The sequence below is a fragment of the Bosea sp. F3-2 genome (assembly GCF_008253865.1).
Taxonomy (GTDB): domain Bacteria; phylum Pseudomonadota; class Alphaproteobacteria; order Rhizobiales; family Beijerinckiaceae; genus Allobosea.
The window spans coordinates 1,522,583-1,747,370 of sequence record NZ_CP042331.1; the positions used below are offsets into that span (position 1 = coordinate 1,522,583).

Genomic DNA, 224,788 nt, shown 5'->3' on the forward strand with positions numbered 1-224,788 from the left:
CATCACCGCCAGCGGCACCATGGCATGGACCATGCCGACCATGACGCCGAACTGGTTGTTGATCAGCGACAGCGGCTGGTCGACCACATGCGAGCCGGTCAGCAGCGAATTGATCACGCCGCTGCGGCCTAGGATCAGCATCCAGGCGAAGGTCTTGACGAGATAGCTCGTCCAGAACGGCACCATGACGAAGATCAGCATCCGCCCGCGGAACATGTCGGGCAGGCGCGCCAGCCAATAGGCGAGCGGATAGCCGATCAGCAGCGACCACAAGGCCGTCCACCCAGCGATGCGGAAGGTGATGCCGAGCACGCGCAGATAGACGTCGGTCGCGGCGATGCGCTGATAGGCGCCGGCAGAGAAAGCTCCGCTCTCCGGATCGACGATACTGAGGCCGAGAAGCTGCGCGACCGGCCAGACGAAAAAGACCGCGAGGAACAGAAGGCCGGGCACCGCCAGCCAGAGCGCGCTGAGGCGCAGCCTGCCCGCACGCGCTGGCGCGCTACTGATGCTCACGGCGCTCATGCGACCAGCACCGCCTTGTCGCGCGGCCAGCCGGCGACGATGGCCTCGTCGATCGCCGGCACCGCATCGTCGGGGCCTAGGCGCAGTACGAGCTGACCGCCATCCGCGAGCGCGGCGATGATCCGCGTCTCTGAGCCGGCATAGACGATCTCGCTGACGCGCCCGCTCACCGCGTTGCCGTCCTGCGCGCCGAGGCGCAGGTTCTCGGGCCGGATCACCAGCGCCGCATCTTGGCTCTCGCAATGCGCGCCCCGCGGCAGGGCGAAGCGGCCATGCGCGGTTTCGAGCGAGCCGTTGCCGTCCCAGCGGCCGCGGAAGATGTTGGAGATGCCGATGAAATCGGCGGCGAAGGCAGTGCGCGGGCGCTCGTAGATTTCGCGCGGGGTGCCGAGCTGCTCGATCTTCGCGTGATTCATCAGGCAGATGCGGTCGGACATCGCGAGCGCCTCTTCCTGATCATGCGTGACATAGACGATCGTGGCGCCGCTCTCGCGGTGCAGCCGCTTGATCTCGATCTGCATATGCTCGCGCAGCTTCTTGTCGAGAGCGCCGAGCGGCTCGTCCATCAGGATGATCGAGGGCTGGTAGACGAAGCAGCGCGCCAGCGCAACGCGCTGTTGCTGGCCACCCGACAGTTCGCGCGGGAAACGCCCGGCGAGATGCCCGAGATGCACCATGTCCAGGGCTTCGGAGACGCGCTTTGCGACCTCCGCGCCCGGACGTCCGCGCATCTTGAGCGGAAAGGCGATGTTCTCCGCCACCGTCAGGTGCGGAAACAGCGCATAGTGCTGGAAGACGAGGCCGATGTCGCGCTGATACACCGGCATGGCCGACTGGTCCCGGCCATCGATGACGACCCTGCCCTCGCTCGCCTCGACCAGCCCGCAGATGAGCTGCAGCAGCGTCGTCTTGCCGGAGCCCGAGGGCCCCAGCAAGGTGAGGAACTCGCCCTCGGCGACGCTGAGCGAACTGGGCTCGAGGGCCGTGGTCGCGCCGTATCGCTTGCACAGACCCTCGACGACCAGCTTGGCGTTCTTCGATTCAATCGCGGTCATCACGGAGCTCGTCGCCATCGGCATCAGGTCAGGAGCCAGGCGTTGAAGCGCTCGGTCACCTTGGCGCGGTTGGCGCTCCACCAATCCTCGTCGGCGATAGCCATCTGCTTCAGGTTCTCCGGCGAGGTCGGCAGGAGCTTGGCGCGCTCGGCGGGAATCGTCTGATAGGCGTCGAGATTGGTCGGGCCATAGGCCAGCGTATCGGTGAACACGGCCTGCGCCTTGGGGTCCGAACAGAAGCGGATGAACTGGCGGGCGACATCGGCCTTCGGCCCGCCTTTCGGCAGTCCCCAACCCTCGATCGAATAAAGGCCCTGGTTCCAGACGATCTTCGCCGGCGCGCCACCGTCGATCGCCGCCTGAAGCCGCGCATTCCAGCCCGGCAGCATGTCGACCTCACCGCTCTGCAGCAGCTGGGTCGACTGCGCGCCGCCGGTCCACCAGACCGCGACATGCGGCTTGATCTTGTCCAGCACCTTGAAGGCGCGTTCGACATCGAGCGGATAGAGCTTGTCGAGCGGCACACCGTCGGCGAGCAGCGCCTGCTCGATGGTGTCGATCGGGTTCTTGCGCAGCGCGCGGCGGCCCGGAAACTTCTCGACGTTGAAGAAATCGGTCCAGCTCGCCGGGGCGTTCTTCACCCGGTCCGTCCGGTAGGCAAAGATCGTCGAATAGACGTCCGTGCCCATGAATTCGGGCGAGATCGCCTGCGGCATCAGCTTCGGCACGTCGGCATGCGCGAAGCCGATCGGATCGAGCAGGCCTTGCGCCTTCAGGATGTCGCGGGCGGAGAGCGTCAGCGTGCAGACGTCCCAGGTGTAGGACTTCGTCTCGACCATCGCCTTGAACTGCGCCGTCGGCTCCGCTTCGCGGGCGACGTTGACCACCTTGTTGCCGGTCGCCCTCTCGAAAGGATCGTAGAAAGCCTTGCGGAAGGCGGGGCCGAACGGGCCACCGGGGTCGGCGACGGTGATCTGCACGGCAGCGCGCGCCGTGCCGATGAGATAGGGTGCCGCGAGCGCGCCGGCGGCAGCGCTACCGGCGAGCTGCAGCAGGGTACGCCTCGTCGGATTCGTGGTTCTGCTCGTCATCGTCTTCTCCCCTTCAAGCGGTTTTCCGCATTTCCCCGTGGGTGATCAGATCGTCAGGCGCTTTGACCTTCAGGCGCTCTTGCGCGCGGCGCGCGCGGCGAGAAACGCCTCCATCATCCGCGCCGGCTCGCCGGTCGCGTAGGCTTCGCGCTGGGTGCGGATGCCGGCGGCGAGACATTCCCGGAAGCTCTCCTCGGTCACCTCGCGGAAGCGGGCCTTGTTAAGCCGCATGGCGACCGGCGCCTTCGCCGCAAGCTCCTCGGCCAGCGCGAGCGAGGCTTCCATCACCTTTTCCTTCGGCACGATCCGGTTGATCAGACCGATGCGGAAGCACTCATCGGCGTCCATCATGCGGCCCGTCAGGGTGAGGTCGATGGTCCGGGCAAGGCCGATCATCTCCTTCATGATCCAGGGACCGGTCACCGAGGCGATGCCGGAATTGATCTCGGGCTGGCCCATGGTGACGCCGTCATGGCCGATGCGCAGGTCGCAGAGCAGCGCGACCTGGAAGGCCGAGCCGGCCGCAACGCCGTTCAGCGCCGCGATGATCGGCTTCGAGAGCGAGCGGATGCGGTCGTAAAGGCGCTCCCATTCATGCATCCAGGCTTCGGCCCGGTCCGGATCGAAGGTCTTGGTCTCGTTGAGGTCCTGGCCGGCGCCGAAGGCACGATCCCCTGCCCCGGTGAGGATGATGGCGCGCACAGCCTGGTTCGCCTCCAGCTCCTCCAGCCCCTCGACCAGGCGGGCCCGCATTGGCGCGTTCCAGGCGTTGAGGATCTGCGGGCGGTTGAGGGTCAGGATGCCGACCGCGCCGCGCACCTCGACCAGAACTGACTCCTTCATGACGCTCTCCGATGAATGTTTATTTCTATACGATAACTTCTATTGAATAGTCGACGAAGTTGCGCCACCTTGTCAAGGCCGTCGGTCACAGCCATTGATCGATTCAGGAGAGCAGGCCCCGATGACGATGCCCGAAGCGAGACAAAACGGCCGCAAGCGAGCGGCCTCGGCAGGTGAAGAGGCCGGGCGCAAAGACGATGTGCTGATGGTCAACTCGGTCGAGAAGGCGTTCCGCGTTCTCTCCGCCTTCGGTCGCCAGCATCAGACGCTGAACCTGTCGCAGGTGGCCTCGGAGACCGGCATGGATCTCAGCGCCGCCCAGCGCTTCACCCATACGCTCACCAAGCTCGGCTATCTGCGGAAGGACGCGCAGACCAAGCGCTTCGAACTGACCGCCAAGACGCTCGATCTCGGCTACCATTTCGTGCGCAGCAGCCGCCTGCTCGACCGGGCGATGCCCTATCTCATGCATCTGAGCAAGGAGACGGAGGAGACGGTCAACCTGACCGTGCGGGACGGCACCGAGATCATCTTCGTCTCGCGCTTCCTCAGCCGGCATGTGCTGAATACCGACGTCATCATCGGCACGCGGATGCCGGCCTATTGCACGGCGCCGGGCATCGCCATGCTGTCGCGCCTCCCCGAGGACGAGGCGATGGCGATCATCGATGCATCCGACCTCAAGCCGCACACGCCCTCGACCACCTGGCAGCGCGAGGCGTTGCGCGAGAAGCTGCGCCAATCGGCGGCTCAGGGCTACGCCACGGCTTTCGAGGAGGTCTATCTCGGCGACGCTTCCATCGCGGCCGTGATCGTCGATCACCACGGCCAGCCGGAAGCGGCCGTCAATATCGCGACCTCGACCTCGCGCTATAGCCATGCCGAGGTCGTCGCGCGCTTCTCCTCGCTCGTCATCGCAACCGCGCACGCCATTTCCCGCGTCTGAGCCATGCGGAGGAAGCGCTTGACAGGCCGTCGGTCGACTTATCAATATCCAAGAGAAATTATTGCATTGAAATAACTCTGCAGGATCCGCATGGACGCTCCGAAGCCCCTGTTCCGCCGCGTGGCGGTGCGCGCCGGACGGCCGGCGACGCTCAGCTTCGAAGGCATGACCATCACGGCGACGGCGGGCGACAGCGTCCTCGCTGCACTGCTCGAAAGCGGCGCCCTGGTCCGCCGGCTGGAATTCGGCGGCGAGCCGCGCGCCGGCTTCTGCCTCATGGGCGCCTGCCAGGACTGCTGGGTCTGGAGTGCGGAGGGCGGGCGGATCAGGGCCTGCACCACGCTGGTCTCCGACGGGATGGTGCTGTTCGCCGAGCCCCAGCCGATGGGTGCTGCCCATGGCTGAAGTCGTCATCGTCGGCGCCGGCCCGGCCGGCATCAGCGCTGCCGAGGTGCTCTGCGCGAAGGGCCTGAAGCCCGTCCTGATCGACGAGGGAGCCAGAGCCGGCGGGCAAGGCTATCGCCGCCCGTCCGATGATCTCGCCCTCGACATGAAGCGGCTGATGGGTTCGGAGGCACAGCGCTACGCCGACCTGCATCGCCGGTTCGAAGCTCTGCTTCCCGCCATCGACTATCGCCCGCATACGCTCGTCTGGGCTGTCGACGGCAACCAGTTGCATCTGCTGCGCGAGGGCAAGGCCGAGACCCTGGCCTTCGACAAGCTGCTGATCGCCAGCGGCGCGATGGACCGGGTGGCGCCCCTGCCCGGCTGGACCCTGCCGGGCGTCTTCACGCTCGGCGGCGCTCAGGTGGCGCTCAAGGATCAGGGCTGCCTGATCGGGAGCCGCGTCGCCTTCCTCGGCTCCTCGCCGCTGCTGGCGCTGGCCGCCAAGCAATATCGCGACATGGGCGCCGATATCGCCTTCATCGCCGATACGAGCCCGTTCACGGCCAAGGTTGCCGCCATGCCGGCGCTGCTTCGCGCACCGCGGACCCTGTTCCGCGGGCTCTGGTATATGGCAGCGTCGCTACGCGCCGGAACCACCATGCTGCATGGGGTGACGCCGATCGCAATCGAGGGCCGGAACCGTGTCGAGGCGCTCGTCCTGCGCGATGCAAGCGGTCGCGAACGCCGCTTCGCCTGCGACGCCGTCGCGCTCGGCTATGGGCTGAAGCCGGAAACGCAGCTTGCCGACCTGGCCGGTGCACAATTCGCCTACGATGCCGATTTCAGGCTGTTCCTGCCGGTAATCGACGGGATGGGCCGGGCGCGACCGGGCCTCTATCTCGCCGGCGACGGCGTGCGGATTGGCGGCGCCGATGCAGCCGAGGCCAGCGGCGCCTTGGCCGCCCATGCGATCCTGTCGGATCTCGGACAGTCTCAGGACATCGGCTCCGTCAGGCAGTTGGCCCGACGGGTCGAGCGCCTGCGCAGCTTCCAGCGCGGGCTCGCGCGCGCCTTCGCCTGGCCGAAGGCGCAGATCGCCGCCCTGCCCGATTCCGTGACGCTCTGCCGCTGCGAGAACGTGACGGTCGGCGAGGTGCGTGCCGCGATGGCCAGGGATCTCGGCCCGGTCGAGGTCAACCGGGTGAAGGCGATGACGCGCTGCGGGATGGGACGCTGCCAAGGCCGCGTCTGCGGCCCCGCCTTGCAGGAAATCGTCGCCGCCAAAGCCGGGGCGACGGTGCCGCGGCCGGGCGGCTGCGCGGCCAGGCGCCGGTCAAGCCGATCGCGCTCGCCGCAGCCGAGGACGCGGCATGAGCGGTCCCACCACGGATGTCGCCATCATCGGCGGCGGGCTTGTCGGCGCCTGGACCGCCTTCTTCCTCGCCCGGCGCGGCCAGCGCGTGACCCTGATCGAGAAGGGCGTCGTCGGCGCCCAGTCGAGCGGCGTCAACTTCGGCAATCTGCGCCTCCAGGGGCGATTTCCGGGCCAGTATCCGCTCTCCCTGCGCTCCCAGGCGCTCTGGGAGGATTTCGACGCGCTGATCGGCGAGGACTGCGAGTTCGAGCAGACCGGGCATCTCTACCTCGCCTATGACGAGGAGGAGCACGCCAAGCTCGAAGGCTACGCCAAGGTTTCTGAGTCCTGTGGGCTTGCGATCGAGCGCGTCGGCCCGGCCGATCTCAAGCGGCGCTGGCCCTGGCTCGGCGAGCGCGCCGTTGCCGCCACCTACTCGGCCCGCGACGCCACCGCCAATCCGCGCCTCGCAACGCCTGCCGTCGTGCGCGCCGCGGCGAGACATGGCGCGGTCGTCCGCGAGAGCACCCGCGTCACCACTGTCGACCGCTCCGGCGACGGCTTCGTGCTGACGCTCGCGAAGGGTGAGACCCTGAGCTGTGGCGTGCTCGTCAACAGCGCTGGCGCCTGGGCGCTCGAGATCGCGGAGCGCTTCGGCGAGACGGCGCCGCTCTTTCCCGCCGGCCCTCCCCAGTTCGTGACGGAGCCTTTCCCCTATCTGATCGAGCCTTCCGTCCAGGCAATCGATGGCTCAGTGATCTTCCGGCAGATTCCGCGCGGCAACATCATCCTCGCCGGCTATCCACGCACGGCGGCCGATCCACAGGCGAACCGGGCCCCCGTGCCTCCGGCCAAGACGCTCGCGGCGATGAAGGCGCTGGCGCGCGTCGCGCCTATGCTTGCGCAGTGCCATGTCATCCGAGTCTGGTCGGGCATCGAGGCCTATCTGCCCGACATGATCCCCGTGATCGGACCGAGCGAAACGACGCCGGGACTGTTCCACGCCTTCGGTTTCTGCGGCCATGGCTTCCAGATCGGCCCCGGCGTGGGGCTATGCCTCAGCGAGATGATCCTCGACGGCGCGACACAGACGCCCCTGGAGCCGTTCTCGATCGGACGTTTCCGTTCGGCGACAACCGTCAGCGAAAAGTTCCGCAAGGAGTTCGACTGAAGCGCGTCGGGATCGGTGGCAGCCCTATCAACCTGCCGGCGTTCGAACGCCCGGTCATGTCCGCGCAAGGCTGAGGCGAACCCGGGTCATCCAGCCATCGCGCCAAACGGCGAGCTCTCCGCCATGGGCCTTCGCGACCTCCATCGCGATGGACAGGCCGAGCCCCGAACCGCTGGAGGCTGGGCCTTTCGCGAAAGGGCGGAGGAGATCTGCGGGCGGCGCCGGAAATCCCTCGCCGTCATCCGCCACATCGATCCACGCATGCTCCGCATCTTCACCCACCGTTACGACAAGCCGGCTCTCGGCACCGTGCTTCAGCGCGTTGTCGATCAGGTTTCCCAGAGCTTCGCGCAGGCTCACGGCATCGCCGTTCACGATCGGCGGCGGCTCGGCCGGAATGAAGGCGATGTCGACCTCGCGGGGCAGCGAGAGCGGCACCGTCTTGGCCAGAACGGATTTCGCCAGCTCGTTCAGGTCGACCGCCGCCGTTGCCGCTGCATCCTTGCGATGGATCACCATCGCATGGTCGAGAAGCTGCCCGGTAAGGCGGCCAAGCTCGGCCGTGCGTTCATGGATCCGCTTGACGGTGTCGGCCTTGCGCCGCGACGCGGGCGTCGCGAGCAGGATTTCGACCTGGGCATCGAGCGCCGCCAGCGGCGTGCGGATCTGATGGGCAGCGTCGGCGATGAAGCGCTGCATGATCGCCATGCGCTCGGACAGACGGCGCATGAAGTCGTCGATCGCCTGGACGAGATTGCGGATCTCCACCGGCGGCTCGGCCGCGATCGGCCGCAGATCGTCGGGCCGGCGGCTCGCGATCTCGCGCTCGATGCGCATCAGCGGCTGCAGCGCCAGCGTCACGGCATAGGCAGTCGCGATCAGGGCGAGCAGGCTCATGGCGGCGATGACGCCGAGCGCCTTCAGCGTCAGGTCGCGGGCGAGCGCGCGCCGCGCCTCGGTCGTCTGCGCGACGATGATGGTCGCCCAATTGTTCGTTCCGGGAAGCTCGATCTGCCGCGCCAGAGTGGCGATGCGCACCGGCTGGCCCTGATAGAGACCGTCTTCGAGGACGACCCCGGCGCGGATATCGACGGGGTCGGCATCCGAAGCAAGATCATCGTAGCCGGCGACGACGACGCCGCGCGGATCGACGACCTTGTAGAAGACGAGGTCATAGGCGGCGAGCGTCGCGATCGTGGACACGGGAGGCTCGACCGTCACCACCCCGCCTTGCACATAGACGTTCTCGGCGATCTGCACTGCGCCGCCGGCGAGCAGCCGGTCATAGGCCTGCTGCGCGGCAAGGGAAGACGAGTGCCAGGCCGCGAAACCGAGCAAAATCGCCCCCGCCGCCAGCACCGCCGAGAGCACGGCGACGATGCGGAAACGGAGCGACAGGCGCAGGTCAGAGAGCAGCAAGCTGATACCCCAATCCGCGCAGGGTCCGGATTTCAACCGGCGCGTCGGCGAGCTTGCGGCGCAGCCGCGCCACGAACTGCTCGACCGCGTTGGGGCTCGCCTCCTGGTCGAAATTGAAGAGCTGCTCGACGAGCTCCTCCTTGGGCACGATCCGCTCGGGGCGGGCGGCGAGGATTTCAAGCACGGTCAACTCACGGCGCGTCAGGTTGAGCGGCCGGTCGCCGATGGTCGCGACCCGCCCTGCCCGGTCGATGGCGAGCGGCCCGACCCGCAGCATGTTGTCGGGCTGCCCGGCGCTGCGCCGCAGCAGTGCCCGCGCGCGCGCTTCGAGCTCGCCATAGTCGAAGGGTTTGACCAGATAGTCGTCGGCACCGAGATCGAGCGCGCCGATGCGCTCGTCCACGGCCGAGCGCGCCGTCAGCACCAGTACCGGCGTCGTCAGCCGCCGAGCCCGCATCTGACGGAGAACCGCCAAGCCGTCCTGCCCCGGCAGGCTGAGATCGAGAATGACGAGATCATAGGCCTGCACGACCAGCAGCTCGGCAGCCGTGATGCCATCCTGCTCCCAGTCGACGGCGTGGCCGATCTTCTCGAGCCGCATCACCACGGCCTCGGCGATATCGGCGGTGTCTTCGACGACGAGCACGCGCAAGCGGAACAGCCTCTGGTTTTCGAGTCAGGCTGGAGTCAGTCCCGCAGGTTACCACTGTCGGCAAGCGCCCATAAGTGCGCTCGGGAAACGAAGACAAGGGAGGGTGCATGCTAGCCCCGTTCGACGCCACAACCGCGACTCCGCTCCTCTCGGTGGAGGGCGTCACGCTGCAATACAAGACGCCCGACGCGGTCGTAACCGCGACGCGGCGCGTCTCCTTCGACGTCTATCCGTCCGACCGCTTCGTCCTGCTCGGGCCCTCCGGCTGCGGCAAGTCGACCCTGCTCAAGGCGATCGGCGGCTACCTGACGCCCGTCGAGGGCGAGATCAGCCTGAAGGGCCGCAAGGTTTCCGGCCCCGGACCGGACCGGATGATGGTCTTTCAGGAATTCGACCAGCTCCTGCCCTGGAAGACGGTGCGCGAGAACGTCGTCTTCGCGCTGACGGCCTCGGGCCGTGCCACTCAGGCGGAAGCTGCTGAGCGCGCCCGCTCCTATATCGACAAGGTCGGCCTGACCAAGTTCATCGACAGCTACCCGCACATGCTCTCCGGCGGCATGAAGCAGCGTGTCGCCATCGCCCGCGGCATGGCGATGGAGCCCGACGTTCTGCTGATGGATGAGCCCTTCGCCGCGCTCGACGCCCTGACCCGGCGCAAGATGCAGGACGAATTGCTGCGGCTCTGGGACGACACCAAGTTCACCGTGCTCTTCGTCACCCATTCGATCGAGGAAGCCATCCGCATCGGCACCCGCATCCTGCTGCTCTCGCCGCACCCCGGCGAGGTCAAGGCCGAGCTCAACAGCGTGCCGCCCGAGGAGATGGGCACCGGCAAGCAGGCCGCGCTCGAAACCCGCATCAACGACATGCTCTTTGCACATCACTGAGCCGGAGGTGACCGACATGACCGATCTCGTCAGCTTCCGCCCGGAAATCATCCGCGACGTCAACTCCAGCGACGCCCCCGTCGTCGCCAAGACCATCGGCCTCGTCGAGCGCGTCTACCGCCTCGGCTTCGTGCGCAAGGGATTGATCCTCGCCGCCCTTGCCATCGCCTGGGAGATCTATGGCCGCTGGCTCGGCAATCCGCTGCTGTTCCCCACCTTCGGCCAGACGGTCGAGGCCTTCATCAGCAACATCGTCAACGGCGTCATCCCGCAGCGCATGCTGGTCTCGCTGCAGACGCTGGTGATCGGCTATGGCATCGGCATCGGCCTTGCCGCCCTGCTCACGACGCTGGCGATCGGCTCGCGTATCGGCGCCGACCTGCTCGAGACCCTGACCTCGATGTTCAACCCCCTGCCCGCCATCGCGCTCTTGCCTCTGGCGCTGATCTGGTTTGGGCTCGGCACCGGCAGCGTGATCTTCGTGCTCGTCCATTCCGTGCTCTGGGCGATCGCGCTCAACACCCATGCCGGCTTCCGCTCGGTCTCGAACACGCTGCGCATGGTCGGGCAGAACTACGGCCTGCGCGGGCTGAAGCTGGTGCGGCTCATCCTGATCCCGGCCGCCTTCCCGGCGATCCTGACCGGCCTCAAGGTTGGCTGGGCCTTCGCCTGGCGCACGCTGATCGCGGCCGAACTCGTCTTCGGCGTCTCGTCGGGCTCCGGCGGCCTCGGCTGGTTCATCTTCGAGAACCGCAACCAGCTGGAGACGGCGAACGTCTTTGCCGGCCTGTTCACCGTGATCCTGATCGGCCTCTTCGTCGAGAACGTCATCTTCGCCACCATCGAGCGCAAGACGATCCGCCGCTGGGGCATGCAGCACTGACTACCCACATCCAAAAGGCCGAACGGCCGTCACTCGGAGGGAAACATCCAATGGCATTCAAGACTTTCCTGCGCGCCGCTTTCACGGCCGTAGCGCTCGGCGCGGCGCTCGCCGCCCCGGCCCGCGCCGAGGTCAGCGAGGTCCGCATCTCCAAGGGCTTCGGCATCCTCTATCTGCCGCTCATCGTGATGCAGGACCAGCAGTTCCTGGAGAAGCGCGCCAAGGCCGCTGGCCTCGGCGACATCAAGGTGACCTGGCTGATGCTCGACGGCGGCAACGTCATCAACGACGCGATGATGGCCGGCACGCTCGACTTCGCCGGTACCGGCGCGCCGGGCTTCGTCACGCTCTGGGCCAAGGCCAAGGGCATCCCGGGCGTCGAGGTCGTCGGCGTCTCCGGCATGAGCTCGACCTCGCTGTGGCTGATGTCGAACAAGCCGGAGCTCAAGTCGCTCAAGGACTTCACCGCGACGGACAAGATCGCCCTACCGGGCATCAAGACCTCGCTCGCCGCCGTCGTGCTGCAGATGATCGCAGCCAAGGAGTTCGGCGACGCTGCTTACGCCAAGATGGACCCGATGACGGTGAGCCTGCCGCATCCGGAGGCGCTCGCGGCGCTGATCGGCGGCAAGACCGAGATCAAGGCGCATTTCACCTCGCCGCCCTTCCAGTACATCGAGGCCAAGAGCCCGGGCATCCACCGCGTGCTCAACTCGGTCGACTATCTCGGCAACCTGACGCTCGACGTCACCTTCGCGCCGAAGAAGTTCGTCGATGCCAACCCGAAAATGACCCAGGCCTTTATCGACGCGATGGACGACGCCAACGCGCTGATCGACAAGGACAAGAAGCTCGCCGCCGAAATCTTCGCCAAGAGCTCGAAGGTGAAGGTCGATGCCGCCGAGGTGCAGCAGATGATCGAGGACAAGGACTCGCGCTTCACCGCGACGCCGGAAGGCGTGATGAAATTCGCCGAGTTCATGCACAAGGCCGGCTCGATCAAGGTGAAGCCGGCCAAGTGGAGCGACATGTTCGTGCCGCAGATCGCAGGCCGTTCGGGCAGCTGAGCGCCCAATCGCCAAACGGCCGGCACGGTGGAGCGATTTTCGATCGGCCTGAACCGTCATTGCGAGCGAAGCGAAGCAATCCAGGGGGGCGTAGAGCTCTGCCGCCCCGGGATTGCTTCGTCGCTTCGCTCCTCGCAATGACGGCTTCTGCGATCCAGCCTGATCGGAAAACGCTCTAGGCCTTTGTTTTATCGCATTTTCTTCACGCGAACCGGTGTCCACTTCGCTCGAAAATGCTCTAAGCGCGGATCAAACTGTCTGTATCAAGCAGCACGGAGCCGGCTCAGGAAAGCCAGTGCGGCAACCGGGCTGGCGCGACGCCGGAAAGAGCCGCTTCGATGCAGTCCTCGAATGTCCCGAGCCTGACGCTGCAGCTGGAGAGCCCCGGACCGTAATGTGCATATTTTCCGGAGTTGGTGAGGACCACCTTCGCCCTCTCCGGAAAGACCGGGCGCGTCATCGAGCACCAGCAGAGATCGGGAACGACCTCGACGCCGCTCCCTCGAAGCCTTGCCAGCATTCCCTCGGCTTCCGCTGCGGCCAGGACTTCCCGCCCCGTCGTGATGATGACGGAGAGATTGCCTGCAAGGCGATGTCCGTCGAGCCGCTCCGCGACGGCCCTGCACTCGTCCAGCGAGGCGTGAGGGCTGCCGATCGCGACGAGATCGATGCCCGCCGGTCCGTCATTCAGGTGGCGCCAGCCGGCTGCAAGAGCCTCGCGCGTGACGACGACTTCGTCTTCGGGGCTGCCGCCGAGGCTGTCCGCTTCCGGCGTGATGCCCTCGATATGCAGCATGGCCGCCGCCGAGGTCGTGCCGAATGCGGCGCAGAGCGCCTTGAGATCGTCCCGTGTCAGCCGCGCCTGCGCGAGCCCCTTGATCAACGGGATACGATCCGGCGAGGAAAGGCCCGCGAGATAGCCGATCAACGGCCAGGCCGAGCTGTCCGCTCCTTCCGGCAACTCCACACGAACCGCACGACGCGCGCGCCGGCCTTCGTCGAGGAACGCCCCGGCAAGTGGGGCGCGGCCGGTGACTGCGATGCAGAAATCCAGGAAGTCGGGGTGTTTCGCCGTCCGGGCTCCCAATACCGAATTGGCGAAGATCACGGCATTCGATTCAGACCAGCCGATCGCTTCCCCGAATCCAGGCGGCTCCGGCAGGGAATAGGGAGCGCAGGTGAAGCTCGGCCGGCAGCCCATGCGGACATAGGCGTCGGCCAGGCGTGCGGCAGGCTCGCCAAACGCCGGCGCCACGCCCTGGCGGCGCCAGTTGGCGTGATCCACCGAGATCGCGTTCATCGTCGTCGGGACGCGAACGGCGGCGCCCAACGCCTCCATCTTCTCGGCGAAGATCAGATTGGCCGGACCGGCATAGATGCAGCCATCGACATGCGCCCGCGTGACGTCGACAAGCCCGGCGGCGCCCTGCTGGCGGGCCATGGCGCAGACGATCCGCATGGCCTGCTGCGCTGCGATCCCCTCATCCCCAGCGAGCAAGCGGCGATCGCTGGCGGAAAGCTGCAGGTCGCCATGTGCAGCCGCAGAAAGCGGGATATGCACCCGCCCACCATCAGCCGAGACAGCGTCTGGCGCGATCTTCGCCTCGGCTGCGGAAGAGAGAGCAGTGAACGCCGCTTCCGGCAGGCGAATGACCGGAATGCGGCGTCCGAACATTTCCGCGGCGACGATGGCGCCGAGCGTCAGCGTATCCTCGGGGCCAGCGAAGATCAGCGCGGCGGGACTACGCCCCGAGAGCGCGAGCTCCAGCAGCACTCCTGAGCCCGAGCAGGAGCCGCGGCTGCTCGGCATCAGCACGACCGCGCCGGCGAGCGAGGTGCCGTGCGAGGGATGGTGCACGTCGATCACCGTTCCCGTAGCCGGATCGACGCCGCCCCAGAAACTCAGCGGCTCCTTCATCACGACGATCGGCCCTGAGGCCAGGCCGGGAAGGAGGGAGATTCCAACGTCGTGCTGCAAGGATGCGTCCATATCGCTGATCATTGAATGCCGCAGAAGTGTCGGGAGGCGCGGAGAAGCTCCTCCCCAGGGTGAACCCATCTCATCTGATCGGAGGCGCATATTGAAGCCCACCCTTCGTCCAGAGGTTGTTGGGCCCGCGCGAGAGCTTCAGCAGACTGCCGCTGCCGAGGTGGCGCTCGAACGACTCGCCATAGTTGCCCACCGCCCTGACGATACGCACGACCCAGTCCTTCGAAAGTCCGAGGCCTTCCCCGAAGTTGCCTTCGCTTCCGAGCAGCCTGCGGATATCCGGCACCTTGGAATCGATCATCCGGTCGACGTTTTCCTTCGTGACACCGAACTCTTCAGCGTTGAGCAGGGCGAACTGAGTCCAGCGGACGATGCGGAACCATTGATCGTCTCCGGCGCGGACGAAGGTGCCCAGCGGCTCCTTCGAAATGAGCTGAGACAGGATCACATGTTCTTCCGGAGCGCGAAACTTCAACAAGGGCGCAGCCGGTCCCTTCCGCCTTCGGCATCCGCTTCCGCCTCTGCGACGAACGATCTCTTGGAGCACACTTGGATGGCAGAACATTCGATCGGATTTCTTGGGGTCGGCACGCTTGCGAAAGCCATGATCCTGGGTCTCCGCAAGCGTTGGCCGGAGCTGGAGATCCAGCTCTCGCCGCGCTCGGAAAAGCTCTCCTCGGAACTGGCGGCTGCGGACCCCAAGATTCACCGGCACGGTCGAATGCGGCTGTCGTTGCGGCGAGCGACGTGATCTTCCTGACGGTGCGCCCTCCGCAATTCGAAGAAGCGGTGCGCGATTTGCGTTTCCGCCCCGATCAACTCGTCCTGTCGTGCCTCGCTGGCATGTCGATCGCCGAGGTCAGGGAGCGCTGCGCGCCCGCCGAGGTGGCGCGGGTCCTGCCAATCCCGGCAATCGAACGCAGCGAAGGACCGATCGTGCTGTGTCCGAGCGTGGCGCGAGCACGCGCGCTGTTCGATGGCCTGGGCGATATCGTAGACGTGGCGGACGAAGCTTCCCTCGCCGCCATCTGGCCGTGCAGCGCGTTCATGTCGCCCTATTTCGCCCTGCAATCGGCGCTGATCGACTGGGTCGTCGAACGCGGCGTGGATCGTTCGGCGGCCGTCACCTATGTGCGCTCGCTTCTTCGGGCCTCGCGACGACAAGCGCGCTGACCGATCTCGAGCGCCTGGACCAGCTGATTCAGGAACATGAGACACCGGGCGGCCTCAACTATCGCGTCCGCCTGCAACTGGAGAGCGCCGGCTGGTTTGCGGCCGTCGGAGACGCCCTCGATATGACCTCGCATCTTCGGGGCGCCCAGCTCACGAATTCAACGGCCTCCTGACGGCCTGCGCCCAACTCCCGTTTTCCAAGCCGAGGTTCCTTCGGGATCGTCGCCCCCGAAGGAAATCTCGGTTTTTGCCTGTGATGGCTGGATCGGCTCCGTCAAGACGATCCGGGCGGGTTTCCCGAGCGCAGGAGCGCCGGCAGCCCGCCCGATCCTCGGCCTCCTCGTTCAGGCAGCGTTCGGCCGCGCGGTCACAAGCGCACCAACAGCGTCGGCCGTCGCTGCCGACAAGGTCCAGCCGAGATGTCCGTGCCCGGTGTTGTAGAACACCCGCGGATCGCGACCCCGCATGACCCGCGGCAGCATGTCGGGCATCATCGGCCGCAGACCGGCCCAGGGAACGGCCTGCCGCGTGCTCATGCCGGGAAAGTGCTTGCGACACCACTGGACGAGGGGCTCGATTCGGGCCGCCCGGATATCCTTGTTGTAGCCGTTGAACTCGGCCGTTCCGGCCACACGGAAACGCGTTGACCCCAGCCGGCTGGTGACGATCTTCGCGCTGTCGTCGAGCAGGCTCGTCCAGGGCGCCGCCTCCTGATCGGACGCCTCGGGAAGATGAACCGTGATTGAGTATCCCTTCACGGGATAGACGTTGACGCGGTCGCCGAGCCGCGAGGCGAGCTGGCGGGACATGACGCCGCCGCAGACCACGATGCGGTCAAACCGGTCGACCTGCAGGCCGGCCTGCCCTTCGCCTTCCGTCGGCTGCCAGCTTACCCGGATACCGTCTCCTGCGTCGTGCTGAATCGACCGAACCTCACTCGACAGGCGCATCGTCACGCCCCGCCGCTCGCAGGCGCGCGCGAGCCCGACGGTGAACTTATGAATGTCGCCGGTGAAGTCCGAGGGGGTGTAGAAGCCGCCATAGAACTCGCCCTTCAACGCAGGCTCGATCGCCCGGATCTCCTCCATCGTCACGGCCCGGCGCTCGAGGCCTCCTCTGGCAAGTAGCGTCGAAACCTTCGCTGCGGCCTCGAACTCCGCCTTGCTGTGGTAGAAGTGGAGAATGCCGCGTTCCTCGCAATCGAACGCGATGCCTTCGTCGCGCGCCATCTGCATGAGATGCGCGCGGGCCTCGATCGCGAGCCGCGCGGTCGTCAGCGTGTTCTGCTCGTATTTCGGGATCGAAGCGACGAACTCACCCATCCAGGACAGCTTGTGCCAGGACGGCCTGGGATTGACGAGGAGCGGGGCGCCCGGCGTGAACATCCACTTGATGCCTTTCAGCACCGTGGCCCAGCTGTTCCAGACTTCGGCATTCGAGGCCGAGAGCTGGCCGCCATTGGCAAAGGAGGTTTCCATCGCGGCATAGGGCTGGCGGTCGAAGACCGTGACCTCGCAGCCGCGCCGGGCAAGGTTGTAGGCAGTCGTGATGCCGGTAATGCCCGCTCCGATGACGGCGACGCGTGAAATGTCGGATATGTTCATAGGTGCTCCTGCCCGCGCAATGCGGGTCTCTGGCACCCCCTCTGTCATTGGCCTGAGAGCTTCATCACGCCCAGTCATTGGGCAGCGATTTTCACCATCGGCGCAGGGCTGCTGCCCTGCTTTTCAGAGTTCAATCATCGCAGCGGTACTTTTGCCTGAGAGTTTCCGGGGCGGTTGCTCCGTCGGCGCCGTTCCGACCCTGAGGTCGGAACGATCTCTCCCGCTGGCGGGAATGCTAGAAATCCGGAGCTTAAAGTCAATATCCCTTCAGGGGGCATTCGGGACCAGCGCCGTCTCCTGTCTCGCACCAGACACTCTGGGGAATGCTTCAGTGGAAAAGCCGACAATGGAGGCCCGATCTCCGGAAGATTCAGGAGGCAGTTTTGCTTTGATGTAGCGGCCGTTTTCTCCATAGTCGGATGCGGCTGCATGCGGATTCGAGGCTGTGAAGCGCTGGGGTTATCTGATCACGGCAATATGCCCGATGGCCTCGTGCTGTGCTGCGTGGGCCGCAGAGTCCGCCCAGGACATCGTCGAGCGGAGCATTAGCCGGCTCGGCATACAGGCGGAGATGCCTGGCGCGGTCGCGAAAATGCCGGGCTGGCTTGACTGGTTGAAGTTCAACCTTTCGGCGGACACCCTTCGCATCCTGCTCTGGGGCGCCGTCATTCTCGGTGTCGCCGTCACGATCTGGTCGTTGCGCGACAGCCTGCCTGTGTTCAGCCGGTCCCGCCGGATCACGGCGCGCGAGGCAGAGACTCACGCGCCCGATCCATCGAGCCGGATGGACGAGGCCCGCCTGGAGGCAGACGAACTCGCCGGCCAGGGGCAATATGGCGAGGCCATGCATGTGCTGCTGCTCAAGGGCCTCGCCGAAATCCGGCTGCGCCTCGGCACCAGCTTCGCGGCCTCGCTGACGAGCCGCGAGATCCTGCACCGCGTGTCACTGCCTCAGGCAGGTGGCAGCGCACTCCGCGCCATCGTTCAATCGGTCGAGCAAACCTATTTCGGCGGGCGGCCTGCCGATCGGGAGGCTTATCTCGGATGCCGAGAGGAGTTCGAGGCGCTGAAGCGCTCGCTGGCGGCGAGCCCGGCATGATGGGGAGCGTCACCTTCCAACCGCGGGTCCTGGCTGCGCTCGGCGCGGCGCTCTGCGCCTTGTTCGCCGCCTCGCTGCTGCTGACCGGCGCCGGAGGCCGCAGCCAGACGGGAGCCATCTTCGGAGCCAACAGCTATTCCCGCTCCGCGGTCGGCCATCTCGCCTTCCATGAGCTGCTGCGGGAACTCGGCCACAAGACGGTCGGCGCCGAGCATCAGCCACTCGCCATGCTCGGACAGAACGGTGTGCTCATCCTCGCCGAGCCGGCGGGCAGCCTCGCCGGCGAGGAGGATCGCAACAAGCTTCAGACCGCCGGCAAGATCCTCCTCGTCCTACCGAAATGGAACGTGCGCCGGGACGAGCGCCGAAACGGCTGGATCGAATCGGCCGAAGCCGCCCCGCCTCTGCAGGCGCAGGCCATTCTGAGCGCGGCGGTGAACGGCGGCACCATCACACGGGCCGCCCCGCCGACCACGTATCAGAAGACGATCGCGGCCGCCGACCCGACGATCCGGGGTGAAGTCCAGCTCATCAAGGACTCCAAACTGACCCCGCTGATCGCCACTCCCGAAGGCATCCTGCTCGGCGAGCTGCGACAGGGCAACCGCCGCATCTGGGTCTTGGCCGATCCCGATCCGATCGAGAACCACGGGATCGGAAAGGGCGAGAACGCCGCCTTCGCGCGGGACGTGATCGCGACGCTTCTGGCTGGCCGCAACGGCACGCAGGTCTTCGACGAGACGATCCACGGCTTTCGACGCGCGCCGCCCAATCTCCTGAAGTTCCTCCACGAGTTCCCGCTCAATCTCGCCCTCGTCCAAATTCTGGCTGCGGTCGCTCTGCTGCTCTGGGCCGCGATGGGGCGCTTCGGCGCGCCGCAAGCCATGCCGCGCCGGCTCGAGGCCGGCCGCTATGCGCTGATCGACAATGCCGCCTCCCTGCTCGACCATGCCGGGCACCAGGCCGCGATCCTGCGCCGCTACATCACGATGATGCTCCACGATGCCGGGAAAGCCCTGCGCGCGCCGCAGCGCCTGGACGATCCCGCACTGGTGGCCTGGCTCACTCAGGCGGCGAGCGCCCGCGGCATCGACACGAAGCCGCTCGAAGCGCTGGAACGCATGACAGCGGCCGAATCCCGCAACCTGACCGCGCTGCTGACCGCAGCGCAGGCCCTCTACCGCTGGCGCAAGGATCTGCCGCATGGAATTTCGCGACGTCTCGACGATCACTGAAGGCATCAGGGGCGAGATCCGCAAAGCCGTCGTCGGCCAGGATGAGGTCGTCGAGCTGATGCTCGTCAGCCTGCTCTGCGGCGGGCATGTCCTGCTCGAAGGCGTTCCGGGCACGGCGAAGACGTTGTTGGCGCAATCCTTCGCCGCCGGCCTGTCGCTGCGTTTCGGGCGGATGCAGTTCACGCCCGACATGATGCCCGGCGACCTGATCGGCACCAATCTCTTCGACTTCCGATCGAGCAGCTTCAACCTGACCCGCGGGCCGATCTTCACCGACATCCTGCTCGCCGACGAGATCAACCGCACCCCACCCAAGACGCAGGCCGCCCTGCTCCAGGCCATGAACGAGCGCAACGTCACCATCGACGGCGTCACCCATCCGCTGGGCGAGGCCTTCATGGTGGTCGCGACGCAGAACCCGATCGAGCAGCAGGGCACCTACCCCCTGCCCGAGGCCCAGCTCGACCGCTTCCTGTTCAAGATCGACCTGACCTATCCGAGCCGCGAGGAGGAATACGCCATCGTCGCGCGCCATGGGCACCGCGCCGCGATGCCGAAGCTCGTCGAATTCGGATTGTCGCCGGTCGTTTCCGAAGCCGACCTGCTCGCCGCGCGCGGCCTCGTCGGCGGGATCAATCTCGGCGAGCCGCTGGTCGGCTATATCGTCGATCTCGTCCGCGCGACCCGCAGCCATCCGGCGATCGAGACCGGCGCCTCGCCCCGCGCCGCCACGATGCTGGCCTCGGCCAGCCGGGCCCGCGCCGTGACGCAGGGGCGCGACTTCGTCATTCCCGACGACGTCAAGGGTATCGCCCTGCCCTTGCTGCGACACCGGATCGTCCTCTCGCCCAATGCCGAGATCGACGGGCAGGACAGCGACAAGATCATCGCCGAGCTCATCGACCAGGTCGCCGCCCCGCGATGATCAGGCCGACGCTGCGTGCCGTGCTGACCTTCGCTGCGACCGGGCCGGCCGCCGTCGCACTGCTCGTGCACGACCCGGCGCTTTGGCCGATCGCTTTCGACCTCGGCCTGTTCGTGCTGGCGCTGATCGGGGTCGACGCCCTGCTCTGCATTCGGCCATCGCGGCTGAAGCTCTCCGTCGATGCGCCGTCCCGGCTCTTCATCGGCAGCGAAGGGCGATTGACCATCGGTGCCGCCATCGACGGTGCCTCTCGGCCGGTGACGATAGAGGCCCTGCCCGAGCAGAGCGGCGATGCCACCCCGCCGGATCCGGTCCGGCTGGTCGTTGCTCCCGGCGCCAGCGCCTCGGCGATGCTGCCGCTGAAGCCGCTGCGCCGCGGCCGAATCGTGATCGAGGCGCTCTGGCTGCGCTGGCGCGGGCCGCTCGGCCTCGCCGGCCGGAGCCAGCGCCGGCCACTAGCTTTCACGATCGACGTCGTGCCCGACATCCGCGGCATCGCCTCATCCGCCATCCAGTTCTTCAGCCGCGACGCCATCGACGGGATCAAGGTGCAGCGCCAGAAGGGCGAAGGCACCGAATTCGAGGCGCTGCGCGACCATGTGCAGGGGCTCGACAACCGCTTCATCGACTGGAAGCACTCCGCCAAGCATCTGAAGCTGCTGTCGAAGGAATTCCAGGTCGAGCGCAATCACCAGATCATCCTCGCCTTCGACACCGGCTACCTGATGGCCGAGCCGATCGCCGGGCTGCCCCGGCTCGACCACGCGATCCACGCCGGGCTGCTGCTGGGCTGGGTCGCACTGCGCAGCGGCGACCATGTCGGCAGCTTCGCCTTCGACGCGCGGATCCGGCAATACCTGCAGCCCTCGCGCGGCCGCAGCGCCTTCGCCCGGCTTCAGAACGCCTCGGGCGAGCTCGCCTATCGGGCCGACGAAACCAATTTCACGCTCGGGCTCGCCGAGCTCAACGCCCGGCTCAAACGGCGGGCCCTCGTGATCCTGTTCACCGAGTTCATCGACACCACCACCGCCGAGCTGTTGCTGGAAGGCCTGCAGCGCATGGCCAATCGCCACGCCGTGATCTTCGTCACGCTCAGCGACCCGCTACTGGCAAACGTCGTCGATGCCGATCCCGGCAGTTTCCGCCCCGTCGCCGAGGCCGTCGTCGCCCGCGACCTGCAGCGCGAGCGCGCCATCGTGCTGGAGCGGCTGGCGCGCATGGGCGTGCACTGCCTGGAGATCCCGCCACGCGGGCTGGCCGTCGATCTCGTCAACCGCTACCTGACCATCAAGCAGAGGGGGCTGCTATAGAACCGTTCGGCCCTTTGCCCGCCACATCGCCAGCTCCGGCCGCGACCGTCACCCTGCGCAGCGCCGAGTTCCGCAGAAGCCGCGAGGTCGCGTGGCGGACGCTGGACAACCTCGTCTCGCGGGTCGAGAGGAAGGGCCTGTCCCGCCTCTCCGCCGAGGAGCTGCGGGAGCTGCCCCTGCTCTACCGGACGGCGGCCTCGTCACTGTCCGTCGCCCGCTCGATCGCACTCGACCGCAACTTGATCCTCTATCTCGAAGGGTTGGTGCTGCGCGCCTTCTTCGTCGTCTACGGGCCGCGAACCGGGATCATGGAAGCCTTGGCCGGTTTCTTGAAGCGCGGTTTCCCGGCTGCCGTCCGCAAGGCGGGCTGGCACATCCTGCTGGCGACACTCGCCATCGCGGCCGGCGTCATTATCGGATTCATGCTCGTCCTGCCCAACGAGAACTGGTTCAGCGTCCTGGTCCCGGAGACCATGGCTGGCGGGCGCGGGCCGGCGAGCACGGCAGAGCAATTACGCCGCACCGAGATCTTCGCGCCCTGGCCGGGCTTCGTCGAATCCTTCGTCGTCTTCGCCAGCTTCCTGTTCCGCAACAACGCGACGGTCGGGATCATGACCTTCGGGCTCGGCTTCTTCGGCGGCGTGCCGACGCTGCTGCTGCTCGGCTATCAGGGCGTCATGCTCGGCGCCTTCTTCGCCCTGCATCACAACCGTGGGCTACTCTACGACTTCATCGGCTGGGTCTCGATCCATGGCGTGACCGAGATCGGTGCGCTGATCCTCTGCGGTGCCGGCGGCCTGGTCATCGCCGAGAAGGTGCTCTTTCCGGGACGGTATGGCCGGCTTGACAGTCTGGCGCTTGCCGGCAAGGCCGCGGCGGGGCTGGCGGGCGGCGCCGTGCTGATGCTCTTCGTCGCCGGGATCATCGAGGGCGGCCTGCGCCAGCTCATCGCCTCGACGCCATGGCGCCTCGCGATCGGGGCAGCGACGGGACTGCTCTGGATGGCCTACTTCCACTCATGCGGCAGGCGCGAAGGCCATGGCCCAGCGGCTTGACCGGATCAACCGTCTGCTCGACGGCATCACGCGCAACCGGCGCGAGATCACGACGCCGGAAGGCGTGGTGCTGGAGGTCGATATCGCCAATCACGGCGAGAGGCTCGTCGCCTTCCTCATCGACTTCCTGTTCTGGATGCTGGCGACCGCCCTGCTCTTCCTGATTCTGGGTCTGACCGTGATCCACGGCGTCAGCGGATCGGTGACGATCACCATCGTCCTCTTCCTCTCCTTCCTGCTGCGGAACCTCTACTTCATCCATTTCGAGCTGCAGAGCCAGGGGGCGACGCCTGGCAAGCGCATCGTCAACCTGAAGGTGATCGATCGGAGCGGCGGCCCGCTGCTGCCCGGCGCGATCATCGCCCGTAACCTGACGCGCGAGGTCGAGATCTTCCTGCCGCTCGGGCTGTTCTTCGCCGTGCCCAAATTCGGTGCCGGGGCGGAGTTCTGGACGGCCGCGAGCTATTTCGGCTGGGCCGTCGCTCTGTCGGCCCTGCCCTTCTTCAACCGGGATCACCTGCGCGCCGGCGACCTGATCGCCGGGACGATGGTCATCTCGGTGCCGCGCCGAGCCCTGCTGGCCGATCTCGCCGACAGCGAGAGCCGCTACGTCTTCACTCACAAGCAACTCGACGCCTACGGCGCGTTCGAGTTGCAAGTGCTCGAGGAACTGCTGCGCCGGCCGCCATCGCCCGATACCTGGACGATGCAACAGCAGGTCTGCGACAAGATCTGCCGCAAGATCGGCTGGGCTGACCCGGTCCCACCCGCGGAGGCGCTATCCTTCCTGCGGGCCTTCTACACGGCCGAGCGCGCACATCTCGAACGCGAGCAGGAGTTCGGCCGATATCGCGCCGACAAAAATGCTGCTGCCGGGTCGTAAAGACCCGGCAGCAGCATAGAGCCTGTTTCGTTTTCACGGAAACACGCCGTCATTCCGGGCAAGCCGCGATAGCGGCGCCGATCCGGAATCCATCGTAGAGTTCGGCGCTCTAAGATGGATTCCGGGTCAAGCCCGGAATGACGGCGCGGTTCCGCGTAAAATCTGCATGCTCTAGATCGCCGTTATCGCATCGGATTTTTCCGAAAAGTGGATTCCACTTTTCGGTCCGATGCTATTGTCCTCCCGGCCGCGTCAGTCGAAGACACTGGCCAGCGTGTCGAGGTCGACACCTTCCTTCGCCATCCGCAGGTCATGATAGATGACGGCGGAGAGCACGGCGCTGAAAGCGGTCAGGACAACCTGCCAGAGGAAGCCGATCACCTGCCCGACCACGCCGGGTCCGCCGATCTTCGCGAGGACCAGTGCGCCCACCAGGGCGATCACCACGACCAGCAGGAACAATCCGAAGATCTGCCAGCGATAGCCCTTGGTCAGCGCCACACTGCGCTCCAAGCTCGCCGAGACGCCCTTCTTCTCGATCACGCAGGCGGGAACGGCAACATAGAGCATGCAGCCGATGATGACGCCCGGCACGACGAAAAACACAAAGCCGAGGCCGGTTGCGAGGCCGACCAGGATGCCGACGCCGATGACAGGAACCGCGCGCGCGAATCCGATCCGCAGCGACTCGCCGATCGTGAAGGGCTGGCGCCGCATTTCCTGGAAAGCGCCGTAGAGGCTCGTCGCCTGCGCGACGGTCTGGAGCACGAAGGTCAGGATTCCCGTCAGGACCCCCGCAAACCCAATGCCTGCCGGCGAGTCGCCCGCGCCCGACATCAGCCCAAGGGTCAGAAGGAGAATCGGCACCATCGGCAGAAGCGCGAGCAGGACGAATTTGCCGAATTGCTGGCCGAGGATGGCGAATGTCTTGCTCATCACGGAGCCGACACGGAACTGTCCCGCTACGGCGGCAAAGCCGCCAGTTGATGTACTGCTCATGCGCCTCTCCCCAAATGTGGCGGAATAGTGGCACGGCGCACAGCGTCGGGCAATTGGCCCTGAGAGACGCGATTAAGATCCGATTTCGACGATGTTCGCGTTCCGCAATCTCGAAGGCGCTCCCCCGTGAATGGGCAGCGTTCCAGCTGCGATGGCGAGCAGCTTTTGAACCCCGATGACCACGAAGGACCGATGCTTGAGCAGAAAAACCGCTCGAGACAGAAAGGTCGAAATATCGGGAAAGTCTGACCGAGATATTCCGGAAATTGGAACCAAGGGCGAGGAATATCCTCTAAACCCTTGATTTCAATGGCGCGGGCGACGGGGCTCGAACCCGCGACCTCCGGCGTGACAGGCCGGCACTCTAACCGACTGAGCTACGCCCGCGCTGGGCGGCTGAGGCATTCGCCGTCAGCGACGTGGTGAGTATTGCTCCCGGCCGGAAGTGTCAAGCACGTGATGCCGGCAAATTCACATCTGGGGAAAAATACCTTTCGCCGGCACTCACGGATCGGGCGTGCCGCCTCCCGTTTCTGGGGATGCGAGGCAAGGATCGAGCAGCACATGCCGCCGGTCCTGGCGGTTATATCCGCCCCGCAGAATGGCCTTGTCACCCAGCTTGAGTTCGTTGGTGCTGTAGGTCACGCAGAGCACGCGCACGCCGGGCTCGGGACAAACGGCGACGTACCAGAGCGCGCCATCGGTCTGAATCAGGGACACTGTTCCGGCGATCGCCATGTCGACGCGCGAATCGGGCGGCACCGAGTCGGGCAATTGCCCGGCGATGTCCTCGCAGCTCGCAGGCTTGCCGGGCTGCTCGGGTTGCGAGAAGGCGGGACGGCCGGTGAAGAAGGAATCCGGCAGCAGCGTTTGCGCCAGTGCTGGCTCCAGGCCCAGAGCGACGGACAAGCTCGCGGCGGCAAGGGCGTGCCGGCGGCGGCGGGAGCGGATCAGGGATAGCGCGTTCACCCGCATCAACCTGCCCATCAAGATGGCGGAATTCCGCCCGCAGCCGCGTTTCCCCCAAGCCTTGAGAGACAGGGTGCTTGCGATGCGGCTCTCGAAGCCTTAAACGGCGTGCGCCGGGGGCGGTTAGCTCAGTTGGTAGAGCGCCTCGTTTACACCGAGGATGTCGGCGGTTCGAGCCCGTCACTGCCCACCACCATTTCCCTCCATGTCCCTAGCATCGGACCGAAAAGTGGAATCCACTTTTCGGAAAAATCCGATGCAATAACAAATGCATAGATCACCGTTCCCGCGTCCGATAGGACGCGCGGCGATCGAGGCTTGCAGGCGCCCACTCGGCCGGGGCCCTTTCGTCCTGCGCCCAAAAGAAAACCGCCGGCGCTTGCGCGCCGGCGGTTCTCATTCCTCAGACCGCAGGTCAGTGGGCGACCACGCCCGCCGCCTCGTCATCCGCGCCCGGAGCGGGCACGGCCTTTAGATCCTCTTCCCAGACGATCGGAACCGGCTGGCGGGTCAGCGCATGCTGGAGCACCTGCTCCATGCGCGAGACCGGGACGATCTCCATGCCGTCCTTAACCGACTTGGGAAGGTCGATCAGGTCCTTGGCGTTCTCCTCCGGGATCAGCACCTTCTTGATGCCGCCCCGCAGCGCCGCCAGGAGCTTCTCCTTCAGTCCGCCGATCGGCAGCACCCTGCCCCGCAGCGTGACCTCGCCAGTCATGGCGACGTCACGGATGGTCGGGATGCCGGTCAGGATCGAGACGATGGTGGTCGCCATCGCGATACCCGCCGAAGGTCCGTCCTTCGGGGTCGCCCCTTCGGGAACGTGGACGTGGATGTCGCGCCGATCGAAGAGCGGCGGCTCGATGCCGAAATCGACGGCCCGCGAGCGGACATAGGACGCCGCCGCCGATATCGATTCCTTCATCACGTCACGCAGGTTGCCGGTGACGGTCATGCGGCCCTTGCCGGGCACCATGACGCCCTCGATCGTCAGCAGCTCGCCGCCGACCTCTGTCCAGGCCAGACCGGTGACGACACCGACCTGATCCTCCGTCTCGGCCATGCCGTAGCGATAGCGCGGCGGGCCGAGATACTCCTCTAGCAGCGGCTCATTGACGACGACCTTGTCCTTCTTGCCGAGCACTATGTCCTTCACGCCCTTGCGGACGGTGTTGGAGAGCTCGCGCTCGAGGTTACGGACGCCGGCCTCGCGGGTGTAACGCCGCACCAGGGTCTGCAGAGCGTCGTTGGTGATCGACCACTCCTTGCCGCTGAGCCCATGCTTCTTGATCGCGCTCGGGATCAGGTGCTTGCGCGCGATCTCGGTCTTCTCTTCCTCGGTGTAGCCGGCGATGCGGATCACCTCCATGCGGTCCAGAAGGGCCGGCGGGATGTTCAGCGTGTTCGCCGTCGTCACGAACATCACATTCGACAGGTCGTAATCGACCTCGAGGTAATGGTCGTTGAAGGTCGAGTTCTGCTCGGGATCGAGCACCTCCAGCAGGGCCGCCGAGGGATCGCCGCGGAAGTCCTGGCCCATCTTGTCGATCTCGTCGAGCAGGATGAGCGGATTGGAGGTCTTGGCCTTCTTCATCGACTGGATGATCTTGCCGGGCATCGAGCCGATATAGGTGCGCCGGTGACCGCGGATCTCGGCCTCGTCACGCACGCCGCCGAGCGACATGCGGACGAACTCGCGCCCCGTCGCCTTGGCGATCGACTTGCCGAGCGAGGTCTTGCCGACGCCGGGAGGGCCGACGAGGCACAGGATCGGGCCGGCGAGCTTGTTGGCGCGCTGCTGCACGGCGAGGTACTCGACGATGCGATCCTTGACCTTGTCCAGGCCGAAGTGATCGTCGTCCAACACCAGCTGGGCGGCGTTGAGGTCCTTCTTGATCTTCGAGCGCTTGCCCCACGGGATGCCGAGCATCCAGTCGAGATAGTTGCGCACGACGGTCGCCTCCGCCGACATCGGCGACATCTGGCGCAGCTTCTTCAGCTCGGCCGTCGCCTTGTCGCGGGCTTCCTTGGTCAGCTTGGTCCGGGCAATGCGCTCTTCCAGCTCGGCCAGCTCGTCACGGCCTTCCTCGCCGTCGCCCAGCTCCTTCTGGATCGCCTTCATCTGCTCGTTGAGATAGTACTCGCGCTGGGTCTTCTCCATCTGGCGCTTGACGCGCGAGCGGATTCGCTTCTCGACCTGGAGCACGGACATCTCGCTCTCCATGAGCGAAAGCACCTTCTCCAGACGATGGCCGACATTGGTGATTTCCAGCACACCCTGACGATCGGCGATCTTCACCGCCAGATGCGAGGCGACTGTATCGGCGAGCTTGGCCGGCTCGTCGATCTGCGAGACCGCAGCGACGATCTCACCCGAGATCTTCTTGTTGAGCTTCACATAGCTCTCGAACTCGCTGACGACCGAGCGGGCGAGCGCCTCGACCTCGACCTTCTTGCCTTCCTCCTCGGCCAGGCCGATGGCCTCCGCCTCGTAGTAGGTCTCGGCCGCGGAATAGGACAGCGCCCTGGCGCGGCCGACGCCCTCGACCAGCACCTTCACGGTCGAGTCGGGCAGCTTGAGCAGCTGCAGCACGCGGGCGAGCGTGCCGATTTCATAGATATCCTTGGTCTGCGGGTCATCGTCGCCGGCGTTCTTCTGAGTCGCTAGCAGGATGAGCCCGTCCGTCTTCACCACCTCCTCGAGCGCGCGGATCGACTTCTCGCGGCCCACGAAGAGCGGGACGATCATATGCGGGAAGACGACGATGTCGCGCAAAGGCAGAACCGGGTAGGTGCCGGTCTCGCCTGGGACGAAGGGAGCGCGTGGCGTCGAGCCAGTCATGGCAGTTCCTTTGCAGTTGCGCCCGGCGGACCCCCAAGATGGGCGGAGCGATCGGACGTGTGCGGCCAAGGCGACCATTCGCCTCTCCGCCCCTGCGCATCGCACCCTTGCTAGGCATGCGACTCTCGCAAGTGGACCTAAAGTGGAGACTTCCTCGCCGGCTTTCAAGCAAGGTATCCGGGCCATGCACCGCTGTCCTGCAGCGGGCGAAGACCGGAAACCGCGACTTGCGACGGTTCAATCTCGGACGGAGCTGTCGCAGTGCAGCACCGCGATCAGCCTACGCCCATCACAACGCAAAACGCGCGCCAAGGGCGCGCGTCGCGTTGTCGCAAGGCTTGGGACAAATCTCAGGCCGAGGCGGTTTTGGATTCATCCTCGCGCTCGGCATAGATGAACAGCGGCCGCGCCTTGTTCTCCACCGCCTCCGGCCCGATCACGACCTGCTCGACGCCTTCCAGCCCCGGTAGCTCGTACATGGTCTCGAGCAGGATGCCCTCCATGATCGAGCGCAGGCCGCGCGCGCCGGTCTTCCGGTCGATCGCCTTTCGGGCGATCAGGCTGACGGCCTCGTCGGTGAAGGTGAGCTGGGTGTCCTCCATCTCGAAGAGGCGCTGATACTGCTTGACCAGCGCGTTCTTCGGCTCGGTCAGGATCGTCTTCAGCGCAGCTTCGTCGAGATCCTCCAGCGTCGCCAGCACCGGCAGACGGCCGACGAATTCCGGGATCAGGCCGAACTTCAGCAGATCCTCGGGCTCGACCTCGCGGAAGATCGCGCCGGTGCGGCGCTCGTCGGGCGCCTTGACGGTCGCGCCGAAGCCGATCGAAGTGCCCTTGCCGCGGCTCGAGATGATCTTGTCGAGGCCGGCGAAGGCGCCGCCGCAGATGAAGAGGATGTTCGTCGTATCGACCTGCAGGAACTCCTGCTGCGGATGCTTGCGCCCGCCCTGCGGCGGCACGCTCGCAACCGTGCCTTCCATGATCTTCAGCAGCGCCTGCTGGACGCCCTCGCCCGAGACGTCGCGGGTGATCGAGGGGTTGTCCGACTTGCGGCTGATCTTGTCGATCTCGTCGATATAGACGATGCCGCGCTGCGCCCGCTCGACATTGTAGTCGGAGGCCTGGAGCAGCTTGAGGATGATGTTCTCGACATCCTCGCCGACATAGCCGGCCTCGGTCAGCGTCGTCGCATCCGCCATGGTGAATGGCACATCGAGGATGCGGGCGAGCGTCTGCGCGAGCAGCGTCTTGCCCGAGCCGGTCGGCCCGATCAGCAGGATGTTCGACTTCGCCAGCTCGACGTCGTTGTGCTTTGTCGCGTGGCTGAGGCGCTTATAGTGGTTGTGGACCGCCACGGAGAGCACCTTCTTGGCGTGCTCCTGGCCGATGACATAGTCGTCCAGAACCTTGCGGATCTCCTTGGGGGTCGGCACGCCGTCCTTCGACTTCACCAGCGCGGATTTCGATTCCTCGCGGATGATGTCCATGCAGAGCTCAACGCATTCATCGCAGATGAACACGGTCGGGCCCGCGATGAGCTTGCGGACCTCGTGTTGGCTCTTGCCGCAGAAAGAGCAGTACAGCGTGCTCTTCGAGTCGCCGCCGGGCTTATTAGCCATTGTCCATCTCCAGTTCCGGAGACCGGGACCACACCAGCCGAGGCGGATGCAACCGTCGTCTCTCCGTCATAAATAAGCGCTCAGATCACGATGATTAGGTTAACGACCCGTTCCGATACATCCGGATACGCAGGGCCAATCCAAACCGGATCATAGTGGAGCGCTCGTCCGCTCACCCCCGACCCCATGCAAACACGGGGCCGGCTTGCTTTCAATATGGTCCCTGTGAGCCGGCGCGCCAACCCACAGGTTCGAGACCCCACGCCGCAGGGCTCAGGCCGCCTCTTCCGGCCGCTTCTCGATGACCTGATCGATCAGGCCGAACTCCTTGGCCTGGTCGGCGGTCATGAAGTTGTCGCGCTCCAGCGCGTTGTGGATGTCCTCATAGGGACGACCGGTGTGCTTCACGTAGATTTCGTTCAGCCGCTTCTTCAGGCTCTCGACTTCCTTGGCGTGGATCAGGATGTCGGTGACCTGGCCCTGATAGCCGCCGGAAGGCTGGTGGACCATGATGCGGGCGTTCGGCAGGGCGAAGCGCATGTCCTTGGCGCCGGCCGTCAGCAGCAGCGAGCCCATCGAGGCGGCCTGGCCGATGCAAAGCGTCGTCACCGGGCAGCGGATGAACTGCATGGTGTCGTAGATCGACAGGCCGGAGGTGACCACGCCACCGGGCGAGTTGATGTAGAAGGAGATCTCCTTCTTCGGGTTCTCGGCCTCGAGGAAGAGCAGCTGGGCAACGACCAGCGAGGCGGAGATGTCCTCGACCGGGCCGGTCAGGAAGATGATGCGCTCGCGCAGCAGGCGCGAATAGATGTCGAAGGCGCGCTCTCCGCGGCTCGACTGCTCGACCACCATCGGGACGAGATTGTTGTAGGTCTCGATCGGATCGCGAAGCATGGCTCAGTCCTCGGGTGATAGCGCCGGATTGCGGCGGTTTATCGAATCAACGGCTGCTAGGAAGACAACCACATAAGCACGGCAAACGCGGCTGAAAAGGGAAGCGCCGCCGGTCGTGAAGGCCGGCGGCGCGAATAGCGGCATTAAGGTTGCCGGCAGCCTCAGGCGGAGGCGTCGTCAGCCTTCTCGTCGGCCTTGGCCTCGGCCTTCTTGCCCTTCTTGGCAGCGGCCTTCTTCGGCTTGGCCTCGGCGGTCTCTTCCGCCTCGTCGTCAGCGTAGAGCGCCTCGCGCGAGACGGTCTGGTCCTCGACCTTCACCTGGCCGAGGAGATGGTCGACGACCTTCTCCTCGAAGATCGGCGCGCGGATCTCGGCCAGAGCTTGCGGGTTCTTGCGGTAGAACTCCCAGACCTGCTTTTCCTGGCCGGGGAACTGGCGAGCGCGCTCGATCAGGGCCTGGGTGACCTCGTCATCCGAGATCTGCACCTTGGCCTGCTCGCCGATCTCGGCCAGCACAAGGCCGAGGCGCACCCGGCGCTCGGCGATCTTGCGGTAGTCGGCGCGGGCGGCGTCCTCGGTGGTGTCCTCGTCGGCGAAGGTCTTGCTGGCGGCCTTCATGTCGGCCTCGACCTGGCTCCAGACGCTGTTGAACTCCTGATCGACGAGGGTCGGCGGCAGCTCGAAGGTGTACTTGCCGTCGAGCGCGTCGAGCAGGCTCTTCTTGAGCTTGCGACGGGACTGGGCCTGGAAGTCGCGGCCGATCTGCTCGCGCACGGCGGTCTTCAGGGCGTCGAGCGACTCCATGCCGAAGGCCTTGGCGAGCTCGTCGTCGATCTTGGCCGCATCGGCCTTCTGGATTTCGGTGACGGTGACCTCGAACTCGGCCGGCTGGCCGGCGAGATGGGCCGCCCCGTAGTTCTCCGGGAAGGTGACCTTGATCGCGCGGGTCTCGCCCTGCTTCACGCCTTCGAGCTGATCCTCGAAGCCGGGGATGAACTGGCCGGCGCCGAGATCCAGCGGAATGCCCTCGCCGGTGCCGCCCTCGAAGGCCTTGCCGTCGATGGTGCCGACATAGGAGATGATCAGGCGGTCGCCGCTCTCGGCCTTGGCCTTCTCGCCCTTCGGCGAATAGGTGCGGTTGCCAGCGGCCATACGCTCCAGCGCGGCGTCGACATCGGCGTCCGGAACCTCGGCGACGGGCTTCGTCAGCGAGACGTCGGAGATGTCGGCCAGCTCGATCTTCGGCAGCACCTCGAGCGCGACGGTGAAGGCGAGATCGCCCTTGGCCTCCATCGCGGCCTCGATCTCTTCCTTGTTCTCGGGGAAGCGGATCTGCGGCTCGAAGGCGAGCTTCAGGTTGTTGTCGGCGACAATCTTCTGGTTCGCCTCGTTGACGGCGTTCTGGAGAACGTCGGACATCACCGAACGGCCATAGAGGCGGCGCAGATGCGCGACCGGCACCTTGCCCGGACGGAAGCCGTTGATGCGGGCCTTGCCCTGGAGGTCCTGCAGGCTGTCGTCGAGCCTGGTCTTCAGGTCGGCGGCGTTCAGCACCACCTGGAATTCGCGCTTGAGGCCCTGGGACAGGGTTTCGGTCACGTTCATCTTTTTACCGCCAACAGCTCGTTTACGTCTCAATGTCCAAAGCGCGACGCCGGTTCCGACCGCCGCCGCGCTCGCGAAAAAACTCTCGCATCGGACCAAAAAGTGGAATCCACTTTTCGGAAAAATCCGATGCGATAACAAACACATAGATCACCGTTTCCGCGCCCGGAAGGGCGCGCGGCGATCTAGGCCGATGGTGCGGGCGGAGGGACTCGAACCCCCACGACTTTCGCCGCTGGAACCTAAATCCAGTGCGTCTACCAGTTCCGCCACGCCCGCCGGCCCGATAGCGCTGCACGCGAGCAAACGCAGCGCGGCCATCGTTAAGCCGCGGTGCTATACGCATTTCGGCCGCCGCTTGCAGCAAAAAAATGACGGTTCTGCAAAGAACGCCATTCGCACCGGTTTTCACTGCGGGCGACATGGCCCCTCTCGCCTCGGGAGCCCACCCGGATTATGCGATGTGCCATGACGAAATCGCGTCCTGTCCGCCCCGCCCTTCTATCCCGTCGGCACCTGCTTGCCGGCCTCGGCAGCGCGGGACTGTTGGCGCCGTCCGCAGGCTTCGCGCAAACGGCAGCTGAGGCACCGAAAGCAGCTGATGCCGCGCAGCCCCGCACGCTCACGGCTGCCACGGCCAAGGCGCGGCTGCGCCCCACGCCACCGGTCGAGACCGAGATCTGGGCGTTCGACGGGGCAACACCCGGGCCGACGCTGCGAATCAAGCAGGGCGAAACCCTCAACCTCAAGCTCGAGAATCGGACGACGGCACCGCTCGGGCTGCACTGGTACGGCCTGCGCGGCGAAGCGGCGCGCGACGGCGTCGGCGGCTTCAGCCAGCCGCCAATCCTTCCGGGCGAGACCGGCGAAATCCGCCTGACCCCGCCGGACAGCGGCACCCTGCTCTACCGGCCGCTGGTTCTCGGCGGCTCCTCGGAACCCTGCGGCCGCGGTTTGAGCGGCCTGCTGGTCGTCGAGGAAACGGAGCCACCCGCGGTCGACCTCGACCTGCCCGTGCTGGTGACGGACTGGCTGCTGGGCGACGACCAATCGCTTCAGCCCTTCGTCCTGCAAGGGAACCCCGCCGCTTCCGCCGGACGGCTCGGCAGCTGGCTCACCGTGAACGGCCGCTCACCGCCTCTGCCGGTGACGGCAAGGCCGGGCGCCCGGATCCGCTTACGCCTCGCCAATGCCTGCAATGCCCGGATCATGCGGCTGCGCTTCGATGGCGGCAAGCCGACCGTGATCGCGGTCGACAGCCAGCCGACGGAGAGTTTCGAGCCGGTCCGCTCGCAGCTCCCGTTCGCACCGGGCACGCGCTACGACGTGATCCTCGACCTGCCGGTGGAAGTCGGCGCCTCAGTCAACGTCACCGCCCTGATCGGGCCGGGCCTGCCGCTGGTGCGAATCGTGACCGCGGGAGAGCCGAAGGTACCGCCCGCCGCAGTTCCCGCGCTCAAGCTCAACCCGACGTTGCCTGCCGCCGTCCGGATGCAGGATGCGACGCGCCCCGAGATCGTGATCGAAGGCGGTGCGAAGCTCGGCGACGACCAGAAGCTCGATTTCTCGGGTCTCGACCTCGCCAGGCCCTGGCTCGTCAATGGCGGGGTCGGCAGCCTCGACAGCAAATCCCTGTTCAGCGTGAAGCGCGGCACGCCGATGGTGATCGCCATCGACAACCGCACCGCCTTCATCCAGCCGATACACGTCCATGGCCACAGCTTCCGGCTGCTGCACCCGCTCGACGACGGCTGGGAGAACTACTTCCTCGACACGGTGCAGATCCCTGAGCGCAAGAAGCTGCACATCGCCTTCATCGCCGACAATCCCGGCCGCTGGCTGATCTCCTCGACCGTGCTGGAGCGCTTCGACCTCGGCGTCTGGACCTGGTTCGAGGTGACGTGAGACAGCATCGTCATTCCGGGGCGGGCCGCAGGCCCGAGCCCGGAACCCATGACCACGACGGATTACAGCAAAGCCTGAATCGCCAGCAATTCAGAGTCGAAGCGCGGTGTTCATGGGTTCCGGGCTCTTCGCTCCGCGAAGCCCCGGAATGACGGCGGAGCGCGGCCGTTCACAATCCCAGCCGTTTGACCACGTCCTGTACAATCGCGTCCTTGCTATCCTCGACCGAGACGACCAGTGGCCGCTCGCCCGGCCCGGGCTCCTCCAGCGTGGCGAACTGGCTGTCGAGCAGCGCCGGCGGCATGAAATGATGCTGGCGGGCGGCCATGCGCCGGCCGATCAGCTCGCGCGAGCCCTTGAGATAGACCAGCGCCACATCGGGCCGGTCGCCGACGATGACCTGCCGATAGGCGCGCTTCAGGGCCGAGCAGGTGACGATGCCGTGCTCGCCCTTCTCCCGCAGATCGTCGACCCAGGCGGCGATGGCAGCGAGCCAGGGCTTGCGGTCCTCGTCGGTCAGCGGCGTGCCGCCGGCCATCTTGGCGACGTTCTCGGGCGGATGGAAAGAATCGGCATCGCGGAAAGGCCAGCCGAGGCGCGCGGCCAGCCGCTCGCCCAGCGAGGTCTTGCCGGAGCTGGCGACGCCCATGACGACGACGACGGCCGGGCGGCCGCCCTTGATTTCACGCATCACGGGGTCAGGCCTGCCTGGCTTCTGTTTTCTTGGGTTCGACATGGCCGCCGAAGCCGGCGCGCATGGCGGAGAGGATCTTCTCGCCGAAGGTGTGGTCGACACGCGAGCGGAAGCGCGCGAACAGCGCCGAGGTCAGCACCTCGGCCGGCGTCGCCGTCTCGACGGCGGCATCGACCGTCCAGCGCCCCTCGCCCGAATCCGAGACATTGCCGGTGTAGGAGGACAGCTCCTCATCCGCCGCCAGCGCCTCTGCCGTCAGATCCAGCAGCCAGGAGGTGACGACCGAGCCGCGGCGCCAGACCTCGGCGATCTCGGCCACGTCGAAATCGAAGCCGTACTCGGCCGGCAGGCCCTCCTTGGCGGAGGCGTTGCGCAGCAGGTCGAAGCCTTCGGCGAAGGCCTGCATCATGCCGTATTCGATGCCGTTATGGATCATCTTGACGAAATGGCCGGCGCCGGTCGGGCCACAATGCAGATAGCCCTGCTCGGCCGTCGGGTTGCGGCCCTCGCGATGCCTGGTCGGTTCGATCTCGCCCTTGCCGGGCGCCAGCACCTTGAGGATCGGCTCCAGCCGATGGAAGGCCTCCTTGTCGCCGCCGACCATCAGGCAATAGCCCCGCTCCAGCCCATGGACACCGCCGGAGGTGCCGATATCCATATAGTGGATGCCTTTCGCCCCCAGCTCCTTGCCGCGGCGGACATCGTCCTTCCAGAAGGCGTTGCCGCCGTCGATCAGCGTATCGCCCTCCGTGACGAGGCCAGCGAGCTCGGCGAGCGTGGCCTCGGTGATCTTGCCGGCCGGCAGCATCACCCAGATCGCGCGGGGAGCCTTCAGCTTGGCGACCATGTCCTTGAGATCGACGGCGACGATGGCACCGTCGGCGGCAAGCGCCTGCCCCGGCTTCGGGTCGCGGTCATAGACCACGCATTCATGGCCGGCGCGCATCAGCCGGCGCACGATATTGCCCCCCATCCGGCCGAGGCCGATCACTCCAAGCTGCATATCCGACACTCCGCGAAGCCCGCTTTTGTCGCTGCTTCAAGCATGGAGGTGGCCGGCGGAGCAAGCCGGCGCAGTTCCGCCGCTAAGCTTCGGCGCGCTTCTGCAGGGCGCGCCAACGCCCCGGCGTGACGCCATAAGCGCGGCGGAACTGGCGCGTCAGATGACTCTGATCAGCGAAGCCGCAGGCAAAAGCGGCGTCGGCGAGCGAGAGGCCCTCGGCCAGCATGCGGCGGGCGCGGTCGAGACGGCGCATCACAAGATAATTATAGGGGCTCGTGCCGAAGGCGGCGCGGAACTGCCGCGCCAGTGCGAAGCGATCGAGCCCGGTCAACGCCTCGAGCTGTGACGAATCCACGATGTCCGCCGCATGGGCGTCGAGATAGCCGCGCGCCCGCGACAACGCGGCCGAATCGACGCGTCCCGGACGTATCCGGCCCACGGAGGGATCGAGCGCGAGCAGCGCGGCGGCAAGGCGTTCCACCATGCCGTCCGCCGCCATCCCATCGAGCGGCAGATCGAGATCGCGCAGCGCATGGGCGATGGCACCGAGCAGCCGCGGATCCTGCGAGACCGCGGCGGAGACGAAGGGCAAGGCCCGGCCGCGCTCGCCCATCGCTTCACGGATCAGCCGTGGCTCGACATAGAGCATGCGGTAACGGAAGCCCTCGGCGATGCCGGAGCGCCCGTTATGCAGCTCGTCCGGGTGGATGACGATGGCGTGGCCGCTGAGGCTGTCCTGCCGCGCGCCGCGATAGTCGAAGGATTGCACGCCCGACAGGGTCAGGCCGAAAGCATAGGTGTCGTGTCGGTGCGGGTCATAGGCGTAGCCGCGGAAGAAGGCCTCGATCCGCTCGATGCCGGCGGCGCCGGTGCCGAGCCGCACCCAATCCTCGGCGCCCGATCTGCACGATCGTTCAAGACGCGCCTTTCCTGCCTCGGCTACCGCTCGATCCATGCGTTACGATACCAAGATCGCCATCGTGGTGCGCGAGAATCTCGCCACCTGGCAGAAACTCAACGTCGCCAGCTTTCTTGCGGGCGGGCTCGTCGGTGCAACCCCGGAAATTGCCGGAGAACCCTACAGCGATGGCTCGGGCCGCTTCTACGGCCCGCTGGTCCGGCAGCCGGTGCTGATCTTCGCCGCCACGGGCGAGGAACTGAAGCAGGCACTGCAGCGCGCTCAGGGGCGCGGCGTGCGGGCTCATCTCTATACGAACGAGCTGTTCGCCACCGGCAACGATATCGACAACCGCGCGACGGTGGCTGCGGTCGCGACGGCCGATCTCGACCTCGTCGGGCTCGGGCTGCATGCCGAGCGCAAGGAGATCGACAAGATCGTCAAGGGGCTGAAGCTGCACGGCTGATCGACTCAAGGGAAAAGCGGCTCGACCGGCTCCGTCGCTCGAACCTCTTCCAGTGCCAGCCGCCTGATTGCAACGCCCGTCGGGAACGCCAAATCGGCGCGCCAGCGCGCAACCAGCGCATCCGCATCCACGCCCGACGCGAGATCGACCGCCATCACCTCTCGGACGACGCCGCTCCCGGCATCCCGCTCGGTCGCGACGAAGCGCAATCGGCCCCCGTAGGCGAGGGCCAAAACCTCCACCTCCCGCAGCAAGGCCTGCCGGACGCCGCCGGCACGCGCGTCATATTCGAGGATGATCAGCCGGCCCATGGCGGCTCAGCCATTCCGGAAAGTGTAGCTGTAGCCGTTGATCGCCGGCACACCGCCGAGATGGGCGTAGAGCACCTTCGAGCCGGCGGGGAAGAAACCCTTCCGCACCAGATCGATCATGCCCTGCATGGATTTTCCCTCATAGACGGGGTCGGTCATCATGCCTTCGAGCCGGGCGGAGAGGCGGATGGCTTCGACCGTCTCCTTCGAGGGCACGCCGTAGACCGGATAGGCGTAATCCTCGTTGAGGACGATGTCGTCGGCCACGATGTCCTTGCCGCCGATCAGCGCCGAGGTCTTCTGCGCGATGTCGAGCACCTGCGCCTTGGTCTGCGCCGGGGTGAAGGAAGCGTCGATGCCGATGACCTTGCGCTGGCGCCCGTCCTTGGCGAAGCCGACGACCATGCCGGCATGGGTCGAGCCCGTGACCGTGCAGACGACGATGTAGTCGAACTTGAAGCCGAGCGCGGCCTCCTGCGCCCTCACCTCCTCGGCGAAACCGACATAGCCGAGGCCGCCGAACTTGTGGACCGAAGCGCCCGCGGGAATGGCGTAGGGCTTGCCGCCCTTCGCCTTCACATCCGCCAGCGCGTTCTCCCAGCTTGCACGGATGCCAATGTCGAAGCCCTCGTCAACCAGTTCGACATGGGCGCCCATGACGCGGGACATCAGGATGTTGCCGACCCGGTCATAGACCGCATCGTCATGCGGAACCCAACTCTCCTGCACGAGCCGGCACTTCATGCCGATCTTGGCGGCGGTCGCCGCAACCATGCGGGTGTGGTTCGACTGGACGCCACCGATCGAGACCAGCGTGTCGGCGCCGGACGCGATCGCGTCGGGGATGATGTATTCGAGCTTGCGCAGCTTGTTGCCGCCGAAGGCGAGGCCGGAATTGCAGTCCTCGCGCTTGGCGTAGAGCTCGATGGCGCCGCCGAGATGGGCGGACAGCCGCGACAGCTTCTCGATCGGCGTCGGCCCGAATGTCAGGGGATAGCGTTCAAACTGGCTCAGCATGGCGGGTTTTCCTCCGAAATGACCCGCAAATACTAACAAAACGCTCCTGAAAGGTACTCCCGAACTTTGCCCTCGATTCTTCCTAAGCTTTCACTCACAGCTCAATCTGATATGATTGAGTTGCACTTCTATATCTGAAAATGGAAGAATCGTTCATGAAGCCTGAGCTGGACCGAACCGACGTCAAGATTCTGCGCCTGCTGCAGAGCGACGGGCGCATGGGCAATGCCGAAATCGCCAAGCGCGTGAACACCAGCGCCGCCACCTGTCACCGTCGCATCCAGCGCCTTTTCGCCGAGGGTTACATCACCGGCGTCCGTGCACAGATCTCGCCCCAGAAGATCGATATGGGCACGCTGGCCTTCGTCGGCGTCGTGCTCGACCGTTCGACGCCGGAGAGCTTCGGCGCCTTCGAGGCGGCTGTCCGCGCAATGCCGCTCGTCCTCGACTGCCATATCGTCGCAGGCGACTTCGACTACATCCTGAAGATCCGGGTGCGGGACATGGCCGACTTCAACAAGCTCCACGCCGACAAGCTGATCGCCCTGCCCGGCGTGCGCCAGACGCGGACTTTCTTCGTGATGAAGGAGGTCGTGGACAACGCGCCGCTGGCGTTCTGAGGGATGGTGGCCCTGCGTCATTCTCGGGCGAAGCGAAGCGCAGACCCGAGAATCTCATGACGAGCTGGTGCCTCATCCTGCCTGAGATGCTCGGGTCGAGCCCGAGCATGACGGCGCAACTGCCTCAGACCTGAATCAGCCGCTGCACCTGATTGCCGTCGAGCTCGTTCATCGCGCCCGACAGCACGACCTCGCCGCGATCCATCACGAACATCGTGTCGGCGAGTTCGCGGGCGAAGTCGAAATATTGCTCGACGAGAACGATCGCCATGCCGCCCTTCTGGCGGAGGTAATCGATGGCGCGGCCGATATCCTTGATGATCGAGGGCTGGATGCCCTCGGTCGGCTCGTCCAGCACCAGCAGCCTGGGTCGGGTCACCAGCGCCCGCGCGATCGCGAGCTGCTGCTGCTGGCCACCCGAGAGGTCTCCGCCGCGCCGGCCGAGCATCGACTGCAGCACGGGGAACAGGTCGAAGAGTTCATCCGGGACGTAGCGATCCTTGCGCTTCAGCGGCGCAAAGCCCGTCTCCAGATTCTCCTTCACCGTCAGGAGCGGGAAGATCTCCCGCCCCTGCGGCACATAGGCGATGCCGGCGCGCGCGCGTTCTTCGCTGCGCAGACCGGAAATATCCTCTCCATCGAAGCGGATATGGCCGGCCGAGATCGGCTGATGGCCGACGATGGCGCGCATCAGCGAGGTCTTGCCGACGCCGTTGCGGCCCATCACGCAGGTAACCTTGCCGGGCTCCGCGGCGATCGAGACATGGCGCAGGGCCTGGGCGGCACCGTAATGCAGGTTGATGGCGTCGACGGTCAGCATGAGGGCGATCCTGTCCCGATCACGACAGCGTGGAGAAACACGCCGTCATCCCGGACAAGCCGCGCAGCGGCGCCGATCCGGGATCCATCGTAGAGCGCCGGAGCCCTATGATGGATCCCGGATCTCCGCTCCGCTTCGTCCGGGATGACGGTGCGGATGGCAGGTCGGGTCGTGCGAGATGACTGAACTGACATCCTCACCGCCCCAGATAGACTTCGACGACGCGCTCATTGGCGCTGACCTGATCGAGCGGACCTTCGGCCAGCACCGATCCCTCATGCAGCACCGTCACCTTCACGCCGAGCTCGCGGATGAAGCCCATGTCGTGCTCGACGACGATGACCGAATGATCCCTGGCGATCTCCTTGAGCAGCACCGCCGTCTGTGCCGTCTCGCCGTCGGTCATGCCGGCAGCGGGCTCGTCGACGAGCAGGAGCTTCGGGTCCTGCGCCAGCAACATGCCGATCTCGAGCCATTGCTTCTGGCCATGCGAGAGCGAGCCGGCGAGCCGGTCGCGCTTGTCGGCCAATTTCACGATGCCGAGGATGTCGTCGATGCGCTTCTGCTGCGGTGCCTCGGTTTTCCAAAACAGCGTTCGGCCGACCGTGCGCTTCGATTTCAGCGCGAGCAGGATGTTGTCCTCGATCGTATGGAAGTCGAAGACCGTCGGCTTCTGGAACTTGCGGCCGATGCCGAGATTGGCGATCGCCGCCTCGTCCAATTTGGTCAGGTCGACGGTGCCGGCGAACATCACCGTACCGACATCGGGCTTCGTCTTGCCGGTGATGATGTCCATCATCGTGGTCTTGCCGGCGCCGTTGGGGCCGATGATGGCGCGCATCTCGCCGGGCTCGATCGTCAGCGACAGGCCGCGGATCGCCTTGAAGCCGTCGAAGGAGACGCTGACGCCGTCGAGATAGAGCAGCGAGGAGGTCAGGGCGCCGGGTACGGGAGCGTTCATTGGCTTCACTCCGCCGGGGCCGGCTCGGCGGCCGGCGTCGTATCGACCTTGCGGCGGCGTGCCCAGAGCGCCTCGGCCGTGCCCAGGATGCCCTTGGGCAGGAAGAGCGTGACGACGACGAAGAGCCCGCCCAGCGCGAAGAGCCAGTAAGGCGCCATGAAGCCCGAGGTGAACACCGTCTTGGCCCAGTTGACGACGACCGCGCCCAAGGCCGCGCCGACCAGCGTGCCGCGGCCGCCGACCGCGACCCAGATCACGGTCTCGATCGAGTTGGCCGGGGCGAATTCGCTGGGATTGATGATGCCGACCTGCGGCACATAGAGCGCCCCCGCGACACCCGCCATGCAGGCCGAGACGGTGAAGACGAAGAGCTTGAAGCGGTCGACCCGGTAGCCGAGGAAGCGGGTGCGGGACTCGGCGTCGCGGATCGCGATGACGACCTTGCCGAGCTTCGAGACGACGATGCCGCGCGCGATCAGGAAGCCGGCCGCCAGCATCACGCAGGTCAGGGAAAACAGTGCGGCGCGCGTCCCTTGCGCCTGGACGTTGAAGCCGAGGATATCCTTGAAGTCGGTCAGGCCGTTATTGCCGCCGAAGCCCATGTCGTTGCGGAAGAAGGCGAGCAGCAGCGCGTAGGTCAGCGCCTGGGTGATGATCGAGAGATAGACGCCGGTGACGCGCGAGCGGAAGGCGAACCAGCCGAAGACGAAGGCGAGCAGGCCGGGCACCAGCAGCACCATCAGCATGGCGAAGGGGAAGGAGGAGAAGCCCCACCAGTACCAGGGCAATTCCTGCCAGTTCAGGAAGACCATGAAGTCGGGCAGGATCGGGTTGCCATAGACGCCGCGGGTGCCGATCTGGCGCATGAGGTACATGCCCATGGCATAGCCGCCGAGCGCGAAGAACGCGCCGTGGCCGAGGCTCAGGATGCCGCAATAGCCCCAGACGAGGTCGAGCGAGACCGCCAGCAGCGCGTAGCAGAGGTACTTGCCCCAGAGCGACATGGTCGAGGTCGGAACATGGAAGGGCGAACTCGCCGGCAGCAAAAGGTTCGCCAGCGGCACGAGCACGGCCAAGGCCAGCAGGATCGCCAGGAAGATGCTGGCGCGCCGATCCATGTTCTGCAGGAGGAAGCGGGTGATCATGCTTCCACCGCCCGGCCCTTCAGCGCGAACAGGCCGCGCGGGCGCTTCTGGATGAAGAGAATGATGCAGACCAGCAGCGCAATCTTGCCGAGCACGGCGCCAGCATAGGGTTCGAGCAGCTTGTTGGCGACGCCGAGCGTCATGGCGCCGACCAGCGTGCCCCAGAGATTGCCGACGCCACCGAAGACCACGACCATGAACGAGTCGATGATGTAGCTCTGGCCGAGATTGGGGCTGACATTGTCGATCTGCGACAATGCGACGCCCGCGAGACCGGCGACGCCGGAGCCGAGCCCGAAGGTCAGCGCGTCGATGCGGCCGGTGCGGATGCCCATCGCCGAGGCCATGCGCCGGTTCTGGGTGACGGCGCGCATCTGCAGGCCCATCGGGGTGAGCTTCAGGATGGCGAGCAGCGCGGCGAAGACCAGGGCCGCAAAGACGATGATCCAGAGTCGGTTATAGGTGATCGCCAGACCGCCGAGCTCGAAGGCGCCGGACATGAAGGCCGGCGCGCCGACCTCGCGGTTGGTCGGGCCGAAGGCGGTACGCACCGCCTGCTGCAGGATCAAGCTGATGCCCCAGGTGGCGAGCAACGTCTCCAGCGGACGGCCGTAGAGGAAGCGGATGACGCCGCGCTCGATGGCGATGCCGACCGCGCCGGCGACGATGAAGGCGGCCGGCAACGCGATCGCCAGCGACCAGTCGAACAGCCAGGGCGCGTTGGTGCGGATCAGTTCTTGCACAACGAAGGTCGTGTAGGCGCCGAGCATCACCATCTCGCCATGGGCCATGTTGATCACGCCCATGACCCCGAAGGTGATGGCGAGGCCAATGGCGGCGAGCAGCAGCACCGAGCCGAGCGAGAGGCCATACCAAAGGTTCTGTGCGACGCGCCACAACGCGAGCCGGCCCTCGATTGCGGCGATCGCCCTGGCCTGCGCATCCCGGAGGCTCGGGGTGATCTCGCCAGAGAGGCTACGGAGAGTTGCCAGCGCGTCCTGATCGCCGCGTTCACGCAGGATCTCGACGGCCGCGACGCGGTCAAGTGGCTGGGCATCGGGCTTGGCGATCAGGATCGCGGCCTGTGCCTGGCGCAAGGCAGCGAGCGCGCGCGGATCGGTTTCCTTGCCGATCGCAGCTTCGACGATCGGCAGCAGGCTGGCATCGCGCGACTTGAAGACGGCTTCCGCCGCCGCGACCCGCCTGCCTGGATCGGGATTGAGCAGGCTCAGGCCACCGAGCGCGGCCTGTACGGCACGGCGCACGGCGTTGTTAAGGCGCACCATCTTTAAACCCTCGGGCGCGGCGGTCAGCGCCTGCCCCGTGCGGGCATCGACAAAGCCGCCTGAGGCCGTCTTGACCACGACCCCGCCTGGCCCAGCGAGCAGCCGCCCGTCGCCGAGCGCCTCGACGATCAACGCGGCGTTCGGATGGGCGGTCGAAACCAGGAGCTCGATCGCGCGGGAGGTGTCGGAATAGCTGTCCGCCGCCAGCCGCGTGAAGGCTTCCTCTGCCGTCTGCGCGAAGGAAGCGACCGAAGCCGCGACCAGCGTGACGACGATCACCACGACGTGCAGCAGGCGATAGAACAAGGACATCAGCTCGCTTTTCATCGTGAAGCACAGCGTGAGAAAAGGAGGCGCGGGCCCCCCCCTCCCGGACGGGAGAGGGGCAGGGGTGAGGGATCGCCCGCAAACGCGTGGACTCTGCCTCTTATCCCAAGCCTCGGCCAATGCTCGCCTAATACTACGCCGGCCTTCCCTCACCCCTGCCCCTCTCCCATCCCGGAGAGGGGTTCCCCGCGCCATGTTTGGTTGGCTTCCGCTTATGAGCAGCAGCGAAAACGAAGGGCGGCCGGGATTTTCCCGTGCCGCCCTTCCCCCTCATGATCTCAAACGGCGCCGCACTTGCCGGTCTTGACGTTGAAGTTGCCGCACTTCTTCTCGACCCAGTCGCCGATCAGGTCCTTGGAACCGTCGAGTTCCTTCGACCAGGCATCGCCCGGCACGAGACCGCTGGTCTTCCAGACCACGTCGAACTGGCCGTCGTCCTTGATCTCGCCGATGAAGACCGGCTTGGTGATGTGGTGGTTGGGGAGCATCTTCGAGATGCCTCCGGTCAGGTTCGGCGCCTCGATGCCGGGCAGCGCGTCGATGACCTTGTCCGGGTCGGTCGACTTCACCTTCTCGACCGCCTTCACCCACATGGCGAAGCCGACGACATGGGCTTCCATCGGGTCGTTGGTGACGCGCTTCGGATTCTTGGTGAAGGCCTGCCACTGCTTGATGAAGGCCTCGTTCTCCGGGGTCTTGATCGATTGGAAGTAGTTCCAGGCGGCGAGATGGCCGACGAGCGGCTTGGTGTCGATGCCGGCGAGTTCCTCCTCGCCGACCGAGAAGGCGACGACCGGGATGTCGGTCGCCTTGATGCCCTGGTTGCCGAGCTCCTTATAGAAGGGCACGTTGGCGTCGCCGTTGATGGTCGAGACCACGGCGGTCTTCTTGCCGGCCGAGCCGAACTTCTTGATGTCGGAGACGATGGTCTGCCAGTCGGAATGACCGAAGGGCGTGTAGTTGATCATGATGTCCTCAGGCTTCACGCCCTTGGACTTGAGATACGCCTCGAGGATCTTGTTGGTCGTGCGCGGATAGACGTAGTCCGTGCCGGCGAGCACCCAGCGCTCGACCTTCTCCTCCTTGGCGAGATAGTCGACGGCGGGGATCGCCTGCTGGTTCGGCGCGGCACCGGTATAGAAGACGTTGCGCTCGCTCTCCTCGCCCTCGTACTGGACGGGGTAGAACAGGATGTTGTTGAGCTCCTTGAACACCGGCAGCACCGATTTGCGCGACACGGAGGTCCAGCAGCCGAAGGTGGCTGCGACCTTGTCCTTGGTGATCAGCTCGCGCGCCTTCTCGGCGAAGAGCGGCCAGTTCGAAGCAGGATCGACGACGACGGCCTCGAGCTTCTTGCCGAGCAGGCCGCCCTTCTTGTTCTGCTCTTCGATGAGCATGAGCATGACGTCCTTCAGCGTCGTCTCGGAGATGGCCATCGTGCCCGAGAGCGAGTGAAGGATGCCGACCTTGATCGTCTCCTGCTGCGCCGCCGCCGGCAGATAGGAGGATCCGAGGAAAGCGGCGCCAGCCAGAGCCGAGCCGAGGAATTCGCGACGATTGGTGTTCACGGACATCTCCCGAAGGATGTTTGTTGGCGGCGCCCCTCGACGCCGGCAGGCCTCCCTGGCCCGGAGGCAGTTTTCGCAAAGGCTGTGCCAAGCGCCCGCGGCCTTTGTGACAAGGCGCAAATCTCTGCCGCCAGCGGAGCTTTGGCGGCATTTCCTGCGAAAGCTTATTCCCTCGGCGCAATCATCGGGTTGAAAGCGGAGAAATTGCCTATTTTGCAGTCAATTTATGTGGCGCATGTTTGTGCATCGCAGCATCTGCCTCGAATTTCATCGACAGGCACTGACTTTAAGTAACGGGGCACAGCGTTTTTTTTGGCATTTACGAGCACCAGAGAATCGCCTTAGCCTCATCTTCGTCGGCAACAACTGAAAGGAGGTGATCCAGTGTCTCATTGTCATCAACCGCTGGTGCAAGGCGGGTGGACCTGGACCTCTTCTTGCTGGGGTTCGCGTTCCGCGTGAGTTTTCGCACCTTTGATCCGGCTCGCCGGATCGCGGTTCGACAATGGAAGGGCTGTCCGCGAGGGCGGCCCTTCTTCTTTTGATCTACATATCTATTATCGCATCGGATTTTTCCGAAAAGTGGATTCCACTTTTCGGTCCGATGCTAAGGCGAATGCTGGCGCCAGGCTCCAAGGCATGGCAGACAAGCGCGGTGTCCTGCTTTCCTGACCTAGACCCGACGAGTACCCGCCTTGTCCGTCCCTGAACCGAGCCGTGAGGCGATCCTCGATTTCATCGAGGAGGAGCGCGCCGCCGGCCGCGAGGTCGGCCGCCGCGAGATCGCGCGTGCCTTTGGCCTCGACCAAGGTGGCAAGATCTGGCTGAAGCGCCTGCTGCGGGAGATGGAGCAGGAGGGCGAGATCGGCGGCGACGGCAAGGAGCGCCCGGTGCATCCGCGTGGCGCGCTGCCGCCCGTGCTGCTGTCCGAGATCAAGCGCCGCGACCGCGAGGGCGACCTTGTCGCCCAGCCGCTCGAATGGGACGAAGCGGAAAACGGCACTCCGCCGCAGATCCTGGTCGAGCGCACCCGCGAGGGACGACGCAAGCCGAACGCAGCGGCCCCCGCCCCCGGCGTCGGCGATCAAGTCATCCTCAAGCTGACGCGACTGCGCGGCGTCGAGGGCTTCGGCTATTCCGGCCGCGTGCTCAAGATCATGGGCAAGGCCAGGGCCGCCGTGCTCGGCATCTTCCGCGCCCTGCCCGACGGCTCGGGCCGACTGGTGCCGATCGACAAGAAGGCGCAGGGGCGCGAGGCGATCATCCCCAAGGGCCGCACCGGCGAAGCCCAGGACGGTGACCTCGTCTCGGTTTCGCTGCGCCGCGAGAGCCGCTTTGGTCCGCCAGAGGCGCAGGTGCGCGAGCGGCTGGGCTCGATCAAGTCCGAGCGTGCCGTCAGCCTGATCGCGATCCACGCCCACGGCATCCCGCATGAATTCCCGCCGGCAGCCCTGCAGGAAGCCGCCAACGCGCCGACCGCGACGCTGAAAGGACGCGAGGACTGGCGCGAGCTGCCGCTCGTCACCATCGATCCGGCCGACGCCAAGGACCATGACGACGCGGTCCATGCAGCGCCCGATGAGGACCCGGCCAATCCCGGCGGCTTCGTCGTCACCGTCGCCATCGCCGATGTCGCAGCCTATGTCCGGTCGGGTTCGGCGCTCGATCGCGAGGCGCTGGAGCGCGGCAACTCCGTTTATTTCCCCGATCGCGTCGTGCCGATGCTGCCGGAGCGGATTTCGAACGACCTGTGCTCCCTCCGCGAGGGTGAGGACCGGCCGGCCATGGCGGTCCGGATCGTGCTCAAGTCCGATGGATCGAAGAAGAGCCATTCCTTCCATCGCGTCCTGATGCGCTCGGCGGCCAAGCTCTCCTACCAGCAGGCTCAAAGCGCCATCGACGGCAAACCGGACGAGAAGACCGGGCCGATCCGCGAAAGCGTGCTGATGCCGCTCTGGGCGGCCTATGGCGTGGCGGCGCGCGCCCGCGACCAGCGCCAGCCGCTGGATCTCGATCTGCCCGAGCGCAAGCTGATCCTGAAGCCCGACGGCTCGGTCGAGCGCGTGATCGTGCCGGAGCGATTGGCGGCACATCGGCTGATCGAGGAGTTCATGATCCTCGCCAATGTCGCAGCGGCCGAGACGCTGGAGAAGGCCGGGAGCCTGCTGGTCTATCGCTGCCACGATGAGCCGTCGCTGGAGAAGATGCGCGCGCTCGGCGAGGTGCTGGCCTCGATCGGCATCAAGCTGCCGAAGGACGGGGCGCTCAGGCCCGTGCTGTTCAACCGCATCCTGGCGATGATCAAGGGCTCGGAGAACGAGACGCTGATCAACGAGGTGGTGCTGCGGACCCAGGCGCAGGCCGAATACGTCGCCGAGAATTACGGCCACTTCGGCCTCAATCTGCGCCGCTATGCGCATTTCACCTCGCCGATCCGCCGCTATGCCGACCTGATCGTCCACCGCGCGCTCATCACCGCGCTCAAGCTCGGCGATGACGGCCTGCCGAAGGTCACGACGCTGGCGGAGCTGCGCGAGGTCGCGACCCGCATCTCCGCCGCCGAGCGGCGCGCCATGGCGGCCGAGCGCGAGACCACCGACCGGCTGATCGCGCATTTCCTCGCCGACCAGATCGGCGCGAGCTTCGACGGGCGCGTCGGCGGGGTGAACCGCGCCGGCCTCTTCGTGAAGCTCGACCACACCGGCGCCGACGGGTTCATCCCCGCCTCCACGCTCGGCGGCGACTATTACCGCTATGACGAGGCTGCCCATGCCCTGATCGGCACGCGCACCGGCGAAAGCTGGCGCCTCGGCGACAAGGTGCACGTCAAACTGGTCGAGGCCGCGCCCGTCGCCGGCGCGCTGCGCTTCGAGCTGCTCTCGGCCGGCCGCACTGTGGCGACAGGCCGCGCTGGCAAGCGCGGCAGCGGCGCGCCATATGGGGAAAGCCGGCCGGCGAGCTTCGGAAAGAGAGCCAAGCCGGGCCGAGCCGGGCCCGGCAAGAGGCGGTGATGGGCGTCCAGATCCACAGCGCGGAAACGCCTATCGAGATGCGCGACTGGCGCGACGCCGTGGCGCGCGGGCTGAAGGGCCGCTGCCCGCATTGCGGGCGGGGCCGGCTGTTCCGCGCTTTCCTGAAGCCGGTCGACGCCTGCGAATCCTGCGGCGAGGAACTGCACCATCAGCGCGCCGACGACCTGCCGCCCTATATCGTCATCACCATCGTCGGCCATATCGTGGTCGGCGGCATCCTGCTCGCCGAGAAATACGGCGACTGGCCGATGTGGTGGCACATGGCACTCTGGCCGGCATTGACGCTGATCCTGTCCGTCGCCCTGATGCAGCCCGTGAAAGGCGGTGTCGTCGGCCTGCAATGGGCCATGCGCATGCATGGTTTCGGCGGTGAGCCCGACCGGCCCGAACGCCAGCCCCTGCCCTCACCTGGACCGCGCGCATGACCGATCACACCGTCACCCTGACCCAGGCCGAGCGTATCCGCACCACGGTCAATCTGCGTCCGAAAGACGCCGCGACCATGTTGATCCTCGACCGTAGCGGCGCACGCCCGAAGGTTCTGATGGGCAAGCGCCATCCGGGTCACAAATTCATGCCAGGCAAGTATGTCTTCCCCGGCGGACGGATCGACGAGGGCGACCGGCGCATGATCGCGACCGGCGCCCTGCCACAGATCTGCGAGGACCGTCTCGGCAAGCGCTGCCTGCGCCCGAGCGCCGGCAAGGCACGGGCGCTGGCGCTCGCCGCGATCCGCGAGACCTTCGAGGAGACGGGGCTGCTTTTCGGCTCGGCCGAGTTCGGTGCGCCCGAGAATGCGCCGCCCGGGAGCTGGCACGATTTCGCGGCGCAGGGCGTGTTTCCCGATCTCTCGGCCGTCACCTTCGTCGCGCGCGCGATCACGCCGCCGCGCCGGCCGAAGCGCTTCGACACCCGCTTCTTCACCGTCGACGCCGCCGCGGTTGCCGGCAAGGTCGAGGGCATTGTCGGGCCGGATTCGGAACTGACCGATCTCGTCTGGGTCGATTTCGAGGAGGCGAAGGCGCTCGACCTGCCGACGATCACCACTGTCATCCTGCAGGAGGTCGAATCGCGCATCGCCGCCGGCTTCGCGCCCTATCTGCCGGTGCCCTTTTATTGGGAGAAGCGTGGCAGCTTCGTGCGCGAGGAACTCTAAGGGCCCGAATTTCCCGCCCCAGTGGCCGACAGCGTCATCAGATCGTTATTCTTTCTTGACTTCCCCAGCCCTTTGCGGCATCTCCCACGCCGACGGTTTGCCGGGCTCGCCCGGCCATTTTCTTTTCCGAGGGCCCTGCGGCCCGCATGGTTCGAGGATAGACCCATGGCCAAGGCCGTGACGATCAAGATCAAGCTGCTTTCGACCGCAGACACCGGCTTCTTCTACGTGACGAAGAAGAACTCGCGCACGATGACCGAGAAGATGTCGAAGAAGAAGTACGACCCGGTCGCGCGCAAGCACGTCGAGTTCAAGGAGACCAAGATCAAGTAAGGCTCTGCTTTACCGATCTGATCGACGTAAAACCGCCCTTCCGGGCGGTTTTTTGTTGCCTGCGCTCAGGCTGCATCTCTGTTGGCTGAGCCGATCACCGTCACCCCGCCCGCTCGGCTGGCGACGCCCGGCTGGTTAGAGCTCAAGCGGCAGATGCGTGTGATCGGCGATCAACCACGACAAAAAGCCCGTGCCGATCATCAGCACGGCCACCAGTACGGCCTGGACCATAACGCGACACGCCCCCGTTTCCCCGCGCGGCAATAGCTAGAATTTTAATGTTTTGTAAATGAATTTGTTCGGCAGAATCGCGCTCTTGAAGGCTGCATGACGCCAATGGAGGCAGCCCGACATGGATGAACTCTCGGAGGCCGGGCTGGATCTCGAGCTCAGCGAATTCGGCAAGCGCCTGGATTCGCTGCTGATCTCCCGCGGATGGAATCCCCGAGCGCGACTGGGCCAGCGTTCGACATTCGAGTTTTCGGCGAAACGATATTCGTCGGACACTGTCCACATCATCCTCGATGCCGTCATGCCGGAGGCCGCGGCCAGGGAAATCATGGCCCTTGCGCTCCGGCATGGCCTGGCCGAACCGACGCAGCAAGACACCCCATCCGAACGACGCTGAACGGCGCGCCCCGCAGCGCAACCGCCCTCCGCAGACCTCAATAGGCTCAATCGCGCGCCATCGCTTCGCAGCAGCCGGGTTATTGACTATTCCGGGAAAGCCCCCACCTGATGCGCTTCCGCCGTCGCCCGGATGCCGAAGCCGGGATTGCAGGATAGCGAGGCCCGAACGGCATGGTGCGACAGTTGCTGAAGCTGCTGGTCGAGATTGATTCCTCACGCTTCCTGACCACGCGCATCGGTGCCGCCCTCGGCGTGCTGGCCTTGCTCGCGGTCTTCGGCGCTGCCGGTTACTGGCTGCCGGCGGCGATCTCCGGCTATCTCTACCGCTGAAGCGGCAGCTCCAGAAACATGGTGGCCGGCCGGCGACGGTTCTGAGGAGGCCAGAATTCCGTCACCGACCGGCCGAGCCCTTCGGTTTCCCAGGAGATGCGGCGGACCTGAGCACCCGAGGGGCATTCGGGAGCGATCACCGGGATCGCTGCGTTGCAACGACCCTTACAATGCAACGTATCCGAATCAATCAAATCCGACCGATTCCCTTGCGTTCATCGATCGTTAACCCTACCGGCTAATCTTAAATTTCCGCGGGACGCAGCTGACTCTACGGCAATTCCGAAAACAACTTCAGATACTTGCCAACTGCTGCTCGCGCGCAACCTTAACGTTCGGCCGTAAGTACGCTTATGCAGCGGATCGCCGTCTCCGAAGACAGCCCGCCGACCCGGCCCGAGTGCGCCCCACCGACCTGAATTGAGCGAAAACTGATCGCTTACGCAGCGCTTGCGACGATGACGCGGTTGCGGCCGCCAGCCTTGGCTCGATAGAGGGCATCATCAGCGCGCTTCATGATGTCGGCTGAGGAGGCGTCTCCGGCGCGGCGGTTCGCGACGCCCACCGAAACCGTGACCCTGATGTCGCGCGTGTTGTTCTGGATCGCGAAAGGCTCGCTCTCGACCCGCTCGCGAATACGCTCCGCAACCTGATAGGCAGCATCGCGCCCCGTATCGGGCAGGACGACGACAACCTCCTCGCCGCCCATGCGGGCAACGAGGTCGATACCACGGGTGCAGGCGCGGACGCGGTTGGCGAACTCGCGCAGCACCTCGTCGCCGGCATCATGCCCCCAGCTGTCGTTGACAGCCTTGAAGTGATCGACATCGAGCAGGAGGATCGAGAGCGAGCGCGCACGCAGCGCCGACTCGTCGAACATCATGGCGAGCCGGCTGGTCATGAAGCGACGATTGTGCAGCCCCGTGAGTTGGTCCATCACCGCCATCTCCATCGAGGACTGCACGCTGTCGCGCAGTCGCTCGGTGAAGCGCTTCCGGCGCACCTGGGTGCGAACCCGGGCGAGCAGCTCGTTGCGATCGATCGGGCGGAGCAGAAAGTCATGCGCGCCGATATCGAGACCGCGCAGGATACGGGCGCGATCCTCGACCTCCCCCATCAGCAGCACGGAGATGTTGCGCGTGCGCTCCAGCGAGCGCAGCTGGCTGCACAGGCGCAAGCCGTCCTGATCCTGCAGGTCGAGGCTGATGATGACGCTGTCGAATCCGCCGTCGGCAGCCCGCAGCGCGGCCTGCTGGGCATCGCTCTCGACCTCGACGGCATGGAAGGCCGAGAGCGCGCTCTGAAGCCGCTCGACCACGTTGGGTCGGTCTTCGACCAGCAGGATGCGGCCATTGAGTCCGGTTTCAGCGGCAGCGGCGGCCAGCGGATCGGCCATGCCGAGCCGAACCGAGGCGACGGCACGGCCGCGCAGCTCGTCCGTCATCTCCTTCAATCGCGCCAGGCTTCGCACCCGGGCGAAGAGCGCCGCATCGTCGAGCGGCTTGGTCAGGAAGTCATCGGCGCCGGCATCGAGCCCCTGCAGTCGGTCGCGCGGCTGATCCAGCGCGGTGACCATGACAACCGGAATATGCGCGGTCGCCGGCGTCCCCTTCAGGCGGCGGCAGACCTCGAAACCGTTCATGCCCGGCATCATGACATCGAGCAGGACGATATCCGCCTCGCCGCGCTCGCAGATCGCAATCGCCTCCGCGCCGTTCAGCGCCGTCACCACGCCGAAATACTCGGCCGAGAGCTTGGCCTCGAGCAGCTTCACATTGGCGGCAATGTCATCGACGACGAGGACGCGGGCGGTCATGGGTTGCTCTTGGGCACCTCAGGCTGCGCCGGCATAGGCACGGACCGTCTCCAGGAACTTCGCAACCGAGATGGGCTTGGAGAGATAGGCCTCACAGCCTCCCTCCCGGATCCGCTCCTCGTCGCCCTTCATGGCAAAGGCCGTCACGGCCACCACCGGGATCGCCTTGAGGTCGTCGTCCTCCTTGATCCATTTGGTGACTTCGAGGCCCGAGACCTCGGGAAGCTGAATATCCATCAGGATCAGCGCCGGGTGATGGGTCCGCGCCAGCTCAATGGCTTCGATGCCGTCCGACGTCTTCAGGGTCGCATAGCCATGCGCCTCGAGAAGATCGTTGAAGAGCTTCATGTTGAGTTCGTTGTCTTCGACGATCAGAACCGTCTTCATCAGGCCGCCCTTCATTCGCGCCGGAGATGCCACCGGGGAGCCGGCGGCCTTCCCAAAATGGTGGCGTCGTTGGATGATTGCAGTAGCACGCGAGCAGTTGACGAAACGCAAACCAGATACGCGACTCCCAGGCCATGGCACCAAGACTGACGACCGAGGATGCAGAGACACTGGCGTTGCGCGCCCTCGGCTTCCTGGCCGCCGAACCGGAACGGATCGAGCCTTTCCTCGCCGCAACCGGCCTCGGCCCGGCCAATCTGCGCTCCGCGGCGAGCGAACCGGGCTTCCTCGCGGCGGTGCTCGACCATATCTCAGGAAGCGATTCGCTCCTGCTAGAGTTTGCCGAAAATTTAAGGCTGAATCCGGAAATCGTCGGCGAGGCGCGCCGCCTGCTCGCCGGGCCGGAGCCGGACGACTTCTCTTGACCGCGCATCCCCTCGCGCTGCGCAGCCTGTGCCGCGACTGCCTGGCGGATCACGAGGCGGCGGGGCCGCTCCGGCGCTGCCCGACCTGCGGCTCGCCGCGCCTGATCCGCCACGCCGAGCGCGATGCCTTGAGCCTCGCCCATATCGACTGCGACGCCTTCTACGCCACAATCGAGAAGCGCGACGATCCGAGCCTGCAGGACAAGCCGGTGATCGTCGGCGGCGGCAAGCGCGGCGTGGTCTCGACCTGCTGCTACATCGCCCGCACCTACGGGGTGCGCTCGGCCATGCCGATGTTCAAGGCGCTGAAGGCCTGCCCCGAGGCGGTGGTGGTCAAGCCGAACATGGCGAAGTACGTCAGCGTCGGCCGCGAGGTCCGGCAGATGATGCGCGAGTTGACGCCGCTGGTCGAACCGCTCTCGATCGACGAGGCCTTTCTCGATCTTGCAGGCACGGAGCGTCTCCACCACGCCAGCCCGGCCGTGACGCTGGCGCGCTTCGCCAAACGTATCGAAGCCGAACTCGGCATCACCATCTCGGTCGGCCTGTCCTACGCCAAGTTCCTGGCGAAGGTCGCCTCCGACCTCGACAAGCCGCGGGGCTTCTCGATCATCGGCCGTGGCGAGGCGGTCGCCTTCCTCGCCGACAAGCCGGTCAGCCTGATCCCCGGCATGGGGCCTGCAAGCGTCTCGAAGCTGGCGGAAGGCGGGTTCAAGCTGATTGGCGACCTGCGCGAGGCTCCGGTCGAGAAGCTCTTCCGCATCGCGGGTAAGGACGGCCCGCGGCTCAAGAACCTCGCGAACGGCGTCGATCCACGCAAGGTCACGCCCGAGCGCGAGACCAAGAGCGTCTCGAGCGAAACCACGCTCGACGTCGATCTCTCAGCCTTTGAGGAGCTGGAGCCGATCCTGTGGCGGCTCTGCGAGAAGACCTCGAAGCGGCTGAAGGCGCAGGAGCTCGCCAGCCGGACCATCACGCTGAAGCTGAAGACGGCCGACTTCCACATCATCACCCGCGCCACGCGGCTGCCCGAGCCGACGCAACTCGCCGCCCGGCTCTTCACCGCCGGGCGCGACCTGCTGAAACGCGAATGCAACGGACCGCGCTACCGGTTGATCGGCATCGGCACGAGCGATTTCAGCCCACCCGAGCAAGCGGACCATGGCGACCTTGCCGATACCGCGACGCCGCGTCTCAAGGCGATGGAAGGCGCGCTCGACAAGCTGCGCGCCCGCTTCGGCGACGAGGCGATCGGCAAGGGGCTGAGCCTCAGGCTCCCGCAGCGCCGATCGTCCGAGCCGGCTATTTCGCGCAAGCTTCCTGAGGAAGAAGATCCAGACGCGTGAGCGTGCCGCGCAGCGCAAAGCTGCCATAGTCGAGCTTGATCGCGCCGGTGACGCCGTTGTCGTAGAGCTCGAAGGAGATCGAATAGGACGGCGTCGATTCGCCCGAGCCGACCTTGAAATACGAGATCGTGACCGGCCAACGCGCGATCTTCTCGAATTCGGAGCGCTGCAGCGGTTTTTCGGACGGCTCGCCCTCGATGCGTTTTCCGATGACCGAAAGCGTGTCGTAGACCTCCTTGCCGGAGTTCGCGCCGTCATAGAGTCGCACGTTGAGCGTATGCTTGCCGGCACGCGCAGCCTGGATCACCGCCTTCATCTGAGCATTCGGGAAGAGCGCATCGGCGCCGTCACGATGGGTTTCGGCCTTGGGCTGGCGCAATTTCACCTCATAGCCGCCGCTGTTTTTCTCGGCGGTACCGTCGACGGTCTCGGGCGTGGCGCCGCCCGAGGAGCTTTCGGTCTTGAAGCGATAGCTTGCGCCATCCCCCGCCTCGAAGCTGGTCGTGCGCGCATCGATGACCCGTGGCCCTGCTTCAGTGCCGAGCTGTGTGACCTGGCGGAAGGACAGGGCATAGCCCTCGCAGGCGTCGCCGGTGAACTCGAAGGCGATGCGGCCCTTGGCCGTCTCGATGTTGCCTGAAGGCTTGGCATTGTCGAGGACGAGGTCGTAGACCGCGCGATGCGGCGCGAGCACCACCCGGTCCGGAGCGGGCTGCGCCGCATTTGCCTGCGCCCAGGCCGGCCCTGCGGCCAGCATCAGGGTTGCGATACCGACCTGGCTCGCATGGGCCGCGAGCCTCAAGCTTATGTCGTTCATGCGCCGCTTTTCCGTTCCATCCTCGGTGGAAATCTAGGTGCAATGCGGCAATGGCGCAAACATGGCGATGAGCCCGCTTCCTGACGCCGCATCACCCCTGCCCGCCGGACATGTCGCGATGCTTGCGGGCCGTCCGGGCTTCGGCCATGAAAGACCAGTCTCGCAAGATCGGTCCCGAAAAGACCCTGCCTCGCTCGCGGAGCCATGCTCATGAACGTCGTCGAAACACGCCTCGCCGAACTCGGAATCACCCTGCCGAGCCCGGCCGCTCCCGTCGCCAACTACGTGCCCTATGTCATCACCGGCAACCTGCTGGTCATCTCCGGCCAGATCTGCTTCGGGCTCGACGGCAAGCTCTCCGACAAGCACAAGGGCAAGCTGGGCGCCGAGATCTTCAACGAGGCCGGGCTCGAGGCTGCGCGGCTGTGCGCGATCAACGTGCTCGCCCAGGCCAAGGCGGCGCTCGATGGCGATCTCGGCCGGATCGTGCGCTGCGTGCGCCTCGGCGGTTTCATCAACGCCGCCCCGCATTTCGCGGCGCTCCCGGCGATCATGAACGGCGCCTCCGATCTCATGGTCGAAGTGCTCGGCGACAGCGGCCGCCATGCCCGCTCGACCGTGGGCGTAGCCGAGCTGCCGGCCGATGCCGCCGTCGAAGTCGAGGCGATGTTCGAGATCATCTGATGACTCAGGCTTCCAACACGACCACCCGGCCCGAACTGGGCTGGCTGATTGCCCGGCCGATCGCTCACCGCGGCCTGCATGATCTCGCCGCCGGCGTCATCGAGAACAGCGCCTCGGCCGCCGAGGCCGCCATCGCCGGCGGCTTCGGCATCGAATGCGACGTCCAGCTCACCGCCGACGGCGAAGCGGTCGTGTTCCACGATTTCATGCTCGATCGGCTGACGGCTGAGAGCGGCGCCGTCGTCGAGCGCAAGGCCGATGCGCTCTCCGCCATCACGCTCAAGGGCAGCGGCGACCGCATCCTGACCTTGTCGGCCTTCCTCGACCTGATCGGCGGGCGCGTCCCCCTCATCATCGAGATCAAGAGCCGCTTCGACGGCAATCTCGCCCTGACGCGCCGGACCGTGGAGATCGTCCGGGGCTACAAGGACCATCCGATCGTGATCAAATCCTTCGATCCCGATATCGTGACCGCCCTGCGCGAGATCGCGCCGGAGATTCCGCGCGGCATCGTGGCGATGAATGCCTATGATTACGGCGACTACGACAGCCTCTCGCCGGCCCGGAAGCATGCCCTCGCCAATCTGCTGCATTTCACCCAAAGCCGGCCGCACTTCCTCTCCTGGAAGGTCGCGGATCTGGAGAGCGCGGCGCCCTATCTCTGCCGCAACGCGCTCGGGCTGCCGCTGATGAGCTGGACCGTGCGCACGCCGGAGGAGCGGCAGCGGGCCGCGACCTTCGCCGACCAGATGGTCTTCGAGGGCTTTCGTCCTTGAGCAAACGCGAGGGCGACGATCTCATCGTTCGCGTCGCGACCTCGCTCAAGGCCGTCCCGGCAGGCGCGTGGAATGCCTGCGCCAACCCTCATGCCCTGCAGGGCGCCATGTCGGCGCCTTGCCCCGCCGATGCGGATAGCGGCATCGACCGGGACAACCCCTTCGTCAGCCACGAATTCCTGACGGCGCTGGAGGAAAGCGGCTGCACCGGTGGGCGCAGCGGCTGGTCGCCGGCCTATCTCCTCGTCGAGGATGGCGCGGGCGAATTGCTGGCCGCCGCGCCGAGCTTCCTCAAGAGCCACAGCCAGGGCGAATATGTCTTCGACCATGGCTGGGCCGATGCCTATGAACGCGCCGGCGGGCGCTACTATCCCAAGCTCCAGGTCGCCGCGCCCTTCACCCCGGCCACGGGGCCGCGCCTGCTCGTCGCCGACGGACCACGCGCCGACGAAGCGCGAATGGCGCTGATCGCCGGGCTGGAGGCGCTGCGGGCGCAGACACAATCCTCATCGGTGCATGTCACATTCGCGCAGGAGCCGGATATCGCTGCGCTGAAGCAGGCCGGCTATCTCGAGCGCAACGACCTGCAGTTCCATTGGCAGAACGAGCGCTTCGGCAGCTATGACGACTTCCTGGCCACACTGGCCTCGCGCAAGCGCAAGGCGCTGAAGCGCGAGCGGCGCGAGGCGCTCTCGGCCGGCATCACCATCGAGGCGCTCTCGGGCCGCGACCTGACCGAGGCGGTCTGGGACGATTTCTTCGCCTTCTATCAGGACACCGGCTCGCGCAAATGGGGCCGGCCCTATCTCAATCGCGCATTCTTCTCGCGCGTCGGCGCGGCGATGGGCGAACGCATCGTGCTGATGATGGCGAAGCGCGCCGGGCGCTACATCGCCGGCGCGATCAATTTCCGGGGAGCGAACACCCTCTACGGCCGCAACTGGGGCTGCATCGAGGACCATCCCTTCCTGCATTTCGAGGTCTGCTACCATCAGGCTATCGACTATGCGATCGCGCATGGGCTTGCCCGCGTCGAGGCCGGAGCGCAGGGCGAGCACAAGCTGGCGCGCGGCTATCGGCCCGTCGTCACCCACTCCCTGCATCATATCGCCGACCCCGGGCTGCGCCGGCCGGTCGCGGCCTATCTGACGCAGGAGCGCGAGCAGATCGCCGCCGCGCAGGCCGCGCTTGCAGCGGAAACTCCGTTTCGCAAGACGGGATCGAATGATGACTGACGCGGTGACGTTCGCAGCAGCGGCAGATCAGCCGGTCTTTTGCCAAGATGGCGAACTCGGCTATCGGCGCAGCCTCACCGATTTCTCCGCACCGCTCCAGCTCGATGAAAGCTACAGGCTGGCGCATCTGCCGCTGGTCGCTCCAGAGCATCCGGGTGTGATCCCCCGGCGCGAGGGCAAGTTCTATGAAATGGGCCGGCATCCGCGCGTGTTCTCGCTGGTGCTGCCGGTTGACGATGCCGCCCTGCAGGCTTCGCCTGGCTTTCGCGCCTTGGAAGACGAGCTCAGGACGGCGCCCCTCGCCGACAAGATCGCCTGGGAGATCCTGCCGAAGCGGCGCGACAAGCTGCACGCCACGGTCTGCGGCTCGCTCGGGATTGAGGAACCGCCTGCGGTCGCGCAGGCCACGCGCGACGCGCTCGGCGGGATCGAGCCCTTCTCCGTCGAATTGCGCGGATTGTTCTCCGGCAACGTCAACCGCGGCCGGCTCTACCTCGCCGCCTATCCCGAGAAGCGCGATGGCGCGAATATGCTGCAGACGGTGCAGGCTGCCTTCGGGCGCGCTCCCAGCGATCTCTGGCTCGTTGGCCTGTATAATCTCAAGGATGATCTCGATGCCGCCGAGACGGCGGTGCTGGATGGCATCGTCACGCGCTGGTGGAACCGGCCGCTGCTGCGTTTCACCGCAACGGCGCTGCAGGTGATGAGCGCCGGTGACGACCTCGTTCTCGATGGCGCCGTCGAGCAGACATTGCCGCTGGGCGCCTGACGCGGACGAGGTCAGCTTTCGCGGCCTTGACGGCCTCGCGAGGCGGCCACAGGGTCAGCGCTCCGCTTCCAAGCCATCGGAACCGCCATGACCGCCTATGATCCGTCCAACATCTTCGCCAAGATCCTGCGCGGCGAGCTGCCCGCCCACACCGTCTATGAGGATGCCGAGACGATCGCGATCATGGACATCATGCCGCGCGCCGAAGGGCATGTGCTGGTGCTCCCGAAGACCGCCTGCCGCAATGTCTTCGACGCGCCGGTCGAGGTGCTGAGTGCCGTCGCGCTGACGACCCAGAAGCTGGCGCGCGCCGTCAGGGCCGCCTTCGCCGCCCAGGGCGTCACGATCCAGCAGTTCAACGAGCCCGCCGGCGGCCAGGTCGTCTTCCACCTCCATGTCCACGTCATGCCGCGCTTCGACGGCGTGGCGCTGCGCCCGCCTATGGGCGCGATGGAGAAGAACGAGGTGCTCGCCAGCAATGCCGAGAAAATTCGCGAGGCCCTGAAAAAAATCTGAGGGGCATGTCACAAGGGGCTGGGCTGCCTCGTCTTGTCGTCATCAACCGATGGAGAAAGACCATGAGCCAACGCCTCAATGCCTTCCAGGTCGCCCCCGGTGCGATCGAAGCGCTGCTAAAGACGCAGAATTACGTCAATGAGAGCGGGCTGGAGCACAGCCTGCTCGAGCTGGTTAAGATGCGGGCGTCGCAGATCAATGCCTGCGCCTACTGCCTGCACATGCACGCGATGGATGCCCGCAAGGCGGGCGAGAGCGAGGCGCGGCTCTACCTGCTCGACGCCTGGCACGAATCCGAGCTCTACACGCCGCGCGAGAAGGCCGCCCTCGGCTGGACCGAGGCGCTGACCCGTCTTTCGGAAGGCAGCCCGAGCGACGAAGCCTTCGCGGAGCTGCGCGCTCATTTCAGCGAGAAGGAATGCGTCGACCTCTCGCTATCGATCTCGACGATCAACGCCTGGAACCGGCTCAATGCCGGCTTCCGCTCGCGCCATCCGGCCGATCGTCCGCGCAAGACCGAGGCTGCCGCCTGAGCCGATGCGTGCCCCGGCCGAGCGGCTTCGCCCGCCTGGCCGACATCCCGTCCCACAGCGAGAACCACCATGAACAAGCGTCTCAACCCCTATACAACCGCCCCCGAGATAATGAAGCCGCTGATGGCGCTCGAAGCCACGGTCGCGGATTCCGGCCTTGAGCACAGCCTGATCGAGCTGGTGAAGATGCGGGCGTCGCAGATCAATGGCTGCGCCTATTGCCTGCACATGCACTCGGCCGATGCCCGCAAGGCCGGCGAGAGCGAAGCGCGGCTCTATCTGCTGAGCGCCTGGCACGAATCCGAGCTCTACACCCCACGCGAGCGCGCCGCGCTGGCCTGGACCGAGGCGCTGACGCTGCTGTCGCAGACCCATGCGCCCGACGCCGATTACGAAGAGGCCTTGCGCCATTTCAGCGGGGAGGAGATGGTCAAGCTCACGCTGCTGATCGGCACGATCAATGTCTGGAACCGGATCGCGGTCGGCTTCCGCTCGCATCATCCGAACGACAGGGCGCCCAAGGTCGAGGCCGCATAGGATCCACGCTCACAGGATTTCATGACGGACGTCACTGCCGCCGGCTTCGAGACCCACCGGTCCTATCTGACCCGCCTCGCCTACCGCATGCTCGGCTCGCTCAGCGATGCCGAGGATGTGGTGCAGGACGCCTGGCTGCGCTGGCACGACTCCGCGCCGGAAGCGCTGGCGAATCCACGGGCCTGGCTTGGGCGCGTGGTGACGCGGCTCTGCCTCGACCTGATGAAATCGGCCAGGCGGCGGCGCGAGACCTATGTCGGCGCCTGGCTGCCGGAGCCGTTGATCGAGGAGATCGGCGGCACCGCGAGCAGCGATGAGGGCCTCGACGTTCCCTATGTGCTCCAGCTCGCGCTGGAGCGGCTGTCTCCGCTCGAACGCGCCGCCTTCCTGCTGCACGACGTGTTCGACCTGCCCTTCTCCGAGATCGCCGAGACGCTCGGGCGCAGCGAGACGGCCTGCCGGCAGCTCGTCTCGCGGGCGCGCCGGCATGCGCGGCAGGAGGGCCCGCGCCACCCGCTCTCTCCCGATGAGGCGCGGCGCTATGCCGTCGCCTTCTTCGAAGCGGCGCACAGCACCGATCCGACGGCCCTGAAGGGCTTGCTGGCGCAGGATGCGGTGCTGCATGGCGATGGCGGCGGCAAGGCGAGCTCGGTGCTCAACCCGATCTTCGGCAGCGAGAAGATCGGCCGCTTCTTCGCCGGCCTCGCCCGCAAGCCGCAGCAGCAGGGTTTCGTCCCGCGCTACGAGCCGATGCTGATCAACGGCATGCCCGGCTACATCAGCATGGAAACCGACACCGCCCAGGCAGTCGTTCTCGACATCCGCGACGGGCAGGTCCAGGCGATCTACGTCATTCGCAACCCGGACAAGCTCAGCCCTGTGCGGGAGCGGCTCAAGGCGGGCAGAGGCTAAGCTGCCCCGAACAGCCAGACGCCGCCGATCAGCACGACCTCGCCAACGAGAACGGCCAGCATCATCCGGCGCCGGCTCACGGCCATCACGGCCACGGCAGCAGCGAGCGCAGCGACGCGCACGAACAGCGGTGCATAGGCCAGCGCGCCCGGCGGCGAGACTATCAACTTGGCGACGATACCGGCGAGCAGCGCCGTCGCGACCGCCCTCACCCATTCGAGCAGCGGCGAGTCGGCTTTAAGCCCACGCGCGAAGCCGACGGCGAGCCAGCGCCAGATCTCAGTCGGCAGCACCGCGAAAAGCAAGAGTGCGAGATAGGGCCAGAGCGGCCCGTCGAGCAGGGCGATCGGCTGGGTCATTTGGCCGCCTTGCGCTTGCGGCCGATCATGAAGGCGATGCTGCCGGCAATGAGTCCGGCTACGATGAGATCGAAGCCACCACCGATGAAGCGCTCGCAGACCGGCGCGAGCGCCAGCCCCAGCACCAGTGCCGTGACGTCGCTGCGATGGCGCAAGCCAGCCGTCAGAGAGACCAGGAAGAAGATCGGCGTCAGGCAGAGCAGCCCGGCGGCGAAGGGGACGGGCAAGGCGCCGAGCAGATAGTAACCGGCGAAAGTCCCGACCGAGCTCACCGCCATGCAGGTGTTGGCGAAGCCGAGGAAATAGGCCACGCGCTGATGCACCGGGATGCCCGGCAGCCGGCGCAGCCCCTCGGTCCAGGCCGTCACTGCGACGTAGTGCGAAAGAAAGAGCTGCTGCCAGATGCTCTGGCCGGGCCGGCGCAGCAGCGGCAGGATCGCCATCGTCATCGGCAGGAAGCGCAGCGAGGCGAAGGCGATCGCAATCGCGATCGCGCTCCAGGCGGCACCGGCGGCAATGGAGGCGAAGAACAGCACCTGCGAAGGGCCGGCCCAGACCAGGATGGTCGAGAGCACCGCGACATCGACCGGGTATCCGACGTCGCGGGCCAGGGAGCCGATGCCGATCAGCCCGAAGCCGACGATCCAGGCCGGAAGCAGCAGCGCATCGCGCATGCCGGCCAGCGCGACGCGCTGCCAGCTCCAGTCGGCGGATACGCTCATGGGATCATCGCTGCGAGCAGCCTCGGGGACATCAAAACGGCCCGTGCAGAGCGCACGGGCCATTCAACCCCTATGGCTTACCTCGCGAGGGCCCGCCAAGCTTCCGGAAGGAGGAACGGCCCTGCACTCCCTGCAAGGCCGCGGCTGCTCAGCCCTTGCCGCCCTTCATCGCCATGGTGACGAGCTCATTGGCGAAGTCGATCAGCTCCTTCGGAATGCCGCCGACCGCCTGGATGCCGAGATAGATCAGATAGATGAAGGCCGGCACCAGGATCCAGCCCAGCACCTCCTCAAAGATCTTGCGGCGGCGGCGGCGGCGGTCGCGCTTCTCGAACCAGCCGAGCTTTTCCTTGGCAGGGCGCTGCGGCGCCGGAGCCGCCGTGGGCGTTGCGCCCTCGCCGGTTTCGGCGAGGGCTGCTTTCTTGCGTCTGAACAACACGTTCTCAGGCCTTCGTCAGCGGTACCTTCGGCACAGTACGGATCGTGCGCCCGGATGTCTTCGGCGGATTGCCGGGGCCGTCATCCGGGCCAGAGCCGCCCTTGGGGGCCTTGCGGGGCGGTGCCTTCGTGGTCTTGCCATCGCTCATGGCCTTGGCACGCGGCTTTGTCGCTCGCTTGGCCGTCGCGGCCGCGACGTCCTTCTCCGGCTTGGGCTTGGCCGGGCCGTCCGGGAATTCCAAACCGAGCACCTTGATGCCGGTCTCGGACTGGACCACCACCACCTTGACCGCGCCGCCACCCTTCAGCCGCCCGAAGAGAACCTCATCGGCGAGCGGCGTCTTGATCGTCTGCTGGATGAGCCGCGCCATCGGCCGGGCGCCCATCGCCTCGTCATAGCCGTTGTCGACGAGCCATTCGCGTGCCTCGTCCGAGAGCTCGATGGTGACGTTGCGGTCGGCGAGCTGCGCCTCGAGCTGGAGCACGAACTTGTCGACGACGCGGGCGACCACGCTCTTCGGCAGATGGCTGAAGGAGATGGTGGCGTCGAGACGGTTGCGGAACTCCGGCGCGAACAGCTTGTTGATCGCCTCCGTGTCGTCGCCCTCACGCTTGCTGCGGGTGAAGCCATAGGCCGAGCGGGCGAGATCGGCCGCGCCGGCATTGGTCGTCATGATCAGGATGACGTTCCTGAAATCGACCTGCTTGCCGTTGTTGTCGGTCAGCTTGCCGTGGTCCATCACCTGCAGGAGGATGTTGAACAGGTCGGGATGGGCCTTCTCGATCTCGTCGAGCAGCAGCACGCTGTGCGGATGCTGGTCGATCTGGTCGGTCAGCAGACCGCCCTGATCGAAGCCGACATAGCCGGGGGGCGCGCCGATCAGCCGCGAGACGGTGTGGCGCTCCATGTATTCCGACATGTCGAAGCGGATCAGCTCGACGCCGAGCGAGAGCGCGAGCTGACGCGCCACCTCGGTCTTGCCGACGCCCGTGGGGCCGGCGAAGAGATAGCAGCCGATCGGCTTCTCACCGTCGCGCAGACCGGCGCGGGCGAGCTTGATCGCCGAGGACAGCGCCTCGATCGCCTTCTCCTGGCCGTAAACCGAGCGCTTCAGCGTCTGCTCGAGATTACGCAGCACCTCGGCATCGTCCTTGGAGACGGTCTTGGCCGGGATGCGGGCCATGGTCGAGACAGCCACCTCGACCTCCTTCACGCCGATGGTCTTCTTGCGCTTGTTCTCTGGCAACAGCATCTGCGAGGCGCCGGTCTCGTCGATAACGTCGATCGCCTTGTCCGGCAGCTTGCGGTCATGGATGTAGCGCGCCGAGAGTTCCACCGCCGCCTTGATGGCGTCGTGGGTGTAGCGCAGCTTGTGGAACTCCTCGAAATAGGGCTTGAGGCCTTTGAGGATCTCGATCGTATCCGGGACCGACGGCTCGTTGACGTCGATCTTCTGGAAGCGGCGCACCAGCGCCCGATCCTTCTCGAAATACTGGCGGTATTCCTTGTAGGTGGTCGAGCCGATGCAGCGCAGCGTGCCGGAGGCGAGCGCGGGCTTGAGCAGGTTCGAGGCGTCCATCGCCCCGCCCGAGGTCGCACCGGCGCCGATCACCGTGTGGATCTCGTCGATGAACATGATCGCCTTGGGGTGCTGCTCGATCTCCTTCATCACCTGCTTGAGACGCTCCTCGAAGTCACCGCGATAGCGGGTGCCGGCGAGCAGCGTGCCCATGTCGAGCGAGAAGACGGTCGCGTCCTTCAGCACCTCGGGAACTTCCCCGCGGGTGATCTTCAGGGCGAGGCCCTCGGCGATCGCGGTCTTGCCGACACCGGGGTCGCCGACCAGGAGCGGATTGTTCTTCTGGCGGCGGCAGAGGATCTGGATGGTGCGCTGGACCTCGGCCTCGCGGCCGATCAGCGGATCGATGCGCCCGTCCCTCGCCTTCCGATTCAGGTTGACGCAATAAGCGTCCAGCGCGCTTTCCTTTTTCTTCTTTTCCTTGTCCTCGCTGCTGCCCTGTTCGGAGCGCTGCTCGCGCTGCGGCTCGCCTTCCTCCTCGGAGCCGCGCACCGGGCGGCTCTCGCTGGCGCCGGGGCGCTTGGCGATACCGTGGCTGATGTAATTGACCGCGTCGTAGCGGGTCATGTCCTGCTCCTGCAGGAAATACGCCGCATGGCTCTCGCGCTCGGCGAACATGGCGACGAGCACATTGGCGCCGGTCACCTCCTCGCGACCGGACGACTGGACATGGATGACGGCGCGCTGGATCACGCGCTGGAAGCCGGCGGTCGGCTTGGAATCGTCGCGCCCGTCGGTGACGAGATTCGTCAGCTCGGAGTCGATGTAATCGACGAGATTGCGCCTGAGCAGGTCGAGATCGACGCTGCAAGCACGCATGACAGCGGCCGCGTCCTGATCGTCGACCAGGGCGAGCAGGAGATGTTCGAGAGTGGCGTATTCGTGACGGCGCTCATTGGCGAGAGCCAGAGCCCGGTGAAGCGCCTGTTCGAGACTGCGCGAGAAACTCGGCAAGGGAGCGCTCCTATCTGTTCGAAGAGGGGGACGTCTGACCCAAGATCATTTTTTCTCCATCACGCATTGCAGCGGGTGCATATGCTTGCGCGCCAGATCCATGACGAGGGTGACTTTGGTCTCGGCGACCTCATAGGTGAAGACGCCGCATTCACCGACGCCGTTCTGATGCACATGCATCATGATCCGCGTGGCTTCGGCGCGATCCTTGTTGAAGAACCGCTCCAGAACGTGAACGACGAACTCCATCGGGGTGTAGTCGTCGTTCAGCAGCAGGACACGATAGAGATTGGGCTTGCGCGTCCGCGTGCGGGTCAGCACCGCCGTGCCGGTGCCTTCCTTGCCGCCATTGGCCGGGGGGCCGGCACGCCGCGGGCGATCAGCCATGGTCAGCGGGCCCGCGCCCACGGGCAGACGCGACGTCCGATCGGCATGCACTGCTCTGCCCTGGCCTGCCTGCATCATTCACGCCCCGCCATGCCTATCGGATTCCAACCCAAATCGATCCTGCGTTCCCACCCGAGATAGTGCTTCGCCCACGAATTTACAGACCTCTTTCCTGCTTCGCCAGTCCGTTCCCGCCAGCTGCACGCAACTCTTCGCGACATGGCCGCCAACCGCTCGCGCGGCTTGACCCAGCCCGGCCCGGCCAGACATAGAGGCCGCTGGACAAGGACACCACCATGACACCCAACGCCGTCGTCACCATCGGCGAAGATCTCGCCCGGCCCGTGCGCTTCGGCAATGCCTTGCCGCTCGCGCTGATCGCCGGCCCCTGCCAGATGGAAAGTCGCGATCATGCGCTCGAATGCGCGCTGGCCCTGAAGGAAATCGCGGCCGATCTCAATATCGGACTGGTGTTCAAGACCTCCTTCGACAAAGCGAACCGGACCAGCGTCAGAGGCGCCCGCGGCATGGGCCTGGAAGCCGCCCTGCCCGTCTTTGCCGAGATCCGCGAGCGCACCGGACTGCCGGTTCTGACCGACGTGCATGATGCGGGCCAATGCGCCCCGATCGCCGAGGTCGTCGACGTGCTGCAGATTCCCGCCTTCCTCTGCCGCCAGACCGACCTGCTCGTCGCAGCGGCGCAGACCGGCCGGGTCGTCAACGTCAAGAAGGGCCAGTTCCTGGCGCCCTGGGATATGGTCAACGTCGCCGCGAAGGTGATCGAGAGCGGCAATCCGAACCTCATGTTGACCGAACGCGGCGCCTCCTTCGGCTACAACACGCTGGTTTCGGACATGCGCGCCCTGCCGACCATGGCCGAGATCGGCGCGCCGGTGATCTTCGACGCCACCCATTCCGTGCAGCAGCCGGGCGGCAAGGGAGCCTCGACGGGCGGGCAGCGCGAATTCGTGCCGGTGCTGTCGCGGGCAGCCGTCGCCGTCGGCGTCGCCGGGCTCTTCATCGAGACCCATCCCGATCCCGATCGCGCACCATCCGACGGCCCGAACATGGTGCCTCTCTCCGAGTTCCAGGATCTGATCGCCGAACTGCAGGGTTTCGATCGCCTCGCCAAGAACCGCCCGGCCCCAGCCGTCGCCTATGTCTGAACCCGCATCGGCGCCCAAATCCGATCTGGGCGCCCTGATCCCGATCCTGGGGCTCTGCGGCTTCGCCTCGACCTTCACCATGCGGCTGATCGACCCGCTGGTCCCGACCCTCGCGGGCGAGTTCGGCCAGAGCGTCCAACAGATCGCCTTCGTGGCAACCGCCTTCTCCAGCTGCTACGCGCTGGGCCAACCTTTCCTTGGTCCGATCGCCGACTCGGTCGGCAAGTTGCGCAGCATCTCGACCTGCCTCGCCGCACTCTGCGTGCTCTCGACGCTCGCGGCCTTCGCCACCAGCTTCTGGGCCCTCCTTGTGCTGCGTGCGGCAGGCGGCGCGATGGCGGGCGGCGTGATTCCCGCGGCGATGGCCGCCATCGGCGACCGTGCGCCAATGGCAGAGCGGCAGATCATGCTCGGCCGTTTCCTGGTGATCATGATCATCGGGCAGATGGCGGGAGCCACCTTCTCCGGCCTCGTCGCCGACCATATCGGCTGGCGTGCCGTGCTCGTCATCGCGGGCGTGCTCGCCGGCGGCGGTGCGCTCCTGGTGCGGCTCGTGCTGAAGCCGCGGCCCAACGCCGCGCGTACGCCGCTCAGCCTCGCGGGCGCGATCAAAAGCTATCAGGCGGTCTTCGCCAATCCGCGCAGCAAGCTGCTCTATCTGCTCGTGCTGCTGGAAGGGTCGCTCGTCTTCGGGTTGTCGCCGTTCATCGCCGCCATCCTGCATGAGCGTTCCGGAGCCAGCCCTTCGCAGGCCGGCCTTGCGATCGGTGCGATGGGGCTCGGCGGGCTCGTCTACGGCGTGCTGACACGCATCCTGGTCGAACGGGTCGGGCCGCGCCAGATGATGCGCTATGGCGGCCTCGCGGTGGCGCTGGCCTATTTCGCCTTCACCCTGCCCGCGCCGTGGTGGACGGCCATCGGCGTATTCCTGCTGACCGGCTTCGGCTTCTTCCTGCTCCATGGCACGTTCCAGGCGCAAGCGACGGAGCTCGCGCCGACGGCACGCGGCTCGGCGATGGCGCTGTTCGCCTGCTTCTTCTTCATGGGGCACGCCACCGGGCCGCTGGTCATGGCCGCGCTGCTGAATCTCCTCGGAACCCAGCAGGCGCTCATCGTCTTCGGTATCGGGATCGGCGTTCTCGGCTTCGTGACGCCGCGCCTTCTCCCTCCGCTCGGCTCGCGGAGCTGACGCGCGCCGATTGGGCACGGAACCAAGCCGTCATTCCGGGGCAGGCCAAGGGCCTGAGCCCGGAACCCATGAACACAGGGCTTGAAGAATGGCTACGGCGATGCCGCTCTTCTTCATTTCAGCAGTGTTCATGGGTTCCAGGCTCGCGCCTTCGGCGCGCCCCGGAATGACGGCTCGGTTCCGTTGAAAAACGCCTGATGCTTCAGCGCCCACGATAGGGCGCGACGCCCTGATCCGGCAGCCAGAGGCCCTTCGGCGGCTCGCCAGTCTGCCAGAACACGTCGATCGGAATGCCGCCGCGCGGGTACCAGTAGCCGCCGATACGGAACCATTCCGGCTCGAGCAGATCGACCAGCGTCTTGCCGATCGAGACGGTGCAGTCCTCGTGGAAGGCACCGTGATTGCGGAACGCGCCGAGATAAAGCTTCAGCGACTTCGACTCCACCAGCCACTGGCCCGGCAGGTAGTCGATGACGAGGATGCCGAAATCGGGCTGCCCCGTGACCGGGCAGATCGAGGTGAATTCCGGGCAGGTGAAGCGCGCGAGATAGCGCGTGCCGGCATGGGGATTGGGCACGCGGTCGAGCCGCGCTTCCTCGGGCGAGGTAGGCAGCGGGCTGCTCTGACCGAGCTGCAAGGTCGAGGCGTCGATGGCCATGGGAGATGCTCCTCAAGTTTGGGGAGCCTGTAGCTCATCTTTCGTGAAGGGGGAAAGCCGCGAATGCCACGCGCCTGCCATCGTCGGACGCTACGAGCGCGCATCGACGCCCAAAGCTTATGCCTGCTTCAACTCGATCAATATTTATCGAATTTCCACACGCTTCCTTGCTTCGACGGAAGCCAAACTATACCCCAGTACAACTACTCGGCATCGATCACTACAATTCTATGATAATTGCAGGCATATTATTCCTGATCGGATTCTTGATCGGCCTCTCGCACGGATATCCGGCGATCGCGCTTGCCAGCGCGATCATGACCATTGCTATCTTCCCTCTCTGGCTGATCCGGGGAGAACTCGACTTGTTCAGTATCCTCGTCTGGATCGGCTATCTCTTCGCACTGCAGAGCGGCTTCATGCTCGGCAGCTATCTCGGCCTGCCCAACGACAAGAGTTAGGCGGTATGGACAGTTGTCGAGATGGATCGGCCGGAACCGCCGCCGTCATTCCGGGGCGGCCCTTGGGCCGAGCCCGGAACCCATGAACACGACGCTCCAGAGAGGGCCGGACCGGCTTGGAGCACGGCTCTTCCTGCTGAGACGGTGTTCATGGGTTCCGGGCTCAGGCCTCCGGCCTGCCCCGGAATGACGACCATCCTACCAGAACCAGATCGGCCGCCCGGCGAAGGCGCATAGCCCGGCCCACCACAGGATTGTCAGGCCGCACCAGAACAGGACAGCGAGCAAGGACGGTCGGCGGCGGCTCGTAAGATTCTGGAACATGTTCGTTTCTCGAAGGAAAGCTGGACTGCGCTCATCCGGCTCTTCCGCAACCTGCGAGCCAGCAGCGGAATCGGGACCTCGGACATGGCCTGCAGCGCTCCGCCCGGCTTCGCGATCCACCACTAAACATCGATGGCTTGAAGTGCCCGGGATGCGGATCGGGGCTTTCGCGACGGCAGGCTGTTGGCTAGAAGCGCCTCACCCTTCCTCGTCTTCTCCGGAGCCTGCCATGACCGCGATCATCGACATCATCGGACGCCAGATCCTCGATTCCCGCGGCAACCCGACAGTCGAGGTCGATGTCGTGCTCGAGGATGGCTCGATGGGCCGCGCCGCCGTCCCCTCCGGCGCCTCGACCGGCGCGCATGAGGCGGTCGAGCTGCGCGACGGCGACAAGAACCGCTATCTCGGCAAGGGCGTGCTCAAGGCGGTCGAATCCGTCAACGTCGCCATCGCCGAGGCGATCGTCGCGATGGACGCCGAAGACCAGACCGCCATCGACCAGACAATGATCGAGCTCGACGGCACGCCCAACAAGGCGAAGCTCGGCGCCAACGCCATCCTCGGCGTCTCGCTCGCGGTCGCCAAGGCTGCGGCGGAAGCCTCGGGCCTGCCGCTCTACCGTTATGTCGGCGGCACCTCGGCACGCGTCCTGCCCGTGCCGATGATGAACATCGTCAATGGCGGCGCCCATGCCGACAACCCGATCGACTTCCAGGAATTCATGATCATGCCCGTCGGCGCGGAGTCCTTCACTGAGGGCCTGCGCATGGGCTCGGAGATCTTCCACACGCTGAAGAAGAAGCTGCACGACGCCGGCCACAACACCAATGTCGGCGACGAGGGCGGCTTCGCTCCGAACATCAAGTCGGCGGAAGCCGCGCTCGACTTCGTCATGCAGGCGATCGAGAGCGCCGGCTACCGGCCCGGCGAGGACATCGCGCTGGCGCTCGACTGCGCCGCGACCGAGTTCTTCAAGGACGGCGCCTATGTCTATGAGGGCGAGCGCAAGACGCGCGATCCCAAGGCGCAGGCCAAATACCTCGCCAAGCTCGTCGGCAACTACCCGATCGTCTCGATCGAGGACGGCATGTCGGAGGATGACTGGGAGGGCTGGAAGGTGCTGACCGACCTCGTCGGCGCGAAGTGCCAGCTCGTCGGCGACGACCTCTTCGTCACCAATGTCAGCCGCCTGTCGCAGGGCATCAAGGGCAAGACCGCCAACTCCATCCTGGTCAAGGTCAACCAGATCGGCTCGCTGACCGAGACGCTCGCCGCCGTCGATATGGCGCAGCGCGCCGGCTATACCGCCGTGATGTCGCACCGTTCGGGCGAGACCGAGGATTCGACGATTGCCGACCTCGCGGTCGCGACCAATTGCGGGCAGATCAAGACCGGCTCGCTCGCCCGCTCCGACCGGACGGCGAAGTACAACCAGCTGCTGCGCATCGAGGAGGAGCTGGGCGCGCAGGCGATCTATGCCGGCCGCGGCGCGCTCAAGGCGCTGGCCTGATCAAACCTCCGCTGCCGCGTTCACCAACGCGGCAGCAGGCTCACCGCCTGGGAGAGCCCCCAGGAGCCCGCCGCCTGGACACTGCCGGCGGCGCCCGTCACGGCGTCGGAGACCTTGGTCGCCGGCGCCACCACGAAACGGCTCCAGAAATCATCGCGGGACGCCTCGCTCGCCTGTGCCGTCTCGATTGCCGTCGCCGCCGCTGGCGGCAGGATCACGAGCGGAGCTGCGACAGCGATGTTGCGCTCCGGCGGCGAAGCGGTTCGCCGCGCCGGGGACGAATGTCTCGCCTTCTCCGCCGTTTCCAGCCGCGGCTTGCCGAGCGCCGCAAATTGCGGTGGGGCCCATTCGTCGCGCTCCGGCCAGCTCACCGACATCGGCATTGCCAGGGCGGCCGGCGTGACCTGCCGGTTGGTCCGGAAGTCCTCGCTCGCGGCAAGGTCGGCACCATCGAGTCGATCGGTGATCTTCCCATCCCGAAGCAGTGCAAGTTTCGGCAGCATCGCCTGCTCGATCGGCGCATGCACGGCCCCATGGCGCGGCATAGCGCCGGACAGCAGGCCGGGCGGCGTCGCGAGCAGCGCTGTCGCAGTGGCAATGCCCAATGACAGCAGGAGATGGTGGCCGAGACGGCTCGCCATGGCGGCAGGGCTGGGAGAATAGCGGTTGCCGGGCATCGGCGGTCACTCCGGTGGCTGGCCCAGTTGATATCGCGCCGCAAAGGAAGCCGATGCGACTAGGCGCCAGAAGGGCCGAAACGCGGCGCAAATGCGGTCTGCCCCCGCAAGCGCGGGTGCCATGCACAACAGCCCGTAACGGCGGTGCAACAATCCGCGTTATGCCAGCGCATGGATCAGCGCCTCGCCAGCCTTGCTGCCGTGCACGACAAGGAGCACCGCCGACGCCGGCTGGCGGTAGCGGGCATGCTGCTCAGCGTCCTGATCTTCGGGTCGAATTTTGCGCTGAGCCGTCATGCCTTCCTGCACGGCATCACGCCTTATGACCTGCTGGCGCTGCGCTTCGGGACGGCGGGCCTTCTGCTCCTGCCGTTGTTCCTGAAATCCGGCCTCGCGCGCTGTGGCGGCGCCGGCTGGGGGCGGGGCTCTCTGCTGTTCCTGTCGAGCGGCCTTCCGATGACCTTCCTGATGATGATGGGCCTGACCATGGCCCCGGCGGCGCACGGCGCGACGATCGGGCCGGGCACCGTCACGATCATCGGCATCATCGGCTCGGTCGTCCTGTTCGGCGCGGCGCTAACACGCAACCTCGTCATCGGCATTGCCGGCGTGCTGGCCGGTCTCGCCTGCCTCGCGATCGCAGGCACGACGGGCGCGAGCGCAGGAACGCTGCGCGGCGACCTGATGTTCGTGGGCGTCGGCCTGCTCTGGGGCTTCTATCCGCTGATGATCCAGCTCTGGAAGCTCGACGGACTGCGCGCCTCGGCGGTTGTTTCGGTGCTGTCGATGGCCTGCTGGCTGCCGATCTACGCCCTGTTCTTCTTCCGCGGCTTCGACATCGCGCCATGGTGGGTGCTGTCGCTGCACGCGCTCTATCAGGGCGTGGCCAATGTCATTATCGGCCTGTGGATCTGGGGCTGGGCGGCGCATGTCCTGGGGCCGGCGGTCGTCGGTCGCTTCCCGCCGCTGATCCCGGTCACGGGCACGTTGCTGGCGATCCCGGTGCTCGGCGAGATCCCATCCTCGCTGCAGCTCGCCGGCATCATGCTGATCATCGGCGGGCTGTTCGTCGCCTCATGGCGCAAGCCGGCGCGCAAGCCCGGTCACGAACAGGTTCCAGCCGACCGAAACGACGAGACCTGAGGCGAGCGCCGTCCATGTGCCGAACGGCACGGCCATCAGATGCACGGCGGCAAGCCCCAGGCCCGTGCCCAGCAGCCCGAGCGCCCCGCTGCCGATCACCGCAGCGGTGGCCTTCCCGCCGATGCGGGGATGCAGGATCACGATCAGGCTCGACAGGACAATGGGCAGCCCGGCAAGGACGCCCGACCAGAGCGGCCCGACTCGATCGCTCGCGGCTGTGACGATTCCCGCCAGCACCGCGACGCAACCGGCCCTGATCGGGATGGCATAGCGCGAAAGCGCGACAGGGGCGGCCATGCGCACGGAGAGATAAGGCCGCACCAGCATGTGCACGACAGCGAAGGCGAGGATGGTCAGGACGGCGAGCGGCAGCACCGGCAGCGCCAGGCTGCGCACGCCGGCCAGCGCGAGAACCCAGACGGCCGAGGCAATCGCGAGCGAGGGCAACATCGTCAGGCGTTGGGCCAGAAGCACATAGCTCACGATGAAGGCGGCATGGGTGACATTGGCATTCATCGTGCCCAGCGCGCTGGCGGCAATGAAAGCCGCGTCGTGATCGAGCGCGAGGAAAACAAGCACGGGGCCGAGCGAGATCGGCAGCGTCGCGATCATCGCCGCGACCAGCGGTCCCGTGCGCTCGGCCAGAACGGAGCAACCGACCACCACCGAAGCGGCGATCGCCATCTTGACCGGCAGAAGAGCGAGCCCTGCGCTCAAGCCGCCTCGCCTCTGGCCCAGCCTTCCTTGGTCTCGGCGATGAAATCGGCGAGGCGCCCGGCCACGATGGCGGCGCGCAGGCCTGCCATCAGATCGTGGTAGTAGGCGAGGTTCACCCAGGTCAGCAGCATCTTGCCGAGCATTTCCTCGGCCTTGACGAGATGATGCAGATAGGCACGCGACCAGCTATTGGCCGCCGGGCAGGAGGATTGCTCGTCGATCGGGCGCGGGTCCTCGGCGTGCTTGGCGTTCTTGAGGTTCATCCGGCCGAAGCGGGTGAAGATCTGGCCGTGGCGGCCGGCGCGGGTCGGCATCACGCAGTCGAACATGTCGATGCCGCGCGCGACCGACTGGATGATGTCGTCCGGCGTGCCGACGCCCATCAGGTAGCGCGGCTTCTCCTGCGGCAGATGCGGCTCGACCGTCTCGATCATAGCCAGCATGATCTCCTGCGGCTCGCCGACCGCGAGACCGCCGACGGCGTAACCCTTGAGATCCATGGCGGCAAGCTCGCGCGCACTCTCGACGCGCAGATGCGGCACCGCCCCGCCCTGGACGATGCCGAACAGCGCCCGCCCCGGATGACTGCCGAAAGCCGTCTTGCAGCGCTCGGCCCAGCGCAGCGACAGTCGCATCGCCTTCTCCGCCACCTTGTCCTCGCAGGGCAGCGCGACACACTCGTCGAGCTGCATCACGATGTCGGAGCCGAGCAGGTTCTGGATCTCGACCGAGCGCTCGGGGGTGAGCACATGCTTCGAGCCGTCGATATGGGACTGGAAGGTGACGCCCTCCTCCGTCAGCTTCCTCAACTGCGACAGCGACATCACCTGGAAGCCGCCGGAATCGGTCAGGATCGGATGCGGCCAGTTCATGAACTTATGCAGGCCGCCGAGCCTGGCGACGCGTTCGGCGCCGGGCCGCAGCATCAGGTGGTAGGTGTTGCCGAGCACGACGTCGGCGCCAAGCGCCCTCACCTGCTCGGGGTACATGCCCTTCACGGTCGCGGCGGTGCCGACCGGCATGAAGGCGGGCGTACGGATGACGCCGCGCGGCATGCTGATCGCGCCGGTGCGGGCGGCACCGTCGCGGGCGGCGACATGAAAGGCGAACTCCGTGGCGGCGGGTTGCGGCGCCAGCGGCTCGGTCATCTTGGGCTGAACGGTCATGGCCTGCGAGGTAGAGCAGCGCGGGGATTTAGGGAAGAGCTACGCGCGCCGGGCGGCTGTCTCTCGCCGTCATGCTCGGGCTTGACCCGAGCATCTCATAGCCCGAGGGCTCCCTGAGCCTGTTCGGCAAGAGGTTCTCGGGTCGGCGCTCCGCGCCGCCCGAGAATGACGGCAACAGGGAAGGCTCACCCCTTCGCCAGCACGGCCTCGTAGATCTCCGGCTTGAAGCCGACGATCGTCTTGCCCTTGCCGAAATCGAGCACCGGGCGCTTGATCATCGCGGGCTGGGCGAGCATCAGCGCGACGGCCTTGGCCGCATCGAGCCCTTGCTTCTCGGCGTCTGGAAGCGCGCGGAAGGTCGTGCCGGCGCGGTTCAGCACCGTCTCCCAGCCATGCTCCTTCACCCAGCCTTCGAGCGAGGCCTTGTCGATCCCGCTCGCCTTGTAGTCGTGGAAGCCGTAGGTCGCGCCATGACCGTCGAGCCAGCTGCGCGCCTTCTTCATCGTGTCGCAGTTCTTGATGCCGTAGATCGTAATCGTCATGCCTTCATCCGGACTGTGTGAAACGGCGCTGCACCCGCAATCCGCCTGTCATCGGGGTTTGTCAGCAGCGCTGCAAACAGGCATGACATGGCGGGTGACATCGTCGGATGCAGGCAGGAGATAGCATGGATACCGTCTCGGCCTCTGCGCAGAAAACGCCGGCTCCACCTGCTTTTCCCATCGGCGCTGGAAGGACCATCCGATCGTCGGCGTCGATTTTCCCGATACCTCGACCTTCACTTGCGACGGCCGCTGGATGCAGACGGCCTGCGACGCTCTGGCAATCCATCTTGGCAAGGAAACCGATCTTCTTGCCGGAATCGACATCGGCGGCCTCGGCTTTGCGGGCGCGTTGGCGCTGCGAAACGGCCTCGGCTTCATCGATATCCGCAAGGTCGGTTCGATCCGCGCCGACGTCGTCCGCAGCCTCGCGGCCAATTACGAACTCGGCAATGGCGTCGTCCTGTCGAAGGGCCATCGGCTCGACGGGCGTCACGTGACCATCATCGACGACTGCCTCGTCACGGGTGGCACCGCGCTGGCGGCGGCGCAGCTGCTTCGCCGGCTGGGCGCACGCTGCACGCATGCGCTCTTCATCTTCGAACTCGACGGGCTCGGAGGCCGCGAGCGGCTTCTCCAGGGCGGCATCTCCGTGCACGCCCTGAAAAGACTGGCTCCGGTTCAACCCCAGGAGCTCCCCAGCGACAGGCCCTGAAAGGACGCCAGTGCTCAGGGGCGCTTCGGGATGTCGAGGCCGCGCTGCACCGCCGGGCGCGACAGGCAGCGCTCCAGCCAGATCGGCACATGCGTCAGCGCGGAATAGTCGACGAGTTCGCCGGCGCCGTAGAAGCCGACGAGATTGCGCACCCAGCCGAGGATGGCGATGTCGGCAATGGTGAATTCATCGCCCATGATCCAAGTACGGCTCACCAGCCGGTCCTCCAGCACGCTGAGCAGGCGCTTGCTCTCGCTGGCGTAGCGGTCGCGCGGGCGCTTGTCCTCATATTCGCGGCCGGCGAACTTGTGGAAGAAGCCGAGCTGGCCGAACATCGGGCCGATCGCCGCCATCTGGAAGAACACCCACTGGATGGTCTCGTAGCGTTTCGCAGGGTCCTTCGGCAGGAGCTTGCCGGTCTTCTCGGCGAGGTAGAGCAGGATCGCGCCCGACTCCCACAGGCCGAGCGGCTTTCCGTCCGGCCCGTTCGGATCGATGATCGCAGGGATCTTGCCGTTGGGGTTGAGCGAAAGGAATTCCGGGCCCCAGGTCTCGTTCTTGCCGATGTCGACGAGGTGCGGCTCGTAGGGCAGCTCGAGCTCCTCCAGCGCGATCGAGACCTTCACGCCGTTCGGCGTCGGCAGCGAATAGAGCTGGATGCGGTCAGGATGGCGGGCGGGCCAGCGCTTGTTGATCGGGAACGCGGAGAGATCGGCCATAGGGTGCTCCGGTTGAATCGGGCGAGCTTCGGAGCAGGACGATAGAGCCGGGCGCGCCCAAAGCAACGGGGGGCCCGGCCCATGGCTGCAAGACCGGCTTGCGCCGGTGCATGATCAGGCGCCGGCAAGAGGCCAGCGACCGAGAATCTCGTAGGGTTTACTAGGAACGCTGCGGATCAGGACAAAATCCGTCACAGGCCAGCTCAGCGGACGCACGTGGAACGCCTTCGTCCGGAAGCGGTCGTAAAGGAGCGTCAGATGCGGGCGACCGGAAGATCGCTTGCCGCGAAAACCGCATCTCCCGATCCAACATGTTGTGAAGCCGGTCGGCTCCGATCACGCCATCCTCACCGGTGACGACGAGCGCGGGTGTTTTGGCGTTTTGGGCGAAAGTCGCCACTTGGTCGAAGTTCAGCGTGAAGCATGCCTGCCTGATGCGCAGTGCCGCGCGATGCATCAAGGCAAGTGTTCCTGGGAATCCGGTTCTCTGTTTTCGAGCCAGCCCCAGAGCGTGACGTGGTATTTGCCGACCCCGCGTGGATCGCCGGACAGGCCGAGCCAGTTGCGCAGCGCGCACGCCATACGGTCGGCCGAAGCCGCTGCGACCGGGTTCGGCAGAAGCGCGAAGAAGTAATTCGCCTGCCTTGGAAGCCAGACACTCCGTTCCATGATCGCCTCCTTCGAAAAGACGGCAGAAACAACACCATAGAACAAAACAAGAACAGCTCAACCATGAAAGAGTTGCCCGCTCGCGAGGCCACACCGTCACCATAGATGGCTGATGTCGATCGACGACAAGAAAGTCGTTGGAGCGGTTCGCGCTCAAGGCGGGCAGTGCCGCCCTGGAGCGCCCTCGCTCACTCCCACTCGATTGCCTAAACAGATCATAAGCATTTGAAATCGAAAGAAAATTTTTCCCTTCTGAATGGAGATACCGACTTTCGGGCCGTCAAAACGCTATGCTTATGATTTCAAAAGGAAAACCGGCGCCAAAATTTTTCTGTGGCTTCGGCAACCATCGGGGTCGATCGACCCTCTGGACAGAATTTTTGGGCAAGCCGTTGCCTTGGATTTGACGATCAAAAGTACCGTCACGCCACGCAGCAGACTGGCCGTGCCAAGGCTATGCGCGGATGAGTGTCCTCGGATCTTCGTCCAACCTTATCGGTCACAAGTCGCCCGCCTGCTGCTCTATTCGCGAATCGCCGGCCATCGAGCCGGGACCGTCCACGGTCACTTCCCCTCTCGTCAAGCCATGGGCATTGGCTCACTTCTCGGCGCAAGAGTTCAGTATCGGCGTAATCGCCTTCACATGCTCGTCGATCCGCTCAAGCACTTTCGCCGGGACAACGTGGCGCTCAGGCAGACGCCACCAGTGTTCGTTGACGAGTTCGACGGTCTCGACCACTGCCTTCAGGACTGCTGGCTCCGGAAGCCTTGCGCGGTTCGCAAATGCTTTCCATCGCGGTGCTGCTAGCGCCTTGAACGAGCGCTCCCCTCCAAGCGAAAGCGCCATGGCGTCGGCGGGAATATATGGCACGGTCGACAGGACGTCGTAGATTGGTGCAAGCGCCGGCTTGTCGCCGTTTCCAGGATAGATCAACGACCAGTTCTTCAGGTGCATGTCGCCGTTGCCCGCAATGACGGTCAGTGCCAGGCGACGGAGCGGTGACAGCCCGACCTGATGTAACCGTTCGAACAGAAGGAAATCATCGATATCCGTCAGCGGAAAGTCGCCCGGCCCAGCTTCGGACTTTTGACCCAGCGCCCGCTCGACATAGGCGGAAAGACGTTCCGGCGTGACGCCCACACGAAGTTCGAAGTGATCGACCGCAAGAAGATAGCGCAGCAACGCCGGGTCGGGTGGACGAACCTCGACAACCCGTTCGGTCGGCGGGCGGCGCTTGCGCGGCGGCATATAGAGAAGCGAAGAGGCAAGCGGCAGCACTTCGAGTTGGAGGCGAGCCCGCGCGCCTATATCCTCCGCCGCGTCGATCTGCGACGTACCCAGCGCGCAGAAGACGATCCGTGCTGACGGTGGCCATGCGGTCGCTGAACCGCACCACATTGGTCATGCGTCGCTCGATGCGGAAGGTCGTCGTCTCGATGTCGTGAACATGATCATCGATGGCGGCGAATACACGGACCGTGTCGCGAAGGTCGGTGATGATCGTCTCGCGGGCAGCGACGGTGTCGCGTGCGATGCCGCCCAACTTCCAGCCCTCGGCGATCGCCTCGAGCGCCTGTTCATCCTCCAGCAGCTTCTCGCCGGTTTCGAGGATCAGACCACGGAAGCGATAGGGGCTCTCACGCGCGTGAAGGTTGCGGTAGTCTTGGACGACCTCGGCCTCGATGAAGTCAGTCACGAAACGGTGGACAAGCGCGGTGGCGGTGGGTTGCGCCATAATCAACGCCTCGACACGGCGCATCGTGCCCGCGACCGTACGTAGATGGTTCATGAAGCCGCGCGCTGCGAGCGCTGCCTCGCGCACGTTCAGCGCCTTAGCGAGCGGATCGTCTTCAACCGACTGAAGAAGCGTCAGGACATTGAGAACCGCGCCGCCATAGGAGCGGACACGGCCGTTCCGGATATCAAGCAATGTGTGCAGAACCAGTCGTGCCGAAGGATCGAAATCGACGACGCGACGATAGCGATCGCGATATTCTACGAGCCAACCGGTCTCGATCAGGCGGTTATACGCGGCGATATAGGTCTGCCCGGCTGCCGCCTGGGTGCCGCCATCAGACAACGCCTCCGCTACGGTAGCCCGACCGGCGCGGTCGATGAATTCTTCGATCGCCGCGAAAACGCGCTTACGCGTGGCGATCTCACCTGACTGCCCAAAGGGATCTTCGGCCATATGCGTCAGTAAATCGGCAAAGAAATAACGAGCGCTACCGGTGAAGACGCGGAATAACCCCGACGGTACTGAACCGAAGAGATAAGCCTCCCGCGCCTCGTCCATTTATCCCCCTCTCGGTGCCGATCCGACAACATCCCGAAACAACACGATCTCTCGCTTGGTCGGCAGTGAGAGCATACACCCCGAACCGCGCGCCCGACGCGCGTTCTCTAAATGTTCCATCGACGAGTGAGAGAGTCAATTCACAAGGCGACCGAACCGACCTCGGCCGATTGTTCAGTCCATCCACTCGATCCTTACTTCACCGGCCAGGAGTGCGGCAGCACGGGCAAGATGTTTCAGGACAGGTCGGCGACTCGACTTCTGAAAGAATCGGCCAGTGCGTGCCTGCCTGTCCAGTTGCGTCAGTGACAGATGCCTCGATGCCGCTCTTGAGCGAATCGTGTCGAGGGCGGGCACATCGAACGCTACGAGCCGCGCTCTTCGCCGAGCTGCACTCACGTGCCTTGCCTTGCTCACGATCTGCGACACGCGCAAGCCGGGAAAAAGCACCAGTAGTTCCGACCGGGATGCATTTCTCTCACAGGCTGCGATGAGACGTCTGACTTCGACAGTCGTCCAGACATGACGACAACGGACAATACCAAGAGATCTGGCACGATGCTTCAGCGCGGAAAGCGTGCGATGCGGCAGTTGCGCCTGAAGTCGCGGATAGGAGGGGTATTCCGCTCGAATTCGGTCATCCTCCTCAGCCGACCAGAGCAATGTTGCAGCAGGTCGCTTCCTGTCCTGCGCCTTAACCAAGTGAGACAAGCTCGTCATGCCAGCGCACCATAGGCCTGCCGCCAAGGATTTCTACCGCAAGCTGCAGCGCCCGCCAGTTCACATACCGCGGCGAGACGAAGTACCTTTTCGTGCCAAGACAGCGGTCCAAATCGGTCATCGACAAACGAAGATCGTAAGCGCGTTGGCGAATGGAATCGACCAGGAGCACACCGGTCGGCAGCGGAGCACGGCGGGGGCGGCGAAATCCGAGATGTGCAGCCTTGTGCCAGATTTGCTTGGAGGTCTTCCCGGGAAAAAGGCCAGTGAGCTGACCGATCGGCACCCCAGTCACATAGGGTTTCCGCAAGCGCATCGCGTGAGCGGAAGGTTGTAGCGGCGGTCAATACTCGCGCCGAAAATACGCTATTGCCGCCAATTCCCCTCTACTCCCACTCGATCGTCCCAGGCGGCTTCGAGGTCACGTCGTAGACGACGCGGTTGATGCCCTTGACCTCGTTGATGATCCGCGTGGCTGCACGGCCGAGGAAGTTCATGTCGAAGGGATAGAAATCCGCCGTCATGCCATCGACCGAGGTCACGGCGCGCAGCGCGCAGACATGATCGTAGGTGCGATAGTCGCCCATCACGCCGACGGTGCGGACCGGCAGCAGCACGGCGAAGGCCTGCCAGATCACGTCATAGAGGCCGGCCTTGCGGATCTCGTCGAGATAGATCGCATCGGCCTTGCGCAGGATGTCGAGCTTCTCCTTGGTGATCTCGCCGGGGCAGCGGATGGCGAGGCCCGGCCCCGGGAAGGGATGGCGGCCGACGAAGGCCTCGGGCAGGCCGAGCTCGCGGCCGAGCACGCGAACCTCGTCCTTGAACAGCTCACGCAGCGGCTCGACGAGCTTCATCTTCATGCGCTCGGGCAGGCCGCCGACATTGTGGTGGCTCTTGATCGTCACCGAGGGGCCACCGGAGAAGGACACGCTCTCGATCACGTCGGGATAGAGCGTGCCCTGCGCCAGGAAATCGGCGCCGCCGAGCTTGGCAGCTTCCGCATCGAAGACGTCGATGAAGAGCCGGCCGATGGTCTTGCGCTTGGCTTCCGGATCGGAGCCGCACTTGGCGAGCTCCGACAAGAAAAGCTCTTCGGCGTCAACGTGGACCAGTGGGATGTTGTAGTGGTCCCTGAAGAGGGTGACGACCTGCTCGGCCTCGCCCAGCCGCATCAGCCCGTGATCGACGAAGACGCAGGTGAGCTGGTCGCCGATCGCCTCATGGATCAGCACGGCCGCAACAGCCGAGTCGACGCCGCCGGAAAGACCGCAGATGACGCGGCCAGAGCCAACCTGCTCGCGGATCTTCTTCTGCATCTCGGCGCGGTAGGCCGACATGCTCCAATCCGGCTTGCAGCCGCAGATCTCGACGACGAAGTTGCGCAGCAGCTTGCCGCCATCGGGCGTATGGACCACCTCGGGATGGAACATCGTGGTGTAGAAGCGCCGCTCCTCGTCGCTCGCCACCGCGAAGGGCGCGTTCTCCGAGGTTGCCTTGACCGAGAAGCCCTGCGGCAGCTTGGTGACGCGGTCGCCATGGCTCATCCAGACCGGGTAGCGCGAGCCCTTCTCCCAGACGCCCTCGAACAGCGCCGACGGCGCGAGGATTTCGACATCGGCCCGGCCAAACTCGGCGGCGTGCCCGCCCTCGACGGTGCCGCCGAGCTGATGCGCCATGGTCTGCTGACCATAGCAGATGCCCATCAGCGGAATATTTGCCGTGAAGACCGCTTCAGGAGCGCGGGGGCTGCCCTCGTCCGGCACCGAAGCGGGGCCGCCGGAGAAGATCACGCCCTTCGGCTTCAGCCGCTCGAACGCCTCACCCGCCGACTGGAACGGGGCGATCTCGCAGTAGACGCCGATCTCGCGGATGCGCCGCGCGATCAGCTGCGTCACCTGCGAGCCGAAATCGATGATGAGGATGGAGTCGTGATGGGGCTGAGCGCTCGTCATCGCGTCCCGTTACTGGATCACGCGGGCGCGCGCAACGGCCGTAGCCGTCTCAATCCCCGCGCTGGAGGCAAGCCAGGTAGAAACCATCCGTTCCGGTGCGGCGCGGCGAGAGCTGCAGGCCGAACTCCGTGGCGAAGCGGGCGAGCAGGGAGAAGTCGCTTTCCGCGCCCTTGAGCACGTCGATCGGCGCGATCGGAGCGAAGCCGGGATGGCGGCCAAGGAAGGCGCGGATGGCCTCGTCATTTTCCTCGGGCAGCATGGAGCAGGTGATATAGGCAATGCGCCCGCCCGGCTTTACCAGCTTGGCGGCGCGGGCCAGCACCTCGGCCTGATCCTTGATCCGTTCGGCGAGCGCGCCGGGACGCACGCGCCATTTCGCATCGGGATTGCGCCGCCAGGTACCCGAGCCGGTGCAGGGCGCATCGACCAGCACGAGATCGGCCTGACCGGCGACATCCGCCAAAGGCTCATGGCCGCGCGAGCGCGGGATGCGCACCTCGACGATGCTCGCGCCCGAGCGCGCCACGCGGTCATGCAGTGGCGCGAGCCGGCGGCTGTCGAGATCGGTGGCGTAGAGGCTGCCGCGGTTCGCCATTAGCGCAGCGAGGGCCAGCGTCTTGCCCCCTGCCCCGGCGCAGAGATCGATGACTGTCTCGCCTGGCCGGGCGCCGGCGAGCAATGTCACCAGCTGCGAGCCTTCGTCCTGAACCTCGAAGGCACCGGCAAAGAAACCGGGCTCGGTCTGCAGCGAAGGGCCGCGGCCGTCATGGCCGGGCTGGAAGCGTAAGCCATCGGGCGACCATGCGCCGGTCTCCGGCTGATGGTGAGCGAGATCCTTGAGAACGGCGTCGCGGCCGGCCTTGAGGCGATTGACGCGCAAGTCGATCGGCGCGCGGGCGGCCAGCGCCTGCCCCTCCGCCATCGCCGCCTCGCCGAAGCCGCCGTGGAACGAAGGCCACAGCCATTCGGGCACGTCCGCCCGTACCCAATCAGGCGCCCCCTCGTCGGAAAAGGCGGTGAGAAGTGCAGTCTCATCGGCGCTGAGCGGCGCCGGAGCGTGATTCTCGCCCGAGAACAGCGCAGCGATCTCATCCAACGGCAGGCCACGCAGCCCAGCGAGCATGCCGAGAACGAGTGCGCGTGGCTCCTCGGAGGCCATGGCGTAGCCGGCAGACGCCTTGCGACGCAGCGCGTCATAGACGAGCGAGGCGATGGCCGCGCGGTCCTTCGAGCCGGCGAAGCGGCGCGACAGCCCCCAGTCCTTCAGCGCATCAGCCGCCGGGCGACGGCGCTCGATGATGTCCTGCAGCACCTCGATGGCGGCGCTGATCCGGGCGGCTGGCGTCATGATGCTTCAATCCTGGCGTGGGCGGCTCAAGCCCGGCGCCGCAAGGCGGTGAGTAAGGTGTGCTTCGACCCGTTCAAACATGACGCCGAGGCATGGTGGCCCATGCGGCATGCACTTGACGCGGTCGTTTCACAAGCGGAAAGACGATGCAACCGCATGTCGCGGCCGCCGGGATATCCACACATGAAAAGCGCCAGCCGCATCGTCATTCTGAGCCTTGTCGCCCTCGGCCTTGCCGCTTGCGCGACCCAGCCGCAGCCGGAATTCACACCGCCGCCCTCAAAGCGCCTCGACGCGAAGACCACGCTCGAAAATCGCCGCTGACGTCAGGCGGACACAGGATCGCCCGCGCGCCCTGACCGGCAGCGCGGGCTTTTTGTTGGCCGTCGCAAGGCGCGAGAGCTGATACCAGCGATCCCAAGCAATCTTTTCATGGAGCTGTCACATCACCCGACCTAAGTTCGCGCGTATTTCCGCGAGCCGGGGTCAAACCATGAAAAAGACGCTGCTTCTCTCGACATCGCTTCTCGCCGCGCTGGCCGTGCAGCCGCTCGCGGCCCTCGCCCAGCAGGCATCTACCTCCACCAGCAAGCCGCTGATCATCGCCCACCGCGGCGCCAGCGGCTACATGCCCGAGCACACGATCGAGGGCTACAAGCTCGCCATCGAGATGGGCGCGGATTTCATCGAGCCCGATCTGGTCTCGACCAAGGACGGTGTTCTGATCGTGCGGCACGAGCCGATGCTGAGCGGCACCACCGACATCGCCGACCGGCCGGAGTTCGCCAGTCGCAAGACGACGCGCAAGGTCGACGGCATCGACACCACCGACTGGTTCGCCAATGATTTCACCCTGGCCGAGATCAAGACCCTGCGCGCCAAGCAGGCTTTCGCCGATCGCGACCAGTCGCATAACGGCAAGTACCAGATCCCGGCCTTCCAGGAGGTGATCGACCTCGCCAAGGCGGAAAGCGCCCGCACCGGCCGCACCATCGGCATCTATCCGGAAACCAAACACCCGACCTATCACGCCGCGCTCGGCCTCGCCTTCGAGGACAAGCTCCTCGACATGCTCAAGGCCGCCGGCTGGACCGAGAAGACCTCGCCGGTGTTCATCCAGAGCTTCGAGACGGGAAACCTGAAATATCTGCGCAAGAAGACGCAGCTGCGCCTCGTCCAGCTCGTCGATGGCGACGGCGTCGACAAGGACGGCAAGGTCACGCTCGTGGCCCCCTTCGACCGCCCCTATGACTTCGCCGTGCTCGGCGACAAGCGCACCTTCCAGGACATGCTCTCGGCCGAAGGGCTCAAGGAGATCGCGACCTATGCCGACGGCGTCGGCCCCTGGAAGCCCTACATCATGGGCGCCAAGCAGACGATCGGCGCTGATGGCAAGCCGCAGGATCTCAACGGCGACGGCACCATCGACGAGCGCGACCGCACGCTGATCGCGCCGACGAACGTGGTCAAGGATGCCCATGCCGCCGGCCTCCTCGTCCACACCTGGACCTTCCGGAGCGAGCCGAAGCGGCTGGCCTCGGACTTCAAGGGCGACGCCGCGGCCGAGTACAAGGCCTTCTTCGCGCTCGGCATCGACGGCCTGTTCTCGGATTTCTCGGATCAGGCCGTGAAGGCGCGCGACGCGAAGTAAGGTTTCCCGCCATAGAGGGCACGGCGCATTTTCACGGAAACGCGGGTCATCCCGGGCTTGACCCGGGATCCATGCCGGAGCGCTTCCGACGAAGGTTCAGGCATGGATCCCGGATCTCCGCTTCGCTCCGTCCGGGATGACCCGCGTGTCCGTGAAAGATCTACAAACTCACGGAAAGCCCGCGGCGCCCAGCGCCGCGGGCCTTGGCCGTCAGCGGGCTTCGCGCCCGCTCCCTACAAATCAGATTGGTCAATCGCAGACGCGGGTCGTGCGCCGCACCACGCCGCGCGGTGTTTCCCGCTCGGTCGTAATCGTGCGGCAATCGTCGCCGCGGTAATAGTTGGCGCGTCGCCATTCGCGCTCGCGCATGCGCTCATAGCGCTCCTGACGCATCTCGCGATCGATCGCCCGCTCATGGGGCGTGCGGGGATCGACGCTCACGCCGCCCGGTCCGATGTTGATCGACTGAGCATAGGCGCCGCTGCTCGCCAGAAGAGCAACAGCTATGACAGGGACAAAACGATTCATGACGTACCCTCCGTTTGCGCCATCAACGCACCGGACAAGGACTCGTTCCGCAAAAGGTTCCATCTGCGGCTGAAGATGCTTAGCGATTCTTTGGGGATCGCCCCTCAAACGAAAAAGCGCGCCGGCAAGGCCGGCGCGCTTCCATCGCTCGATGAGCTGTTCTTTGTCAGTGCAGGATCTGGCTGAGGAAGAGCTTGGTGCGCTCGTGCTGCGGGTTCTTGAAGAACTCGTTCGGGGTGTTCATCTCGACGATCTGGCCGGCATCCATGAAGATGACGCGGTCGGCGACCTGGCGGGCGAAGCCCATCTCGTGGGTGACGCAGAGCATGGTCATGCCCTCCTCCGCCAGCGAGACCATGGTGTCGAGCACCTCCTTGACCATTTCGGGGTCGAGCGCCGAGGTCGGCTCGTCGAACAGCATGATCTTCGGGCTCATGCACAATGAGCGGGCGATCGCCACGCGCTGCTGCTGGCCGCCGGAGAGCTGGCCCGGGTACTTCGCCGCCTGCTCCGGGATCTTGACGCGCTTGAGGTAGTGCATCGCGATCTCCTCGGCGTCCTTCTTGGGCATCTTCCTCACCCAGATCGGCGCGAGCGTCAGATTCTCGAGAATCGTCAGATGCGGGAACAGGTTGAAGTGCTGGAAGACCATGCCGACGTCGCGGCGGATCTCGTCGATCTTCTTGAGGTCGTTGGTGAGCTCCGTCCCGTCGACGACGATCTGGCCCTTCTGGTGCTCCTCGAGCCGGTTGATGCAGCGGATCATCGTCGACTTGCCCGAGCCGGACGGGCCGCAGATGACGAGCTTCTCGCCGCGCGAGACCTTGAGGTTCACGTCGCGCAGGACATGGAACTCGCCGTACCACTTGTTCACCCCGATCATCTCGACGGCGGTGGCGGTGTTGAGCGAGGTCTGCTTAAGAGCCGCAGGCCGGGAGTCGGTCATCTTGGTTTCTGCCATTGCCATGGTCGTCATTCCTCTCAACGTTTTTGGCCGGCGGCGAGGCGCTTTTCGACAGCTACCGAGTAGCGCGACATTCCCCAGCAGCAAAGGAAATAGAAGATCGCGGCGAAGGCATAGCCGGTCGTCCGCGTGGTCGGCGTCGCCCAGGTCGGGTCGACGAGGGTCGCCTCGATCGTGCGCAGGAAGTCGAAGATGCCGACGATGGTGACCAGCGTCGTATCCTTGAACAACCCGATGAAGGTGTTGACGATGCCGGGGATCACGATCCGCAGCGCCTGCGGCAGGACGATCAGGCGCGTCATCTGCCAGTAGCCGAGGCCGAGCGACATCGCGCCTTCGTATTGGCCCTTGGGGATCGCCTGCAGGCCGCCGCGCACCACCTCCGCCATATAGGCGGCGGCGAAGAGCGCGACGCCGATCAGCGGCCTGAGCAACCGGTCCGGCGACCATTCCTGCGGCACGAAGAGCGGCAGCATGGTGTTGGCCATGAACAGCACGGTGATCAGCGGCACGCCGCGGACGAACTCGATGAAGATCACCGAGAGCAGCTGGATCGCCGGCAGCCTGGAACGGCGGCCGAGCGCCAGCAGCACGCCGAGCGGCAACGAGAACACGATGCCGACCGCAGAGACCAAGAAGGTCACCGTCATGCCGCCCCAAAGCCCGGTATCGACGCGGGGCAGCCCGACCCTGTCGGCCAGCAGGGCGAGCACACCGAAGACGACCAGCGCGATCAGGATCAGGCGCTTCGGCCGATAGAAGCGCTGCCAGACCGGCATCGCCTGCTCGACCGCCAGCTGTCCCTCGCCGATCCAGAACCCGATCAGTGACGGCACGAAGGACAGGACGAGATAGACCACCGCCAGCGCGAAGCTCACCAGGATCAGGAAGCGCAGCAAGCCTTCGGCCCGGTCACCGCCCAGCAGCAGGATGAAGGCGCTGGTCGGCAGAATGACGAAGAAGAAGAAGACGCCGATCTTCTTCATTGGCGCCTTGTTCCAGAGCAGCCAGACCACGCCCAGCGCGAACATCGCGAAGACGATGTTGACCCGCCAGCGCTCCGTCACCGGATAGGAGCCGTAGATGAAATACTGGAGGCGGTCGGCGATATAGGCCCAGCAGGCACCGACCGGCCGGCCGACCTTGTCGGCGAGGCAGGCGTCGCGGCTCGTGCCGGTCCAGACCGCGTCGAGGAAGTAGAACCGGATCAGCCCCGGCACCGCATCGACCACCAGGTAGAGGCAGAGCAGGGTCAGGATCGTATTGAGCGGGCTGGAGAACAGGTGAGCCCTGATCCAGGCCAAGGGGCCGGCCACGGAAAGCGGGGCAGGCTCCTGCTGCAGCGTCTCCTTGCGGACGAAGGCGTAGGGCGTGAGTTCGGTGGTTGCGTCGGTCATCGGTCTGCCCTCACCGTTCAACCAGCGCCATGCGCTTATTGTAGATGTTCATGAAGAACGATGTCACCAGCGAGATCGTCAGATAGACCGCCATGGTGATCGACACCATCTCGACCGCCTGCCCGGTCTGGTTCAGCACCGTACCCATGAAGACCTGGACGAGATCCGGATAGCCGATCGCCACCGCCAGCGAGGAGTTCTTGACGAGGTTGAGGTATTGCGAGGTCAGCGGCGGGATGATGACGCGCATCGCCTGCGGGATGACGACGAGCTTCAGCGTCGGGCCAGAGCGCAGGCCGAGCGCATGGGCCGCTTCGGACTGCCCCCTGGACACCGCCATGATGCCGGCACGCACGACCTCGGCGATGAAGCCGCCGGTATAGGTCGAGAGACCGATCAGCAGCGCCACGAACTCCGGAAAGATCTGCATGCCGCCGGTCAGGTTGAAGCGGCCCTGCTGCGGATAATCGAAGGAGAGCGGCCGGCCCGTGATGAAGAACACGAAAAGCGGCAGCCCGATGATCAGAGCGAGCGCGATCCAGCCGTTATGGTGCTGCTTGCCCGTCTGCATCTGCTGGCGCCGCGACCAGATGAAGAAGGCGATCGCCGCGGCGATGCCGACGATGAAGGCGATGACGACCGCCTCGAAGGCTGGCGCAAATTGCGGGCTCGGCAGGATGATGCCGCGATTGTTGAGATAGATGCTGCCAGGCAGCGCGATCGAGTTGCGGGCGTCCGGCAGAGGCTTCAGCACCGCGTTGTACCAGAAGAAGAGCTGGAGCAGCAGCGGGATGTTGCGGATGACCTCGACATAGATCATCGCCAGCTTGGAGACGATCCAGTTGTTCGATAGCCGCGCCACGCCGACGGTGAAGCCGATGATGGTGGCGAAGACGATGCCGAGGGCGGCAACGAGCAGCGTGTTGAGCAGGCCGACCAGGAAGGCCTGACCATAGGTCGAGCCACCCTGGGCCGAGAATGGGATCAGCTTCTGGTTGACGTCGAATCCGGCGGCGTTGTGCCAGAAGCCGAAGCCTGAGGCGATCTTCTGCGCACGCAGGTTCTCGATGGCGTTGGATGCCGCCGACCAGATCAGGAAGCCGACGATCGCCAGCAGAGCGATCTGATAGACATAGCCTCGGATCTTGGGGTCGTAAAACAACGACGCCTTGCCGGGTGATACCGTTTGGTCGGGAATGCTCGACACTTGTCACGCCCTTTTTGCTTCGCTTGTGGCGGCCGGTGATCCTGCGGCTGTGCGGTTGCGCCGAGGTCGTCTTGTTGTCCGTGCCGCGCTTTTTTTGTGAGCTTCTTGCCGGAAGGGCGCGCCATGCGAGCCCCGCCGTCGTTCACGAACCCGACGCGATACCGACGCCGATAGCTGCCGCGCTGGCGGCAGTGATGCTCTCTGTCTTCATGCCGTTCCCCTGTTCGGAGCAGGTTTGTCCCGCTCTCCCCGATTGAACAAATCTTGAGCAGCAAATGCCGACACGGCAAGCCCTGCTGAAGCAAAATCCCGAGCAGCAATTCCCGGACCAACCGCGCCTGCTGCCGTCCGGCGCTGGTCTGGAATCTCTGCGCGCCCGAAACCGCGTCGTCAACGAACAATCCCGTTAACGCATTGCGGCGCTTCGCAATCCGTTGGATTGCCCTGATCCGGAGCTGATACACGAACGCCGCGAAACGCTTCGAGAGCGGCTCGCGGCGGGGTGCGGCCGCTTCAGGCCGTAAGACAAACGAGGCGCCGGTCTACCCGGCGCCCCGTGAATGCATCAGCGAACCGGCGGAGCGTACTGCAGGCCACCCTTGGTCCAGAGCGCGTTCTGACCGCGGGCGATCTTGAGCAGCGAGCCCTGGCCGACGTTGCGCTCGAACGATTCGCCATAATTGCCGACGAGCTTGACGATGCGCACGACCCAGTCCGGCGTCAGGCCGACCTGCTCGCCGAACTTGCCCTCGGTGCCGAGCAGGCGCTTGATCTCCGGGTTGTCGGCCTTGAGCTGCTGGTCGACATTCGCCTGGGTGACGCCGAGCTCTTCGGCGTTCAGCATGGCGAAGTGGACCCACTTCACCAGATTGAACCACTGCGGGTCGTTATTGCGGACGGACGGGCCGAGCGGCTCCTTGGAGATGATCTCCGGCAGGACGAGGTGGTCGTCCGGGTTGGTGAGCTTCAGGCGCTCGGCATAGAGGCCCGAGGCGTCGGTGGTGAAGGCGTCGCAGCGGCCGGCGTCATAGGCCTTGACCGTCTCGTCGGAGGTCGCGAAGGCCACGACCTCGTATTTCAGGTTGTTGGCGCGGAAGTAGTCGGCGAGGTTGAGCTCGGTGGTGGTGCCCTGCTGGGTGCAGACCGAAGCGCCCGAGAGCTGCAGGGCCGAATTCACGCCGAGCTTCTTGCGGACCATGAAGCCCTGGCCGTCATAGTAGTTGACGCCGGTGAAGAGCAGGCCGAGCGAGGCGTCGCGCGTCATCGTCCAGGTTGAGTTGCGCACCAGCACGTCAATCTCGCCCGACTGGAGCGCCGTGAAGCGGTCCTTGGCCGAAAGCGGGATGAACTTCACTTTGTTCGGGTCGTTGAAGATCGTCGCCGCGATCGCGCGGCAGAGATCGACGTCGAGCCCCTTCCAATTGCCCTGCGCATCCGGCACGCCAAAGCCGGCAAGGCCAGTGTTCGAGCCGCAATTCAGGATACCGCGTTGCTTGACCTGCGCGAGCGTCGCCTGGGCCGAAGCCGCAGTTGCGGAAATCGCCAGGCCGATTCCTGCCGCAAGGGCGGCTGCTACAAACTTTTTCATCGGTACTCTCCCATTGAAGCCACGTTTCCGGCTTGCGCCGAACGCCATCCCGGTCTCGCCGCTGGCAGCATTTTCGCTGCTCGATTAGCCTTACGTTTGGTGCGGCGCCCCCGTTGCGGCGTCGATTGCCAGAGCGACCCATGAGCGTCAAGCAACCGCCATCCGCCCTCGGCGCCCCTTGTTCACCGCATACATCACATGCGAGTTTGTGGGGTGTGGTCAAGCCCGACTGCGTCTTCTTGCCTTCGAGACCTGCCATTTCCATGAAAAAGCTGTCTTCGCCTGAATTTGCGCGCCTCGGCGAGCGGACGCGCCTCGTGCTGGCCGGGCGCGACCCCGACGATAGCTACGGCTTTGTCAATCCGCCTATCGTACGAGGCTCGACGGTCGTCTACCCGAACACCGAGGACTTCCTGGTCCGCAAGGCGCGCTACACCTATGGCACGGACGGCAACCCGACGCTCGACGCGCTGATGGCGGCGGCCAATACAATCGAGGGCGGAGCCGGCGTGGTCGTCACGCCGTCGGGACTGATGGCCTGCACGCTCGCCTTCCTGACCATGCTCTCCGCCGGCGACCATGTGCTGGTGACGGACAGCGTCTACCGTCCGACGCGCATTTTCTGCGATACCTTCCTGAAGCGGATGGGGGTCGAGATCACCTATTACGACCCGCTGATCGGCGGCGACGTCGCCAAGCTGTTCAAGCCGAACACCAAGGCTGTCTGGACCGAGGCGCCTGGTTCCCAGACCTTCGAGATGCAGGACATCCCGGCCATCGTCGCGGCGGCGCATGAACGCGACATCCTGGTCGCGATCGACAACACCTGGGCGACGCCGCTGTTCTTCGATGCCCACAAGTTCGGCGTCGACTACTCGGTGCAGGCCGGCACCAAATACTACGCCGCTCATTCCGACGTGCTGATCGGCACCATCTCGGCGCGCACGCCGGAACTGTTCAAGAAGCTGCGCGCGGCCTGGAATCAGCTCGGGCTGATCGTCGCGCCGGAAGACGCCTTCCTGACGCTGCGCGGCATGCGGACCATGGCTATCAGACTCAAGGAACAGATGCCCGCGGGCATCGCCATGGCCGAATGGCTGCGCGAACGCCCCGAGGTCGCCCGTGTCCTCCACCCCGCCCTTCCGGGCGCGCCGGGGCACGAGATCTGGAAGCGCGACTTCACCGGCGCCTCCTCGCTCTTCACGATCGAGCTGAAGCCCGTCTCGATGAAGGCGGTCGGCGCGATGCTCGACGGGCTGACCCTCTTCGGCATCGGCGCCTCCTGGGGTGGCTATGAGAGCCTCGTCCTGCCCTTCGACTGCAAGGACTACCGCACGGCGACCAAGCCCGATTTCAAGGGGCCGACGGTCCGCCTCCATATTGGCCTCGAAGATATCGAGGACCTGAAAGCCGATCTCGACGCCGGCTTCGCGCGACTGCGTGCGGCAAGCTGAGTGCCGACCGCGGAACGGGAGCCTCCTCGCCGTCATTCTCGGGCGAAGCCCTCGGGTCCGACCTTCGGTCGGCCCAAGGATAAACTCCGCGCAGACCCGAGAATCTCTTGCAGGAGATGCTCGGGTCGAGCCCGAGCCTGACGCCCGGGGAGAGGAGCCTCAGAGCCGGCCGATCTCGAAGTCGCGCCCGAGCAGCTTGGCAAGCTGCTTGAGCCGGCCCTCGACGCGCTCGCTCGCCAGGGAAGCGAGGTCTTCCGGAAAGCGCAGGAGCAGGCGATTGTCGACGCAGGTCGCCGGGATGCGCGGCAGGATGCCGGCCATGCCGGCTGACAAGAGATAGGCAACGCGGAAGATCGCGGCGATCAACACCGCACGCGCCAGCAGCGCCGGCGGCAGCAATGTCTTCAGGCCTTCCGCCGCCGGGGAACTCGCCTTAAGCCCGGCATAGCGATGGAAGATCGTCATCGCCAGGAAGGCGCGCCCGAGATGGTCGATGCCGGTGAAATAGGCATGGGCAATGACGTTCATGCTCTGCTCGCCGCGATAGTCCGGATGGGCACGCCAGCCGATGTCGGAGAGCAGGCAGACGGTCTCGATCAGACGGCCTGAGGGCTCGTCCTGCGCAAGCCCTGCCGTTTCGAGAATTCCACCCGTCCAGGCGATGAGGTCAGCGGCGTGACGCGGGTCGCGGGCGCGCAGGAGATTGTAGTCGCGCGCCGCCTGCAGCAGCGGGTCGGCGGTCTGTTCCTCCGGCGAGAGCTGCTCATGCAGGAGCCCCTCGCGCACGCCCTGTGCCGAGATGATGATGTTGCGCGGCTTGCCGCGCTTGATCAGTTCGTCGAGCACCAGCGCCCCATAGGCGAGCAGCGGCCGGCGCGCCGAGGAGACCGAATCGATGGCGTCGAGCACCGATGCATCGGCCCGCTCGACCAGCTTGACGAAATCGACCGCATCCTTGGGCGGGATGGTGTAGCCATGCATGACGTTGAGCGGGTAGCTCGCGCGACGCTGATGGAGCGTCGCAAGCGCGCGCCAGGTGCCGCCGACGGCGAAGAAATCCCGGCCCTTCATCGCGGCGAGCTGCGGCAGCTTATCGAGCTCGTCCTTCACGATCTTCTCGGCCGCCCGGATCGAGCCCTTCGAGCGATCGAGCAGGGCAAGACCGCCGAGGGGGACGCTGGCACCCTTCCCTACTGCGCCGTTCTTCACAGAAATCAGCTCCAGGCTGCCGCCGCCGAGATCGCCCACGACACCGTTGGGAGAATCGAAACCGGAGATCACGCCAAGGCCCGAGAGAATCGCCTCACGGCCGCCGGAAATCAGCTCGATCGGCTGGCCGATCGCCTCCTCCGCGCGGGCGATGAAGTCCGGCCCGTTCTCGGCGTAACGCGCAGCCGCGGTGGCGATGACGCGGAGTTCGCCGACATGCATCGCCTCGCAGAGGATGCGGAAGCGCACGAGAGCCTGGATCGCCTTCTCGATGGCGTCCCCCGCCAGCCGGCCGGTCGTGGCGACCTGCCGGCCGAGACCAGCCATCTCCTTCTCGTTGAAGACCTGCGACGGCGCCCGGGCCAGCATCTCGTAGACGACGAGACGCACGGAGTTCGAGCCGATATCGACGATGGCGATGGTGTCGGCGAGCGCGAGCCGCCCCGGCGCGTGCCTCAGCTCAGGCTTTACGGCCTCCCCGGCGCGTAAGGGAGCGAGGACTTGAATTGGAGAGAGATTTTCCACGTCCGGACAGGCTCGGGTTTGTCATGAAGTACTTATGCGCGTTGAACGGCTCTTCGTTCGGCGCGAGGACAATGCGGCGCGAGCCGCCATCGGGCAATATCGTCCAGCTCTGCTCGTTGTCGAGCAGGTTGGCCAACATGATCTGATCGAGCAGCTGCTGATGCACGGTCGGATTGAGGATCGGCGTCAGCGCCTCGACGCGCCGGTCGAGATTGCGCGGCATCAGGTCGGCCGAGGAGATGTAGACCTTGGCCTTGGGCGAAGGCATGCCGTGGCCGGCCCCGAAGGCATAGACGCGGGTGTGCTCGAGGAAGCGCCCGATGATCGACTTGACGCGAATGTTCTCCGACAGGCCGGGCAGGCCCGGCCGCAGGCAGCAGATGCCGCGCACGACGAAGTCGATCTCGACGCCGGCCTGACTGGCGTCATAGAGCGCGTCGATGATCTCGGGATCGACCAGCGAATTGCACTTGCCCCAGATCGCGCCCTTGCGGCCGGCCTTCACATGGGCGACCTCCTCGGCGATGTCGTCGAGCAGGCGCTGCTTGAGGCTTGTCGGCGAGACGGCCATGCGTTCCAGCCCGGCCGGCTCGGCATAGCCGGTGATGAAATTGAAGACACGGGCGACATCCTGCGACAGCACCGGGTCGGCGGTGAAGAAGGAGACGTCGGTATAGATGCGGGCCGTGATCGGGTGGTAGTTGCCGGTCGCGATGTGGCAGTAGCTGACGAGCTGGCCGGCTTCGCGCCGCACGACCAGCGAGAGCTTGGCGTGGGTCTTGAGCTCGATGAAGCCGTAGACGACCTGGACGCCGGCGCGCTCCATCTCCTTCGCCCAGCGGATGTTCGCCTCTTCATCGAAGCGCGCCTTGAGCTCGACCAGGGCGGTGACGGATTTGCCGGCCTCCGCGGCTTCCGTCAGCGCCTTGACGATCGGCGAATTGGCCGAAGTGCGGTAGAGCGTCTGCTTGATCGCGACGACGTTGGGATCGCGCGCCGCCTGCTGCAGAAACTGCACGACGACGTCGAAGCTTTCATAAGGGTGGTGGACGAGCAGATCCTTCTGGCGGATCGCAGCGAGGCAGTCGCCGCCATGCTCACGGATGCGCTCGGGGAAGCGAGCGTTGTAGGGCTTGAACTTCAGGTCCGGCCGGTCGACGCCGACAAGCTGGGAGAGCTCGTTCAGGCCGATCATGCCGTTGACCTCGACGACCTCGTCGCTGTCGACCTTGAGCTCGCGCACGATCAGCCGGCGCAGGTGGTCGGGCATGCCGGTCGAGAGTTCGAGCCGGATCACGACGCCGAGGCGGCGCTGCTTCAGCATGGTCTCGAAGACCCGGACGAGATCCTCCGCCTCCTCCTCGATGTCGAGATCGGAATCGCGGATGACGCGGAAGGAGCCAGTACCCTTGACCTCGTAGCCGGGGAAGAGCTTGCCGATGAAGAGCGAGACCGCATCTTCGAGTGTAATGAAGCGGTGCAGCCCCTCGCGGGCCAGATCGGGCAGCTCGATGAAGCGGTCGATCTTGACCGGCACGCGGATCAGCGCGTCGAGCTGGCGCCCGTCGCTCTTGCGCTCCAGCGCCAGCGCGATGGTGAAGCCGAGATTGGGGATGAAGGGGAACGGGTGCGCCGGGTCGATCGCCAGCGGCGTCAGCACCGGGAAGACGTAGTTGAGAAAGTAGTCCTCCAGCCAGATCCGGTCCTGCGAGCCGATATCACCCGGCTGCAGCAGGTGGATGCGATTCCCGTGCAGATCGTGGCGAAGTTCCGCCCAGCGCGCCTGCTGGTCGTCGGTCAGAGCCATGACCGCCTGGCCGATCGCGACGAGCTGCTCGGCCGGGGTGAGGCCGTCCTGGCTCGGCGTGGTCACGCCGGCCTTGAGCTGCTCGCGCAGGCCGGAGACACGGACCATGAAGAATTCGTCGAGATTGTTCGCCGAGATCGAAAGGAAGCGCAGCTGCTCCAGCAGCGGGTGGCTGCGGTTCGAGGCCTCCTCCATGACACGACGGTTGAACTGCAGCCAGGACAGCTCGCGGTTCATGAAGCGCTCGGGCTGCTGGCGCAGCGGCGCCGCTTCGGCCTCGCTGGAGAGCCTCTCCGGCTCGTCGATCACGGCTTCGAGAGTCATGCGCTTCACCCGTGTCCTGATCGTCTTTTCGGTCATGGCGCCGTTGAAGCCATTCTAGCGTGACAGTTCGATGACGGGCGAGATGATTTCGCATGACGGCATGGCCGCTCTGCAAGCGCATTCTCTTTAGCCGGGCTCATCCGGAAACCATTCCGACAGCACTTCCTGCACCAGCGGGCGCGTGACGCGCCGGCCACGCTCCAGCGCGACGCGATCAAGACGGTCGACCACCTGCCGCGCGGCGGCGAAGGAGCGCTCCATCCGTAGCGCCAGCGCCTCGATGACCGCCGTGTCGACGACGAGCTGGCGGTCGATGAAGAGCTTGACGAGCAGCGCACGCAGCAGCCCGTCATCGGGCGGCTCGATCGTGGCGCCCGGCGCGAGCCGCAGCCGCGACAGCAGGTCCGGCACGCGCAAGCCCCAGCGATCGGGCTCGGTGCGCGCCGTCAGCAGCAGATGCCCACCGCGGGCCTTCATCGCGTTCATCAGGTGAAAGAGCGCGGCCTCGTCGAGCGGACCGGCGTCGCAATCCTCGACGACAAGGGCGCCGCCGGAGACAAGGTGTGGGACCTTCGCCTCGGTCAGCTCCGTGGCTCGAATCGTCCAGGCATGGGCAGCGCGGGCCCAGATCGCGGCGAGATGGGTCTTGCCGGCGCCTTCCGGCCCCGTGAGACGCAGCCAGGCGTCGGGCCATTGCGGCCAGCGCTCGACCAGACCGTAGGCGGCCTCGTTGGACGGGCCGACCAGGAAATCCTCGACGCCATGGCGGCTGTCGACCGGCAGGTCGAAAGCGAGCTGGCGCGGGCGCGGTGGAATTTCGGACATGACGTATTTCAGAGTTCGGCGTCGGCGCTCGGCTTGGCTCGGGCCGCACGCTTGGTACCCACACCGTGGTAGAGGTTGCTGGCGAGATATTGCCGCAGCGCGAAGCGGCAGAGCACGCCGATCACCGCCGCAAGCGGCACCGCCAGCAGCAGGCCGACGAAGCCGAACAGCGAGCCGAAGGCGAGCAGCGCGAACATCAGCCAGACCGGATGCACGCCGATCGAGTCACCGACGAATTTCGGCTGGAAGATGTTTCCTTCAAGGAACTGGCCGGCGAGGAAGACGCCGAGCGTCGCGAGCGGCCAGGTCCAGTCCGGCCAGAACTGCACGATCGCCACGCCAACCGAGAGCACGAGCCCGGTCAGCGAGCCGACATAGGGGATAAAGGAGAGGAAGCCCGAGATGATGCCGATCAGCGCGCCGAAATTGACGCCGATGATGCTCAGCCCAATCGCGTAGAAGGTGCCCAGCAGCAGGCAGACGAGCGCCTGGCCGCGCAGGAAGCCGGCGATGGCCATGTCCATCTCATGCAGCAGGCCGCGAATGGTGTCGCGATGATCGAGCGGCAGCCAGCTGTCGACGGTCGCGACCATCCGGTCCCAGTCGACCAGCAGGTAGAAGGCGATGACCGGCGTCAGAACCAAGAGCGAGAACACGCCGACGATGGCGGTGCCGCCGCTCCAGAGCGATTGCAGCAGGCCGCCGACCCATTTGGTCGCCTCGCCGACGAGGTTTCCGAGCGAGTTCTGCGCTTCCTGCTGCAGGTTTCCGGCTCCCAGGCGCTCGAGCCAGGGGAAGCCCTTCTCCATTACCAGCGCCTGCAACTTGGCCGCATCGGAAGGCAGGCGGTCGACGAGCCCGGCGAGCTGCCGGCCGAGCAGCGGCGCCAGCAGCACCAGCGCGATCACGAAGATGATGAGGAAGACGACAAGGATGACGATAGTCGCGGTCAGCCGGTTCATGCCCATCCGCTCCAGCCTGTCGGCCAGCGGGTCGAGCAGATAGGCGAGCGCCAGTGCCGCGATGAAAGGCAGCAGGATATCGCGCAAAAGCACGAGCAGGAGGATGAAGACCAGGAGGGAGCCCAGCCAAAAGCCGATCTGGCGCTGCAACGTCATCGATCAGCCTCTTTCGCCTATCCGACCAGCGGAATGGGACAAATGTGCACGGAAAGCCGCAGTTCCAAGCGCCGGCCGCGTGTGAAACTTCATCAGCCCGCCATGTGGCGCAGCCAGAAGGCGAGATAGGCCGCCATCGAGGCGAGCGTCAACAGAGCGACGACGAACTCCGCCGCCACCGCGACCGAACCGAGCTCGATGCCGAAGGCGCGCGAGCCCAGCGCCAGCGCCGCAAAGGCAATCTGTGCGGCGGTGTTGAGCTTGCTGACGACGAAAGGCGCGATCGCCACCGGCCGATCCATCAACCAGGACAGGATCACGGCGGCCACGATCATCAGGTCTCGCGCCACGACCAAAATGACGAGCCAGGTGGGCACCACCCCGACCGTTGCGAGCGTGATGTAGATCGAGACGATCAGCGCCTTGTCGGCGATCGGGTCGAGCCAGGCGCCGAGCTCGCTCGCCATCCCGCAGCGCTTGGCGAGGAAGCCGTCGATCGCATCGGAGATCCCGGCCACCACAAAGAGGATGAAGGCGACATCCCAGCGCGCATTGACGATCATGACGATCACCAGCGGGACCAGGAACAACCGGCCGACCGTGATCAGATTAGGGATCGTCATCAAAAACGCCCGAGCGGACCTCGACAAAAATTGACGCTAAGGTCGCCGACAGTGGATCGGCAAGAGCGAAAACGCCGATACGCCTTGCAAGGCGTGGCGCGCTTGCCTATCGCTCCCGCGAGCACGCAAGGAAGGCGGAACGCAATGAGCAAGCCCGGCGCAAACGGACTGACCTATGCGCAGGCGGGTGTCGACATCGACGCCGGCAACGCCATGGTCGACGAGATCAAGCCGCTGGTGCGCGCCACGCGCCGGCCCGGCGCCGACGCCGAGATCGGCGGGTTCGGCGGGCTGTTCGATCTCAAGGCCGCCGGCTTCAACGACCCGATCCTGGTTGCGGCCAATGACGGCGTCGGCACCAAGGTGAAGATCGCGATCGAAAGCGGCCTGCATTCGACGATCGGCATCGATCTCGTCGCGATGTGCGTCAACGACCTCATCGTCCAGGGCGCCGAGCCCCTGCTCTTCCTCGACTACTACGCCACCGGCAAGCTCGACCCGAAGGTCGGCGTCGAGATCGTGCGCGGCATCGCCGATGGCTGCCGCCAGGCCGGCTGCGCGCTGATCGGCGGCGAGACCGCCGAGATGCCCGGCATGTATGCCGAGAAGGATTACGATCTCGCCGGCTTCGCGGTCGGCGCAGCCGAGCGCGGCACGCTGCTGCCACGCGAGGATCTGAAGCCCGGCGACGTGGTCTTCGGCCTGCCGTCCTCCGGCGTGCACTCGAACGGCTATTCGCTGGTGCGCCGCATCGTCGCGCTCAGCGGCCTCGGCTGGGAGGCACCCGCCCCCTTCTCGCCGGCCAAGAGCCTGGCCGAGGCGCTGCTGGAGCCGACCCGGATCTATGTGAAGCCGCTGCTGCAAGCGCTGAAGGCAACCGATGGCATCAAGGCGCTGGCCCATATCACCGGCGGCGGCTTCCCCGACAACATCCCGCGTGTGCTGCCCGAAGGGCTCGGCGTCGCGCTCGACTTGGCCTCGATCCCGGCTCCGCCCGTCTTCGGTTGGCTCGCCAAGGTCGGTGGTGTCGCCGAGCGCGAGATGCTGCGCACCTTCAACTGCGGCATCGGCATGATCGTCGCGGCGCAGGCCGACAAGGCCGACGGGGTTCTCACGGCGCTGAAGGCGACTGGCGAGGCCCCCGTGAAGCTCGGCGAAATCGTGCCGGTCGCAGCCGGCGAGGAGCAGGTCAGCTACCGCGGCAAGCTCTCGCTGTGAGCACGGCTGACACCCGCAAGCGCGTCGGGGTACTGATCTCCGGGCGCGGCTCAAACATGGTCTCGCTGGCGGAAGCGGCGCAGGCGCCCGACTACCCGGCCGAGATCGCGCTCGTCATCTCCAATATTCCCGACGTCGCCGGGCTCGACCGCGCACGCGGCTTCGGCGTCGCTACGGCGACGATCGACCATCGCCCCTTCGGCAGGGATCGCGAGGCGTTCGAGCGTGCGGTGGATGAGCTGCTGCGCGTCAACCAGATCGATCTGGTCGTGCTTGCCGGCTTCATGCGCATCCTGACACCCTGGTTCGTGAAGCGCTGGGAAGGGCGGATGATCAATATCCACCCGTCGCTGCTGCCGCTGTTCAGGGGTACGCATACGCATCGGCAGGCCCTGGAGGCCGGCGTCAGCGAGCATGGTTGCTCGGTGCATTTCGTCGTGCCGGAACTCGATGCCGGGCCGGTCATCTTGCAGGCGAAGGTGCCGGTCCTGCCCGGCGACGACGAGGAAACGCTGGCCAAGCGCGTCCTCGTCGAGGAGCACAAGCTCTATCCGGCGGCGCTGGCGGAGGTCGCTTCCGGCCGTGCCAGGCTCGCGGGCGACGCCGTCATCCGGGCCTGATCGTCCGAGCCCTCGCGCTTGCAGCGCTCCCATTCCTCGCGTGTCCTCTCCTCCTCCTTCTGCCAGCGGCGGAAGAGGTCGGCGCGGCGGGCGGGGTAGCGCTCCTCCAGCGCAACGAGGCCAGTCATCCGGTCGGTGCGGAAATGGCGGAAGGCCTGCCTGAGCTCGCACCAGGCGATGACGATCCGCACGCGCTCGTAGAAGGTCATTCCGATCGGCCAGATCATGCGCTGGGTCGCATGGCCGCTCTCGTCGCTGTAGTGGATCGAGAGCTTGCGACCGTTACGGATGGCGGCGCGCACGGCGGCAACGTCGACCTGATCGACCGGCACGTCGCCGGGATAAGACGCCGCGAACAAAGCGCCATCGAGCAGGATCGGCCTGAGATGTGGCGGCAGCACCGCCGCAACCTTGCTGACCACGTCCTCGGCGGCGCGCGCGAGCACCGGATCGGCGCGCTCGCTCAGCCAGCGCATGCCGACCAGCACGGCTTCGATCTCGTCGGGCGAAAGCATCAGCGGCGGCAGGTCGAAACCGGCGTCGAGCACATAGCCGATGCCGGCCTCGCCGCGCACGGGAACGCCCTGGCGGACCAGCGCGCCGATGTCGCGATAGACCGTACGCACGGAGACATCGAGCTCGGAAGCCAGAGTCTCGGCGGTCACGGGGCGCCTGCGACGACGCAGGCTTTGAATCATGTCGAGCAATCGTTCGGCGCGCTGCACGGCGTCGTCTCCCCACTCGTCTCCCGATCCAGCGTCCTTGCCGCCCGACCGGAAACGATCGAACGGGTGTCGACTTGGATCTGCGGCAGAATGGCCCAGCTGCGCTGACAGCTTCTGTCAGGAGTCTGTCAGCAGCAAGGCGACCATGACGAGAGACGCGTGCGCCGGTGGCCCGGCGCGCCGATCAGCTCAGAACGGCCGCTTCAGCTTGCACTGGTCGATGAAACGCAGGCCCTTCTCGCGGGCCGAGTCGTTGAAATAGCCGGTCTCCCGGAATGCCTGGATCTCGTCCTTGGTCATGGCGTTGACCGTGCCCTTGGCGTAGCAGCTGCACGGGCTGTGCACCGCTTCGCGCGTCGTGGCGAGGAGCTGCGACTGCGTGATCAGGCAGGCGTCGAAGGCACGCAGCTGGATCATGTAAGGGGTGAGGTTCTTGGCGGTCGGGTCCGGCGGCGGCAGCGCCGTCGAGCTGCTTGCGGCATAGGCCGAGACGCTCGCCAGGATCGACAGTCCACCGGCCAGAACGACCGCACCCATCCGCCGCATCATCATGATTTCGCCTGCCCTTCGAGAACGGGGCACATCGCGATCACCATGCTGCGCCCACGTTCGGCATGGCCATAGAGCTAGGTCAACGTCAAGAGGACGCGCGATCGCTTACTGCGGTTTTCAAGGATAGTGCTTCCGCTGCGACGGTTTCCGGCTGGTTGTCGCCAGTAACCGGCTGGACACCGGGTTCGATTCCGAACCCCGGCTCGTCGATGACCGGAGCCCGGTCCGCCAACTCGAGAAACACAGCGGCGCAAAGCAGCCAGACGATCGCCACTTCCATCATCATCGCCGCCCCCTGCGAACCCGCCGACCGGAGTCTTCCGATCCACGAACACACTCTGGCGGCGATCGATTAACGACCGGTTCGCGGCCGCGTGCCGAGACAATCTCCGGCCCGGCAACAATGGCCGCAGGCGGATCAGACAGGCAAAAAGAAAAAACCAACCTTGAGCCAACACATTGATATTCCTACGATAACGAAAAACTCACCTTAACCGCGCATTAATCCCCTTCCCTCAGATTGCCCGCATTCAATCGATCGGAGGCGCCGTCGCGTCGGAGTTCTGGATTATGCGTTGCGTTGCGTATCTGGCTGGTCTGACGACTTGCCTCTCCCTCTCGCTGCCCGGCAATGCCCAGGCGCAGTCGAGCGACTATTCAACCCTCACCTCGCCCCAGTCGGCACAGAATTGGTACCTGACGCTCGGCGCCGGCGTGCGCTATCAGCCGGACTACACCGGCTCGGATGACTATGTCTTCCGCGCCTGGCCGATCATCTCGCTCGGCAAGGGCCTGAAGAGCACCTGGTGGAGTGCCGAAGACGATGCGATGCTCAGCATCGGCTTCTTCTCCGGCCAGGGCTGGCGCATCGGCTTCTCCGGCGATCTGCTCTGGAAGCGCAGCGCCAAAGTCAATCCAGCGCTCGTCGCCGTGCCGGAAACCAAGTTCGGCGCCGAGGCCGGCGGCTTCGTCGAATTCTACCCGACCTCCTGGCTGCGCGCCCGCGCCGATCTGCGCCGCGGCATCGTCGCGCATGACGGCGTCGTCGCCGACCTGAAGCTCGATGCCTTCTCCAATCTCGGCCCGTGGACGTTGGGTGCCGGCCCGCGCATGCGGATCGCCTCGGCCGACTATGTCAGGACCTATTTCGGAACCTATGGCGCGATGCCGGGCACGGGCGGCTTCCTGCAGCGCTTCAACGCCGGCGTCCACACCGTCGGCGCCCTGGCGCAGCTGACCTATCACTGGTCGGATCAGCTCAAGACCACCGCCTATGTCGAGTACAAGCACCTCGTCGGCGACGCCGCGCGCTCTCCGATCGTCAGGCCGTTCGGCTCTCGCGACTCGATCACGATCGGCCTCTCGGCGAGCTATTCGTTCGACACGGGAACGAACTACTCCTTCGGGCTCTGAGGCACACCAATTTTCGACGGACCCACACCGTCATTCCGGGGCTTCGCGTCAGCCAAGAGCCTGGAACCCATGAACACGAGATCAGACGAGAGGACTCGTCGGATCAGGCCCTTTCGATGTGCAGTCGTGTTCATGGGTTCCGGGCTCGGGCCTGCGGCCCGCCCCGGAATGACGGTGTGGTTCCGTCGAAACACAACGCGTTCCAAACGGAAAAAGGCGGACCGGAGACCGGCCCGCCTTTCTGCTTTCAGCTCAGTCTGCGGCTGAAATCAGCCGACGATCTCGTTGCCCGAGAAGAACTGGGCGATCTCGACGACCGCGGTCTCCGGCGCATCCGAACCGTGCACGGTGTTCTCGCCGACCGACAGGGCGAAGAGCTTGCGGATGGTGCCCTCGGCGGCGTTGGCCGGGTTGGTGGCGCCCATCACGTCGCGATAGGCCGCGATCGCGTTCTCGCCTTCCAGCACCTGCACGACGACCGGGCCGGAGGTCATGAACTCGACGAGCTCGCCGAAGAAGGGACGCGCCGCGTGGACGGCATAGAAGGTCTCGGCCTGGGCCTTGGTCATCTGGATGCGCTTCTGCGCGACGATGCGCAAGCCAGCCTTCTCGATGACCGCGTTGACCGCGCCGGTGAGGTCGCGCTTCGTCGCGTCGGGCTTGAGAATGGAGAAGGTACGCTGGACAGCCATCGAAAGATCCTTGGATGGGATACGGAAAAGGGGAATGCGGCGCGCTTATAGCCGCCGCCTCCCCGCCCCACAAGGCTCGTAGCCGTGCTGTTCTCAGTGCCGCGTCAGGAAGGCGCGGGCCTCGCGCAGCGCTTCCGCGATCTGATCGCGGCTCATCTCCAGCGCCAGCTCCTGGCGGTGCGCCGCCGCCCGGGCGCAGCCACGGGCAAAGGCGACGTTGAACCATTTCTGCGCCGCGACGAGATCGACGGCCCCTGCCCGCCCCGACGCATGCATCAGGCCAAGCTCGTAATAGGCCTCGGCCGAAACCTCTGCCGGGATCACCAGTGAAGCGGGGACTGCGCTCATCTCCATGCGTGCCATGACGAAATCTCCCTGCACCTTCTGTGGTTGTGCCGGCCACCCGTCCAAGGTCCCGGTCGATGGGTGCGAGAGTGAGCCCGAGCGTTAAAGCGCGCGCTAAATTTTGCGATGAATCGAGTCTCAACGAGACGTAATCGCCTGGTTAAAGCAACCAAGGATTCACTTCAAAATCCCGAAAACAGAAGCGATTTCAATAGCCTGCCAAACCAACTCCGCACCTGTCGTTGAGATTGGATTCACCTTGCGCAAGGGAAGAGATGGCCACCTCTTCCCTTGCGGCAGCTTGAGCAGCACAGAAACCCCGATATAGTTCATATCTGAACCATACAGGCATAGCGGGTCGGACAAGGGAGGATCGGATGAATTACGGGACCGGATCGAAGCTCGCAGCCTTGGCCGCGCTCGGCATGCTGGCGGGCATCGCGACGGCGGGAGCCCAGGAGGTCGTCGGCGTCTGGGAGCGCGATACGGGTGCTTCACGTGTGCGCTTCAGCAAGTGCGGCGAAGCGCTCTGCGGATCGCTCTCCTGGCTCAGGGACCAGAACGGGCCGGCCAAGGTCGGCCAGCGCATCTTCCACGACATGAAGCCGAACGGCGCGAACAAGTGGAGCGGCAGCGCCTTCAACCCGGAGGACGGCAAGACCTATTCCGGTACGATGACGCTCTCGGGCGATACGCTGACCACGGCCGGCTGCGTCATGGGCGGGCTGATCTGCCGCTCGGTGAAGTGGAATCGGGCGAACTGAGGCACGGAATGGCGCCGGAACCGCAATGCGGAACCCCTCCCCCTTGTGGGGAGGGGCAGGGATGGGGGTCGAAAAGCAAGGCGATTGATGGGGAGATGTTCTCGGCGCCGCTGCCACGGCTTGGAACTTTCAGCCGATCACCAAGCGGCACTACCCCCACCCCTGCCCCTCCCCACAAGGGGGGAGGGGTTCGCGCGCGACTGATCTCCGGCGTTCCGGCCTATGCCTATCCTGCCCGCATCCCGTCCGACCGCGTTGTCCGGGCGGCTGGCGAAAAGCGCCTCAGCGCGCCCTCTGGCCGAAGAGGATCGCCTTCTGCTCCGGCGTGTTGATGCCGGCCGGGTTACGCAGCTCCTCGCCGACCTTGAGGCCGCGCGCGACGGCGGGGCGGGCCAGCATCGTCTCGATCCAGCGCCCGACATGCGGGAACTGCTTGATGTCCTGGCCCTGGCGCTCCCAGCCGCGGGCCCAGCCGATGCAGGCCATGTCGGCGATGGAATAGTCGCCGCAGATGTAGTCCCGCCCTTCGAGGCGCTTGTTCAGCACGCCGTAGAGCCGGTTCGCCTCATTGGTGTAGCGCTCGATGGCATAGTGCACCTGCTCGGGCGCGTAGATGCGGAAGTGATGGGTCTGGCCGAGCATGGGGCCGAAGCCACCCATCTGCCAGAACAGCCACTCATCGACCGCGACACGAGCGCGCTCGTCCTGCGGATAGAACTTGCCGGTCTTGCGGCCGAGATATTGCAGGATGGCGCCCGACTCGAAGACGGAGATCGGCTTGCCGTCCGGCCCGTCGGGATCGACGATCGCCGGCATGCGGTTGTTCGGGGAGATGGCGAGAAATTCCGGCTTGAACTGGTCACCCTTGCCGATGTTCACAGGAATGACGTTGTAGGGCAGCCCGCATTCCTCGAGCATGATGGTGATCTTCCAGCCGTTCGGCGTCGGCCAGAAATACAGGTCAATCGGCTTGGCGGGAGCTTCGGACATCGTTCGCTTCCTTTCAGGCGTAGCGCTTCGGCCGGAAACCTAAGCAGCGGGCCCACAGGCCGGAAGAGCGGTTCGGACAACCCCGCCCTCCTTCTGAAGAGCATCAACTGTCGGGCCGCCCCGTCAGCGGTCGAGCGCCCATTTGAAGCCTTCATGGCTCTGGTCGAAGCCGAGATTGCGGTAGAAGCGATGGGCGTCGGTGCGGCTCTTGTTGGAGGTGAGCTCGACGAGGCCCACGCCGTTCTCCGCCGCGAAGGCGAGCGCGTGGCGCATCATCACCGCGCCGATGCCGAGCCCGCGGGATTCCGGCGCGACATGGACGCTTTCGATCTTGGCGCGCAGGCGGCCGCGTTCGGCCAGCCCCGGCAGCAGCGTGATCTGATAGGTGCCGACCACCACCCCTACCCGCTCGGCGACGAAGAGCCGGTTGTGTGGACTGGCTTCGATCGCGGCAAAGGCTTTCGAATAGGCGGGGTCGCGCGCCTCCGCGGCGATGGCCTCCGGCGTGCGCGTCTGCGTCGACGCGCCATGCATGATCAGCGCTGCGACGCGCGGCACGTCGGCCGCCACCGCCTCGCGCATGACGATTTCGGAGACATCCACGGCTTGTCGGATCATCGCGGCTTCCTTGCGGCTCCCGCCGCGCTCATTCGACGAAGAGGCGCTTGGCCATCAACAGGGTGTTGGGGGTGTCGTCGCGGCCGTCGAAACGCGCCTGACGCTGCAGGAAGAAGCCCATGCGCTCGTAGAAGGCGATGGCCGGCTCGTTCTGGCTCTCGACCTCCAGGCGCGCTACCGGCGCCTTCGGGAAGCAGGCGAGCGCGACCTGCAGCAGCGTCCGCCCGATGCCGACGCCTTGCCAGGCCGGCAGGACGTAGAGCCGCGTCAGCAGGGCAGCGCCATCGCGTTCCTGCCGGGCCGAGGCGGTGGCGACGACCTCCTCGCCGATCAGCGCGACGAGGAAGATCCCCTCGTCCCGGCCGAGCTGGCTGTGCAGGTTCTCCAGCGAGTGCCAGGCATTGGTGATCTCGGCAACGCGCTGCCAGCCATAGATGCCGTCATAGGTGGCATGCCAGGTCTCGACCAAAAGCGCCCTCACCGCCGGAACATCGGCGGCTTCAGCGTCGCGGATGACGAGATCGGCCGGGATCATCCCAGCTCCCTGTCGCGATGGAACCACCGCGTCATTCCGGGGCGCGCCACAGGCGCGAGCCCGGCACCCATGAACACCGGCGGTGCCGGAAAATCTGTGCGGCGGGACGCTTTTCTACGACATCCGGTGTTCATGGGTTCCGGGCTCTTCGCTTGCGCGAAGCCCCGGAATGACGGTCGAGGTTCCCCACCGCCCGCCAAAGCTAGATCCCCAGCTTCTTCTTCAGGATCTCGTTGAGCGCCTGCGGGTTGGCCTTGCCGCCCGAGGCCTTCATCGCCTGGCCGACGAACCAGCCGAGCATGGTGGGCTTGGCCTTGACCTGCTCGACCTTGTCGGGATTGGCCGCGATGATCTCGTCGACCGCCTTCTCGATGGCGCCGGTGTCGGTGACCTGCTTCATGCCGCGGGCCTCTACGATCTCGCGCGGGTCGCCGCCTTCGGTCCAGAGGATCTCGAATAGGTCCTTGGCGATCTTGCCGGAGATGACGCTCTCGCCGATCAGATCGACGAGCCCGCCGAGCTGGGCAGCCGAAACCGGCGAGGCGGTGACATCCTTGCCTTCCTTGTTGAGACGGCCGAAGAGCTCGTTGATCACCCAGTTGGCGGCGGCCTTGCCATCGCGGCCCTTGGCGACCGCCTCGAAATAGTCGGCCTGCTCGCGCTCGGCGACGAGCACCGAAGCGTCATAGGGCGAAAGCCCGTATTCCGTGATGAAGCGCGCCTTCTTGCCGTCCGGCAGCTCCGGCAACGCGCCTTTCAGGCTTTCGACGAAGGCATCGTCGAATTCGAGCGGCAGCAGGTCCGGATCGGGGAAATAGCGATAATCATGCGCCTCTTCCTTGGAGCGCATCGAGCGCGTCTCGCCCTTGCCGGGATCGTAGAGGCGGGTCTCCTGATCGATCGTGCCGCCATCCTCGATGATGCCGATCTGGCGGCGCGCCTCGGCCTCGACCGCCTGGCCGATGAAGCGGATCGAGTTGACGTTCTTGATCTCGCAGCGCGTGCCGAGCGCGTCACCGGGCTTGCGCACCGAGACGTTGACGTCGGCGCGCAGGTTGCCCTTCTCCATGTCGCCGTCGCAGGTGCCGAGATAGCGCAGGATGGTGCGCAGCTTCGAGACATAGGCTTTCGCCTCCTCGGAGGAGCGCAGATCGGGCTTGGAGACGATCTCCATCAGCGCCACGCCCGAGCGGTTGAGGTCGACGAAGCTCATCGTCGGATGCTGGTCGTGGATCGACTTGCCGGCATCCTGCTCCAGATGCAGCCGCTCGATGCCCACGGTGATCTGCTCGGTCGGCGAGAGATCGACGACGATCTCGCCCTCGCCCACGATCGGGCTCTTGTACTGGCTGATCTGGTAGCCCTGCGGCAGATCCGGGTAGAAATAGTTCTTGCGGTCGAAGACCGAGCGGTGGTTGATCTGCGCGTTGAGGCCAAGACCGGTGCGCACCGCCTGGCGGACGCATTCGGCGTTGATGACCGGCAGCATGCCGGGCATGGCGGCGTCGACGAGGCTGACATGCTCGTTCGGTTCGGCGCCGAAACCGGTCGAGGCGCCGGAGAACAGCTTGGCATTGGAGGTGACCTGGGCATGGATCTCCATGCCGATCACGACTTCCCAATCGCCAGTCGCGCCCTTGATCAGCTTCTTCGGGTCGGCGGGGCGGGCATGCACATTCATCTGTGGTCTTCCGGCTGCTAGAGCCGGATCCGATCAGGTTCAAACCTGATCGGTGAATCCGTCTCTAAGATGATATTAGAGAACGCGTGACCCGATCAGATTGCAACGCAATCTGATCGGCGCGTGCTCTAGGTCGCCTACGCGTTACGATGTCGGCGAGCTTGCGGCAAGCATCCGTTGCTTCGCATGGCTGCCCTGAAACTCCGCGGCATAGTGCAGCGCCGTTGCGCTCCTGCAACCAGATGGCGGGAATATGGCTTATCTGGCGCAATATCGCATTTCTTGACGGGTGATGGATCTTGACATTCGTCAGCCATCATCCCTTTTAGCGTCAAAGGTCGCAAAACCGGCTATGGTTGCGCCGCCTGTCATTCGGAGTTCCGTCATGTCACGCAGCCGTTTCATCGGCGTGGTGCTCACTGCCATTGCTACGTCGACCGGCCTCACCACGTTCGACGCCGCTGCCCAGGGAGCTCCGCCGGCCCCTCCGGTTCAGGTCGCGCCCCCTCTCGCCAAGCGCATCACCAACTGGGACGAGTTCACCGGCCGCTTCGAAGCGAGCGAGCAGGTCGAGATCCGTGCCCGCGTCTCCGGCTTCATCGACAGCGTGCACTTCCCAGACGGTGCGCTTGTCCAGAAGGGCGACCTGCTCTTTACCATCGATCAGCGGCCTTACAAACTGGCCGTCGACGTTGCTCGCGCCGACGTCACCCGCGCCAAGGCCCAGGTCGAGCTCTCCCAGAACGAGGTCGATCGCGCCGAGGGCCTGACCCAGAACCGCACGATCACGGCCCGCGACGTCGACCAGCGCCGCGCCAACCTCAACAGCGCGGTCGGAACGCTGCAGGGCGCCGAGGCCAATCTCAAGAACGCCGAGCTCAACCTCGAATGGACCGAGGTGCGCGCCCCGCTCTCCGGGCGCATCTCGAACCGCCGCGTCGACCCGGGCAACCTGATCGCCGGCGGCCAGTCGGGCGCGACGCTGCTGACGACCATCGTCGCGGTCTCGCCGATCTACTTCACCTTCGATGTCTCGGAAGCCGACTTCCTGCGCTATTCCCGCATGGCCAGCCTGCGCGACGGTTCGGGCAAGGACGCCGGTGTCCCGGTCGAGGTGAAGCTGTCGGATGAAACCAAATGGGGCCGCCGCGGCAAGGTCAACTTCGTCGACAACGCCGTGAACGCGCGTTCGGCCACGATCCGCGGCCGCGCCGTGTTCGACAACAAGGACCAGTTCCTGACTCCCGGCGTGTTCGGCCGCCTGCGCTTCTTCGCCGGCGAATCCGACGCGCTGCTCGTGCCCGATACCGTGCTCGTCTCCGACCAGGCCAACAAGATCGTGCTCACGGTCGGCCCCGAGAACAAGGTCGTGCCGAAGCGGGTCGAGCTCGGGCCGATCAGCGAGGGCTTGAGGGTGATCCGCTCCGGCCTGTCGGTCGAGGACAAGGTGATCGTCGGCGGCAATGCCAATCCGATGGTCCGTCCTGGCGTCGCCGTCACGCCGCAGCCGGGCGAGATCAAGGTCGCGACGACGAACTGAGCGCCTCCCGCGCCGGCTTTTCCCAAGGCCGGCGCACCGCTTCTCGGGCCGTGCCGACCCAACACCGAAACACGGGCGCCACCGGGCGTCCGCCCGCTTTTCCGGACAGGACGCTTCCATGTTCCGCTTCGCCCATTTCTTCATCGATCGACCGATCTTCGCCACCGTGCTTTCGGTGCTGCTGACGATCGCCGGCGCCATCGCCCAGCGCACACTGGCGATTTCCGAATACCCCGAGATCGCACCGCCGACGGTGTCGATCCGCGCCACCTATCCCGGCGCCTCGGCCGAGGTCGTCGCCGCCACGGTGGCGACGCCGATCGAGCAGCAGGTCAACGGCGTCGACGACATGCTCTACATCACCTCGCAGTCGACCGGCGACGGCGTGGTGACGATCAACGTCGTGTTCAAGGCCGGCATCGACATCGACCAGGCCCAGGTTCTGGTGCAGAACCGCGTCTCGCAGGCCGAGCCGCGCCTGCCGCTGGAGGTGCGCCAGCTCGGCCTGCAGGTGCGCAAGGCCTCGCCCGACTTCCTGATGGTCATCAACATGATCTCGCCGGACGGGTCGCGCGACGCGCAGTACATCTCCAACTACGCCTCGCTCTACGTGAAGGACGTGCTCACCCGCGTCGATGGCGTCGGCGACGTGCAGGTCTTCGGCGCGCGCGACTTCTCGATGCGCATCTGGCTCGACCCGGCCAAGGTTGCCGCGCGCAACCTGACGGCGGGCGACGTGGTCGCCGCGCTCAGGGCGGCGAACGTCCAGGTTGCGGCCGGCGCGCTGAACCAGCCGCCGGCGAAGTCGGACGAGGCCTTCCAGTTCTCGGTCAACACGCTCGGCCGCCTGACCGATGTCTCCGAGTTCGAGAACATCGTGGTGCGTTCCGATGCCGATGGCGGCACGATCCGCGTTCGCGACATCGCCCGCGTCGAGCTCGGCTCGCAGGACTACACCTCCAACGCCTATCTCGATAACAAGAACACCGTCGCCATGGGCGTCTTCCAGCGGCCCGGCTCCAACGCGCTGGCGACGTCGGACAAGCTGATCGCGACGATGAACGAGATGGCCAAGCAGTTCCCGCCGGGCCTCGAACACCGCATCATCTACAACCCGACCGAGTTCATCGGCGAGTCCGTCGACGCGGTGGTACACACGCTGCTCGAGGCGGTCGTGCTCGTCGTCATCGTGGTGATCCTGTTCCTGCAGACCTGGCGCGCCGCGATCATTCCCATCGTGGCCATTCCGGTCTCGTTGGTCGGCACCTTTCTGGTGATGAGCGCGGTCGGCATCTCCTTCAACACGATCTCGCTGCTGGCGCTCGTGCTCGCCATCGGCATCGTCGTCGACGACGCGATCGTGGTGGTGGAGAACGTCGAACGCTATCTGGCGGAAGGTCTTTCGCCCAAGGAAGCCGCGCACAAGACGATGGACGAGGTCGGCGGCGCGCTGCTGGCGATCGCGCTGGTGCTCTGCGCCGTGTTCATCCCGACCGCCTTCATCAGCGGTCTGCAGGGCACCTTCTATCAGCAGTTCGCGGTCACGATCGCAGCCTCGACGGCGATCTCCTGCTTCGTCTCGCTGACGCTCTCGCCGGCGATGTCGGCGGTGCTGCTCAAGCCGCACAGGAAGCACGACGAGCACGCTCAGCATGGCTTCCTCTACAAGCTCGGCGCACCTGTCCGCTGGTTCTTCTACTACTTCAATGCCGGCTTCGACTGGCTGTCGCGGGGCTATGGGCGCGTCACCGCACGGCTCATCCGCATCGCAGTGATCCTGCTGATCGTCTATTCCGGCCTGATCGCCGCGACGGTCTGGGACATCCGCCGGACGCCGACCGGCCTCGTGCCTCAACTCGACCGCGGCTATTTCATCGTCGCGATGCAGTTGCCGCCGGGCTCTTCGCTTCAGCGCACCGATGCCGTGCTCCGCAAGGCCAACGAGCTCCTGCTGTCGCGGCCGGGCGTGGCGCATACCGTCGCCTTCGCCGGCCTCGACGGCGCGACCTTCACAATCGCGCCCAATACCGGCGTCGCCTTCGTCACGCTCGCGCCGTTCAAGGATCGCGAGAAGGACGGCCTGACCACCGCCGGCATCCTCAACGACCTGCGCCAGCAGATGTTCACGATCCCGGAGGCTTTCACGCTCGTCATCGAGCCGCCGGCCATTCCGGGCATCGGCACGGGCGGCGGCCTCAAGGGCTATGTCCAGGATCGCAGCGGCCGCGGCCTGCCGGCGCTGGAAGGCGCGGCCTGGATCGTCGCCGGCTCGGCCGGGCAGGTCGACGGCATCCAGCAGCCCTTCACGCTGTTCTCGACCAGGACGCCGCAGATCTATGCCGATATCGACCGCACCAAGGCGGAGATGCTCGGCGTGCCGATCACGCGCATCTTCGAGACTCTGTCGACCTATATGGGCTCGGCCTATATCAACGACTTCAACCTGCTGGGCCGCACCTATCGCGTCACGGCGCAGGCTGACAATCCGTTCCGCCTGACCACGCGCGACGTCGCCAATCTCAAGACCCGCAACGCGGATGGCGAGATGGTGCCGATCGGCTCGGTCGCCTCCTTCCATGACACGACCGGCGCCTATCGCGTGCCGCGCTACAACCTCTACCCGGCGGCCGAGGTGCAGCTTTCGATGAAGCACGGCTTCTCGACCGGCCAGGGCATCGCGGCGATCGAGAAGATCGCGGCGGAGCGACTGCCGGCGGGCTTCGGCTTCGAATGGACCGAGATCGCGCTGCAGGAGAAGCTCGCAGGCAATACGGCGATCATCGCCTTCGGGCTTGCCGTGGTGTTCGTCTTCCTGCTGTTGGCGGCGCTCTACGAGAGCTGGCTCTTGCCGCTTTCGGTCATCCTGATCGTGCCGATGTGTATCCTGGCTGCGATGTTCGGCGTGAACTACGCCAATCTGGATCGGAACATCCTCGTCGATATCGGCCTCGTGGTGCTCGTCGGCCTTGCCGCCAAGAACGCGATCCTGATCGTCGAGTTCGCCAAGCAGGCGGAGGAGGAAGGCATGCACCGCCGCGACGCGGCGATCGCCGCCGCCCGCACCCGCCTGCGGCCGATCCTGATGACCTCGATGGCCTTCATCCTCGGCGTGCTGCCGCTGACGATCTCGGTCGGCGCCGGTGCCGAGATGCGCCAGGCGATGGGCATCGCGGTGTTCTCCGGCATGCTGGGCGTCACCTTCTTCGGCCTGATCTTCACGCCGGTGTTCTATGTGATGGTGCGCTGGCTGGCGGAGCTGGGTGGCAAGCGACGCAAGGTGCAGGCTGCGCGCCAAGAGCCGACGAGAGCGCATGGCTGAAGGTGACGGCGGCGGCTTTCCGGCCGCCGCTGCCCCAACGGCAGATGTGAAAAAGGGCCGCTCGCGCGGCCCTTTTTGTTTTCTCAAGGCGTCATTCTCGGGCGGAGCGAAGCGCAGACCCGAGAATCTCGATCAGGAGATGCTCGGGTCAAGCCCGAGCATGACGACGAGAATGGCTCAGCCCCACCAGCGCTCCGACACCGGGAAGCGGCCGGCCGCCTGCTCGATCACCTCGCCGAGCGAGAACAGCGTCTCCTCGTCGAAGGGGCGACCAATGAGCTGCAGGCCGAGCGGCAGGCCCTGAGCGTCGAGCCCGGCGGGCACGGCGATACCCGGCAGGCCGGCCATGTTCACGGTCACGGTGAAGACGTCGTTGAGATACATCTCGACCGGATCGGCCGAACCCTTCTCGCCGATGCCGAAGGCCGCGGACGGCGTCGCAGGCGTCAGCACCGCATCGATGCCCTGCGCATAAACCGTCTCGAAGTCGCGCTTGATGAGGGTGCGGACCTTCTGGGCGCGCAGATAATAGGCGTCGTAATAGCCGGCCGAGAGCACATAGGTGCCGATCATGATGCGGCGCTTGACCTCGGCGCCGAAGCCGGCGGCGCGGGTCTTCTCGTACATCTCGACGATGTCCTTGCCCTGCTTGCGCAGGCCGTAGCGGACGCCGTCGTAGCGGGCGAGGTTCGAGGAGGCCTCAGCCGGGGCGACGATGTAATAGGCCGGCAGCGCGTATTTGGTGTGCGGCAGCGAAATCTCGACGATCTCGGCGCCGGCGGCCTTGAGCCATTCGATGCCCTTCTGCCAGAGCGCGTCGATCTCGGGGTTCAGGCCCTCGAGCCGGTACTCCCTGGGAATGCCGATCTTCATGCCCTTCACCGAGCGGCCAACGGATGCCTCGTAGTCGGGCACCGGCGTATTGACCGAAGTCGTGTCCTTCTGGTCGTGGCCGGCCATGGAGCGCAGCATCACGGCGCAGTCGCGCACGCTCTTGCCGATCGGCCCGGCCTGGTCGAGCGAGGAGGCGAAGGCGACGATGCCCCAGCGCGAGCAGCGGCCATAGGTCGGCTTGATGCCGACCGTGCCGGTGAAGGCGGCGGGCTGGCGGATCGAGCCGCCGGTGTCGGTCGCGGTCGCGGCAAGGCAGAGATCGGCGGCGACGGCCGCGGCCGAACCGCCCGACGAGCCGCCCGGAACGAGATGGTTGCCCTCGACGGCCCCGCCCTGCCCGGCTCCGACATTCGAGCCCAGTCCTACGTTGGAACCTTTGCGGCGCCACGGGTTGACGACATTGCCGAAGGCCGAAGTCTCGTTCGACGAGCCCATGGCGAATTCGTCATTGTTGAGCTTGCCGAGCATCACCGCGCCATCGCGCCAGAGCTGGCTGGAGACGGTCGACTCATAGGCCGGCACGAAATTGCCGAGGATGTTCGAGCAGGCGGTGGTGCGCACGCCCTCAGTGGCGAAGAGATCCTTGATGCCGAGCGGCAGGCCTTCGAGCGGGCGCGCCTCGCCCTTGGCGAGCTTCTCGTCGGAGGCAGCGGCCTGCTTCAGGGCCTGCTCCGGCGTCTCCAGCACATAGGCATTGAGGGCGCGCGCCTTCTCGACGGCGGCGATATGCGCCTTCGCCAATTCGGTGGCGGAGAAGGTCTTGGCTTTCAGGCCGTCGCGGGCCTCGGTCAGCGTCAGGCGGGTGAGATCGGTCACGGGAGAATTCCGGAGTTTATCTGGTCATAAAGACCCCGGATCGCGCTTCGCGCGTCCGGGGTGATCGAATAGGCGCGCCTGGCGCCTATTCGATCACCTTCGGCACGATGAAATAGTTGTCCTCGGAAGCCGGGGCGTTGGCGACGATCGTGTCGGCGATTTCGCCGTCATTGACCAGGTCCTCGCGCTGTTTCATCGCCATCGGCGTCACCGAGGTCATCGGCTCGACGCCATCCACGTTGACCTCGCCGAGCTGCTCGACGAAGCCGAGGATGGCGTTGAGCTCGCCTTGCAGCTTGGGCAGATCGGCCTCCGGCACGGCGATGCGCGCGAGATGCGCGACGCGTTTGACGGTGGCGAGATCGACCGACATGGCGGACTCCTGAATGGGGCGCGGCTCACGCGCCGGAAACGGTTCGCCGCGCTATAGCAGATGGCGGCGCGTAAGTAAGGGCCAAGACGAAGCGCGACATGGCCGGGCTTGACCCGACCTTCTCTCCATTCAGAGATTCTCGGCTCTCCGCGGAGTTCATCCTTGGGCCGATCAAAGATCGGACCCGAGGACTACGGCCGAGAATGACGGCCAGGTCAGACCGCGAAAGCTTCGCCCTTCTTTGGCACGATGGCCTCGATGCCGCTGCCCTTCAGTCCCGCGACGAAGGTATCGGCATTCTGGTCGATGATCGGGAAGGTGCCGTAATGGCTGGGGATCGCGACCTTCGGCTTGACGAAACGGGTCATGGCGAGCGCGGCGACCTTGCCGCCCATGGTGAAGCGATCGCCGATCGGGCAAATGCAAGCCTCGACACCGTGGATCTCGGCGAGCAGCGCCATGTCGGAAAAGATATCGGTGTCGCCCATATGCCAGAGCGTCTTCTCACCCCTGGCCTTGATGATCGCGCCATTGGCGCTGCCCACGGGGACATTGACGCCGCCCTCGCCCATCCCGGCCGAGTGATCGGCGCGGACGAGCGTGACACTGAACGGGCCGAGGTCGACCGTGCCGCCGGTGTTCATCGGCTGGAAGCTCTTCAGCCCCTGCCCGGCCAGATGCATGGCCAGATCATAGTTGGTGATCACCGTCGCGCCGGTCTTGCCGGCGATGTCGAGCGTGTCGCCGACATGGTCGCCATGGCCGTGGGTAACGACGATATGGCTCACGCCCTTGCAGATCGCCGCGACATCGCCCTCGAAGGCCGGGTTTCCAGTGAAGAACGGGTCGATCAGGATGGCGGCGCCGTCGATGTCGACGCGGAAGGCGGAGTGGCCGTACCAGGTGAGTTTCATGCGAAGCCTCCGGGCTTTCGAGATGCCGCCCCTATCTAGGCCGATCCGGGCCTGCGACCAAGTCGACAATGCATCAGGAGAAAGGCAGGCTGGCGCCATGTCGAACCAACGGAATCGCCCCATGACCGACGCTGCCACACTTGCCCGCCGGATCGCCCAGGGCCATGGCGACGAGCCGGCCGATCTCGTCATCAGGGGGGCGAAGCTCCTCGATCTCGTCACCGGCGCGCTGGTCGAAAGCGACATCGCGATCTGCGGCGGCACCATCGTGGGAACCTATGGCAATTACGAAGGTCGGCGCGTCATCGACGCGAAGGGCCTCATCGCAGTGCCCGGCTTCATCGACACGCATCTGCACATCGAATCCTCGCTGGTTACGCCACTCGAATTCGAGCGCTGCGTGCTGCCGCACGGCGTCACCACGGCGATCTGCGACCCGCACGAGATCTCGAACGTGCTCGGCGCCGAAGGCATCCGCTATTTCCTCGCCTGCGCCGAGGCGATGCGGATGGATCTCCGCGTCAACCTGTCGAGCTGCGTGCCGGCGACGCATCTGGAAACCGCCGGCGCGCAGCTCGAAGCCAGCGACCTGACGCCGATGATGGATCATCCCAAGGTGATCGGGCTGGCCGAGTTCATGAACTTCCCCGGCGTGATCCATCGCGATCCGGGCTGCCTCGCCAAGCTCGAAGCCTTCTCCGACCGTCATATCGATGGCCACGCGCCGCTGGTGCGGGGTATGGACCTCAACGCCTATCTCGCGGCCGGCATCCGCACCGACCACGAGACGACGACGGCCGAAGAAGCGCGGGAGAAGCTCGCCAAGGGCATGGCGATCCTGATCCGCGAGGGCTCGGTCTCGAAGGATCTGCACGCGCTGATCCCGCTGATCTCGCGCGACGCCTCGCCCTTCCTCGCCTTCTGCACCGACGATCGCAATCCGCTCGACATCGCCGAGGAAGGCCATCTCGACTACATGATCCGCACCGCCATCGCTAACGGCGCCGATGTGCTGGCGACCTATCGCATCGCCTCGCTCTCGGCGGCGCGCAATTTCGGCCTGTTCGACCGCGGCTTCATCGGCCCCGGCAAGCGCGCCGACATCGTGCTGGTCGAAGACCTCGCCGCCTGCTCGGTGAAGCAGGTCATCACTGGGGGCCGGCTGGTCGAAGAGGCGCTGTTCGCGGATCGGACGGCGATCGCTCCAGTCGGGCTCGGCAGCGTGAAGAGCCGCAAGCTCGCTCCCAGCGATTTCCGGGCACAGGCGCGCGACGGCAAGACGCCGGTGATCGGCGTGGTGCCGGGGCGGATCATCACCGAGCGGCTATCGATGTCCCTGCCCTCGCGCGACGGTGAGGCCCTGCCGGATGCGGCGCAGGATGCGATCAAGGTCACCGTCATCGAGCGTCACGGCAAAAACGGCGGCATCGCCACCGGTTTCGTCCACGGCTTCGGCATGAAGCGCGGCGCCATCGCCTCCTCGGTCGGCCATGACAGCCACAATCTCTGCGTGGTCGGCGTCGACGCGGCATCGATGGCCGCCGCGGCCAACCGGCTGATCGAGATCGGGGGCGGCTTCGCCGTGGCGGATGGCGGCAAGGTCACGGCGGAGCTGGCGCTGCCCGTCGCGGGGCTGATGAGCGAACAGCCCTTCGAGGTGGTGCGGCACGATCTGGAGCATCTGCGTGCCGCAGCGAAGGCGCTCGGCGTCGTGCTGGCCGAGCCTTTCCTGCAGGTCGCCTTCCTGACGCTGCCGGTGATCCCGCACCTCAAGATCACCGACAAGGGGCTGGTCGATGTGGATCGGTTCGATTTTGTGTGAGGTTGCCGTCATGCTCGGGCTTGCCCCGAGCATCTCGGAAACCAGCGCCTTCTCGTCCCGAGATTCTCGGGTCCGCGCAAAGCGCGGCCCGAGAATGACGTCAACTGCAGGCGCTAGATTCGCTCTTCCAGCGCAGCCATGACCTTCTCGGCGACGAGCCCCGAGACGCGGCCGTTCGACTCCACCGTATTGCCGGCGATGTGTGGCGTGAGGATCAGGTTGGGAGTGCCGGCGAAGACCTTGGCGGCGTCCTTGCCGAGCGGCTCCTGCTCGTAGACATCGATCGCGGCGCCGCCGAGCTTGCCGGCCTTCAGGGCTGCAGCCAGCGCCGCCTCGTCCATGATGCCGCCGCGCGCGGTGTTGATCAGGATCGCGTCCGGCTTCATGCGGGCGAAGGCTTCGATACCGATCAGGCCGCGCGTCTCGGCGGTCAGCGGCACGTGCAGGCTGATGACATCGGCCTCGGCCAGCAGGTCTTCGAAGCCAAGCGACCTCACCCCGCTCCAGGCCGGATCGTCGGCGGGCAGGCGCGGATGGTAGGCGGCGACCTCCATGCCGATCGCGCGGGCATGATGGGCAACGTCGCGCGCGATGGCGCCGAAGCCGACGAAGCCCATCAGCTTGCCGGCGATTTCCCGGCCGATCAGCTTCGTCTTGGGGAACTCGCCGGCCAGCATCGCGGCATTGGCGAAATAGGCGCCGCGCAGCAGGGTCATCGCGGTGCCGATGACATATTCGACGACGGACAGGCTGTTGGCGCCGGTCGCGGGGAAGACGCGGATGCCGCGGGCGGCACAGGCTTCCATGTCGAGATTGTCGAGGCCGACACCTAGCCGGCCGATCACTTTCAGCGCCTTTGCGGCCTCCAGCACCTTGCCGCGGACCTGCGTCTGGTTGCGGACGATCACGGCCGGGACATCGGCAACGAGCCGCGCGATCTCGTCCGGGCTGGCATAGAGCTCGGGATCATAGTGGACTGCGAAGCGCGCCTTGAGGTTCGCGACGGCTGCGTCGTCCATGAACTCGGTGATGACGATGTCGGTCATGGGGCTGTGCTGACGATGAAACGAAGGCGTGGATCGGGGCTGTAGAGCGGCGCGACGAAGGTCTCGACCAGCTGCCCGCCGTTCTTCTCGATGATGCGGCGGGAAGCATGGTTCTCGACGTCGCAGGTGATCGAGATTTCCGGCAGCCCGGCCTCGCGCGCGATGCCCAGCATCGCGGCCAATGCGGCCGTGGCATAGCCATGGCCGGCGAAGGCCGGCAGGATGGTGTAGCCGATATGCCCGAGCACATGCTCGGGCAAGGCGAACACAGGCCTGCCCTTGTCATCCTCCTGCCAGCGCAGATTGATCGAGCCGACGAAGGGCCGCTCTGGCCGATCCTCGGCGAAGATCCAGCGCGTCGGCCCGGGGATGCGATCGACCTCGCGGCCATCCGGCAGGCGGATGCGGCCGGGGCCGCCCCGGAGCTCGGCGAGGAAGGCATCGGGATCGACGGCGATGGCGGCGAGTTGCTCGGGCGCGACGTTGCGCGTCGTATTCGGCGACCAGCCACCATGCAGAGCCGCCTCATAGGCGCCGAGCAGGGTCTTGTCGGGAACTCGCAACGAGATGCGCGCCGGCACGGCGGAACGTCCTTCCATGGCGGCGACGCCGCTTTCCTAGATCGCCGCGCGTCCGACAGGACGCGGTAACGGTGATCTATGCTCTTGTTATCGCATCGGATTGTTCCGAAGCGCGCGCATATAGCCGAATTGGCGGCAGGACGCGATGGCGCTGGCGCTACAGCTTGCAGGAAACCGTCATTCGCGCGGCGCACAGCAATGGCTGCGGCGCGAGCACCTCGCAACCGGGCGCTGCGCATGGTACCGCCATGGCATGACCAGCCAGATCGTCCCGCTCGAAGCCTTCCTCGACCTGCCGGCGCATGCGCGCCTGCTCGGTCTCGATCTCGGCACCAAGACGATCGGGCTTGCGCTCTCGGACCTGGAGCGGCAGATCGCGACGCCGCTGGAGACGATTCAGCGGGTGAAGTTCGGGCTCGATGCGGCCGCACTGCTGAAGATCGCTGAAAAGCACCAGATCGCGGGGCTGGTGATCGGCCTGCCGCTCAATATGGACGGCACGGAGGGACCGCGCGTGCAGTCCACCCGCGCCTTCGTGCGCAACCTCGCCCCCCTCACCGCTCTGCCGATCGTGTTCTGGGACGAACGGATGTCGACGATGGCCGTGACACGCACCCTGCTCGATGCCGATGCCTCGCGCGCCAAGCGCGCGGCGGTCGTCGACAAGATGGCCGCCGCCTACATCCTGCAGGGCGCGCTCGACCGGCTGGGCCGGCTCGCAGAGATGGAGGAGGACGAAGGCGAGCCGAACAACTAAAAACCCGTCCCGCCGGAAGCGGAACGGGTTCTACAAATGCGTAGCGAATGCCGAGCCTCGGCCTCGCCGCTAGGGCTCCGGCGCTACTGGCCCAGCAAGTTGCGCTGGAACTGCTGCTGCTTGAACGCCTTCTTCTGCGCTTCGCGCTCGTTCTTGATCGCGCGCTTGCGCTCTTCCATCGTCATGCCAGCCATCGGGTCCTGCTGGCGACGGCCGCCGTCGTAGCCGGGCCGACGATCGTTGCGCCAGTCTCCGCGGCCATCGTCGCGGCCGTAACCGCGGCGCTCGTCACGCCAATCCCTGCGCTCGCCGTCGCGCCCATAGCTGCGACGCTCATAGCTACGACGCTCATAGCCATCGCCATAGCGCCGCTCGTAGGGGCGATCATAGTCCGGGCCGGCATAGTATTGCGCTGCGGCGGGCTGAACACAGGCCCAGCCGACCGTCGCCAATCCCAGCCCGGCGATCAGAGCATTTCGAAGCGACGTCATTTCAGTGATACCCCAGCCCTTCCAAAAACAAGCGACACCAAGATTCTGGCGTCGAATCGCAAAGATTTCCCTGACGCGCCCCACAAAGATCGGCCCGCGCAGATTGCGCGGGCCTTGCAAGACGCTTCCTTGCATCAGACCGAAAAATGGAAGCCCCTTTCGGAAGAATCTGACGCAATAACAAATAGATAGATCACCGTTATCGCGTCCGGCAGGACGCGCGGCGATCTAGGCCGCGACCTCAGCGGTAATCGCGGAAATCATACGGCGCATAATAGCCGCCGTAGGGCGCATAGTAGCGCCGCGGATAGGCATAGACCGGCGGCGGCGGAGGCGCATAGTCGTCCTCATAATAGTACGGCGCCCCATAGGCGCGGTTGTTCGCCGCGATAGCCGCCGCGCCGAGAATACCGAGACCCACGGCCCCCGCGACCGCAGCGCCGCGCGAATAGCCGCGATAGCCGCGATAGCCGTAGTAGCCGCGATAGCCGCGGTAGTACTGCGTATATTCGGCCTGCGCCTTGTCGAGCCGCGCCGCATCGAAGAGGCGCTGCTCTTTCGCCATGGCGGGAACCGCGAAGCTGCTCACCGCCATACCTGCGGCAGTCAGCGCGATGGCGAACTTCTTGCTCAGAGAGATCATGACGGAATCTCCTTTCTCGGGACCCTCCCGAACCACGCAAACAGGTTCGCTCGGTCCGGTTGAATGCGACCTGAACCAATCGCGGCAGCATTGCGGCAGGGACACAGCGGCTTCCCGTCAACGCCCTTGCCGGCTGCGGGCCGCCATGGAACAGGCTGGTCCAACCCAATCACCGTATCAACCGGTGGCGGGTTCCGTTGTTCCTGCCACCCTGCCGGTCTGCCATGCTCGACAGCCTGATCGCCGTTTTCCTCGTCATCGCGACGGGCTGGCTCCTGAAAGCCCGCAACCTCGTTTCACCCTCGCATTGGCTGGGTGTCGAGCGCCTGACCTATCAGGTCCTTTTCCCCGCCGTCGTCATCCATACGCTCGCCATGGCAGATCTGCGCGGCGTACCGGTCGTCGCCATGGGGGCGAGCCTCGTCCTCGCCATCCTCAGCGTCGCAGCCCTTCTGCTCCTCACCCGGCCGCTCCTGGCGCGAGCAGGCATCGACGGGCCTGCCTTCACCTCGATTTTCCAGGGCTCGGTCCGCTGGAACACTTTCGTCGCACTGGCGCTTGCCGCCGGCCTGCAAGGCCGCAATGGCGCGACGCTGATGGCGATTGCCGTCGCCTCAATGATCCCCTTGCTCAATGTCCTGTGCGTCGTCGTCCTCGCGCGCTTCGCCAATGGCAAGCCGATGAGCGTGGGCGGCACGGTGCGCTCGATCCTGTACAACCCCTTCATCTGGTCCTCTGCCGTGGGCCTCGCCTTCAATCAGGTCCAGTGGCTGCTGCCTTCGGCCTTCACAGGCTATCTCGACATATTGGGGCGGGCTTCCCTCGGCATCGGCCTGCTGGTTGTGGGCTCCGCGCTCGATCTCAATCGCCTTGCGCGCCCCCGCCTGGCCCATGGGGTCGCAGTCGCGTTGAAGCTCGCTGTGATGCCGCTGGCGGCCTGGCTCTATGCCGGATTATTCGGCGTCACCGGCCCGGCCCTGACCATGACGATCGTTGCCGGTGCCGTTCCGACCGCCACAGCCGCCTACTTCCTCGCCCGCGATCTCGGTGGCGACGCGCCGCTCATGGCCGAGATCACAACCCTTCAGACCCTGCTCGCGCTGGCAACGCTCCCGGTCGCCGTCCTGTTCCTGGCCTGATCAACCAAGACTTGAAATTTGTTGTATGATACAATTTATAATTGCATATCGAAGGAACGCCTCCGGACGAGTGCCGTGCCTGCCAGACGAGGGAATCCATGCGCATAAAGCCAAAGGCGCGAAAGCTGGTTCCACCCGAACCGGATCTCGATGAGCAGGACGACAACCTTCCCGATCGGCCGATGACAGCGCTGGAGGCGGCGTCCTTCATCGAGAGCATGGCCGCCGAGCTGCGAGGCATGGCGCGCGGCACGAAGCTCGAAACCTTGTCCTATTTCCTGGAGATGGCGCGGATCGAGGCGTCCGCCGAGGTCGAGCGCCTGGTCAAATCGAACGGCAAGGGCCATTAGATCGCCGCGCGTCCTTTCGGACGCGATAACGGCGATCTATGAGTTTGTTATCGCATCGGATTTTTCCGAAAAGTGGATTCCACTTTTCGGTCCGATGCTGTAGGCCTCAGAGCCTGAGGAGTGTCAGGAGCTCGCCCGCGACAATGCTCCTCCGGGGTGACGGTGCACTTGCCCTTCGAGTTCCAGTTCGACCAATACCCGGTTGATCTCGCGCGCGGCATGACCGCTCGCGCGGACGAGGTCGTCGAGCCCGATCGGCGTCGGTCCCAGCAATTCCAGCACGAGGCGCCCGAGGCCCGACTGCAAGGCAGGCCGCTCGACCTCCTCGGCCGATGACGGGGAATCGAAATCCCCGTCATGTCCTATGAACCCCGGCGCCGATGCCACTTCCGGCAGGTCGAGCTCATCCCACATTGCCTCGCTCGCCGGGTCGCCGGCGACCTCCCGCAGCGCAGAGCGTTCCAGCCAGGAGGTAGGGTCCTGCCGACGCAGCGGCGCAAGCGCCTCGATGACATGCGTCGCTTCGGCGCAAAGCGTCGCTCCCTCCCGAATCAGATGGTTACCGCCTTCGGCGCGCGGATCGAGCGGCGAGCCCGGCACGGCGAAGACCAACCTGCCCTGCTCGTTGGCGAAGCGCGCCGTGATCAAAGAGCCCGAGCGACGTGCCGCCTCGACCACCACGGTGCCGAGCGAGAGGCCGGAAACCAACCGGTTACGCCGGGGGAAATCGCGCGCCCTCGCGACCCAGCCGAGCGGCATTTCGCTAAGGACGGCGCCGCGCTCGGCGATGCGCTCCGCCAGCGGGATGTTCTGCGGCGGATAGATTTCGTCGAGGCCGCCCGCGAGCACGGCGATCGTGCCCGTATCGAGGCTGGCTTGGTGAGCAGCCGTGTCGATGCCGCGGGCGAGCCCGGAGACAACGGCGAAATCGGCTTCGCCGAGCTCGCGCGCCAGTCGACCGGTGAACGTCATCCCCGCTGCGGAGGCATTGCGGGAACCGACGAGGGCGACCGCCGGCCTCTGGAGAATCGGCACCTGCCCGAGCACTGCGATCAGCGGCGGCGCCGAATCGATCGCCTGCAGCGGCGCCGGGTACTCCGTTTCGCCGAGCGCGATCAGGCGTCCGCCGAGACGTCGCAGTCCCTCGATTTCGCGTTCCGCCTCGGCTGGCTGGCAGATGCGGATCGTACGGCCTGCTCGTCGCGCGAGCTCAGGCAGGGCCTCAAGCGCGGCACCAGCCCCGCCGAAGCGGTTCATCAGGGTACGGAAGGTACGCGGGCCGATGCCCTCGCTGCGGATCAGCCTCAACCAATCGAGACGCTGGCAATCGGAGAGGACGATGCCAGCCGCCATACCGCTCAGCCCCTCTGGCCGATCTTGCCTTCGCGCCCGGCCAGGAGCCGGGCGATATTAGCCCGGTGCATGATCCAGAGCAGCACGGTCAGGATGGCCATGACGATGGCGGCCTGGTGCATGCCCGCCCAGAACCAGAGCAGCAGCGGCGTCAGCAGGCTGGCCACCAGCGCCGAAAGGGAAGAATAGCGCGAGAGATAGGCGACGCTCAGCCAAATCGCGGCGAAGACGAGCGCAATCGAACCCTTCACCCCGATGAGCACGCCGAGATAGGTCGCGACGCCCTTGCCGCCCTTGAAGCCGACCCAGACTGGGAAGAGATGGCCGAGGAAGGCGCCGACGCCGGCCGCCAGCGCCGCTTCCGGCCCGCCGAGCAGGCGCGCGCCGACGATGACCGCCGCGGTGCCCTTCAGCATGTCACCGACGAGGGTGGCGGCAGCGAGCTTCTTGTTGCCGGTGCGCAGGACATTGGTCGCGCCGATATTGCCGGAGCCGATGCTGCGCAGATCCGGCCCGCCCGCCAGACGCGTCAGGATGATGCCGAAGGGGATGGAGCCAAAGAGATAGCCGACGACGAGGGCAATCAGCGTGGCGGAGCCGGAAAGGCTCCAGGTCAACGTCTCAGCCATTCAGCCCCCTCGCCCGGCAATCCGCCGCCAGAATAGAACCTGTATCCATCAATGCAAAGCGCGCCGTCATCCCGGACAAGCCGCCCTCGGCGGCGCCGATCCGGGATCCATGCCGGAGCGTTTCCGATCAAGGTTCAGGCATGGATCCCGGGTCTCGCTTCGCTCGCCCGGGACGACCCGCGCGGGTATCGTCGGCGCTTCGCCACAACGGCAAAGCGTTCAGCCCGGCTCGCCCTCATACACCACCCGCCCGGCGACGATCGTGGCGGCGACAATGCCTTCCAGCCGCGCCTCGTCGAAGGGCGAGTTCTTGGCACGCGACTTGAGCTTGCGCTTGTCGACGACGAACGGCGCCTCGGGATCGAACAGGACGAGGTCGGCCGGCGCCCCCGGAGCAAGGCGCCCCGATGGCAAGCCGAGCAGCGTGGCAGGCCGAGCCGACAGGGCTGCGAGAAGCTGGGGCAGCCCAATCTGGCCCGCCTGCACCAGCCGCTGAGCGGCCGATAGCATGGTCTCGATGCCGAGCGCGCCGTCCGCGGCCTCGGCGAAGGGCTGACGCTTGGTCTCGACATCCTGCGGATCATGGTCGGAAACGACGACGTCGATCACGCCTTCGGCGAGAGCGGCGACCAGAGCGAGGCGATCATCCTCGTGGCGCAGCGGCGGCGAGACCTTGCAGAAGGTCCGGTAGTCGCCGACGTCGTTCTCGTTGAGGGTGAGATTGTTGATCGAGACGCCGCAGGTGAGGCGGACGCCATCCTGCTTGGCTCGGCGAACGAGTTCAGCCGATTCCGCGCAGGAAATCATCGCGGCGTGATAACGGGCGCCGGTGGCGCGGGCGAGGCGGATGTCGCGCTCCAGCATCACCGTCTCGGCCTCGAGCGGGATGCCGGGCAGGCCCTTGCGGCTGGCGAACTCGCCCTCGTTCATCACGCCGGAACCACGCAGTTCCGGGTCCTCGACATGGTTCATGATCAGCGCGTCGAAGTTGCGGGCGTAGATCATGGCGCGGCGCATGACCTGCGGATTGCGCAAGGCCCTGGCGCCATCGCCGAAGGCAACCGCACCGGCTTCGAGCAGCAGGCCGAACTCGGTGATTTCCCTGCCTTCCAGCCCCTTGGTCAGCGCGGCGCAGGGCAGCACGTTGACGATCGCCTTGTCGCGGGCGCGGCGCTTCAGGAAGTCGATGATGGCGGGATCGTCGATCGGCGGGTCGGTGTCGGGCCGGCAGACGATGGTGGTGACACCGCCGGCTGCGGCGGCATGCGAGCCGGTGCCGAGCGTCTCACGGAACTCCGCCCCCGGCTCGCCAAGGAAGGCGCGCAGGTCGATCAGGCCCGGCGTCAGCACCTGCCCCCCCGCATCGAGCCGGCGGACGCCCTCGCCCGTCGCAGGCGCGGCGCCCCATTCGACCGAGGCGATCACGCCGTCACGCAACAGGACGGCTCCGGTTCCGTCGCGGCCGGTCACGGGGTCGACCAGCCGGGCGTTGACGATCGCCAGATCCTGCGCTGCGATATCCTGCGTTTCAGCCATGTTCGGTTCCATCCCGGCGGTCAGCATCCGGCCGGCGCGTGAAGACGACGCTCCAGAAGGCGACGAGCCCCCAGAACAGCAGACAGAGCAGGACGCCGGCGATCACGATGAACCAGGTCCAGCCTGCGCGCGGATCGGCATAGAGGAAGCCGACTGCCACGACGAGATAGAGCCCCGTGAAGACGAGGCGCGCCCGGCGCATCAGAGGGAGCAGCCAGGCGAGAACGGTCCCCATCCCGCTCAGACATTCGGCAGATGCTGGGCGAGCGCATCGAGCACGGCCATGCGGACCGCGACGCCCATCTCGACCTGCTCGCGGATCAGCGACTGCGCGCCGTCGGCCACTTCCGACGAGATCTCGACGCCGCGGTTCATCGGCCCCGGATGCATCACAAGCGCATCCGGCGCAGCGCGCTCGAGCTTCTCGCGATCGAGGCCGTAATAGCGGAAATACTCCTTCGAGGACGGCACGAAGGCGCCGTGCATGCGCTCGAGCTGGAGGCGCAGCATCATCACGATATCAGCGCCTTCGAGCCCCTTGTTCATGTCCGTGTAGAGCTCGGCGCCCATGCGCTCGATGCCCGGCGGCATCAGCGTCGAAGGCGCGATCAGTCGGACCTTGGCACCGAGCGCATTGAGCAGGATGATGTTGGAACGAGCGACGCGCGAATGCAGGATGTCGCCGCAGATCGCCACCGTCAGCCCCTGGATGCGGCCCTTGTTGCGGCGGATCGTCAGCGCGTCGAGCAGCGCCTGCGTCGGATGCTCATGGGCGCCGTCGCCAGCATTGACCACCGAGCAGCTCACCTTGCGGGCAAGGAGATTGACCGCGCCGGCGGCATGGTGGCGCACCACGATGATGTCCGGCCGCATGGCGTTCAGCGTCGCGGCGGTGTCGATCAGCGTCTCGCCCTTCTTCACCGAGGAGGAAGCGACGGACATGTTCATCACATCGGCGCCGAGCCGTTTTCCCGCGAGTTCGAAGGAGGCCTGCGTGCGGGTCGAGGGCTCGAAGAACAGGTTGATCTGGGTGCGGCCGCGCAGCGTCGCGGCTTTCTTCTCGACCTGCCGGGAGAGCGCGACATAGGCCTCGGCCCGGTCCAACAGCCCTTCGATGTCGAGATGGGACAACCCCTCGATGCCGAGCAGGTGGCGGTGCGGATAGAGCGGGGCTGGCGATGTCATTTGAAGGTGGCTGTTTAGGCGCGACTCGCCTCCGGTGCAAGCCGCCCCAAAAGAGAAAGGCTGTCATGCCGCGCGCAGCGGTGGAGCTTGTTGCCGATTGGCGCTAGGTCAGATGCCTCGCCCGTCCGCTCCCATGTTTTGCCGAAGGGACCAAGCCTTGTCCGCCTCCACGACCGCCTATGTTCCAGGGTCTCACGGCATCGCGTGGGAAGCCCTCACCCCGGCTGAGGCCGGCCTGGATGCCGGCCGGCTCGCAGCAGCCGTCGCCTTCGCGCAGGATCACGAGAGCCCCTGGCCGCGCAGCCTCTACTATCCGGATGGCTCTTATGTCGGAAATGTCGAGTGGAACGAGACGGGTCCCTGGACCGAGATCGTCGGCCCGGTCCGCGAGCGCGGCGGGCCGGCGGGATTGATTCTGAAAGGTGGTCGGATCGTCGCCGAATGGGGCGACACCGCCCGCCCCGACATGACCTTCTCGATCGCCAAGAGCTATCTGTCCGTGCTCGCCGGCATCGCGTTCGACGACGGGCTGATCCGGGACGTCGAGGAGCCCGTGGGCAAGAGCGTCGACGATCCCGCCTTCGCCGGGCCGCATAACGGCAAGATCACCTGGCGGCATCTGCTGCAGCAGTCGAGCGAATGGCAGGGCGAGATCTTCGGGAAATCCGACCAGGTCGACCACAATCGCCAGATCGGCCCCGGCGCCGACAACAGCCGCAAGGGCCAGCGCCGCGATCTCAACGAGCCCGGCAGCTTCTACGAATACAACGATGTGCGCGTGAACGTGCTGAGCTACGCGCTGCTCCAGCGCTTCCGCCGGCCGTTGCCGGAGGTGCTGCGCGAGCGCGTCATGGATCCGATCGGCGCCTCGCCGGATTGGCAGTGGCAGGGCTACAGCAGTTCCTTCGTCGAGATCGACGGCCAGCGCATCCAGTCCGTGCCCGGCGGCGGGCACTGGGGCGGCGGGCTCTTCATCGGCGCGCGCGACCATGCCCGCTTCGGCCTGCTGATCGGCCGCCAGGGCGCGTGGAACGGCAGGCAACTGCTCTCTCAGAGCTGGGTCGAGCGGATGCTGACGCCCTCCCCCACGCTCGGCAATTACGGCTATCTCTGGTGGCTGGCACGCGGGCCTGCGGCACGGCCGGGCGTTCCAGAGACCGCCTTCTCGGCGCTCGGCGCCGGCAGCAACGTGATCTGGGTCGAGCCTGAGCGTGACATCGTCGCGGTGCTGCGCTGGATCAACGGGGCCTCGACGGAGGGCTTCATCGACCGGCTGCTGGCGGCGCAGAGCTGAGAGCTCGCCGCGTTCGTCTGGGAACCACTTTCGTCATTCCGGGGCAAGCCGAAGGCTTGAGCCCGGAATGACGAGGTGGTTCCGAGCTTAATCCTTCACCGAATAGACGTGCTCGGGCGCCGGGAAGCGCCGGGCCCGAACGTCAGCGGCATAGTCCGCCACCGCCTTGTCGACGTCCTCAGCCAGATTGCCGAAGAGCTTGACGAATTTCGGCACGCGCCCGGTCAGGCCGAGCATGTCGTCGAGCACGAGCACCTGGCCGTCACAGGCGGCGGAGGCGCCGATGCCGATGGTCGGGATCGCGACCCTGGCGGTGATCTCGGCCGCGAGCGGTTCGGCCACCGCCTCCAGCACCACGGCGAAGGCGCCGGCTTCCGTCACAGCCTCGGCATCGGCCGCGATCGCCGGCCATTCGGCCCGGTTGCGTCCCTGCGCCTTGAAGCCGCCCAGCACGTTCACCGCCTGCGGCGTCAGCCCGACATGCGCCATCACGGGGATGCCCCGCTCGACCAGGAAGCGAATAGTCTTCGCCATGCGCTGCCCGCCCTCGAGCTTCACCGCCCCGCAGCCGGTCTCCTGCATGATGCGGGCAGCATTGCGGAAGGCTTGCTCCGGGCTTTCCTCATAGCTGCCGAAGGGCATGTCGATGACGACCAGCGCGCGCTGCGAGCCGCGCATCACGGCTTGCCCGTGCAGGATCATCATCTCCAGCGTAACCGGCACGGTGCTGTCGAGGCCATGCACGACCATGCCGAGCGAATCCCCCACGAGGAGGAAATCGCAATGGCGATCGGCCAGCGCCGCCATCGGTGCCGTATAGGCGGTCAAGGACACGATCGGCTCCGCTCCCTTGCGGCTGCGGATATCCAACGCCGTCTGGCGTCTGATCTGTGCTTGCGAAGACACGCTCGCCTCCCCATTTCGTAGCCCAAGCCGGAGAAAGGCCCTAAACGGTCCCGTGCGACACTCAAAGCGTAATCGCCGTTTGACACGGCCCGCCCGCTGAACCACTTTCGCGCGCAATTCCGAACCGCAGCGGTCTTGCGGGTCGCGGAACCGTCCGTTACGGCCGGTTCCGCGACCCGATCAGGGCTGTTATCGAGACTGAGACACCATGAAGCTCCTCGTCGTCGAGTCGCCGGCCAAGGCCAAGACGATCAACAAATATCTCGGCTCCGACTACGAGGTCGTGGCGTCCTTCGGCCATATCCGCGACCTGCCGGCCAAGGACGGCTCGGTCGAGCCCGAGAACGATTTCGCCATGAAATGGGAGATCGAGGGCCGCGGTGCCAAGCAGGTCGCCGAGATCGCGCGCGCCGTGAAGGGCGCCGAGAAGCTGATCCTCGCCACCGACCCGGATCGCGAGGGCGAGGCGATCTCCTGGCACGTGCTGGAGGCGCTGAACCAGAAGAAGGTGCTGAAGGGCATCCCGGTCGAGCGCGTCACCTTCAACGCCGTCACCAAGGACGCCGTACAGAAGGCGCTGGCCAATCCGCGCGCCATCGACCAGGCGCTGGTCGACGCCTATCTGGCGCGCCGCGCGCTCGACTATCTCGTCGGCTTCACCCTCTCGCCGGTGCTTTGGCGCAAGCTGCCCGGCGCCCGTTCGGCCGGCCGCGTGCAGTCGGTGGCGCTGCGCATTGTCTGCGACCGCGAGCGCGAGATCGAGGCCTTCAGGGCGCGGGAATACTGGTCGCTGGTCGCGACACTCGCGACCGAATCCGGCCAGACCTTCGAGGCGCGCCTCGTCGGCGCCGACGGCAAGAAGATCGCTCGGCTCGACATCGGCACCGCCGAGGAAGCCAAGGCCTTCAAGGAGGCGCTGGAAACCGCGCTCTTCACTGTGGCTGAGGTCGAGGCCAAGCCGGTCAAGCGCCATCCCTACCCGCCATTCCAGACCTCGACCCTGCAGCAGGAGGCCTCGCGCAAGCTCGGGCTGGCTCCAGCGCGGACAATGCAGCTCGCCCAGCGCCTTTATGAGGGCGTCGACATCGGCGGCGAGACCGTCGGTCTCATCACCTATATGCGAACCGACGGCGTCGACATGGACGGCTCGGCCATCACCGCCGCCCGCCGCGTCATCGGCAAGGAGTTCGGCGACAAATACGTCCCGAACGCGCCGCGCAAATACACGGTCAAGGCCAAGAACGCACAGGAGGCCCACGAGGCGATCCGCCCGACCGAGCTCGGCCGGCTGCCGGCGATGGTCGCGCGCCATCTCGAGCCGGAGCAGGCGAAGCTCTACGAATTGATCTGGAAGCGCACCATCGCGAGCCAGATGGAATCGGCCGAACTCGAGCGCACCACGGTCGACATCGCCGCCAAGGTCGGCGCGCGCAATCTCGACCTGCGCGCCACCGGACAGGTCGTGCTCTTCGACGGCTTCCTGACGCTCTATCAGGAGAGCCGCGACGACGAGGAGGACGAGGACTCCAGGAAGCTGCCGGCGATGAAGGCCGGCGACCGGCTGGAGAAGCGCGCCATCGCCGCCGACCAGCACTTCACCGAGCCGCCGCCGCGCTTCTCGGAAGCGAGCCTAGTCAAGCGCATGGAAGAGCTCGGCATCGGCCGGCCCTCGACCTATGCCGCGACGCTGGCGACCTTGCGCGATCGCGAATATGTCCGCGTCGAGAAGAAGCGCCTCGTGCCCGAGGACAAGGGCATGCTGGTGACGGCATTCCTGGAGAGCTTCTTCGGGCGCTATGTCGAGTACGACTTCACGGCAGGCCTGGAAGAGAACCTCGACCGGGTCTCGAATGCCGAGATCGACTGGAAGGCGCTGCTGCGCGCGTTCTGGGAGGAATTCCAGGCCTCGATCGGCGAGACCAAGGACTTGCGCGTCGGCGACGTGCTGGAGGCGCTGAACGGCATCCTCGGCGACTATATCTTCCCGCCGAAGGCCGATGGCTCCGATCCGCGCGTCTGCCCGAACTGCGGCAACGGCACGCTCTCGCTCAAGCTCGGCAAGTTCGGCGCCTTCGTCGGCTGCTCGAACTATCCCGAGTGCCGCTATACCCGCCCGCTCTCCATCCCGGCGGCCGAGGGCGAGGCTTCCGCCGAAGGTGGCCAGGGCACGCCCGGCGTGCGCGTGCTCGGCACCGACCCGGCGACCGGCCTCGAAGTGACGATGCGGGACGGCCGCTTCGGCCCCTATATTCAGCTCGGCGAGGGCGAGAAGCCGAAGCGCTCCAGCCTGCCCAAGGGCATGACGCCGGCAAGCGTCACGCTGGAGAAGGCGCTGGCCCTGCTCTCCCTGCCGCGTGAAGTCGCGCGCCATCCGGAGTCGGGCGAGCCGATCCTGGTCGGCATCGGCCGCTACGGACCTTACGTCCAGCACGGCAAGACCTACGCCAATATCGACAAGGGCGACGACGTGCTTGAACTCGGCGCCAACCGTGCCATTGACCTGATCGTCGCCAAGGAAAACGGCGGCGGGCGGCGCGGCGGTGCGGCGGCGGCGCCGGGCCGTGCGCTCGGCGAGCATCCTGCGGGCGGCCCGCTGGAGGTGAAGGCCGGCAAATACGGCCCCTATGTCGCCTGGGGCAAGATCTTCGCGACGCTGCCCAAGACGATGACCGCTGAGAGCATCACGCTGGAACAGGCGATCGAGCTGGCGAACGCCAAGGCCGAGGCGAAGGGCGGTGCCAAGGGCAAAGCCAAAGCCGCGGGCGCGTCGAAGGCCAAGGCTCCGGCGAAGAAGGCCGCAGCCAAGAAAGCGACAAGCGAGAAGGCGGAGAAGGCGCCTGCCAAGAGCAGGGCCAAGGCGGCGGGCGGCTGATCCAGCAAGGGTCTGCCCTGCCACACGCCGTCATGCTCGGGTCAAGCCCGAGCATGACGGCATCTGACGGCCGGGCCCAGCCCTGCTCCGCCGTTGACTTCGCCAGTGATGGGAGGAGGATACCCGCTCTGATGCGTCACCACGCAAGAGAGGGGCGCCTATCATGACCATCGCCAAAAAGCTTCAAAGCTATATCGACGGCCAAGGCATCGCCTATGACACCGTCGCCCATAATCGCACGGCCACCAGCAGCCAGGCGGCGCAGGCGGCCCATATTCCCGGCAGCAAGCTGGCCAAATCGGTCGTCGTCCATCACGAGACCGGCTATGTGCTCGCTGTCGTGCCGAGCACGCACCGGATCGAGCTTTCGCGCTTGCAGGATGTGATGAATAAGCGTCTCGGCCTCGCCTCCGAGGACGAGATCGGCTCGCTATTCTCCGACTGCGACATCGGCGCCGTTCCACCGGTCGGATCGGCCTATGACGTGCCGGTGCTCCTCGACGAGAGCCTCGGCGACGCCAAGGAGATCTATTTCGAAGGCGGTGACCACCGGACATTGGTGCATGTCAGCGGCGCCGACTTCCTCAACCTGATGAAGGATGCGCGGGTAGCAAGCTTCAGCCACCCATCCTACTAGGGACATCGTCGGCACGGCGTGAGACGGACGCCCTCCGGCATGCAACGTGGTGAAACTCAGGTCTCGGCCGGCGGCTGATGCGTCGGCCGGAGGTCAGCCGTTTCCTGCGACCACGACCAGCCGCTTGACCTCGCCGCGCAGGAAGGCCTGCAGGAAGCGCTCGTAATCCTTGAAGGAAATGCAGCCGTTCGAGTCGCCGCGCGATCCGAGCAGATAGGTGTGCGCCAATAGCCCGGCGCGGCCATGGATGGCGCCGCTGCCGCCGACCGGGTTCAGGCGGATGGCGCGCACGCCGTGGAACAGCGCCTCGCGCTCGGTCAGCGTGTAGGTGTGCGGCGGGGTGACGCCCTTCATCCGGACATGGGCGTAGCTTGGATTGTCCATCATCTCGCCAAGACCGGAATGGGCTTCGAGCCGCTCGCCATTGGGCATGTAGACCATCTTGGCGCCGATATCGTAGATCGCGGTGCCGGCTTCTGCGGTGCGCGGCGGCGTGCTTGTCGAGGGGCTGAGCCGGGCGACGCGGCCACGGTCGACGACGTCGTCCTGCGGTGCGGCATAGGCGAGCGCCGTGCCCGTCGGCTGCTGCTTCTGCACGCCGAAGATCTTCTCGAAGAAGTTGCGGTTGTCTTCCGGGGTCGGCGCGGCAGCGGCCGTGCGGTTCCGGCGCGGTGCGGTCGGCTGCGCCACGCGCGGCTGGAGCTCCTGCGGCTGCTGGAGATCGGCCTTCGGAAGCAGATCGAGGGGCCGAGGCACCGGCATGGGCACAGGCTTCTCCGCCAGGGTGACCGACGGCTGCGGCGGCAGGGGCAAGGCGGGCTCGGAAGCCGGAGCGGCCGCAGCAATGGAAGATGACGGCGGAACCGGATTCGCCGGCTGGAAGGCGGAACGGACCGGAGCGCCCGGAACGAAGGACGCCGCCTTGCCGCCGGACAGTGCCGGATCGAGCAGGCCGCTATAGGCCGGGGCCGACTGCGTCGCGGCGCGACCGGCAGGCGTCTTGCGAGCGGTGGGCGAGGACGTGTTGCCGGCATCGGGTCCCGGCGCACCCTGCCCCAGCATCCAGAAGCCGGACATAGCACCACAGCTCAGGGCGGCAGCGAGGAAGAACCCTTTCAACAAAGGCCGGCGGCGACGGCGCGGGCGCACATAGGGCGCGCCGCCTTCCCGCACATAGGTCGCATAGGTCATCCGCCGCACTCTCGATACGCTTACGCCACACCCGACGGCGGCGGCGGACACAGCTTCGCCGTTCGCACCCCGATCAAGGGAGGCGCGATGCGCGTCGCGATGTGGCCGAGCATGCCGGGAGAACTCAAACTTCGTTCTGCTTCGATAAGGCGCTGTGTTGGTTAATCGCCGGTGAACCGCATCGATAATTTTTGCGGATGAGGGAGCTGCGGGTTTCAGGCCGCAGCGGCCCCGCAAAACGATGCAAAGGCGGCGCGATCAAGGCCGGCGGATGGAGGAATGGAGACGAAGATTTTTCCCTGGCCGCCGCGATTGGCCCATCTTTTCGGGCGAGGCTGGCCTATCAGCCCATTTCTCCCAACCCGGCGTTCGAATCGGATATGTCGCAAGCATCGCAACCGCAGGGCTTGTCGCCTCGAGAATCTCAGGCCTTCATGGCGGCTGCGCAGGAGGGCGAGACCGACGTGACCGAAGCAGCGGCCGAGCCGAAGACGAGTTCCGTCGCAGCGCTGGGCGCCATCGTCAGCGGCGCGCTCATCCTCCAGGTCGCCGCCACCATCGTGAACACGGCGGTGCCGCTGAAGATGGCGCTGGCGCAGAAGGCGCCGCTGCTGATCGGCCTCGTCGGCTCGGCCTATTCCGTCGGCTTCCTCGCCGGCTGCTTCGTAATCCCCGCCTTCATCCGCCGCGTCGGGCATATCCGCGCCTTCGGCGTCTTCGCGGCCTTGCAGGCCGTTCTGACGCTGAGCTTCACGGCGACGCCGCTCGACGTCTGGGGCATCTCGCGGCTCGGCATGGGCTTCGGCGGCGCCGGCCACGCCATCTGCATCGAGAGCTGGATCAGCGGACAGGCCAAGGCCGGCCAGCGCGGCCGCGTCTTCGGCTTCTACCAGATCCTCAATCGCCTTGCCCTGATCGGCTCGCAGATCGGCGTCGGCTACGTCTCGCTGCAGTCGAACGACATCTTCCTGCTCGCCAGCGCCGCCTTCTCGATCGCGCTGATCCCGGTCGGCATGACGAAGGCGAAGGGGCCGGAATCGGGCGAGGTCGTCTCGGTCCGGCTCAACACGATCTGGCAATACGCGCCGGCCTCGGTCATCGGCTGCCTCTATGTCGGCCTGATGGGCGGCGCACTGACCAATGTGGCGCCGGCCTACGGCATCCTGATCGGGCTCGACCAGACCTGGGCGATCCTGCTGACGGCAGGCATCCAGATCGGCGCGCTGGTGCTGCAATGGCCGCTCGGCCTGCTGGCGGACCGGGTCGAGAGCCGCAAGATCATGCTAAGCGCCACGCTCTCGGTGGTGTTCTGCTCGGTGGCGCTAGGGGCGGTGCTCTGGTTCGCCCTGCCCCATGCCCGCTTCTGGCTGTTCGGCCTGTTCGCGCTCATCGGCGCGGGCTCGATGCCGATCTATACGGTCGCCGTCGCGCATGCCTATTTCCGGCTCGGCCGCGAGCGGGCACTCGGTCTCTCGGCGCAGCTCCTGTTCCTCTGGGCGACGGGCTCGGCGATCGGCCCGCTGGTCTCGACCGCCTTCATGCAGGCAGTCGGCCCGAACGGGCTGCTCGCCTATCTCGGATTGCTCTCGGCGGCAGCAGGCGCCTATCTCGCCTTCCGGCTGCGGCGCAACCCGCCTTCGGCCAATCCCTTTGGGGAGCGCAAGCCGACGGCGCCGACCATTCCCGACGTGTCGCCCTCCGGCCGCTCGCAGGGCGACAAATAGGGCGCCGCTCCGTCATTGCGAGCGCAGCGAAGCAATCCAGTTGGACTGGGTGGAGCGATTCAGCCCAGTCCCCCCTGGATTGCTTCGTCGCTGACGCTCCTCGCAATGACGGGGAATGCACAACCACTGCCCCACCAAGGTGTTCAGACCTCACTCCGCCACGGCGTGGCGGCTGGGCTTGGCCTTGAGCTTCAGCTCCAACAGTTCCTCGCGTTCGCGCGGGGTGTTGCGCATCAGCTGGTCCTTGCCGGGCTGGTACTGCACCGGCTGGGCGACATCGACGCCGTACCAAGCCGCCGCGCGCAGCACGAAGGATGGATCGGCGAGATGCGGGCGTCCGAGCGCGACCAGATCGGCCCGGCCGGCGGCGATGATGGTGTTGACCTGATCAGCCGTGGTGATGTTGCCGACGCACATGGTCGCGACCTCGGCCTCGTTGCGGATGCGGTCCGAGAACGGCGTCTGGAACATGCGGCCATAGATGGGGCGCGATTCCTTCGCGGTCTGCCCGGTCGAGACGTCGACGAGGTCGCACCCCTCGGCAGCGAAGGCCTCGGCGATCGCGACGGAATCCGCAGCAGACAGACCGCCTTCGACCCAGTCGGTCGCGGAGATGCGTACCGACATCGGCTTTTCGCGCGGCCAGGTCTCGCGCAGCGCCCGGAAGACCTCCAGCGGGAAGCGCAGACGGTTCTCGACCGAGCCGCCATATTCGTCAGTGCGCTTGTTGGTGAGCGGCGAGAGGAAGCTCGCCAGCAGATAGCCGTGGGCGCAGTGCAGCTCCAGCATGTCGAAGCCGATGCGCTCGCCGCGCTCGGCAGCCGCGACGAACTCGGCCTTCACCCGGTCCATGTCGGCGCGGGTCATCTCGCGCGGCACCTGGCTCTCCGGGTAGTAGGGCAAGGCTGAGGCCGAGACGATCGGCCAGGCGCCTTCCGGCAGCGGCCGGTCCATGCCCTCCCACATCAGCTTGGTCGCGCCCTTGCGCCCGGCATGGCCGAGCTGGAGGCAGATCTTCGCGGCCGAATGGCCATGGACGAAATCGACGATCCGCTTCCAGGCTGCTTCCTGTGCATCGCTCCAAAGACCGGTACAGCCGGGGGTGATGCGCGCGTCCGGCGCGACGCAGGTCATCTCCGTGAAGATCAGCCCGGCACCACCGACAGCGCGCGAGCCGTAATGCATCAGGTGCCAGTCGGTCGGCAGGCCGTCCTCGGCGGAGTACTGGCACATCGGCGAGACCGTCATGCGGTTCTCGACCTGCATCTCGCGCAATTTGAAGGGCTGGAAGGCCGGCGGGACGGGCGAACCGTCCTTGCGCCGCCTCGCCAGGGGCCCCAGCCCATCCGCGACGAGCTTGTCGACGGCCGAGACCATTTCCGGCGCGCGCAGCGCCAGATTGTCGTAGGTGATCGCCTTGGAACGGGTCATCAGGCCGAAGGCGAAGCGCAGCGGCTCGAAATCCCAGAAGCGCTTCAATTCCTCGAACCAGACCAGCGAGACATCGGCCGCGTGCTGGGTCTTCTCGACCTCCTCGCGGCGCTGCGTCTCGAACAGCTTCAAGCCCGCGGCGACGTCGAGCTTCGCCTGGCCCATCGCCTTGTGCAGCGCGATAGCGTCCTCCATCGCCAGCTTTGTTCCGGAGCCGATCGAGAAATGCGCCGTCGCCTTGGCGTCACCAATCAGCACGACATTCTCGACGACCCAGTTGCGGCAGCGGATCATCGGGAAATTGCGCCAGAGCGAGCGATTGGTGATGAGCCTGTGGCCCTGCAGTTCCTCGGCGAAGACGCCTTCGAGGAAAGTCGCCGACTGCGCCTCGTCGAGCTTGTCGAGCCCGGCTTTGGCGAAGGTCTCGGGATCGGTCTCCAACACCCAGGTCGAGCGCCCGGCCTCATACTGGTAGCAATGGGCGATGAAAAGCCCATGTTCGGTCTGCTTGAAGAAGAAGGTGAAGGCGTCGAAGGGTCGGGTCGAGCCCATCCAGGCGAATTTGTTGGGGCGCAGGTCGGTTTCCGGCTGGAAGCGCTCACGCCAGCTCTCGCGCAGGCGGCTGTTGACGCCATCGGCCGCGACGACGAGGTCGTAGTCGCGCTTCAAGGTCTCGACATCGGCGATCTCGCTGCCGAAATGCAGGCCGACGCCGAGTTCGCGCGCCCTGGCCTGCACTAGCATCAGCAACGAGCGGCGCGAGCAGCCGCAGAAGCCGTTGCCGGGCACGCGGTAGCTGTCGCCCTTGAAATGGATCTCGATGTCGTCCCAATAGGCAAAGTTGTCGCGGATCGCAGCATAGCTGTTCTCATCCGCCGCCTTGAAGATGTCGAGCGTCTGGTCGGAAAAGACGACGCCGAAGCCGAAGGTGTCGTCCGACTGGTTGCGCTCGAAGACATCGACCGAGACCTCGGGCCAGTCCCGCTTCATCAGCAGCGCGAAATAGAGCCCTGCCGGCCCTCCGCCCACAACCGCGATACGCATCGACGCCTCCATCAGGGAACCGGCCGATCCGGTCTGAGAAAATATTTTAAACCTGAAATGATTTTGAACTCAAGAGCCTTTGGCGACCTGCACATCAGGAACCGCCTAACAAGCTCCCTTCTCATATAAATCGCGCACTGCGTTGCAAAATCTTGGCTCCGCCGACCGAGGAAAATCAAGAGGCTTGCAAATTGATTGAGGTTTAAAATATATTAGACAGCGGAGGTCGAACGGTCATGACTCTGCAGGGACAGCACGCGCTGGTGACGGGAGGCGGACGCGGCATCGGCCGAGCCATCGCCACCGCGCTGACTCAGGCAGGGGCGCGGGTCAGCATCCTCGGCCGTGACGAGGCCGCGCTGCGGGACGCCGTCGCAGCCGGGGCCGCCGCCGATTTCGCCGCCTGCGATGTGCGTGACGAGATCTCGGTTTCGGCTGCCCTGGATCAACTTTCTCGAGAGCACGCCTTCGACATCGCGATCGCCAATGCCGGCGCGGTCGAGACCGGCCCGTTCATGCGCAGCGACAGCGAGCGCTTCCGCCGCATGGTCGAGATCAACCTGATCGGCACGGTCAACCTGTTCCATGCCGTGCTGCCCGACATGCTGGAACGCCGTCGCGGCCGGCTGATCGCCATTGCCTCGACGGCCGGGCACCGCGGCTATGCTTACGTCAGCGCCTATGCGGCAGCGAAGCATGCCGTGATCGGGCTCACCCGGTCGCTGGCACTGGAAACGGCGCGCACCGGCGTCACCGTCAATGCCGTCTGCCCGGGCTACGCCGACACCGACATGGTCGCGAGCGGGCTCGACACCATCACAGCCAAGACCGGCAAGAGCCGCGAGCAGGCGCTGGCCGAAATGGTCAAGGACAATCCGCAAGGGCGCCTGATCGCGCCCGAGGAGGTCGCGGCCGCCGTCCTCTATCTCTGCGGTCCGGGCAGCGATGCGGTCACCGGCCAATCGCTTCTGATCAATGGCGGGGAGTTCTGAGATGGAGACGCCCTCCTCCACATTGATGCTCGACCGCGAGACCAAGGCGAGCGAACGCCCCGGCGACCACAAGGACGAGCTGCGCCTGTGGCTCAGGCTGCTGACCTGCTCGACGCTGATCGAGACCGAGATCCGCAACCGGCTGCGCGAGGAGTTCAAGACCACCCTGCCGCGCTTCGACCTGATGGCCCAGCTCGACAAGACCGCAGTCGGCATGACCGTCGGCGAGGTCTCGCAGCGATTGATGGTCTCGAACGGCAACGTCACCGCTGTCGTCGCCGGGCTCGTGACGGATGGGCTCGTCGACAAGCGCTCCGCGCCGCAGGACCGGCGCGTGCAGATCCTCACCCTGACGGCGCAGGGCCGCAAGGCCTTCCGGGCCATGGCCGAGCGCCATGAAGGCTGGATCGCCGAGCTTTTCGCAGGGCTCGATCAGCCCGAGATCGGGCAGCTCTTCCGGCTGCTCGGAGAGACCAAGACCTCGCTGCATCGCGCCATCAATGGACGCCAGAACAGCGCGACCGGAGCGGCGGGAGGAGAGAACGGATGAGCCAGCAAATCAGCCGAGCCAACGCGACCCTTTTGCCGCTGAGCACCTTCCAACCGGTGCATTTCGCGCTTTCCGTCGCCGGCAAGGTCGCGACGGTGACGCTGAACCGGCCTGAGAAAAAGAATCCGCTGACCTTCGCAAGCTATCGTGAACTCACGGATTTCTTCCTCGCGGCGCAGAAAGAAGAAGCGGTCAAGGCGATCGTGGTAACCGGCGCCGGCGGCAATTTCTCCTCGGGCGGCGACGTCTTCGAGATCATCGGTCCGCTCGTCGCGATGGAGACGAAGGACCTGCTCAAATTCACCCGGATGACGGGCGAGCTGGTCAAGGCGATGCGCGCCTGCCCGCAACCGATCGTCGCGGCGATCGATGGCGTCTGCGCCGGCGCCGGCGCCATCGTCGCCATGGCCTCCGACCTCAGGCTCGGCACGGCAGCTTCTAAGATCGCCTTCCTGTTCAACCGCGTCGGCCTCGCCGGCTGCGACATGGGCGCCTGTGCGATGCTGCCGCGCATTATCGGCCAGGGCCGCGCCGCCGAGCTGCTCTACACCGGCCGCGTGCTCAAGGGTGAGGAGGCGGAGCGTTGGGGCTTCCTCAACCGGCTCTGCACGTCTGAGGCCGTCCTGGCCGAAGCGCAGACGCTCGCGGCCGAGCTGGCGGACGGCCCCACCTTCGCCAACGCCATGACCAAGCGCATGCTCGAGATGGAATGGGCGATGTCGGTCGAAAGCGCGATCGAGGCCGAGGCCGTGGCACAGGCGCTGTGCATGCAGACCGAGGATTTCGCCCGCGCCTACCACGCCTTCGCCGAGAAGCGGAAACCGGTCTTCGAGGGCAACTGACATGGGCAGCGCTCCTCGCCTCGGCCTCGACATCCTCGGCGACACGCTGGATTGGCCGTTCTTCGAGGAGCGCCACCGCGCCTTCGCGGCCGAACTCTCCGGCTGGGCCGATTCCTACCTTTCCGACCTGCCCCACGATGATGTCGACGAGGCCTGCCGGGCACGCGTCGCGGCATTGGGTGCGGCAGGTTTCCTGAGAGCCGCCGTGCCGGCCGCCTATGGCGGGCTTTCCGACAGGCTCGACGTGCGCACCCTCTGCCTCGCCCGCGAGATCCTGGCCGCCCATGACGGGCTCGCCGATTTCGCCTTCGCCATGCAGGGGCTCGGCACCGGCTCGATCAGCATCGCAGGCTCCGAGGCGATGAAGCGGCGCATCCTGCCGGATGTCGCTGCGGGCAAGCGCATCGCCGCCTTCGCGCTGTCGGAGAAGGAGGCGGGTTCGGACGTCGCCGCCATGGCAACGACCGCGACGCCGGACGATAGCGGCCATGTCCGCATCGATGGCGAGAAGAGCTGGATCTCCAATGGCGGCATCGCCGACCACTACGTCGTCTTCGCCCGCACCGGCGAGGCGCCGGGTGCGCGCGGGCTTTCCGCCTTCCTGGTCGAGGCCGATACGCCCGGCCTGACCACGCTTGAGCGCATCGAGGTAATCGCGCCGCATCCGCTCGCGACGCTGCGCTTCGAAGGCTGCCGCGTGCCGCTCGATAACCGCATCGGCGGGCCGGGCGACGGCTTCAAGGTCGCGATGGCGACGCTCGACATCTTCCGCTCGACGGTCGGCGCCGCCGCGCTCGGCTTCGCAAGACGGGCGCTGCACGAGACGCTGGGCCACGCCAATGGCCGCAAGCTCTTCGGCGGCACGCTCGGCGACCTCCAGCTCTCGCAGGCGGCGATCGCCGACAGCGCGGCTGAGGTGGATGCCGCAGCCCTCCTCGTCTACCGCGCCGCCTGGACCAAGGACCGCGGCGCTGCCCGCGTCACCCGTGAGGCCGCACTCGCCAAACTCGTCGCGACGGAGAACGCCCAGAGCGTGATCGACCGGGCCGTCCAGATCCATGGCGGCCTCGGCGTCACCAAGGGCGTCAAGGTGGAGGAATTGTACCGGGAGATCAGGGCGCTGCGCATCTACGAGGGTGCCAGCGAGGTCCAGAAGGTCGTGATCGCGCGCGACCTGCTCAAAGCACATGCCGCTGGAGCACGCGCCGATCAGGTTGCAGCGCAACCTGATCGGATAACGCGTTCTCCATCAAATAATTAGAGACGGATTCACCGATCAGGTCGATCCGACCTGATCGGACCCGGCTCTAGGCAGGGGAACGAGATGACAACAACCGGATTCGCGAGATCGGGGCATAAGGACAGCTTCGCACGGGACAACCTGCCGCCGAGCGAAAGCTGGCCCGATCTGAGACTTGAAGAGGCAGGGCTCGCCTATCCCGAGCGGCTGAACTGCGTCGCCGAGCTGCTGGACAGGCACATCACCGAAGGGCGCGGCGAGCGCACGGCCGTAATTGCCGCCGACCTGCACTGGAGCTATGCGGACCTCACTGACAAGGTGAACCGCATCGCCAATGTGCTGACCCGTGATCTCGGCATGGTCAGCGGCAACCGCGTGCTGCTGCGCGCCGGCAATACGCCGATGATGGTCGCTGCCTATCTCGCCGTCATCAAGGCCGGCGGCATCGCGGTCGCGACCATGCCGATGCTGCGGGCGGGCGAGCTCGCTTATCCGCTGCGCAAGGCCAAGATCGCGTTCGCGCTCTGCGACCACCGCCTCACCGCCGAGCTGGAAGCTGCAAAATCACAGGCGCCCGAGCTTGCCCGCATTGTCGCCTTCGGCTCTGCCGGCAGCGAGCTTGAAGGGCTGATGGCGCAGCCGGGCTACGAGCACTTCGAGGCCGCCGACACCGCCCGCGATGATGTCTGCCTGATCGCCTTCACTTCCGGCACCACCGGCGAGCCGAAGGGCACCATGCATTTCCACCAGGACATGCTGGCGATCTGCGACTGCTACGGCGCGCGGGTGCTGAAGGCGTCGCCGGAGGACCGTTTCACCGGCTCGCCGCCGCTCGCCTTCACCTTCGGGCTCGGCGGGCTCGTGCTCTTCCCGATGCGGATTGGCGCGGCGATGGTGCTGCCCGAGAAGGCCGGACCGGCCGACCTAGTCGACGCGATCGAGCGCTACAAGGTCAGCGTCGTCTTCACGGCGCCGACCGCCTACCGCGCCATCCTCGACAAGCTCGACGGACGCGACATCTCCTCGCTGCGCATCTGCGTCTCGGCCGGCGAGGCGCTGCCCAAGGCCACCTTTGACGCCTGGCAGGCGCGTACGGGGCTGCCGCTGATGGACGGCATCGGAGCAACCGAAATGCTGCACATCTTCATCGGCGCGCCGCGCGAGGCGATCCGGCCGGGATCGACCGGGCTGCCGGTGCCGGGCTACGAGGCGAAGATCGTCAACGAGAACGGCAACGAAGTGCCGGACGGCACGCCCGGCAGGCTCGCCGTGCGCGGGCCGACCGGCTGCCGTTACCTCGCCGACCCCCGGCAGGCCAAATACGTCCTGAACGGCTGGAACATCACCGGCGACACCTATCTGCGCGATGCCGACGGTTACTTCTGGTACCAGGCGCGCTCGGACGACATGATCATCTCGGCCGGCTACAACATCGCCGGCCCCGAGGTGGAAGCCTGCCTGCTGACGCATGAGGCGGTGGCGGAATGCGGCGTCGTCGGCGCGCCCTGCCCCGATCGCGGCCAGATCGTGAAGGCCTATGTCGTGCTGCGCGAGGGCGTCACGGGCGATGCGGCGCTGGTCAAGGCGTTGCAGGAGCATGTGAAGGCCGGTATCGCGCCCTACAAATATCCGCGCGCCATCGAATTCGTCGACACCTTGCCGAAGACAGCGACCGGCAAGCTGCAACGCTTCGCCTTGCGCCAGATGGCGCAAGGCGGGGCGTAACTCCTTCCAACCACGAGCCGAATGGCCACTGACGGGGCAACACCATGTCCAACGCTTCATCCTCCCGCGCGATCCTGCCCGAGGGCTGGCCGCAACCCCGCGGCTATGCCAACGGCATGGTGGCGGAAGGCCGGGTGCTGATGACCGGCGGGCTCGTCGGCTGGGATGCGCAAGGTGTCTTCGCGCAGGGCTTCGTCGGCCAGCTCCGGCAGACGTTCATGAACATCAAGGCGGTCGTCGAGGCTGGCGGTGGCCGCGTCGAGGATATCGTGCGCCTGACCTGGTACGTCACCGACATCCAGAGCTACCGCGACAGCCTCCGGGAGATGGGGCCGGTCTATCGCGAGGTCTTCGGCCGGCATTTCCCGGCGATGGCGGTGGTCGCGGTCACCGCGCTGGTCGAGCCGGAAGCGTTGCTGGAGATCGAGGCGACGGCGGTGATCGCAGGCTGAGCCCCTCGAGGACGCGTCATGCTCGGGCTTGACCCGAGCACCTCTTCAACGAAGCCATCTTCCGCAAGAGATTCTCGGGTCGACGCCGTGCGCCGCCCGAGAATGACGGCTAGCTAAATCCCCGCGCCGTCCTGCAAAGCCCCGGCCGGCTCCTTGCTCCAGAGCCGCATGTGGAGCGCCCGCAAGGCGGGACGCAGCAGGATGTCGCCGACGGCGAGCGCCAGAGACGCTGGCGCATTGCGGGTCAGCACGAAGGCGGCGGCGAAAAGGCCGGCCGTGCTCAGCACCCGCCAGCTCACCGCCGCAAGCCAGGCGCGGCGATCAGGCGTGCCGCGCCGGCCGACAATGCGGATGACGTTACGCCGGAACCGGGCCGTCACGCCGCCTTCGCCGATCACAGCCTCATGCTCGGCGCCCCCGCCCGGCTGGACGAAGCCGAAGGCGACGGTCTCGTTGCTGATCCGATCGATCAGAATGAAGCCCCCGAGCTCGTGGCTTTCGGCATAGGGCAGCGAGACCAGCGGCCTGTCGAGCCGGAGCGTGACCAGGCCGATGCCGTTCATGCGTAGGGCTTGCGCCGGCAGCGGCCGAAAGCCCTCGATATCGATGCTGTGGTGCAAGGTCTCGACCGTGGCGCTGGCGCTTTGCGTCGCCATTTTCACCAGGAACTGACCACCCTCCAGCATGGCGCGCTCGCCCGTCCAGAGCAGTCGCGCCGTGAGCCCGCGGCTCACCGGCAGCGCGGTGTGCGCAGCGACTATGACGTCCCCGCGCGAGATGTCGATGTCGTCTTCGAGGGTCACGGTTGCGGCCTGCCCGGCGGCGATCTGGCTCGCCTCGCCGGCAGCACCGATCAGCCGGGCGATGCGGCTCGTGCGTCCGGAGGGCAGCGCTACAACCGGATCGCCAACGCGGGCGCGGCCGGCGACGGGCGTGCCGGCATAACCGCGGAAATCGAGATCCGGGCGATTGACCCACTGCACCGGCAGGACGAAGCCTTCGCCGCTGGGTGCAGCGCGCGTGATCGCAATGCTTTCGAGATAGGGCAACAGCGCCGGGCCGTCATACCAGCCCATGAGCGAGGACGGCCGCATGACGTTCTCGCCGTCGCGCGCCGAGACCGGGATGAAGTTGATCGAGGCGAAGCCGAGGCTCTTCACCGCCGCGCGGTAATCGGCCGCGATCCGCTCGAAGACGGCCTCATCATAGCCGACAAGGTCCATCTTGTTGATCGCGACCACGACATGGCGGACGCCGACCAGCGAGACGATGAAGGAGTGACGGCGCGTCTGCGGCAGCAGGCCCTTGCGGGCATCGACCAGGATGATGGCGAGATCGGCAGTGGAGGCGCCGGTCGCCATGTTGCGGGTGTACTGCTCGTGTCCGGGCGTATCGGCGACGATGAAGCTGCGCTTGTCGGTGGCGAAATAGCGATAGGCCACGTCGATGGTGATGCCCTGCTCGCGCTCGGCCGAGAGGCCGTCGACCAGCAGGGCGAAATCGGGCGCCGCGCCTTGCGTGCCGAATTTGCGGGAATCGCTGTCGAGCGCGCTGAGCTGGTCGTCGAAGACCGCCCCGGCCTCGTAGAGCATGCGGCCGATCAGCGTCGACTTGCCGTCATCCACCGAGCCGCAGGTGATGAAGCGCAGCAGCGAATGCTGGCCGGTTTCGGCTGCGCCCGGCGTATCGTTGGCGGGGAGAAGATTCTGGGCCGGTTTCGGCACCTTCAGGTTCTTTTTGGCCAGGTTCCTGGCGATGGCGAAGCCCATCAGAAATAGCCTTCCTGCTTCTTCTGCTCCATCGAGCCCGAGCCGTCATGGTCGATGACGCGGCCCTGCCGCTCGGAGGACCGGGACGAGCGCATCTCGGCGATGATGTCGGTCAGACTCGCAGCCTCGCTTTCGACCGCGCCGGTCAGGGGGTAGCAGCCGAGGGTGCGGAAGCGGACCATGCGGGTCTCGACCACCTCGCCGGGGCGCAATTTCATGCGTTCGTCGTCGCGCATGATCCAGGCACCATCGCGCTCCACGACCGGGCGCGGCGCGGCAAAGTAGAGCGGCACGACAGGGATGTTCTCCAGCGCGATGTAGTCCCAGATGTCGCGCTCGGTCCAATTGGAGAGCGGGAAGACCCGGAAACTCTCGCCGCGATGCTTGCGCGTGTTGAAAAGCTGCCAGGGCTCGGGGCGCTGGTTCTTCGGGTCCCAGCGATGCTCAGGGCTCCGCAACGAGAAGACACGTTCCTTGGCCCGGCTCTTCTCCTCGTCGCGGCGGGCACCGCCAAAGGCCGCATCGAATTTGTGCAGGTCGAGCGCCTGCTTCAGCCCCTGCGTCTTCATCACGTCGGTGTGGATGCGCGATCCCGAGGCGAAGGGGCCGATGCCGGCCTCGACGCCCTCCCGGTTGACATGGACGATCAGGTCGAGCCCGAGGCGCGCCGCCGTCTCGTCGCGGAAAGCGATCATGTCCCGGAACTTCCAGGTCGTATCGACATGGAGCAGCGGGAAAGGCGGCTTGGCCGGATAGAACGCCTTCATCGCCAGATGCAGCAGGACGGCGGAATCCTTGCCGATCGAATAGAGCAGCACCGGCTTGTCGCAGGTCGCCGCCACCTCGCGGATGATGAAGATGGCTTCCGCCTCGAGCTTCTGGAGATGGCTGAGCTGGATCATGCCTGAGCCTCCGCCGGTGCGGTTTTGGCGCGCGCCAGCTTTCCGTCCGGCCCGACATGCAGGCCGCATTCCTTGGCGGCGTCGTCCTCCCACCACCAGCGCCCGGCCCGCTCGGGCTCGTCGGGGCGGATGGCGCGGGTGCAGGGCTGGCAGCCGATCGAGACGAAGCCTTGGGCGTGCAGTGGATTGATCGGCACGCCATTTTCCTCGGCGAAGGCGAGCGTGCGCTCGCGCGACCAGTCGATCAGCGGGCTCGCCTTGACGAGGCCGCGCGCCGCATCCGCCTCCGCGAGCGGGACGGCGCCGCGCGCCGCCGACTGGTCGGCGCGCAAGCCCGTCAGCCAGATATCGGCGCCCGCCAGCGCTCGGCCGAGCGGCTCGACCTTGCGGATGTCGCAGCAGGATTTGCGGGCATCCCGCGAAGCATAGAAGCCGTTGATGCCGTTCTGGCGGACATAGAGCTCGACCGCCTCATGGCGCGGATAATAGGGGCGGATCAGGATGCCGTAGCGCTCTTCGGTCTTCTGCCAGAGCGCATAGACCTCGGGGAAGAGCCGGCCTGTATCGAGCGTAGCGAAGGTCACCGGTAGCTTCGCCGTGGCGATGAAATGGGTCAGCACCTGGTCTTCAAGCCCGAAGGAGGTGGTGAAGACCACTTCTCCCGCGGCTCCCGCAACGACCCCGGCGAGGCGAGCCGGAACATCGGCCGCGCCGAGCGCCGTATTCAATGTTGCGACGCGGCGCGCCAGCCTTTCCGCGGCAGCCTCATCCGGCGCCGTTTCGGTTGCTGTCGCCTCGTCCTGGCCGGGGCTTTTCGCCATTGTCCTGCCGTGCCGTTTGTTCGGTAAATCGAACAAACGACTTATACCCGCAGGCGCCAAAGCTCAATTCACATGCAGTAGCGTGTTTTTTCTTATTTCACTTTCAGAGGAGAAGATTGTTTTGACGAACGCTGCGCCCCTCGGGTGAGCCGCTACGCCGGCGACGATCCCGGCAGTGATATTCAGCCGGGGGGCTCGACCGGGACGGGCGCAACGAACGAGAGGCCAATCCTTTCAATGGAAATCCCGCGATTTCGGCAGAATACGTACATTGCGCGGATGGCGATGGCGCGGTAGCGGCGGGTTCTTCAGCTCGTCGACGGGGAGCGGCACTTCCGCGGGATGCGTGTCGGAGAGCGAGAGCAGATCGGCCGAGCGGTCGACGATACGCTGGGCCATGAGATGGACGACGCCTTCGACGCTTTTCTGCACCCTGCCCTCGACCAGCATCAGCCGCGCGCCCATGACCTCACGGCGGAAGCGCTCGAACAATCGCGCCCAAATCACGACATTGGTGATGCCGGTCTCGTCCTCCAGCGTGACGAAGATGGCATTGCCGTTGCCCGGGCGCTGGCGCACCAGCACGATTCCGGCCGTGCGGGCGAAGGCGGCATCGGGCCTCGCCTCGGTCTCGGCGCAGCTCAGCACGCCCTCGCGGCGGAAGCGCGGACGCAGGAGCTGCATCGGGTGGCCTTTCAACGAGAGCCGCACCGTCTGGTAGTCGGCAACGATATGTTCGGCCAGCGGCATGACGGGCAGCGCCATCGCCGACTCCTGTCCGAGCTCGCGGGCCTGGGCGGCTGCGAAGAGCGGCAGTGCCGGATCGTCCGGCAGGCGGCGCACGGCCCAGAGCGCTTCACGCCGGTCGAGCCCGAGCGAACGGAAGGCATCAGCATCGGCCAGCAGGCGCATGGCGCGGGCGGGCAGATTGGCCCGGCGCATCAGTTCCTCGACATCGTGGTAGGGGCCGCTCGCTTCCCGCGCCTTTTCGATGGCGTGGCCCCAGTCCTCCTTGAAGCTGTCGATCTGGCAGAAGCCTAGGCGCAGGGCGAAGGGGTGTTTCGGTTCATCCTTCCCATTTTCAGTACAGGCGCTGGGAGAACCCCTCTCCTGTAAGGAGAGGGGCAGGGGTGAGGTGTCGGCCGCTGGACCAATCGGGCGCCACATCTCGGCGGCGCTGCGGTGAGGATCCGGCACACCATCCAACGGCCTTCCCCTCACCCTGCCCTCTCCCTCCGGGAGAGGGTTCCCCGCGGCTTTCTCGGCCACGCCGTCGACATCAATCTTCTCCAGCCCATTGTCCCAGCCACTCCGGTTCACATCGACCGGGCGCGCCTCCACTTTTCCGTTTTCCTCCGCCTCGCGGACGATCTGAGCCGGGGCGTAGAAGCCCATCGGCTGGGAATTCAGCAGCGCGCAGGCGAAGGCGGCCGGGTGGTGCTTCTTCAGATAGGAGGAGATGTAGACCAGCTTGGCGAAGGAAGCCGCATGGCTCTCCGGGAAGCCGTAGCTGCCGAAGCCCTTGATCTGGTCGAAGCAGCGCTGGGCGAAATCGCGCTCGTAGCCGCGTGCGACCATGCGCTCGACCATCATCGCCTCGTAATTGCCGATGGTGCCGGCATTGCGGAAGGTCGCCATCGCCTTGCGCAGGCCGTTGGCTTCGATGTCCGAAAACTCGGCCGCGACCATGGCCAGCTTCATCGCCTGCTCCTGAAAGAGCGGGACGCCGAGGGTCTTGTTCAGGACCTCCTTCAATTCATCCTTGTCATGGGGCGGCTTCGGAGAAGGAAATACGACGTCCTCCAGCTTGGCCCGCCGCTTCAGATAGGGATGCACCATATTGCCCTGGATCGGGCCGGGCCGAACGATCGCGACCTGGATGACGAGGTCGTAGAACTCCCGCGGCTTCAGCCGCGGTAGCATGTTCATCTGCGCCCGGCTCTCGACCTGGAAAACTCCGAGCGACTTGCCCTCGCAGAGCATGTCGTAGGTGCCTTCATCGCCGTCCGTGAAATCGGCGAGCTGATAGGACCTTCCGCCATTGGCTGCGATCAGCTCGAACGCCTTGCGGATGCAGGTCAGCATGCCGAGCGCCAGCACATCGACCTTCATCAGCCTGAGCGCGTCGATGTCGTCGCGGTCCCATTCGATGAAGGTGCGATCGGCCATCGCGGCGTTGCCGATCGGCACCGTTTCGTCGAGACGGCCGCGCGACAATACGAAGCCGCCGACGTGCTGGGAGAGATGGCGCGGATAGCCCAGGAGCCGGATGGCGAAATCGACGGCGCGGCGGATCGTCGGGTTCTTCGGATCGAGCCCGGCCTGGCGGACGCGATTGTCACCGATCTCGCTGCCCCAGCTGCCCCATTGCGTGTCGGCGATGCGAGCGGTGACGTCCTCGGTCAGGCCCAGCACCTTGCCGACCTCGCGGATGGCGCTGCGCGGCCGGTAATGGATCACGGTGGCGGCGATGCCAGCACGCTCACGACCGTACTTCCAGTAGATCCACTGGATCACCTCCTCGCGCCGCTCATGTTCGAAGTCGACGTCGATGTCGGGCGGCTCGCGGCGCTCGGTCGAGATGAAGCGCTCGAACAGCACGTCGTTGTCGTTGGGATCAACGGCGGTGATGCCGAGCACGTAGCAGACGGCTGAATTGGCAGCCGAGCCGCGGCCCTGGCAGAGAATGCCCTTGCTATCAGCGAACTCGACGATCTGGCGGATGGTCAGGAAATAGCGGGCGTATTCCAGCGTCTCGATGAGAGCGAGCTCCTTCGTCAGCAATCCCTGCACCTTTTCCGGCACGCCGTCGGGATAGCGGATCAGGCTGCGGCGCCGGACCAGTTCCACGAGCCAGTCCTGATCCTTCCAGCCGGGCGGCACCGGCTCGTCGGGATATTCATATTTCAGCTGGCGGAGGTCGAATTCGACGCGGGAGAAGAGATGCTGCGTCTCGGCGATCGCCTCAGGCGCATCGCGGAAGAGGCGGGCCATCTCCTGCGGCAGCTTGAGGTGGCGCTCGGCATTGGCCTCCAGCAATCGCCCTGCCCGCTCTATGGTGACGCCCTCGCGGATACAGGTGAGCACGTCCTGAAGATCGCGCTGCTCGATGGAATCGTAGAGCGCATCATTGGTCGCGATCAGCGGAGTGCGGGTCACGGCGGCGATCGTCTTCAGCCGCGCGAGGCGGCGGCGGTCGTCGCCGCGCCGATGCATGCTGGCAGCAAGCCAGACCGCGCCGGGCGCGGCGTCATCGAGCCTAGCGAGCAACCCGGCCAAGCCATCGAGGCGCTGCCCCGGCATCAGGATCAGCAACAGGTCCCGGGCATCGTTCAGGAGGTCGTCGAGGACGAGGTGGCATTCGCCCTTCTTCACGCCCTCCTTCAGGTTGCCATGACTGAGCAAGCGGCAGAGGCGGCCCCAGCCGGCGCGGTTGGCCGGGTAGGCGACGATGTCGGGCGTGCCGTCGGCGAAGACGAGGCGCGTTCCGGTCGCGAGCTTGAAGCGATCCGCTATCGCCTGCATCTGCTCAGGCTTGAAGGATAGATCGGCGAAATCCGGGTTCTCGACCCAGATATATTCGCCGGGGCTGCCACCTTTTCTGACCTTCTCGGGCGCCGGCAAACCGTCCTCCCGCAACTGCCTCAGCGCGGCCCAGGCGCGCACCACGCCCGCCACCGTGTTGCGGTCGGCGATGCCGATGCCGGCATATCCGAGCAGAAGCGCCGTCAGCACCATGTTCGGCCCCGGCGAGGCGCCGCGCAGGAAGGAAAAATTCGTCGCCGCAACAGGTTCGGCGAAGGGGCTGACAGACTGATTCATGCGAAGAGCCCGTGCAGGAACCAGCGTGGCGGGGCGCTATCGGCCTCATAGAAGCCGGTGCGGTAGAGCCAGAAGCGACGGCCTTGCGCATCCTCGACGCGATAATAATCGCGCATCGGCTCGTCGCTGCCGTCGCGCCACCATTCGGGCGCGATGCGCTCGGGGCCTTCGGCGCGGGCGACGTCATGGGTGAGGCGCCGCCAGCGGAAGCGGATCGGCGGACCGTCCGGCACCTCCGCGATGGCCTCGACCGGCTGCGGCGGCTCGAAGAGCTGGAGCGGACGGGCCGGCGGCTCCTGCGGCTCGGGCTCGGGCCAGACCGCTTCCGGCAGCGGCGCGGCGGCCGAAAGCGCTTTTGCCGCGCGGACGGGGTGATGCGTGTCCTGCGCCGCGAAGCGCAACACCCGGTCGCGGCCGAAGCGGGTAACGAGCCGGTCGACGAGATCGGTCACGGCCTCCTCCTCGACGGCGCGGCCATCGAGGCTGTGTTGCGGCGTGTTCAGCAGCTCGCAGACCGGCACGGAGAGCTTGATCGCATCGAAGCCGAAGCCGGGATCGAGCGGATCGGCCAGCGTCTCGATACGCTCGCGATAGAGCCGAAGCAGCGCCTTCGCATCGCGTGAGGGCCTGCCGGTCTCGATGGCGAGGCGGCGGACAGTGCCGTCGCTGCGGAAGAAGGCGATCTCGAAAACGCGCCCGCCTTCGCCACGCGCCTCCAGCACACGGGCCGCTTCCCCGATCAGGCGGGTGACCACCGCCTCGAGGCTCGCGCTATCGGCGAAGGGCTCGGCGAAATGACGCTCGACAATGCAGTCCGGCGGCGAGCGCAGAGGCGTGATGCGCCGGTCCTCGCAGCGGAGGATGCGCCTGAGCTTCGTCGCCAGCGCCTCGCCGAAGCGGGCGGACAGGGTCTCCGAAGGGCGTGCCGCGACATCGGCCAAGGTTTTCAAACCGGCACGGGAGAGCGCGATCACGATCTCGGCTTCGGCCTCCAGCGCCGCGACCGGCAGCAGACGCAGCACGGCTTCGTCCCGTCCCGGCGGGATGATGCCGCCCCGTGTGAAGCGGGCGCAGGCGCGAGCAGCGTCGGGCGTGGCGGCGATGGCGGCTTTCAGGCTCAAACCCATCCGGTCCATCACCCGCCGCACAAGGCCAACCATCCGCTCCTCGCCGCCGAAGAGATGGGCGCAGCCGGTGATGTCGAGCATGATACCATGCGGTTCATCCAGCGCGACCAGGGGCGTGAAGCGGTCGCAGAAGGCGGCGAGCGCTTCGAGGAACTCACGATCCGCCCGGGGCTCAGCCTCCAGTGCGACGAGATCGGGGACGCGGGCGCGGGCATCGGCCAGGGTCAGGCCGCGGGTCAGACCAAGATCGAGAGCACGCCTGTCGCAATCGACCAAGCGCAGTGCGTTGTGCTGCGTCTCGACCAGGACATGCGACTTCTCAGCCGGCGCGCCGAAGGCCGGAATCGCGCCCGTCCGCCGCAACCTGTCCGTCGCCAGGAAGGGGAACCAGAGGGCGAGATAGCGGCGCGGCATGGTCTGTCCGGGAAGCCAGTCTGTCGGATCGGTCGAAAAGGCTGCGTTCCGCGAAAGTTCGTCGGTCACGGTCCCACTCCACATGCCACTCACGTTCCGCCGCACCGCCGCGCTGGCGCAGCAATCTCACGACAAAAGCCGGCGCGCCCGGGGCATTGGCCTCCAGCGCCCGTGATGCGAGCGCCCGCACCTGCCAGCGCGTGCGCGCCGCGCTCGGCGTCTCGGCCGCCGCCACGCGCAGCAGCAGGACCGGCACGCCCGAGCCTTCGGCCGCCAGAGCGAGGCGGCGGCTCGCCGTCAGGTCGAAGGCGCGCGGCTCGCCCCAGGGTTCGATCAGCACGGCGCCGAGCGCCGGGCAGCGTGCCGCCTCGGCACCAGCCCGCAGCACGCTTTCGCCATCGCGCGCCCGCACCAGCAGGAGGCGCGCCGGATCGAGGCCAAGCTCGTTGAGCCCTGGCGCATGCAGCCGGCCAGCCTCGGCATCGACAAAATCCTGCCGCGCCCAGAGGATCGGCCGCTCAGCAATCTTTTCCTCCGCCGCCCCCGCCCTCAAAGCGAGCCCGAGCGCGAAGCCGGTCGCGGTAGCGAGATCGGCCACCTCGGCAGCGTAGATCTCGTGCAGCGCCGCCCGGGCGAGGCCGCCATTCAGGGCCTCGTCCAGCGAAGCCACGCCCAGGTCGATCCGCGCCTGCGAAGCCGGGCCCGCGCGCAGGGCCGCTTCGGCAAGGCTACGGCGCAGATCGGACAGGGTCGGGGCGGTGGCTGCAGTCATGGCAATAAGGTAATTGTTCTCTCTTTGTTCTTTTATAGACCCCTCCCCGCCGGAAGGCGAGTCGAGTCTCACCGCCCTCCGCCTCATCCCTTGTCCCCACCCCCAAAGTTTGTCGGCTGGTGAGGGTAGTGTGTCGGCATCAGTAGGCGAAGTTTGTCGGCAGCGTTGCTCCGTCTCGGACAATCCCCGATCTGCAGGTCAGAACGCACCTTCTCAGACGCTGTGCGGGCCACTTGCTGACAGCTGAGGCCAACGCTTGAAAGCCGGGAGTTGGATCGACGCGGGGCCTTTCCCCACGCCGGCAACTGTGGCGCACCCCAAATGAGCGCCATTCCCCCTAGAAGACCGTGCTATCCCACCCCAGAAGTCTGCGTTAGCGCACCCATAAGTCATCGGCGGTGGAAATCCGGCTATGCCCGCAGAAGCACCATGGCGCGCGCGCTCATGGGCTCCTATCGTAACGAACAGGCGGGCCGACGGCGTAGGGACAAACAGCTACGACATGAAGATGAGCTCTGCTCAAATCGACCTGTTTGATGACGCGCCAGGCTACCGGGAGGCACCGCGGCCAGCGCCGAGGAAGCGTCCGGCCACGGCGCCCTCACCGGCTGGTTGGGACGACGAGGAAGCGGCTCATCGGCTTGAGCAGAGCGGCCAATTCAGGGTTCTGCGGAAGCTCGTGCCGCGCCCAATCATACCGCGGGCCCAAAGCGTCTTTCCGAACCTCGCGATCCTGGTCGACACCGAGACCACTGGTCTGAACCACGCCAAGGACGAGATCATCGAAGTTGGCGCGGTCGCATTCACATACGACGATGACGGCGTGATCGGCGATGTCGTGGGCGTCTACAGCGGGCTTCGTCAGCCTTCGGAACCGATCCCGGCGGAAATCACGCGGCTGACGGGGATCACCGATGAGATGGTTGCCGGGCTCGAAATTGACATCGCGGCGCTCGATGCGCTGGTTGAGCCTGCAGACCTGATCATTGCTCACAACGCCGCATTCGATCGGCCGTTTTGCGAGAAGCTCTCGCCTACCTTCGCGTCCAAAGCCTGGGCGTGTTCCGTGAAGGAGATCCCATGGGCGGATCTTGGCTTCGAGGGAAACAAACTCGGCTACCTCGTCGGCCAGTCTGGCCTGTTTCACGGGGCGCACCGAGCGACGGATGATTGCAACGCGCTGTTGGAGGTCCTCGCGCGGCCGCCCGAAGAGAATCGTGCGCGGCCATTCGCTGAACTCCTGCGATCCAGCGAGCAGAGTCGGGTGCGCATCTATGCGGAAAACGCGCCATTCGACATGAAGGACCAGCTAAAAAGCAGAGGCTACCGCTGGTCGGATGGAAGCGACGGTCGGCCGAGAGCCTGGTGGATCGAGACCGAGGAAGAACTCCGCGTGGAGGAGTTCCGCTATCTTCGTACCGAGATCTATTGCTGGGAAGACGCCGAGCCGCTGACGTGGCGGCTCACGGCGCTTGATCGATATCGCGCGTAATTACCTCGTATAGGCAATGCGGGAACGTAGTGGCGCCAATAGGTGTAAAGCGTTCAAGACCTAATCGGCGCGCTGGTCGGAGCTTTCGTCGTCGCCAAGGAGCAGAGCGGTTCGCCTGCGGTCATCCACTCCCGTGCGGCCTAAGAGCGTTGGGCCGAAAGCGTGAACTTCAGTTTCGGTCCGATGCCATGGAGCTCTGCCGCGTTTCGGAGATTATGATCGATAGGCACAGGACACTTTGCCTCAGCGAATGGAAAGCGCGGCGTCGGCCTCTCAGCGCGCCGTTTGCCTGGGAACCAGACAGACGATCCTAACGGGTCTCTAGTCCAGGCGCCGCGCACACGGTCGCTTCCTTCAGCAACAGCCGCCGATTGAGTCACGTGGCCGAGGCTAGCAGCTCGGCAATGGAGCTGCCACCCACGTACTCCTCATTGACATCGGTATAGCGCTGTCTATTTGTTGCGCCGCAAGGTGTATGGCGCCCGAATCCGCGTGATCCGCCAAACGTCTATCGGCACGTGAGCCGATCCGGTCGCAGCCTACCCGGTAAAAACAAGGAACCCCGGTGAAGACTATCATTATCTGCGGATGGGAATCCGTGACCCTCGCGCACGAGGTCCCGGCCAAAGCGGCCGTCATCCGCCACGTGTCACTTGACTACGGCCGGCGCCATAAAACAGAGCTGACCCATGCACGGGAGCGCGCTTTGGCGTGCCCCGCGACGTCGTCCACATGATCGGCGCTGACCTGCCGCGGCAGGGTCCCAGAGGGGCACTATGCGGAAGATAGCATGCGCGTCACCGTCGAACCCAATACCCCATCAATTCGGCAGTAGCCTTCGGTGTAGGCGCGGCGGAACAACCCGATTCCGAGGCGGTAACGGTCCGTAGCGGCGCTCATCTGTTGTTCTCGCAACTGCGTCGAGCCGGGCGAGGCATTTGGCCTCGCTTCTCAGAACAATCCTACTAGTGCCCGGATTACTGGATCGAAGATCGCCAGGGATACCAGGCAGCGCAACAGCAATAGGGCGCGCAGTCATGTACACCATCGCCAAGCGATTTGCCTTTTCGGCGTCACACGTGATCGGCGGCCTGCCTTCGGATCACCCCTGCGCCCGGCTGCACGGCCACAACTATGAGGTCGAGGTCATTCTGCAATCAGCCGACCTTGATCCGGTGGGCTTTGTCCGCGATTACCGCGAGCTCTCGGAACTCAAGGCGCTCATCGACAACAGCCTGGATCATCGACACCTCAACGAGGTCCTCGGACATGACCGGACAACCAGTGAGGTCATTGCCAAGTGGATCTACGACTGGTGCAGTGCGCGGTGGCCAGAAGTCGCTGCCGTCCGCATCAGCGAGACGCCGAAAACGTGGGCGGAGTACCGTCCATGAAGGGGAGCATTCGCATCAGCGAGATCTTCGGTCCGACGGTCCAGGGAGAAGGTCCGTTGATCGGACGCCCGACAGTGTTCGTACGCACGGGTGGTTGCGATTATCGCTGTCGATGGTGCGACACACTTTACGCGGTGCTGCCCGAGTTCCGCGAAGATTGGACGCTGATGACGCCAAACGCAATCCTGACCGAGGTGGAGCGGCTGTCGAACTCTGCGGGGGTGCTCGTGTCGTTATCGGGGGGCAATCCCGCACTTCAGCCTTTGGCTCCGCTCATCGAACAGGGGCGCCAGAAAGGTCACACATTCGCCCTTGAGACCCAAGGCAGTGTGCCGCAGCCTTGGTTTGCCGCGCTTGACTGGCTCATGCTCAGCCCGAAGCCGCCGTCTTCGGGGATGGCAACCGAGTGGCGGGCCCTCGATGATTGCGTCGCGGCCGCAAAGAGCGGACCGCAATGCGTCGTCAAGGTAGCTGTGTTCGACGACGAGGATTACGCTTACGCCCGGTTCTTGGCGAACCGCTGCCCGGGCTTACCGGTTTATCTGCAGGTCGGGAATTCTGCTCCGCTGATCTCCCATGCGGGCCCTGGCAGCGAAGAGGCCGATTCTTCCGCAGTTGCATGTGTTGGCCTGGGGCAACAGACGCGGCGTTTAACGGCATACCTTGTTGTGCCCTAATTCCGATTAAGAACGCTAATCATTGTGCGGCGCCTCGACGACCTGCGCCCGGCTGGCTACCGAGCAATGATCGCCAGGTTTGTGGAACCGTCTCGATCTCGTCGAAAGCCACGCGGAAAGTTTCGCGATCGATGCTGATGAGTTCCATGACCGCTCGGACGATTATGCTACTCGACGAAGCTCCCGCTCAGTCACTCCAAGGGCGCTCAACAGCTCAGCACGAACTTCCGCGAAACGTCTCGCCCGCGGGCCGGCCTCAATCGGAAGATCGATTTGGATGTCCACCGTGAACCGCCCTTCATCCAGGACAAGGACACGTTGTGCGAGATTAATCGCTTCTTCGACGTCATGCGTCACGAGCAGCACGGCCGGCTTGTGGCGAGCGCAGAGATCGAGGAGAAGCGACTGCATCCGCAAGCGTGTCAGCGCATCAAGCGCACCAAAAGGCTCGTCGAGAAGGAGCAGATCCGGCTCGCGCACGAGTGAACGCGCCAACGCAGCTCGCTGCTGTTCGCCGCCGGAAAGCTGCATCGGCCAAGCTGATGCTCTTGCTGTCAGCTCGACCTCAGCAAGCGACTGCAGAGCTCGTTCCTCCGGGGCAGCTCCTTTGAGGCCTAAGGCGACGTTATCGATGACCTTCTTCCAGGGAAGCAGACGGGCGTCCTGGAAGACAACAGAAATGGCCTTCGGAATTTCCAGCCGTCCCCTTCCCGGCACACCATGGTCGAGACCAGCGAGCGCACGAAGGAGAGTGCTTTTGCCTGAGCCGGATCGTCCGAGGAGCGTGACGAATTCGCCGCGGCGGATTTCGAGATCGACGCCGTCGATGATGGTTCGTTCACCGTAGCACCGCTTTAAGCCGCGAACCCGAACGACAGGGCTTAATCCGCCAGAATTTTGCGCCATGGCAGAGCCTTCCGTGTGATGAGCCGCACCAGCCAGTCTGAGCTAAGGCCGAGCGCAGCGTAGACCGCGAGGCAGAGAATGATCACCTCCGTCTGGCCATAGGTTCGGGCGAGATTGATCATATACCCGAGCCCGCTTGTCGCGTTCACTTGCTCGACTACAACTAACGCCAGCCAGGAATAGGTAACGCCAAAGCGCAAGCCGAGGAGAAAGCCCGGCAACGCCGCCGGTAGGACCACGTGGCGCAGAAACTGCGCATGGGTGAGATCGAGCGTCTCTGCCAGCTCGATAAAGCGCGCATCAGTGGACCGCAGGCCATCGTGCGTCTGGATGTAGATCGGTGCGAACGTGATCAGCGCGATGGTCAGGATTTTCATGCCCTCACCAATGCCGAACCAAAGCATCAGCAGAGGGATCAGCGCCAAGGCCGGAATAGCACGCTTAATCTGAATAGGGCCGTCTACGAGATACTCGCCCACCCGGCTTAAACCAGCGATCACGCCAAGCGAAGCACCGGCCACGATGCCCCAAAACAAGCCCCAGAACGAACGCACGAACGAGGTCCAAAGGTTTTCCTGCAACCGCCCATCCTGCACGAGCTCCAGACCCGTCGTCGCCACTGTCCACGGTGCCGACAAGATGCGGTCATCGATATAGCCGGTTGCAGAACCGACGAGCCAGAGAACGAGCAAGAGTGCCGGCCCGAGCGCGGCGCCATAGGGTATGGGACGCCCCGGTCCCAATTTCCTGCGCCGGCGGGAAGAACTGTCGTCGTCTGCGTTGACAGCGTCGTTCCGGCTAAGCCAGCGATTTGAAACCCGCAGTCGACCAAAGCGTGGGCGGGATATCGATATGTCAGCCATGACTCATTCTCCCAGATAGGCCGCGCCCGCAACCTTCTCGAACCGCCTGTCAAACAGCGCCTCGGCCTTGAGAACCGGCTTGCGAAGTTCCGCAGCCAGGAGATCAATCGTCTCCTGCTGCCGCTCGATAGCGCCGCCCCATTCGAGCGGAACGTCTGGTTTCCCATTGGACTCGACGAGGAAACGCCCGGCGTCCGGCTTTAGCCCTTGGTCTTTGACGTAATAGCCTTTGATCCACTCGTCCGGGTGCGCCTCGATCCATCGGGTGGCCCTGCCCCAAGCCTGGACATAAGCGCGAACCGCAGCGGCCTTATTCGCGTCCTCCAAAGACGACTTCACCACATAAAGATAGGCCGGGTCGTCGCGCAGACCATGCGGAAGCGCCTTTGCTCCATCCCGTGCATAGTTCTGGACGAACCGCTGCTTGTTGGCCTCGGCGATTGGCGCGACATCGACCAGCTTGCTCGCCAGCGCATTCACATACGCATCGCCGACACTCGGAAGTTCGACAAGTTGGACATCGTTGTGAGCGAGATTTAGCTTCTTGAGCAGGCGAAGCACGAGCGCGCCTTGCGCCTGTCCCGGGCTGAAGGCAACCTTCTTGCCTTTCAGATCTTCAAGCTTCTCGATACCCGAACCGGGGGCTGTCGCGATCACGTAGATCGGATGCCCCACCGGATCCAGGCGGAACTTCGCAGCCACGATCTTCACATCAAGACCGGTCCATTGCGCGTGGATCGGCGGGATGTCCGCAACCGAGCCAATATCGAGGGCCTTCGCGCGGAAGGCCTCTATCGTTTGAGGGCCGCCTGAGATGTTCGCCCACTCCACCTTGAACGGCAGGCGCTCCAGCTCTCCGGAAAGGGTCAACGCCACGCGCGTTTGCGGGTCACCGACAACCAGGGTTGTACCTGGCGCAATATGTCCCGGTATTGGAGCGCTTTCCGGCAACGGGCTCGCCATGGCGGACCCTGCCAGCATCACCGATAGGAGTGCCGCATCGATCAACTTCATCGAAGTCCTCGTTCAAAATCGCGCTGCCGGCGAGCCGGAAGGTGGGCATAGGAGATGAGACAAGAGTCCTCAGGCGCTTTTGCGCCTCGCTTGCGCGTAACCGCTTTCCGGTCGCGTCAGCCCGTAATGGTCGCGCAGCGTCGAACCGGCATATTCGTGGCGGAAGAGGCCGCGCTTTCGCAGGATCGGAACGACTTCGTCCACGAAAGCATCGAACCCACCGTGCAGCCAAGGCGGCATGACGTTAAAGCCATCCGCGGCGCCATGTTCGAACCAGGTCTGAATCTCGTTAGCGACGTGCTCGGGCGTACCGACGACCACCCGATGGCCACGCGCGCCAGCGAGCCGTTTGATCAACTGCCGTATAGTCGGGTTCTCGCGGTCAACGATGTCGAGCACAAGCTGGAAGCGGCTCGCTATGCCCTTGGGGCCACCCGTGTCGACGAGGTGGCGCGGGAAAGGCCCATCAAGATCGAACCCGGACAGGTCCAGTCCAATCATACGCTTCAGCTGATCAAGCGACGCGGCGGGCTGGATGAGATCGTTAATCTCCTCCTCCAAGCTATCCGCTTCAGCTTGCGTGGATCCCAAGAAGGGGCTGATGCCCGGAAGGACACGGATATGAGCCGGGTGCCTTCCGAGCGCCGCTCCTCGGTTCTTGATATCGGCATAAAACTCCTGCGCGCTCGCAAGCGTTTGGTGAGCAGTGAAGATCGCCTCCGCAAACTTGGCGGCAAACGAGCGGCCATCGTCGGAAGAACCAGCCTGGACGTAGACCGGTCGCCCTTGCGGAGAACGCGACACATTGAGAGGCCCGCGCACGCGGTAGTGCCGGCCCACATGATCGATGGCATGGACTTTTTCGCTGTCCGCGAAAATCCCGCTCTCTGAATCGGCAACGAGGGCCTCGTCTTCCCAGCTGTCCCAGAGCTTCGTGACGACCTCGAGGAATTCCCGGGCTTTCTCGTAACGCTCGCCATGAGGTGGGTGTTCTGGCAAGCCGAAATTCTGAGCCGCCCCGGCATCGCTGGTGGTCACGATATTCCACCCGGCACGACCATTGCTAATGTGGTCCAGAGACGCGAACAGCCGAGCGAGGTTATAGGGCTCGTTATATGTCGTGGAGGCAGTTCCGATCAGCCCGATATGGCTTGTCGCTGCAGCGATTGCGGTGAGCCAGGTAACAGGCTCGAACCGAACGCGCGAGGAGTACCGTACATTCTCCGGCAGTGAAGGTCCGTCTGCAAAGAAGATCGCATCGAACTTCGCGGCTTCCGCCTTCTGCGCGAGCTCTTGATAATATCGAATATCGAGAACGCGTTTTGGCTCCGATGCACGATAGCGCCAAGCAGCTTCATGGTGGCCGCCGGGATAGATGAACAGGTTGAGCGTAAGCTGGCGTTGAGAGCCTGTCATTTGGCGCTCCTCTCTGCGATAGCATCGGTGGGACGCCGGACAGCGCCTCTGTACCTGTTACGATGCCGACGAGCTCAATAACCGGTCAAGGGAACTATTTTTCGAATACAGATCGAATTTTAGGATGATATAATTCATCTCTATGCGTATATGTACGCATATTTTCAGAATATTATTTCCAATAATCGGTTTAAATAAATGCAAATACGCTACTTTGACGCTGGCATTGATACGTTCTCTTTCATGTTGCGCGTACCTCGTCGCGCAGATCGCCCGTTGGATGGGGAACATTCACAGGTAGCCTCCGCTATCCCGAACGACTGGCTCAGGTGGCGAGCCGACGTACATCAAAGCGGGCGAAACTGACCGGGGCGCGTCAAATGCGAATCTTAGGGTAGCTGCTAAGCCGCCCGTTTTCTGGGCAGAACATCGGTTGCACTTGAAACGAGACATGCTCTTAGTGCAGAACAAGACCATAAATCCCCTAGAGAGCGAATAACGCATGCCTTAGATGCATAACGGAGCTGAGTTAGAGCCCCTAATTGCGACAGGCTGATCGGCTTATATGCAGCGCACAACGAGATTGTCGCTGTGGGCACCGCCCCAGTCCGGAATATTCGCTAAGGGAGTCCACCATGTTCGTCACCATGATCGCCGCCAAAATTCGCGCCTTCCTCCGCTATCGCGAGACCGTTCGCGAGCTCTCCCGTCTGACCAACCGTGAACTCGACGATCTTGGCCTGTCGCGCTCGGAGATCGAGTTCGTCGCCCGCTCGCACGCTGCGGCCTGAAGTCACCGAATAGAACCGCCGCGTCACCGGGCGCGGTGCGTTCCAGGTTAGTTTCTCCCAAGGCTCATGTTTCCCCTCCCCTTGAGCTTCGGTCGAGCGAATGCCCGCCTCACGGCGGGCATTTTGCATTTCAGGACTGCTTTCACTCGACCTGAAACCCGGCCGCGGACTCGCTCCGGCCATGAAAGCCCCAGCTCAACCCATATCCGTCATCGGCGGCGGCCTCGCCGCCACGAAACTTGACTGGGGTAATCTTCGGATGATGGCTCAGTCCCCGAAGAGCCGAGCCTCAGAGGTAGCCGCAATCGGTGGGAGGACAGTGCCAGACTCGTCGTTCAGGCTATTGCGGAGATGCTCGAAGAGCTCGTCTGCCTGGGCCTGATCGAAGTCCATTCTGAAACGCTTTTTGACACCAAGCTGGGTGAGGTCAAAGTGAATGGATGGCTCGACTCCGTGGCGAGCCAAGCAGTTCTGAACGCATTTCAGTGCGCAACCATCGATGGCTACGATCGCCCGACCAGAGGTCGCGACGCGCACCAGCGAGGGAACATCGCCTCCGACGCCCGCGATACAGGACATTTCGGCCAGATCGGAGCGATCCATGCGAATAGCAAGATGGTTGGCGAGTTGAGCGGCGCTTGAACATCCGGAGCAAGAATAGACGAGTGGAAGATGATCGCGTCTCGCCATCCTGAGCCTCCTTCAGGTGAGGCAGACATCACCTCTCTCCCCACGCTTGGCTAACATGAGCCCAATGGGACACCCGCGTCGTTGCGGTAGAGCGAGGACCCGACGATTGATCTCGACGACCAACCGCAATTGCCGCACCGGAGCCATTCTGGCGCTGTAGATGCAATCCAGTCGGAATCGGGCGCGCGGCGCCGTTGATTGTCGATCCTGGCGATCAGCTTCAATGCGCAAGAGGTAACAGAACGTCATCTTCCGCATTCCAGTTCGAAAGGCACAACCTCGCCCGCAGCGAAAGCGGGGCGCCTCGAAGCATTCGCCAGCTTAGCCACGATGCCGGTCCCGTCGCGCCAGGCGTTCCGTATTCTGGGAACGTCGTGCGGGGGACAGCATTGGGCTTCCCGCGGCGCTCTTGGTTATACTTATTGCGTGCGCGGTGTTTCGCGGCTCATGGAGCAGGGCGAACAACGCAGTCCTGCTCGCATTGATCGTCCTCATCGCTGTGCTCGCACCCTGGATTGCGCCGTACGACCCTCTCAAACAGAACATCGTGGCGCGGCCAGCCCCCCTCGGCCGAGTTCTGGCTCGGTACCGATTCCTACGGCTGCGACGTGCTCTCGCGCTTGGGCGACGCATTGCGTGACGCTTCTGACCCGCGGACACGATCAAAGTAAAACCTCATTACTCGAACATGGGCTCAAGAAATCGGCAACTCGCGGCACGCGAGTGCCGAGACCATATGTTTCGTGGAATGTGCCTCCAAATATCGGGAAGCTGAGTCCAGCGCGCGATGTGGCTAAACGACCTGGAGGACGCAGCCGGTCCGGCATTGGGCGTTGCCTTGTTCGCGCTTGCCACGAGGTTGCCGTGGCTGGCCGGATTCCCCGGATCATCGCGGCCTCGACAGAGCTTGCTGTAAGGCTTCGTCGGCATCAGGAGAGCAAAATCGCCTGGCGACCAGCGGCTGGAATAAGTTCCCTATTTGGCCAAAGGATTGACCTTACACAAGCTAGAATTGCTTGCTGAACCAACGCGATCAACCATCCGTCGAAACGGTAACAGACCTCCATGCCTCGATCTCCTGCTTCAGGCGTTCGCCTCTGTCTGACACAAGTCCGAGGGCGTCGCTTCCGAGCAGGAGTTGAGGTGGAGGGTTCTCAGACTCGACCAAGCCTAGAACGGCTGCTGCGAGTTTGTCGGGATCGCCGAGTTGCTTGCCGCTCTTGGCTTGCCGTGCCTGCCGGATCGGATCGAACAGCGCGTCGTAATCTGCGATCGATCGCTCGGTCCTGATCATTGAGCGTCCGGCCCAGTCCGTCCGGAAGGAACCGGGGCACAGGGCCGTCACATGGACGCCGAACGGCGCCATCTCCGCGCGCATGACTTCCGAAATGCCTTGAAGGGCGAACTTGCTTCCGCAGTAATAGGCGATGCCGGGCATGGTGATTATGCCGCCCATCGAGGTCACGTTGACGATGAATCCGCTGCGCCTTTCGCGAAACCGCGGCAGGAAGGCCTTGGCGACCGCAACCGCGCCGAAGACGTTCACGTCGAACTGACGCCGCATTTCCTCAAGGGGCGATTCCTCTAGAATTCCCTCGTGGCCATAGCCGGCATTGTTGATCAGCACATCGACCGGCCCATGGTCCTCCTCGGACTGCCGGACGATGTCGGATACCCGGTTGAAGTCCGTCACGTCGCACAGGACGGATCGTACCGCCGGCGAGCGTTCTGCAAGTGCTGCCCGCGATTGTTCCGAGCGAACTGTGCCGATGACTTTATGGCCCTGGCGTATCGCTGCTGTTGCGATCGCGAAGCCAAAGCCGGAATTCGCGCCGGTGATAAAGAAGGTCCTCTTTGGCATGTGGGACACGCTCCTGTTGATCGATTGGTGTTATTGCTTGATAATATCGAATCCTGTGAGCATCGATTGCAGTTTCTATAATTGTATTGCCAAATCCTATGACATCGGAGAACACGCGGGCGAAACGCCGCGCGCTCGTGGAACTGGCGAGCGCCCTTACCCCGCATCAGGGTTACAATCCTACGCAGCTTCAGGGCGTCCGCATTCTTAGGACCGAGACGGTGCTTCACGATGTTCCCGTGCTCTACAAGCCGGGCGCGGTATTCGTATTGCAGGGACGCAAGCAGGGCATGCTTGAAGGCGAGGTCTATCGCTACGACGAGGAGCACTATCTGGCTGTGTCGGTGCCTGTTCCGTTCCGGATGGAATCGGTCGCCAGCCCCGAACAGCCCCTGCTTGCGGTCTATTTCGAGTTCGACATGCGCCTGGCTGCCGAGATCGCCTCGGAAGTCGGGGAAAGGCGTTCAGAACCGACCGTCGGCAAGATGAGAGGTCTGGTGTCGAGCCGAATGGAGCCGAGCATCGAGGATGCCGTGCTGCGTCTCCTGCGGGCGTTGTGCGATCCTGTCGAGCTTGCGGTTCTGGGACCCGGCATCCTGCGCGAGCTGCATTACCGGGTGCTCGTCGGCCCGCAAGGCGGCGCCATGATCTCAGCCCTGCAGCAGCGGGGCACGGCCGGGAGGATCGTGCAAAGTCTGGCCCGGCTACGCGAGAGCTACGGTTCCGGAATTTCGGTCGCCGCGTTGGCAAGTGAAGCAGGCATGAGCGTCCCCTCGTACCATGTCCACTTCAAGGCCCTGACTGGCAGCACTCCGATACAATATGTGAAGGCGATGCGGCTCCACGAGGCGCGACTGATGATCGCGCGCCGGGACAAAACGATCGCAGAGGTCGCGGCATCGGTCGGCTACGCCAGTCCTGCCCAGTTCAGTCGTGACTTCAAGCGACACTTCCGGCGAACGGCGTCGCAAGAGGCCGATTGGTTTCGCCGGCATGTTGGTGAGCTAGCCTGAACACCTCGCCAGGCAATGGCGGCTTACCCAAATCACAGCTCAAGCCGCAAGGAGCTTGATCTTCTACCTACTAGAAGGTAGCCTGAGACATGAGCAATCTAACTTCAGGTTGCGCGGTACCGGGAAGAGGCCGAGGCGGGGATAGCAAACCTCGAACTTCAGGTATCCGATCCGGTCGAACAGCTTCGGCTCTACGTCGGGTATTGGAAGGCGTGCATCGCGGATGCTAGCGCTCCTCTTTGTGTGTGCGCACTGTTGGCGAGCCAGTTCCCCGTGCTGCCCGAGGACGTTGGCCTGGAGGTCCGGGCACATTTCCGTTCTCTGTCGGAGTGGCTGACTTCCGCGCTGGAGCGCGGCGCGCTGAACGGCCAACTGAAATTGATGAGTACGCCTCGTGCCCAGGCCGAGGCATTCATGGCAATAGTTCACGGTGCGATGCTTTCGGCACGAGCCTACGGCGATCCGAAGATATTCGGTGTCGTGACAGACCCGCTCTTGGAGCGGCTGAAGTAGCTGGCAGGCTTTGCCTTAAATCCCTACCTACCAGTTGGATGGCATCTGATGATAAGCGACCAGTCGCCGAGGTGCCAGCCGACCATGCCCTCCACCGAAACGCCGGCTTGGCCCATCCTCCTGAACAGAAAGAAGACTGAGATGTTTGGAATTTCACCGATCGGCTGGGTGCATACGCTCGGCAGCCCGCCCGCAATTCCGCTCGCGATCTATATGTTCGGTCGCCACGGGCGCATTCTCCCAAGGTCCACGCTAGGCATCGTCTATTTCGTCTCGATGCTAATCGGCGGGGGTACGACGTTTCTTGTCGCGCAGCAGCCGGTAAGCTACGCGATTGGCACAGTAACCATCCTGCTGCTGCTGGCCGGATACGGCATCGGTCGAATTTCGAGCTTTGGGCGCGTGCGCAAGTACCTCGAAACGATCTTCCTCAGCCTGACGGCGTTTCTGCTGATTTTGCCCACTGTTACCGAAATCTTGCGCCGTGTTCCAGACGGTCATCCCTTAGTTACCGATCTGAAGTCACCTCTACTTCTAGTTTCGCAAGCCAGTCTTCTCATCATTCTGATTGTTGGCTTGTCTGCCCAGATCATTCATTTGCGCAGGCAAGGTAGGCGCGGGGCATGACTGCCCTTGGGTGTGCGGCACCGCCCTGGCGGTTGGCGTCGGCCTTGATCAGGCTGGCATCGACCGCAAAGCCTCACCGCCGACCAGGCCTTTGGCCATGCAGCAGGACCGTCCTCGCGAGTTGACCGACGAAGATGATATTTAACCGCTGCTCGCATGACCGAAGCGCGGAACTGACGATGCATCTGCGGGTTCGACTCGCCTCATCGGAGAGCTTGTTCGGCGAGTAAGGACGCGATCAACGCGATGAACGCCTCGATGGCGAAGGCATTGGCGGCCGAAGGGGTCACCGTCAACGCGATATCGCCCGGCACGATTCACAGCGCCACTCTCGATGCTCGTTTTCGCGAAACGGCGGCCGAACGCGGATTGGCCGGCAAGGCTGCGCCGTGGGAGGATATTGAGCGAGCCTTCTTGCCCTTGTTCGCTCAGGTTCCGATTGGCCGCGTTGGCGAACTCGACGAGATCGCTGATGCCGTTGCGTTTCTCGCCAGCCCGCGCGCCGGGTATATCACCGGCGCCAACTTGCGGATCGATGGCGGCTTGTCGCCCAGTCTTTGAAAGCCCCTACGTCTGCAGACCTAAGATGCTTGGCGACCCTCTGCCGATCTTGCGCACTGCGCGACAGTTGGAATGCTTGCGTCTCATCGCGGCAGGAAAACATCGCGAGAATTGCTCGGTTTCGGTCGAGGATCCGAACGAAGCGGCCGCGTCGCGCCCGCTGCTCTGCTGTGGCGCGAGGCTGCGTCTCTCTCAAACCGTACAGAAGAGAAACGTTGAGGTGTGGCGGTACGTGTCGCCGGGATCCAGCCTCGCAGATGGATAATCCGGTTGGTTAGGCGCGTTTGGCCATCCCTGGGGCTCCAGACAGAACGCGTCGGATTGACGATGCAGACGCCCACCTTTTCCGCCCGAGCCGCCGTCGAGAAAGTTTCCCGAATAGAACTGGAGGCCAGGCTGATCGGTCGCGAGATCGAGTGCGCGGCCGGACGCCGGATGGACGACACGGGCGGCAAGCCGTGGCGAGGCGGCCACCTCCCCTGCAAGTACGAAGCAGTGATCATAACCGCGAGCGCGCCGCAACTGCTCGTTCTCAATGCGGATACCGGCTCCGATCGGCCGCGGCGAGCGGAAGTCGAATGGCGTGCCGGCGACGTCGGTCGCTGCTCCAAGCGGGATCAGATTGCCATTGACCGGTAGAAAGCGATCGGCGAACAGCGTGAGCTCGTGATCCAGGATGTCGCGGCCGCCGACGGTGCCGCCCAGGTTGAAATAGCCGTGATGTGTCAGGCTGACGATCGTCGGGCGATCGGTCGTCGCCTCGAACGCGATCGTCAATTCTTGCGGACCGGTGAGCTGGAAGCGGGTCCGCACCACCAGCGCGCCCGGAAAGCCTCCCTCGCCATCCGGACTCACATATCCGAGCGTGACGAACGGCCTGGCACCGCAATCGAGGCTCTCGACGGTCCAGAGCGCCCGGTCGAAGCCGTCTGCTCCGCCGTGCAAGGTGTTGATGCCGTCGTTAGCGCTGAGCTTGTAATGGACGCCATCGAGCGTTAAGGCGGCGCCGGCGATGCGGTTGGCATACCGGCCGACCGTTGCACCAAAGAAGTCCCGCCGAAGGAGATATGGCTCCAGAGCATCGTGGCCGAGGACCACGTCATCACACCGACCATCCCGATCCGATACCCGCAGCGCCTGCACCGCCGCGCCATAAGTGATGATCGCGATTTCGAAGCCGGCTTCGCCACGTAGCGTGATGCGCTCGACCGCGCGCTCATCCGGGAGAATCCCGAAGAAATCACGGGACAATGAATTCGACATCGCCACGGTCCTCGTTCTCACCACATGAAGTCTTCGACGACGGATCGCCGGCCGAGCATGAATACATCCGCCACCAGGCACAGCGGCACAGCGTCGGCATCGATGCCGGAGGTGCGGACCAGTTCCACGAAACGGCGATAGACGCCGCGATATTCCTCCTCCTGCTCATCGACCAGCGGCTCGCCGTCGAGGCTCAGACGCGCGCCGCCGAAAGCCAGGACGAGCCGGCCCGCATCGGTCTCGATCTCGATGGACCAGAACTGCTCGCCGCTCTGGCGAAAATCGAACGATCCATGGATCGGAAGGCCTGAGATCGACGCAAGTTCGACCTCCGCAGCAATCGGCGCCTGTCGGTTGGCTGGAAAATCGAGCTTCGCGCCAGATACGAAGACCGGTTCCGGCAGGATCGCGGACAGGATCGACAGCGCGTTGATGCCGGGGTCGAACACGCCGAGGCCGCCGGGCTCGAAAATCCAGTCCTGCCCGGGATGCCAGACGCGCACGTCCTCCTGCCAGAGGATTGTGACGCTCCGGGCCCGATGTCTCGCCAGAAAGGCGCGCGCCGGTTCGACCGCTGGAGCGAAACGCGAATGCCAGGCCGCGAACAGCGTCCGGTTCTCCCGCTTAGCCATCGCAACGAGAGGATTCAATTCGCCGACCGTCGGGCCAGGCGGCTTCTCCAGTAGGACGTGCTTTCTGGCTGCGAGAGCCGCCATCGCCTGCTCGCGCCGGACAATCGGCGGCGTGCACAGCGCGACGGCGTCGATATCGGAGACTTCGGCCAGCAACTCCTCGATGGATCGGAAACAATCGACACCGGCCAGACGGGCATTGCGGCTGGCCACGGCGACGAGCTCGATTTCGGGAGTGGCTGCGATGGCCGGCAGATGCTGGTCACGCGCGATCTTGCCGAGCCCGACTAGGGCGAGACGGATCGGGCTCATGCGGTCGGCTTCGCCAGCAAGGGCGTTGCGGCAATGGGAGAGAAGCGCGCGAGCCAGCCCCGGCCACGGGCGACATCGACTCGACGAAAGCGATTGAGTAATCGGTTTCTCATTGCACGATCCCCCAAATCATCCTATGAGAAACCGGTTTCTCAAATCGAGGCGAATGATGTCAAGCGCGGTGTCGGGAGAGCGGGTGACGATCTACGACGTGGCCGAAGCCGCGCGCGTCAGCACCGCGACGGCATCTAAGGCGCTCAACGACACCGGGCGGATTTCGATCGAGACGCGCGATCGCATCAAGCGCGTCGCCCGAGAACTCGGCTTCCGGCCCAACTCACTCGCGCGAAGCCTGACCCGCAAGCGCAGCTTCAGCGTCGGATTGCTGACGAACGACACCTATGGCCGCTTCACCTTGCCTCTGATGGCCGGGATCTCCGAAGGGCTGATCGACCACGGCGTATCGGTCTTCCTGTGCGCCATCGGCGACAATCCCGACCTCGCCAGAATCCATGTCGACGCGATGCTCGACAAGCAGGTCGACGGCATCATCGCGACGGGCAAACGCATCGACAAGCCGCTGCCGGTCGACCTCACGAAGCTCTCTGTGCCCGTCGTCTATGCGCTGACCGCCGGCCCGGCCGACAGCATCACGCTCGTTCCGGACGATCGCCAGGGCGCGGGCGAGGCGGTGCGTCATCTCCTCGCTCAAGGGCGGCGACGCATTGCGCATGTCACTGGTCCATCTGAATTCGACGTCGTGCATGAAAGGGCGCTCGCCTGCGCGCAGACGCTGGCGGAAGCAGGTGCATCGACCGACATGGGAACGCTGTTCGGTTCCTGGTCCGAACATTGGGGGCATCAGGCGGTCGAGGCATTGTGGTCCGGCGCCGAGAGGCCCGACGGCATCTTCTGCGGCAACGACCAGATCGCGCGCGGCGTCGTGGACGCGCTGCGCGAGCGTGGCGTGAGCGTGCCCGGTGACGTCTCCGTGGTTGGCTTCGACAATTGGGAGATTGTCGCCAAGGAGACGCGCCCGCCACTCACCACGGTCGACATGAACCTGAAGGAATTGGGGCGGCAGGCGGGATTGGCGCTCGTTCGCCTGGTCAATGGCGAGACGGTCGAAAAGGGTATCTGGAGGCTGCCATGTAGCCTGATCGTTCGTTCGTCTTGAGGAGGTCCTGCCCAACAAAAACGGCCAAGAAACGAAGGCCGCAACCGGAGGAGACGCACATGAAGGGAATCAAGGCTGCATTGCTCGCCCTCGTCGCCGTTCAGGCATCGGCGGGCGTGGCTCTGGCCCAGCAGAAGCTGACGATGTGGTCGCGCTCCAGCAGCGAGGCCTTCATGCCCGCGCTGGTGAAGGCCTTCAACACCGCGCACAAGACGCAGATTGAACTGCAGATAGTCCCGAATACCGAGATGGTTCAGAAATATGCGATTTCGGCCGCTGGCGGCTCGGCGCCAGACCTCCTCTCGCTGGATCTCGTCTATACTCCGGCCTTCGCCGCCTCCGGTCAGCTGGAGGATCTGACCGATCTGGTGAACGGCTTCCCATTCTTCGACAATCTGTCGAAGGCGCATCTCGGCGCGGGAACCTATGAGGGCCGCATCTACGGCGTTCCGATGTCGGCCGACGCCTCGGTGCTGCTCTGGAACAAGAGGCTCTTCAAGCAGGCGGGCCTCGACCCCGAGAAGGGGCCGACGAACTGGGCCGAGATCGAAGAGTATGCCGGCAAGATCAACGCCATCGGCGGCGACATTCGCGGCTTCTACTTCTCCGGCGCCTGCGGCGGGTGCAACGCCTTCACCTTCATGCCGCTGGTCTGGGCTTCGGGCGGCGAGATCCTGACCGACAACGCCAAGAAGGCGACGCTGAACACGCCGCAGATGCGCGATGCGGTGGCACTTTATCGCGGCCTTATCGGCAAGGGCTATGTGCCGGAGAGCGCCAAGACAGATCCCGGCTCGAACTTCTTCGGCGGCTTCGCCACGGACCGCGTCGGCATGTCGCCGATCGGCGCTTTCGCGATCGGCAACCTCGTCAAGAACTACCCCAAGGTCGAATTCGGCGTGACCTTCCTGCCGGGCAAGACCGGCGGCAAGGCCTCCTTCGCCGGCGGCGACAACTTCGTCGTCACCGCGGGCCGCAAGAACATGCCGGCGGTGAAGGAGTTCCTGACCTTCGTCTATTCGCTCGAAGGCCAGACCCTCCTCGCCAGGCTCGGCAGCCTGCCGACGCGCGCCGACGTCGCCGCCGAGGCGGTGAAGGACCTCGACCAGCGCTATCTGACCGCGACTGAGGCGATGAAGATCGGCAGGACGCCCTCCTCGCCCGTCTACAACGACATCATCAACAGCAGCACCGGCCCGTGGAAGCAGATGCTGAACGAGGTGTTCTTCGGCAACGATGTCGAGGGCTCGCTCGTCAAGGCTGAGAAGACGATGCAGTCGATCATCGACTCCTCCGGGAAATAGCCGGCGAAGCCCCGGCCCCCCAACCCGCAGAGTGCCCGGGCGCGATCGCTGTCCCGGGACCGATCGAACCTCGCCGGAACGATGTCATGACCGCGCAAGCGACACTTCCCTTCCCTTCGGCCGGGCGCCGGGGCGCACGCCTGCGCCGCAAACAGCTGGCCGGCCTGCTCTTCGTGGCCCCAGCAGTGCTACTGGTCGCAGTGTTCTTCCTTGTGCCGCTCGGAATGGCGTTCTGGATGTCGCTGCACAACTGGCCGCTGCTCGGCCGGCCGCGCTTCATCGGCCTCGACAACTACCTGAACCTGATGAGCGACCAGCGCTTCTGGAATGCGATGCGTTTCACGCTCTATTACACGGTGGTCGTGACCATCGCGATCTTCGCGGTCGCCTTCCCGCTGGCGCTGTTCGCCGAGAAGGCGCGCCCGATGATCAAGGTCTACCGCACGGCGATCTTCCTGCCCGTGGTCGTCGGCTTCGGCTCGGCCAGCCTGCTCTGGGCCTGGCTGATGAACGTCGATGTCGGGCTGTTCTCGCCGCTGGCCCTCAAGCTCGGCCTGACGGAGAAGCCGGTCAACCTGCTCGCCAGATTCGACACCACGTTCTGGTCGATCATCGTCATGGTCGTCTGGAAGACCGCGGGCTTCAACATGATCATCCTGCTCACCGGCCTGCAGGGCATCTCGTCGGAGGTGCAGGAGGCGGCGCGGATCGACGGCGCCTCATCCTGGCAGCGCTTCCGGCGCATCACCCTGCCCCTGATGCGGCGGACGATCGCGCTGGCGCTGATCCTCTCCGTCGCCGGCTCGGTGCTGGCCTTCGATCAGTTCTACATCATCGCCGATGGCGGGCCGCAGAACAGCACCATCACCGCCGTCTACTGGATTTTCAGCCAGTCCTTCGTCTCGTTCCGGCTGGGTTACGGCGCGGCGATGTCGATGGTGCTGCTGGCGATCCTGGTGACGATCAGCGTCGTGCAATTGCGGCTGCTGCGCACGCCGGAGGGCGTCTGATGTCCGAACGCAAGGTCGCCACGGCCCGACGCAGGCTGTTCGCCACTACGCGCTACCACGCAATCGGTCTCTTCATCTCGCTGCTGTTCGTGGCGCCAATCGCCTGGAGCGCGCTGGTCTCGTTCAAGCCCTCGGCCGAGGCCGCGCGGCCGCCATTGCCACCCTGGCCGGTCGAAGGCTTGAGCACCCAGAGCTACGAGAACCTGGCGAAATACGGCGTCGGCATCTGGACCTATGCCGGCAACAGCCTGACCGTCGCGGCCGCGACCGTGGTCGTCACCGTGATCATCAGCCTGCTGGCGGGCTACGGCTTCTCGCGCTTTAAGTTCCCGCTGAAGAACGTGCTGTTTGTGCTGATCATCTCGACGGTGATGATCCCGTTCCAGTCGATCCTAACGCCGCTCTTCCTGATCCTCACGCGGCTCGGCCTGCAGAACACGCTGCCCGGCATCGTCCTGATCTATGTGACGCTGCATCTGCCCTTCTCGATCTTCATGATGCGCAACGCCTTCGACGCTGTGCCGAAGGAGATCGAGGACGCGGCGCGTGTCGACGGCGCCTCGGTGTTCCTGATGCTGCGCCGGGTGATGCTGCCGCTGGTTCTGCCGGGGGTCGCGACGGTCGCGATCTTCGCCTTCCTGGCCTCGTGGAACGAGTTCCTGGCGGCGCTGATCCTGCTGACCGACCAGAAGAAATACACGCTCCCCGTGATGATGGCGGCGGTCCGCTCCGGCCAGTTTGGCACCATCGACTGGGGCGCGGTGCAATCGGGCGTGATGCTGATGATGGCGCCCTGCCTCGCCCTCTTCCTCCTGCTGCAGCGCTACTACATCCGCGGTCTCACCGCGGGCGCCGTCAAGTGATCCTTCCCAACGACAAAGCGGTGACAATGATGACCTCGCACCACCAGCCCAAGGCCAGCGTCTTCAGGCCCCCCGCCGTTCCCGATGTAGAGATGCGCGGCTTCTGGGGCGAGCGCATCGACGCGATCGTCGACCGCACGGTGATGATCCTATACGACCGCTGCGTCGTAGCCGGCATGTTAGACCAGATCGACCCGACGCGCCCGGTGCCGGAGGTGAAGATGCCCTGGCACACCCGCGCCGACGGCACGCCGGACACCGTGAACGTCCAGATGTTCTGGGATTCAGACGTCGCCAAGGTGATCGAGACGGCGGCCTATGCGCTCTATCGCAAGCCCAATTCCGATCTCAAAGCCAAGATGGACGCGATCATCGACATGTTCGCCGGCTTGCAGCAGCCAGACGGCTACATGAATTCCTGGTTCGTCCGGATGCAGCCGGGCCAGCGTTGGACCAATCTGCGGGACTGCCACGAGCTCTATTGCGCCGGCCACCTGATGGAAGCCGCGGTGGCCTATTTCCACGCGACCGGCAAGCGCAAGCTGCTCGACGTCATGTGCCGCTATGCCGATCATATCGACGCGACATTCGGACCAAACCCTGGCCAGAGGCCCGGCTATTGCGGGCACGAGGAGATCGAGCTCGCGCTGGTTCGCCTCGGCCGCACCACCGGGGAGCAGCGCTATCTCGACCTCGCACGCTATTTCGTCGACCAGCGCGGGCAGCAGCCGAATTATTTCGATGTCGAGGCGGCCGAACGCGGCGTCGATCCGACGCAATGGCGGCACAAGACCTATCTCTACAACCAGTCCCACCTGCCGGTCCGTGAGCAGACCAAGGTCGTCGGCCACGCGGTCCGGGCAATGTATCTCTATTCCGGCATGGCCGATGTGGCGACCGAGTTCGGCGACGACAGCCTGACAGACGCCCTCAAAGTGCTCTGGGAGGACCTGACCTCGAAGCAGATGTACGTCACCGGCGGCATCGGCCCGGCGGCCAGCAACGAGGGCTTCACCGAATATTACGACCTGCCCAACGAAAGCGCCTATGCCGAGACTTGCGCGGCGGTCGCGCTGATGATGTGGGCAAGCCGGATGCTCGGGCGTGGGCCCGACCGACACTATGCCGACATCATGGAGCAAGCGCTTTACAACGGCGCGCTGTCGGGTCTTTCGATCGACGGTTCGCGCTTCTTCTACGACAATCCGCTGGAAAGCAGCGGCGGCCATCATCGCTGGATCTGGCACCGCTGCCCGTGCTGTCCGCCGAACATCGCCCGGACCGTGACGGCGATAGGCAGCTACATGTACGGCGTCTCGTCCGATGGCATCGCCCTGCATCTCTACGGCGCCAGCACGGCCCGGCTGAAGATCGGCACGACGACGGTCAACCTGACACAGGACACGCGCTACCCCACCGATGGCCGCGTCGCCATGTCCATCGGCCTCGAAAGCCCTTCGCACTTCACCTTGTCGCTTCGCGTGCCGGGCTGGTGCGAGAACGCCGCCCTGTCGCTCAACGGCCAGGCCGTGAAGCCCGACGAGGTGCGCGGCGGCTACTTCCACCTGAAGCGCAACTGGCAGGACGGAGACCGGCTGGAACTCGACCTGCCGATGGATGTGCGCGCGCTTTACGCACACCCGGCAGTGAAGGCGGACCTGGGTCGCGTCGCGATCGCCCGCGGACCGCTGATCTACTGCACCGAGGAAGTCGACAACGGCGCAGATCTCAACGCGCTGATCGTGCCGGACGACCTATCGGGCGCGAAGACGGTGCCTCTCCCAGAGCTGAACAACACGGTCGCGATCGAGATTCCGGCGCGACGCGAGCAATGGCCCCGTCGGAACGGCAAGCTCTACGATCCGCACAAGCCAGACCATATCGAGGCGACGGCACGGCTCGTGCCCTATCACCTCTGGGACAATCGCGAGCCCGGCGAAATGCTGGTGTGGGTCAGGGCCGGGGCCGGGCAATGACAACGCAAGACAACGCGACCATCGAGCTGAAGGGCGTCCGCAAGAGCTTCGGCTCCGTCGACGTCATCCACGACCTCGATCTCAAGGTGGAAGGCGGAGAATTCATCGTCTTCGTCGGCCCGTCGGGCTGCGGCAAGTCGACCCTGCTGCGCATGATCGCCGGTCTCGAGGAGGTCACGGATGGCGACATCCTGATCGCCGGCTGGGACGTCACCGATCTCGACCCGTCGAAGCGCGGCATCGCGATGGTGTTCCAGTCCTATGCGCTCTATCCGCATATGAGCGTGCGCGAGAACCTGGCCTTCGGTCTGGAAATCGCCAGGACGCCGGCGGCCGAGATCAGGAAGCAGGTCGATCTGGCGGCGGACATCCTCAAGATCGGTCCGCTTCTCGAACGGCGCCCCGGCCAGCTCTCGGGCGGCCAGAGGCAGCGCGTCGCGATCGGCCGGGCGATCGTCCGCAAGCCGCAGGTGTTCCTGTTCGACGAGCCGCTGAGCAATCTCGACGCGGAACTCAGGGTCAGCATGCGCGTCGAGATCGCGCGGCTGCACCGCGAGCTCGGCAACACGATGATCTACGTCACGCACGACCAGACCGAGGCGATGACGCTGGCGGACCGCATCGTCGTGCTGCGCGACGGCAAGATCGAGCAGGTCGGGACGCCGCGGGAGGTCTACGAGAATCCCGCGAATCTGTTCGTCGCGGGCTTCATCGGCTCGCCACGCATGAACATCGTCGACGGTGTCTGCGTGGCCGCAAACCGTGTCAGCATCGCGGGAACCGAGATCGAACTCGATAGGCCGATGCCGGCTGCGCCGAAAGAGGCAATCAAACTCGGAATTCGCCCCGAACATTGGTCGGTCGGAGAAAGGCGAGAAAATTCGCTGCCGGCGCAGGTCGAATTCGCCGAGTATCTCGGCAGCACGCGATATCTCCATTGCAAGCTCGACAACGGAGATATCGTCACCGCCGAACAACGCGATGGGCGAGACGCCAGGCCCGGCGACAGCCTTTGGTTGTCGTGCGACCAACGAGCCCTGAAATTCTTCTCGATGTCCGGCGAAACGAGGTGCTGACGGGCCCACGCCATCGGTGGGAGGGGCTTGATCTGGCGCATGCAGGTTGCGCCAACATAGATCTTTTGCTGAGCCTGCCTTACGGCAGCAGCCCGATGTCGGCGGGTGGCCGGAGCAGCTTCCATCTTCTCCGTGTACGTATCGAGCGGGCAGCCGGCCGGTGGTGCGCATATTGGGCTGAGATAGTTCGCTTCAGGAAGCAGCAGCAGGTAGTTCAGGCGACGAGCCTTGCCCTCAGCCTTGCCTCCTTCACGTCGCGAGCCGGCGGGAAAGACGAGTGCATGACCGAAGCGTTCAACATCGGCGACGCCAAAAGCCCATTTCACCCATGGGAGACTGGGCTTGCATCGGTCAAGTTTGAGGGCCGAGGATATCAGCCGCTCAAATGCCGGCATACCACTCATATCCGCGATCTTCCCAATAGCCGCCATTGCCGCCCCAAAAGCCTGAGAAGCTATCGACGAGCTCGATGCGCATGAGGTATTTCGCCTGCTTGTAGCCGAGTTGCCGCTCAACCCGCAGGCGCAGGGGCGCGCCGTGCCCGATGGTAAGGTCCTTCCCATTCATGGCATAGGCCAGGATCGTTTGAGGGTGGAAGGCATCGATAAGATCGATGCTCTCGTAGTAGCGGCCGCTACCATCGAGCGTCTTCTCCAGCTCATCGGCACAATGGAAGACCGCGAAGCGAGCCGACGGCTTCAGTCCGGCGGCAGTCAGGACGAGTCCGAGAGGGACGCCTGTCCATTTTCCGATGGCACTCCAGCCTTCGACGCAATCGTGTCGGGTGATCTGCGTTCGCGCAGCAAGCTTCTTCAGATCCGCCAGCGTGAACTCCTGCGGCCGATCGACGAGGCCGTCGATCTTCAATCGCCAATCCGCAAAGCCATTCTCGACGAAAGCTGCATAGTCCTCGCTGTCGGGTCGGCTCGTTCCATTCACGCGGAACGAGGGCGAAATATCCGTCTCAGCGAATTCGCGGGCGCGCGCATCGCGGCCTTGCAACAGCCTCTGCGCCCTCATCGTCAGATTCTCGGCAGAGCGAATGACCGAACCCACTTGCTCGTTCCGCTCAAGCACGTCGCAGCCCGAAAGAGTCAGAGCACTGGCGCCGAGCGTACTGCCGATCAGGAAGCGGCGGCGCGTGAAGAACTGAACAGTCATGATTTCCGCCCACCGTGTCGGATGGCATAACGGCCCGTGATCATCGAGCGCGTGTTGTTCCAGGTGCCCGACAGAACGACCATCGCGACATGCACGATCACGAACAGCACGAGAAGGGACGCTGTGATGAAGTGGATCGTCCGGGCGGTCTGACGCCCGCCAAAGACGTCGACGAGCCAGGGAAGCACGGCGTCGATCCCCGGCGACATCGTCAAACCGGTGATGAGCATCATCGGCAGCAGAACGACGATGACGATCAGATAGGTCAGCTTCTGGAGCGCATTGTAGTGCCGGGCCTCGTCACCTTCCGGGAAGCGAAGCCGGGCATGGTCAACGACCTCATGCCAGAGGTGATGCAATGACAGCTGATGACGCGTCGGTGTCAGGTCCCGCCGGAAATGACCGCTCAGAAAACTGCAGGCGAGATAGACGAGACCATTGATGACGAAGAGCCAGGCGAAGAAGAAGTGCCAATGTCGACCCGCTGCCAGGTCCTGAAAGGATGGAATCGTCGACCAGGCGGGGAAGGCGCGTGGAGTCGGGGTGCCCTCAAAGTTCGAGACGCCGAGCACGCCCGTCGTCGGCAGTTCGACTCCCGCAATCCGCAAGAAGCCATGCAAATCGTCGCCGCTGCCGCCGGCGCCGATCGTCAGCACCGCTGGGTCTCCATCCGCGCCATAGTGACCCCAGTACAGTTCGGGATGCGCGTTGAAGATCTGCAAGCCGCTGAGCAGCAGGAAACTCAGGCACAGAACGTTCAGCCAATGCGTGAGGCGCGTGGCGATGGAATGCCGTCGGACGAGAGAAACTCTCGGTGGCTCGTCATTGTCATTGCGCGCCCATTCCGTCATAGCGGGCTCCTTAGCTGCCTATTGCTGCGAATGCGGTTGTCGTACGTGAATGCGATGGCCGCTGGTGCCGGCCGACTCCGAGAGGCGGTATTCTAGCCTCAACGAGCCGACCGGCAGCCTGGCTGGTTCACATCGGCGGAACGACGCCGTTGGCACCGACGACGACTTGCTGCGCGGTCAGCGCGCCCTTGCCGTCCTTGGCGGCGGCAACGAACACCACCGCTCCGGAGACGAGGTCTTCTTTCTTGGCCGGAGCCAATGTCACGACCGGCGTGCCATCCGGTATCGCGATCTTCTTTTCCTTGCCGTGATAGGAAACGGTGACAGTGCGGCCGTCGACGCCCTTCACCGCGTCCGCGACCGTGGCGTTGGTCATGCTGCTGTTGGGCTTGAGGTCCCAGCCGAAGTTTCCTTCTCCGGCTCCCTTGAGCGCCGGCGGAAAAATCAGGACTTCGAGCGCGCCGTCGCCGCCATCTGCCTTCGGAAGCGAAGCGATGCCGACATAATCGCCTGGCTTGATGTCCGTCACCTGGGCGCGAGCGACACCGGAGACCTTCGCTTCGGATGCAAACATCACGTCGACGACATTGCCCTCTCGTGATTTGACCTTAAGAACGTCGCCGGTCAGGCCGATGACGCTGCCCCTGACATTGACCCGATCGACCTTCGCGTTCTGCGCCATCGCCGGCATCAGGAGGATGCTCGTGGCCGGAGAACTCAACGCACCAGCAAAAAGCAGTGCGGGGATGAATTTGCGAAGCATGGTACGAAATCCTTACCTATTAGTTGGTAGGCATAGCGCTCAAACGTAACCGTCGATGCGGCGCGCCATGATCCACTCGACGGATTGGAAAGCAGGTGTCAGCTCCGCGGCGAAAGCCTCTCCAGGAGGGGCCCCGTGATCAGCCCAAAGATCTCAGGGTCTCCATAGGCCCGTGCCGAAAGCATCGCCCCGTGAACGGTCGCCATGAACATTTCAGCTTCGACGCGAGGCGCGTTCAACAAGGCGAAAAATCCGAGCTCAGCGCCTCGTTCGAACGCAGACGTCAGCCAAGCCGACAGCAGCCGAAAATAGCCGCGGACCTCAAGCGCGACATCCGGCGGCAGAACTGGGAGCTCGCTTGCCAGGAGCGCGCAGATGCAAAACGGTCTGCTTGAATCTGCAATGCAGCCTTTCCAGTAGCCCACATAGTTCTGCAGTTGATCACGTGGATCGGGGGTGTTGCGCTCCATATGAGCGACACTGGCCTCGGCATCCTGACGGTAACGGCTCACAAGCGTCCGCACGAGATCGGCCTTGGTCGGAAAGTGGTGATGGATGCTCGCCTTGCGGATACCCACCACCTCCGAGATGTCAGCATAGCTGAACCCGTTATAGCCGCCGGATACGATTAGCGACCGCGCACAGGCGAGGATCTCTTCGGATGTCGGCGTCAAGTTGTTCATGTGACATGACTACCTTCTAGTAGGTAGCGCGTCAAGCTCGCAGCCTGCTGGCAGTTTCGCCGTCAAGAAACCACCCTTAGCCGCATATCACTACCGGCACGTGGTTCCGATAAGCGCCACAACCGCCCGTGAAATGCGCCACTAACAGACATTGGCGCCTTGGCTGAAAGCCCGAATCTACGTCCGCGACACAGGCATCCTGCATGCGCTTCGCCTTCTCGCTCACTGGCCGCATAGCGCACGCGCCCCACCGGGATCGGCGAGAAGCTTCCCCATCACGACCTCGCGCGCCGCACGGTTTCGATCAGCAGGACGGGGTCGGCCGGCTTCTCGACGAAATCCCAGGCGCCTTCGCGGATCGCTCGGACGGCCATCGGCACATCAGCGTGCCCGGTGATCAGCACCACCGGCAGTTCGGCATCGATAGCGGTCACCGCCGACAGCAGACCGAAGCCGTCGCGGCCGGGCATGCGCACGTCGCTGACCAGCACCGCGGAGCTGTCGCGGGTCAGCTGGGAGAGCGCGGCATCGGCCGTGCGCCTGGTGATGACCTCGAAGCCGTCGAGCTCCAGGGTCAGTCGCCAGGCGTCGAGCACTTCGGCGTCGTCATCGACGAGAACGATCTTCGGAGCGCTCATGCGTCAGCTTCCAGTGGAGCCATGGTGTGTGTCGTCGCGCCTTCGAGGGTAATCAGGAAGCGCGTGCCGGAGGGGCCGGTCGAGGCCACAGCGAGCGTGCCGCCGAGGTCCTTGATGATGTTGTAGGACAGCGAAAGGCCGAGGCCGAGCCCCGACCCGACCGGCTTGGTGGTGAAGAAGGGATCAAAGATCCGCTCCAGATGGGATGGGGCGATCCCAGGGCCGTTGTCCTCGACCCAGATTTCGACACTGTGGCCGCACCGGCGCGCGCCGACGGTCAGCGCGGCGCCTTCCAGGCTCGCAACGGCGTCGAGCGCATTCGCGACGAGATTGACCAGGACCTGCTCCAGACGGATCTCCTCAGCACGGACATAGAGCCGGCTGGCTGGGAGCTCCTGCCGCAGCTCCACGCGCTCCGCATCGAGGCGGGGGGCCGAACAGGGACAGGGCGGTCGCGATGGTCTCGCCGACCTCGACGGGGGCGAGCACGACGCCAGGCTTGCGGGCGAAGCGCCGGAGATGGGCGATCAGTTCGGCCGCCCGCGCGGTCAGGGCCTGGATGCGTGCGATCGTCTCGCGCGCATCGTCCGGCCGGCCGCGCTCCAGCAGCAGCGCGCTGTTGTGGGCGTGCGAGCGGATCGCGGCCAGCGGCTGGTTGAGCTCGTGGCTCAGGCCGGCCGCCATTTGCCCCAGCGCGGCGAGCTTGGCCGCCTGGATCAGGTCGTCGCGCGTCCGCTGGAAGACGGCGAGAGCTCGCACCAGGTCGCCGAGCTCGTCATTGCTCGCCTTCGGCAGCGGCGCGGAAGATTGCCCGCTGGCGATGCTGGTCGCGGCTTCGGTCAGAACCCGCAGCCGTGCCACGAGATGGCGCCGCACATAGAACCAGCCGATCAGCAAGGCTCCGGCGAGCGAGGCGGCGGCGATCGCGAGGAGCAGGTTCCGGCCGAGCAGGATCGCCTCGGCCGAACGGTCGGCGGCCGCTTTCGCGACGGCCTCCGTCTTCTGCACCTCCTGCGAGACCAGCGCGCCGAGTTCGGTGACGAGGCGACGGCTTTCGGAGATGAGGCGCTGAGCATCGGCCAGCGCCGCGAGCTCGGCGCGCTTGATGCCGGGCAAGCCCGCGGTGGTATCAGCCAGACCGATCAGCCGCTGCGTGAGCTGCCGGACGGTGATCGTGTCGGGCCACTCGGTCTTCCCGGTGCCTACCCCGCGATGCTGATGACGACGCGGCCTCGCACCAGGTTCGCGAGGACCTTGCCGGCAACGTCCGGCAGCGCTTCGAAAGGCTGGACCTCGTACATTGTTCTCAGCTTGACCTTGTCGAGGTCGCGCGCGAGCCGCGTCCATGCGGCCTCGCGGACGGCCGGCGGCGGACCAGCGGATTCGACACCGATGAGTGCCACACCTCGCAGGATGAAGGGCAGCACGGAGCCGGGAAGCTCCGCCGCCGCTGGATCGATGTCGCCGAGCGCGACTCGAACACCTTCACGTGCCAGTGCCTTGGCGATCGCGCTGCCGAGGCCACCGCCGGCCCCGAGCACGAGCGCTGTCTTACCGTTGATGCCGAGATCCATCGATTGCGTCCTTTCAAAGTCCGACCAGTTTCAGCCGAGCTTGCCGCAGGCGTCGGCGATGCGCTCGCAGGCGAGCCGGAGGCGCTCCGTGGCGGTGGCGAAGGAAATGCGGAAGAAGGGCGGAAGCCCGAAGGCCGAGCCGGGCACGACCGCGACATTGGCCTCCTCCAGGAGGAAGGTCGCGAAGTCGACATCCGTCTCGATGAGACGACCGTCCGCGCGGCGGCGGCCGATCACGCCGGCGCAGGATGGGAACAGGTAAAACGCGCCGTCCGGCTTGCGGCAGCCGAGGCCCGGGATGCTGTTGAACGCCGCGAGGCAAAGGTCGCGTCGTTGCTGGAACACCACATTGCGCTCGGCCAGGAAGTCGAGCGGGCCGCTCAGGGCCGCGATAGCGGCGGCTTGCGACACCGAGCTCGGATTGGTCGTGCTCTGCGACTGGATCGTCGCCATCGCCTTGATCAGCTTGGCCGGGCCACCGGCATAGCCGATGCGCCAGCCGGTCATCGCATAGGCCTTCGAGACGCCGTTGACCGTTAGCGTGCGGTCGAACAGCCTCGGCTCAACAGCGGCGATGGTGGCGAATTCCCAATCGTCATAGCGCAGGTGCTCGTACATGTCGTCGGTGAGCACCATCACCTGCGGATGGTCGAGCAACACGTCGGCAAGGGCGCGCAGCTCGGCCGCCGTGTAGCCGGCACCAGTCGGGTTGCTCGGCGAGTTGAGCACCAGCCATTTCGTGCGGGGGGTGATCACGGCTGCCAGTGCTCCGGCCGTCAGCTTGAAGCCGCCGGTCTCGCCGCAGGGGACGATGACCGGGTGGCCGCCGGCGAGCCGAACCATGTCGGGATAGGAGACCCAATAGGGCGCCGGGATGACGACCTCGTCGCCCTCGTCAAGCGTGGCGCAGAGCGCGTTGTAGAGCACCTGCTTGCCGCCGGTCCCGACGCTGATCTGCGACGGCTCATAGCGCAGGCCGTTCTCACGCTCGAACTTGGCGACGATGGCGCGCTTCAGCTCGGGCGTACCGTCGACATCTGTGTATTTCGTCTGCCCGGCGTCGATGGCGGCCTTGGCCGCCGCCTTGACGTGATCGGGCGTGTCGAAATCGGGTTCGCCCTGCGACAAGCCGATGACGTCCTTGCCCTGGCGCCGCAGTTCGTTGGCGAGCTGAGTGATTGCGATCGTCGGGGACGGCTGGACCGCCGACATGCGCCGCGCGAGCCGAACGCCGAGCGCCGGCGCAGACGGGGAGGTTGCAGTCGTACCATGCATCGTTCCGCCTCCATCGGGGGCCCGGCCGTCAAGTAGATCGGCCTCCCGCGCCCCTCATCTTTCTCCCTGGAAGCATGCGCCCATATGAAAGAAAGGGAATACGCGTTTCATCGTTTTCGAAAGACAGAAAAACTATCAGCGACCATGCAGCGCAGACCGCCGCTCCGTCCTACCGACCAGGTACGCTGAATTCCTGCCGGATGGCGCGCGCCTCGAGCTCGACCTCGCCGCCCGCGATCGGCGGACGGGCGCGGTAAACCAGCACGCCGCGGCGGATCGGCTCCCCTATTGAGCCGAGCAAGCCCGGGCCCCACAGCTCCGGAATCTCGTGCGCATGGAAGAGCGCGATGCGCGTCGTCTCGCTCCACGAGTGCCCGAGCTTTGCCAGCGTCGCGCCGACCGTGTCGATGGTGAAGCGGGTGCGCCGCTGCATCGCAGCTTGGCTTGTATCGCCCTCGGCGATGATCTTGCCGTCCGCCCCGATATCGGCCTGGCCGGACAAGAGGAAGGTGGTCGTCTTCGCGGTCGCGGGCACTGTGTAGCTGAAGGCGCACATCGCTGTCGCCGCCGGCGGATGAAGGTCGAGTGCGATGTTCGAACGGCAGACGCAGCTATAGTCGCCGAAGAGCAGGCCCCATTCGCGCAGCTTCGCGAGGTATGGCACGTTGAAGCTCGACCAGTTGTCGAGGCTCAGCGGTTCCGGCACGCGGAGCTCGATCCCACAGAAGGCCTGGACCGGCCGGCCGATGCTCTTCAGATAGCTTTCGATGAATTCATAGGCCTCGTCGAGCGGAACCCAGTTCTGACGCTCGGCGCGCACAACCTCGTATCCCTCATCGGGAACGATGCCGGAGCAATAGGCCGCGCCGCTCGGCAGAATGGCGTAGTTGCCGGCGTTGTTGGCGAGCAGCCCGTCGGAACGGGTGGTGATCTGTGGCGTGTCGGTCATGGCGACCTCCGTGATGATGCCTTGGCGGCTTAGAACTCGTTGAGTGCCGGCGGGTCGAACCAGTTGGTCAGCGACAGGCCGCCATCGACGACGAAGGCCGAGCCGGTGACATAGGCAGACAGGCGGTTCGACAGGACCGCGAGCGCCATCGGCGCGAGATCCTCGCTGCGTCCGAGCCGCCCGAGTGGAATATGCCGCGTCAGCGAGGGGTCGGCCACGAATCCACCGGCGGCGATCGCGCCCGACACCAGCGCGTTCACCCTGATGCCGAAGCGCCCCAGCGTCTTGGCAAGCTCTTTGACGAGTATGGCCAGCGCTGCCTTCGAGGTGCTGTAATGAGGCAGGTTGCGCGGCGTCGCCACATGCAGCGAGGTCAGGATCAGGAACGAGCCCGGCTTGCGCTCCGCGATCAGCGAGCGAGCGATCTCGCGCGCCAGATGGAAGCCGGCGTCAACATTCACAGCGCGCATGCGCTCCCAGGTCTCGTCCGACACGGACAAGACGTGGTCTGTCTCAAGCCGCGGAGGAGCTGCACTGTGGACGAAATGGCTGATGGTGCCGAGGGCGGCGAAGGCATGAGCCAGCAATGCGTCGCAACCCGTGCGACTGGCGAGGTCGCCGACCCACGGCACGGCGAGTTCCGGCCTCGGCGAGGCGGCAATGGCAGCGGCAACCCTCTCCTCGCTCAGGTCGGCGAACATGGTCCGAACGCCTTCCGCGACCAGAGCCTGGGCGATTGCACGACCAATGCCGTTACCGGCGCCGGTGGCCAGCGCTGTGTTCTGCTCCGGATCGAAGGCGCGCTCAAAGACGCTCATGCTGCGCATGTCCTTGTTCAAGGAAGGCCGCGACCCGCCGCACGGGGTTTTGTTTCAGCGGTGCAGCCGACAGTTATTGACGAGGTCACCGATCACCGGAATATGCGTTTTCCCGCATTCGAAATTCAGAGAAACTGAAAATGGAGACACGCTTTCTCCAGACCTTCCTGAGCGTCGTGCAAACCGGCTCGCTGTCCGAGGCGGCCCGGCGGCTCAACATCACGCCGTCGGCGGTCGTCCAGCGCATCAAGGCGCTGGAGGACGAGATCGGACAAACGCTCGTCCAGCGTGCCGGCCACGCAATGCAGGTGACACCGGCGGGCGCCGCCATTCTCCAGGACGTCGAGCGCATGCTTACCGTCGCGGACGATATCAAGGCGGCAGCGGCAGCCGATCTCGAAACCGGCTTGCTGCGCATCGGCGTCATCCATTCGGCCCTGACAGGGCTGCTGCCCGACCTACTCGTGCAATTGCGGCAGAACCGACCGGGGATAGAACTTTACATCCTACCGGGCATGTCGGGCGATCTCTATTCCCAGATCACTGTGGGTAAGCTCGACGCAGCGATCATTGTCCAGCCCCATTTTGCTTTGCCCAAAGCCTTCGACTGGGTCCTGTTGCGCCAGGAAGAACTCCTCGTCATCACGCCGCCAGCCGTCGCCGAGACAAACCCGCGCGTACTCCTCAAGCGGGAACCATTCATTCGCTACGATCGCAACCATTGGGGAGGCCGCATTGTCGACCTCTATCTGCGGAAGCTGAAAATTAGGCCTCAGGAGCGGTATGAGCTCGACTCACTTGAAGCGATCACGATTCTCGTCAGCCGCGGTCTCGGTGTCTCACTCGTCCCGGATTGGCTGCCCCCCTGGCCAGAAGGATCGAATGTACGCCGAATAAGGGCGATCGGGGCGCCGACACGCGATATCGGCATAGTCTGGTCGAGGAGCTCGAAGCGGTTGCCGCTCATTCGCGCCTTCGTAGCCGAGGCAGTCGATACTACTCGTTTGAAGCATTCCCTAATGCGAAATGCTTCAGAATAGACGCGGCACTAGTCGCTCACCCGCTGCTGCAATTCTCACCCTGTCAGGCCGGTTGCCGGGCATCGACCCAGCCATCGATCAGGTTGAGGCCGAGCAGGAATTCCGAGGGGAAATGCCGGCGGATCAGCGGTTCGACCGGGATCGCAGCCGAGAGAAAGGCGTGTTCCGCGGCCCGCGCCGCCACCGCCTCGGCATGGGTCACGGCCCTAAACGAGACCGTGCTCCCGGGTCGCGCCTGGGCGAGGCGCCCGAGGTCCGGGCCGATGACGGTGGCAACCTTCGGATAACCTCCGGTCGACTGCCGGTCCGCCATCAGCACGATCGGCTGCCCCTCGCCTGGGACCTGGATCGCCCCCATGGCGATACCGTCCGAAGCGATATTGTAGCCGCGGACATGGGTGAGCTTCGGTCCTTCCAGGAAGCAGGCCATGCGGTCGCCGCGGGCCGATATGGTCCAGGGGCCGGCGAGGAAGGCGGCGATCTGGTCAGGCGCGAAATAATCGTCCTGGGGACCGAGGATGACCCGGATCGTCTCGGCCGGCCGCTCCAGCAACGGAGCGACGATCTCACCCGTCTCGACCTCGGCGGGGGACATTCCCGCGATGGCCAGGCGGTCGCCGGCCATGAGCCCCCGCCCCGCGATGCCGCCGATGCCGGTGCGGGTGTGGGTCGCGGCTGAACCGAGGACCTGCGGCACGTCGAAGCCGCCGGGTACGGCGAGATAGCACCAGGCCCCGGCCTGGCCGGCGCGCAGCTTCAGCTTGGCGCCCGGCTCGACCATGGCGACGACGGCCGGCGGCAGCGCCTGACCATCCAGCGTCACCGCGAAGGCGCCGCCAGCGAGCGCGACCGCGACGGGGCCACCTTCCGCCGTGACCTCAAGGCCGCCGAGCGAAACCTCGATCGCGGCTGCGCCGGCAGGATTGCCGAGGGCACGGTTCGCGAGCGCATGAGCGAAAGGGTCCATCGGGCCGGCGCCGGTGACGCCATAGCGCAGAAAGCCATGGCGGCCGCCATCCTGGATGGTGGAGCCCGGCCCGGCCGCGAGCACGCTGAGCGCAGTCATGCAGGCTGTCTCCGGGCGACGACCTCGCCGGCCTCGGCGCGCTTGTCGAGCATGGCGAAGGTGGCGCAGTCGACCGGCTCGAAGCGCAGGCTGTCGCCCGGCTCCATCAGGAAGGCGCTCGGCCGCTCCGGCGCATAGAGCCGCTCCGGCGTGCGCCCGACGACATACCAGCCGGTCGGCATCGAGAAGGTCGCGATCGCGCTCAGCCCGCCGCCCACCAGCACCACCTTGGTGTTGTGCGGCGGGCGCGGCTTCGTCCGGCGCGAGATCGCGATCTCTTCGGGCAAGCCGCCGAGATAGGTGAAGCCGGGCGCGAAGCCGTACATGTAAGCGCGATAGGTCGCGCCGGCATGGATCGCGGCGGCCCTCTCGGCCGGCAAACCCATGAGCGCAGCCAGTTCGGCGAGGTCCTCGCCATGCGGCTCGTCATAGCAGCAGGGAAGCGTCCAGAACGAGGCGGCGCGGGTCTGCACCATCGGCGCGGCCAGCCGCTCCTCCACGAGCGCGACGAGCGCATCACGGCTGAGCCGCAGCGGATCGTAATGGATCATCAGCGAGCGATAGGTCGGAACCAACTCGCGGACGCCTGCGGGGGCAGCCGAGGCCAGCGCGGCGTCGAGGGCGAGCACACGGTCGTTGATCGCAGGGTCGACGCTGGTGCCGAACTCGACGACCAGCGCCGCTTCGCCGGCATCGAGGAAACGCGGCCGCGGGGACGGCTCAGGGCTCATGCGAAGGCTGCGAGGCGAACTCCCGCCTGCTCCAGCGCCTTGCGCACATGCCGAGCCATCGCGACGGCATGGCTCGAATCGCCATGCACGCAGATCGAATGAACCTTCGTCGGCAGGCGCTTGCCGGAGGCCGTGATAACGATTCCTTCGGTCACCATCTCGACGACACGGCCAGCGGCATCCTCTGGATCGGAGATCATGGCGCCAGGCTTGCCGCGCGCAATCAACTGCCCTTCCTCGGTATAGCCGCGATCGGCGAAGATCTCCTGATGGACGGAAAGCCCGGCCGCCTCGCCGGCAGTCACCTGCTCGGATAGCGCGATCGCCAGCAGCGCCAGACCAGGGTCGACAGCCTTGACGGCGCGTGCGACCGCGTCGGCGACCGCCCGGTCCTCGGCCGCGAGGTTGCCGAGCGCGCCATGAGATTTCACATAGGTGATGCGGTGACCGGCATAAGCCGCCAGCGCAGCCGCGGCGCCGATCTGATAGGCGACCAGACGCTCGATCTCGCCCGTCGAGAACGGGATGCGGCGGCGCCCGAAGCCCCAGAGGTCGGGAAAGCCCGGATGGGCGCCGATCGCGACGCCGCGCTCGCGCGCCGTCGCAAAGGCCTTCGCCATGATCTCGGGGTCGCCGGCATGCAGCCCGCAGGCGACGTTCGCCGAGGTAACGATGGCGAGCATGGCCTCGTCGTCGCCGCAGCTATAGGCACCGAAGCCTTCGCCGAGATCGGAATTGAGATCGACGGACACCATCTGAGATCCTCCCAGGCCGATGGAGCGGAGCGCGGCGCCGCCGGCCGGCGGAGCCGCTCCCATCAAATACCGAGATAAGCCTGGCGGATATCGGGATTGTCGCGCACCTCGGCCGCCGTGCCGGAGAGGCTCACCCGCCCGGTCTGCAACACATAGGCGCGGTCGGCGATCTCGAGGCTCTCGACCAGACGCTGTTCGACCAGGAGCACGGTGACGCCAACCTTGCGGATCGCCAGCACCGCCTCGAAGATCTCGTCGACCAGCTTCGGCATGATGCCCTGCGACGGCTCGTCCAGCATCAGGATTCGCGGCCGCGTCATCAGGGCGCGGCCGATGGCGAGCATCTGCTGCTCGCCGCCGGACAAGGTCGCGGCGCGTTGCGGCAGGCGTTCCTTCAAGCGGGGAAACAGCGTGAACACCTGCTCCAGCGGCTGCTCGCGATCGGCCTTGGCCCGGTGGAGGTAGCTGCCGAGCCTGAGATTGTCGGCGACCGAGAGGCGCGGAAACAGCCGCCGGTTCTCCGGGACATAGGCGACGCCACGCCGGGTGATCTCGTGACCGGGCAGGCCGCTGATCGTCTCGCCGTCGAAGCGGACTTCGCCTGAGCGCGGCTTCTCCATGCCGGAGACCGATTTCAGCAGGGTCGACTTGCCGGCTCCGTTGGCACCGGCGACGACGACGATCTCGCCCTCGGCGACCGAGACCGAGATGTCGGAGATGGCGATCAACCCGTCATAGGCCGTGGTCAGGGCGGAAACTTCAAGCAGCACGGTGTCTCTCCCCCAGATAGGCGGTGATGACGGCGTCGTCGCGGACCACATCCTGCGGCTTGCCCTCAGCGAGCACCTTGCCGAGATTGAGCACCACCGCGCGGTCGACCAGCGGCATGACGATCTCCATGACGTGCTCGACCATGACGACGGTGACGCCCTGATCGCGGACCTTGCGGACGAGCTCGACGCCGAGCCGCGCCTCGCTCGGCGTCAGCCCGGTCATGACCTCGTCGAGCAGCAGGAGCTTCGGTTTGGTGGCCAGCGCACGGGCGACCTCGAGCCGGCGCTTCTCCGGCGGGGTCAGTTCGCCGGCCGAAGCCTGAGCGCGCTGCGCCAACCCGGCAAAGGCCAGCGTCTCGTAGGCGATGCGCCGCGCCTCGGCGCTGCCCGCCGTCTTCACGAAGCCGCCGACCATGACGTTGTCGAGCACGCTCATCGAGTCGAAGGAGCGCGGCACCTGGAAGGTGCGGGCGATCCCGAGCCGGCAGCGCGCCGGTGCCGAAAGCCTGGTAATGTCCTGGCCCTCGAAGAGGATGCGCCCCTCGTTCGGCGGAAACGCCCCGGCGATGAGGTTGAACAGCGTCGACTTGCCGGCGCCGTTGGGGCCGATCAACCCGAGGATCTCGCCTCGCCGGACCGTGATCGACACGTCGGAATTGGCGACGAGGCCGCCGAAGCGCCGCGTCACATTGGCGACGGTGAGGAGGGTGTCCGTGCTCATGAGCGCACCTCCTTCCTGGACTTGCGCTGGAACAGGCTGAGGATGCCCTCGGGCTTGGCCAGCGAGACGAGCATGATCAGGCCGCCATAGATGATCAGATCGATGCCGGAGCCGGACCCGCCGAGATAGGAGCGCGTGATCTCGGTCAGCGGGATCAGGATGGCGGCGCCGACGACGGGGCCCCAGAGGGTGCCGATGCCGCCGAGCACCGCCGGCAGCGCGAAGAGCAGCGAGAAGCGGAAGCTCATCACGCTTTCGGGATCGATATAGGCGAGGAAGCTCGCATAGAACGCGCCGCCGACCGCGGTGAAGAAGGCCGAGACCGCCGCCGCCGCCATCTTCGAATGGAAGATCTCGACGCCGAGGCTCTCCGCCGCCTCTGGATTGTCCTTGACCGCGCGCCACCAATAGCCCCAGCGCGAATCCTCGATCAGGAAAGTGACGAACCAGGTGACCGCCAGCAAAGCGAGCGCGAGGTGGATGTAGGGTACCTTGTCGCGCGCGAACTGCAGCGTCCACCAGCTATCGGAGCCGAAGGGCCACTGGATGCCGAGCGCGCCGCCGACGAAGTCCCAGTTGTGCACGAGCAGGAGGCCGATCTCGGCGATGACAATCGTCGCGATCGAGAAATAATGGCCCTTGAGGCGGAAGCAGGGATAGCCGAGCAGCAACGCGATCACAGCGGAGAGCACGCCACCGACGATCATGCCGCCCCAAGGCACGACCCCGTACGTCACGAACAGAACCGAGGTCGCATAGGCGCCGATGCCGAAATAGAGCGCATGGCCCAGCGAGATCTGACCGCAATAGCCGCCGAGGATGTTCCAGCTCTGCGAGACCGCGGCATAGAGCAGGGTCAGCACCAGGACGTTCTGGAGATAGACGTCCCTGATCACGAAGGGCGACAGCGCAATCGCCGCGAAGACGCCTGCCGCGACGAGAAGCTGATTGCGGCGCCGCGGCAGCAAGCCGGCGGCGGATGGCGAAGTGAGCGCGTCCGTCGTCATGATCAGAGCCTTCCGAACAGGCCGCTCGGCCGAATGAAGACGACACCCAGATAGAGAGCGTAGATGCCGATCGACTTCATCGCCGGAGGCAGCAACGCCGCAGTGAGCGCCTCGACCAGGCCGACGATCACGCCGGCGGCGAGCGCGCCGAAGACGCTGCCGAAACCGCCGAGCGCGACCGTCACATAGGCGATCAGGCCGAAGGTCGCTCCGACCTGGGGGTGAATGTAGTAGAAGATCGCCAGGACGGCACCGGCGAGGCCGACGAGCGAGGCGCCGAGCCCCCAGCCGAGCGCGAAGACGCGGTTGCGGTCGATGCCGACCAGCGCGACCGCGCCCTGGTCCTCTCGCGTCGCCTCCAGCGCCTTGCCGAAATCGGTACGCGACATCAGCAGGTAGAGCCCGCCGAAGGCCGCGATCGAGACCAGCCCACCGAAGATCTGCGGCCAGGGGAGAAAGACGCCAGCAAGGTCAAGCGTCTTGCCGCCCAGCCAGGAGTTGCCGATGCTGCGATAATCGGGCGTGAGAAAGTACTGGGCGGCCCCCTGCATCAACGTCGCAAGCCCGAAGGTAGCAAAGATCTGGACCATGCCCTGATTGGCCTTGGCCCGCATGGCGAAGCGCACCACGCCGAGATAGACTGCCGCACCGACCACGAAGAGCGCGGCAGCTGCGATCGGCACCAGCAGAACCGGGTCGATCGCGGTAAGGAGGAAGGCACCGAAGACGACGTACATCGCCGTCATCAGGAACTCGCCATGAGCGAAGTTCACAACATCCATCAGGCCGAATATGAGCGAGAGGCCCACCGCGATGAGGGCGTAGATCAACCCCATCAGCAGGCCGCTCGCAAGCACCTGAAGCAGGGCTTGCGTCGTCATGGCAAAGGTCCTTCCAGTGCTGTGTGGGGGGTCAGCCGTTCATCGGCCAGATCGCATCCGCGATCGCCACGTCGCTCGGAAAGATCGTCACGAACTTGTCGCCGGCATATTGCAGCAGCACGGGGCTCGCATCGGCGTTCTGCCCGTCGGCGCCATACTTCACCCGCGACCAGGGCATGATCGTGCTGGTGCCCGGAATGTCGGTGGCAGCCAGCGCATCGCGCACCTTGGGCCCATCGACCGAACCGGCCCGGTTGATTGCCTCGGCGAGCAGGAGCAGGCCCATGAACTGGCGCGAGGTGTTGTCGTTCAGGTCGCGGTTCGAGCGCGCCTTGAACATCTCGTTGACCTTGGCGATGAAGGGGCGCTTGGCCGCAAGGTCGAGCGAGAAGCTGGCGCGGGTGATCGCGCCCTTCAGCTTGTCGCCGACCGCGTCATAGGTCACCTGTTCGGAGAAGCCGCTGGCCTGCGCCACCAGATTCTTCGGCTTGTAGCCGAGCTCGGCCATGGTCTTCACCAGCTGCATCGCGTCGGTGGTGTAGGTCGAAGGCATCAGCACGTCGGCATCGGCCGATTTGAGCTGCTGCACCTCGGCGGTCAGCGAGGGCGAGTTGGTGCGGTACTTGATGTCGGCGGCGATCTTGTAACCGCGTTCATTGGCGAGCTTGCGCTGCACGTTCGAGGAATCGGTGCCGAAGATCGTGTCTTCGAAGAACAGGGCGACCGTCTCGATCTTCTTGCCTTTCTTCTTCTGCGTATCGAAGAAGTCGAACATCGCGCCCGAGAACATCTCGTCCTGCGCGGCCGGGCGGAAGAAGAACTTCATGCCCCGGCGCTGCAGGCTCGGCGAGGAGGAATCGGCGCAGAGGAACGGCACGCCATAGCGCTCCGTCACGGCGCTGATCGTGGCCGAGACCGAGGACTGGTAGCACCCGATGATGGCCGAGACCTTCTCCTGCGTAATCAGGCGTTCAGCTTCGGCCCTGCCCTTCTGCGGGTCGGCCTGGTGGTCGGCGAAGACGAGACGGATCTTGGCGCCGCCGAGCCCAATCAGGCCGGCGCCCTTGGCGGCGACCAGATCGAGCGCGTGGTCATTGTTGACGATGTCGAGCGCCGTCTCGAAGGCGTGGCGGGCATCGATGCCGACCTGAGCGCTGGCGCCGGACATCGGATAGATGACGCCGATCGTGACCTCCTTCGGAGCCTGGGCGAGAGCGGCATTGCGCGGATAGGCAAAAGCCGCGCCGGCAACAGTCGATGCCCCCGCCAGAAGCAGTTCTCTACGATCCATGGTAACCCCTCTTTCTCTTGATGACTGCGAGGCTCTTTGCGGCCCGCAGGTTGAAATCAGTCAGATGACGGCGAACTCCGTGTTGCGGCGATCGGTCACCAGCATGCAGCCAGGCGCATGCGTGATCGCGAATGGCGGCTTCACATTCGCGATGATCGATTGCGGCGTGACCCCGCAGGCCCAGAACACCGGGATCTCGTCCGGCAGCACCTCGACGGGATCACCGTAATCCGGCTGCGAGACGTCCCGGATGCCAATCAGCGCCGGATCGCCGATATGAACCGGCGCGCCATGCACCGCGGGAAAGCGCGACGTGATCTGGATGGCGCGGATCGCATGCGCCGCCTTCAGGGGCCGCATCGAGACCACCAGCGGCCCCTCGAAGGGCCCGGCCGGCGTGCAGGGCACATTGGTGCGGAACATCGGCACCCGGATGCCGCGCTCGACATGGCGCAGCGGGATGCCCTCCTGCAGCAGCGCCTCCTCGAAGGAGAGCGAGCAGCCGATCACGAAGGAGACGAGATCGTCGCGCCAGTAGCGACCGACATCACCAGTCTCGGCGACGAGCTCGCCGTTCCGCCAGACGCGATAGCCGGGGAAGTCCGTGCGGATATCCAGATCCTCGCCGAGCCCCGGAACCTTCGGGCTACCTATATCGGACACGCCGATGATCGGACATGGCCGTGGATTGGCTTGGCAGAAACGCAGGAAATCGGCGGCGAGATCGGCCGGCAAGACCGCGAGATTGCCTTGCACGAAGCCAGGCGCGAGCCCAGAGGTGGCACCCGCCAGCGAACCGTCGCGGCAGGCCAACCGGATGGCACGCGCCGAAGCCGCGGCGCCATCCGCATCCCCGCCATGCCATGCTGCGAGAGAGCTTGCCTGGTTCATCGTGCCGGAGCCTCCACCGCGCCGTTCGTCACGACACAATGGGCGCACCCTCGCGCCGGCTCGTCCAATCGTGAATCAGGATGGATCACAATAAGATTCCATTATGCAGTCCGAGCAGCCGGAACTGCACGAATGTCCTGGCGGTGTAGGCTCCAGGGGCAGGCAAATTCCACACGCAGCCAATGAAGGCCAGATGCAGTCTGATGGCTCCGGCCTAAAACCAGAAATGCGTTTCCCTGTTTTCGTTTTTAAGGAAAACTGCAAGCCGACCGCGTCCACTCCGAGGACGCGACGGACCGGTCAGGCCGGTGCAGCAGCATCGTAGGCACGCGCGACCTCCTGGGCAAGCTCAGCCATGGGCCGGGCGAGGCTGCCGCTCAGCGTGAGCGGGAAGGCGGCCATGAAGACCAGGTCCGGCAGCCGCAGCACGGTGTCGACGATGCGCAGCCGCCCCGTTTTCAGCTCCTTCTGGACGACAATCGGCGGGATCAGGCTCAGCCCGATCCGGTCCAGCGTCATCTGGACGATGGTGGTCAGCGAGGAATTGCCGAAGATGCGCGGCGGCGGCAGGCTCGGATCGTTCAACGCCTCGCGCAGCCGCGGATAGGGTGCGGTCGCTTTCGGATAGGTGATGATCGGGAAATCGCGGATCCGGGCGATGCTCAGCGGCTCCTCGCCCAGGGCCAGATCGGGCGAGGCGATCACGGCGAGCGGATAGGCGCAGAGATCGCAGCTCGCCGTGGTGAGGTCGTCGACAGGCCCGAGCAAGAAGGCGAGATCGAGGTCGCCACGAGCCAGGAGCTCACGCATCACCGGCGAGACGTCGACCGTCAGGTCGATGACGATATTGGGATAGACCGCGTGGGCGCGTTCCATGAACCGGCTGAGCCAGGTCTGAGCGATGGTCTCCGAGACGCCCAGCCGCAGGACGCCCTTCATGGCGACCGCCGAGCCGACCTCGGCCAGCATCTCGGCGCGGAGCAGCAGGAAGCGCTCGGCGTACTGGACAAGCTTGCGCCCCTGATACGTCAAGCTGATCGAGCGGGCGTTGCGGTCGAACAGCTTGACGCCGAGCTCCGCCTCAAGCGCCGCGATCCGCTGGGATACGGAAGGCTGGGTGGTGTTGGCCCGCTCTGCCGCGCGGCTGAAGCTGTTGAGTTCGGCGACCCAGTAAAACAGCTCGAGGCTGCGGAAATCCGTCATGTTAGCCGGGCCTTTTCGCGGATCGTCTCAGCCGGCCGGCGCGGCGGCTGCGCGCGAACGCTAGCATGGTCCAGTTGCGGACGCAGCGGCGCTATGCTGTCCCATCGATCTCGAAGCAGGACTCGACCTCGACCGTCATGTTCGACGGCAGCGAGACGGCACCGGAGGCCATGCGGGCGTGCCGCCCCTTCACCTCGAAGACGGCATGCAGCAGATCGGAGGCTCCGTCGACCACCCTGGGATGCTCGCTGAAGTCGGCCATATAGGCGACAAGCCCCGCGACACGAACAACGCGCCTGACCCGGTCGAGATCACCGCTGCAGGCGACCTGCAGATGCGCGAGCAGGTTGAGAGCGCAAAACCTGGCGGCCTCATAGCCTTCCGACACGCTGCGCTCAGCGCCGAGCTTGCCGGCGAAGAGCAGTTCCCCGTCGCGGCGCGGCCCCTGCCCAGCGATGAAGACGAGATTGCCGCCGGTGACGACGAAGGGCACATAGCTGCCGCGCGGCGAACACGGCGCCGGCAGCGCGCCGAGGCCGAGCGCCGCGAGCCGGCCGGCGACCCGCCCGGTCGACGGCGTGACCCGATCCCGAACGGACGCCATCTATTTCACCTGCCGCCAGTCGCCACGGTCGCCCTTCCAGTTGACCGAATGGCCGAGCGCCCTGAGAACCGAGGAGCGCAGCGTGCGAACGAGCCCCTCCCATTCGCGAGCCGAGATACCGTCGACAGCCGGCTCCGGCGCCATGAACATGCCGTCGACACCACCGCCCGACACGCATTGCTCGATGCAACGCACCTCCAGCTCGGGCTCGTGGAAGACGGCCTCGTTGCCGAGCAGCGCGGCCAGCGCCGCGATGATGCCGGTCGCGCCCCAATTCGAGACATTGGCGACGACGAGATGGCTGGCGGCGGTCGCAGCCGCGACGCCGCCGCGGCCGGGAATGCCGCAATCCGCCGCCTTGGGCGAAAACCGCGGCAGATCCTCGGCGACGACGCCCATACCGAGCTCGTTGCCACCGTCGCCAATGCCGATGAAGGGCAAGCCGAGCTCCTTGCCGGTGCGGAACAGATAGTCGAGGTCGCCGACCATGCCGTCGAGCGGGCGCCCTCCCAAGCCGTGATAGAGCCCCTTGGCATTGGCGCCGGGCCGCTCGATCGCCACCAGCAGGCTGGGCCGCGTCCGCGCCAGCAGATCGTCGCTGACAGCACGGGCGCCCTCGGCATCCTTCGGCACCGTGCGGATATAGACCGGGCGCAGGAACGCGATCGGCTCGATCACGCCCGAGCTCGGGAACGGCATGGGCGAGAGGCCGGCGCCGAGGCAGGTCTGGCGCATCATCGCCTCCCAGTCCTCGTCGACGACGATGACGCTCTCGACGCCAAGACCGAGGAAGAGCGCCCGCGCCAGGAGCGCCGCGCCGACCGGCCCGTCGGTCTCCGGCACGCCTCCTCCCTCCGGGAAGCCGGTGGCGATCAGGACCGGCCCGCCCTTCGCCTTGACGGCGCGCACGATGATCTCCGCTGCGCCCATGCAGATCGGGCCGGGCTGGCGCCGTTCGAGGGCCTCGCGGATCTTGTCGATTAGCCCGACCCCGGTCAGGTCGATCGTCATGAAGCGATCGATCGTGGCGGCCACGCGATCATAGAGCGGGTTGTCTTGCGAGAGCATCGCGCGGCGCCTCCTTCTCGGAAAGTTTGTGAATTCGCTTTCATCCGGCGATACAGGCGGCGAACTTGTCGTGATCGACATTGCCGCCGCTGAGGACGAGCGCGACCGCATTGCCGGCCACATCGAGCTTGCCGGCCAGCGCCGCAGCCAACGGCGCGACGCCACCCGGCTCGACCACCAGCTTGAGCAGGTCATAGGCGACGCGCATGGCTTGCTTGACCTCGGCATCCGTTACGACCAAAGCGCCGGCGAGCAGTGCCTGGTTGACGGGAAAGGTCAGCTCGCCCGGCATCGCGACCTGGAGTGCGTCGCACAGGCTCTTGGCTTCCGCCTTGTTGCCTTCGCGCCGACCGGAGGCGAGCGAGCGCGCCGTATCGTCGAAGCCCTCCGGTTCGACGCAATAGACGCGAGTCTGTGGCGAGGCGCCCTGCACCGCCACCGCGCAGCCGGCCGCAAGACCACCGCCGCTGCAGCTCACGGCGAGCATATCGAGTTCGACGCCACGCTCACGCGCCTGCTCCGCGATCTCCAAAGCAACCGTGCCCTGCCCTGCCATGATGTCGGGATCGTCATATGGCGGGATGATGATGGCGCCGGTGGCTGCCGCGATCTCGGCGCCGATCGTCTCGCGCACCTCGGTGGCGCGGTCGTAGAGGCGCACGATGCCGCCGAAGCGCTGGGCGCCTTCGATTTTGGCGCGCGGCGCGTCCGACGGCATCAGGATCGTGGCCTTGATGCCGTGGCGTGCGGCGACGGCGGAGATCGCCAGCGCGTGGTTTCCGGACGACCAGGCGACGATGCCGCCCTTCCGTTCGTCGGCCGTCATCCGCGAGACGCGATTGAGGGCGCCGCGAAACTTGAAGGATCCAGTGACTTGAAGTGTCTCGGCCTTCAGCAGAACCCTGGCGGACAAAAGCCGGTCAAGCTCATCGTTGACGATAATCGGTGTCCTGATGGCGTGCCTGGAAATGCGCCCTGAAGCTGAAGCAACGTCAGAGTAACTGATAGAAAACCTGCTGTTTGCCGCAATTTCTGTAAGGTTGCGTTCCGAAGACATAGATCAAATCCCCATCGACTTGATCTGCAACGCTAATCAAAACGACTATACGGTCAAATTCTCAACCGCGATTGAGCTGGATAAGGCCTGCTTATGCATTTTTTGGCCCACCTTCCCAACGAGCCCAATAGCGCTAGCGGCGAGCGAGGCCTGAAGCAAAATCTGGCTTGGAAGACGCCCGCGCACGACCACCCTGACCAACTATTTTTTCGGACGTGGCGCACCGCCTTCCAAACCGCCCATAGCACCGCCGGAATGGCTGCTATGACCAGTTGTTTAGCGCGATGAGGATCAAGACCGAATTCAATGAGACCCTCCAAGCAAACCTTGACCAACCCGATAGTGTAGTAGGTGATCGCGATGACGGAGAGGTCCTCGACAGCTTGCTGGATATCGGGGCTGCGCTTCCTCCGTCTATCGACCTCACCCCTCTGGCGTTGGCTTCGCGCGGAGCGACCGGCGCCGATGTCGAGGCTCTCGTTCGTCGCGCGAAGGGCACTGCTCGGCGCGCCAGGCGCGATTTCACGCTGGAAGATGTGTTGACGGCGATAGCTGCGAGCGCGCCGAGGTCCGCAGGCGCAGCCAGTTCATCCACTTGCGCTCGCTGAGCCTGCCCGGCGACATCGCGATGGTGTTCGCTGCGCTGCAGGACATCGCATCGGTGACCGGCTTGAGCTTCGCAGCCGACATCAAAAACCATGTCGTGCCCCGCCTGATTCATGCCGGGCTCTACGAACTCGGCTCGACGCTGCAGTTGGCCCATGAGGCAATCGGCGAAGCGATTTCGGCTGGGGCTCAGGAGATGACCATCCAGCACTTCGCACGCGCCTACCGCGCTCGCAGCGGATGCGCCGACAGCGTGAACCCCTTCATCGTCCCCCGGTGGGAGACACTCGACTGCACGTTGGTCCTCAGGAAAACCCAGGCCGAAGCAGAGGCAGCAAGCCACGCGGTCGATCTCAGGAATGCAAGGAAACTGCGATGAGGCTTTAGCCCGAGCCGAGCACCCTTTCGCGTATTTCCGCGGCCACGCCTTCAACACCCAGGACCGTGACGCTGAAGGTTCGCGGGCATGCATCCAGTGCCTCCTCGACGATCACGCGGCCGACCCTAGAGGCGCCTGCATCTGCTTTCGCGGCGAGTGGAGGATCTCGTGCCTACGCACCTGCGAAGTCCACAACGCACCGATCGTCAGCTTGCCAAAGGCCGACCGGCTGTTGAAATGGGACTTCGCTGCGCGCGTCCTCGCGCAGAGGAACGCGTTGATCGTTCCATCGCCGCGGCGCGCTCCTTCGGGCTTTGAAACCTACGTCCGCTCGCGCGTGCACGGAGTGTCCCAGGAACCTAACTGGCTCGATGCTTTCCCTGTGCGAGCAGCGATCGCGAGCTGCAACGCAATCGGTGCAACGGCCGCATTCGGTGGCAAGCATAATCGCAACCTGCTGACCGATGACCAGTGGTGGGAGGCCAGCGGCAAGGGATTTGAGATCGCATCCGCTGGCCCCGACGCCATCGCAGCATTCCTGAGGGATCACCAGGTGCCGACTTACGGCTCGCTGCACCTGTGGCTTTGCAGCGTCAAAGCCAGCGACCCCATCTACGATCCCTTTCGAGAGATCTTGACGCGTCACTTCGTGGACACAGTCGCCTTCAACCCGAATGCTAGGATGTTTGGGAAGCCGCTTCCCGCCCGAGAGATTCACTCCGTCGTGTCGGCCGCCCAAGAATTCGGGATCTTTCGCAAATTCATTCGCCGCATAGTGCTCGCCAGGCTGCCCGAAGCCGAGATGGAACAGGATAAGACTGACGGCGAACTGACGTTCAAGGCAGCCGACTTCGGTGACGAATTCCGCAGGCTCGCATCAGCCCTGCTGGTGCGAGACCTCCCCCCTTATGCCGGCTGCAAGCCGAGGACCGCGCAAACCTTGGTCAGAAAAGGCTTCATCAAGCCGATCCTGGCCCCCAACGGCGATCGGCCCGGCATTCTGCGTTTCGCGCGCGAGGACGTCGATGCGTTCCTTGGACGACTGTCTGCTCGCGCCGAGATCGTGCCGGAAGCACCTGAGGGCGCGCTTCCCATTGCGCTCTCGCCAGCGAATATCCCATGCACCGTCGAGGTTGTGATCAACCTCATTCTGGCCGGGGAACTGTCCTGGCTGGGCCGCCTCGAAAGCGTCCATGGTTTCGACGGACTCCTCGTCGATGCCAGCGAGGTCCGCAAGAAGGCCCTCGGCCCTGCGCCCGGAGCTCTAACCTTCCATCAGGCTTTCCATATCATGGGCGTGGGCGGCGGTGCGTTTCATCGGCTCGTCCGGGCGGGGGTGGTCGAATTGCTGCCGATCACCCAGCCAGGCAACCGCCCGGCGACACCGTACATCGCTTTCGACGAAGTCGTCAGGTTCCGAAAGAAATATGTCTCCCTCCCCGATGTCAGCAAGCTGCTCTCCATCAATTACCGCCACATCAAGCCAGCGCTGGACGCGGCCGGGATCCATGCCCTGGACCTCGGACTCGTGCCCCTCGGGCTGTACGAGCGCGAGCATGTCGCGCGCGTATTTCCGTCTATCATGGAGCACATCGGTAGCCCCGAAATCCTCCCACGGACGCCGCGTACCAGGGCGTGGCTCGGAACCTCGCAGCCAAAAGGCGGCAAGCCTTCCGCTCAGCGCAAGAGGAATTCGGCGATCTCAGCAACCGGAAAAGGGGTTCGGGTAAACCCTCGGGTTAGAATGCGTCGGGCGCCGAGCGACAACCGCCGCCCCCGACCATGAGTTTGCGGCGTTCGACCTAATCTTGGTCAACGCCGATAGCCTGCTCGGATCGCGGCGGACTCAATCGCAGATCTAAAAATTCTTCCGCTAGCGAAACCGTAATCGGCCCCGGGCAACGCCTTGCTCGGGGCCGATTACGTTGTGCTTCCGCGCGACGATTCTCGCCCCGTTTCAAACCAGTTTTGCCAGTCTGGAGCCCCATTTTCGAACTGAGAATGCCGACAGAGTATGGCCTCAAATGCCGACAGACCTCCTGCAACGTCAAAATTTGACACTAACAATATCAATGACTTACAATAGCTCTTGCCGACAAACTATGCGTTCCGCACATCCCTGACGGGTGATGACACCGAACGGGATGCTCCCCCCATGCTCCGGCCTCCCTGGCGGCCGGGACGCCCTTCCAAACCAGCGCCATGGCGAACCGGCCGCCCACGCGCTAGCTTCACGGGCATGTGGGGGATTCTCCAAGCCTACTGGCCGCATATCCTCGCCGCCATCTCCATCGTGATGGCGGCCATCGCCAGTGCGCATGCGGTGATGACGAAGGACGAAGTGCGCGCCGCCATCGGCTGGACCGGCGTCATCATCCTTTCGCCAATCGTCGGCCCCCTCCTCTACGCCATCGCCGGCGTGAACCGGATCCGGCGCGCCACGATCCTGGCGCAACGGCCCGGTCATGGCCGACCTGCGACGCGCTTCCACGCCAGCGCCAAGGCGGTCGGGGCACGGTTCGGGCAACGCTTCGCCGCGCTCAAGACGCTGGGCGATCGCGTCGCCCGCCACCCTCTGACCACCGGCAACAGCATCGAGACCCTGCGAACCGGCGACGAAGCCTACAGCGCCATGCTTACCGCCATCACGGCGGCCGAGCGCAGCATCATCCTCGAAAGCTACATCTTCGACCGCGACCCGATCGGCCTGCGCATCGCCGATGCATTGATCGCCGCGCATCGGCGCGGGGTCGCGGTGCGGGTTCTGATCGACGCGGTCGGCGCCCGCTATTCGGTGCCCAGCATCGCCGGCCATCTGCGCGAGGGCGGCGTCGCGGTCGACGTGTTCAACGGCAACATCATCATGGGCCTCAGGCTGCCCTACGCCAATCTGCGGACGCACCGAAAGATCATCGTCGTCGACGGAACGGTGGCCTTCATGGGCGGCATGAACATCCGCCAAGGCTTCACCCGCGAATTCGCCGGTGACGCCTATGCCCATGACACGCATTTCCGCCTGACCGGGCCGATCGTCGCCGATCTTTTCACGGTCGCGGCGGAGGACTGGCGCTTCGCCTCCGGCGAGGCGCTCGAAGGCCCGGCATGGGACATCACCTTGCCTGCCGCCAGCGAGTTCGCTGCGCTCGTGCGGGCCGTGCCGTCGGGTCCCGACAGCTATCTGGAGACCAATCACAAGCTCTTGATGGGCGCACTTTCGGTCGCGCGGCGCTCCGTCAGGATCATGTCGCCCTATTTCCTGCCGGATCAGGAACTGATCAGCGCGCTCGTCACGGCGGCGCGGCGCGGCGTCGACATCGACATCATCGTCCCCTCCGTCAACAATCTGGTGCTGGTCGACAGGGCAATGACCGCGCAATTCGACCAGATCCTCAAGAATTACTGCCGAATCTGGCGCTCGACCGGCCCGTTCGACCATTCCAAGCTCTTCATTGTCGATGACTGCTGGGCCTATGTCGGCTCCTCAAACCTCGATCCGCGCTCGCTCAGGCTGAATTTCGAGATCGATATCGAGGTTCTCGACCATGATTTCGCCGGCGGAATCGCCGAGCGCGTCGAGGCGGTGATGGCGCAGGCGACGCCGGTCACGCTTGCCGGCCTGCGCGCACGCCCTTATGTCTTGCGTCTGATGGACAGGTTGATCTGGCTCGGCTCGCCTTATCTTTGAGCCGGCACGGCCACATCTCTGACGCCATGGATATGCAAAGCTTCGTCCTGTTCGATTCGAGCGGGCCAAAGCCTCAAACGGCAGAGCGATGCAGAAGAAGAGCCCGAGCCTGCGCGCCAGCATCATCGCCTCGCTCCGCCAGCGGAAGAACCGCGATGAAGCGTCCAGGCACGGGCCGGGCGAGCGGGCGGGCGGCACGCTGGTCGCCTCCTACAACGTTCACAAATGCGTCGGCGTCGACGGGCGCTTCGATCCTGGCCGCATCGCGCAGGTGATCCGCGAGATCGCCCCCGATATCATCGCACTGCAGGAGGCCGACAAGCGCTTCGGCGCCCGCCACGGCCTGCTCGACCTCACCAGGCTGAAGGAGGAGACGGGTCTCCTCCCCGTTCCCATCGAGAGTGCCAATGCCGCCGCCCATGGCTGGCACGGCAATGTCGTGCTGTTCCGGCAGGGGCTGGTGCGAGACGTCCATCAGGTCTCGCTGCCCGGGCTCGAACCACGCGGCGCGCTGGTCATCGATCTCGATCTGGAGGGCGGCACGGAGCTGCGCATCGTCGCCGCGCATCTCGGCCTGCTGCGCCGCTCGCGCTCGCAGCAGACGCGCAGGCTCCTCGATGTGATGAGGGATCGCGACGAGCGTCCCACCCTTCTGCTCGGAGACCTCAACGAGTGGCGGCTCGGCGACCGCTCGTCGCTGAAGGAGCTCGGTCCGACTTTCGGCACGCTGCCGATGCCCGTGCCGAGCTTTCCGTCGGGCCTGCCGCTGCTGGCGCTCGACCGAATCATCGCCAACCGCCCGGAGATGCTGTCCGACGTCACGGTCCACGACACGCCGCTGGCGCGTATCGCCTCAGACCATCTGCCGATCAAGGCCATCCTCGACCCGAGCTTCTCGGGGCTTCCCGTGTCCGCCGCCACGCTTGGAAGCGGCGCAGCTGCGGCTGCCGATGTCATCGGCTTCCGCGATAGCGTAACGCACTCCATCCCCGAAGACGTCACCCTGCCGCTCTCCGGTCTTCCGGACGGAAGCGAACAGAGCAACCGCGAGCTCGTGCGCAAGGCGGGCGACCGGCTGAAGCGCGCCGTCAAACGGACCCTGCGCCGCGCCTGACCCACCTCCTTCAAAGCTTTCGCGGTCCTGCGTCGCGGCGCGCATGCGTTCCGGCGCTGGCGGCCTGCTTTCTGGCTCTGTCAGCGGCCAGATGGCTGGAATCAGATGCCGGATACGCGGCACGGCCCTCGTCCCGGGGGCACTGCTGATGCTGACGCCGGTCAATCTCCTGCTGCCTGATGGGCTGCACCTGCTGGCGCTGATCTGAAGAAATATCTGGGTCGGGTGCGTGGTTCGTTGATCGGGCTCCGCTGCTTCACTATCCCTCTTGTCGACAAGAGGTGTGCGGATGAAATCGGCCAAGACGATCACAAGCGCAGTGCCCGAGCGCAAACGCGGCTCCGGCGTGAAGCTGGTCTACGACCTGCTGCGCGACGAGATCCTCGATCTGGTGCTGCCGCCGGGCAGCCCGATCGACGAGGTGCAGCTCGCCGAGCGGTTCGAAATGTCACGCACGCCCATCCGCGAGGCGCTGGTGCGGCTGGCGGGCGAAGGGCTGATCGTCACCCTGCCCAACCGCTCGACGATGGTGGCGAACCTCGACTTCCTCAACCTGTCGCCGTTCTTCGATGCGCTCATGCTGATGTACCGGGTGACGACGCAGCTTGCGGCCCAGAACCATCGCCCGGAGGATCTGGAGACGATCCGCGCCCGGCAAGAGGAGTTTGCGGCGGCGGTCAAGGCGCAGGATGCGCTCGCGATGATCGCGACGAACGCGGCCTTCCACGCCGCCATCGCCGAAGCCGGCCGCAACCCCTATTTCAACAGCCTCTTCAGCCGCCTGCTCGACGAGGGACGCCGCTTTCTGCGCCTCTACTACCAGTCCTATGATGACCGACTGCCGCAGCAGTTCGTCGACGAGCACGAGGACATGATCGCGGCGATAGCAGCACGGGATATGGCGGCAGCCGAGCGTCTCGGCCGCGCCCATGCCGAGCAGATCATCCAGCAGATTCAGAAGCTTACAGTGGGTGACAAGCGATTGGAGATCGGCCTGTAGCGTTCCCGACACATTCTTGTCGACAAATAATATGCAACATGCAATAAGAGCGCCGAGGAGAGGCTCGCCGCTGCGCGGCACGGCGCTCTTCCAACCCACAAAACCAGCAGGAGAGCGCGATGAAGGCCAAGATTTTCTCGGGCGTGATCCCCGCCCTGATGACGCCCTGCAAGGCGGATCGCAGCCCCGATTTCGATGCGCTGGTGCGCAAGGGCCAGGAGCTCATCGCCGCCGGCATGTCGGCCGTGGTCTATTGCGGCTCGATGGGCGACTGGCCGCTGCTCACCGATGCGCTGCGCATGGAAGGCGTCGAGCGGCTGGTGAAGGCCGGAATCCCGGTCATCGTCGGCACCGGCGCGGTCAACACGGCTTCCGCCGTGTCGCTCGCCGCTCATGCCCAGAAGGTCGGTGCCCAGGGGCTGATGGTGATCCCGCGCGTGCTGTCGCGCGGCACGGTCGTCCTCGCCCAGAAGGCGCATTTCAAGGCGATCCTCTCGGCCGCGCCCGATCTGCCGGCTGTGATCTACAACAGCCCCTATTACGGCTTCGCCACCCGCGCCGATCTGTTCTTCGCCCTGCGCGCCGAGCATCCGAACCTCGTCGGCTTCAAGGAGTTCGGCGGCCCGGCCGACATGCGCTACGCGGCCGAGAACATCACCAGCCGCGACGACAATGTCTCGCTGATGATCGGCGTCGATACCGCTGTCTTCCACGGCTATGTGAACTGTGGCGCGACCGGCGCGATCACCGGCATCGGCAATGTGCTGCCGAAAGAAGTGCTCCATCTGTGCAAGCTGTCCGAGGCGGCTGCCCTTGGCGATGCCGAGGCGCGCCAGCGCGCGCTGGAGCTGGAGCAGGCGCTCGGCGTGCTCTCCTCCTTCGACGAAGGCCCCGATCTCGTGCTCTATTTCAAGCATCTGATGGTGCTGAAGGGCGACAAGGAATACGCTCTGCACTTCAACGAGACCGACATGCTGACCGACAGCCAGCGCGGCTATGCCGAGGCGCAGCTCAAGCTGTTCGACAGCTGGTACGCCGCCTGGACGAAGCAGCCCGGCGCTGTGCAGAAATACGCGGCCTGATAAGCAGGCATCGACCGCATCTGTGGCGATGGAGGCCAACCCCTTCGCCGCGGGCTCCAAGGCGTCTTGAGAGACCGGATCCATGGCCAGCTACACCTTCTCCTGCATCGACGGCCACACCTGCGGTAACCCCGTCCGCCTGGTCTCGGGCGGCGGGCCGCGGCTCGAAGGCGCGAACATGCTGGAGAAGCGCGCGCATTTCCTGCGCGAGTTCGACTGGATCCGCACCGGCCTGATGTTCGAGCCGCGCGGGCACGACATGATGTCCGGCTCGATCCTCTACCCGCCGACCCGGCCGGATTGCGACGTCGCCGTGCTCTTCATCGAGACCTCGGGCTGCCTGCCGATGTGCGGCCACGGCACGATCGGCACCATCACCATGGGCATCGAGAACGGGCTGATCACGCCGCGCGAGCCCGGCAAGCTCTCGATCGACGCGCCGGCCGGCAAGGTCGACATCACCTATCGCCAGGAAGGCCGCTTCGTCGAAGAGGTGCGGCTGACCAATGTGCCGGGCTTCCTTTATGCGGAAGGATTGACGGCGGAGGTCGAGGGCCTCGGCGAGATCGTGGTCGATGTCGCCTATGGCGGCAATTTCTACGCGATCGTCGAGCCGCAGAAGAACTTTCGCGATATGGCCGACCACACCGCCGGGGAACTGGTCGGCTGGTCGCCGAAGCTGCGCGCGGCGCTCAACGCGAAATATGAATTCGTCCATCCCGAGCACCCGGAGATCCGGGGCCTGAGCCATATCCAATGGACGGGCAAGGCGACCAAGCCGGAGGCCCATGCCCGCAACGCGGTGTTCTATGGCGAGAAGGCGATCGACCGCTCGCCCTGCGGCACCGGCACCTCGGCGCGGATGGCGCAGCTCGCCGCCAAGGGCAAGCTCAAGGTCGGCGACGAGTTCGTGCATGAATCGATCATCGGCTCGCTGTTCAAGGGGCGCGTCGAGGCTGCGACCACCGTCGCCAACCGCGAGGCGATCATCCCCTCCATCGCCGGCTGGGCGCGGATGACGGGCATCAACACGATCTTCATCGACGACCGCGACCCCTTCGCCCATGGCTTCGTGGTGAAGTGAGCGAATTCCCAACGCTCTCCGCGTTTTAAGCGCAGACGCACTCTCCCCGCAGAACGACGCATTTCGACGCAGCTGACGGCTGTCGGGCGCGCCGCGCTTGCAGCTCGCCTTGACTTGTCTCGCCCAAATAAATATCCAACCGGTCGGATATTTTTGGAAGCCATCCTATGGGCAGACATCGAACCATCGACCGCGAGGCGGTTCTCGACGCGGCAGAACGGGTCGTGATGCGGGCGGGAGCCGCGCATCTGACACTGGATGCCGTGGCGGCCGAGGCCGGCATCAGCAAGGCCAGCGTGCTCTACGACTACAAGAGCAAGCGCGCGTTGATCGGCGCCGTCATCGAGCGCCGCGTCGGCACCGAGGAAAAGCGAATCCGAGCTTTCATCGACGCCGAAGCCGGCAAGCCGGATGCGGACATCCGTGGGCGGCTCGCCGCCGCCTCGCGCTCTTCCTCGGAAGAGGATCGCTCGGTCGCCCTCAACCTCTGCGTCGCCCTGGCGCAGGATGCCGAATTGCGCGGGCCCGTGCAGAAGTCTCTGCAGGACACGCTTTCCGCCATCGCCGCATCCTCGACACATCCGCGCGGTGCACTGCTCGCCTTCCTCGCCATCGAGGGTTTGACCCTGCTCGACTGGTTCGGGCTGCTCAGCTTCCCGGAAGCCGAGCGCGACAGGTTGATCGCCGAGATCGGCTGGTTGATCGGGCAGTCGCCGAGCGCACTTCCCCAAACCTGACACGCCAACACATCACGCATCGAGCGCCGAGCCCGAACCTATGCCTTTTCCGACTTCGACCCTCTCCCGCATCCTCGTCATCGCGCTGCCGCTGTTCGCGGCCGCCTGCAGCGAAGAGAAGCAACCGGCCAAGACTGCCGCCCAGCTGCCACCCGTGACGGTCGGCATCGTCACCGCCGAGGCGCAGAACCTGCCGGTGACCGACAACCTGCCGGGCCGCATCGCGCCGACCCGCATCGCCGAGGTGCGCCCGCGCGTCACCGGCATCGTGGTCGAGCGCGTGTTCCAGCAGGGCAGCCTCGTGAAGCAAGGCGATGTCCTCTATCGCATCGACCCCGCTCCGTTCCGGGTGCGCGTCGAAAGCGCCCAGGCGACCCTGAAGCGCGCTGAAGCCACGCAATTGCAGGCTCGCCAGCAATCCGACCGCATCATCGAGCTGCGCGAGCGCAACGTCGCCAGCGCGCAGCAGCAGGAAAGCGCGACCGCCGCGCTCGCCCAGGCCGATGCCGATGTCGCCGCCGCCAAGGCGGGGCTCGCCGCGGCGCAGCTCGACCTGCAATATTCGGAAGTCCGCGCCCCGATCAGCGGCCGGATCGGTCGCGCACTGATCACGGAAGGTGCGCTCGTCGGCACCGGTGCCGCCGACATCCTGGCGACGATCCAGCAGCTCAACCCGGTCTATGCCGACTTCACCCAGTCCGCCGGCGAATTGCTGGCGCTGCGCCGCGCCCTGAAGCTTGGCGCGCTGACGAGCTCGGACCCCGGAGCGGCCAATGTCCAGCTGCTGTTCGACAATGGCGAGCGCTATCGCCATTCGGGCAAGCTCCTGTTCTCGGAGGCCACGGTCGATGCGACGACCGGACAGGTGACGCTGCGCGGCGAGTTCCCGAACCCGGAAGGCGATCTCCTGCCCGGCATGTATGTCCGCGTCGAGATCGAACAGGGTGTGCAGAGCAACGCCATCGCCGTGCCACAGCAGGCGATCCAGCGCGATGGCCGCGGCCAGGCGCAGCTCTACATCCTCAAGCAGGACGGCACGCTGGAGCTGCGGCCGGTCCGCGCCGGCCGCACACTGGACAACCGGCAGGTGATCGATGACGGGCTGAAGCCCGGCGAGCAGGTCGTCGTCGAGGGCTTCCAGAAGATCCGGCCCGGCGCGAAGTTCACCGGCGCGCCCTGGCAGGCGGCCGCCCCGGCCAAGGCCGCCGGCAAGCAGGGCTGACGACGATGCCGAGCTTCTTCATCGACCGACCGATCTTCGCCTGGGTCGTCGCGATCTTCATCATGCTCGGCGGGGTCATCACGATCCCGATGCTGCCGATCGCGCAGTACCCCAACGTTGCGCCGCCGCAGATCACGATCAGCACCAACTATCCCGGCGCCTCGCCGGAGGACATCTACCAGAGCGTGACGCGCCCGGTGGAAGAGGAGCTGAACGGCGTCCCGGGCCTGCTGTATTTCGAGTCCACCTCGGAGGCGAACGGCCGCATCAACCTGACCGTCACCTTCGCGCCCGGCACCAAGATCGGCGAGGCGCAGGTCGAGGTGCAGAACCGGATCAGCCGCGTCGAGCCGCGCCTGCCACGCTCGGTGGTGCAGCAGGGCCTGCGCGTCGAGCAGGCCGGCACGAGCTTCCTGCTGCTGGTGACGCTGACCTCGGAAGACGGCCGGCTCGATGCCGTCGGGCTCGGCGACTATCTCAGCCGCAACGTGCTCGGCGAGATCCGACGCGTCTCGGGCGTCGGCAGCGCGACGCTGTTCGCGACCCAGCGCTCGATGCGCATCTGGATGGATGCCGAGAAGCTGCTCGGGCTCAAGCTGACCGCCAACGACGTCATCGCCGCCGTCCAGGCGCAGAACGCGCAGGTCGCGGCCGGCCGCGTCGGCGCCCAGCCGAACCCGATCGGCACGCAGCTTTCGGCGACGGTGCTGGTCAAGGGCCAGCTCGCCTCGCCGGAGGAATTCGGCGCGATCGTGCTGCGCGCCAATACGGACGGCTCTTCGGTGCGGCTGCGCGACGTCGCGCGCGTCGAGGTCGGCGGCGAATCCTACAACTTCTCCACTCGCCTCAACGGCCAGCCCAGCGCGGCCATCGGCGTGCAGCTCTCGCCGACCGGCAATGCGCTGGCCACCGCGACGGCGGTGCGCGCCAAGATGGACGAGCTCGCCCGCTTCTTTCCCGCGGGGCTGAAGCACGAGATCCCCTACGACACCTCGCCCTTCGTGCAGGTCTCGATCGAGAAGGTGATGCACACGCTGCTCGAAGCGATGGTGCTCGTCTTCGTCGTGATGTTCCTGTTCCTGCAGAACTTCCGCTACACGGTGATCCCGACGCTGGTCGTGCCGGTGGCGCTGCTCGGCACCTGCGCGGTGATGTTCGCCGCCGGCTTCTCGATCAACGTGCTGACCATGTTCGCGATGGTCCTGGCGATCGGCATCCTCGTCGACGACGCCATCGTCGTGGTCGAGAATGTCGAGCGCATCATGGCCGAGGAAGGGCTGCCGCCGAAGGAGGCGACCCGCAAGGCGATGGGCCAGATCAGCGGCGCGATCATCGGCATCACGCTGGTGCTGACGGCCGTGTTCGTGCCGATGGCCTTCTTCCCCGGCGCGGTCGGCATCATCTACCAGCAATTCAGCCTGACCATGGTGGTCTCGATCCTGTTCTCGGGCTTCCTGGCGCTGACGCTGACGCCAGCACTCTGCGCCACCTTCCTGAAGCCGATCGCCAAAGGCGGCCATCACGAGAAAAAGGGCATCTTCGGCTGGTTCAACCGTGGCTTCGACCGCGCGACCAACCGTTATGCCGGCGCCGTCGGCGCGATCACGCGCAAGCCCGGCCGCTACATGGTGATCTATCTCGCGCTGCTCGCCGGGCTCGGCTGGGGCTTCCTGCGCCTGCCCTCGGCCTTCCTGCCGAATGAGGACCAGGGCTATCTCCTCGTCGATATCCAGGCCCCGCCGGAAGCCAGCGCCAACCGCACGCTCGAAGTCCTGCAGCAGGTCGAGAAGATCGTGCTGGCCGAGCCCGCCGTCTCTCGCATGGTCGGCATCTCCGGCTACAGCTTCGCCGGCGCCGGCGAGAACGCGGCGCTCGCCTTCATCACCCTGAAGGACTGGAGCGAGCGCGGCCCGAACGATTCCGCTGCGGCGATCGCGCAGCGGATCAACGGCAAGATGTTCCAGATCAAGGACGCGCAGACTTTCGCGCTCTCGCCGCCGCCGATCTCTGGCCTCGGCAATTCGACCGGCTTCAGCTTCCGCCTGCAGGATCGCGGCGGCCTCGGCCAGGAGGCGCTGTCGGCGGCGCGAGTGCAACTGCTCAATGCCGCCACGCAGAGCCCCGTGCTGGCGGGGGTGCGCGTCGAGGGTCTGGCCGACGCCGCCCAGGTCAACCTGATCATCGATCGCGAGAAGGCAAACACCTTCGGCGTCGCCTTCGCCGACATCAACGCGACGATCTCGGCCAATCTCGGCTCGTCCTACGTCAACGACTTCCCGAATGCCGGTCGCATGCAGCGCGTGACCGTGCAGGCCGAGGCGAGCCAGCGCATGCAGGCGGCGGACCTGCTGCGCCTCAACGTCCGCAACGTACATGGCGGCATGGTGCCCTTCTCCGCCTTCGCCTCGGTGGAGTGGCAGAAGGGTCCGACCCAGGTCGTCGGCTATAACGGCTACCCGGCTGTGCGCATCGCCGGGCAGGCGGCACCGGGCTACTCGTCGGGTGCGGCGATCGCCGAGATGCAGCGGCTCGCGCGCGACCTGCCGCAGGGCTTCGGCTATGAATGGACCGGCCAGTCGCTGCAGGAGATCCAGTCGGGATCGCAGGCGCCCTTCCTGATCGGGCTCAGCATTCTCTTCGTCTTCCTGCTGCTCTCGGCGCTCTATGAGAGCTGGTCGATCCCCTTCGCGGTGATGATGGTGGTGCCGCTCGGCGTCATCGGCTCGGTCGCGGCAGTGACGCTCAGGGCGATGCCCAACGACGTCTACTTCATGGTCGGCCTGATCGCGATCATCGGCCTCTCGGCCAAGAACGCGATCCTGATCATCGAGTTCGCCAAGGACCTCCATGCCGAAGGCAAGCCGCTGCTGGAGGCGACGGCCGAGGCCGCGCGGCTGCGCTTCCGCCCGATCCTGATGACGTCGCTGGCGTTCACGCTCGGCGTCGTCCCGCTGGCGATCGCCTCGGGCGCGAGCGCGGCAAGCCAGAACGCCATCGGCACCGGCGTGCTCGGCGGAATGATCTCGGCTACAGTGCTCGCGGTCTTCCTGGTCCCGGCCTTCTTCGTCTTCGTGATGAAGCTGTTCGGGCCGAAGGAGCAGTTCAAGCCGGCTTCGGTGGAGGCCGCGGAGCAGAAACAGGCTGCGGCGGCTAGATCGCGCTGATTTTGCACGGAACCACGCGGTCATCCCGGGCTTGACCCGGGATCCATGCCAGAGCCCTTCCCATTAAGGTTCAGGCATGGATCCCGGCTCTGCGCCGGAGTTTATCCTTGGGCCGATCGAAGATCGGACCCGAGGGCTCCGGCCGGGATGACCCGCGCTTCTATCAAAACCCAGCCTGATCTAGCCGCCCTTCAGCCCCTCGAAGCGCAGCCAGCGGTGCTGCACCGACGACGCGACCGCGCATTCGATGAAGCGGACGCCGCGCGCGCCGTCGACCACGGTGGGATAATCGGCATCCAGAGGATCAGCCACGCGCCCCGCCTGGCGGGCGCGGATATCGGCAAAGACGCCGCGATAGATGTTGGCGAAGGCCTCGATGAAGCCTTCCGGGTGACCGGGCGGGATCCGCCCTGCCCGGCGCGCCGATTCACACAGCCAGGGCGATGCACGCGTCAGGATCTGCATCGGGCCGTCCTGGTGGTAATGGACGAGCCGGTTCGGCTCCTCCTGCCGCCATTCCAGTGTTCCGAGCTCGCCCGATACGCGCAGCCGCAGGTCGTTCTCCAAGCCGGCATTGATCTGCGAGGCGACGAGCACGCCCCGCGCGCCGCCGGCGAAGCGCAGCAGGATGCTGGCATCGTCGTCGAGCGCGCGGCCCGGAACGAGCGCGGAAAGATCGGCGACGAGTTCCTCGATCGCAAGGCCCGTCACGGTCGAAACGAGATTCTCGGCATGGGAGCCGATATCGCCCAGCGCTCCGGCGATGCCGCTGCGGGCGGGGTCGGTGCGCCAGGCAGCCTGCTTGTTGCCGGTCCTCTCCAGCGCGCTGGCTAGCCAGCCCTGATTGTATTCGACCACCACTTTGCGGATGGCGCCGAGCGCGCCGGAGCGCACCATCTCGCGCGCCTGCCGCACCATTGGGTAGCCGGTGTAGTTATAAGTTACGCCGAAGACCGTGCCGCTTGCCTCCACCGTCTCGATCAGCGTATCGGCCTGGGCGCCGGTATGGACCAGCGGCTTGTCGCAGACGACGTTGAAGCCAGCCTCAGTGAAGGCCTGCGCGACCGGGAAATGGCTATCGGTCGGCGTGACGATGACCACTGCATCGACGCGGGCCTCCGTTGGGCGCTCCAGTTCCGCTTCGAGCAGCGCCTGCCAGCTTGGGTGGTTGTCGGCATCGCTCAGGCCGAGCGCGCGCCCGGAGGCCAAGGCCTTCTCCGGCGTCGAGGACAACGCACCGGCAACCAGCTCCGCCTGTCCGTCGAGGGCGATGGCATGGCGGTGCACGGCGCCGATGAAGGCGCCGTGACCGCCGCCGACCATGGCATAGCGCAGGCGGGTGGGAAGTACGTCGGTCATCGGCCTGTCCATGCGTGAATCTGGTGGCCGCCCCGAAACGGAGCGGCCGGGAAGAACCCCGAGCGCCTCAGAACGGCGAATCGGGGAAGTAGAAGTCCTTGGCGTTGCTCTTGTCGATCAGCACCGAGGGGATGATCGTGGTCGCCGGCAGCTTCTCGCCCTTCAGGCGCGCCTCAGCCGTCAGCTTGATCGCGTCATAGATGAACTTCGGCGAATAGCTGACATTGGCCTGGATGCGCGGGTCCTTGTTGTCGAGGATGACCTTGACCATGTCCTTGGCGCCGGCGCCGCCGAAGATGATCTTGATATCCTTGCGGTTGGCCTGATCGATGGCGCGGATCGCGCCGAACGCCATGTCGTCATCCGCCGCCCAGAAGGCGTCGATGTCCTTGAAGCGCGTCAGGAAGTCCTGCGTGACCTTGTAGGCGTCGTCGCGGTTCCAGTTGGCGAATTTGGCATCGAGCAGCTTGATGTCAGGGTTGTTCTTCAACACGCCGTTGAAGGCGTCCATGCGCTCGGTGTCGAGCGTGGTCGGGATGCCGCGCAGCGCCACGACGGTGCCTTTTCCTTTCAGCGTCTTGGCGATGTATTCGGCCGGGATTTTGCCGAAGGCAGTGTTGTCTCCGGCGACATAAGCGTCCTGCGCGGAGGTGTCCGTGAGGCCGCGATCGACGACCGTCACATAGGCGCCCTTCGCCTTTACATTGGCGACCGGCCGGGTCAGCGCCGCCGACTCGAAGGGGAAGACGACGAGCGCGTTGATCTTGTTGACCGTGCTCAGGTCCTGGAGCTGGTTGGCCTGCTCGGTTGCGTTAGCCGCCGTGCGGATCGTGATCTTGAGGTCCTTGTGCTTGGCCTCGAGGTCCTTCTTCGCCTGGTTCGCCCAGTAGTTGATGCCGCCCATGAAGCTGTGGGTCGCGGCGGGGATGGAGACACCGAGATTGACGGGCTCGGCGGCGGCACTGTTCGCGGCGAAGGCGAGGCCCGCTGCGGTGGCGGCGAGCAAGAGGCTGCGTCTGGTCTGCGTGGACATCGCTTCTCTCCCTATCCGGCTCGCCTTCAGCGGCGGCCTTTCTGCAAAAACGCGACGGTGATGATGACGAAGCCCTGCACGGCGGCGTTGAGATAGACGCTGATCAGGCTCGTCAGGTTGAGGATGTTGCTGATCACCGAGAGCAGGATCGCGCCAACGACCGTGCCGGTGATGCTGCCCTGCCCGCCCTTGAGCGCGGCGCCGCCGACGATGACCGAGGCGATGGCCTCCAGCTCCCAGAGGAGGCCCGTGGTCGGCGAGGCCGAGCCGAGGCGTGGCACGTAAAGCAGCGTAGCGATGCCGACGCAGATGCCGAGCAGCATGTAAGTGAGGATCTTGACCCGCTCGACATCGACAGCAGCGTAGCGGGCGACCGTCTCGTTGGAGCCGATCGCCTGGACGTGGCGGCCAAAGGCCGTCTTGTTCAGGATCAACGCGCCGACGATCGCGACCAGCAAGAAGACGATAACCGGAATGGGAACGCCGGCGAGGCTGCCGTAATAGACCGGGGCATAGATGTCGGCGAGGCTGTTCTCCAGCGTCAGCGCACCGCCATCGGCGAAATAGGTCAGATAGGCGCGGAAGATGCCGAGCGTGCCGAGCGTGACGATGAAGGGCTCGATGCGCCCCTTGGCGATCAGCACGCCATGGATCAGGCCGAAGACGGCGCCGAGCAGCACGGCAAGCCCCGCTCCGCAGATCACAGCGAGCAGGGGCGAACCCAGCGCACCCGCCGTCCAGTTGATGAACATGATAACGCAACCGGCGATCAGCGCCGCCATCGAACCGACCGAAAGATCGATGCCGCCGAGGATGATGACGAAGCACATCCCCACCGCGATGATGCCGATGAAAGCCGTGCGGGTGAGCACGTTGAGGCCGTTGTCGAGCGTGGCGAAGTCGCCATTGAGCAGCGCGCCGAGGCCGCAGAGCAGGATGAGGCCGATGATCGGGCCTATGCTGGCGATGCGCTCGGCCAGGGGTGTTCCCGCCTCGCGACGTGCTGCTGCGGGTCCGGCCTGCAAGGTCTCAGGCTGCGACATGGCGCGCTCCCGTTGCATAGGCGATCATCGTCTCTTCCGTCATCTCGTCGCCGGCTACCGTCGTCACCAACCGTCCCTCGCGCATGATCGCGACGCGATGGGCGAGGCCGATCAGCTCGATCAGCTCCGAGGAAATGACGACGACAGCCAGCCCCTGGGCCGCCAGCTTCTGGATCAGGAAGTAGATCTCGCGCTTGGCGCCGACATCGACGCCACGCGTCGGCTCGTCCAGCACCACGACACGCGGTTCCGGGTGCAGCACCTTGGCAAGGGCCAGCTTCTGCTGGTTGCCGCCCGAAAGCGAGGCGGCACGCGCCTCCAGCGATCCGGCGCGGATGCCGAACTCGGCGACGGCACCCTTCAGCGCCTCGCGCTCGGCGGTCTGATCGAGCCAGGGTCTGGCATAGCGTTCCAGCGCCATCAGCGTCAGGTTCGGGCCCAGCGGAAAGGCGGTGTGCAGCCCTTTTCCCTTGCGGTCCTCGCTCAGATAGGTGAGGCCGTTGCGGGCGGCGTCGCGCGGTGAGCGCAGCGAGACCGGCCTGCCGCCGAGCCGGATCGTGCCGTTGCCCGGCCTCAAGCCCATGAGGCCTTCGAACAGCTCGGTGCGACCGGCCCCGACCAGCCCGGCGAAACCGAGGATCTCGCCCGGCCGGACGGCAAAGGAGATATCCTGCGCCCAGCCCGGTACCGTGAAGCCCTCGACTTGCAACGCCGCGGCCGCGGCGTCCGGCTCGACCTTGTCGGGAAAGAGATCGGCGATCTCGCGCCCCACCATCATGGTCGCCATGTCGTGACGGGTCAGCGACGCCGTGGGTGCGCGGCCGACCAATCGGCCGTCCCGCATCACGACGACCTCGTCGGTGATGCGCTCGACCTCGTCGAGCTTGTGCGAGATGTAGACGATGGTGACGCCTTGCGCCTTCATCCGCTCGATCAGTCCGAAGAGGCGCGCCACCTCGGACGGCGTCAGCGTCGCGGTCGGCTCGTCCATGATGAGGAAGCGCGCCTTGCGCGACAGGGCCTTGGCGATCTCGACCAGTTGCTTCTCGGCGACGATCAGGCGGCGCACCGGCTCGTCCGGGTCGCGGCCGAGGCCGACCTCCGCAAGAGCCATCTGCGCTTCGCGGCGCATGGCGCGCTCGTCGAGGAACCAGCCCTTGCGGCGTTCATGCCCGAGAAAGATGTTGCCGGCGATCGTCAGATCCTCGGCCAGGTTGAATTCCTGATGGATCAGCACGATGCCGCGCGCCTCGGCATCGCGCGAGCCTGAGAAGACAACGGGCTCGCCGTCGACCAGCACCCGGCCTTCGCTCGGCTCCTCATAGCCTGCCAGGATCTTCATCAGCGTCGACTTGCCGGCGCCGTTCTCGCCGAGCAGCCCGTAGACGCGGCCAGGTTCGAGGGCGAAGGAGACGCCATGCAGAACCTGGACCGGCCCGAAGCGCTTGACGATGCCGTCGAAGGCGACGGAGAGGCCCGCTCGCTCCTGCAATGCCTCGCTCATGCCGGACTCCCGCTGCGCAGGGCCTCGCGCATGGCGAGCACGCCTGCTCCGATCAGCCCCGTCTCGGAGCCGAGCGGAGCAGCGGTGATCTCGAGATGGCGGGTCGAGAGGGCAAGCGAGCGCTGGTTCACGCTTTGGCGGATCGCGGCGAGGAACATCGGACCGATCGCCGCGACGCCGCCGCCGATGAAGATATGGGAGGGATTGTAGAAGTTGACGAGCGCTGCCAGCACCTGGCCGATCAGTCGACCGGAGCGGCGCACGATCGCATCGGCCTCCGCATCGCCGGCGCGCGACGCGGCGCCGACATCGCTCGCCTCCACCCTGCCCTTCTCGGCGAGCTTCGCCGCAAGCGCCGGGCTCTTTCCGCTTCTTCCAGCTTCGGTGCCCATCGCCACGATGGCAGGCGCCGCAGCCATGGCCTCGACGCAGCCGCGGTTGCCGCAGCGGCAGAGCGGTCCCTCCGGATCGGCGCAGATATGGCCGATGTCACCAGCCGAGCCAGTCGCGCCGCGATAGAGCTCGCCATGGCAGACGATGCCGCAGCCGATGCCGGTGCCGACCTTGATGACAAGGAAATTATCGATCTGCTTGCGCTGCCGCCAGAGCACGCCGAGCGCCATCAGGTTCACGTCATTGTCGACGAAGACGGGGGCGTCGGTGATCTCGCGCAGATCGTCACGGATCGCGTAGCTGTCCCAGCCCGGCATGAGCGGCGGGTTGACCAGCTGGCCGATCGCAAAATTAACCGGGCCCGGCACGCCGATGCCGATGGCGAGGACGCGGTCCGGTGCGATGCCATTTTGCGCCAGCATGGCGGGCAGCAGGCTGCGCAGCCGGGCCATGATCGGGCCCGGACCGGCCCCGACATCGGCCTCCTGCGAGTGGCGCGCGATGATCGAGAGATCGGGTTGGAGCAGCGCCACGTCGAGGCTGGTCGCGCCGATGTCGACGCCGACGAGGACGCCGATGCGGCCATGGACGCGCAAAGTCTCGGGGCGGCGCCCGCCCGTGGAATGCTGCACGCCCGCCTCGTCGAGCAGACCCTGATCGAGCAGCCCGGCCGCGAGCGCATTGGTCTTGCTGCGCGAGAACTGCAGCGTGTCGGCCAGCGCGTGGCGCGCGACGCCGCCGGACCAGAAGGTCGCTTCGAGCAACGCGAGCTCATCCGGGCTCAACCTGTGCCAGGGCAAGGCTATGGCCGTCCTCCCCATCCATTCGGTCTTGTCGCGACCGATTGCTGAAGAGGCTAGGAAAGGTCCCACGGATGCTCAAGACCGAACTTCGGCCAGATCGAGGCAAAAGATCAACTTAAGACATCGGCCGGGCCTTGACCTGCGGCGATCTGGCCGGGCTGTTCGTGACCGGCGCAGCCCAGATGAGTGGCTTCCCGATCGGACCGGGGAAAGCCGGCTGCCACCGCATCGGGGCCGCGAAGCCGGACAGAATCTCCAACCCCGCCGGCACTTCGGACAGGGGGCTATCTGATCATCCGGTTAGCGCTCGCACGAAGCTCGCACAGCCAGACATCGCGCACGGCCGAAAAACGCGAAGGCGTAGGCGTCCTTCAGACTTGATAGACACTGACGGCGGACTTCAAGAGCGCTTTGTCCGCATCGGCGGAGGGAAGCTGGGAATTGTTGTTCGCCGGCTGCAGCTGCAACGCGTTGTTCATTCCCCAGATCGCAGCCTGCGTTCGATTCTGAACTCGGATCTTGCGCAGGATCGCTTTGACGTGAACCTTTACGGTAGCCTCAGCGATATCGATCTTTCGCGCGATGGACTTGTTGGCGTCCCCTTCGATCAGACAACGCAAGATCGCCGTTTCCCGCGGAGACAGCAGCGGTATGTTCGCGCTCTCCGGTGGAGAGCATGGCAAGACCTGCTCAGTGTCGCTGGGGACGGGGACGGCCTTAGGGCGGCGATTTTTTTTGACGGAGGACGCCGATGACGGGAACGTCGGCGGGAAGACCGTCTCTCCCAGCATCACCAGTTCAATCGACTTGACGAAGGAGTCGCAGGAAATGACGTTGGCGAGGTAACCGGTGGCCCCGGCCTTGAACGCCAAAGCTGGCTCGTTCGGGTCGAAATGATCGGCGACAACGGCGACAGGCGCATCCGGATGCTGGTCCTTTACAAGCTCGATTTCGGCCATCACGAGGTCGAAGTCATCGCTGGTATGAGCGATGAGAAACATCAGCCTCTGCGCACGAAGCTTGCTCGCCGATTGCTCCTCGTAGGAGGATGAGGAAAGAATACGAAAATTTTTTTCCTGCAGAATCCGGGCGATCCCCTCTTTCATCAGGGAATATTTTCCAATGAGGACGATACCATAGGTTTTACTCTCCCTCATACGCCCCTCCTGAACCATCAGGAAAACTCATATCCCCTCTAGGTAGGCCAGGCATCGGCTTCAATCATCAATGACAAAATTTATATGATGAAGTTACGCGAGTATATTTTAATTCAAGACTTTATACTATAAAACTACAAACTACTACCCAATCAACACAGACCTTCGACGATCGATACTCGATCCGCCACCCATTCACCTCAGATCGTTAGGGAAGCTTTCAGCCACTGAAATGCCCGTAACGAATTCATCATCAGCTCGACGTGAAATCGAGCTGTCGGCATCGGCATAGATTATTATTAGCTAAATTTGACACGGCCGGCAAGCCAATTAGCAAATCGTTAACCATTGCGCCGAGGCTCGGCACTGGCCATGCCCTTGCGTCAGGCCGACATGAACCCCAAATAGTGGATTGTTATTTATCGATTAAATTCTGAAGCGCCAGCGGATTAACCTAAAAGACAGATGACACGCCTCCGGCACGTCAAGAGTCCCGCCTCCTAGCCGATAGCTGACTGTCGCAGGAACGTAGACGGCTGCAAGCTCAACCAGCCTTCGGCGCAAGAACAGCACCGCTCCGCGCGGTCGAAATCGACTCTTCGATCCTGGTCCATGGCCGCCGGCCAGCATGCCGACCACCAAGAAGCTCGCAAATCGTGCGGCTTGAATTCCCGATATCCCACCCGTCCAAAATTCTACCGCGTAGCGTCGGACGTCCTTCGCACTCAACTTTCCCGGCTGGGAGAAGCTTCGAACCCGGTTGAACCGAATTCTCAAGGTTGAGTGTCATCCTCCTTTCGAGGTCGCGCGCGCGCCTCTCAGCATGTAATACAGACGAATTCGTCCGGTTAGCATCTGAATGGTTTCCTTTGGATTCAAGATCAAATCGAATGTCTTTGCGGCAATCCCCATGGACAGCCTGCGTCCATCGAACTGATATCCGAGATCGCGCAGCCGATCTGCGTGGTAGCCCCAGAACTGTTTGTTCTTAAATTTGAACGCGCTGGCAGATAGATAAGAATAATACTGATCCAGCAACTCGCCGATGCGCTCCTCACGCTCACGCTTGCTCAGATACCAGTCGCCATACTCCTGACAATCACTGATTTCTGCCGACACATAGGCGTTGAATTCGAGAGACGAGGTCGTTGCCCTCTGATAGTGGATTCGTTCGTGTGCGAGAACCTGGTGCACAAAGCCGAAATCAGCATATCGCAGATGCTTCAGGCAGGCGCTGATATCCGCTTCCTGGGTCGGATTTGGAAAGAACTCGTCAGCATTCCGGATCAGATCCGACCGATACAGAACCGAGGTCGGGTTTCCCAACACTCTCTGCATGCCCAGAAGATGAGCACGGCAGATATCTCGACCCGAAACCACTGTGTGCGAATACGGAAGCCCAACATTCCGAACGTACCATATGTCTCGACCGCCACTCAGCTGATAGGCTCCGACAATCCCTACGGACGGATTTTCCTCGGCGAGGCCGATCATCTTCTCAAGGCACTCCGAGTAGATCCAGTCATCCCCTGAAACCACCTTGCAATACTTGCTGTTTTCCGAAATCAGGCCAAAAGCCTTGTTATGGCTGGCAATATTCGGCAGCAGCGTTTCGTTGCTGAAGACCCGAATGCGGCTGTCCCGGCGACGATATTCTTCGGCAATGTCGAGCGTCCCATCAGTGCTGGCATTGTTGAGAATGATGTATTCCCAGTTCTCATAGGTCTGGGACAAGACGCTTTCGATACATTCCCGGAGAAACTCTCCGCTATTGTATACAGGCGTCACAACGCTGACCAGCGGACCGGTTTTCGAGTTCATCTCAGGCCCCCTTCTTGAGAATAGGTTGTTCCCTCGACATCGTTTTCTTTACTTTCCAAGAGTGAGGCGTCGAACTGAATCCTGAATGCGCTCAGCCTTCGTGAAGGAAATATGCGGTCCGCTATCGAAGACGAAACCGGGCTCGTAACGAAACGACATCGTATGCCCGCCATAGTCCGAATTCCGGTCGTACATGATCGGCGTGATGCCTTCTTCCCGGCGTCGGAGCGCCGCACCGAAGCCAGCCGTTCCAGTTCCAGGCACGACGACGTTTGGCATAGATGCACGTCCTTTGAGTTGCCGCGCTATTGCGGGGTCAACCTTCGGCCATCGGGAGCAAAGGCGTCGAAGCGGCTGCTTTCGGCCGCGTTCGGGGGGCGTTCCGCTCGGCATGGTCCTGCAGCAGATATTCGTAGCGCTCGATCTGTCGGCGCGTGAGGGATTGGAGATCCTGCCCTGCCTGGAACGCGTGATACCATTCCACGATCCAGGCCAGGCTCTGATCGAGCTGGAGAACCGGATGCCAGTCGAGGCCTGCCCTCGCCTTGGCGGTATCAAGGCGCAGCAACTGCGCTTCGACGGGATGGGCAGTCGTGTCCGGCGTCCAGGATGCGCCTTCGCCCCACAGCGTCACGAGCTTGTCTACGATCCAGGACACCGGTTTTGCATCCGTCTCCGCCGGTCCGAAATTCCAGCCCGACGCGTAACGGGCTCCGTCCTCGGCAAGCCTCTCGCACAGCAGCAGATAGCCATGGAGCGGCATCAGGACGAACTGCCAGGGCCTGATCGCCAAGGGACTGCGGATACGACAGGGTCGACGGCCCAGAAAGGCCCGGACCAGATCCGGGATGAGCTGATTGGCCGTCCAGTCGCCACCTCCAATGGCATTTCCCGCGCGGGCGCTCGCCAGCGCGACGCCATGCTT

The 224,788-nt window shown here is 65.3% G+C and carries 211 protein-coding genes, 3 tRNA genes, 9 pseudogenes and 1 riboswitch (2 of these 224 cut by a window edge); of the genes and pseudogenes, 91 read left to right on the plus strand and 132 right to left on the minus strand.

All coding sequences use genetic code 11. The features are described 5' to 3' along the window. From FQV39_RS07020 to FQV39_RS07035, 4 genes are all read right to left on the minus strand, one after another. A protein-coding gene (locus tag FQV39_RS07020; RefSeq protein ID WP_149129639.1) for an ABC transporter permease subunit crosses the window boundary here: on the minus strand, nucleotides 1-525 show its 5' end (the start). 1,239 nt of this gene lie to the left of the window's left edge; 525 of the gene's 1,764 nt are visible here — the first part of the coding sequence; its start codon is at nucleotides 523-525; its stop codon lies beyond the left edge, outside the window. Next, a complete protein-coding gene (locus tag FQV39_RS07025) occupies nucleotides 522-1,580 on the minus strand; it encodes an ABC transporter ATP-binding protein (RefSeq protein WP_210251183.1) in 1,059 nt (352 codons plus the stop codon). Before FQV39_RS07025 ends, FQV39_RS07020 begins: the two co-directional genes overlap by 4 nt. Nucleotides 1,581-1,603: 23 nt before the next feature. Beyond that, complete coding sequence (locus tag FQV39_RS07030) at nucleotides 1,604-2,671, minus strand: ABC transporter substrate-binding protein (protein WP_149129641.1); 1,068 nt, start codon at nucleotides 2,669-2,671, stop codon at nucleotides 1,604-1,606. 69 nt (nucleotides 2,672-2,740) lie between these two features. Continuing rightward, nucleotides 2,741-3,514, minus strand: coding sequence for an enoyl-CoA hydratase/isomerase family protein (locus tag FQV39_RS07035; RefSeq protein WP_149129642.1), 774 nt, complete (start codon nucleotides 3,512-3,514; stop codon nucleotides 2,741-2,743). Between the two features lie 121 nt (nucleotides 3,515-3,635). Between FQV39_RS07035 and FQV39_RS07040 the strand changes: the two genes are divergently transcribed. The 4 genes and pseudogenes from FQV39_RS07040 (at nucleotide 3,636) to FQV39_RS07055 (ending at nucleotide 7,372) form a co-directional block, all read left to right on the plus strand. Continuing rightward, entirely contained in the window at nucleotides 3,636-4,460 is an 825-nt protein-coding gene (locus tag FQV39_RS07040; protein ID WP_248313276.1) for an IclR family transcriptional regulator, read from the plus strand. A gap of 90 nt (nucleotides 4,461-4,550) precedes the next feature. Beyond that, entirely contained in the window at nucleotides 4,551-4,865 is a 315-nt protein-coding gene (locus FQV39_RS07045; protein ID WP_149129643.1) for a (2Fe-2S)-binding protein, read from the plus strand. Then, nucleotides 4,858-6,066, plus strand: a pseudogene (locus tag FQV39_RS07050) (FAD-dependent oxidoreductase); the annotation flags it as partial. The gene FQV39_RS07045 and the pseudogene FQV39_RS07050, both read left to right, overlap by 8 nt. Before the next feature lie 151 nt (nucleotides 6,067-6,217). Continuing rightward, entirely contained in the window at nucleotides 6,218-7,372 is a 1,155-nt protein-coding gene (locus tag FQV39_RS07055) for an NAD(P)/FAD-dependent oxidoreductase (RefSeq protein ID WP_149129644.1), read from the plus strand. 54 nt (nucleotides 7,373-7,426) lie between these two features. Here the strand turns inward: FQV39_RS07055 and FQV39_RS07060 are convergent, their stop codons facing one another. Both FQV39_RS07060 and FQV39_RS07065 read right to left on the minus strand, forming a co-directional pair. After that, nucleotides 7,427-8,791 carry a sensor histidine kinase gene (locus tag FQV39_RS07060; protein ID WP_187640192.1) on the minus strand — a complete coding sequence of 455 codons (1,365 nt, stop codon included), beginning with the start codon at nucleotides 8,789-8,791 and terminating at the stop codon, nucleotides 7,427-7,429. Next, complete coding sequence (locus FQV39_RS07065) at nucleotides 8,778-9,443, minus strand: response regulator transcription factor (protein ID WP_149129646.1); 666 nt, start codon at nucleotides 9,441-9,443, stop codon at nucleotides 8,778-8,780. Before FQV39_RS07065 ends, FQV39_RS07060 begins: the two co-directional genes overlap by 14 nt. A 107-nt stretch (nucleotides 9,444-9,550) precedes the next feature. Between FQV39_RS07065 and FQV39_RS07070 the strand changes: the two genes are divergently transcribed. Genes FQV39_RS07070 through FQV39_RS07080 form a run of 3 tightly spaced genes read left to right on the plus strand, consistent with a single transcriptional unit; the run spans nucleotide 9,551 to nucleotide 12,280 of the window. Beyond that, nucleotides 9,551-10,330: an ABC transporter ATP-binding protein gene (locus tag FQV39_RS07070; protein ID WP_149129647.1), complete on the plus strand. Its 780-nt coding sequence runs from the start codon at nucleotides 9,551-9,553 to the stop codon at nucleotides 10,328-10,330. Between the two features lie 16 nt (nucleotides 10,331-10,346). Further along, a complete protein-coding gene (locus tag FQV39_RS07075; protein ID WP_149129648.1) occupies nucleotides 10,347-11,213 on the plus strand; it encodes an ABC transporter permease in 867 nt (288 codons plus the stop codon). A 50-nt stretch (nucleotides 11,214-11,263) separates the two neighbouring features. Beyond that, nucleotides 11,264-12,280 (plus strand): ABC transporter substrate-binding protein, encoded by a 1,017-nt coding sequence (locus FQV39_RS07080; RefSeq protein ID WP_149129649.1) that lies wholly within the window; start codon nucleotides 11,264-11,266, stop codon nucleotides 12,278-12,280. Between the two features lie 283 nt (nucleotides 12,281-12,563). Here the strand turns inward: FQV39_RS07080 and lhpI are convergent, their stop codons facing one another. Together lhpI and FQV39_RS07090 are read right to left on the minus strand one after the other, a co-directional pair. Then, the gene (lhpI, locus tag FQV39_RS07085) at nucleotides 12,564-14,270 is read right to left on the minus strand and encodes a cis-3-hydroxy-L-proline dehydratase (RefSeq protein WP_149129650.1); all 1,707 of its coding nucleotides are present in this window, start codon (nucleotides 14,268-14,270) and stop codon (nucleotides 12,564-12,566) included. 70 nt (nucleotides 14,271-14,340) lie between these two features. Then, nucleotides 14,341-14,763: pseudogene (locus FQV39_RS07090) on the minus strand (amino acid ABC transporter substrate-binding protein); the annotation flags it as partial. Here FQV39_RS07090 and FQV39_RS33060 point away from each other — a divergent pair. Both FQV39_RS33060 and FQV39_RS33065 read left to right on the plus strand, forming a co-directional pair. After that, the gene (locus FQV39_RS33060; protein WP_187640193.1) at nucleotides 14,719-15,021 is read left to right on the plus strand and encodes a hypothetical protein; all 303 of its coding nucleotides are present in this window, start codon (nucleotides 14,719-14,721) and stop codon (nucleotides 15,019-15,021) included. The pseudogene FQV39_RS07090 and the gene FQV39_RS33060 overlap by 45 nt on opposite strands. Beyond that, a complete protein-coding gene (locus FQV39_RS33065) occupies nucleotides 15,018-15,443 on the plus strand; it encodes a hypothetical protein (RefSeq protein WP_187640194.1) in 426 nt (141 codons plus the stop codon). Before FQV39_RS33060 ends, FQV39_RS33065 begins: the two co-directional genes overlap by 4 nt. Before the next feature lie 344 nt (nucleotides 15,444-15,787). Here the strand turns inward: FQV39_RS33065 and FQV39_RS07100 are convergent, their stop codons facing one another. Continuing rightward, nucleotides 15,788-17,032 carry a D-amino acid dehydrogenase gene (locus FQV39_RS07100; RefSeq protein ID WP_149133711.1) on the minus strand — a complete coding sequence of 415 codons (1,245 nt, stop codon included), beginning with the start codon at nucleotides 17,030-17,032 and terminating at the stop codon, nucleotides 15,788-15,790. Nucleotides 17,033-17,180: 148 nt separating this feature from the next. Beyond that, a riboswitch (glycine riboswitch) is annotated at nucleotides 17,181-17,280 on the minus strand. A 359-nt stretch (nucleotides 17,281-17,639) separates the two neighbouring features. On the opposite strand from FQV39_RS07100, the gene FQV39_RS07105 reads away from it, so the two are divergent. From FQV39_RS07105 to FQV39_RS07130, 6 genes are read left to right on the plus strand one after another with little or no spacing between them, the layout of a single operon-like run. Next, a complete protein-coding gene (locus FQV39_RS07105; RefSeq protein WP_248313277.1) occupies nucleotides 17,640-18,146 on the plus strand; it encodes a DUF4129 domain-containing protein in 507 nt (168 codons plus the stop codon). Further along, on the plus strand, nucleotides 18,143-19,381 hold the full coding sequence (locus tag FQV39_RS07110) for a DUF4350 domain-containing protein (RefSeq protein ID WP_149129654.1): 1,239 nt from the start codon (nucleotides 18,143-18,145) through the stop codon (nucleotides 19,379-19,381). Before FQV39_RS07105 ends, FQV39_RS07110 begins: the two co-directional genes overlap by 4 nt. Further along, a complete protein-coding gene (locus tag FQV39_RS07115; RefSeq protein WP_149129655.1) occupies nucleotides 19,350-20,306 on the plus strand; it encodes an AAA family ATPase in 957 nt (318 codons plus the stop codon). Before FQV39_RS07110 ends, FQV39_RS07115 begins: the two co-directional genes overlap by 32 nt. Further along, entirely contained in the window at nucleotides 20,303-21,616 is a 1,314-nt protein-coding gene (locus tag FQV39_RS07120; protein ID WP_149129656.1) for a DUF58 domain-containing protein, read from the plus strand. The genes FQV39_RS07115 and FQV39_RS07120 overlap by 4 nt, the downstream gene beginning before the upstream one ends. Before the next feature lie 14 nt (nucleotides 21,617-21,630). After that, complete coding sequence (locus FQV39_RS07125) at nucleotides 21,631-22,671, plus strand: stage II sporulation protein M (protein ID WP_248313278.1); 1,041 nt, start codon at nucleotides 21,631-21,633, stop codon at nucleotides 22,669-22,671. After that, nucleotides 22,655-23,554, plus strand: coding sequence for an RDD family protein (locus FQV39_RS07130; protein ID WP_149129657.1), 900 nt, complete (start codon nucleotides 22,655-22,657; stop codon nucleotides 23,552-23,554). Before FQV39_RS07125 ends, FQV39_RS07130 begins: the two co-directional genes overlap by 17 nt. A 252-nt stretch (nucleotides 23,555-23,806) precedes the next feature. Here the strand turns inward: FQV39_RS07130 and FQV39_RS07135 are convergent, their stop codons facing one another. From FQV39_RS07135 to FQV39_RS07145, 3 genes are all read right to left on the minus strand, one after another. After that, entirely contained in the window at nucleotides 23,807-24,553 is a 747-nt protein-coding gene (locus tag FQV39_RS07135; protein ID WP_149129658.1) for a hypothetical protein, read from the minus strand. Nucleotides 24,554-24,863: 310 nt separating this feature from the next. Continuing rightward, nucleotides 24,864-24,940 (minus strand) — tRNA-Asp (locus tag FQV39_RS07140). Nucleotides 24,941-25,057: 117 nt separating this feature from the next. Continuing rightward, nucleotides 25,058-25,528, minus strand: a complete 471-nt coding sequence (locus FQV39_RS07145) for a hypothetical protein (RefSeq protein WP_149129659.1) — start codon at nucleotides 25,526-25,528, stop codon at nucleotides 25,058-25,060. 111 nt (nucleotides 25,529-25,639) lie between these two features. On the opposite strand from FQV39_RS07145, the gene FQV39_RS07150 reads away from it, so the two are divergent. Next, nucleotides 25,640-25,715: transfer RNA gene (locus tag FQV39_RS07150), tRNA-Val, on the plus strand. 222 nt (nucleotides 25,716-25,937) lie between these two features. Here FQV39_RS07150 and lon read toward each other — a convergent pair. The 5 genes from lon to FQV39_RS07175 all read right to left on the minus strand — a co-directional run bounded on the left by lon (nucleotide 25,938) and on the right by FQV39_RS07175 (nucleotide 32,763). After that, nucleotides 25,938-28,364: an endopeptidase La gene (lon, locus tag FQV39_RS07155; protein ID WP_149129660.1), complete on the minus strand. Its 2,427-nt coding sequence runs from the start codon at nucleotides 28,362-28,364 to the stop codon at nucleotides 25,938-25,940. Nucleotides 28,365-28,714: 350 nt separating this feature from the next. Next, nucleotides 28,715-29,983 (minus strand): ATP-dependent Clp protease ATP-binding subunit ClpX, encoded by a 1,269-nt coding sequence (gene clpX, locus FQV39_RS07160; RefSeq protein WP_149129661.1) that lies wholly within the window; start codon nucleotides 29,981-29,983, stop codon nucleotides 28,715-28,717. Between the two features lie 273 nt (nucleotides 29,984-30,256). Next, complete coding sequence (locus FQV39_RS07165) at nucleotides 30,257-30,880, minus strand: ATP-dependent Clp protease proteolytic subunit (protein ID WP_149129662.1); 624 nt, start codon at nucleotides 30,878-30,880, stop codon at nucleotides 30,257-30,259. 161 nt (nucleotides 30,881-31,041) lie between these two features. After that, nucleotides 31,042-32,484, minus strand: a complete 1,443-nt coding sequence (gene tig / locus FQV39_RS07170) for a trigger factor (protein ID WP_149129663.1) — start codon at nucleotides 32,482-32,484, stop codon at nucleotides 31,042-31,044. Between the two features lie 194 nt (nucleotides 32,485-32,678). Further along, a tRNA-Leu gene (locus tag FQV39_RS07175) sits at nucleotides 32,679-32,763 on the minus strand. 189 nt (nucleotides 32,764-32,952) lie between these two features. On the opposite strand from FQV39_RS07175, the gene FQV39_RS07180 reads away from it, so the two are divergent. Then, nucleotides 32,953-34,389: a multicopper oxidase family protein gene (locus FQV39_RS07180; RefSeq protein ID WP_248313279.1), complete on the plus strand. Its 1,437-nt coding sequence runs from the start codon at nucleotides 32,953-32,955 to the stop codon at nucleotides 34,387-34,389. Between the two features lie 169 nt (nucleotides 34,390-34,558). On the opposite strand, the gene FQV39_RS07185 is transcribed toward FQV39_RS07180, so the two are convergent. From FQV39_RS07185 to FQV39_RS07195, 3 genes are all read right to left on the minus strand, one after another. After that, the gene (locus tag FQV39_RS07185) at nucleotides 34,559-35,080 is read right to left on the minus strand and encodes a gluconokinase (RefSeq protein ID WP_248313280.1); all 522 of its coding nucleotides are present in this window, start codon (nucleotides 35,078-35,080) and stop codon (nucleotides 34,559-34,561) included. A gap of 7 nt (nucleotides 35,081-35,087) precedes the next feature. After that, nucleotides 35,088-36,095, minus strand: a complete 1,008-nt coding sequence (gene gnd, locus FQV39_RS07190) for a phosphogluconate dehydrogenase (NAD(+)-dependent, decarboxylating) (RefSeq protein WP_349238583.1) — start codon at nucleotides 36,093-36,095, stop codon at nucleotides 35,088-35,090. 73 nt (nucleotides 36,096-36,168) lie between these two features. Beyond that, a complete protein-coding gene (locus FQV39_RS07195) occupies nucleotides 36,169-36,969 on the minus strand; it encodes an AraC family transcriptional regulator (protein WP_248313281.1) in 801 nt (266 codons plus the stop codon). Nucleotides 36,970-37,039: 70 nt separating this feature from the next. On the opposite strand from FQV39_RS07195, the gene FQV39_RS07200 reads away from it, so the two are divergent. Further along, nucleotides 37,040-37,450, plus strand: a complete 411-nt coding sequence (locus tag FQV39_RS07200) for a DUF2000 family protein (RefSeq protein WP_149129667.1) — start codon at nucleotides 37,040-37,042, stop codon at nucleotides 37,448-37,450. Nucleotides 37,451-37,455: 5 nt separating this feature from the next. Here FQV39_RS07200 and FQV39_RS07205 read toward each other — a convergent pair whose 3' ends face one another. Both FQV39_RS07205 and FQV39_RS07210 read right to left on the minus strand, forming a co-directional pair. Further along, nucleotides 37,456-37,761: a hypothetical protein gene (locus tag FQV39_RS07205; protein ID WP_149129668.1), complete on the minus strand. Its 306-nt coding sequence runs from the start codon at nucleotides 37,759-37,761 to the stop codon at nucleotides 37,456-37,458. A gap of 6 nt (nucleotides 37,762-37,767) precedes the next feature. Further along, entirely contained in the window at nucleotides 37,768-38,778 is a 1,011-nt protein-coding gene (locus FQV39_RS07210; protein WP_149129669.1) for a 1-aminocyclopropane-1-carboxylate deaminase, read from the minus strand. Between the two features lie 155 nt (nucleotides 38,779-38,933). Between FQV39_RS07210 and FQV39_RS07215 the strand changes: the two genes are divergently transcribed. Next, nucleotides 38,934-39,398: an Lrp/AsnC family transcriptional regulator gene (locus tag FQV39_RS07215; RefSeq protein WP_149129670.1), complete on the plus strand. Its 465-nt coding sequence runs from the start codon at nucleotides 38,934-38,936 to the stop codon at nucleotides 39,396-39,398. 124 nt (nucleotides 39,399-39,522) lie between these two features. Here the strand turns inward: FQV39_RS07215 and urtE are convergent, their stop codons facing one another. The 5 genes from urtE to urtA form a co-directional block, all read right to left on the minus strand. Beyond that, nucleotides 39,523-40,218 (minus strand): urea ABC transporter ATP-binding subunit UrtE, encoded by a 696-nt coding sequence (urtE, locus tag FQV39_RS07220; protein ID WP_149129671.1) that lies wholly within the window; start codon nucleotides 40,216-40,218, stop codon nucleotides 39,523-39,525. A 196-nt stretch (nucleotides 40,219-40,414) separates the two neighbouring features. Continuing rightward, nucleotides 40,415-41,179 carry an urea ABC transporter ATP-binding protein UrtD gene (urtD, locus tag FQV39_RS07225; RefSeq protein ID WP_149129672.1) on the minus strand — a complete coding sequence of 255 codons (765 nt, stop codon included), beginning with the start codon at nucleotides 41,177-41,179 and terminating at the stop codon, nucleotides 40,415-40,417. Between the two features lie 5 nt (nucleotides 41,180-41,184). After that, entirely contained in the window at nucleotides 41,185-42,324 is a 1,140-nt protein-coding gene (gene urtC / locus FQV39_RS07230) for an urea ABC transporter permease subunit UrtC (RefSeq protein ID WP_149129673.1), read from the minus strand. Continuing rightward, on the minus strand, nucleotides 42,321-43,922 hold the full coding sequence (gene urtB, locus FQV39_RS07235) for an urea ABC transporter permease subunit UrtB (protein WP_149129674.1): 1,602 nt from the start codon (nucleotides 43,920-43,922) through the stop codon (nucleotides 42,321-42,323). The genes urtC and urtB overlap by 4 nt, the downstream gene beginning before the upstream one ends. Nucleotides 43,923-44,215: 293 nt before the next feature. Then, nucleotides 44,216-45,511, minus strand: coding sequence for an urea ABC transporter substrate-binding protein (gene urtA, locus FQV39_RS07240; protein WP_149129675.1), 1,296 nt, complete (start codon nucleotides 45,509-45,511; stop codon nucleotides 44,216-44,218). 689 nt (nucleotides 45,512-46,200) lie between these two features. On the opposite strand from urtA, the gene rnr reads away from it, so the two are divergent. The 7 genes from rnr (at nucleotide 46,201) to FQV39_RS33070 (ending at nucleotide 50,986) form a co-directional block, all read left to right on the plus strand. After that, on the plus strand, nucleotides 46,201-48,516 hold the full coding sequence (gene rnr, locus FQV39_RS07245) for a ribonuclease R (RefSeq protein ID WP_149129676.1): 2,316 nt from the start codon (nucleotides 46,201-46,203) through the stop codon (nucleotides 48,514-48,516). Further along, the gene (locus tag FQV39_RS07250; protein ID WP_149129677.1) at nucleotides 48,516-48,962 is read left to right on the plus strand and encodes a DUF983 domain-containing protein; all 447 of its coding nucleotides are present in this window, start codon (nucleotides 48,516-48,518) and stop codon (nucleotides 48,960-48,962) included. Before rnr ends, FQV39_RS07250 begins: the two co-directional genes overlap by 1 nt. Next, nucleotides 48,959-49,693, plus strand: a complete 735-nt coding sequence (locus FQV39_RS07255; protein ID WP_149129678.1) for an NUDIX hydrolase — start codon at nucleotides 48,959-48,961, stop codon at nucleotides 49,691-49,693. The genes FQV39_RS07250 and FQV39_RS07255 overlap by 4 nt, the downstream gene beginning before the upstream one ends. A gap of 165 nt (nucleotides 49,694-49,858) precedes the next feature. Next, complete coding sequence (rpmG, locus tag FQV39_RS07260) at nucleotides 49,859-50,026, plus strand: 50S ribosomal protein L33 (protein WP_038367996.1); 168 nt, start codon at nucleotides 49,859-49,861, stop codon at nucleotides 50,024-50,026. A gap of 81 nt (nucleotides 50,027-50,107) precedes the next feature. Further along, nucleotides 50,108-50,293 carry a hypothetical protein gene (locus FQV39_RS07265; protein WP_149129679.1) on the plus strand — a complete coding sequence of 62 codons (186 nt, stop codon included), beginning with the start codon at nucleotides 50,108-50,110 and terminating at the stop codon, nucleotides 50,291-50,293. An 85-nt stretch (nucleotides 50,294-50,378) separates the two neighbouring features. Continuing rightward, nucleotides 50,379-50,654 (plus strand): hypothetical protein, encoded by a 276-nt coding sequence (locus FQV39_RS07270; protein ID WP_149129680.1) that lies wholly within the window; start codon nucleotides 50,379-50,381, stop codon nucleotides 50,652-50,654. 173 nt (nucleotides 50,655-50,827) lie between these two features. Beyond that, a complete protein-coding gene (locus tag FQV39_RS33070; protein WP_187640196.1) occupies nucleotides 50,828-50,986 on the plus strand; it encodes a hypothetical protein in 159 nt (52 codons plus the stop codon). 439 nt (nucleotides 50,987-51,425) lie between these two features. On the opposite strand, the gene FQV39_RS07275 is transcribed toward FQV39_RS33070, so the two are convergent. Together FQV39_RS07275 and FQV39_RS07280 are read right to left on the minus strand one after the other, a co-directional pair. After that, nucleotides 51,426-52,802, minus strand: coding sequence for a PleD family two-component system response regulator (locus tag FQV39_RS07275; protein ID WP_149129681.1), 1,377 nt, complete (start codon nucleotides 52,800-52,802; stop codon nucleotides 51,426-51,428). An 18-nt stretch (nucleotides 52,803-52,820) separates the two neighbouring features. Next, complete coding sequence (locus FQV39_RS07280) at nucleotides 52,821-53,192, minus strand: response regulator (protein ID WP_149133714.1); 372 nt, start codon at nucleotides 53,190-53,192, stop codon at nucleotides 52,821-52,823. 131 nt (nucleotides 53,193-53,323) lie between these two features. On the opposite strand from FQV39_RS07280, the gene FQV39_RS07285 reads away from it, so the two are divergent. Continuing rightward, the gene (locus FQV39_RS07285; protein ID WP_149129682.1) at nucleotides 53,324-53,614 is read left to right on the plus strand and encodes a DUF3572 domain-containing protein; all 291 of its coding nucleotides are present in this window, start codon (nucleotides 53,324-53,326) and stop codon (nucleotides 53,612-53,614) included. Further along, the gene (locus FQV39_RS07290; protein ID WP_248313282.1) at nucleotides 53,611-54,960 is read left to right on the plus strand and encodes a DNA polymerase IV; all 1,350 of its coding nucleotides are present in this window, start codon (nucleotides 53,611-53,613) and stop codon (nucleotides 54,958-54,960) included. Before FQV39_RS07285 ends, FQV39_RS07290 begins: the two co-directional genes overlap by 4 nt. Here the strand turns inward: FQV39_RS07290 and FQV39_RS07295 are convergent. Continuing rightward, nucleotides 54,917-55,777 (minus strand): cell envelope integrity EipB family protein, encoded by an 861-nt coding sequence (locus FQV39_RS07295; RefSeq protein WP_149129683.1) that lies wholly within the window; start codon nucleotides 55,775-55,777, stop codon nucleotides 54,917-54,919. The genes FQV39_RS07290 and FQV39_RS07295 overlap by 44 nt on opposite strands. A 210-nt stretch (nucleotides 55,778-55,987) precedes the next feature. On the opposite strand from FQV39_RS07295, the gene FQV39_RS07300 reads away from it, so the two are divergent. From FQV39_RS07300 to FQV39_RS07335, 8 genes are all read left to right on the plus strand, one after another. Continuing rightward, nucleotides 55,988-56,461, plus strand: coding sequence for a RidA family protein (locus tag FQV39_RS07300; protein ID WP_149129684.1), 474 nt, complete (start codon nucleotides 55,988-55,990; stop codon nucleotides 56,459-56,461). Further along, on the plus strand, nucleotides 56,461-57,237 hold the full coding sequence (locus FQV39_RS07305; protein ID WP_149129685.1) for a glycerophosphodiester phosphodiesterase family protein: 777 nt from the start codon (nucleotides 56,461-56,463) through the stop codon (nucleotides 57,235-57,237). The genes FQV39_RS07300 and FQV39_RS07305 overlap by 1 nt, the downstream gene beginning before the upstream one ends. Beyond that, nucleotides 57,234-58,472, plus strand: coding sequence for a GNAT family N-acetyltransferase (locus tag FQV39_RS07310; RefSeq protein WP_149129686.1), 1,239 nt, complete (start codon nucleotides 57,234-57,236; stop codon nucleotides 58,470-58,472). The genes FQV39_RS07305 and FQV39_RS07310 overlap by 4 nt, the downstream gene beginning before the upstream one ends. Before the next feature lie 4 nt (nucleotides 58,473-58,476). Next, entirely contained in the window at nucleotides 58,477-59,241 is a 765-nt protein-coding gene (locus FQV39_RS07315; RefSeq protein ID WP_248313283.1) for a 2'-5' RNA ligase family protein, read from the plus strand. An 87-nt stretch (nucleotides 59,242-59,328) separates the two neighbouring features. After that, complete coding sequence (locus FQV39_RS07320; protein ID WP_149129688.1) at nucleotides 59,329-59,757, plus strand: HIT family protein; 429 nt, start codon at nucleotides 59,329-59,331, stop codon at nucleotides 59,755-59,757. A gap of 62 nt (nucleotides 59,758-59,819) precedes the next feature. Further along, entirely contained in the window at nucleotides 59,820-60,290 is a 471-nt protein-coding gene (locus FQV39_RS07325; RefSeq protein ID WP_149129689.1) for a carboxymuconolactone decarboxylase family protein, read from the plus strand. Nucleotides 60,291-60,359: 69 nt separating this feature from the next. Next, entirely contained in the window at nucleotides 60,360-60,827 is a 468-nt protein-coding gene (locus FQV39_RS07330) for a carboxymuconolactone decarboxylase family protein (protein ID WP_149129690.1), read from the plus strand. Nucleotides 60,828-60,848: 21 nt separating this feature from the next. Then, nucleotides 60,849-61,739, plus strand: a complete 891-nt coding sequence (locus FQV39_RS07335) for a sigma-70 family RNA polymerase sigma factor (protein WP_149129691.1) — start codon at nucleotides 60,849-60,851, stop codon at nucleotides 61,737-61,739. Here FQV39_RS07335 and FQV39_RS07340 read toward each other — a convergent pair. The 5 genes from FQV39_RS07340 to clpS form a co-directional block, all read right to left on the minus strand. After that, a complete protein-coding gene (locus FQV39_RS07340) occupies nucleotides 61,736-62,098 on the minus strand; it encodes an AzlD domain-containing protein (protein WP_149129692.1) in 363 nt (120 codons plus the stop codon). The two genes, FQV39_RS07335 and FQV39_RS07340, sit on opposite strands and share 4 nt — an antisense overlap. Next, nucleotides 62,095-62,820: an AzlC family ABC transporter permease gene (locus tag FQV39_RS07345; protein WP_187640197.1), complete on the minus strand. Its 726-nt coding sequence runs from the start codon at nucleotides 62,818-62,820 to the stop codon at nucleotides 62,095-62,097. The genes FQV39_RS07340 and FQV39_RS07345 overlap by 4 nt, the downstream gene beginning before the upstream one ends. A 148-nt stretch (nucleotides 62,821-62,968) precedes the next feature. After that, nucleotides 62,969-63,256, minus strand: a complete 288-nt coding sequence (locus FQV39_RS07350; protein ID WP_187640198.1) for a hypothetical protein — start codon at nucleotides 63,254-63,256, stop codon at nucleotides 62,969-62,971. Between the two features lie 7 nt (nucleotides 63,257-63,263). Continuing rightward, nucleotides 63,264-65,792 carry an ATP-dependent Clp protease ATP-binding subunit ClpA gene (gene clpA, locus FQV39_RS07355; protein ID WP_149129695.1) on the minus strand — a complete coding sequence of 843 codons (2,529 nt, stop codon included), beginning with the start codon at nucleotides 65,790-65,792 and terminating at the stop codon, nucleotides 63,264-63,266. A gap of 45 nt (nucleotides 65,793-65,837) precedes the next feature. Continuing rightward, nucleotides 65,838-66,179, minus strand: coding sequence for an ATP-dependent Clp protease adapter ClpS (gene clpS / locus FQV39_RS07360; protein WP_149129696.1), 342 nt, complete (start codon nucleotides 66,177-66,179; stop codon nucleotides 65,838-65,840). Between the two features lie 296 nt (nucleotides 66,180-66,475). On the opposite strand from clpS, the gene kdsA reads away from it, so the two are divergent. After that, nucleotides 66,476-67,345, plus strand: coding sequence for a 3-deoxy-8-phosphooctulonate synthase (kdsA, locus tag FQV39_RS07365; RefSeq protein WP_149129697.1), 870 nt, complete (start codon nucleotides 66,476-66,478; stop codon nucleotides 67,343-67,345). Then, nucleotides 67,338-68,534 (plus strand): MFS transporter, encoded by a 1,197-nt coding sequence (locus FQV39_RS07370; protein WP_149129698.1) that lies wholly within the window; start codon nucleotides 67,338-67,340, stop codon nucleotides 68,532-68,534. Before kdsA ends, FQV39_RS07370 begins: the two co-directional genes overlap by 8 nt. A gap of 202 nt (nucleotides 68,535-68,736) precedes the next feature. Here the strand turns inward: FQV39_RS07370 and queF are convergent, their stop codons facing one another. After that, on the minus strand, nucleotides 68,737-69,192 hold the full coding sequence (queF, locus tag FQV39_RS07375; RefSeq protein ID WP_149129699.1) for a preQ(1) synthase: 456 nt from the start codon (nucleotides 69,190-69,192) through the stop codon (nucleotides 68,737-68,739). Between the two features lie 317 nt (nucleotides 69,193-69,509). Here queF and FQV39_RS33075 point away from each other — a divergent pair, with 317 nt between their 5' ends. Further along, nucleotides 69,510-69,653 carry a hypothetical protein gene (locus FQV39_RS33075; RefSeq protein ID WP_187640199.1) on the plus strand — a complete coding sequence of 48 codons (144 nt, stop codon included), beginning with the start codon at nucleotides 69,510-69,512 and terminating at the stop codon, nucleotides 69,651-69,653. 198 nt (nucleotides 69,654-69,851) lie between these two features. Here the strand turns inward: FQV39_RS33075 and FQV39_RS34100 are convergent, their stop codons facing one another. Continuing rightward, nucleotides 69,852-69,977, minus strand: a complete 126-nt coding sequence (locus tag FQV39_RS34100; RefSeq protein ID WP_282570267.1) for a hypothetical protein — start codon at nucleotides 69,975-69,977, stop codon at nucleotides 69,852-69,854. 229 nt (nucleotides 69,978-70,206) lie between these two features. Between FQV39_RS34100 and eno the strand changes: the two genes are divergently transcribed. Further along, entirely contained in the window at nucleotides 70,207-71,490 is a 1,284-nt protein-coding gene (eno, locus tag FQV39_RS07380; RefSeq protein ID WP_149129700.1) for a phosphopyruvate hydratase, read from the plus strand. 20 nt (nucleotides 71,491-71,510) lie between these two features. Here the strand turns inward: eno and FQV39_RS07385 are convergent, their stop codons facing one another. Next, nucleotides 71,511-72,167, minus strand: a complete 657-nt coding sequence (locus tag FQV39_RS07385; protein ID WP_149129701.1) for a hypothetical protein — start codon at nucleotides 72,165-72,167, stop codon at nucleotides 71,511-71,513. Between the two features lie 171 nt (nucleotides 72,168-72,338). On the opposite strand from FQV39_RS07385, the gene FQV39_RS07390 reads away from it, so the two are divergent. Next, entirely contained in the window at nucleotides 72,339-73,310 is a 972-nt protein-coding gene (locus FQV39_RS07390) for a DMT family transporter (RefSeq protein ID WP_149129702.1), read from the plus strand. Here FQV39_RS07390 and FQV39_RS07395 read toward each other — a convergent pair. The 3 genes from FQV39_RS07395 to FQV39_RS07405 form a co-directional block, all read right to left on the minus strand. Next, nucleotides 73,242-74,027, minus strand: a complete 786-nt coding sequence (locus tag FQV39_RS07395) for a hypothetical protein (RefSeq protein ID WP_149129703.1) — start codon at nucleotides 74,025-74,027, stop codon at nucleotides 73,242-73,244. The genes FQV39_RS07390 and FQV39_RS07395 overlap by 69 nt on opposite strands. Next, entirely contained in the window at nucleotides 74,024-75,175 is a 1,152-nt protein-coding gene (gene tgt / locus FQV39_RS07400; protein WP_149133716.1) for a tRNA guanosine(34) transglycosylase Tgt, read from the minus strand. Before tgt ends, FQV39_RS07395 begins: the two co-directional genes overlap by 4 nt. A 203-nt stretch (nucleotides 75,176-75,378) precedes the next feature. Beyond that, the gene (locus FQV39_RS07405; protein ID WP_149129704.1) at nucleotides 75,379-75,735 is read right to left on the minus strand and encodes an ArsC family reductase; all 357 of its coding nucleotides are present in this window, start codon (nucleotides 75,733-75,735) and stop codon (nucleotides 75,379-75,381) included. A 256-nt stretch (nucleotides 75,736-75,991) separates the two neighbouring features. On the opposite strand from FQV39_RS07405, the gene FQV39_RS07410 reads away from it, so the two are divergent. Further along, nucleotides 75,992-76,450 carry a phosphoribosyltransferase family protein gene (locus FQV39_RS07410; RefSeq protein WP_149129705.1) on the plus strand — a complete coding sequence of 153 codons (459 nt, stop codon included), beginning with the start codon at nucleotides 75,992-75,994 and terminating at the stop codon, nucleotides 76,448-76,450. Nucleotides 76,451-76,464: 14 nt separating this feature from the next. On the opposite strand, the gene FQV39_RS07415 is transcribed toward FQV39_RS07410, so the two are convergent. The 8 genes and pseudogenes from FQV39_RS07415 to FQV39_RS07445 all read right to left on the minus strand — a co-directional run bounded on the left by FQV39_RS07415 (nucleotide 76,465) and on the right by FQV39_RS07445 (nucleotide 84,158). Continuing rightward, a complete protein-coding gene (locus tag FQV39_RS07415) occupies nucleotides 76,465-77,169 on the minus strand; it encodes a glutathione S-transferase N-terminal domain-containing protein (protein ID WP_149129706.1) in 705 nt (234 codons plus the stop codon). 160 nt (nucleotides 77,170-77,329) lie between these two features. Beyond that, the gene (locus FQV39_RS07420) at nucleotides 77,330-77,629 is read right to left on the minus strand and encodes a hypothetical protein (protein ID WP_149129707.1); all 300 of its coding nucleotides are present in this window, start codon (nucleotides 77,627-77,629) and stop codon (nucleotides 77,330-77,332) included. Continuing rightward, nucleotides 77,626-77,838 (minus strand): hypothetical protein, encoded by a 213-nt coding sequence (locus tag FQV39_RS07425; RefSeq protein WP_149129708.1) that lies wholly within the window; start codon nucleotides 77,836-77,838, stop codon nucleotides 77,626-77,628. Before FQV39_RS07425 ends, FQV39_RS07420 begins: the two co-directional genes overlap by 4 nt. Before the next feature lie 598 nt (nucleotides 77,839-78,436). After that, nucleotides 78,437-78,835, minus strand: a pseudogene (locus FQV39_RS07430) (HipA domain-containing protein); the annotation flags it as partial. A gap of 81 nt (nucleotides 78,836-78,916) precedes the next feature. Further along, nucleotides 78,917-79,237 (minus strand): annotated as a pseudogene (locus FQV39_RS34105) (Wadjet anti-phage system protein JetA family protein); the annotation flags it as partial. Next, nucleotides 79,227-80,135, minus strand: a pseudogene (locus tag FQV39_RS07435) (Wadjet anti-phage system protein JetA family protein); the annotation flags it as partial. The pseudogenes FQV39_RS07435 and FQV39_RS34105, both read right to left, overlap by 11 nt. 1,106 nt (nucleotides 80,136-81,241) lie before the next feature. Continuing rightward, nucleotides 81,242-82,810, minus strand: a complete 1,569-nt coding sequence (gene guaA, locus FQV39_RS07440) for a glutamine-hydrolyzing GMP synthase (RefSeq protein ID WP_149129710.1) — start codon at nucleotides 82,808-82,810, stop codon at nucleotides 81,242-81,244. Between the two features lie 49 nt (nucleotides 82,811-82,859). Beyond that, the gene (locus tag FQV39_RS07445; protein WP_149129711.1) at nucleotides 82,860-84,158 is read right to left on the minus strand and encodes an RsmB/NOP family class I SAM-dependent RNA methyltransferase; all 1,299 of its coding nucleotides are present in this window, start codon (nucleotides 84,156-84,158) and stop codon (nucleotides 82,860-82,862) included. A 183-nt stretch (nucleotides 84,159-84,341) separates the two neighbouring features. Here FQV39_RS07445 and FQV39_RS33080 point away from each other — a divergent pair, with 183 nt between their 5' ends. After that, on the plus strand, nucleotides 84,342-84,482 hold the full coding sequence (locus tag FQV39_RS33080) for a hypothetical protein (protein WP_187640200.1): 141 nt from the start codon (nucleotides 84,342-84,344) through the stop codon (nucleotides 84,480-84,482). A 169-nt stretch (nucleotides 84,483-84,651) separates the two neighbouring features. Continuing rightward, the gene (locus FQV39_RS07450) at nucleotides 84,652-85,809 is read left to right on the plus strand and encodes a glycerophosphodiester phosphodiesterase (RefSeq protein WP_187640201.1); all 1,158 of its coding nucleotides are present in this window, start codon (nucleotides 84,652-84,654) and stop codon (nucleotides 85,807-85,809) included. Between the two features lie 249 nt (nucleotides 85,810-86,058). Here FQV39_RS07450 and FQV39_RS07455 read toward each other — a convergent pair whose 3' ends face one another. From FQV39_RS07455 to FQV39_RS07475, 5 genes are all read right to left on the minus strand, one after another. Beyond that, the gene (locus tag FQV39_RS07455; RefSeq protein WP_149129712.1) at nucleotides 86,059-86,337 is read right to left on the minus strand and encodes a PepSY domain-containing protein; all 279 of its coding nucleotides are present in this window, start codon (nucleotides 86,335-86,337) and stop codon (nucleotides 86,059-86,061) included. 166 nt (nucleotides 86,338-86,503) lie between these two features. Then, nucleotides 86,504-87,220: an amino acid ABC transporter ATP-binding protein gene (locus FQV39_RS07460; RefSeq protein WP_187640311.1), complete on the minus strand. Its 717-nt coding sequence runs from the start codon at nucleotides 87,218-87,220 to the stop codon at nucleotides 86,504-86,506. Between the two features lie 98 nt (nucleotides 87,221-87,318). Continuing rightward, entirely contained in the window at nucleotides 87,319-88,698 is a 1,380-nt protein-coding gene (locus FQV39_RS07465; RefSeq protein ID WP_149129713.1) for an amino acid ABC transporter permease, read from the minus strand. Nucleotides 88,699-88,708: 10 nt separating this feature from the next. Beyond that, a complete protein-coding gene (locus FQV39_RS07470; protein WP_248313284.1) occupies nucleotides 88,709-89,905 on the minus strand; it encodes an amino acid ABC transporter permease in 1,197 nt (398 codons plus the stop codon). Between the two features lie 565 nt (nucleotides 89,906-90,470). Continuing rightward, the gene (locus tag FQV39_RS07475; RefSeq protein WP_149129714.1) at nucleotides 90,471-91,493 is read right to left on the minus strand and encodes an amino acid ABC transporter substrate-binding protein; all 1,023 of its coding nucleotides are present in this window, start codon (nucleotides 91,491-91,493) and stop codon (nucleotides 90,471-90,473) included. A gap of 263 nt (nucleotides 91,494-91,756) precedes the next feature. Between FQV39_RS07475 and metC the strand changes: the two genes are divergently transcribed. Continuing rightward, nucleotides 91,757-92,947, plus strand: a complete 1,191-nt coding sequence (gene metC, locus FQV39_RS07480; RefSeq protein ID WP_149129715.1) for a cystathionine beta-lyase — start codon at nucleotides 91,757-91,759, stop codon at nucleotides 92,945-92,947. Between the two features lie 159 nt (nucleotides 92,948-93,106). Here the strand turns inward: metC and ppx are convergent, their stop codons facing one another. The 5 genes from ppx to FQV39_RS07505 all read right to left on the minus strand — a co-directional run bounded on the left by ppx (nucleotide 93,107) and on the right by FQV39_RS07505 (nucleotide 99,378). After that, nucleotides 93,107-94,681 carry an exopolyphosphatase gene (gene ppx / locus FQV39_RS07485; RefSeq protein ID WP_282570269.1) on the minus strand — a complete coding sequence of 525 codons (1,575 nt, stop codon included), beginning with the start codon at nucleotides 94,679-94,681 and terminating at the stop codon, nucleotides 93,107-93,109. Further along, nucleotides 94,617-96,812, minus strand: a complete 2,196-nt coding sequence (locus FQV39_RS07490; protein WP_187640202.1) for an RNA degradosome polyphosphate kinase — start codon at nucleotides 96,810-96,812, stop codon at nucleotides 94,617-94,619. The genes ppx and FQV39_RS07490 overlap by 65 nt, the downstream gene beginning before the upstream one ends. 126 nt (nucleotides 96,813-96,938) lie before the next feature. Beyond that, nucleotides 96,939-97,637, minus strand: coding sequence for an HdaA/DnaA family protein (locus FQV39_RS07495; RefSeq protein WP_149129717.1), 699 nt, complete (start codon nucleotides 97,635-97,637; stop codon nucleotides 96,939-96,941). Between the two features lie 8 nt (nucleotides 97,638-97,645). After that, nucleotides 97,646-98,755 carry an AI-2E family transporter gene (locus FQV39_RS07500; RefSeq protein ID WP_149129718.1) on the minus strand — a complete coding sequence of 370 codons (1,110 nt, stop codon included), beginning with the start codon at nucleotides 98,753-98,755 and terminating at the stop codon, nucleotides 97,646-97,648. A gap of 92 nt (nucleotides 98,756-98,847) precedes the next feature. Further along, the gene (locus FQV39_RS07505) at nucleotides 98,848-99,378 is read right to left on the minus strand and encodes a CDP-alcohol phosphatidyltransferase family protein (RefSeq protein ID WP_149129719.1); all 531 of its coding nucleotides are present in this window, start codon (nucleotides 99,376-99,378) and stop codon (nucleotides 98,848-98,850) included. Nucleotides 99,379-99,522: 144 nt separating this feature from the next. Here FQV39_RS07505 and purM point away from each other — a divergent pair, with 144 nt between their 5' ends. Then, nucleotides 99,523-100,596, plus strand: coding sequence for a phosphoribosylformylglycinamidine cyclo-ligase (gene purM, locus FQV39_RS07510; protein WP_149129720.1), 1,074 nt, complete (start codon nucleotides 99,523-99,525; stop codon nucleotides 100,594-100,596). 56 nt (nucleotides 100,597-100,652) lie between these two features. Next, nucleotides 100,653-101,216 carry a phosphoribosylglycinamide formyltransferase gene (purN, locus tag FQV39_RS07515; protein ID WP_248313377.1) on the plus strand — a complete coding sequence of 188 codons (564 nt, stop codon included), beginning with the start codon at nucleotides 100,653-100,655 and terminating at the stop codon, nucleotides 101,214-101,216. Here purN and FQV39_RS07520 read toward each other — a convergent pair. From FQV39_RS07520 to FQV39_RS07530, 3 genes are all read right to left on the minus strand, one after another. Then, entirely contained in the window at nucleotides 101,144-101,941 is a 798-nt protein-coding gene (locus tag FQV39_RS07520; protein ID WP_149129722.1) for a helix-turn-helix transcriptional regulator, read from the minus strand. The two genes, purN and FQV39_RS07520, sit on opposite strands and share 73 nt — an antisense overlap. Before the next feature lie 189 nt (nucleotides 101,942-102,130). Then, a complete protein-coding gene (locus FQV39_RS07525; protein WP_149129723.1) occupies nucleotides 102,131-102,493 on the minus strand; it encodes a hypothetical protein in 363 nt (120 codons plus the stop codon). 85 nt (nucleotides 102,494-102,578) lie between these two features. Next, nucleotides 102,579-102,779: a hypothetical protein gene (locus tag FQV39_RS07530; protein WP_149129724.1), complete on the minus strand. Its 201-nt coding sequence runs from the start codon at nucleotides 102,777-102,779 to the stop codon at nucleotides 102,579-102,581. A 284-nt stretch (nucleotides 102,780-103,063) separates the two neighbouring features. On the opposite strand from FQV39_RS07530, the gene FQV39_RS07535 reads away from it, so the two are divergent. Further along, nucleotides 103,064-103,906 carry a MipA/OmpV family protein gene (locus FQV39_RS07535; RefSeq protein ID WP_149129725.1) on the plus strand — a complete coding sequence of 281 codons (843 nt, stop codon included), beginning with the start codon at nucleotides 103,064-103,066 and terminating at the stop codon, nucleotides 103,904-103,906. 269 nt (nucleotides 103,907-104,175) lie between these two features. Here the strand turns inward: FQV39_RS07535 and ndk are convergent, their stop codons facing one another. Next, on the minus strand, nucleotides 104,176-104,598 hold the full coding sequence (gene ndk / locus FQV39_RS07540) for a nucleoside-diphosphate kinase (RefSeq protein WP_149129726.1): 423 nt from the start codon (nucleotides 104,596-104,598) through the stop codon (nucleotides 104,176-104,178). A 93-nt stretch (nucleotides 104,599-104,691) separates the two neighbouring features. Continuing rightward, the gene (locus FQV39_RS07545) at nucleotides 104,692-104,961 is read right to left on the minus strand and encodes a sel1 repeat family protein (RefSeq protein WP_248313285.1); all 270 of its coding nucleotides are present in this window, start codon (nucleotides 104,959-104,961) and stop codon (nucleotides 104,692-104,694) included. A 359-nt stretch (nucleotides 104,962-105,320) separates the two neighbouring features. Between FQV39_RS07545 and FQV39_RS07550 the strand changes: the two genes are divergently transcribed. Next, a complete protein-coding gene (locus FQV39_RS07550; RefSeq protein WP_149129727.1) occupies nucleotides 105,321-105,707 on the plus strand; it encodes a DUF2147 domain-containing protein in 387 nt (128 codons plus the stop codon). A gap of 282 nt (nucleotides 105,708-105,989) precedes the next feature. Here FQV39_RS07550 and FQV39_RS07555 read toward each other — a convergent pair whose 3' ends face one another. From FQV39_RS07555 to gatB, 4 genes are all read right to left on the minus strand, one after another. Beyond that, entirely contained in the window at nucleotides 105,990-106,697 is a 708-nt protein-coding gene (locus tag FQV39_RS07555) for a glutathione S-transferase N-terminal domain-containing protein (protein WP_149129728.1), read from the minus strand. Nucleotides 106,698-106,820: 123 nt separating this feature from the next. After that, nucleotides 106,821-107,315 (minus strand): GNAT family N-acetyltransferase, encoded by a 495-nt coding sequence (locus tag FQV39_RS07560; RefSeq protein WP_149129729.1) that lies wholly within the window; start codon nucleotides 107,313-107,315, stop codon nucleotides 106,821-106,823. Nucleotides 107,316-107,343: 28 nt separating this feature from the next. Further along, nucleotides 107,344-107,850 (minus strand): GNAT family N-acetyltransferase, encoded by a 507-nt coding sequence (locus tag FQV39_RS07565; protein WP_149129730.1) that lies wholly within the window; start codon nucleotides 107,848-107,850, stop codon nucleotides 107,344-107,346. Nucleotides 107,851-108,052: 202 nt separating this feature from the next. Further along, on the minus strand, nucleotides 108,053-109,531 hold the full coding sequence (gene gatB / locus FQV39_RS07570) for an Asp-tRNA(Asn)/Glu-tRNA(Gln) amidotransferase subunit GatB (RefSeq protein ID WP_149129731.1): 1,479 nt from the start codon (nucleotides 109,529-109,531) through the stop codon (nucleotides 108,053-108,055). 385 nt (nucleotides 109,532-109,916) lie between these two features. Between gatB and FQV39_RS07575 the strand changes: the two genes are divergently transcribed. Continuing rightward, nucleotides 109,917-111,071 (plus strand): efflux RND transporter periplasmic adaptor subunit, encoded by a 1,155-nt coding sequence (locus FQV39_RS07575; RefSeq protein ID WP_149129732.1) that lies wholly within the window; start codon nucleotides 109,917-109,919, stop codon nucleotides 111,069-111,071. Nucleotides 111,072-111,189: 118 nt separating this feature from the next. Continuing rightward, entirely contained in the window at nucleotides 111,190-114,390 is a 3,201-nt protein-coding gene (locus tag FQV39_RS07580; protein ID WP_149129733.1) for an efflux RND transporter permease subunit, read from the plus strand. A 177-nt stretch (nucleotides 114,391-114,567) separates the two neighbouring features. Here FQV39_RS07580 and gatA read toward each other — a convergent pair whose 3' ends face one another. The 3 genes from gatA to FQV39_RS07595 form a co-directional block, all read right to left on the minus strand. Then, on the minus strand, nucleotides 114,568-116,100 hold the full coding sequence (gene gatA, locus FQV39_RS07585; RefSeq protein WP_149129734.1) for an Asp-tRNA(Asn)/Glu-tRNA(Gln) amidotransferase subunit GatA: 1,533 nt from the start codon (nucleotides 116,098-116,100) through the stop codon (nucleotides 114,568-114,570). An 85-nt stretch (nucleotides 116,101-116,185) separates the two neighbouring features. Next, on the minus strand, nucleotides 116,186-116,473 hold the full coding sequence (gatC, locus tag FQV39_RS07590) for an Asp-tRNA(Asn)/Glu-tRNA(Gln) amidotransferase subunit GatC (protein ID WP_149129735.1): 288 nt from the start codon (nucleotides 116,471-116,473) through the stop codon (nucleotides 116,186-116,188). Nucleotides 116,474-116,688: 215 nt separating this feature from the next. Continuing rightward, nucleotides 116,689-117,387, minus strand: coding sequence for a metal-dependent hydrolase (locus FQV39_RS07595; protein ID WP_149129736.1), 699 nt, complete (start codon nucleotides 117,385-117,387; stop codon nucleotides 116,689-116,691). A 121-nt stretch (nucleotides 117,388-117,508) separates the two neighbouring features. Here FQV39_RS07595 and ade point away from each other — a divergent pair, with 121 nt between their 5' ends. Next, entirely contained in the window at nucleotides 117,509-119,209 is a 1,701-nt protein-coding gene (ade, locus tag FQV39_RS07600) for an adenine deaminase (protein WP_149129737.1), read from the plus strand. Nucleotides 119,210-119,322: 113 nt separating this feature from the next. On the opposite strand, the gene FQV39_RS07605 is transcribed toward ade, so the two are convergent. Next, a complete protein-coding gene (locus FQV39_RS07605; protein WP_149129738.1) occupies nucleotides 119,323-120,255 on the minus strand; it encodes a hydroxyacid dehydrogenase in 933 nt (310 codons plus the stop codon). Beyond that, entirely contained in the window at nucleotides 120,252-120,854 is a 603-nt protein-coding gene (locus tag FQV39_RS07610) for a GNAT family N-acetyltransferase (RefSeq protein WP_149129739.1), read from the minus strand. The genes FQV39_RS07605 and FQV39_RS07610 overlap by 4 nt, the downstream gene beginning before the upstream one ends. Before the next feature lie 235 nt (nucleotides 120,855-121,089). On the opposite strand from FQV39_RS07610, the gene ruvX reads away from it, so the two are divergent. Further along, nucleotides 121,090-121,593 carry a Holliday junction resolvase RuvX gene (ruvX, locus tag FQV39_RS07615; RefSeq protein WP_149129740.1) on the plus strand — a complete coding sequence of 168 codons (504 nt, stop codon included), beginning with the start codon at nucleotides 121,090-121,092 and terminating at the stop codon, nucleotides 121,591-121,593. An 83-nt stretch (nucleotides 121,594-121,676) separates the two neighbouring features. On the opposite strand, the gene FQV39_RS07620 is transcribed toward ruvX, so the two are convergent. Both FQV39_RS07620 and FQV39_RS07625 read right to left on the minus strand, forming a co-directional pair. Continuing rightward, nucleotides 121,677-122,084, minus strand: a complete 408-nt coding sequence (locus tag FQV39_RS07620) for a hypothetical protein (protein WP_149129741.1) — start codon at nucleotides 122,082-122,084, stop codon at nucleotides 121,677-121,679. A gap of 241 nt (nucleotides 122,085-122,325) precedes the next feature. Continuing rightward, nucleotides 122,326-122,727 (minus strand): hypothetical protein, encoded by a 402-nt coding sequence (locus tag FQV39_RS07625; protein WP_149129742.1) that lies wholly within the window; start codon nucleotides 122,725-122,727, stop codon nucleotides 122,326-122,328. 224 nt (nucleotides 122,728-122,951) lie between these two features. On the opposite strand from FQV39_RS07625, the gene FQV39_RS07630 reads away from it, so the two are divergent. Then, entirely contained in the window at nucleotides 122,952-123,866 is a 915-nt protein-coding gene (locus tag FQV39_RS07630) for an AEC family transporter (protein ID WP_149129743.1), read from the plus strand. 98 nt (nucleotides 123,867-123,964) lie between these two features. Next, complete coding sequence (locus tag FQV39_RS07635) at nucleotides 123,965-124,216, plus strand: hypothetical protein (protein WP_149129744.1); 252 nt, start codon at nucleotides 123,965-123,967, stop codon at nucleotides 124,214-124,216. Between the two features lie 123 nt (nucleotides 124,217-124,339). Here the strand turns inward: FQV39_RS07635 and dprA are convergent, their stop codons facing one another. From dprA to FQV39_RS07660, 5 genes are all read right to left on the minus strand, one after another. After that, entirely contained in the window at nucleotides 124,340-125,569 is a 1,230-nt protein-coding gene (gene dprA, locus FQV39_RS07640) for a DNA-processing protein DprA (protein ID WP_187640203.1), read from the minus strand. Nucleotides 125,570-125,574: 5 nt separating this feature from the next. Then, a complete protein-coding gene (plsY, locus tag FQV39_RS07645; protein WP_149129745.1) occupies nucleotides 125,575-126,198 on the minus strand; it encodes a glycerol-3-phosphate 1-O-acyltransferase PlsY in 624 nt (207 codons plus the stop codon). A gap of 219 nt (nucleotides 126,199-126,417) precedes the next feature. Next, on the minus strand, nucleotides 126,418-127,734 hold the full coding sequence (gene pyrC, locus FQV39_RS07650; protein ID WP_149129746.1) for a dihydroorotase: 1,317 nt from the start codon (nucleotides 127,732-127,734) through the stop codon (nucleotides 126,418-126,420). Continuing rightward, complete coding sequence (locus FQV39_RS07655) at nucleotides 127,727-127,969, minus strand: hypothetical protein (protein WP_149129747.1); 243 nt, start codon at nucleotides 127,967-127,969, stop codon at nucleotides 127,727-127,729. The genes pyrC and FQV39_RS07655 overlap by 8 nt, the downstream gene beginning before the upstream one ends. Nucleotides 127,970-127,974: 5 nt before the next feature. Continuing rightward, nucleotides 127,975-128,919, minus strand: coding sequence for an aspartate carbamoyltransferase catalytic subunit (locus FQV39_RS07660; RefSeq protein WP_149129748.1), 945 nt, complete (start codon nucleotides 128,917-128,919; stop codon nucleotides 127,975-127,977). A 157-nt stretch (nucleotides 128,920-129,076) separates the two neighbouring features. Here FQV39_RS07660 and FQV39_RS07665 point away from each other — a divergent pair, with 157 nt between their 5' ends. Further along, the gene (locus FQV39_RS07665) at nucleotides 129,077-130,213 is read left to right on the plus strand and encodes a serine hydrolase domain-containing protein (RefSeq protein ID WP_248313286.1); all 1,137 of its coding nucleotides are present in this window, start codon (nucleotides 129,077-129,079) and stop codon (nucleotides 130,211-130,213) included. Between the two features lie 87 nt (nucleotides 130,214-130,300). On the opposite strand, the gene panB is transcribed toward FQV39_RS07665, so the two are convergent. Further along, nucleotides 130,301-131,119, minus strand: coding sequence for a 3-methyl-2-oxobutanoate hydroxymethyltransferase (gene panB, locus FQV39_RS07670; RefSeq protein WP_149129750.1), 819 nt, complete (start codon nucleotides 131,117-131,119; stop codon nucleotides 130,301-130,303). Nucleotides 131,120-131,327: 208 nt separating this feature from the next. Here panB and topA point away from each other — a divergent pair, with 208 nt between their 5' ends. Next, nucleotides 131,328-133,991 carry a type I DNA topoisomerase gene (gene topA, locus FQV39_RS07675; RefSeq protein ID WP_149129751.1) on the plus strand — a complete coding sequence of 888 codons (2,664 nt, stop codon included), beginning with the start codon at nucleotides 131,328-131,330 and terminating at the stop codon, nucleotides 133,989-133,991. Between the two features lie 163 nt (nucleotides 133,992-134,154). Continuing rightward, complete coding sequence (locus FQV39_RS07680) at nucleotides 134,155-134,628, plus strand: aminoacyl-tRNA deacylase (RefSeq protein WP_149129752.1); 474 nt, start codon at nucleotides 134,155-134,157, stop codon at nucleotides 134,626-134,628. A 93-nt stretch (nucleotides 134,629-134,721) separates the two neighbouring features. Here the strand turns inward: FQV39_RS07680 and FQV39_RS07685 are convergent, their stop codons facing one another. Then, nucleotides 134,722-135,819 (minus strand): tlde1 domain-containing protein, encoded by a 1,098-nt coding sequence (locus FQV39_RS07685; RefSeq protein ID WP_248313287.1) that lies wholly within the window; start codon nucleotides 135,817-135,819, stop codon nucleotides 134,722-134,724. 434 nt (nucleotides 135,820-136,253) lie between these two features. Between FQV39_RS07685 and FQV39_RS07690 the strand changes: the two genes are divergently transcribed. Further along, nucleotides 136,254-137,543, plus strand: coding sequence for an MFS transporter (locus FQV39_RS07690; RefSeq protein ID WP_187640204.1), 1,290 nt, complete (start codon nucleotides 136,254-136,256; stop codon nucleotides 137,541-137,543). Between the two features lie 150 nt (nucleotides 137,544-137,693). Here FQV39_RS07690 and FQV39_RS07695 read toward each other — a convergent pair whose 3' ends face one another. Then, complete coding sequence (locus FQV39_RS07695) at nucleotides 137,694-140,018, minus strand: bifunctional salicylyl-CoA 5-hydroxylase/oxidoreductase (RefSeq protein WP_149129754.1); 2,325 nt, start codon at nucleotides 140,016-140,018, stop codon at nucleotides 137,694-137,696. 236 nt (nucleotides 140,019-140,254) lie between these two features. Here FQV39_RS07695 and FQV39_RS07700 point away from each other — a divergent pair, with 236 nt between their 5' ends. The 6 genes from FQV39_RS07700 (at nucleotide 140,255) to FQV39_RS07725 (ending at nucleotide 145,819) form a co-directional block, all read left to right on the plus strand. Next, a complete protein-coding gene (locus tag FQV39_RS07700; protein WP_149129755.1) occupies nucleotides 140,255-141,010 on the plus strand; it encodes an SDR family NAD(P)-dependent oxidoreductase in 756 nt (251 codons plus the stop codon). 1 nt (nucleotide 141,011) lies between these two features. After that, nucleotides 141,012-141,560, plus strand: coding sequence for a MarR family winged helix-turn-helix transcriptional regulator (locus FQV39_RS07705; protein WP_248313288.1), 549 nt, complete (start codon nucleotides 141,012-141,014; stop codon nucleotides 141,558-141,560). An 8-nt stretch (nucleotides 141,561-141,568) separates the two neighbouring features. Further along, on the plus strand, nucleotides 141,569-142,402 hold the full coding sequence (locus FQV39_RS07710; RefSeq protein WP_187640313.1) for an enoyl-CoA hydratase family protein: 834 nt from the start codon (nucleotides 141,569-141,571) through the stop codon (nucleotides 142,400-142,402). Between the two features lies 1 nt (nucleotide 142,403). Further along, entirely contained in the window at nucleotides 142,404-143,663 is a 1,260-nt protein-coding gene (locus FQV39_RS07715) for an acyl-CoA dehydrogenase family protein (RefSeq protein ID WP_149129757.1), read from the plus strand. Nucleotides 143,664-143,726: 63 nt separating this feature from the next. Beyond that, nucleotides 143,727-145,367 carry a benzoate-CoA ligase family protein gene (locus FQV39_RS07720; protein WP_149129758.1) on the plus strand — a complete coding sequence of 547 codons (1,641 nt, stop codon included), beginning with the start codon at nucleotides 143,727-143,729 and terminating at the stop codon, nucleotides 145,365-145,367. Nucleotides 145,368-145,411: 44 nt separating this feature from the next. Further along, a complete protein-coding gene (locus FQV39_RS07725; protein ID WP_149129759.1) occupies nucleotides 145,412-145,819 on the plus strand; it encodes a RidA family protein in 408 nt (135 codons plus the stop codon). Between the two features lie 113 nt (nucleotides 145,820-145,932). On the opposite strand, the gene FQV39_RS07730 is transcribed toward FQV39_RS07725, so the two are convergent. The 6 genes from FQV39_RS07730 to FQV39_RS07755 form a co-directional block, all read right to left on the minus strand. Next, complete coding sequence (locus FQV39_RS07730) at nucleotides 145,933-147,588, minus strand: GTP-binding protein (RefSeq protein ID WP_149129760.1); 1,656 nt, start codon at nucleotides 147,586-147,588, stop codon at nucleotides 145,933-145,935. After that, on the minus strand, nucleotides 147,588-148,490 hold the full coding sequence (gene cysD, locus FQV39_RS07735) for a sulfate adenylyltransferase subunit CysD (RefSeq protein ID WP_149129761.1): 903 nt from the start codon (nucleotides 148,488-148,490) through the stop codon (nucleotides 147,588-147,590). The genes FQV39_RS07730 and cysD overlap by 1 nt, the downstream gene beginning before the upstream one ends. Then, the gene (locus FQV39_RS07740; protein WP_149129762.1) at nucleotides 148,487-149,311 is read right to left on the minus strand and encodes a phosphoadenylyl-sulfate reductase; all 825 of its coding nucleotides are present in this window, start codon (nucleotides 149,309-149,311) and stop codon (nucleotides 148,487-148,489) included. Before FQV39_RS07740 ends, cysD begins: the two co-directional genes overlap by 4 nt. 234 nt (nucleotides 149,312-149,545) lie before the next feature. Then, nucleotides 149,546-153,133, minus strand: coding sequence for an error-prone DNA polymerase (locus FQV39_RS07745; protein WP_149129763.1), 3,588 nt, complete (start codon nucleotides 153,131-153,133; stop codon nucleotides 149,546-149,548). Then, nucleotides 153,130-154,674, minus strand: coding sequence for a Y-family DNA polymerase (locus FQV39_RS07750; RefSeq protein WP_149129764.1), 1,545 nt, complete (start codon nucleotides 154,672-154,674; stop codon nucleotides 153,130-153,132). The genes FQV39_RS07745 and FQV39_RS07750 overlap by 4 nt, the downstream gene beginning before the upstream one ends. After that, nucleotides 154,580-155,446, minus strand: a complete 867-nt coding sequence (locus tag FQV39_RS07755; RefSeq protein ID WP_210251184.1) for an ImuA family protein — start codon at nucleotides 155,444-155,446, stop codon at nucleotides 154,580-154,582. Before FQV39_RS07755 ends, FQV39_RS07750 begins: the two co-directional genes overlap by 95 nt. A 508-nt stretch (nucleotides 155,447-155,954) precedes the next feature. On the opposite strand from FQV39_RS07755, the gene FQV39_RS07760 reads away from it, so the two are divergent. From FQV39_RS07760 to queE, 3 genes and pseudogenes are all read left to right on the plus strand, one after another. Continuing rightward, nucleotides 155,955-156,938 carry a 3'-5' exonuclease gene (locus FQV39_RS07760; protein ID WP_149133726.1) on the plus strand — a complete coding sequence of 328 codons (984 nt, stop codon included), beginning with the start codon at nucleotides 155,955-155,957 and terminating at the stop codon, nucleotides 156,936-156,938. A 1,037-nt stretch (nucleotides 156,939-157,975) separates the two neighbouring features. Beyond that, a complete protein-coding gene (locus FQV39_RS07765) occupies nucleotides 157,976-158,332 on the plus strand; it encodes a 6-pyruvoyl trahydropterin synthase family protein (RefSeq protein ID WP_149129765.1) in 357 nt (118 codons plus the stop codon). Beyond that, nucleotides 158,329-158,986, plus strand: a pseudogene (queE, locus tag FQV39_RS07770) (7-carboxy-7-deazaguanine synthase QueE). Before FQV39_RS07765 ends, queE begins: the two are co-directional and overlap by 4 nt. Nucleotides 158,987-159,028: 42 nt before the next feature. On the opposite strand, the gene FQV39_RS34110 reads toward queE, so the two are convergent. The 5 genes from FQV39_RS34110 to FQV39_RS07790 all read right to left on the minus strand — a co-directional run bounded on the left by FQV39_RS34110 (nucleotide 159,029) and on the right by FQV39_RS07790 (nucleotide 163,208). After that, nucleotides 159,029-159,157 (minus strand): hypothetical protein, encoded by a 129-nt coding sequence (locus FQV39_RS34110; RefSeq protein WP_282570272.1) that lies wholly within the window; start codon nucleotides 159,155-159,157, stop codon nucleotides 159,029-159,031. A gap of 14 nt (nucleotides 159,158-159,171) precedes the next feature. After that, nucleotides 159,172-159,915: an ABC transporter ATP-binding protein gene (locus FQV39_RS07775; RefSeq protein WP_149129766.1), complete on the minus strand. Its 744-nt coding sequence runs from the start codon at nucleotides 159,913-159,915 to the stop codon at nucleotides 159,172-159,174. Further along, nucleotides 159,891-160,778 (minus strand): ABC transporter permease, encoded by an 888-nt coding sequence (locus FQV39_RS07780; RefSeq protein ID WP_149129767.1) that lies wholly within the window; start codon nucleotides 160,776-160,778, stop codon nucleotides 159,891-159,893. The genes FQV39_RS07775 and FQV39_RS07780 overlap by 25 nt, the downstream gene beginning before the upstream one ends. Before the next feature lie 3 nt (nucleotides 160,779-160,781). Continuing rightward, the gene (locus FQV39_RS07785; RefSeq protein ID WP_149129768.1) at nucleotides 160,782-161,792 is read right to left on the minus strand and encodes an ABC transporter substrate-binding protein; all 1,011 of its coding nucleotides are present in this window, start codon (nucleotides 161,790-161,792) and stop codon (nucleotides 160,782-160,784) included. A 69-nt stretch (nucleotides 161,793-161,861) separates the two neighbouring features. Continuing rightward, on the minus strand, nucleotides 161,862-163,208 hold the full coding sequence (locus tag FQV39_RS07790) for an LLM class flavin-dependent oxidoreductase (RefSeq protein ID WP_149129769.1): 1,347 nt from the start codon (nucleotides 163,206-163,208) through the stop codon (nucleotides 161,862-161,864). 635 nt (nucleotides 163,209-163,843) lie between these two features. Between FQV39_RS07790 and FQV39_RS07795 the strand changes: the two genes are divergently transcribed. After that, a complete protein-coding gene (locus FQV39_RS07795; RefSeq protein WP_149129770.1) occupies nucleotides 163,844-163,999 on the plus strand; it encodes a DUF1127 domain-containing protein in 156 nt (51 codons plus the stop codon). Between the two features lie 267 nt (nucleotides 164,000-164,266). On the opposite strand, the gene FQV39_RS34350 is transcribed toward FQV39_RS07795, so the two are convergent. Then, nucleotides 164,267-164,689 (minus strand): putative zinc-binding protein, encoded by a 423-nt coding sequence (locus FQV39_RS34350; protein WP_149129771.1) that lies wholly within the window; start codon nucleotides 164,687-164,689, stop codon nucleotides 164,267-164,269. A gap of 499 nt (nucleotides 164,690-165,188) precedes the next feature. Between FQV39_RS34350 and FQV39_RS33635 the strand changes: the two genes are divergently transcribed. Next, nucleotides 165,189-165,329, plus strand: coding sequence for a hypothetical protein (locus tag FQV39_RS33635; RefSeq protein WP_472840639.1), 141 nt, complete (start codon nucleotides 165,189-165,191; stop codon nucleotides 165,327-165,329). A 393-nt stretch (nucleotides 165,330-165,722) separates the two neighbouring features. On the opposite strand, the gene FQV39_RS07810 is transcribed toward FQV39_RS33635, so the two are convergent. After that, nucleotides 165,723-166,550, minus strand: coding sequence for an oxidoreductase (locus FQV39_RS07810; RefSeq protein ID WP_149129772.1), 828 nt, complete (start codon nucleotides 166,548-166,550; stop codon nucleotides 165,723-165,725). 98 nt (nucleotides 166,551-166,648) lie between these two features. Between FQV39_RS07810 and FQV39_RS07815 the strand changes: the two genes are divergently transcribed. The 4 genes and pseudogenes from FQV39_RS07815 (at nucleotide 166,649) to FQV39_RS07830 (ending at nucleotide 169,264) form a co-directional block, all read left to right on the plus strand. After that, complete coding sequence (locus tag FQV39_RS07815; RefSeq protein WP_149129773.1) at nucleotides 166,649-167,563, plus strand: AraC family transcriptional regulator; 915 nt, start codon at nucleotides 166,649-166,651, stop codon at nucleotides 167,561-167,563. Nucleotides 167,564-167,671: 108 nt separating this feature from the next. Then, a pseudogene (locus tag FQV39_RS33640) lies at nucleotides 167,672-168,076 on the plus strand (TetR family transcriptional regulator C-terminal domain-containing protein); the annotation flags it as partial. Nucleotides 168,077-168,217: 141 nt separating this feature from the next. Continuing rightward, complete coding sequence (locus tag FQV39_RS07825; protein WP_149133727.1) at nucleotides 168,218-168,703, plus strand: hypothetical protein; 486 nt, start codon at nucleotides 168,218-168,220, stop codon at nucleotides 168,701-168,703. Between the two features lie 183 nt (nucleotides 168,704-168,886). After that, a complete protein-coding gene (locus FQV39_RS07830) occupies nucleotides 168,887-169,264 on the plus strand; it encodes an SDR family oxidoreductase (RefSeq protein WP_210251220.1) in 378 nt (125 codons plus the stop codon). 192 nt (nucleotides 169,265-169,456) lie between these two features. On the opposite strand, the gene FQV39_RS07835 is transcribed toward FQV39_RS07830, so the two are convergent. Both FQV39_RS07835 and FQV39_RS07840 read right to left on the minus strand, forming a co-directional pair. Continuing rightward, nucleotides 169,457-170,527 carry an aldose epimerase family protein gene (locus FQV39_RS07835; RefSeq protein ID WP_149133728.1) on the minus strand — a complete coding sequence of 357 codons (1,071 nt, stop codon included), beginning with the start codon at nucleotides 170,525-170,527 and terminating at the stop codon, nucleotides 169,457-169,459. Nucleotides 170,528-170,544: 17 nt separating this feature from the next. Continuing rightward, nucleotides 170,545-171,471 carry a Gfo/Idh/MocA family protein gene (locus FQV39_RS07840; protein ID WP_149129774.1) on the minus strand — a complete coding sequence of 309 codons (927 nt, stop codon included), beginning with the start codon at nucleotides 171,469-171,471 and terminating at the stop codon, nucleotides 170,545-170,547. Nucleotides 171,472-171,637: 166 nt separating this feature from the next. On the opposite strand from FQV39_RS07840, the gene FQV39_RS07845 reads away from it, so the two are divergent. From FQV39_RS07845 to FQV39_RS07870, 6 genes are all read left to right on the plus strand, one after another. Beyond that, entirely contained in the window at nucleotides 171,638-172,648 is a 1,011-nt protein-coding gene (locus FQV39_RS07845) for a LacI family DNA-binding transcriptional regulator (protein WP_472840628.1), read from the plus strand. A gap of 59 nt (nucleotides 172,649-172,707) precedes the next feature. Further along, nucleotides 172,708-173,952, plus strand: coding sequence for an ABC transporter substrate-binding protein (locus FQV39_RS07850; protein ID WP_149129775.1), 1,245 nt, complete (start codon nucleotides 172,708-172,710; stop codon nucleotides 173,950-173,952). An 86-nt stretch (nucleotides 173,953-174,038) separates the two neighbouring features. Next, nucleotides 174,039-174,962, plus strand: coding sequence for a carbohydrate ABC transporter permease (locus FQV39_RS07855; RefSeq protein ID WP_149129776.1), 924 nt, complete (start codon nucleotides 174,039-174,041; stop codon nucleotides 174,960-174,962). Next, the gene (locus tag FQV39_RS07860) at nucleotides 174,962-175,825 is read left to right on the plus strand and encodes a carbohydrate ABC transporter permease (protein WP_149129777.1); all 864 of its coding nucleotides are present in this window, start codon (nucleotides 174,962-174,964) and stop codon (nucleotides 175,823-175,825) included. Before FQV39_RS07855 ends, FQV39_RS07860 begins: the two co-directional genes overlap by 1 nt. A 29-nt stretch (nucleotides 175,826-175,854) precedes the next feature. Next, entirely contained in the window at nucleotides 175,855-177,801 is a 1,947-nt protein-coding gene (locus FQV39_RS07865) for a glycoside hydrolase family 127 protein (RefSeq protein WP_149133730.1), read from the plus strand. Further along, nucleotides 177,798-178,877, plus strand: coding sequence for an ABC transporter ATP-binding protein (locus FQV39_RS07870; RefSeq protein ID WP_149129778.1), 1,080 nt, complete (start codon nucleotides 177,798-177,800; stop codon nucleotides 178,875-178,877). The genes FQV39_RS07865 and FQV39_RS07870 overlap by 4 nt, the downstream gene beginning before the upstream one ends. Nucleotides 178,878-179,258: 381 nt before the next feature. Here the strand turns inward: FQV39_RS07870 and FQV39_RS07875 are convergent, their stop codons facing one another. From FQV39_RS07875 to FQV39_RS07925, 11 genes are all read right to left on the minus strand, one after another. Continuing rightward, complete coding sequence (locus FQV39_RS07875; protein ID WP_149129779.1) at nucleotides 179,259-180,038, minus strand: molybdopterin-binding protein; 780 nt, start codon at nucleotides 180,036-180,038, stop codon at nucleotides 179,259-179,261. After that, nucleotides 180,035-180,889, minus strand: coding sequence for a cytochrome b/b6 domain-containing protein (locus FQV39_RS07880; RefSeq protein WP_149129780.1), 855 nt, complete (start codon nucleotides 180,887-180,889; stop codon nucleotides 180,035-180,037). The genes FQV39_RS07875 and FQV39_RS07880 overlap by 4 nt, the downstream gene beginning before the upstream one ends. Before the next feature lie 127 nt (nucleotides 180,890-181,016). After that, complete coding sequence (locus FQV39_RS07885; protein WP_149129781.1) at nucleotides 181,017-181,652, minus strand: hypothetical protein; 636 nt, start codon at nucleotides 181,650-181,652, stop codon at nucleotides 181,017-181,019. Between the two features lie 98 nt (nucleotides 181,653-181,750). Next, entirely contained in the window at nucleotides 181,751-182,335 is a 585-nt protein-coding gene (locus tag FQV39_RS07890) for a TetR/AcrR family transcriptional regulator (RefSeq protein WP_149129782.1), read from the minus strand. A 275-nt stretch (nucleotides 182,336-182,610) separates the two neighbouring features. Continuing rightward, complete coding sequence (locus tag FQV39_RS07895; protein ID WP_149129783.1) at nucleotides 182,611-182,973, minus strand: response regulator; 363 nt, start codon at nucleotides 182,971-182,973, stop codon at nucleotides 182,611-182,613. Further along, nucleotides 182,970-183,383, minus strand: a complete 414-nt coding sequence (locus FQV39_RS07900; RefSeq protein WP_187640205.1) for a sensor histidine kinase — start codon at nucleotides 183,381-183,383, stop codon at nucleotides 182,970-182,972. The genes FQV39_RS07895 and FQV39_RS07900 overlap by 4 nt, the downstream gene beginning before the upstream one ends. Next, a complete protein-coding gene (locus FQV39_RS07905) occupies nucleotides 183,334-184,089 on the minus strand; it encodes a histidine kinase dimerization/phospho-acceptor domain-containing protein (RefSeq protein WP_187640206.1) in 756 nt (251 codons plus the stop codon). The genes FQV39_RS07900 and FQV39_RS07905 overlap by 50 nt, the downstream gene beginning before the upstream one ends. Nucleotides 184,090-184,175: 86 nt before the next feature. Further along, on the minus strand, nucleotides 184,176-184,547 hold the full coding sequence (locus FQV39_RS33495; protein WP_210251186.1) for an MDR/zinc-dependent alcohol dehydrogenase-like family protein: 372 nt from the start codon (nucleotides 184,545-184,547) through the stop codon (nucleotides 184,176-184,178). A 30-nt stretch (nucleotides 184,548-184,577) separates the two neighbouring features. Beyond that, nucleotides 184,578-185,822 (minus strand): pyridoxal phosphate-dependent aminotransferase, encoded by a 1,245-nt coding sequence (locus tag FQV39_RS07915; RefSeq protein WP_149129786.1) that lies wholly within the window; start codon nucleotides 185,820-185,822, stop codon nucleotides 184,578-184,580. Nucleotides 185,823-185,991: 169 nt separating this feature from the next. Beyond that, complete coding sequence (gene cnbZ / locus FQV39_RS07920; protein WP_149129787.1) at nucleotides 185,992-186,771, minus strand: 2-amino-5-chloromuconate deaminase CnbZ; 780 nt, start codon at nucleotides 186,769-186,771, stop codon at nucleotides 185,992-185,994. 29 nt (nucleotides 186,772-186,800) lie between these two features. Next, a complete protein-coding gene (locus FQV39_RS07925; RefSeq protein ID WP_149129788.1) occupies nucleotides 186,801-187,589 on the minus strand; it encodes an SDR family NAD(P)-dependent oxidoreductase in 789 nt (262 codons plus the stop codon). 140 nt (nucleotides 187,590-187,729) lie between these two features. Here FQV39_RS07925 and FQV39_RS07930 point away from each other — a divergent pair, with 140 nt between their 5' ends. Further along, nucleotides 187,730-188,629: a LysR family transcriptional regulator gene (locus FQV39_RS07930; RefSeq protein WP_149129789.1), complete on the plus strand. Its 900-nt coding sequence runs from the start codon at nucleotides 187,730-187,732 to the stop codon at nucleotides 188,627-188,629. A 43-nt stretch (nucleotides 188,630-188,672) separates the two neighbouring features. On the opposite strand, the gene FQV39_RS07935 is transcribed toward FQV39_RS07930, so the two are convergent. The 14 genes and pseudogenes from FQV39_RS07935 to FQV39_RS34210 all read right to left on the minus strand — a co-directional run. Continuing rightward, the gene (locus FQV39_RS07935; RefSeq protein WP_149129790.1) at nucleotides 188,673-189,695 is read right to left on the minus strand and encodes a 5-oxoprolinase subunit C family protein; all 1,023 of its coding nucleotides are present in this window, start codon (nucleotides 189,693-189,695) and stop codon (nucleotides 188,673-188,675) included. Next, nucleotides 189,692-190,426 (minus strand): 5-oxoprolinase subunit B family protein, encoded by a 735-nt coding sequence (locus FQV39_RS07940; RefSeq protein ID WP_149129791.1) that lies wholly within the window; start codon nucleotides 190,424-190,426, stop codon nucleotides 189,692-189,694. Before FQV39_RS07940 ends, FQV39_RS07935 begins: the two co-directional genes overlap by 4 nt. After that, nucleotides 190,423-191,181, minus strand: a complete 759-nt coding sequence (locus FQV39_RS07945) for a LamB/YcsF family protein (RefSeq protein WP_149129792.1) — start codon at nucleotides 191,179-191,181, stop codon at nucleotides 190,423-190,425. The genes FQV39_RS07940 and FQV39_RS07945 overlap by 4 nt, the downstream gene beginning before the upstream one ends. A gap of 62 nt (nucleotides 191,182-191,243) precedes the next feature. Next, on the minus strand, nucleotides 191,244-191,951 hold the full coding sequence (locus FQV39_RS07950) for an ABC transporter ATP-binding protein (RefSeq protein WP_149129793.1): 708 nt from the start codon (nucleotides 191,949-191,951) through the stop codon (nucleotides 191,244-191,246). Beyond that, nucleotides 191,941-192,675, minus strand: coding sequence for an ABC transporter ATP-binding protein (locus FQV39_RS07955; protein ID WP_149129794.1), 735 nt, complete (start codon nucleotides 192,673-192,675; stop codon nucleotides 191,941-191,943). The genes FQV39_RS07950 and FQV39_RS07955 overlap by 11 nt, the downstream gene beginning before the upstream one ends. Beyond that, the gene (locus tag FQV39_RS07960; protein ID WP_149129795.1) at nucleotides 192,672-193,682 is read right to left on the minus strand and encodes a branched-chain amino acid ABC transporter permease; all 1,011 of its coding nucleotides are present in this window, start codon (nucleotides 193,680-193,682) and stop codon (nucleotides 192,672-192,674) included. Before FQV39_RS07960 ends, FQV39_RS07955 begins: the two co-directional genes overlap by 4 nt. A 2-nt stretch (nucleotides 193,683-193,684) precedes the next feature. Continuing rightward, entirely contained in the window at nucleotides 193,685-194,563 is an 879-nt protein-coding gene (locus tag FQV39_RS07965; RefSeq protein ID WP_149129796.1) for a branched-chain amino acid ABC transporter permease, read from the minus strand. Nucleotides 194,564-194,594: 31 nt separating this feature from the next. Continuing rightward, entirely contained in the window at nucleotides 194,595-195,854 is a 1,260-nt protein-coding gene (locus FQV39_RS07970) for an ABC transporter substrate-binding protein (protein WP_149129797.1), read from the minus strand. A 60-nt stretch (nucleotides 195,855-195,914) separates the two neighbouring features. Further along, on the minus strand, nucleotides 195,915-196,745 hold the full coding sequence (locus tag FQV39_RS07975; RefSeq protein WP_149129798.1) for a putative hydro-lyase: 831 nt from the start codon (nucleotides 196,743-196,745) through the stop codon (nucleotides 195,915-195,917). A 300-nt stretch (nucleotides 196,746-197,045) separates the two neighbouring features. Further along, nucleotides 197,046-197,948: a LysR family transcriptional regulator gene (locus FQV39_RS07985; RefSeq protein ID WP_149129800.1), complete on the minus strand. Its 903-nt coding sequence runs from the start codon at nucleotides 197,946-197,948 to the stop codon at nucleotides 197,046-197,048. A gap of 91 nt (nucleotides 197,949-198,039) precedes the next feature. Then, nucleotides 198,040-198,552 carry a RidA family protein gene (locus FQV39_RS07990; protein WP_149129801.1) on the minus strand — a complete coding sequence of 171 codons (513 nt, stop codon included), beginning with the start codon at nucleotides 198,550-198,552 and terminating at the stop codon, nucleotides 198,040-198,042. Beyond that, entirely contained in the window at nucleotides 198,553-199,620 is a 1,068-nt protein-coding gene (locus FQV39_RS07995; protein WP_149129802.1) for a glutamate cyclase domain-containing protein, read from the minus strand. A gap of 40 nt (nucleotides 199,621-199,660) precedes the next feature. Further along, nucleotides 199,661-200,677 (minus strand): threonine/serine dehydratase, encoded by a 1,017-nt coding sequence (locus FQV39_RS08000; RefSeq protein WP_149129803.1) that lies wholly within the window; start codon nucleotides 200,675-200,677, stop codon nucleotides 199,661-199,663. A gap of 203 nt (nucleotides 200,678-200,880) precedes the next feature. Then, nucleotides 200,881-201,072: pseudogene (locus tag FQV39_RS34210) on the minus strand (DUF3422 family protein); the annotation flags it as partial. 200 nt (nucleotides 201,073-201,272) lie between these two features. Here FQV39_RS34210 and FQV39_RS08010 point away from each other — a divergent pair. From FQV39_RS08010 to FQV39_RS08055, 10 genes and pseudogenes are all read left to right on the plus strand, one after another. Then, the gene (locus FQV39_RS08010; protein ID WP_149129804.1) at nucleotides 201,273-201,662 is read left to right on the plus strand and encodes a hypothetical protein; all 390 of its coding nucleotides are present in this window, start codon (nucleotides 201,273-201,275) and stop codon (nucleotides 201,660-201,662) included. A gap of 211 nt (nucleotides 201,663-201,873) precedes the next feature. Then, complete coding sequence (locus FQV39_RS08015) at nucleotides 201,874-203,448, plus strand: hypothetical protein (RefSeq protein WP_149129805.1); 1,575 nt, start codon at nucleotides 201,874-201,876, stop codon at nucleotides 203,446-203,448. Nucleotides 203,449-203,901: 453 nt separating this feature from the next. Next, nucleotides 203,902-205,347 carry a phospholipase D-like domain-containing protein gene (locus FQV39_RS08020; RefSeq protein WP_149129806.1) on the plus strand — a complete coding sequence of 482 codons (1,446 nt, stop codon included), beginning with the start codon at nucleotides 203,902-203,904 and terminating at the stop codon, nucleotides 205,345-205,347. 88 nt (nucleotides 205,348-205,435) lie between these two features. Further along, nucleotides 205,436-206,233, plus strand: a pseudogene (locus FQV39_RS08025) (endonuclease/exonuclease/phosphatase family protein); the annotation flags it as partial. Between the two features lie 517 nt (nucleotides 206,234-206,750). Beyond that, complete coding sequence (locus FQV39_RS08030; RefSeq protein ID WP_149129808.1) at nucleotides 206,751-207,461, plus strand: GntR family transcriptional regulator; 711 nt, start codon at nucleotides 206,751-206,753, stop codon at nucleotides 207,459-207,461. A 119-nt stretch (nucleotides 207,462-207,580) separates the two neighbouring features. Beyond that, a complete protein-coding gene (locus tag FQV39_RS08035; RefSeq protein WP_149129809.1) occupies nucleotides 207,581-208,543 on the plus strand; it encodes a dihydrodipicolinate synthase family protein in 963 nt (320 codons plus the stop codon). Between the two features lie 82 nt (nucleotides 208,544-208,625). After that, the gene (locus tag FQV39_RS08040; protein WP_149129810.1) at nucleotides 208,626-209,627 is read left to right on the plus strand and encodes a 4-hydroxyproline epimerase; all 1,002 of its coding nucleotides are present in this window, start codon (nucleotides 208,626-208,628) and stop codon (nucleotides 209,625-209,627) included. 167 nt (nucleotides 209,628-209,794) lie between these two features. Further along, on the plus strand, nucleotides 209,795-210,364 hold the full coding sequence (locus FQV39_RS08045; protein WP_149129811.1) for a TetR/AcrR family transcriptional regulator: 570 nt from the start codon (nucleotides 209,795-209,797) through the stop codon (nucleotides 210,362-210,364). A gap of 40 nt (nucleotides 210,365-210,404) precedes the next feature. Continuing rightward, a complete protein-coding gene (locus FQV39_RS08050) occupies nucleotides 210,405-211,586 on the plus strand; it encodes an efflux RND transporter periplasmic adaptor subunit (protein ID WP_149129812.1) in 1,182 nt (393 codons plus the stop codon). A gap of 5 nt (nucleotides 211,587-211,591) precedes the next feature. Beyond that, complete coding sequence (locus FQV39_RS08055; RefSeq protein WP_149129813.1) at nucleotides 211,592-214,750, plus strand: efflux RND transporter permease subunit; 3,159 nt, start codon at nucleotides 211,592-211,594, stop codon at nucleotides 214,748-214,750. Between the two features lie 180 nt (nucleotides 214,751-214,930). Here the strand turns inward: FQV39_RS08055 and FQV39_RS08060 are convergent, their stop codons facing one another. From FQV39_RS08060 to rfbG, 9 genes are all read right to left on the minus strand, one after another. Beyond that, nucleotides 214,931-216,109 (minus strand): Gfo/Idh/MocA family protein, encoded by a 1,179-nt coding sequence (locus FQV39_RS08060; RefSeq protein WP_149129814.1) that lies wholly within the window; start codon nucleotides 216,107-216,109, stop codon nucleotides 214,931-214,933. A gap of 67 nt (nucleotides 216,110-216,176) precedes the next feature. Beyond that, entirely contained in the window at nucleotides 216,177-217,142 is a 966-nt protein-coding gene (locus FQV39_RS08065; protein WP_149129815.1) for a substrate-binding domain-containing protein, read from the minus strand. 26 nt (nucleotides 217,143-217,168) lie between these two features. Beyond that, on the minus strand, nucleotides 217,169-218,185 hold the full coding sequence (locus FQV39_RS08070; protein ID WP_149129816.1) for an ABC transporter permease: 1,017 nt from the start codon (nucleotides 218,183-218,185) through the stop codon (nucleotides 217,169-217,171). Further along, a complete protein-coding gene (locus FQV39_RS08075) occupies nucleotides 218,172-219,689 on the minus strand; it encodes a sugar ABC transporter ATP-binding protein (RefSeq protein ID WP_149129817.1) in 1,518 nt (505 codons plus the stop codon). The genes FQV39_RS08070 and FQV39_RS08075 overlap by 14 nt, the downstream gene beginning before the upstream one ends. Beyond that, entirely contained in the window at nucleotides 219,686-220,846 is a 1,161-nt protein-coding gene (locus FQV39_RS08080; protein WP_210251188.1) for an ROK family protein, read from the minus strand. The genes FQV39_RS08075 and FQV39_RS08080 overlap by 4 nt, the downstream gene beginning before the upstream one ends. Before the next feature lie 410 nt (nucleotides 220,847-221,256). Next, nucleotides 221,257-222,042: a LuxR C-terminal-related transcriptional regulator gene (locus FQV39_RS08085; RefSeq protein ID WP_149129819.1), complete on the minus strand. Its 786-nt coding sequence runs from the start codon at nucleotides 222,040-222,042 to the stop codon at nucleotides 221,257-221,259. Between the two features lie 786 nt (nucleotides 222,043-222,828). Then, entirely contained in the window at nucleotides 222,829-223,863 is a 1,035-nt protein-coding gene (locus tag FQV39_RS08090) for a glycosyltransferase family 2 protein (protein ID WP_149129820.1), read from the minus strand. 48 nt (nucleotides 223,864-223,911) lie between these two features. After that, nucleotides 223,912-224,142, minus strand: a complete 231-nt coding sequence (locus FQV39_RS08095; RefSeq protein WP_149129821.1) for an NAD(P)-binding protein — start codon at nucleotides 224,140-224,142, stop codon at nucleotides 223,912-223,914. A 37-nt stretch (nucleotides 224,143-224,179) separates the two neighbouring features. Further along, a protein-coding gene (gene rfbG / locus FQV39_RS08100) for a CDP-glucose 4,6-dehydratase (RefSeq protein WP_149133732.1) crosses the window boundary here: on the minus strand, nucleotides 224,180-224,788 show its 3' portion. The gene runs 546 nt beyond the window's last position; only the last 609 of its 1,155 coding nucleotides appear in the window; the start codon falls outside the window, past its right edge — the gene reads right to left on this strand; its stop codon occupies nucleotides 224,180-224,182.

Coding starts and splice junctions, on each gene's coding strand:
- FQV39_RS07080 (WP_149129649.1), top strand. CDS start 11,264: ATGGCATTCAAGACTTTCCTGCGCGCCGCTTTCACGGCCGTAGCGCTC.
- FQV39_RS07785 (WP_149129768.1), bottom strand. CDS start 161,792: ATGAAGTTGATCGATGCGGCACTCCTATCGGTGATGCTGGCAGGGTCC.
- FQV39_RS07870 (WP_149129778.1), top strand. CDS start 177,798: ATGACAACGCAAGACAACGCGACCATCGAGCTGAAGGGCGTCCGCAAG.
- FQV39_RS07025 (WP_210251183.1), bottom strand. CDS start 1,580: ATGACCGCGATTGAATCGAAGAACGCCAAGCTGGTCGTCGAGGGTCTG.
- FQV39_RS33070 (WP_187640196.1), top strand. CDS start 50,828: ATGGTGCGACAGTTGCTGAAGCTGCTGGTCGAGATTGATTCCTCACGC.
- FQV39_RS07850 (WP_149129775.1), top strand. CDS start 172,708: ATGAAGGGAATCAAGGCTGCATTGCTCGCCCTCGTCGCCGTTCAGGCA.
- plsY (WP_149129745.1), bottom strand. CDS start 126,198: ATGGCTGAGACGTTGACCTGGAGCCTTTCCGGCTCCGCCACGCTGATT.
- FQV39_RS07605 (WP_149129738.1), bottom strand. CDS start 120,255: ATGACCGACATCGTCATCACCGAGTTCATGGACGACGCAGCCGTCGCG.
- FQV39_RS07660 (WP_149129748.1), bottom strand. CDS start 128,919: ATGACATCGCCAGCCCCGCTCTATCCGCACCGCCACCTGCTCGGCATC.
- FQV39_RS07700 (WP_149129755.1), top strand. CDS start 140,255: ATGACTCTGCAGGGACAGCACGCGCTGGTGACGGGAGGCGGACGCGGC.
- FQV39_RS07875 (WP_149129779.1), bottom strand. CDS start 180,038: ATGACTGTTCAGTTCTTCACGCGCCGCCGCTTCCTGATCGGCAGTACG.
- FQV39_RS07530 (WP_149129724.1), bottom strand. CDS start 102,779: ATGATGATGGAAGTGGCGATCGTCTGGCTGCTTTGCGCCGCTGTGTTT.
- FQV39_RS07390 (WP_149129702.1), top strand. CDS start 72,339: ATGGATCAGCGCCTCGCCAGCCTTGCTGCCGTGCACGACAAGGAGCAC.
- urtA (WP_149129675.1), bottom strand. CDS start 45,511: ATGTCCGTGAACACCAATCGTCGCGAATTCCTCGGCTCGGCTCTGGCT.
- FQV39_RS07940 (WP_149129791.1), bottom strand. CDS start 190,426: ATGAGCCCTGAGCCGTCCCCGCGGCCGCGTTTCCTCGATGCCGGCGAA.
- FQV39_RS07760 (WP_149133726.1), top strand. CDS start 155,955: ATGAGCTCTGCTCAAATCGACCTGTTTGATGACGCGCCAGGCTACCGG.
- FQV39_RS07955 (WP_149129794.1), bottom strand. CDS start 192,675: ATGAGCACGGACACCCTCCTCACCGTCGCCAATGTGACGCGGCGCTTC.
- FQV39_RS07685 (WP_248313287.1), bottom strand. CDS start 135,819: ATGACCTATGCGACCTATGTGCGGGAAGGCGGCGCGCCCTATGTGCGC.
- FQV39_RS07035 (WP_149129642.1), bottom strand. CDS start 3,514: ATGAAGGAGTCAGTTCTGGTCGAGGTGCGCGGCGCGGTCGGCATCCTG.
- urtC (WP_149129673.1), bottom strand. CDS start 42,324: ATGATCACCCGCTTCCTCCTGCAGAACATGGATCGGCGCGCCAGCATC.
- purM (WP_149129720.1), top strand. CDS start 99,523: ATGAGCAAGCCCGGCGCAAACGGACTGACCTATGCGCAGGCGGGTGTC.
- urtD (WP_149129672.1), bottom strand. CDS start 41,179: ATGAACGCTCCCGTACCCGGCGCCCTGACCTCCTCGCTGCTCTATCTC.
- FQV39_RS08000 (WP_149129803.1), bottom strand. CDS start 200,677: ATGTCTTCGGAACGCAACCTTACAGAAATTGCGGCAAACAGCAGGTTT.
- FQV39_RS07055 (WP_149129644.1), top strand. CDS start 6,218: ATGAGCGGTCCCACCACGGATGTCGCCATCATCGGCGGCGGGCTTGTC.
- FQV39_RS07810 (WP_149129772.1), bottom strand. CDS start 166,550: ATGCCAAAGAGGACCTTCTTTATCACCGGCGCGAATTCCGGCTTTGGC.
- FQV39_RS07550 (WP_149129727.1), top strand. CDS start 105,321: ATGAATTACGGGACCGGATCGAAGCTCGCAGCCTTGGCCGCGCTCGGC.
- FQV39_RS07890 (WP_149129782.1), bottom strand. CDS start 182,335: ATGAACAACTTGACGCCGACATCCGAAGAGATCCTCGCCTGTGCGCGG.
- FQV39_RS07450 (WP_187640201.1), top strand. CDS start 84,652: ATGAAAAAGACGCTGCTTCTCTCGACATCGCTTCTCGCCGCGCTGGCC.
- FQV39_RS07425 (WP_149129708.1), bottom strand. CDS start 77,838: ATGGAACGGAGTGTCTGGCTTCCAAGGCAGGCGAATTACTTCTTCGCG.
- FQV39_RS07545 (WP_248313285.1), bottom strand. CDS start 104,961: ATGGCACGCATGGAGATGAGCGCAGTCCCCGCTTCACTGGTGATCCCG.
- FQV39_RS08045 (WP_149129811.1), top strand. CDS start 209,795: ATGGGCAGACATCGAACCATCGACCGCGAGGCGGTTCTCGACGCGGCA.
- FQV39_RS07250 (WP_149129677.1), top strand. CDS start 48,516: ATGGGCGTCCAGATCCACAGCGCGGAAACGCCTATCGAGATGCGCGAC.
- FQV39_RS07370 (WP_149129698.1), top strand. CDS start 67,338: ATGTCTGAACCCGCATCGGCGCCCAAATCCGATCTGGGCGCCCTGATC.
- lon (WP_149129660.1), bottom strand. CDS start 28,364: ATGACTGGCTCGACGCCACGCGCTCCCTTCGTCCCAGGCGAGACCGGC.
- urtE (WP_149129671.1), bottom strand. CDS start 40,218: ATGCTGACCGTCGACGCCATCAACCTGCATTACGGTGCCGCCCAGGCC.
- cnbZ (WP_149129787.1), bottom strand. CDS start 186,771: ATGACCGACACGCCACAGATCACCACCCGTTCCGACGGGCTGCTCGCC.
- FQV39_RS07815 (WP_149129773.1), top strand. CDS start 166,649: ATGACATCGGAGAACACGCGGGCGAAACGCCGCGCGCTCGTGGAACTG.
- FQV39_RS07205 (WP_149129668.1), bottom strand. CDS start 37,761: ATGGGCCGGCTGATCATCCTCGAATATGACGCGCGTGCCGGCGGCGTC.
- FQV39_RS07990 (WP_149129801.1), bottom strand. CDS start 198,552: ATGGCGTCCGTTCGGGATCGGGTCACGCCGTCGACCGGGCGGGTCGCC.
- FQV39_RS07070 (WP_149129647.1), top strand. CDS start 9,551: ATGCTAGCCCCGTTCGACGCCACAACCGCGACTCCGCTCCTCTCGGTG.
- FQV39_RS07455 (WP_149129712.1), bottom strand. CDS start 86,337: ATGAATCGTTTTGTCCCTGTCATAGCTGTTGCTCTTCTGGCGAGCAGC.
- FQV39_RS33075 (WP_187640199.1), top strand. CDS start 69,510: ATGACCATTGCTATCTTCCCTCTCTGGCTGATCCGGGGAGAACTCGAC.
- FQV39_RS07305 (WP_149129685.1), top strand. CDS start 56,461: ATGACTCAGGCTTCCAACACGACCACCCGGCCCGAACTGGGCTGGCTG.
- topA (WP_149129751.1), top strand. CDS start 131,328: ATGAAGCTCCTCGTCGTCGAGTCGCCGGCCAAGGCCAAGACGATCAAC.
- FQV39_RS07750 (WP_149129764.1), bottom strand. CDS start 154,674: ATGCCGCGCCGCTATCTCGCCCTCTGGTTCCCCTTCCTGGCGACGGAC.
- FQV39_RS07840 (WP_149129774.1), bottom strand. CDS start 171,471: ATGAGCCCGATCCGTCTCGCCCTAGTCGGGCTCGGCAAGATCGCGCGT.
- FQV39_RS07535 (WP_149129725.1), top strand. CDS start 103,064: ATGCGTTGCGTTGCGTATCTGGCTGGTCTGACGACTTGCCTCTCCCTC.
- FQV39_RS07300 (WP_149129684.1), top strand. CDS start 55,988: ATGAACGTCGTCGAAACACGCCTCGCCGAACTCGGAATCACCCTGCCG.
- FQV39_RS07845 (WP_472840628.1), top strand. CDS start 171,638: ATGATGTCAAGCGCGGTGTCGGGAGAGCGGGTGACGATCTACGACGTG.
- FQV39_RS08035 (WP_149129809.1), top strand. CDS start 207,581: ATGAAGGCCAAGATTTTCTCGGGCGTGATCCCCGCCCTGATGACGCCC.
- FQV39_RS07655 (WP_149129747.1), bottom strand. CDS start 127,969: ATGGGGACCGTTCTCGCCTGGCTGCTCCCTCTGATGCGCCGGGCGCGC.
- FQV39_RS07445 (WP_149129711.1), bottom strand. CDS start 84,158: ATGACGCCAGCCGCCCGGATCAGCGCCGCCATCGAGGTGCTGCAGGAC.
- FQV39_RS07275 (WP_149129681.1), bottom strand. CDS start 52,802: ATGACCGCCCGCGTCCTCGTCGTCGATGACATTGCCGCCAATGTGAAG.
- FQV39_RS07835 (WP_149133728.1), bottom strand. CDS start 170,527: ATGTCGAATTCATTGTCCCGTGATTTCTTCGGGATTCTCCCGGATGAG.
- FQV39_RS07345 (WP_187640197.1), bottom strand. CDS start 62,820: ATGAGCGTATCCGCCGACTGGAGCTGGCAGCGCGTCGCGCTGGCCGGC.
- FQV39_RS07970 (WP_149129797.1), bottom strand. CDS start 195,854: ATGGATCGTAGAGAACTGCTTCTGGCGGGGGCATCGACTGTTGCCGGC.
- FQV39_RS07705 (WP_248313288.1), top strand. CDS start 141,012: ATGGAGACGCCCTCCTCCACATTGATGCTCGACCGCGAGACCAAGGCG.
- metC (WP_149129715.1), top strand. CDS start 91,757: ATGAAAAAGCTGTCTTCGCCTGAATTTGCGCGCCTCGGCGAGCGGACG.
- FQV39_RS07405 (WP_149129704.1), bottom strand. CDS start 75,735: ATGACGATTACGATCTACGGCATCAAGAACTGCGACACGATGAAGAAG.
- FQV39_RS07075 (WP_149129648.1), top strand. CDS start 10,347: ATGACCGATCTCGTCAGCTTCCGCCCGGAAATCATCCGCGACGTCAAC.
- FQV39_RS07465 (WP_149129713.1), bottom strand. CDS start 88,698: ATGACCGACGCAACCACCGAACTCACGCCCTACGCCTTCGTCCGCAAG.
- FQV39_RS07610 (WP_149129739.1), bottom strand. CDS start 120,854: ATGGAAGGACGTTCCGCCGTGCCGGCGCGCATCTCGTTGCGAGTTCCC.
- FQV39_RS34110 (WP_282570272.1), bottom strand. CDS start 159,157: ATGGAACTCATCAGCATCGATCGCGAAACTTTCCGCGTGGCTTTCGAC.
- gatC (WP_149129735.1), bottom strand. CDS start 116,473: ATGTCGGTCGATCTCGCCACCGTCAAACGCGTCGCGCATCTCGCGCGC.
- FQV39_RS08020 (WP_149129806.1), top strand. CDS start 203,902: ATGTGGGGGATTCTCCAAGCCTACTGGCCGCATATCCTCGCCGCCATC.
- FQV39_RS07565 (WP_149129730.1), bottom strand. CDS start 107,850: ATGATCCCGGCCGATCTCGTCATCCGCGACGCTGAAGCCGCCGATGTT.
- FQV39_RS07975 (WP_149129798.1), bottom strand. CDS start 196,745: ATGAACCAGGCAAGCTCTCTCGCAGCATGGCATGGCGGGGATGCGGAT.
- FQV39_RS08065 (WP_149129815.1), bottom strand. CDS start 217,142: ATGTCCACGCAGACCAGACGCAGCCTCTTGCTCGCCGCCACCGCAGCG.
- FQV39_RS08070 (WP_149129816.1), bottom strand. CDS start 218,185: ATGTCGCAGCCTGAGACCTTGCAGGCCGGACCCGCAGCAGCACGTCGC.
- FQV39_RS07115 (WP_149129655.1), top strand. CDS start 19,350: ATGGAATTTCGCGACGTCTCGACGATCACTGAAGGCATCAGGGGCGAG.
- FQV39_RS07325 (WP_149129689.1), top strand. CDS start 59,820: ATGAGCCAACGCCTCAATGCCTTCCAGGTCGCCCCCGGTGCGATCGAA.
- FQV39_RS07855 (WP_149129776.1), top strand. CDS start 174,039: ATGACCGCGCAAGCGACACTTCCCTTCCCTTCGGCCGGGCGCCGGGGC.
- FQV39_RS07960 (WP_149129795.1), bottom strand. CDS start 193,682: ATGACGACGGACGCGCTCACTTCGCCATCCGCCGCCGGCTTGCTGCCG.
- FQV39_RS07690 (WP_187640204.1), top strand. CDS start 136,254: ATGGCGGCTGCGCAGGAGGGCGAGACCGACGTGACCGAAGCAGCGGCC.
- FQV39_RS07145 (WP_149129659.1), bottom strand. CDS start 25,528: ATGCGGGTGAACGCGCTATCCCTGATCCGCTCCCGCCGCCGCCGGCAC.
- rpmG (WP_038367996.1), top strand. CDS start 49,859: ATGGCCAAGGCCGTGACGATCAAGATCAAGCTGCTTTCGACCGCAGAC.
- FQV39_RS07995 (WP_149129802.1), bottom strand. CDS start 199,620: ATGCTCTCGCAAGACAACCCGCTCTATGATCGCGTGGCCGCCACGATC.
- FQV39_RS07595 (WP_149129736.1), bottom strand. CDS start 117,387: ATGAAACTCACCTGGTACGGCCACTCCGCCTTCCGCGTCGACATCGAC.
- FQV39_RS07580 (WP_149129733.1), top strand. CDS start 111,190: ATGTTCCGCTTCGCCCATTTCTTCATCGATCGACCGATCTTCGCCACC.
- FQV39_RS07460 (WP_187640311.1), bottom strand. CDS start 87,220: ATGATCGGGGTGAACAAGTGGTACGGCGAGTTCCATGTCCTGCGCGAC.
- FQV39_RS07715 (WP_149129757.1), top strand. CDS start 142,404: ATGGGCAGCGCTCCTCGCCTCGGCCTCGACATCCTCGGCGACACGCTG.
- FQV39_RS34100 (WP_282570267.1), bottom strand. CDS start 69,977: ATGTTCCAGAATCTTACGAGCCGCCGCCGACCGTCCTTGCTCGCTGTC.
- FQV39_RS08075 (WP_149129817.1), bottom strand. CDS start 219,689: ATGAGCGAGGCATTGCAGGAGCGAGCGGGCCTCTCCGTCGCCTTCGAC.
- FQV39_RS08040 (WP_149129810.1), top strand. CDS start 208,626: ATGGCCAGCTACACCTTCTCCTGCATCGACGGCCACACCTGCGGTAAC.
- FQV39_RS07045 (WP_149129643.1), top strand. CDS start 4,551: ATGGACGCTCCGAAGCCCCTGTTCCGCCGCGTGGCGGTGCGCGCCGGA.
- FQV39_RS07490 (WP_187640202.1), bottom strand. CDS start 96,812: ATGACTCTCGAAGCCGTGATCGACGAGCCGGAGAGGCTCTCCAGCGAG.
- FQV39_RS07040 (WP_248313276.1), top strand. CDS start 3,636: ATGACGATGCCCGAAGCGAGACAAAACGGCCGCAAGCGAGCGGCCTCG.
- FQV39_RS07720 (WP_149129758.1), top strand. CDS start 143,727: ATGACAACAACCGGATTCGCGAGATCGGGGCATAAGGACAGCTTCGCA.
- FQV39_RS33495 (WP_210251186.1), bottom strand. CDS start 184,547: ATGGATCTCGGCATCAACGGTAAGACAGCGCTCGTGCTCGGGGCCGGC.
- FQV39_RS07500 (WP_149129718.1), bottom strand. CDS start 98,755: ATGACGTTGCAGCGCCAGATCGGCTTTTGGCTGGGCTCCCTCCTGGTC.
- ade (WP_149129737.1), top strand. CDS start 117,509: ATGACCGACGCTGCCACACTTGCCCGCCGGATCGCCCAGGGCCATGGC.
- FQV39_RS07255 (WP_149129678.1), top strand. CDS start 48,959: ATGACCGATCACACCGTCACCCTGACCCAGGCCGAGCGTATCCGCACC.
- FQV39_RS07945 (WP_149129792.1), bottom strand. CDS start 191,181: ATGGTGTCCGTCGATCTCAATTCCGATCTCGGCGAAGGCTTCGGTGCC.
- FQV39_RS07555 (WP_149129728.1), bottom strand. CDS start 106,697: ATGTCCGAAGCTCCCGCCAAGCCGATTGACCTGTATTTCTGGCCGACG.
- FQV39_RS07285 (WP_149129682.1), top strand. CDS start 53,324: ATGGCACCAAGACTGACGACCGAGGATGCAGAGACACTGGCGTTGCGC.
- FQV39_RS07825 (WP_149133727.1), top strand. CDS start 168,218: ATGTTTGGAATTTCACCGATCGGCTGGGTGCATACGCTCGGCAGCCCG.
- FQV39_RS07340 (WP_149129692.1), bottom strand. CDS start 62,098: ATGACCCAGCCGATCGCCCTGCTCGACGGGCCGCTCTGGCCCTATCTC.
- FQV39_RS07795 (WP_149129770.1), top strand. CDS start 163,844: ATGTTCGTCACCATGATCGCCGCCAAAATTCGCGCCTTCCTCCGCTAT.
- FQV39_RS07120 (WP_149129656.1), top strand. CDS start 20,303: ATGATCAGGCCGACGCTGCGTGCCGTGCTGACCTTCGCTGCGACCGGG.
- FQV39_RS07560 (WP_149129729.1), bottom strand. CDS start 107,315: ATGATCCGACAAGCCGTGGATGTCTCCGAAATCGTCATGCGCGAGGCG.
- gatB (WP_149129731.1), bottom strand. CDS start 109,531: ATGAATGTGCATGCCCGCCCCGCCGACCCGAAGAAGCTGATCAAGGGC.
- FQV39_RS08050 (WP_149129812.1), top strand. CDS start 210,405: ATGCCTTTTCCGACTTCGACCCTCTCCCGCATCCTCGTCATCGCGCTG.
- FQV39_RS07180 (WP_248313279.1), top strand. CDS start 32,953: ATGACGAAATCGCGTCCTGTCCGCCCCGCCCTTCTATCCCGTCGGCAC.
- FQV39_RS07730 (WP_149129760.1), bottom strand. CDS start 147,588: ATGGGCTTCGCCATCGCCAGGAACCTGGCCAAAAAGAACCTGAAGGTG.
- FQV39_RS07725 (WP_149129759.1), top strand. CDS start 145,412: ATGTCCAACGCTTCATCCTCCCGCGCGATCCTGCCCGAGGGCTGGCCG.
- FQV39_RS07860 (WP_149129777.1), top strand. CDS start 174,962: ATGTCCGAACGCAAGGTCGCCACGGCCCGACGCAGGCTGTTCGCCACT.
- FQV39_RS08095 (WP_149129821.1), bottom strand. CDS start 224,142: ATGCCAAACGTCGTCGTGCCTGGAACTGGAACGGCTGGCTTCGGTGCG.
- FQV39_RS08085 (WP_149129819.1), bottom strand. CDS start 222,042: ATGAGGGAGAGTAAAACCTATGGTATCGTCCTCATTGGAAAATATTCC.
- kdsA (WP_149129697.1), top strand. CDS start 66,476: ATGACACCCAACGCCGTCGTCACCATCGGCGAAGATCTCGCCCGGCCC.
- FQV39_RS07965 (WP_149129796.1), bottom strand. CDS start 194,563: ATGACGACGCAAGCCCTGCTTCAGGTGCTTGCGAGCGGCCTGCTGATG.
- FQV39_RS07495 (WP_149129717.1), bottom strand. CDS start 97,637: ATGTCCGAAATTCCACCGCGCCCGCGCCAGCTCGCTTTCGACCTGCCG.
- FQV39_RS07935 (WP_149129790.1), bottom strand. CDS start 189,695: ATGACTGCGCTCAGCGTGCTCGCGGCCGGGCCGGGCTCCACCATCCAG.
- FQV39_RS07865 (WP_149133730.1), top strand. CDS start 175,855: ATGACCTCGCACCACCAGCCCAAGGCCAGCGTCTTCAGGCCCCCCGCC.
- clpX (WP_149129661.1), bottom strand. CDS start 29,983: ATGGCTAATAAGCCCGGCGGCGACTCGAAGAGCACGCTGTACTGCTCT.
- FQV39_RS07410 (WP_149129705.1), top strand. CDS start 75,992: ATGCAGACGGCCTGCGACGCTCTGGCAATCCATCTTGGCAAGGAAACC.
- FQV39_RS07415 (WP_149129706.1), bottom strand. CDS start 77,169: ATGGCCGATCTCTCCGCGTTCCCGATCAACAAGCGCTGGCCCGCCCGC.
- FQV39_RS07295 (WP_149129683.1), bottom strand. CDS start 55,777: ATGAACGACATAAGCTTGAGGCTCGCGGCCCATGCGAGCCAGGTCGGT.
- FQV39_RS08055 (WP_149129813.1), top strand. CDS start 211,592: ATGCCGAGCTTCTTCATCGACCGACCGATCTTCGCCTGGGTCGTCGCG.
- queF (WP_149129699.1), bottom strand. CDS start 69,192: ATGGCCATCGACGCCTCGACCTTGCAGCTCGGTCAGAGCAGCCCGCTG.
- FQV39_RS08090 (WP_149129820.1), bottom strand. CDS start 223,863: ATGAACTCGAAAACCGGTCCGCTGGTCAGCGTTGTGACGCCTGTATAC.
- FQV39_RS07985 (WP_149129800.1), bottom strand. CDS start 197,948: ATGACGGATTTCCGCAGCCTCGAGCTGTTTTACTGGGTCGCCGAACTC.
- cysD (WP_149129761.1), bottom strand. CDS start 148,490: ATGATCCAGCTCAGCCATCTCCAGAAGCTCGAGGCGGAAGCCATCTTC.
- FQV39_RS07335 (WP_149129691.1), top strand. CDS start 60,849: ATGACGGACGTCACTGCCGCCGGCTTCGAGACCCACCGGTCCTATCTG.
- FQV39_RS07200 (WP_149129667.1), top strand. CDS start 37,040: ATGCGTTACGATACCAAGATCGCCATCGTGGTGCGCGAGAATCTCGCC.
- tig (WP_149129663.1), bottom strand. CDS start 32,484: ATGAACGTGACCGAAACCCTGTCCCAGGGCCTCAAGCGCGAATTCCAG.
- FQV39_RS07385 (WP_149129701.1), bottom strand. CDS start 72,167: ATGCCCGGCAACCGCTATTCTCCCAGCCCTGCCGCCATGGCGAGCCGT.
- dprA (WP_187640203.1), bottom strand. CDS start 125,569: ATGGCGGCTGGCATCGTCCTCTCCGATTGCCAGCGTCTCGATTGGTTG.
- pyrC (WP_149129746.1), bottom strand. CDS start 127,734: ATGGCTGAAACGCAGGATATCGCAGCGCAGGATCTGGCGATCGTCAAC.
- FQV39_RS07475 (WP_149129714.1), bottom strand. CDS start 91,493: ATGAAAAAGTTTGTAGCAGCCGCCCTTGCGGCAGGAATCGGCCTGGCG.
- guaA (WP_149129710.1), bottom strand. CDS start 82,810: ATGACGAGCGCTCAGCCCCATCACGACTCCATCCTCATCATCGATTTC.
- FQV39_RS08030 (WP_149129808.1), top strand. CDS start 206,751: ATGAAATCGGCCAAGACGATCACAAGCGCAGTGCCCGAGCGCAAACGC.
- lhpI (WP_149129650.1), bottom strand. CDS start 14,270: ATGGACGCATCCTTGCAGCACGACGTTGGAATCTCCCTCCTTCCCGGC.
- purN (WP_248313377.1), top strand. CDS start 100,653: ATGGTCTCGCTGGCGGAAGCGGCGCAGGCGCCCGACTACCCGGCCGAG.
- FQV39_RS07680 (WP_149129752.1), top strand. CDS start 134,155: ATGACCATCGCCAAAAAGCTTCAAAGCTATATCGACGGCCAAGGCATC.
- FQV39_RS07630 (WP_149129743.1), top strand. CDS start 122,952: ATGCTCGACAGCCTGATCGCCGTTTTCCTCGTCATCGCGACGGGCTGG.
- FQV39_RS07755 (WP_210251184.1), bottom strand. CDS start 155,446: ATGACTGCAGCCACCGCCCCGACCCTGTCCGATCTGCGCCGTAGCCTT.
- FQV39_RS07130 (WP_149129657.1), top strand. CDS start 22,655: ATGGCCCAGCGGCTTGACCGGATCAACCGTCTGCTCGACGGCATCACG.
- FQV39_RS07620 (WP_149129741.1), bottom strand. CDS start 122,084: ATGACGTCGCTTCGAAATGCTCTGATCGCCGGGCTGGGATTGGCGACG.
- FQV39_RS07885 (WP_149129781.1), bottom strand. CDS start 181,652: ATGCTTCGCAAATTCATCCCCGCACTGCTTTTTGCTGGTGCGTTGAGT.
- FQV39_RS07880 (WP_149129780.1), bottom strand. CDS start 180,889: ATGACGGAATGGGCGCGCAATGACAATGACGAGCCACCGAGAGTTTCT.
- FQV39_RS34350 (WP_149129771.1), bottom strand. CDS start 164,689: ATGGCGAGACGCGATCATCTTCCACTCGTCTATTCTTGCTCCGGATGT.
- FQV39_RS07270 (WP_149129680.1), top strand. CDS start 50,379: ATGGATGAACTCTCGGAGGCCGGGCTGGATCTCGAGCTCAGCGAATTC.
- FQV39_RS07330 (WP_149129690.1), top strand. CDS start 60,360: ATGAACAAGCGTCTCAACCCCTATACAACCGCCCCCGAGATAATGAAG.
- FQV39_RS07915 (WP_149129786.1), bottom strand. CDS start 185,822: ATGCATGGTACGACTGCAACCTCCCCGTCTGCGCCGGCGCTCGGCGTT.
- FQV39_RS08060 (WP_149129814.1), bottom strand. CDS start 216,109: ATGACCGACGTACTTCCCACCCGCCTGCGCTATGCCATGGTCGGCGGC.
- FQV39_RS07110 (WP_149129654.1), top strand. CDS start 18,143: ATGATGGGGAGCGTCACCTTCCAACCGCGGGTCCTGGCTGCGCTCGGC.
- FQV39_RS07575 (WP_149129732.1), top strand. CDS start 109,917: ATGTCACGCAGCCGTTTCATCGGCGTGGTGCTCACTGCCATTGCTACG.
- FQV39_RS07790 (WP_149129769.1), bottom strand. CDS start 163,208: ATGACAGGCTCTCAACGCCAGCTTACGCTCAACCTGTTCATCTATCCC.
- FQV39_RS07895 (WP_149129783.1), bottom strand. CDS start 182,973: ATGAGCGCTCCGAAGATCGTTCTCGTCGATGACGACGCCGAAGTGCTC.
- tgt (WP_149133716.1), bottom strand. CDS start 75,175: ATGACCGAGCCGCTGGCGCCGCAACCCGCCGCCACGGAGTTCGCCTTT.
- urtB (WP_149129674.1), bottom strand. CDS start 43,922: ATGTCCTTGTTCTATCGCCTGCTGCACGTCGTGGTGATCGTCGTCACG.
- FQV39_RS33080 (WP_187640200.1), top strand. CDS start 84,342: ATGAAAAGCGCCAGCCGCATCGTCATTCTGAGCCTTGTCGCCCTCGGC.
- FQV39_RS07765 (WP_149129765.1), top strand. CDS start 157,976: ATGTACACCATCGCCAAGCGATTTGCCTTTTCGGCGTCACACGTGATC.
- eno (WP_149129700.1), top strand. CDS start 70,207: ATGACCGCGATCATCGACATCATCGGACGCCAGATCCTCGATTCCCGC.
- ndk (WP_149129726.1), bottom strand. CDS start 104,598: ATGGCTGTCCAGCGTACCTTCTCCATTCTCAAGCCCGACGCGACGAAG.
- FQV39_RS07210 (WP_149129669.1), bottom strand. CDS start 38,778: ATGCTGAGCCAGTTTGAACGCTATCCCCTGACATTCGGGCCGACGCCG.
- ruvX (WP_149129740.1), top strand. CDS start 121,090: ATGACCAGCCAGATCGTCCCGCTCGAAGCCTTCCTCGACCTGCCGGCG.
- FQV39_RS07745 (WP_149129763.1), bottom strand. CDS start 153,133: ATGAATCAGTCTGTCAGCCCCTTCGCCGAACCTGTTGCGGCGACGAAT.
- FQV39_RS07925 (WP_149129788.1), bottom strand. CDS start 187,589: ATGAGCGTCTTTGAGCGCGCCTTCGATCCGGAGCAGAACACAGCGCTG.
- FQV39_RS07635 (WP_149129744.1), top strand. CDS start 123,965: ATGCGCATAAAGCCAAAGGCGCGAAAGCTGGTTCCACCCGAACCGGAT.
- FQV39_RS07105 (WP_248313277.1), top strand. CDS start 17,640: ATGCCGGGCTGGCTTGACTGGTTGAAGTTCAACCTTTCGGCGGACACC.
- FQV39_RS07135 (WP_149129658.1), bottom strand. CDS start 24,553: ATGAGCAGTACATCAACTGGCGGCTTTGCCGCCGTAGCGGGACAGTTC.
- FQV39_RS07780 (WP_149129767.1), bottom strand. CDS start 160,778: ATGGCTGACATATCGATATCCCGCCCACGCTTTGGTCGACTGCGGGTT.
- FQV39_RS07215 (WP_149129670.1), top strand. CDS start 38,934: ATGAAGCCTGAGCTGGACCGAACCGACGTCAAGATTCTGCGCCTGCTG.
- clpS (WP_149129696.1), bottom strand. CDS start 66,179: ATGGCTGATCGCCCGCGGCGTGCCGGCCCCCCGGCCAATGGCGGCAAG.
- FQV39_RS07775 (WP_149129766.1), bottom strand. CDS start 159,915: ATGGCGCAAAATTCTGGCGGATTAAGCCCTGTCGTTCGGGTTCGCGGC.
- FQV39_RS07505 (WP_149129719.1), bottom strand. CDS start 99,378: ATGACGATCCCTAATCTGATCACGGTCGGCCGGTTGTTCCTGGTCCCG.
- FQV39_RS07165 (WP_149129662.1), bottom strand. CDS start 30,880: ATGCTTCGCGATCCGATCGAGACCTACAACAATCTCGTCCCGATGGTG.
- FQV39_RS07185 (WP_248313280.1), bottom strand. CDS start 35,080: ATGCGTGAAATCAAGGGCGGCCGCCCGGCCGTCGTCGTCGTCATGGGC.
- FQV39_RS07695 (WP_149129754.1), bottom strand. CDS start 140,018: ATGCGTATCGCGGTTGTGGGCGGAGGGCCGGCAGGGCTCTATTTCGCG.
- FQV39_RS07625 (WP_149129742.1), bottom strand. CDS start 122,727: ATGATCTCTCTGAGCAAGAAGTTCGCCATCGCGCTGACTGCCGCAGGT.
- FQV39_RS07030 (WP_149129641.1), bottom strand. CDS start 2,671: ATGACGAGCAGAACCACGAATCCGACGAGGCGTACCCTGCTGCAGCTC.
- FQV39_RS07320 (WP_149129688.1), top strand. CDS start 59,329: ATGACCGCCTATGATCCGTCCAACATCTTCGCCAAGATCCTGCGCGGC.
- FQV39_RS07740 (WP_149129762.1), bottom strand. CDS start 149,311: ATGGCGAAAAGCCCCGGCCAGGACGAGGCGACAGCAACCGAAACGGCG.
- FQV39_RS07930 (WP_149129789.1), top strand. CDS start 187,730: ATGGAGACACGCTTTCTCCAGACCTTCCTGAGCGTCGTGCAAACCGGC.
- FQV39_RS07525 (WP_149129723.1), bottom strand. CDS start 102,493: ATGATGATGCGGCGGATGGGTGCGGTCGTTCTGGCCGGTGGACTGTCG.
- FQV39_RS33060 (WP_187640193.1), top strand. CDS start 14,719: ATGTTCTTCCGGAGCGCGAAACTTCAACAAGGGCGCAGCCGGTCCCTT.